Raw genomic sequence first — 230,686 nt, forward strand, 5'->3', positions numbered from 1 at the left:
GGCCACGCTGGCCGAACAGCTCGACGTCGATGAGTGGCTGTGGGGCCTGATTCAACTGACGCAATTGTGGGGCTGGCAACAACCGGAGCAAGTGCATTTCTTGCTGACCCGCAGTTTGCAGTTACCGGGATATCGGCCAGGCAAATCATGGCTGCCCAAACCCGGTGAAGATCCGGCGATGCATTTTGAGCGGGTATATCAGGAAGCGTTGTATTGGCAGGGAGAGGTAGGACGATGAGGAACTTGAAACGAGGGTTGATGCTGAGTGGTTGCCTGGGATTGCTGGTGGGTTGTACGACGGTGAAGACCCCGAACACGTTTACGTTTGTTCCGGATTTTCCGCCCGGATTCAAGTACGACCTGACGGCCACCTATGTTCCGGCCAAGGGCCAAACATGCACCGTGCCTGGCGGGAGAAACACTCAGCTGGGATACAACAAAACCAATATGAAGTACGAAGGGACTTCCGAGATCCCGCTGTACAGAACCGTAAGCGAATGTCCTCTGGCGCTGAATTACATCGAGATCAAGGTCATCGGTATTTATGGTTCAGGACGAAGCAACTTCAGCTATGACTACGCCTCGATTGCTGTACGTCCGGAGTTGTTGGAACGACAGATGGATAGTTTCAGAGATGACGAGACAGCTGAGTTCTTTGGTGAATGCATGTGGTCTTTTCGCACGGTGGGCCCGAAGCGTTATCTGATCAAACTGCTGACCTGCAAAAAAATGGATGCACAGGGCAATGTCGGGCGGAGCCGTCCTTTCACGGCGTACACGCTGACTCAGCTTTCCGGAAAAACGGTGACTCTGAAAATCCAATTATCTGAGCGGGAAAAGCCCGCTTTTGGTGACACGTGGGTAAAAGTGCCCGGCGGATGGAAGCGCTGCATGGGGAAAGCCTTTGAGGATCAGGATGCGTTCTGTTTCGGCAATTACAAAGACTTCAGCACATTCAGGATGGTAGACGAGCGCATCTGCACTATTTACCCCGATTGTACTGAAAACAAGGATCAGACCCCATGAGCATTGAGCCGACAGATTCGGGCATTGCGGCCTTTATGCAAGGCAACATCCACGCCTGCCCAAGACGCGGACAAGCCACAAGTTTTCAATTGGTGGACGAGTTCGGTGATGGCAAACCCTACGCCGGTTTGACCTACGAAGCCGTCGATTACGAAGATATTGTTTATACCGGCAAACTGGATTCCTCGGGCTCCGGAAAAGTTCTTGATCATTACTGCGGTCCCGTAACCCTGAAGCTCAGTCAGTTTTATCAGGGTAAAGAGGAAATATATGCGCGACTGAAGGAACGACCGCACTACCCTCTTCCCATCACCGAACTCCAAGTCCGCGCCGAAAAAACCCGCTTCTTCCACAAAACAGGCACTCGCACCCAGGCCAACCCCGCCAAGGACCTGTCCGAAACCGATGCGTACTGCCAGGTCGAAGTCAGTGAACTGGTAAAACACATCGCCCACCTGCCGCCGCTGGCTGCTCGTCGCGACCCTCCGAAAAGGGCGGCGCACAAGCTCATGCGATCGGCGGCGAAGTCCAGAGACTTCACGCTCGTCGATAAAACTTCTGCGGATGGCGGACTGCACACAATCTTGAGTGCGGCGGAGATGGCCACCGTCGAACTGGGGTTTTCCCCGCCGCCGCCCAAGGGCGTCGCGCTGTTGCCGAACAAACATCATGTGCTGGAAGTACGTCCGATGAGAGCGCTACGGCCAATGCTGTCGACAGGCGAAGCGTTCTGCGCGCTTAACCTTTATCAGCTGTCGGTGATGGCGACGCTGAGCTACACCGATTTCGGGCAGGAACCCAACACTCAACCGGTGCAGACCGACACGGTAAGCTTTACGCTACAGCCCAGCAGCGGCAACTGGTTCGGCCACGCGCTGCCGCAGTTCGATGAGTTGTGGAAGGTCGATGACTCACAATCGCAGAAATACTATCCACTGTATGAAGACGTGCCGTATTCGAAACGCCTGGAAGTGGTGCCGTTTGACCCGAATCTTTACCCCGAAGTGAATGACCCCGCGTTAGGGAATCAACAAGAACACCCCGCCAGACTGCATTTTTTCGATGATCGCAAACAGGTCGAAAGCACGGACACTCAGGCTTTCATCTGCCACCACGACGAACTGATCCTGATCAGCGTGCGAGGTACCAGTGAGATCTGGCCCGACGGCCGGCGTGACGGCGATGCCTATCAGGTTCCCTTTGCCGAAGGCGAAGGCAAAGTGCACCGCGGTTTCTACGGTGGCGCTTTGGCGGCTTATCCATTTATCGTGACTTATCTGGAAAAATTCTACAGCGGGCAAAAGCTGCTGATCACGGGTCACAGTCTGGGCGGTGCAGTTGCATTGATCCTGTCCGAGATGCTGAGACGCAACCTGGAGTTCTCCCCGCAAATCGTGCTCTACACCTACGGCGCCCCCCGCGCCGGCGACACTACCTTCATCGAAAGCGCCCAGTCGCTGGTTCATCACCGCATCGTCAATCAGAACGATCCGGTACCGAGCGTGCCGGCGACCTGGATGAACACCTTTGCCAAGCCTGGGCCGATGTACGCAACCAACGCCGTGGTGCTGGGCTTCAACCCGGTCGCCGGCCTCGGCCTGCTGATCTGGGGAATCATCAATTTCTTTGGCGACGACTATGGGCATCACGGTGCTTTGCGCCATTTCATGCCCGTTGAGTTCGACAACGACCACCGATCCTCGCTTCTCTGGGAGCCGGGTTGCAGCACGATCGTCGATCACGGCTGCGCCAAGGCCCTGCGCGCTACCAACGGCTTGCCCGAACGCGGATCGTTTTTGCGGCAGTTGTTCTCCGCAGGTCACCACTCAATGGTCGGCAGCTACATCCCCGGCTGCTGGGCCAGCTTGCGCCGTTGGCAGGAAGCACTGCAGCTCAAGCGTTCGCTGGTGACCAATCGCGAATACGAGTGGATCAGCAGCGCCCTGGAGAATATTCAGCAACAGCTGCGGGCCGTTAAGCGCGATCTGCAAAACAACCACCGTTCTTACGTGCGAGAGCAGGAGCGCGTGCACAAGACGCTGATGCTCAATCAGGAAATAGACAAAATCAGCATGACCAAGGCCCACCTGACAGCGCTGCGCAGTCAACGGGTCACTGAGACCGACGTTTACGGCAGCTATGCCGACCAGCCCGAATGGGTCGAGGAAGGTCTGCTGCGCTGGAACGCCCACCCTGAAAACCTGGTTCAGGAGCAACTGGCGATGATCCCGCCAGCCGCTGAAGACCACGACGCCGCTATCGCCGCGATGACCGGTGGAAATGCAGTTGGCGCGCCGTTTCATCTGGATATTGATTCGATTGTGTAGCGCCTGAACAACGGGCGGGCAAAACATGGCTGTGCCAGAATCCAACGCTCGAAAATGCGATCCCTCTACTACAACTGCCAAGGAGCTTCATTTCATGGAACTGAAACCACTGTTTTTCGCCGCGCTCATGTGGCTGCCCATCACCCACGCGTCAGCGGAAACCCCACCATTGGACGGCCATTACTACCTGACCGGCGCAATGGAAATGGGCGCCGAGTTGCTGTTGCGAAAGGACGGCACCTTTGATGCCGGTGTGGCGTATGGCAGCGCCGATGGCTTTGCCAAAGGCACCTGGAAAGTCGAGAACCAGACAGTACTGCTGGAAAGCAAAACCAAGCCTGCCTCCAACAGCGATCTGGGCGGACTGTTCCAGGACCTGCAACTGGCGATCGAGCCAAACTGCCTGGCCGTGGATTTCGGCAACGGCAAGGCCTGCTTCCGACGCCAGTAAGCCAACAGACAGCCACAAAAAATGGGCACCCGACCGCAATCGGTGTGCCCATTTCTCATTTGCGGTTCTCCCCGTCATTCAGGGGAGCACGCTGCCATCAAGGATTGACGCTGTCTTTCAACGATTTGCCTGGCTTGAATGCCACAGTGTTGCTGGCCTTGATCTTGACCGGTTCGCCGGTCTGCGGGTTTTTGCCGGTGCGGGCGCCGCGGTGGCGTTGCAGGAAGGTGCCGAAGCCGACCAGCGTCACGCTGTCCTTGCGGTGCAGGGCGCCGGTGATTTCTTCGAGGACGGCGTTGAGGACGCGGTTGGCCTGTTCTTTGGTCAGGTCTGCCTTTTCGGCGATTGCAGCGGCGAGTTCTGGTTTACGCATTAGTGAAGCCCCTTTGACGGTTTTTTGTTGTTATGTCCGTGCTGTTCTCGTTGGAACAGCGCCCAAGGCGCCGCAGGCTCTACTCTGCGGCAGACGGGAGTGAGAATGGCACGCCGCCAACGGCGGCGCCAGTGTCCCCAAGACCTTTGTCGGGGCAAAAGAGCGGTGTTTGCGACAGAACGACCGGCATTTACGCCAGCAGCGGCGGCAGCTGTTTGTTCAGGGTCAGTTTTTCCATGACCGCCCCGCCGGTCAGGGCGTAACCAAGCAACTGACCGTCGGCACTGTGGCACAGCGCTTTGATGTCGGCGCCCTGCCCTTCGACGCTCCAAATGCCTTCGCTGCCCCGTGGCGGCGGCGAAACCACCAGCGGGCACACCGGGGTTTTCACGGTGATCGGCATCGGCCCGTAGCTGACCGCGGTGGGATTTCCGGCGAGGGTTTGCGCCAATGCGCGCGCGCAGCTCATCAGCGGCATCACGTAAAGCAGATTGAGCCCGTCGACTTCGGCGCAATCGCCCAGGGCGTAGATGTTGGCGTGGGAGGTTTTCAGGTAACGATCGACCATCACGCCGCGATTGACCTGCACGCCGGCAGCCGCCGCCAGATCGATGCGCGGGCGCAGGCCGATCGCCGAGACTACTACATCGCACGGGATGATCTGACCGTCGGACAGGTGCGCTTCCATGCCATCGGCGACTTTCTCCAGCCGGGTCAGCACCGGGCCGAGGTGAAACTTCGCCCCGATACTTTCCAGCCCGGCCTGCACGGCCGCCGCAGCGGCGGGATGCAAGAGCATCGGCATGACCTGTTCGCACGGCGCGACCAGTTGCACTTCGTAGCCGCCGAGAATCAGGTCATTGGCGAATTCGCAGCCGATCAACCCGGCGCCGAGCAACAACACCCGACGCTTGCCCGCCGCTGCGGCACGGAAGCGCGCGTAGTCTTCGAGATCGTTGATCGGGAATACCAGTTCCGCGCTGTCGCCTTCGATCGGCACGCGCACGGTTTCCGCGCCCCAGGCCAGAATCAGGTCGCGATAGGGCACGGCTTCTTCACCGATCCACAAGCGTTTGTGGCCGGCGTCGATACCGCTGATGCGCGTGTGGGTGCGCACCTCGGCTTTCAACTGCTCGGCCATGGCGCCGGGTTCGGCCATGCTCAGGCCGTCGGCGTCCTTGTTCTTGCCGAAACCGGTGGAGAGCATCGGCTTGGAGTAAGAGCGGCCGTCATCGGCGGTGATCAGCAGCAGCGGGGTTTCGCTGTCGAGCTTGCGAAACTCGCGGGCCAGGTTGTAGCCCGCAAGCCCGGTGCCGATGATGACGACTGGTGCGCTCATGCCTTACTCCTCTGATTTGCTTAGTTGATTTCGATCATTTCGAAGTCCATCTTGCCGACGCCGCAGTCGGGGCACAGCCAGTCTGCCGGTACGTCTTCCCAGCGGGTGCCCGGCGCGATGCCGTCATCCGGCCAGCCATCGGCTTCGTTATAGATCAGGCCACAGACGATACATTGCCACTTCTTCATTCAGGTACTTCCTCAGGGTTCAGGCGTAGTGCCGGCGCGGACAGTCGATGGGTGCTGCGTTGCCATCCGGCTCAGGGCGTTTTGTACTGAGGGTGCCGCGCAGATGCAAGCCTGTTCGGCGCAACGGCGGCCGGCGCCGCTCAATCCTGTCGCCCGCCATGGTAAGCTCGCCGCCTCATTTGCGGCCAATAATGACTCATTGTGCAACATTCAAATGCCTGCCCCGCCCCGCTCTGGCTGACCCAAGACCGCCTGACGCCCCGCCCCGATCCGTTGACCCTCGACTGGTTGTTCGACGAAGGCTCGCTGACCCGCCGTTTGACCCGTTTGTCCGAGGACGGCTTCAGCGTGTCGCCGCTGTTCGAAGGCTGGGACACCTTGCGCGCTGATGAATGCGCGGCACTGGAGCTGGCCGAGGGCAGCGAAGGCTGGGTGCGCGAGGTGTATTTGCGCGGCCACGGCGAGGCCTGGGTGTTTGCCCGCAGCGTTGCCTCGCGGGCGGCCCTGCAAGGTGATGGTTTGCACATGGATGAACTGGGCAGCCGCTCGCTGGGCGAATTGCTGTTTTGCGATCAGGCGTTCCAGCGCCGCGCCATTGAAGTCTGCCGCTACCCCGAACAATGGCTCCCGCCAGCGGTGCAAGCCCCTGAATTGTGGGGCCGGCGTTCGCGTTTCGACCGTGGCGCGCTGAGTGTGCTGGTCGCGGAAATCTTCCTGCCGAGCCTGTGGGACGCCGCCCGCGCCCATCCGGAGAACTGCTGATGTATCAGAGCCTGCTCAAGTCCCTCAACCGTCTGAACCCACGCGCCTGGGATTTCGTTCAGTTGACGCGCATGGACAAGCCGATTGGCATTTACCTGCTGCTGTGGCCAACGCTGTGGGCGTTGTGGATTGCCGGCAAGGGTTCGCCGTCGCTGGCCAACGTGGTGATTTTTGTTCTTGGCGTAGTGCTGACCCGCGCCGGTGGTTGCGTGATCAACGACTGGGCTGACCGCAAGGTCGACGGCCACGTCAAACGCACCGCGCAACGGCCGCTCGCTGCTGGCAGGATCAGCTCGAAGGAAGCGCTGGTGTTCTTTGCCGTGCTGATGGGCATCAGTTTTCTGCTGGTGCTGTGCACCAATGCGCCGACGATCTGGCTGTCATTGGGCGGTCTGGCGCTGGCGTTCACTTATCCGTTCATGAAGCGCTACACGTACTACCCGCAAGTGGTGCTGGGTGCGGCGTTTTCCTGGGGCATGCCAATGGCCTTTACCGCCGAGACCGGAGAATTGCCGGCGGCGGCGTGGTTGCTGTGGATCGCCAATCTGCTGTGGACGGTGGGTTATGACACTTATTACGCGATGACCGATCGCGATGACGACCTGAAGATCGGCGTGAAATCCACGGCGATTCTGTTTGGCGAGGCGGATCGGGTGATCATCCTCAGCTTGCAGGCATTGTCGCTGGCCTGCCTGATTCTGGCCGGGTCGAAGTTCGAGCTGGGGATCTGGTTCCACCTCGGTTTGCTGGTGGCTGCGGGATGTTATGCGTGGGAGTTCTGGTACACGCGCAGCAAAGACCGTATGCGTTGCTTCCAGGCCTTCTTGCACAACCATTGGGCAGGGTTGGCGATATTTGTCGGGATCGTGCTGGATTACGCACTGCGCTGATGCATGACACCTGTGGGAGCGAGCCTGCTCGCGAAGGCGTCATGTCAGTCACCTCTGCGACAACTGACACAACGCTTCGCGAGCAGGCTCGCTCCCACAGGGTTTTGGACCGTGGTTATTTGGCCTTGGCGACTTTCCACGCGCCGTCCATTTTGCCGTCGCCGGTCATGTCGCCGGCCTTCTTGTCCATCACAAAGGTGTACAGCGGCATGCCCTGGTAGGCCCACTGCTTGCTGCCATCATCACGAGTGATTACCGTCCAGTCCCCCATCGACTTGTCATTCGCTGTCGCCATTAGCGGCGGCCAGTTTGCCGCGCACTTGTCATTGCACGCGGACTTGCCAGCGGAGTCCTTGGCAAAGGTGTACAGGGTCATGCCCTTTTGATCGGTGTACATGCCGTCCTTTTCCATCGCCGGATCGGCCGCCATGGCCAGCCCCGGCAATGTCAGGGCGGCGGCCAGCAGCAGGGCTTTGAACGAAGCAGTCATTTGAGTCATGGAAACCTTCTTTTGTGGTTGTCAGGATTCGGACTTAGAGCTTAGTCGAGGATGGGTGCAAATGTTGCGCGCCTGAAATACTGTCACACGACTGCAATAATTCCGTTATCTAATGCGGCGCAAGACAGTTAAATGACAAGAGGATTAAGGCATGGTTGGCAGGAGCATTCTGATCGTCGACGACGAAGCGCCTATTCGCGAAATGATCGCCGTGGCGTTGGAAATGGCCGGCTATGACTGCCTCGAGGCAGAGAACTCGCAGCAGGCTCACGCCATCATCGTCGACCGCAAACCGGACCTGATCCTGCTCGACTGGATGCTGCCCGGCACCTCGGGCATCGAACTGGCCCGGCGCCTCAAGCGTGACGAGCTGACCGGGGACATCCCGATCATCATGCTCACCGCCAAGGGAGAAGAGGACAACAAGATCCAGGGCCTCGAAGTCGGCGCCGACGATTACATCACCAAACCGTTTTCCCCGCGTGAACTGGTCGCCCGCCTCAAGGCTGTACTGCGCCGCGCCGGACCGACCGATGGCGAAGCGCCGATCGAAGTCGGCGGCCTGCTGCTCGACCCGATCAGCCACCGCGTGACCATCGACGGCAAACCCGCCGAGATGGGCCCGACCGAATACCGCCTGCTGCAATTCTTCATGACCCATCAGGAACGCGCCTACACCCGTGGCCAGTTGCTCGATCAGGTCTGGGGCGGCAACGTCTACGTCGAAGAGCGCACCGTCGACGTGCACATCCGCCGCCTGCGCAAGGCCCTCGGCGACGCTTACGAAAATCTGGTACAAACCGTGCGCGGCACCGGTTATCGGTTCTCCACAAAAGCGTAAAAGCAGCTGCAAGTTTCCAGCTACAAGCGGCAAGTGAAAGCCGATCCGTTTTAGCTTGAAGCTTGCGGCTTGAAACTTGAAGCTGCGGCTAAGGACGCCCTCGTGAATCAAAACTGGCATGGCACCCTGATTCGCCACATGCTGTTGCTGGTCACCGCCTGCCTGGTGATCGGCCTGATCACCGGCTATTACGGCTGGAGCCTCGCGGCGGGTCTGGGGCTTTATCTGGCCTGGACGCTCAAGCAATTGCTGCGTCTGCACGAATGGCTGCGCCAGCATCAACCCGACGAAGCGCCGCCCGATGGCTATGGCCTGTGGGGCGAGGTGTTCGACAGCATCTACCACCTGCAACGCCGCGACCAACGGGTGCGCGGACGTCTGCAAGCGGTGATCGACCGGGTGCAGGAGTCCACCGCCGCGCTGAAAGACGCGGTCATCATGCTCGACAGCGACGGCAACCTCGAATGGTGGAACCGCGCCGCCGAAACCCTGCTCGGCCTGAAGACTCCGCAGGACAGCGGCCAACCGGTGACCAACCTGGTGCGCCATCCGCGCTTCAAGGAATACTTCGAGCAGGACAGCTTCGCCGAGCCATTGGAAATCCCTTCGCCGACCAATGATCGCGTGCGCATTCAGCTGTACCTGACCCGCTACGGCAACAATGAACACCTGATGCTGGTCCGCGACGTGACGCGCATTCATCAGCTGGAACAGATGCGCAAGGATTTCATCGCCAACGTCTCCCACGAACTGCGTACACCGCTGACGGTGATCTGCGGCTATCTGGAAACCCTGCTGGACAATGTCGAGGAAGTGAACCCGCGCTGGAGCCGTGCCCTGCAGCAGATGCAGCAACAGGGCGGGCGCATGCAGACGCTGCTAAACGACCTGTTGCTGCTGGCCAAGCTGGAAGCCACCGACTATCCGTCGGACAACCAGCCAGTGCAGATCGACACATTGCTGCAATCGATTACCAGCGATGCGCAGCAGTTGTCCGGGGCGAAGAACCAGCGCATCAGCCTCGAGGCCAATGCCGGAGTGCTGCTCAAGGGCAGCGAGGCCGAGCTGCGCAGTGCGTTTTCCAATCTGGTGTTCAACGCGGTCAAGTACACCCCGGCCGAGGGCAACATCCGCATTCGCTGGTGGGGCGACGATCAGGGCGCGCACCTGAGCGTGCAGGATTCCGGCATCGGCATCGACAGCAAACATCTGCCGCGCCTGACCGAACGTTTCTACCGCGTCGATTCCAGCCGCAACTCCAACACCGGCGGCACTGGCCTCGGCCTGGCCATCGTCAAGCACGTGCTGCTGCGCCACCGCGCACGCATGGAAATCAGCAGCGTGCCCGGTCACGGCAGCACGTTCACCTGCCATTTCGCCCCGGCCCAGGTGGCCAGCGCACGGGCGATCAGCGCCACCGAGTGATGCCGCCCGGCACACGCCACTAGGCAATCGCACGGTCAGCCGCTACATTGGCTGAATTGTGCCTGCCTTTCAGGCGCTGTTTCTCCCCACTTTCGAATCACACGGAACCCGCAAAACTCCATCATGGACCCTTCCCCTGGCTTGTCCCTCGCTACCATTTTCGCCGACTTCGGCATGATCCTTTTTGCTCTGATCCTGGTGTTGCTCAACGGTTTTTTCGTTGCGGCGGAATTCGCCATGGTCAAACTGCGCTCGACCCGGGTCGAGGCCATCGCTGAACAACACGGCTGGCGCGGGCACATCCTGCGCACCGTGCACAGTCAGCTCGATGCCTACCTGTCGGCGTGCCAGCTCGGCATCACCCTCGCCTCCCTTGGCTTGGGCTGGGTCGGTGAACCGGCATTTGCGCATATTCTCGAACCGCTGCTGAGCGCGGTCGGCGTCGACTCGCCCGAGATCATCAAAGGCGTGTCGTTCTTCACCGCGTTCTTCATCATTTCGTACCTGCACATCGTGGTCGGCGAGCTGGCGCCCAAGTCGTGGGCGATCCGCAAACCCGAGCTGCTTTCGTTGTGGACGGCAGTGCCGCTGTACCTGTTCTACTGGGCGATGTACCCGGCAATCTACCTGCTCAATGCCAGCGCCAACGCGATTCTGCGTATCGCCGGGCAAGGTGAACCCGGCCCGCACCATGAACACCATTACAGCCGCGAAGAACTGAAATTGATCCTGCACTCCAGCCGTGGCCAGGATCCCAGCGATCAGGGCATGCGCGTGTTGGCTTCGGCGGTGGAAATGGGCGAGCTGGAAGTGGTCGACTGGGCCAACTCCCGCGAAGACCTGATCACCCTGGAATTCAATGCGCCGCTGAAGGAAATCCTGGCGATGTTCCGTCGCCACAAGTTCAGCCGTTATCCGGTGTACGACAGCGAGCGCCAGGAGTTCGTCGGCCTGCTGCACATCAAGGATCTGCTGCTGGAACTGGCCGCGCTGGACCACATTCCCGAGTCGTTCAACCTCGCCGAGCTGACCCGCCCGCTGGAGCGCGTATCGCGGCACATGCCGCTGTCGCAACTGCTGGAGCAGTTCCGCAAAGGTGGCTCGCACTTCGCCGTGGTCGAGGAGGCTGACGGCAACATCATCGGCTACCTGACCATGGAAGACGTGCTGGAAGTGCTGGTCGGCGATATCCAGGACGAACACCGCAAGGCAGAGCGCGGCATCCTCGCCTATCAGCCAGGCAAGTTGCTGGTGCGTGGCGATACGCCGTTGTTCAAGGTCGAGCGCCTGCTCGGCATCGATCTCGATCACATCGAAGCGGAAACCCTTGCCGGGCTGGTTTACGAAACCCTGAAACGGGTGCCGGAAGAGGAAGAAGTGCTGGAAGTCGAAGGCCTGCGCATCATCATCAAGAAGATGAAAGGGCCGAAGATTGTTCTGGCCAAGGTGTTGATGCTGGATTGATGGGAGTTTGGGGGGCTCTTGTGGCGAGGGGATTTATCCCCGTTGGACGGCGCAGCCGTCCCAAAACCATTGAATGCAGTCAGTTAGTACAGAGTTGCAATATTTGGGGCCGCTTCGCGGCCCAACGGGGATAAATCCCCTCGCCACAAAAACCCTCAACACCCTATCGCGCCTACTGTTTGCCCAACGCAAAGTTGGGCAACGCCCCCAGCGGCTGGTTGAACTGATAGGGAATCGACACCAGCCCTTCGCCGGTATTGCGCTGCACCACGAAATGCAGGTGCGGGCCGCTGCTGTTGCCGGTGTTGCCCGACAGCGCCAGCGGGCTGCCGACCTTCACCCGTTGTCCTTCGCGCACGCTCACCGAACCCTGTTTCAAATGCAGGTACACGCCCATGGTGCCGTCGTCGTGCAGCACCCGGACGAAATTGCCGGAGGCATCGGTGCCGCGCCCGCTCTGGGAGTTCTCGGTCTTGACTACCACACCCGCTCGCGCGGCGATGATCGGCGTGCCCACCGGCATGGCGATGTCCATGGCGTAGCGGTTCTTCGGCCCGTAGTGGCTGTACTGACCGTTGGCGCCCTGACTCAGGCGAAACGGCCCGCCACGCCAGGGCAGCGGATAGCGATAGCTCTGCGCGGTGCCTGCGGGGTCGCCCAGCGAGTACTGGAACTGCGGCGAATACACCAGCGGCTGGTCACGACTGATCGCCGTCAGCAGCGCCAGCCGCGTGTTGCTGCGCGGTGGCAGCACACGACGAATCGCCCGCGCGGGCGCGCCACGCACATTGCTCGTGCCGATGAAGGCCAGGGCAACCTCGACCGGCGCGTACAGATCGTTGCGCGCAAACACCACGTCGACGCCCTTCTGCTTCTTGATGTCCAGGTACACCTGGCGGTCGAGGCGCTCGACCATGCGGTCCTGAAACACGAACACTTTCGCGCCTTTGCTCGGGCGGTCACTGTACGAGACCACGCCGTTGGCGTCGGTGGATTTGTAGATGGTCATGGCCATCGCCAGCTGGGAGGCCAGGCAGAGACCGCAGAAAAACAGCAGGCGCGCGAGCATGGGCAAAAGTCTGTCGAAGGAAGGCCTGGGAATCAGCCTAGCAGCTGAGACAGACCAGGCTAGTCGACAGATGTTTCAAAATGGCCAGCGCGGGAGATGGGTGGTGCTTTTGATGGCCCCTTCGCGAGCAAGCTCGCTCCCACAGGTTCGGTGTGATCTCTGTGGGAGCGAGCCTGCTCGCGAAGGCGGCCTATCGGGCGACGAAGCTTACGCGCCGGGTACGAAATGCTTCTGCGCCGTGCCCCGGGCGATCAGGCGCGAGATGTAGTCGAGCTTTTGCGCATCCTGGTCGACAAAGCGGAAGGTCAGTTGCAGCCAGTCGCTGTCGGCTTTCTGCTCGTGGGCGACGATGGCGTGCAGATAACCGTTGAGGCGCGCGATCTCGGCGTTGTCGCCCTGCTCCAGATCGAGCACGGCGCTGTCGAGGATCTGCGGCAGGGTTTCAGTGCGCTTCACTACCAGCAGCGCTTCCTTGATGCTCAGGGCCTTGATCACGCATTGCTGAGTACCGCTCGGCAGGCGCAACTGGCCCTGACCACGACCGCCCACCGGCGCCTTGGATGCACCGGGCGCCTGAACTGGCGGGCTGTTGAGCAAACCGCGCGACGGTGCAGCGGCTGGAGCGGGGGCAGCAGCGGCAGGCCTGGCCGCAGCGCCGCCGACCACGGCCGGCTTGCCGCCGGTCAGTGCGCTCAGGGAATCGTTGCCGAACGCCGAATTCATCTTGGTCGGCGCGCTGTTCATCAAGGTGTCGAGCTTGCCGACCTTGTTCAGTGCCTGCTTGACCTTGGTCAGCAACTGCTCGTTGGTGAACGGCTTGCTGACGTAACCGGATACGCCGGCCTGAATCGCCTGCACGACGTTTTCCTTGTCACCACGGCTGGTGACCATGACGAACGGCATGGTCTTGAGGTTGTCCTGCTCGCGGCACCAGGTCAGCAGTTCGAGGCCGGACATTTCCGGCATTTCCCAGTCGCACAGCACCAGGTCGAAAGCCTCTTTGGCCAGCATCGCCTGGGCCTTTTTGCCGTTGATGGCGTCCTCGGTGCGGATCCCCGGGAAGTAATTACGCAGGCACTTTTTCACCAGGTCACGAATGAACGAAGCATCGTCCACGACCAACACACTGATCTTGCTCATCCAACACCCCTATTAAAATCCCGGCAAGCATAACGCTGGCTGATGGCACATTGCCAAAACTCTTCAGTCACGCCGGGACTTTTCGTTCGCGGGTGCTGCTTTTGATACGAATCCGCTTCTGAAAAGCAGAAACAAAAACGCCCGGCCAGAGGGCCGGGCGCTTCTCTCAGGCAATCTTACTTATCGTCAGCTTCGCCCGGAACATTAGCGGTTTCAGCGCTTGTGCCTTCAACTTCTTCTTTCATGCGCTTGAGGCCCATGTGGCGCACGTCGGTGCCGCGCACCAGGTAGATCACCAGTTCGGAGATGTTGCGCGCATGATCGCCGATGCGCTCCAGCGAACGCAGGACCCAGATGATGCTCAGCACCCGCGAGATAGAGCGCGGGTCTTCCATCATGTAGGTGGCCAGCTCACGCAGGGCGGTTTTGTATTCGCGGTCGATGATCTTGTCGTACTGCGCCACCGACAAGGCCAGATCGGCGTCGAAACGCGCGAAGGCGTCCAGCGCATCGCGCACCATGTTGCGCACCTGGTCGCCAATGTGACGAACCTCGACGTAACCGCGCGGCGCTTCGCCTTCTTCGCACAACTGGATGGCACGACGGGCGATCTTGGTGGCTTCGTCGCCGATACGCTCGAGGTCGATCACCGACTTGGAAATGCTGATGATCAAACGCAGGTCGGAGGCTGCCGGCTGACGACGGGCAAGAATGCGCAGGCATTCTTCGTCGATGTTGCGTTCCATCTGGTTGATCTGGTCGTCGATCTCACGGACCTGCTGAGCCAGGCCGGAGTCGGCCTCGATCAGCGCCGTGACCGCGTCGTTGACCTGCTTCTCGACCAGCCCGCCCATGGCAAGGAGGTGGCTGCGCACTTCCTCCAGTTCAGCGTTGAACTGCGCGGAAATGTGATGGGTAAGGCCTTCTTTGGAAATCATTGTTCGCTCCGCGAAAGTTGCAAGCTTCAAGCTGCAAGCTTCAAGCAGTTATGTGTAAGTCCTGATATCGCACCAATTCTTTCTTGCCGCTTGAAGCTTGCGGCTTGCAGCTGCCCCAATCAGCCATAGCGACCGGTGATGTAGTCTTCGGTCTGCTTCTTCGCCGGATTGGTGAACAGGGTATCGGTGTCGCCGAATTCCACCAGTTTGCCCATGTACATGAACGCGGTGTAGTCGGACACCCGTGCCGCCTGTTGCATGTTGTGGGTAACAATGACGATGGTGAACTTGGACTTCAGCTCGTAGATCAGCTCTTCGACTTTCAGCGTCGAGATCGGGTCCAGAGCCGAGCACGGTTCGTCGAGCAGCAGCACTTCCGGCTCGACCGCGATGGTGCGCGCGATCACCAGACGCTGTTGCTGACCACCGGACAGGCCGAGGGCCGAGTCGTGCAGACGGTCTTTGACCTCGTCCCACAATGCCGCGCCTTTCAACGCCCACTCAACGGCTTCGTCGAGGATGCGCTTCTTGTTAATGCCCTGGATGCGCAGGCCATAGACCACGTTTTCGTAGATGGTCTTCGGGAACGGGTTGGGCTTCTGGAACACCATGCCGACGCGACGACGCAGCTCGGCAACATCTTCGCCCTTGCGATAGATGTTGTTGCCGTACAGATTGATCGCGCCCTCGACGCGGCAGCCGTCGACCAGATCGTTCATCCGGTTGAAGGTACGCAGCAGCGTCGACTTACCGCAGCCGGACGGGCCGATGAACGCGGTCACGCGCTGTTTCGGGATGTTCATGCTGACGTCGAACAGGGCCTGTTTCTCGCCGTAGTACAGGCTCAGGCCCGGTACTTCGATGGCAACGGTTTCCTGCGCCAGGTCCAGGCTCTGCTTGTCGCGGCCCAGGGCAGACATGTTGATGCCGTGGCTGTGTGTTTCGTGCTGCATGGGGTTCTCACTCCGTTCGTAGCTGCAAGCTTCTGGCTGCAAGCTGCAAGTTTGAGCAAAAGCGGCTTGTAGCTTGCCGCTTGTGGCTAAGGGCTTTAGCTATCCAGTGCTTTGTATTTTTCGCGCAAGTGGTTGCGGATATACACCGCCGACAGGTTCAGCGTCGCGATCACCAGCACCAGCAGCAGCGCGGTGGCGTACACCAGCGGGCGGGCTGCTTCGACGTTGGGGCTCTGGAAGCCGACGTCATAGATGTGGAAGCCCAGGTGCATGATCTTCTGGTCCAGGTGCAGGTACGGGTAGTTGCCGTCCACCGGCAGCGACGGCGCCAGTTTCACCACACCCACCAGCATCAGCGGCGCCACTTCACCGGCGGCGCGGGCCACGGCGAGGATCATCCCGGTCATCATGGCCGGGCTGGCCATCGGGATAACGATTTTCCACAGCGTCTCCGCTTTGGTTGCGCCGAGAGCCAACGAACCTTCACGCACAGTGCGGGGAATCCGCGCCAGACCTTCTTCGGTCGCCACGATCACCACCGGCACGGCCAGCAGCGCGAGGGTCAGCGAAGCCCAGAGCAGGCCCGGCGTACCGAACGTCGGCGCCGGCAGAGCTTCAGGGAAGAACAAGCGGTCGACCGAGCCACCCAGCACGTAAACGAAGAAGCCCAGACCGAACACGCCGTAAACGATCGCCGGTACGCCAGCGAGGTTGTTCACCGCAATGCGAATGATCCGGGTCAGGGTGTTCTGCTTGGCGTATTCGCGCAGGTACACCGCTGCCAGCACGCCGAACGGGGTCACGATCATCGCCATGATCAGGGTCATCATCACGGTGCCGAAGATCGCCGGGAAGATCCCGCCTTCGGTGTTCGCTTCACGCGGGTCGTCGGAGAGGAATTCCCAGATCTTGCTGAAGTAGAAACCAACCTTGGTCAAGGTGCTCATGCCGTTTGGCTGGTAGGCATGCACGACTTTGCCCAGACCGATTTCGATTTCCTTGCCGTTGGCGTCACGGGCGGTCAAGGCGTCGCGGTTGAACTGTGCATGCAAATCAGACAGACGTGCTTCGATGTCCTTGTAGCGCGCGTCCAGTTCGGCGCGCTCGGATTCCATGTCCGCTTGTGCGGTGGCGTCGAGTTTGCCTTCCAGCTCGAGTTTGCGCCCATGCAATCGGATGCGTTCAAGACCGGCGTTGATCGCGCCGATGTCGGTTTTTTCCAGCGTCTTCAGTTGAGCAGCAAGATCGTTCACCCGATCGATGCGCGCTTGCAGCTCAGGCCAAGCGGCCTCGCCTTCGGCGATGACCTTGCCATCCTGTTTGACGTTGACCAGGTAGCCGTAGAAGTTGCCCCACTCGCGACGCTCGATCGCCATCAATTCTGGCGGTGTGGTCTGCTTGGTCAGCCACTCGCCGACGATCCACGTGAAGTCATTGCCGTTCAGGTCACGGTTGCCGACCTTGATCAGCTCGCGGGTCATGAATTCCGGACCTTCGTCCGGCACCGGCAGACCGGCGCTCTTCAGACGCGCGCGCGGCACTTCTTCTTTCTGCACCACTTCGCCGATCACCAGGTGATTGGCCTGGCCCGGTACGTCGTAATGGGCGTGGATCAGGTCCGCCGGCCAGAAGTGACCGAGACCGCGCACGGCAATCACCGCCAACAGGCCAATGGTCATGATGACCGCGATGGACACCGCGCCACCGCTGATCCAGACGCCCGGGGCGCCGCTCTTGAACCATCCTTTCAGGGAGTTCTGTTTCACAGACTTCTACCTTTGCTTAAAGCGACGAGTATTTCTTGCGCAGACGCTGACGAATCAGTTCTGCCAGGGTGTTCATGACGAAGGTGAACAACAGCAGCACCAGCGCCGAGAGGAACAGCACGCGGTAGTGGCTGCCGCCGACTTCCGACTCGGGCATTTCCACCGCGACGTTGGCGGCCAGGGTGCGCAGGCCTTCGAACAGGTTCATCTCCATCACCGGGGTGTTGCCGGTGGCCATCAGCACGATCATGGTTTCGCCGACCGCACGGCCCATGCCGATCATCAGCGCCGAGAAGATCCCCGGGCTGGCGGTCAGGATCACCACGCGAGTCATGGTCTGCCACGGCGTCGCACCAAGGGCCAGCGAACCCAGGGTCAGGCCGCGCGGCACGCTGAACACGGCGTCTTCGGCGATCGAGTAGATGTTCGGGATCACCGCGAACCCCATGGCCAGACCGACCACCAGAGCGTTGCGCTGGTCGTAGGTGATGCCCAGGTCGTGGGAGATCCACATGCGCATGTCGCCGCCGAAGAACCAGTTCTCCATGAACGGGCTCATGTACAGCGACAGCCAGCCCACAAACAGGATCACCGGAATCAGCAGCGCACTTTCCCAACCGTCCGGGACTTTCAGGCGGATCGATTCGGGCAGGCGGCTGAAGGTGAAACCGGCGACCAGAATGCCGATCGGCAGCAACATCAGCAGACTGAAGATGCCCGGCAGATGGCCTTCTACGTACGGCGCGATGAACAGGCCGGCGAAGAAACCGAGGATCACCGTCGGCATCGCTTCCATCAGTTCGATCACCGGTTTGACCTTGCGGCGCATGCCTGGGGCCATGAAGTACGCGGTGTAGATCGCCGCAGCGACGGCCAATGGTGCGGCCAGCAGCATGGCGTAGAACGCGGCCTTCAGAGTGCCGAAGGTCAGTGGCGAGAGGCTCAGTTTCGGTTCGAAATCGGTGTTGGCGGCGGTCGATTGCCAGACGTACTTAGGCTCGTCGTAGTTCTCGTACCAGACCTTGCTCCACAGCGCGCTCCACGATACTTCCGGGTGCGGATTGTCGAGCAGCAACGGCTGCAGCTTGCCGCCGGCTTCGACGATCACTCGGTTGGCGCGCGGCGACAGACCAAACAGGCCCTGGCCATCCACTACTTGATCAACCAGCAACGTGCGGTGTGCGGTGCTATGGAACACGCCGAGCTTGCCGCTGGCATCAAGGGCGAGGAAGCCTTTGCGGCGCTCTTCGGCAGCGATTTCAACGATCGGCGTGGTGCCCATCTGGAAGGTGCGGATCTGTTTCAGACGCTGCTCGCCATCGGTATCGCGGGCCATGAACCACTGGGCCAGACCGCCCTTGGAATCGCCGACGATCAGCGAGATACCGCCGACCAGCTGCGCGGTGGCGGTGACTTGGGCGTCAGCGTTTTCCAGCAGTTTGTAGCGCCCGTTGAGGCTCTTGTCGCGCAAGCTGAACACGTCGGCCTGGGCACGACCGTTGACCACGTACAGCCACTGCTGGCGCGGGTCGACGAAGATGTTTTTCACCGGCTCGGTCATCTGCGGCAGATCGATACGCGTCTGCTCGTTGGTGACTTCGCCGGTCATCATGTTTTCTTCGCTGGTCAGCGACAGCACATTGAGTTGCGAGCCGGTGGAGCCGACCAGCATCAGCGTCGAGTCGGTGGCGTTGAGGCTGACGTGCTCCAGCGCACCACCGCTTTCGTTCAGCGCGATCGGTGCCTCGCCATAGGGATATTCGATGGCCGGGCTGATGGTTTTCTTGCCATCGGGGTAGCTGACTTTATAGGTATGACGGAACACCAGCGCCTGACCGTTGGACAGCCCCACGGCCACCAGCGGATGACCCGGCTGGTCTTCGCCGATAGATGTCACGGTGGCGCCCGCAGGCAGCGGCAGATCGACACGCCTCAATTCAGCGCCACTGTCGAGATCGAAGAACAGCGCCTGGCCCTTGTCGGACACACGCATGGCTACCTGATTCTGCTCTTCGAGCGAGATCATCAGCGGCTTGCCGGCGTCCTGCATCCAGGCCGGGGTGATCGAGTCTTTCGCGGTCAGGTCGGCACCTTGAAACAACGGCGCTACAACGTAAGCGAGGAAGAAGAAGATCAGGGTGATGGCCGCGAGCACCGCCAGGCCGCCAACGAGGACGTACCAACGGGTGAAGCGATCCTTGAGCGCGCGGATGCGGCGCTTGCGTTGCAGCTCAGGCGTATTGAAATCAATGCGCTTGGGAGGGGAAGACGTAGTCATTGGGGAATTGGCCAGATCATTCATGCGCACACCCTAGCGATCCTGTATGACAGAAAGATGACAGTGCAGTGACGCAGCAAATCCGCCAGCCGGAAGTCCGGCAGCGGAGTCGAGAATTTGGTGGTTGCAGGAGCGCTTCTGCTCGCCAAGGCGTCGGGTCAGTCACATCGATGCTGCATGTGACCACCCCTTCGCGAGCAGGCTCGCTCCCACAGGAGTCCGGCTTCAGGCCGGCCTCAGGGTGTTACTTCTTGGCGACCGCGCCGCCTTCTTGCAGACCGAGGTCAGCCAGTGCCTTGGCAGCAACCTTGGCTGGCAGCGGGATGTAGCCGTCTTTCACTACCACTTCCTGGCCCTGTTTCGACAGCACCAGCTTCACGAACTCGGCTTCCAGCGGGGCCAGAGGCTTGTTCGGGGCTTTGTTGACGTAAACGTAGAGGAAGCGCGACAGCGGATACTTGCCGTTCAGGGCGTTTTCTTCGGTGTCTTCGATGAACTCGCCGCCTTCTTTCTTGGCCAGAGCGACGGTTTTCACGCTGGCGGTCTTGTAGCCGATGCCCGAGTAGCCGACGCCGTTAAGCGAGCTGCTGATCGACTGCACCACCGACGCCGAACCTGGTTGTTCGTTGACGTTCGGCTTGTAGTCGCCTTTGCACAGGGCTTCTTCCTTGAAGTAGCCGTAGGTGCCGGACACCGAGTTACGGCCGAACAGCTGGACTGGCTTGTTGGCCAGGTCACCGGTTACGCCCAGGTCGCCCCAGGTCTTGACGTCAGCTTTGGCACCGCACAGGCGCGTCGAGGAGAAGATCGCATCGACTTGAGCCATGGTCAGGTGCTTGATCGGGTTGTCCTTGTGCACGAACACCGCCAGGGCATCCACGGCAACCGGGATTGCCGTCGGCTTGTAGCCGTACTTCTGTTCGAAAGCCTGCAGCTCGTTGTCTTTCATCTTGCGGCTCATCGGGCCCAGGTTGGCGGTGCCTTCGGTGAGTGCAGGTGGCGCGGTGGAAGAACCGGCAGCCTGAATCTGGATGTTGACGTTCGGGTATTCTTTTTTGTAGTTCTCGGCCCACAGGGTCATGAGGTTGGCCAGGGTATCGGAACCGACGCTGGACAGGTTGCCCGACACACCAGTGGTCTTGGTGTAGCTCGGGATAGCAGGGTCAACAGCGGCGAACGCGTTGGCAGTCGCAACGCCAGCAGCGACAAAAGTCATTGCCGCCATCAAACGCTTCAGTTTCATGCCTTACTCCTAGCAGATAGGGTGTGTTAAGTCGGGGCCAAGTATCAGCAGGCCATGTGAACACTCTATGGCTGAAATATGACAATTGGATGAAAGGCCAGCATCGGGTTTTGCTGGATGAACAGATCGTTCCCACGCTCTGCGTGGGAACGCCGCCATGGACGCTCTGCGTCCGCATTTGAGACGTGACGCGGAGCGTCACAGGATGCATTCCCACGCGGAGCGTGGGAACGATCAGGCGGGAGAGAAAATCAACGCCCCTTCTTCCAGAGCCACGCCCCGACCAGAATCCCCATCCCGCAGAGCACCGCAACATAGTAGGCAGGGCCCATAGCGCTTTCTTTCAGCAGCAGACTGACCACCATGGGCGTCAAGCCACCGAAGATCGCGTACGCGACGTTGTACGAGAACGACAAGCCACTGAAGCGAACCACCGGCGGGAACGCTTTGACCATCACGTACGGCACCGCGCCGATGGTACCGACCAGCAAACCGGTCAATGCGTACAGCGGGAACAGCCAGTCCGGGTGGTCGGCGAGGCTGTGGTAGAAGGTCCAGGAGCTGATCAGCAGACCGAGGCAGCCAAAGACGAAGACGCGACCGGCGCCGAAGCGATCGGCCAGCGCGCCGGCGCCAATGCAGCCAAGGCTGAGGAACACGATGGCCAGGCTGTTGGCTTGCAGCGCCGTGGTCGCCGAGAAGTGGTAGACCGTTTGCAGCACGGTCGGGGTCATCAGAATCACCACGACGACGCCAGCCGAGAGCAGCCAGGTCAGCAGCATCGAAATGGCGATGGCGCCGCGATGATCACGCAGCACCGCGCGCAACGGCACTTCTTCGGCCAGTGCCTTGCGCAATTGCAGTTCGGCGAACACCGGAGTTTCGTGCAGCCAGCGGCGCAGGTACACAGAGAACAGGCCGAACACGCCGCCGAGCAGGAACGGGATCCGCCAGGCGTAATCCGACACTTCGGCTGGCGTATAAATGCTGTTGATCGCCGTGGCGACCAGCGAGCCGAGGAGGATGCCGGCAGTCAGGCCACTGGTGAGCGTGCCGCAGGCATAACCGATGTGCTTTTGCGGTACGTGTTCGGAAACGAAGACCCACGCTCCCGGCACCTCGCCGCCAATCGCCGCACCCTGGATCACCCGCATCAGCAGCAACAGGATCGGCGCCCAGATGCCGATCTGCGCGTAGGTCGGCAGCAGGCCCATGATCAGCGTCGGCACGGCCATCATGAAAATGCTCAGGGTAAACATCTTCTTGCGCCCCAGCAGGTCACCGAAGTGCGCCATGACGATGCCGCCCAAAGGACGCGCCAGATAGCCGGCAGCAAAGATGCCGAACGTCTGCATCAAGCGCAGCCACTCGGGCATGTCGGCCGGGAAGAACAGCTTGCCGACGACGGTGGCGAAGAAAACGAAGATGATGAAATCGTAGAACTCCAGCGCCCCGCCGAGGGCGGACAGCGACAGAGTCTTGTAGTCATTGCGGGTCAACGGTCGTGCGGGTTGCTCGGGCTGCGCGAGGCTCGAAGGCGCTGTGGTCATGGCAAGGGCTTCTCTTATAGTCGAATCTGTCGCCACAACAACGCTGGCGGTGGCTCGGACAGGTTCGGCACCATAGCAAATTGTTCGAAAAAGCACATAGAGGCGCGTAATTGACGGTCGAAATCAGAACCGGGTGGTCGTCGCGGGGTCTATCGACCGATATACTCGCCACCTGCGCAGGATTTGTAAGAGGTTGCTGTGCGAAAACGTTGTTGGCCCGTCCTTTGCTCGGGATTTAGCCTTTTTCGCAGAGTTTCCCTTTAGGCGCCTGATGGAAAACGTGACGAACGCAGTGTGTTCGGTGTTGAATCGTTTTTCTTGAAGACGGCTACCACCCGCAATACCCACGAAGAGTCACGGGTCAGAGGCCCCTCGGCATGATAGAGCTCGAACAAGAAGATCCGATCCCACAGGGCGACCTCGCCCTGCAAATCACCGCACTCCCGCGCGAAACCAACGGCTTTGGCGATATTTTCGGCGGCTGGCTGGTCGCGCAGATGGATCTGGCCGGCACTGCCATGGCCAGCCGGGTGGCCGGTGGCCGCGTTGCCACTGTCGCCATCGACCGCATGGCGTTTCTCGTCCCGGTCGCCGTCGGCGCGCAGTTGTCCTTTTATACCCAGACCCTGGAAATCGGCCGCAGCTCGATCCAGATGATGGTCGAAGTGTGGAGCGATGACCCACTGTCCAGCGAATGGCGCAAGGTCACCGAAGCGGTTTTCGTTTTCGTCGCCATCGACGGCAGCGGTCGCACCCGTTCGGTGCCGCCACGCGCGCGTTAAACCTCGCGGCCGTTTTGCGGTCGATAGTCGTCCCCAGTGTCTGATCGAGAGTTGCCCATGAACACGCCCAACGTTGAAGCCGTGAAACAGGATGAACTGAACTGCTGGCGCATCCGCCACGGCAAGGCCGAAGTGCTGGTGGCCCAGCAAGGCGCGCACATCCTCAGTTATCAGATCGACGGCCAGCCGCCGATCATCTGGCTCAACGACAAGGCCGAGTTCAAGACCGGCAAGAGCATCCGCGCCGGCGTGCCGGTGTGCTGGCCGTGGTTCGGCAAATTCGAACGCAATCCGAGCAGCGTGCAGGCCATGTACACCGGCGAGCAACCGGCCCCCGCGCACGGTCTGGTGCGGGCGATGGACTGGGAGTTGGGCAACATCGAATCAGAGGCTGACGGCATCAAGGTCGAATTCAAGCTGCCCTACCCGGAAGGTGGCCTGCCAGGCTGGCCCCATGAGGTCGATCTGACCCTGACCCTGCATCTGGCGGATCAACTGCATTACAGCCTGACCAGCCATAACCGGGGTACTGACAGCGTCACGCTGAGTCAGGCGCTGCACACCTATTTCGCCGTGAGTGACGTGCGTAATGTGCATGTCGACGGCGTGGCCGGGCTGAATTACATCGAGACCCTGGACGACTGGAACACGGCCAGCCAGAGCGGCGATCTGCATTTCGCCGGCGAGACCGACCGCATCTACCTCGACGTTCCGCCGCAATTGAGCATCGTTGATCCGACCTGGGAACGACGCATCGTGCTGACCTCTACCGGCTCGCGCACTGCGGTGATCTGGAACCCATGGATCGACCGCGCCGCCGCCCTGCCGGACATGGACAACGATGGCTGGCAGCGCATGCTGTGCATCGAAACGGCGAATGTGATGGATGATCTGGTGACCCTGGCGCCGGGGGCGAGCCATACGATGGGTGTCAGCGTAGCTGCTACGCCGCTCTAGGAATGTGGCGAGGGGATTTATCCCCGCTGGGTCGCGCAGCGGCCCCCGCTTTTTTTAAATCAAAAGCTGGGGCCTGCTGCGCAGTCCAGCGGGGATAAATCCCCTCGCCACAGATAAATCCCTTCACCACAGATAAATCCCCTCACCACAAAGGCTCGCTCCCAAATTTATGTGCGGCGCGCTTTAGAGGTCAGCCTCCTGCACCACCCGCACCTTCTCCGCCTCCAGCGCATACGCCGCATCAGCGAGGTCATTGCTGACCTTCTCGATTTTCAGTGTGCCGGTCACCCACAGCGGTGTGTAGATATCGTCCAGCTTCAAACCCTTCGGATATCGCACCAGCACCAGTTGATTGGGCGGCGGTGGCGGTACGTGGATGCAGGCGCCCGGATACGGCACGAGGAAGAACAACGTGCTGCGGCCCTTGGCGTCGGATTCCAGCGGCACCGGGTAACCACCGATGCGAATGTGCTTGTCGTTCATCGACGCCACGGTTTTCGTCGAATACATCACCGCTGGCAGACCTTTGGCCTGCTTCATCCCGCCCTTCTCGGTGAAGGTGCCGGTGGCTTCGGGGGAGTTGTGGTCGATTTCCGGCATGGCCTCGAGGGCCTTTTGATCCGACTTGGGCATCAGTTCCAGCCAGTCGGTTTCCGGCAGTTCGCCGGCGTGGGCGAGATAGCTGCCCAGCAAGAGGAGAGTCAACAGAAGACGGCGCATGAAGGTGCTCGGCAGGCAAAGGAATGGACGGTGAGTCGCCGCGCATTCTAGCCCTCCCGGCCGTGATGGCCGAGAGGGCTTTGTCGCTTTCGATCAGTTCTTTTTGATCAGACCGTAGATCACCAGCAACACGACAGCGCCGACCAGTGCGCCGAGGAAACCCGCGCCCTCGCCCGCCTGATAGATGCCCAGAGCCTGGCCGCCGTAGGTGGCCGCCAGCGAACCGCCGATACCGAGCAGGATGGTCATGATCCAACCCATGCTGTCATCGCCCGGTTTCAGGAACCGAGCCAGCAGGCCGACGATCAAGCCGATAAAGATGGTTCCGATAATTCCCATGGCATTTCCCTCTGATTTGGTAGATATGCCAAAGCCTAGACAGACTTTGGCATCCTGCCATGAGAGAACGGCGGCCCCTGAATGGTTCCGCCGCGGCCACATGAAACTGGTTTACTCGGCGATCAGCGCTTGGACCTTGATGATCTGCGCCTGCAGCGTGGCCATATCGGCGCAGCGCAGGTTGGCATGGCCGACCTTGCGTCCGGCCTTGAAAGCTTTGCCGTAGTGATGCAGATGGCAGTCTTCGATGGCGATGACTTTTTCCACCGGCGGCACTACGCCGATGAAGTTGAGCATCGCGCTCTCGCCGACCTTGGCGGTCGAACCCAGCGGCAGGCCGGCCACGGCACGCAGGTGGTTTTCGAACTGGCTGCACTCGGCACCTTCGGTGGTCCAGTGCCCGGAGTTGTGCACGCGCGGGGCGATTTCGTTGGCTTTCAGGCCACCGTCGACTTCGAAGAACTCGAAAGCCATCACGCCGACGTAGTCGAGGTGCTTGAGCACACGGCTGGAATAATCTTCGGCTAGCGCCTGCAACGGGTGATCGGTGCTGGCCACCGACAGCTTGAGGATGCCGCTGTCGTGGGTGTTGTGCACCAGCGGATAGAACTTCGTTTCACCATCGCGGGCACGCACGGCGATCAGCGACACTTCGCCGGTGAATGGCACGAAGCCCTCCAGCAGGCAGGCAACGCTGCCCAGTTCGGCGAACGTACCGGCAACATCTTCCGGCTTGCGCAGGACTTTCTGACCCTTGCCGTCATAACCCAGGGTGCGGGTTTTCAGCACGGCCGGCAGACCGATGGAAGCGACGGCGGCGTCCAGGTCGGCTTGCGACTGGATGTCGGCGAAGGCCGGGGTCGGAATGCCGAGGTCTTTGAACATGCTCTTTTCGAACCAGCGGTCACGAGCAATGCGCAGGGCTTCGGCGCTCGGGTAGACCGGCACGAATTGCGAAAGAAACGCCACGGTTTCGGCCGGGACGCTTTCGAATTCGAAGGTCACCAGATCGACTTCATCGGCCAGTTGGCGCAGATGATCCTGATCGCCGTAATCGGCCCGCAGGTGTTCGCCCAACGCAGCGGCGCAAGCGTCCGGCGCAGGGTCGAGAAAAGCGAAGTTCATGCCCAGCGGAGTGCCCGCCAGAGCCAACATGCGACCCAACTGGCCGCCACCGATTACACCGATCTTCATCTCAACAACCTCAGGCAATACGTGGGTCTGGATTGTCCAGGACGCTGTCTGTCTGCTCGGCACGGAAGGTTTTCAGTACCGCATGAAATTGCGGGTGCTTGGCGCCGAGGATGCTCGCCGAGAGCAGGGCGGCGTTGATTGCGCCGGCCTTGCCGATGGCCAGGGTGGCGACCGGAATGCCCGCCGGCATCTGCACGATCGACAGCAGCGAATCGACGCCCGAGAGCATGGCCGACTGCACCGGCACGCCCAGCACCGGCAGGTGGGTCTTGGCCGCACACATGCCTGGCAAGTGGGCGGCGCCACCGGCACCGGCGATGATCACCTCGATGCCGCGGCTTTCAGCCTCTTCGGCGTACTGGAACAGCAGATCCGGGGTGCGGTGGGCGGAAACCACCTTGACCTCGTACGGGATGCCGAGCTTTTCCAGCATATCGGCGGTGTGGCTAAGGGTGGACCAATCGGACTTGGAGCCCATGATCACGCCAACCAGTGCACTCATCGTCGCGCCTCTTCTCTCTGGAGCGCCCGCAGGCGCATCATAAAACAACAAGCCACGCAGGTTGCGTGGCTTGATTGTGCGAAAAATGGCCGGACGTGCCGGCCGAAGGCCGCGCAGTATACCGCAAAGAAAGCAATAAACAGCCCCCGAAACGACCATCTGTCAAATGAGCGAAACGCCCGGTTTTATTGACCTTGAGGTCAGCGAAAGAACAGCGCAAAAATCCCCCTGTGGGAGCGAGCCTGCTCGCGAAAGCGTTGTGTCAGACGATACCTCAGGGCCTGACACTGCGCATTCGCGAGCAGGCTCGCTCCCACATTCGATCTTCATCAGCTTCAAGCGCTTTGTGCGGCGCCGCCTTCAAGCTTGCGCCACAGCAACCGCACGTTGGCCTTGCGCACCAGGGCGCAGCGGTACAGGCGGATCTCCAGCGGCACATGCCACTGCGGGCCGCCGCACACCACCAGTTCACCGCGAGCCAGTTCGGCGCGCACACTCAATTGCGGCACCCAGGCGATGCCGAGGCCTTCCAGCGCCATGCTTTTCAGGCTGTCGGCCATCGCGGTTTCGTAGATCGTGGTGAAGCGCAACTGGCGCTGGCGCAACAATCCATTCACCGAACGCCCAAGAAACGCACCGGCGCTGTACGCCAGCAACGGCACGCTCGCCTCGCCTTCCAGATCGAACAGCGGTTTGCCATCCAGATCTGCCGCGCACACCGGCAGCATTTCGGTCTGGCCCAAATGCAGCGACGGGAAGATTTCCGGGTCCATCTGCATCGCCGAATCCGGGTCGTAGAACGCCAGCATCAGATCGCAGCCACCTTCACGCAAAGCGTGCACGGCGTCGCCAACGTTGGTCGCCACCAGCCGCGTGGCGATGTTCAGCCCTTCGTTGCGCAACTGGGCGATCCAGCGCGGGAAAAAGCCCAGCGCCAGCGAGTGTGCCGCCGCCACCTGCATCACCTCGCCCTGCCCGCCTTCCAGATGATGCAGATGGCGCAGCACTTCGCCGAGCTGTTCGACCACGGTGCGCGCGGTCACCAGAAACAACTGCCCCGCCGCCGTCAGTTCGACCGGCGTGCGCGAGCGATTTACCAAGGTCAGCCCCAGCGCCGCTTCGAGGCTGCGGATCCGCCGGCTGAACGCCGGCTGGGTCACGAAGCGCCGTTCGGCCGCCTGCGAGAAGCTGCGGGTGGCGGCCAGGGCACTGAAGTCCTCGAGCCATTTGCTTTCCAGATTCATCACGTCCTCCCGGACACGCACCAAAACAGGTCACACGTCTGCCGCACAGGCGGCGTCACATGGGCATTATGCCGAATGTGCATAGGGCAGTGCTGAACAGCATTGGCCCAAAAATCCCCACAAGCCTAGCATTCGCAGCGTTCCGGCACAGACCGGGTCCTTATCGAGATGATTTCTATCATGTCCTCCGCTGCATCTTTCCGCACAGAAACCGACCTGCTTGGCGCCCTCGAAGTACCGGCCCATGCGTATTACGGCATCCAGACCCTGCGAGCGGTGAACAACTTCCGCCTCTCGGGCGTTCCGATTTCGCATTACCCGAAACTGGTTGTGGGCCTGGCGATGGTCAAACAGGCCGCCGCTGACGCCAACCGCGAGCTGGGTCACCTGAGCGAAGCCAAGCACGCTGCCATCAGCGAAGCCTGTGCCCGATTGATCCGCGGCGATTACCACGAAGAGTTCGTGGTCGACATGATTCAAGGTGGCGCCGGCACCTCTACCAACATGAACGCCAACGAAGTGATCGCCAACATTGCTCTGGAAGCGATGGGCCACGAGAAAGGCGAATACCAGTACCTGCACCCGAACGACGACGTGAACATGGCGCAGTCGACCAACGACGCCTACCCGACGGCGATCCGTCTGGGTCTGCTGCTGGGTCACGACGCGCTGCTGGCCAGCCTCGACAGCCTGATTCAGGCGTTCGCGGCCAAGGGCAAAGAGTTCGACCACGTCCTGAAAATGGGCCGTACCCAGCTGCAAGACGCCGTGCCGATGACCCTCGGCCAGGAATTCCGCGCGTTCGCCACCACCATGGGCGAAGACCTCGCGCGTCTGAAGACGCTGGCCCCGGAGCTGCTGACCGAAGTCAACCTCGGCGGCACCGCGATCGGCACTGGCATCAACGCCGACCCGCGTTATCAGGCACTGGCTGTTCAGCGTCTGGCTTTGATCAGCGGCCAACCGCTGGTACCGGCCGCCGACCTGATCGAAGCGACCTCCGACATGGGCGCCTTCGTGCTGTTCTCCGGCATGCTCAAGCGCACCGCGGTCAAGCTGTCGAAGATCTGCAACGACCTGCGCCTGCTGTCCAGCGGCCCACGCACCGGCATCAATGAAATCAACCTGCCGGCGCGTCAGCCAGGCAGCTCGATCATGCCCGGCAAGGTCAACCCGGTGATCCCGGAAGCCGTGAACCAGGTCGCGTTCCAGGTCATCGGTAACGACTTGGCGCTGACCATGGCAGCCGAAGGCGGCCAGCTGCAACTGAACGTGATGGAGCCGCTGATCGCTTTCAAGATCCTCGATTCGATCCGCCTGCTGCAACGCGCCATGGACATGCTGCGCGAGCACTGCATCGTCGGCATCACCGCCAACGAAGCGCGCTGCCGCGAACTGGTCGAGCATTCGATCGGTCTGGTCACCGCACTGAACCCGTACATCGGCTACAAAAACGCCACCCGCATCGCCCGTATCGCCCTTGAAAGCGGCCGCGGCGTGCTGGAACTGGTGCGCGAAGAAGGTCTGCTCGACGAAGCCATGCTCGCCGACATCCTGCGCCCGGAAAACATGATTGCCCCGCGTCTGGTTCCGCTCAAAGCCTGAGCCGACGCGAACTTGTAGCACCGCTCACCAGGTCGAGGGACTAGACACCTCTCACCTTTTGAGGGCTTGGGGATTTTGTCCCCGAGCCCTTTTTTTTAACTGTTTGATCCTGAAACCCGAACGTAGAGGACTGAACAATATGCAGGTGAGCCCTTGTGGCGAGGGGATTTATCCCCGCTGGGCTGCGAAGCGGCCCCGATAGCAACACTAAGGATGTACCAGAAACACCGCGTGCAATGGTTTACGACTGCTTCGCAGCCGAACGGGGATAAATCCCCTCGCCACAAACGCCAAGTGTTTCAAAGCTTCGTTTCGTCGCTTGCACCACTACCGTGCAGACGGGCGCGCCACTGATCGGTATAGTGCCGCCCCTCTTCGCGTGAGCGGTCGTCGGTAACGAGGCCATAACCCATGCGAAACCCGAACTAATAACAAAACCCGCGATATGGATCCGGGACGAAACCTTCGCCTCACCCGTCGTGCCGCGTGCGTGCCGGTGTAACACGATGTTTCTCCGATCCAGCATTTGCACCCACAAAAAACAGCGAGGATAAATCCATGCTCGAAGTCATCAACGACTTCCTCTCAGGGAAAGTACTGATCGTGCTCATTGTCGGGCTCGGTAGCTACTTCACGATTCGCTCGCGTTTCGTTCAACTGCGTCATTTCTTCCACATGTTCGCGGTGTTCCGCGACAGCCTCAAAGGCAGCGCCGGGCAACTCAGCTCGTTCCAGGCCTTGATGCTCAGCCTCGCCGGCCGCGTCGGTGCAGGCAACATTGCCGGTGTCGGCATCGCCGTGACCCTCGGTGGTCCGGGTGCGGTGTTCTGGATGTGGGTGACCGCACTGGTCGGTATGTCCAGCAGCTTCTTCGAGTGCACCCTGGCCCAGGTCTACAAGCGCGCCGATGGCGACGGCCTGTACCGTGGTGGCCCGGCGTATTACATCCAGCACGGGCTCAAGCTCAAGGGCATGGCGATAGTCTTCTCCGTTCTGCTGCTGGTCACCTACGGCTTCGCCTTCATCGGCCTGCAGTCCTACACCGTGACCCACTCGCTGCAGAACGCCTTTGACTTCAACCCGCAACACACCGGTATCGTCCTCGCGGTGCTGCTGGCCATCACCTTTATCGGCGGGATCAAGCGCATCGCTTCGGTCTCCGACCTGCTGGTACCGATCAAGACCCTGGCCTACATCGGCGTGACCCTGTACGTGATCGGCACCCAGATCGAACACGTACCGGCCATGCTGGAAACCATCTTCAAGAGCGCCTTCGGCCTCGACCCGGCCTTTGCCGGTCTGCTCGGCAGCGCCATTGTCATGGGCGTGAAGCGTGGCGTGTTCGCCAACGAAGCGGGCCTGGGCAGTGCGCCGAACGTCGCCGCTGTGGCCGCCGTCAAGCACCCGGGCGCGCAGGGCGTGGTCCAGGCTTTCAGCGTGTTCCTCGACACCTTCGTGATCTGCACCTGCACCGCGCTGCTGATCCTGCTGTCGGGCTTCTACACCCCGGGCTTCGAAGGTGACGGCATCGTCCTGACCCAGAACTCGCTGGCTGCCGTGGTCGGTGACTGGGGTCGCATGTTCGTCAGCGTCGCGCTGTCGCTGTTCGTCTTCACCTGCATCCTCTACAACTACTACCTGGGCGAGAACAGCTTGCAGTTCCTCAGCCGCAACCGCGCCCTGCTGATGCTGTTCCGCGGCCTGGTGCTGGCGCTGGTGGTGTGGGGTTCGATGCAGGACCTGACGACAGTGTTCGCCTTCGCCGACATCACCATGACCTGTCTGGCCTTCGTCAACCTGGTGGCCCTGGCCATGCTGTTCAAGGTCGGCCTGCGGGTGATGCGCGACTACGATGAGCAGCGTCGCGCCGGCGTCAAACAGCCAGTGTTTGATTCGAGCAAATTCGCCGACCTGGATCTGGATCGCAACGCCTGGCCGGTGAACCCGCCAGCAGCGGCGGGCCAGACTGAAACTGCGCCGCAAGGCGTACCTGCAGCGCAACGCTGACAGGTGAATGACGGGCGCATCCCCTGCGCCCGTCAGTTATTGTGATGCAATAACCTGCAGGAGCGAGCCTGCTCGCTCCTGCAAGGCCCTCATCGTTTCGGAGAATCCTATGAGCTCGTCGACCTATCCCGCCGCTCAACACGTCATGGTGCTCTACACCGGTGGCACCATCGGCATGCAGGCCAGCGCCAACGGGCTGGCCCCGGCGTCCGGTTTCGAAGCGCGGATGCGCGACTATCTGCACAGCCAGCCTGAGCTGGTAGTGCCGCAGTGGCAGTTTCGGGAAATGTCTCCGCTGATCGACAGCGCCAACATGACCCCGGCCTACTGGCAGCAACTGCGCGAAGCGGTGGTCGATGCCGTGGACGTGCAAGGCTGCGACAGCGTGCTGATCCTGCACGGCACCGACACGCTGGCGTACAGCGCGGCGGCGATGAGTTTTCAGTTGCTCGGCCTACATGCCCGCGTGTGTTTCACCGGCTCGATGTTGCCGGCGGGCGTGACCGACAGCGATGCCTGGGAAAACCTCGGCGGCGCGCTGGTCGCCCTCGGCCAGGGCCTGGCGCCGGGCGTGCATTTGTACTTCCACGGTGAACTGCTGGCGCCGACCCGCTGCGCGAAAGTGCGCAGCTTCGGCCGCCATCCGTTCAAACGCCTGGAGCGTCAGGGCGGTGGTGTGAAGGCGCCTTCGATTCCAGTCGCGCTGAACTACAACCAGCCGAAGCAACTGGCGAAAGTCGCGGTGTTGCCGCTGTTTCCCGGGATCAGTGCCGAGGTTCTCGACGGTCTGCTCGACAGCGGCATTCAAGGTCTGGTGCTGGAATGCTACGGCAGCGGGACCGGGCCGAGCGACAATCCAGAGTTCCTCGTCAGCCTTGGCCGCGCACGGGATAACGGCGTGGTGGTGGCTGCAGTGACGCAATGCCATGAAGGTGGGGTCGAGCTGGATATCTACGAGGCTGGCAGCCGCTTGCGTGGGGTCGGCGTGTTGTCCGGTGGCGGCATGACGCGCGAGGCGGCGTTCGGCAAGTTGCATGGTTTGCTGGGGGCCGGGCTGGAAACGGCGGAAGTGCGACGATTGATCGAACTGGATCTCTGCGGCGAACTGAGCTGATCTGTCACAACGCAAATCCCCCTGTGGGAGCGAGCCTGCTCGCGAAAGCCATGACACATTCGGCATTCGTGTGCCTGACACACCGCTTTCGCGAGCAGGCTCGCTCCCACCAGGGATTTTTGTACGGCATATAAATTGCTGCGTTCCAGCCACCTCCAGGCTGGAAGATCCCATGCTCCACTCCCACCTCACCACCCTCAACGCGGTCTCGCTGATCCTCAACACGTTCAAGGCCGAAGGCCTGTCGAGCGAGGCGCTGCTGGCTGGCAGCGGCATCGTGGCGGCCGATCTGCAGCGTGCCGATACGCGCATCACCACCCATCAAGAGATGCAGGTCTGCACCAACGCGGTCGCGCTCAAACGTGACATCGGCCTTGAGTTGGGCCGGCGCATGCACGTGTCCTGTTACGGCATGCTCGGTTACGCCCTGCTGACCTGTGCCACCTTCGGTGACGCTTTGCGTCTGGCGATCCGTTATCCGGCGCTGTTGGGCACGTTGTTCGAACTGAGCCTGGAAGACGATGGCGAGCAGGTCTGGTTCGTCGCTGCTGATTACCGTGAAAGCCCGGCGATGGCGGTGTTCAACGCCGAATTCTGTCTGGTGTCACTGAAAGTCATCTGCGACGACTTGCTCGGCCATCCGCTGCCGCTGCGCGCCACGCGCTTCGAACATGCAGCGCCGGACTATCGCGACAGCTACGCCGAACCCTTCGACTCGCCGCTGCACTTTTCGGCCAAGGACAACGCCTTCGCCTTCGACCGCCACTGGCTCGAGCAGCCGCTGCCGCTGGCCGACGCGATCACCCATCAGGCGATGGCAGAGCGCTGCCGCAAACAGAATCTGGAGTTCACCGGACGCCAGGCCTGGCTGGGGCGGATTCGGCAGTTGCTCAGCGCACAATTGAATGCCGCGCCGGGACTGGAAGGTCTGGCACAGCAGATGAAGTGCTCACCGCGCACCCTGCGTCGGCATTTGAAAGACATGGGCAGCAGCTATCAGGAACTGCTCGATGAACTGCGCTTCGAACGGGCCAAGCAGATGTTGTGTGAAGACCAGTTGCCAATCTATCGGATCGCCGAGACGCTGGGCTTCAGCGAGACCGCGAGTTTCCGCCATGCGTTTGTGCGCTGGAGTGGCGTGGCGCCGAGTCAGTTCCGACCGCATTGATGTGTGCTCCAGGCATGAGCCTGCATGAACAAGGGGCGAATTGCGGTCAGAGGTTTTGGCCATATCGATCCCCTTTTGGCCGCTCCCGACGTTCTCCGATTCAACTTGCGCCGCAACACTGAAGGCCACCGAACCAGCCTTGCGGAGAACAACAAATGCTGACGATCTACTCAGACGATCACCACTTGCACCATGGCCGCTGCGAACTCATCGATGGCCAGCTCAAGCCGTGCTTCGAGATGCCGTCGCGTGCCGACCATGTGCTGCAACGCGTGCACAAGCAAAACCTCGGTGCGGTCGAAGCGCCGAAGGATTTCGGCCTGGAGCCGATCGCGCGCATTCACAGCCGCGACTATCTGGAGTTTTTCAAAGGTGCATGGCAGCGCTGGACCGAGTTCAACACTGACGGCGACTTGCTGCCCTACACCTGGCCGGCGCGCACGCTGCGTGCGATCAAACCGACCAGCCTGCATGGCCAGCTCGGTTATTACAGCTTCGACGGCGGCGCGCCGATTACCGCCGGTACCTGGCAAGCGGCCTACAGCGCAGCGCAAGTGGCCCTGACCGCACAAGCAGAAATCCAGCGTGGCGCACGAGCGGCCTTCGCCCTGTGCCGTCCGCCGGGACATCACGCCGCCAGCGACTTGATGGGCGGATATTGCTACCTCAACAACGCCGCCATCGCCGCTCAGGCCTTTCTCGATCAGGGCCACAAGAAAGTCGCGATTCTTGACGTCGACTACCACCATGGCAACGGCACTCAGTCGATTTTCTACGAACGCAGCGACGTCCTGTTCACTTCGATCCACGGCCACCCGGAAGCGGAGTTTCCATTCTTCCTCGGCTATGACGACGAACGCGGCGAAGGCGCCGGTGAAGGTTTCAATTTCAACTATCCACTGCCGGCCGGTTCCGGCTGGGATGTGTGGAGCGCGGCGCTGGATCAGGCCTGCGACGAGATCGATCGCTATGGCGCGGACATCATCGTCGTCTCCCTCGGCGTCGACACGTTCAAGGACGACCCGATCTCGCAGTTCAAACTCGACAGCCCGGATTATCTGGCCATGGGCAAGCGCATCGCCGCCCTCGGCAAGCCGACCCTGTTTGTCATGGAAGGTGGCTACGCCGTTGAAGAAATCGGCATCAACGCGGTGAACGTGCTGGAAGGTTTTGAACAATGAAAAAGCGACTGATCGCCTCGGCGCTGTGCGCGGCCCTGCTGAGCGCTGGCGCCCACGCCGAAGAGCGCACCCTGCGCGTCTACAACTGGTTCGACTACATCACGCCCAAGGCGCTGGAAGACTTCAAGGCACAGAACAGCCAGACCAAACTGATCTACGACATCTTCGACACCAACGAAGCGCTCGAGGCCAAACTGCTTACTGGCAACTCCGGCTATGACGTGGTGGTGCCGTCCAACGTGTTCCTCGCCAAGCAGATCGAGGCCGGGGTGTTCCAGCCGCTGGATCGCAGCAAACTGCCGAACTGGAATCACCTCGATCCGAAACTGATGAAGCTGATCGAGGCCAATGATCCGGGGAACAAGTTCGCCGTGCCGTACATGTACGGCACCATCCTGATCGGCTTCAACCCGGCCAGGATCAAGGCAGCATTGGGCGATAACGCGCCCGTGGACAGTTGGGACCTGATCTTCAAAGAGGAAAACATCAGCAAGCTCAAGCAGTGCGGCGTCGCCCTGCTCGACTCGCCGTCGGAGATTCTGCCGCTGGCCCTGCAACACCTGGGTCTGGACCCCAACAGCAAGAAGCCGGCGGATTACGCCAAGGCTGAAGCGCTGCTGCTGAAGATCCGCCCCTATGTGACGTACTTCCATTCCTCCAAATACATGGCCGACATCGCCAACGGTGACATCTGCGTGGCCGTCGGTTATTCCGGCAGTTTCTCGCAGGCGGCCAACCGCGCCAAGGAAGCGAAGAACGGCGTGGTGGTCGATATGCGCTTGCCCAAGGAAGGCGCGCCGATCTGGTTCGACATGCTCGCGATTCCCAAGGGTGCGAAGAACACCGAGGACGCCTACACCTTCATCAACTATCTGCTGCAACCTGCGGTGATTGCCCCGGTCAGCGACTTTGTCGGGTATCCGAACCCGAACAAGGATGCCACCGGCCTGGTCGATCCGGCCATTCGCAACAACCCGAACCTGTACCCGACCGATGCGGCAATGAGCACGCTCTACACCTTGCAGCCGCTGCCTCGGGATGCCGAACGCGCACGCACGCGGGCCTGGACGAAAATCAAGTCCGGGACCTGAAACCGGCTCGTTTGCCGAAGACCCGCCGAGGCGGGTCTTTTTTTGCCTGGCAGCTTTATCTACCGCACGGGTCGCTGTCGCGCCTTTTAACTTGCCCTGCTCCGCCGCCCTCGCGGCGTCCCGACAGAGCAGGAAACCAACATGACCGCCATTCCCAAAGCCAGTGCCGTCGATATCGTGACTCAGCTGGTTACCGGCCCCTCGCTGCAAGAAGTCGCATCAAAAACGCTGCGCGAAGCCCTCAAGACGTTGTATCCGAATCTCGACATAGACCCGCGTCTGGCGATGGTCGTGCAACCCACCTGGGCCATTGTGGAGGGTCGAGTAGTACCCGACGGGTATCAGGCTGGATCGCTGACCAACGCCCTGGTGCGGCTCGGCCTGTCCGGTACCACGGTGACGTACCTCGATGGTGAGCATTACCTGACCCTGCAACCCGGCGTGCCAGCCCCTGCGCATCTGCCGGTGAAGATCGATGCGATCGGCCTGTTGCTCAACGAACTGGCACCGCTGCTGTTCATCGCCTACAAGGAACAGCACGTCGACTACTGGGACGAGTTCACCTATCCCGGGCAACCGCGCTGGCAGCAATTGTCCGAGGCACTGCGCAACCTGTGGAACGTCGATGCCAGCGTCGGCTGGGATGCCGATGAAATCGCCATGGCCCAGGCGATTTTCAAACAGCCCGACCCGCAACAACGCCTGGCCCCCGCCCCGTACTCGGCAAAGGCATATCTGATTGATCTCGATCGGGGGAACGCCGACACGCAAAGCCACTTGACCCTGCTCGACGCCGCAGTGTTGGTCGGCAGCATCGCAGACCGTACGTTGATTCTCACCCACGCGATTACTCAGGGCTTTCAGCGTTTCGATTCACTGGAGGAACTCGGCGAGGCTCTGTTGCGGATATATGGCGCAAGCGCCTCGGGCGAAGATCTCAAGTGGCGGCTGGTCGAACCCCAGGGCAATTTCTTCGACCAGCAGGCCTGCACCCTGATTTCCCTGGAAGCGGATGCCTTGGGCAAAATCAGTTTTTTTCAGGACTCCCCTGATAAACGCGTCTATCCGCATACCGGCACGGCCGGCAAACCGGCACAACCGACACCGCGCCTCGAAGCGCACTTCGAGCGTTTACAGCCGATGCTTCCGGACTGGCTGAACGACGCCTTGCCCATCGATCAGACACGTTACAGCCGGCACCTGCTGGACCTGACGACGCTGCAGCACGAGAACAACGGCAAATCCTTTCAGAATGAAATCACCAGCCTGCAGGCGTTCACTCGGGCAGCGCTGATCAAACAGATTCTCAAGGAGCAGCCCGACGCCAAAGACCTGGACATCGACAACATCGAAATCACCATCACCAGTCTCGTGGTCTGGGGCACGTTTGTGTTGCCGGGAAATACTCAGACTCAGACATGGACGCTGACCGAGCTTGCCCTGCAAAACCTCGCCGGCCTGCCCTTGGGCAACAAGACTGTGCGGTACAAGGATGGCAGCCCCGTACCCGAGTGGATGAGCGCGACTTTTCTGGAGAAGCTGGTCAGCACGGTCGACATCGGCAAGACCTACCCGGCGCATCTCAAGGCCGTACTGATAGACGACTCAGTGCAAGCGTCACGGTTGGAAAGGCTGTATACCAGTCAGCTACGCGTCGAGCTGCCATTGCTGGCGTTGCAGCACAAGATCCAGGGCAGAGCCGGCATTGACGAATCGGGTTATCGATACGTGGTTGCCGCATTGGCCACGACTGACGCAGAACGCTACGTCGATGGCGAGGAAATCGTCATTCGCCCATTGGCGTTCGTGGCCCATCGCAGTCGCTCCACCGCAGACACTGTCGACAACATGTATGTCATAGGCCCGCGCGATGCCGACAAAGGGCCGTGCGTGCTGTATCGACCGTTGTTCGACAAGGCTCTGCTGCAATATCCGGGATTTGCCAATCTGCTCTTTGCGATCCAGCATTCGCGACATCTGCGCGATTCGGTACTGGCCTGGTTGCCGGACGATGTGCGCTTCAATTACAGCCAGTTCGTCTTCACCGCCAGGCTGCCGTCGGTTTGGACGATCCCGCAACTGATGATCAACCCGACCACAGCACTGGACATGTCCGGCGCGGTCGCGCTGGGCACTCAGGTGATCGCCAGCGATGTCCTCGCCACCCTGCACGAACGCAACGTCAAGGCGCTTGTCACTCAAGCCGACCGGCAATCGGTCTCCGATGCAGAAGCACGCTGGGCCTCGCTGAAACAGGGTGGATGGGTGATGCTCAATGCCGCACTGCCGTTTCTGGGCCGCAGCGTAGGTACAGCGGCGTGGATCTGGCAGATCATGGATGATCTGCAGGAAATCACCGACGGCGCCAACGAGCAATCGGCGAAAGTCGCCTGGACGGCCATCGCCGATATCCTTCTGGCGCTGGGCATGGTGCTCGCCCATCGTGCGGCAATCGGTGATGCGCCATCGACGCCCGTGGCCACGACGCTCGAAGAGGACACAGCGACGAGCAAACCTGCCGCCAGAATCGTCAAAGCGCTGCGCCAGCCGGACATCACCGGCCCGCAATTGACCGAAGCCCATGGCACATCGATCGACAGCATCACGGCGCTGAAACGATCCCCGTTGGCCCTCGCCAAGCTGTTGGATACGTTCAAGGTCGGCAAGCCCAAAGGGCTTGGCGCTGCCACCAGAGAGGGTGCGCAGCGAGGCCTCTACGCCCACGCAGACAAATGGTACGCCCGCGTCGGTGAACGCTGGTTCGAAGTCGCGCGCAACGCGCATGGCGATGTGCACATTGTCGATACGCGTCAGCCCACCCGACCTGCCGGACCCAGGCTGGCCTATACCGCCAACGGCCAGTGGGTAATCGATCTGCGCTTGCGTCTGCGCGGCGGCGGATTGGAAGAAGGTCGCCAAGCCGCGCAAGGCATAAGAACCAAGGAGGTGGCCGTATTGGCCGAGCAGATTACTGCGTTCGATTTGACGATGGAGAGCAAAGGGAGCCGTCTCGATGCAGACCGCAACAGCCTGCACGATGCCCCTGCGCAGGCACGCGAGCAAGCGCTTGCGCAGTACCTTGCCACGCTCGATTCACAGCACAACGAATATGCCGCAAACATTAAGCTGATCAAGAAACTCAACTGCAAGCAATCCATTCCCAACTACCGCACGGTAATGCCGGAGCGGTTGGACATGCAGTTGTTTCTGGGACAGGAGTGGCTGAGTAATAACGCTTCGGATTACCAGCAGCGGGTACTGGCGGTGCAGGCGATACTCGACGACGAACTGCGCAGCGAATCGCAGGCAGCCACCTCTGCGTTCGAACAGTTGAACGATGTCACTCAAACCATTATCGAGAAAATGGAGTCGGCTGAAGCCTGCATGAAGGAGCTCACCAGGCTGGGACCGGATGGCTTTGATGTAAAGCAGAAATACAACATCAGCCTTGCGCCCTACCCGCTGGATGATCTGAAGACTTTGCAGATCAGTCTCGGCCAGTACACCTGCATCAAGCCCGGCGATTCCACCGCTCATGTCGAGGCACAACAAGCGCTGGCCGGTCTGTTCGAAGATGCTGCGCTGAACGTTCAGAGTTCACGGGACCTGAGCGCCGATGAAAGCCTCAGTGATCTGCGCATACGCATCGACGCCCTGAGCCAGGTGAGCGAACAGTTTGCTTCCGTGGACAAGCGATTCGATGACCTGGCGAGTGAATATTCCGAACACATACACACGGAGCGACTCAAGCAGTTGCAGGCGCGAGTGGCCGCATTCAAGGAAAGCGCCGACAATCGACTCGCCGATCTGTTGCGCTACCGGCATTTACTGGTGCCGCAAGCCGGTCCGTCGAGACCTTCCACGTCATCTTCGAATCGGCAGATCATCAAGACGCGCAACAAGGGCATCCTGGTCGGCGAACGGAAAAAAAGCCTCGACGGCAAAGACACCGATCTGGTCGAGGTCAGTACAGCACTGACGAGAGTCATCGCGACATTCAAGGAGGAGTCGCCAGGTATCTGGGTCGAACAGAATGCACGGCCGGCACCGTCGCCAAAAGCCCGGCCCAACCTCAACAACAGCATCAGCGCAGGGCAGGCCTTGATCGACGGGCTGGCGGCGTTCCATCGGCGCATCGAGGCGCGCCTCAAACGCGGCTCGCGCATTCCGGTGGAAGTCGAAGAGGAATACCACAACCACGCCGCCCTGTTGCGCAAGGCCGGTGCCGCCATCGATGAAGCGTTGACGGCGAGTAACCTCACCGCTGCTCTGCATGAACCGTCCGAGACGCTCAACCACAAGCTCGACGCTGCGGCTACGACGCTGGAGGAAAAGGGCACCAGCACACGAATCCGTCTGGTCAAGCAACAACTACCAACAGCCGCCGGGGTCGAGTGGCTCAAGGACAAGGGCGAAGTGAACATTTCGAAAACCCTGACCCGACGGCGCCTGAGGCGCCATAAGAATGACTTCCTTGACGAGTATCAGATTCGTGATGCGCATACCGACAAGGTCCTCTGCTATGCGCATTTCCATTACAGCAGCGCCGACGCGCCCGATGGCGCATTTTTGCGTGGACACATGAAGACAGTTGCCCAGCACCGCCTGGGAGGCACCTCTGAAATAACCGATGTGGATAATCAGAGGCTGATCGAAATCCATCGCAGCGAAATTTCCAGTCGCAGCGCCGAAACGCTGTTCTTCAATCTCGCCAAGCCTGCCGCAGACGCGACAGCGCCGCTTTGATTGCTGGCTCTGGTACAGCAGCGAACCCCAACACCAGGCCGGCGCGCTTATCCATGGGCGTAGTCGAATCGGGGAGCCAGTAGCTGCTCAGGCCGTTGATTTCGACATCGACCTCAGCGGCCTGAGCGATCAATTGCTGCTCGCGCTCGATGCTGTCCACGGCGACGGTCAAGTGCAGCCCGGCCGGCACGGCGGGCAGTTGACCGACGCCGGCGACCGTCGGCCAGCCTTCGAGCAGGCAGTTGCGTCGGCTCAGCGCAGCCCGGCGCATGCGGCGGATATGCCGCTGGAAATGCCCGGCGGCCATGAATTCGGCCATCACCGCTTGCGTGCTGACCTCCGAGTGCCGCACATCGACGGCGCGGCGTTGCGCGAACGCCTCGACCAGCGCGGGCGGCAGCACCAGATAACCCAGGCGTAACGCCGGAAAAGCGACTTTGCCAAACGTGCCGACGTAGAGCACACGCCCCTGACGGTCAAGTGCCGCTAACGGCGCCAGCGGTGCGCCGGTGTAGCGGTACTCGCCGTCGTAATCATCCTCGACGATCCAGCCGCCGACACGCTCGGCCCAGGCGAGCAGCTCCAGACGCCGGGCCAGGCTCATCACCACACCGGTCGGGTACTGATGAGACGGCGTCACGTAAGCCACCCGACAATCGCTGAGCTGAGCCATGGCGCTGCAATCAATGCCGTCGCTGTCTACCGCCACCCCATGCAATTTCGCCCCCGCTACAGCGAAGGCATGTCCGGCCGCGCGATAGCCCGGATTCTCGATCGCCACGCCGTCCCCAGGCTCGACCAGCAGCTGTGCACAAAGGCTGATGCCCTGCTGCGCGCCACTGGTGATCACAATTTGCTCAGCCGTGCACTGCATACCGCGCGAGCTGCGCAAATACGCAGCAATCATGCCGCGCAGCCGCGCGTCACCGGCCGGGTCGCCGTAACACAGCTGCTGCAGATCCGGTTTGCGCCAGAAAGCCGCGTTGAGCTTGGCCCAAACCTCGAACGGAAACAGATCGAATGCAGGCACACCCACCCGAAAAGCACGCGGCGGACCGCTCGGTGGTCGCGGCAAATGATGCTTTTCAATGCGGGAAAATCCGTCGCTGTGGATAACTTTGCTGGATGAATTCACAGGTAAATCCAGCCAATTTGTGGATAAGGCTGTGGGTAAGCCTGTGGATGAATTTGTGGATAGTTTTTTCTCAGGCGTGGATGCCTGAGCCAATTGCGCCACGTAAGTACCGTCGCCCACGCGCCCTTCGATAAAGCCCTCGGCATACAACTGATCGTAGGCGCGCACCACGCTGTTGCGGGAAATGCCCAGCGCCGAGGCCAGATCTCGGCTGGCCGGCAATCGCGTGCCACTGGCCAGACGTCCATCCAGCACCCGCAGGCGCAGAGCCTGATAGAGCTGGCGGCTCAGGCCCTGACGGCGATCAAGCTCGATTCCGGCCGGATTGAAAGGCATCGACAAGGGTGGCAGATCAGGCATGGCGAATGGACCTATGAAATGGCTCAGCAATGGCTCTTACAACGGACCAATAGCCTGCCTAGGATGCAGGCATTCGCCAAGGAAAATCTGTCCATGTACACGCCACGCGCCTTTGCCATCGAAGACTTGTCCCAACTGCACGAACTGATCCTCGCCACGCGCCTGGCCATTCTGGTCAGCCACGGCGAAAGCGGCCTGCAAGCCAGCCACGTGCCGGTGCTGCTGCATCGCGAACAGGGCGAATACGGCACGCTCTACGGCCATCTGGCCAAGGCCAATCCGCAGTGGAAAGACCTGCGTGACGGCGCCGAGGCCATGCTGATCTTCGCCGGCCCGGACGCCTACGTCAGCCCAAGCTTGTATCCGAGCAAAGCCGAGCACGGCAAAGTCGTGCCGACCTGGAACTACATCGCCGTGCACGCCTACGGCCAGGCCGAGACCTTCAGCGATGGCGGCCGGTTGCTCGACATCGTCAGCACCCTCACCGACCGTCACGAGGCAGGCCGTGCCCAGCCGTGGTCGGTGGACGATGCGCCAGCCGATTACATCGACACCATGCTCAAAGCCATCGTCGGTTTTGCCATTCCCATCGACCGCCTCGAAGGCAAACGCAAGCTCAGCCAAAACCGTAGCGCCGAAGATATCGCCGGGGTGCGCGAAGGCCTCGCCGCCAGCCCCGACGCCAACGACCAAACCCTTGCCAGCCTGATGCGCTAAGGATCTACCCATGACCCAGATCGACATTCGCCCGGTCAGCGCCAATGACCACGCCGCTTGGCTGCCGCTATGGCAGGCGTACCTGCGCTTCTACAACACCGAACTGCCGGGCGCCGTCACCCAAAGCACCTGGCAGCGCTTTCTCGACCCGAATGAACCGACCCACGCCGCCCTCGCCTGGGCTGAAGGCAAAGCGTTGGGCATGGTGCATTACATCTATCATCGCTCGAACTGGAGCATCGAAAACTCCTGCTATCTGCAGGATCTGCTGGTGGTGCCGGAAGCCCGTGGCACCGGTGTCGGTCGGCTGTTGATCGAGCATGTCTACGCTACCGCCAAGGCAGATGGTTGCTGCAAAGTCCACTGGCTGACCCATGAAACCAACGCCACCGCGATCCAGCTCTACGAGCGCATCGCTGAACGCCCGGGCTTCATCCAATTTCGCAAGGCACTGTAAGGAGACGCGCACATGACCGCTTCACTCGCTGACTGGAAAGGCGTCCCCGCCCCCTCCGCCACCCTGCTTGAGGGCCGTTTCATTCGTCTGGAAAAACTCGACCCTGCGCGCCATGGCGATGAGCTTTACGCCGCCCTCGAAGGGCCGGGTGCCGATCCGAAGCTCTGGGATTACTTGCCTTACGGTCCGTTTCGCGAGCGCAGCGCGTTCAACGACTGGCTGAACAATCATGCGGCCAACAGCGACCCATATTTCTTCAGCGTCATCGACCGCGCGACTGGTCAGGTGCAAGGCATCCTCAGCCTGATGTCGATCGTCCCGGCGCAGGGCCGCATCGAAATCGGCCACGTCACTTTCGGTGCGCCAATGCAACGCTCGCCGAAAAGCACCGAGGCGGTGTACCTGCTGGCCAAGTATTCGTTCGAGTTGGGTTACCGGCGCCTGGAATGGAAGTGCAACAACGGCAACGCCCGCTCCAAATACGCGGCGGAGCGTCTGGGCTTCAGTTTCGAAGGGGTGTTTCGCCAGCACATGGTGGTCAAGGGGCAGAACCGCGACACCGCGTGGTATTCGATTCTGGATGCGGAATGGCCGGCGATCGGTGCGGGATTCGAGCGCTGGCTGAGCGATGAAAACCAGACGCCTGATGGCCAGGTGAAAGGCTTGGCCGAGTGCCGTAGCTGATCGTCACAAAGCCCCTGTGGGAGCGAGCCTGCTCGCGAAGGCGCTGTGTCAGTCACTGAAATATTGACTGACTGACCGCTTTCGCGAGCAGGCTCGCTCCCACAATTGGCGGGTTCTTTCTTAACGACGCAGTTCTTGCGCCAGCACCGCAATGTGCTCCGGGCCGATCCCGCAGCAACCCCCCAGATGACTGGCGCCGCGCTGTTGCCAGTCCAGCGCCCAGTGCAGATACCCCGGCGGATCGAGATCGTCACGCAACGGGTCGAGCCCGTCGTTGGCCGTGGCTTCTTTCGGTTGCGGAGGAAACGCGTTGGCATACGCGCCGATATTGATCGTGACGCCGAGACGCTCAAAGGTTGCGCGCGCCGCGTCGATGGCCGCGCCAATCACTTCAGGCTGACTGCAATTGAACAGCAGGGTTTCGACACCAAGTTCAGCCGCCACCGCAGCCGCTTCGGCTACCGGCTCACCGGAGCGCAGGCGCGGCACTTCATCGGTGTCTTCATCCTTGAGGGTGAACGACAGCCAGAACGGTTTGCCGTCCTTCGGCAACCCGGCGTGAATGGCCCGCGCCTCGATAATCGAACTCTGGGTTTCCGCCAGCCACAGATCAACATGCGGGGCCAACCCATTGACCAGCGGCGTCAGCAGCTCGGTCACGCGATCCGCTTCGAACAGATCCGGACGATACGAACCAAACAGCGGCGGCAACGACCCGGCAACACGCACTGGCTTGCCGGATGCCTGCACCGCCCGCCGCGCCAACTCCCCCGCCAGTGCCGCGAGCGCCTGGCCCTCAGCCGCAAAGCGCGCCTCGCCAATGTGAAACGGCACCACCGCGTAATTGTTGCTGGTGATCACGTCGGCGCCGCTGTTGATGTACGCGGCATGCACCGCCTCGACCGCCTGCGGCGCTTCACTCAGCGCCAGTGCCGACCACTCCGGTTGGCGAAACGGTGCGCCGGCGCGTTGCAACTCGCGGCCCATGCCGCCATCGAGAATGACCCTGTTCGCTGCGCCCATATGCTTTTCACTCATATGCTTATGAAAATAACTCACTATCAGAGTCGTTCTTATAACTATTTAATACGCACCACTCGGTTAATAACAACCTCTTTTTTCAACAGGAAGCGACTGTGAAATTCCAACCGCTATTGGCCCTGGGCCTGACCATTCTGGCCTCCACCCAAGCCTTCGGCGGCGCGACGCTGGACCGTGTCGAACAGAAAAAAGAGCTGGTCGGCGTGCTCATGGAAAGCTATCCGCCCTTCTCGTTTCTCAATGAGCAGAATCAACTCGACGGTTTCGATGTCGACGTTGCCAAAGCGGTGGCGGACAAGCTTGGCGTCAAACTGCGTCTGGAAACGCCGTCCTGGGACGTGATCGCCGCCGGCCGCTGGAGCGGGCGCTACGACATCTGCATCTGCTCGATGACCCCGAGCAAGGCCCGCGCCGAAGTGTTCGACTTCCCGGTCGAGTATTACGCTTCGCCAGCGGTGATCGTGGTCAACGCCAAGGACGATCGCATTCACAGCGCCAAGGACCTGAGCGGCAAAAAGGTTGGCCTCACCAGCGCCTCCAGCTACGAAAGTTATCTGAACAAGAACCTGGTCATCGAAGGCGCCGAGGATACGCAGTTGCAGTATCCGTTCGAGGATGTGCAGATCGCCCCGTACGACACCGACAACGTCGCCTTCCAGGATCTGGGCCTGGGCGGCGGCGTGCGCCTGGATGCGATCCTCACCAATCTGGTCACCGCACAGCCGCGCCTGAACCAGGACCAGCGCTTCAAATTGGCCGGCGAACCGCTCTACTCGGAACCGAACTCGGTGGCCATCGAAAAGGGTGATCCGCAGTGGGACGCCAAGGTGCGCGAGGTGTTCGCACAACTGAAACAGGACGGCACCCTGAGCAAGCTGTCGCAGAAATGGATCGGCGCCGATATCAGCCAATGACTTCCTTTCCGACCCCGCCCCAGCCACCGCAACCGGTGGCTGAAACACGCCTGCAAAAGCTCTTTGGTTTCCGAACGCGCCTGTACCTGACGTGGGCGGCGCTGTTCTGCCTGTTTGCCGGATTCTTCCTCAGCTTCGACCTGAAGTTCGCGATCATCCTCGACAAGCTGCCCAACCTCGTTGGCCTGAAGCTGGCGCCGAACGGCTTCCTGCAAGGCGCAGCGCTGACGCTGTTTCTCTGCGCATGCTCGATCATCGCCTCGTCGCTGCTCGGTTTCATCACCGCGCTGGCGCGCCTGTCGAACAGCGCCGTGGCGTTTGGCATCGCCAGTTTCTACACCTCGTTCTTTCGCGGCACGCCACTGCTGATCCAGATCCTGCTGATCTACCTCGGCCTGCCGCAACTGGGCATCGTCCCCGGCGCCATCGTCGCCGGCATCATTGCCCTGTCGCTGAACTATGGCGCCTACCTGAGCGAAATCTTCCGCGCCGGCATCCTCGGCGTCGATCACGGCCAACGCGAAGCATCCCTGGCGCTGGGCCTGCGCGAAAGCGTGATCTTCTGGCGCATCACCCTGCCCCAGGCCATGCGCACCATCATCCCGCCGACCACCAACCAGTTCATCTCGATGCTCAAGGACTCGTCGCTGATCTCGGTGATGGGTGTCTGGGAAGTCATGTTTCTCGCCCAGTCCTACGGGCGCTCAAGCTATCGCTACATCGAAATGCTCACCACGGCGGCGATCATCTACTGGCTGATGTCGATCGGGCTGGAGCTGATTCAGGCACGGATGGAGCGGCATTACGGCAAGGCGTATGTACGCCGTAGTTGAGGTGCATTCAAATGGTGTCCCGGCGAATCCGCACTACGCCCATTTTCATGCCGAAGGGGCGGAACACCGCGTTCAGCGACTTCAGGGTCTGATTGCCTTCGCCATGTTCGATATGCACCAGCGTGCGCACTGAAATCTTGCACATCTTCGCGAACTGGGACTGATGCAGACCGGTGACTTCGACCCGTAAACGGCGCACGGCGTCACCGATTTCCAGAGTGCCTTCGGCCAGTGATTGCTGAATGCTTTCGATGAGCGCCGTGCGCTCGAGGACGGTCAGACTCATTGCAGGTCCCACTCTTTCAAACGTTGCTCGAGGTTTTTCAGATGAACGCTCGGGTGATTCATGGTTCTGGCGGGCAAACCGCTGGCCGCAAGAATATCCGGCAGTGCGGCCAGACGGCGGGCATCCGCGCGCAGGCCCTCGAACAGCGCCGAGGCATCCAGCCCCGCCAACGAATCGTGCGGATCTGCGCTATCGGCCAATACGCGGCAGACACCTCGCCAATCGACATCGCCCGCCCGCTCCAACTCTCTTGGCCATTTGGTCGTACGAGTCACGCCTTCGTCATCCATGACCATCGGGGCGAGGTCATAAATCGGCGCGAGCTGGAAAGCGTTCTCTTGCCGGATGATCGCCGTGTTACGACCGTGGTTATCGGAGTTTCCGAGGATTTTATTGATCAGGTCGCGACGCAGATAATCGGCGACGAGGCCGGCAATCTGGCTGGCCTGACCCGCTTTGCGCCAGAGCCCGGCGAGCATGCGGATCACTTCCAGATGATTCATGGCGCTGCCTGGCGTCGTCACTTCAGCCAGCGAATAAATCGATTCGACGGCAAAACGCGACACCGCTCCATCTTTCACTTGTCGATCAAAACGCCGCATCCACAAACTCGGTTTGTTCGCCTCTTCCAAGGCCAGGCCTTCTGCCGCGACCGTTTCGATGCCCAATGTCTGCAGCGCTTTGTAGTAATGGAATTCGCTGCGCAGGATGTCCTGGTCGGTCTGCCCGCCCCTGTTTCTGGCGAATTTCACGAACCAGTGCTGTCGCACTTCTTCATCGTCCAGTACCGCATCGGGATACAGAAGCCCGGCGCTGTTCTCTGCCAGTAATAGCTTCGGAGCTTCCCCACCTGCCCCCGTCGCGCCACCGATGGCCGCGCCTAGCTCGTAGGCATATTCAAGAAAGCGGTTGTCGCGGCTAATGACCTCCTCGCGCTTGAATCCGATCGGCTTCCTCTCATCGACTGCTTCCGCCGATTCCTTTATTCGCATGTTGCCAATGGGAGCCGGTGTACTGCGACCCAGCAGAAACAGATCGGCGCTGATCTCGGCGGGTCTTTCCTGACCCAGGCGGGCGAGCAGAAACCGCTTGGCTGCGCCTGCCGGTGCGATGTCGTGGACAAAGGCTGGTGTCTTCGCGCGCCGACCTTCCCAATCCAGCGGATACAGGGCACTCACGGCTTGGGAAAAAGGCGACCCGATCAACTCGATGTTTTCCACCAGATAGTCCGCTTCATAGCCAAAACTGCAGCGGCTTTCGAAGCCTTTTTCCGGATCATCGAAGTCAAGAATCATCGCGTCGTGCCATTGCCCGGCGGTGAAGATCTGGAGTGTCAGGTTGTACATGTTGATTCCGTGCGCATTTTAATGCGTTTCAAGAAAGAGAAATTTTCGATAATTGCAATATAGTGCATTCTGGCAGCCGAAGACGCCCCAAATCTGCAACAAAATGCACATCAGCCCTCGCTACTAACTTACCAACTGCAAAATAATGCAGATAAGCATTTAACTTCACGCTGATAAAAATGCCGTCTTCAAGCGAAAGCTGTAGGAAAAAGAACAAGCGGCGCCGCGCAAAAGAATTGTTTGCGAAATCCAGTGAGGATTTTCCACAGAACGATCCGATGTCGCCTGCGTGGATGCGGGAAGCGGCCGACATCGGTTTTTCTCGGGTAGCAATAGAGTTGGATTTTCTCGATACGGAAATCGAACCTGATGCCCACTCAACACCTATTCGCACCAAAACACCTGGCTCTGGCTATTTCACTGGCGCTGGGTGGCGCAGCGCTGGCTAACGCCGAGCAGTCCACTGAAGCAATTGAGCAGCCCCCAAGCATGGAAACGACGGAGCAGCCCGAAGCCAACCCCAAGCAACAGGCGATGGAACGGCTCCAGGGTTTTCTCACTGACGCGAGCACGGTACCGATCACCTTCACGACACCGGAAACCGTGTTCAAAGGGACTGACGTCAACGACTTGATTACCCTCACAGACGGCGCAAGCTTCACTGGCCGGCTGGATGGCGGCAAGGGCGATAACGTGTTGTTTCTGAATGCTACGGATGGCGGCGCGTTGAACGACACGCGCAACTTCAATGGGTTATTCGTCGCCCAAGGCAACTGGACGCTGAGCTCAAAGGGTGATTTTCATGAAGGCGTTCTGGTCAACAGCGGTGGGGCACTGACCAACCTTGGCAGCATCAAGGGTAATGTGTATGTCCAGAATGGCGGCAGTTTCGCCGGTAAAGGCACGGTGGGAAATCTTGAGGTGGGTGGGCTGCTCACCGTCAATGCAGCGCTTGGCGCACCGCGAGTGAAAGGTAATTTGCACTTGGCGCCTGGTGCCGAATTGGCTTACGAGGTCACTCCCGCTGGTGGTCAGACGATCAAGGTCGATGGCACAGCTCAGCTTGACGGCGCCACCCTGAAAGTCGTCGCGGCGGGTGAATATCCGCAGAGCAGCCAATACAAAATCATCGAAGCCCGTGAGGTGAAAGGCGAGTTTGGCAGGATCGAGAACGATCTGGCGTATATGACGGCCACGGCTCAATACAACAAGAAATCGGTTGGGCTGACTTACGCTCGCAATGATGTAACACTTGAAAGCCTCGCGCCTACGGAAAACGCAGCTGCACTTGCAGGCAGTATTACCGGGCAGGAAGCATTAATTGCTACTACTGCACCGACCTCAACACCCACTTCGCCAATGCCCGCTTCAACTCCTACGGCAGCGGTCATCGCAGTGCCAGTGCCAGTGCCAGTGCCAGTCCTGACCTCGGTTGCAGCCCTGATTGAAGACTCCGCGCCAGCGACCTCATCGATACCAAACGAAATCTTGACTGCGCAAACCAGCGAAGCCGCCGCCCAGCCCGTGCCTCAACTTACAAAACCTGCTAACGCGGCAGTAGCCGCACTGCTGACCAGCGATAAAACCACCGCGCCCATCGCCCTCGATCAACTTGCCGCAGGCAGCAATGCCAACCTCGCCAAAGCCACGCTGAGCAGTATCACGCCGGTCAGTACGAGCATGCTTTCGGCAATGCGGCAGCTGGACAATCATTCCGCCTCGACCTACGGCTCGCGCAGTTCACCGCGTCAGGCCGCAGGCAACGAAGACTCCGGGCGGGTGTGGATTCAGGCGTTGGGCCTCGGCGGCAAGGTTGATCGCGACGCTGACGGCATCCTCCAACATGCCACGCAAGGGCTGGTCGTAGGCGCTGACTGGCGACTCGACGAGCACTGGCATGTCGGCCTGATTGGCGGCAAATCGCAGACGAAATTCGATGCCCGCCAGTACGACGGCGATCTCGACAGCTGGCATCTCGGCGCCTACGCCATGCGTCAGGACGGCCCGCTGTCGCTGCGCCTCGGCGCGACCTACGCCAGCCATGACGGCAGCAGCACACGGAGGGTCGCATTCAAGGGTTTCAGCGATCGTCTCAAGGGCAATTACGACGCCAATACTCAACAGGCATTCGCCGAAGCCGGGTTCAATCTCGGCCGGGATAGCGTGATCCTCGAGCCCTACGCCAGCCTCGGCTACCAGCGCTATCAACGCGACAGCTACAACGAAAAGGGCGGCGACGCGGCGCTGAAAGTCTTCGGGCAGACTCGCGACAACTTCAGCAGCACCTTTGGCCTGCGGCTTGCGCAGATCAATACGCTGGATAACGGCATGCATTTGACCCCGCGCTTGAGCGCAGGCTGGAAACATACCTTCGGCGCGATCGACAGCGACACCCGCCAGCAACTGCGCAAGGGCGGCAAGCGCTTTGAAGTGACCGGGGCGGAACTGGATCGGAACAGCCTCGCGGTGGATGCGGGGCTCGACCTTGGTCTATCGGCGGCGCACACACTGGGCGTGGGCTTAACGGGTGAGCTGGGTAATGACAGCCGAACGTATGGCGTGGCGGGTCAATGGCGCATGGCGTTCTGATGGATTAAGCACGCCTGCTGTGGGAGCGAGCCTGCTCGCGAAAGCGCTGGATCATACAAAGATGCTATTGGCTGACCTGGCGCATTCGCAAGCAGGCTCGCTCCCACATGTGATCCCTGGCAATGACCTGACAAGGTCGGAAAATCACAGGCAAAAAAAAGGGGAGCACATGCTCCCCCGAGGTTTAAAGCGTTGGATCGCGACTGTTATCTCAGCCTTCGATCTCGATGAGGATTTCGCCCGGGTTGACCCGGTCGCCCTTGGCCACATGAATCGCGGCAACCTTGCCGGCAATGGCGGCCTGGACTTCGGTTTCCATCTTCATCGCTTCGGTGATCAGTACCGCCTGGCCAGCCTTGACGGTGTCGCCCTCCTTGACCAGCACATCGACGATGTTGCCCGGCATGGTGGTGCTGACATGGCCTGGTGCCGAGGCCTGTTTGCGTTTGCTGCTGCCGCCGCCAACGAATTCGTTGAGCGGTTCGAACACCACTTCTTCCGGCATGCCGTCGATGGACAGATAGAAGTGGCGCTTGCCTTCAGCCTTGACGCCGACACCGGTGATATCGACGCGATAGGTTTCGCCGTGGACGTCGATGACGAACTCGGTCGGCACGCCTTCGCCGCCCGCCGAAGCAACGGCGCCCGCTTCCGGGATTGGCAACAGCACTTCCGGCGTGAGGGTGCCGGCGGCACGCTCTTCGAGGAACTTGCGGCCGATGTCCGGGAACATGGCGAAGGTCAGTACGTCTTCTTCGGACTTGGCCAGTGCACCGATATCGGCACGCAGCTTGGTCATTTCCGGCTTGAGCAGATCGGCCGGGCGCACGTCGATGACGTCTTCGCTGCCGATCGCCTGACGGCGCAGTTTTTCATTGACCACGCCCGGTGCCTTGCCGTAGCCGCCCTGCAGATACAGCTTCACTTCGTTGGTGATGGTCTTGTAGCGCTCGCCGGCCAGTACGTTGAAAAATGCCTGGGTGCCGACGATCTGCGAGGTTGGAGTCACCAGCGGCGGGAAGCCAAGGTCTTCACGCACGCGCGGGATTTCTGCGAGCACTTCGCTCATGCGGTTCAGAGCGCCCTGCTCTTTCAACTGGTTGGCGAGGTTGGAAATCATCCCGCCCGGCACCTGGTTGACCTGCACACGGGTGTCGACCGCGGTGAATTCGCTTTCGAACTGGTGGTACTTCTTGCGCACGGCATAGAAGTACAGGCCGATTTCCTGGAGCAGCTCCAGATTCAGGCCGGTGTCGTACTCGGTGCCCTTGAGCGCAGCGACCATCGATTCGGTGCCCGGGTGGCTGGTGCCCGAGGCGAAGCTGGAGATCGCGGTGTCGATGTGGTCGGCACCGTTTTCGATCGCCTTGAGCTGGCACATGGCGGCCAGGCCAGCGGTGTCGTGGGAGTGGATGAACACCGGCAGCGACTGCTCGGCTTTCAACGCGCGCACCAGTTCACCGGTGGCGTATGGAGTCAGCAGACCGGCCATGTCCTTGATCGCCACCGAGTCGCAGCCCATGGATTCCATTTGCTTGGCCTGGGTGACGAAAGCCTCGATGGTGTGCACCGGGCTGGTGGTGTAGGCGATGGTGCCTTGCGCATGTTTGCCGGCAGCCTTCACTGCTTCAATGGCAACACGCAGGTTACGCACATCGTTCATCGCATCGAAAATGCGGAACACGTCGATGCCGTTCACCGCTGCTTTGGCGACGAAGGCTTTGACCACGTCGTCGCTGTAATGGCGATAGCCGAGCAGATTCTGCCCGCGCAGGAGCATTTGCAGGCGGGTATTGGGCAGCGCCGCACGCAGTTGGCGCAGGCGCTCCCACGGGTCTTCCTTGAGAAAGCGCACACAGGCGTCGAACGTCGCGCCGCCCCAGCATTCCAGCGACCAGTAGCCGACCTTGTCGAGCTTGTCGCAGATCGGCAGCATGTCTTCGGTGCGCATGCGGGTGGCGAGCAGCGATTGGTGAGCGTCGCGCAGGATGGTGTCGGTAACGAAGATCTTCTTAGTCATTGGTATCTCCTCATAGCGGCAAGCTTCAAGCTACGAGCAGCAAGAAAAAGCCAATCTGCTTTTACTTGCCGCTTGCAGCTGAAAGCTCGCAGCTGCTTCATTCATAGGCCTGCGTGGGCGGCGATGGCGGCGGCGATGGCCAGGGCCAGCTCTTCGGGTTTGCGCTTGATCGAGTAGTTGGTCAGTTCCGGGTGGCTTTCAACGAAGCTGGTGTTGAACTGGCCGCTACGGAATTCCGGGTTGCGCAGGATTTCCTGGTAGTACGCGGCGGTGGTCTTCACGCCCTGCAGACGCATGTCGTCCAGCGCCCGCAGACCACGGTCCATCGCCTCTTCCCAAGTCAGCGCCCAGACCACCAGTTTCAGGCACATCGAGTCGTAGAACGGCGGAATGGTGTAGCCGGTGTAGATTGCCGTGTCGGTGCGCACGCCCGGGCCGCCGGGGGCGTAGTAACGGGTGATCTTGCCGAAGCTTGGAAGGAAGTTGTTCTTCGGGTCTTCGGCGTTGATACGGAACTGCAACGCAAAGCCACGGTGCTGGATGTCTTCCTGCTTTACCGACAGTGGCAGGCCGGAAGCGATGCGAATCTGTTCGCGGACGATGTCGATGCCGGTGATTTCTTCGGTGATGGTGTGTTCCACCTGCACCCGCGTGTTCATTTCCATGAAGTACACCTCGCCCTCGGCGAGCAGGAACTCCACGGTGCCGGCGTTCTCGTAGCCCACAGCCTTGGCCGCACGCACCGACAGGTCGCCGATGTAGGCGCGCTGTTCCGGGGTCAGTTGCGGACTCGGCGCGATTTCGATCAGCTTCTGGTTGCGGCGCTGGATCGAGCAGTCACGCTCGAACAGATGCACGACGTTGCCGAAGCTGTCGCCAAGGATCTGCGCTTCGATGTGCTTGGGATTGACGATGCATTTTTCCAGGAACACTTCCGCCGAACCGAACGCCTTGGTGGCTTCGGAGATGACACGAGGGAAGTTCTGTTCGAGTTCTTCGCGGCTGTTGCAGCGACGGATACCGCGACCGCCACCACCGGAGGTGGCCTTGAGCATTACCGGGTAACCGATGCGGTCGCCCTCAACCAAGGCTTCTTCGATGCCGGAGACGTTGCCCTCGGTGCCGGGCGTCACCGGTACGCCGGCCTTGATCATGCTGCGCCGCGCTTCGGTCTTGTCGCCCATGCGCCGGATGACTTCCGCCGACGGGCCGATGAATTTGATGCCGCGCTCAGCGCAGATTTCCGCCAGCTCGGCGTTTTCCGACAGGAAACCGTAGCCGGGGTGCAGCGCATCGCAGCCGGTTTCCACGGCGAGGTTCACCAGCTTGCGCGGGTTCAGGTAACCGGCCAGTGGCTCGGCACCGACGCTGTGGGCCTCGTCCGCACGCTTTACATGCAAGGCATGGCGATCGGCATCGGAGAAAATCGCAACCGAGCGAATGCCCATTTCGGCGCAGGCTCGTACGATGCGTACGGCAATCTCACCACGGTTGGCGATCAGGATCTTTTTTATCACTTGGAGGTTCCCTTGAGCCGGTGGCACCACGACCTGCTGGAGCCAGGTCGACGCGTGACCAAATGTTTCAATTCAGTCGCAGGTCCACACTAGCGCTGCTGAGGGATTAACAAAAATGAATAAAAATTGGGTCAGCCATAAGTAAACACTTATAGTCGGAACATCCGTGTGCCGTGAGAGCCTGAATAAAATGCGTAAGTCATTGATGCGTATGACATTGCGTCAGTTGCAGATCTTCAATGAGGTGTGTGATTTACGCTCCTACAGCCGCGCCGCCGAGGAAATGTCCCTAACACAGCCGGCCGTCAGCCTACAGATTCGTCAGCTGGAAGAGCTGATTGGCCAGCCGCTGTTCGACTATGTCGGCAAAAAACTCTACATGACCGAGGCGGCGGAAGCGCTTCAGCGCGCCAGCCGCGACATTTTCGGGCGTCTGGAAAACCTCGACATGCAACTGTCGGACATGCAGGGTTCGCTGCAGGGTCAGCTGAAACTGGCAGTGGAATCGAGCGCGAAATATTTCGTGCCGCATTTGTTTGCTGCGTTCAAGCGCCAGCATCCGGAAGTCAATTTGCAGCTGACTGTGGTCAACCGTGGCCAGGTCATCCGCCGCCTCTCGGACAACCGCGATGATCTGGTGATCATGTCGATGGTGCCGCAGGACATGGGCCTGGAATTCCTGCCGTTCCTCAACAATCCGATTGTCGCCGTGGCGCGTCCGGATCACCCGCTGGCGCACATGGGCCCGTTGCGCTTGCAGGATCTGGAGCCGTATACGCTGCTGATCCGCGAGCCGGGTTCTGGCACGCGCCTGGCCTGCGAAGAATATTTCAAGGAAAAGCGCGTGCACTTCACTCAGACCCAGGAGGTAGCGTCCGCCGAAGCCCAGCGCGAATGCGTGGTGGCGGGTCTGGGCCTGGCGCTGCTGACGCGCCACGCCCTGAACCTGGAGCTGGCGACCGGCGGCCTGGTCGAGCTGCCGGTCGAGGAGTTGCCGCTGCTGCGCAGCTGGTGTCTGGTGCAGGCCAAAGCCAAGCGGCTGTCACCGGTGGCGCACGCCTTCCTGGCGTTTATCCGCAGCGAGCGGGCGCAGATTATTGCGATGGTTGAGCGTTTCGACGGGAAGCTGCGGGGGTCACCTGCCAGTGCGTGATCTCGGGAAAATCGCCGATCTCGGCCTGAAGCTGGCGAAGTTCGAAGCGATCTTCGATTGCGCGGCGAAATTCCATGCGGCGCTGGTCTTCCTGCTGACGACGGGTTTTCGCGGCGCTGTTGCGTTCTTCGTAGGGCTGAGCCATTTCGAGTCTCCCAGGGCGAGTACGAGAGTTTCACGATAGGCGTGGGGGATGACGGTTTGGCTGCGCGGGGATGACAATGTGATGAAATGTGCGCAGGGATGTGCTGTTGTTGAAGACGCTTTCGCGAGCAGGCTCGCTCCCACATTTGATTCCGTTATGACCCAGAATTTATGTTCTCAGGAGATCTCCTGTGGGAGCGAGCCTGCTCGCGAACAAGGTCGGAACGACCTTGCTCAATCATCCAGGGCTTTCACGGCTTTTGGAGACAAACGCAAACTGCGCAGACTGCGCTTCACGCTTTTGAGGTGATTGACCAGGCTCGGCCCGCGCGCCATGGCCACGCCCATTGCCAGCACGTCGATCACCACCAGGTGGGCGATTCGCGAGGTCAGCGGCGTGTAGATCTCGGTGTCTTCGTGCACATCGATCGCCAGATTGACGGTCGACAGTTCGGCCAACGGCGTCTGGCTCGGACACAGGGTGATCAACGACGCCCCGCTCTCGCGAACGAGGTTAGCGGTGATCAGCAAATCCTTGGAGCGCCCCGACTGGGAAATACAGATCGCCACATCGGTAGGCTTCAGCGTCACAGCCGACATCGCCTGCATGTGCGGGTCGGAGTACGCCGCCGCGGTCAGCAGCAACCGGAAGAACTTGTGCTGCGCATCCGCCGCCACCGCGCCCGAGGCACCGAAGCCGTAGAACTCGACACGTTGCGCCTGGGACATCAACGTCACCGCACGCTGCAACTCCACCGGGTCGAGCTTCTCGCGCACTTCCATCAGGGTGTGCAGCGTGGTGTCGAAAATCTTCAGGCTGTAGTCGGCGACGGAGTCATCTTCGTGGATCGCGAACTGGCCGAAGCTGGCGCCGGCGGCCAGGCTTTGCGCCAGTTTCAGTTTGAGATCCTGAAAGCCGGAACAACCGATGGCGCGGCAGAAGCGCACGATGGTCGGCTCGCTGATGCCGACGCTGTGAGCCAGGTCGGCCATGGAACTGTGCATCACTGCCGCAGGGTCAAGCAGCACGTGGTCGGCGACCTTGAGCTCCGACTTGCGTAACAGGTGACGTGACTGGGCAATGTGTTGCAGCAGATTCAAAGGGCTGGACTCTTCTTGTGGGCAAGGATGTAGCAAGCTTGTAGTTATACTACATGAATGGGCATTTTGCCTGCTCAATGCGTAACTCGATGTCCCGGCGTCAGGCACGCTGAGGAGCATGTAGCCCTTACTGCGGATTTTTCTGATCACGCAAAAGCACGGCCAGACAAGCAGCGTCTACCGGCCGGCTGATCAGATAACCCTGCACTTCGTCGCAGTGTTCGGCGCGCAGAAATGCCAGTTGATCCTCACGTTCGACGCCCTCGGCCACGACTTTCAGGGCCAGCCCGTGGGCCATGGCGATGATCGCGCGAGTGATCGCCGCGTCCGCACTGCCCTCGCTCAAGCCGCGAATGAACGCCTGATCGATCTTCACGTAATCCACCGGAATGCGCTTGAGATAACTCAACGACGAATACCCGGTACCGAAATCATCGATCGCCAGTTTCACGCCCAGATCGCGCAGCTGCTGGAACGTCGCAATGATGTGTTCGACGCTGTCGAGCAAATGACTTTCGGTCAGCTCCAGCTCGAGGCAGTGCGGCGCCAGCCCGGTTTCTTCAAGCACTTGCCGGACCAGACTGACCAGCTTGCCCTGGCGCAGCTGATGCACCGACAGGTTCACCGACACACGGATCGGCGCCAGGCCCTGGCGCTGCCATTCGCACGCTTGCCAGCACGCCTGACGCAAAACGAATTCGCCGATCGGCCCGATCAGACCGGTCTCTTCGGCCAGGCCAATGAAGTCCGCCGGCGGCACCTGGCCCATGCTCGGATGATCCCAGCGCACCAGCGCTTCAGCGGCATTCATGCGGCCGGTTTGCAGGCACAGTTTCGGTTGGTAGAACACCGTCAGTTGCTGTTCTTCAATGGCCCTGCGCAAGTGGTTTTCCAGCTGCAAACGCTCGAGTGTGCTGGCTTGCAGACTGTCGGTGAAGAACTGGAAATTGTTGCCGCCCAGATGTTTGGCATGCTGCATGGCCATGTTCGACTGGCTGACCAGCGCCGAGATCTCACGCGCGTTGTCCGGCAACAGGCTGATGCCCATCGAAGCGCTGACCACCAGTTCATGCCCGTCAACGCTCAGCGGCAAACGCAGCTTGGCCGACAACCGCGTCGCTACCCGTGCCAGGCTCGACAGATTGCCGTAGGCATCGAACAGCACGGCAAATTCGTCACCGGACAAGCGCGCAATGGTGTCGGCTTCCGGCAAGGCATTGACCAGCCGCCGGGCCATCTTCTGCAGGAGCTGATCGGCGACTTCATGGCCGAGACTGTCATTGAGCAATTTGAAGCGATCGAGATTGATGTGCAGCAACGCCAGACTGCGGCGCCCGCCCTGGCGCACGCGCTGATGGGCTTCGTGCAGGCGTTCGCGGAACAGCGAACGGTTGGCCAGGCCGGTGAGCTCGTCGTAATGGGTCAGATAGCGCAGGCGTTCTTCCGAGGCCCGCCGCGCCGAGAGATCGGCGAAGAAGCCGACGATGTGGCTGACATTGCCACGGCTATCACGCACGGCATTGAGTTGCAGCCACTGCGGATACAGCTCGCCGTTCTTGCGGGTTTCCACGAGTTCGCCCTGCCAACTGCCGTACTGCTCCAGCGCATGACGGATCGCCACATAGTGACGACGGGCATCGCGGCTGCACGGCAACTCGACGACGTTGCGCCCGAGCATGTCGTCGATCTCGTAGCCGGTGACCCGGCTGAAAGCCTGATTGATCGCGATCAACGCGTAATCCGGGTCGAGAATCACGATGCCTTCGCTGGCCGCTTCAAACACCGTCGCCGCCAGCCGCTGCTGCTCTTCAAGGCTTTTGCTGGCGCTGATATCGCGGCGAGTGCCGACCATGCGGATCACCCGGCCGTTGGCGCTGCGTTCTACGGCGCGGCCACGGTCCTCGATCCATACCCAATGGCCGTCGCCGTGGCGCAGGCGATATTCGACCTGATAATCCTCGGTGCGCCCCTTCAGATGCTCGACCAGGGCGAACTTGAGTGACGGCACATCTTCAGGATGCAGTCGTGGCTTGAGGTCGCGCAGCAGCGCCGTGACGTATTCCGGGGCGAGGCCGAACAGTTCCTGAATCTGCGTGTGATGGACCTCGTCGGTCTGCAGGTTCCAGTCCCACAATCCGAGCTCACTGGCCTTGAGCGCCAGCGCCAGGCGCGCTTCGCTTTTGCTCAGGGCCTGATTGGCGGCATCCAGTTCGCGGCTGCGCTGGGCCACGCGATCTTCGAGATCGACCTGCGCTTCACGCAACTGCGCCTCGGCACAGCGGCGCTGTTCGATCTCTTTGCCCAGCTCCTGATTGAGTTGTTCGCTGCGCGTCTGCGCTTGCTGCAAATGCTCGATCAGGTGCTGATTCTGGAAGCGCCGCAGCAATCCACGGTCGATCAATCGATTGACCTGCCATGCCACCACGCTCAGCGAACCGAGCAGGATCAGACCCAGCCAGCCCCAGCCCCGGGCCTGATCGTCGCCGCCCCAGAACAGGTAGCCGATCGCTGGCAGCAGGCACGGCAAGGTAAACGAGAGGAACGCCGGCAGGCTCACCGCGTAGGCGACGCTGGCCGACAGCGTTGCCGCGCCGATCAGGCCGAACACCCAGGCTTGCTGCATGAAGTTGTCAGCGGGTACCAGAGCGATGCCGGCTCCGGCCAGCGTCAGACCGGTCATGGTCGAACCGAGCAGGAACATGCGGAACCAGATCGGCTGGGCCTGACGATCGGGAATCGCCGAATCGAACGCGGCTACCTGAATCACCCGCAGCGCGACCAGCGACAGCAGCCACACCAGCCAGACGCTGACCACGAAGTAGCGCTGCGGGCTCCAGAGCAAAGCGGCGCAGACCAGACCATTGATCAACATGAACAGCGTGGGCAACAACGAGCCCTGATACAGCAGACGCTTGCGCTCCACCGCCATTTCGACGGCATAGTGCTTGCGGATCACCCGGGGGTCCACGGAGGGCCCCGACAGTTCGGCGCTGAGGATCATGGGCAACGTTCTTGTTCTTATTAGGAGGGCGTGCGCCCGAAACGTGCACGGAGCATACACAAGCCGATCCCGATGCCAAACTGCTACGGATCACTATTGCAGGGAAATTTTCCGCCGCTTGCGCACCGCTGCAACCCCTCAGGCGAGACGGGCCGAAGCCTGCAGCCAGTGACCGACCGGTCGTCATCGGCAGCACTTTCATCGGCTAATGCAACGCACGGTTTGCCCGGGCCTGCGGCGCACCCTAGAATGCCCCGATGCGCGATGATCTCTCCCTTCTGCTGAACTCCCTCAACGATGCCCAACGCCAGGCCGTAGCAGCCCCCGTTGGCCGTCAGTTGGTCCTGGCCGGCGCCGGTTCCGGTAAAACCCGAGTGCTGGTGCACCGTATCGCCTGGTTGATCCAGGTCGAAAACGCCTCGCCTCACTCCATCCTGTCGGTGACCTTCACCAACAAGGCCGCTGCCGAGATGCGCCATCGCATCGAGCAGTTGCTGGGCATCAACCCGGCCGGCATGTGGGTCGGCACCTTCCACGGCCTCGCGCACCGCTTGCTGCGGGCTCACTGGCAGGAAGCGGGCCTGAGCCAGACCTTCCAGATTCTCGACAGCGATGACCAGCAGCGTCTGGTCAAGCGGGTGATCCGCGAGCTCGGTCTGGACGAGCAACGCTGGCCGGCGCGTCAGGCGCAGTGGTTCATCAACGGCCAGAAAGACGAAGGTCTGCGGCCGCAACACATTCAGGCCAGCGGCGACCTGTTCCTGGCCACCATGCGCGGCATCTACGAAGCCTACGAGGCGGCGTGCCTGCGGGCTGGCGTGATCGATTTCTCCGAACTGCTGCTGCGCGCGCTCGATCTGTGGCGCGATCACCCCGGCCTGCTGGCGCACTACCAAAAGCGCTTCCGGCACATTCTGGTCGACGAGTTCCAGGACACCAACGCCGTGCAGTACGCCTGGTTGCGCCTGCTCGGCAAGGGCGGCGACAGCCTGATGGTGGTCGGCGACGACGACCAGTCGATTTACGGCTGGCGCGGGGCGAAGATCGAGAACATCCATCAGTACTCTTCCGACTTCCCGGACTCCGAAACGATTCGCCTGGAGCAGAACTACCGATCCACTGCCGGCATCCTCAAAGCCGCCAACGCGCTGATCGCCAACAACACCGGGCGTCTCGGTAAAGAGCTGTGGACCGACGGTGGCGACGGCGAAGCGATCAACCTGTACGCCGCGTTCAACGAGCATGACGAAGCGCGCTACGTGGTGGAAACCATCGAAAGCGCGCTGAAAACCGGTCTGGCCCGTAGCGATATCGCCATTCTGTACCGCTCCAACGCCCAGTCGCGGGTGCTTGAAGAAGCCCTGCTGCGCGAGCGCATCCCGTACCGCATCTATGGCGGTCAGCGCTTCTTCGAACGCGCGGAAATCAAGAACGCCATGGCGTATCTGCGTTTGCTTGAGGGTCGCGGCAACGACGCGGCGCTGGAGCGGGTGATCAACGTGCCGGCGCGGGGCATCGGCGAGAAAACCGTCGAAGCGATTCGCGAGCATGCGCGACACAGCGACGTGTCGATGTGGGAAGCGATGCGCCTACTGGTGGCCAACAAAGGCCTGACCGGTCGCGCCGCGAGTGCGCTCGGTGCGTTCATCGAACTGATCGAGAACCTCGCCGCCAAGTGCGCCGAGATGCCGCTGCACCTGATGACGCAAACCGTCATCGAGCAGTCCGGTCTGATCGCTTATCACGAAGCGGAAAAAGGTGAGAAAGGCCAGGCCCGGGTAGAAAACCTTGAGGAACTGGTCAGCGCCGCACGCAACTTCGAGAACACCGAAGAGGACGAAGAACTGACGCCACTGGCGGCCTTCCTCGGCCACGCTTCGCTGGAGGCCGGCGACACTCAGGCCGACGAGCACGAAGACAGCGTTCAGCTGATGACCCTGCACAGCGCCAAAGGCCTGGAATTCCCTTACGTGTTCCTCGTGGGCATGGAAGAAGGCCTGTTCCCGCACAAAATGAGCCTGGAAGAACCGGGGCGTCTTGAAGAGGAACGGCGTCTGGCTTACGTCGGTATCACCCGGGCGATGCAGAATCTGGTCATGACCTACGCGGAAACCCGGCGCCTGTACGGCAGCGAAACCTACAACAAGGTGTCGCGTTTCGTCCGCGAAGTGCCGAAAGGCCTGATTCAGGAAGTGCGCCTGTCCAATAGCGTCAGCCGACCGTTCGGCGGCAACCAGTCGATGAGCGGCAGCAGCCTGTTCAGCGGCAGCGAGATTCCGGAAACCGGTTTTGTGCTCGGTCAGGCCGTACGTCACTCGATCTTCGGCGAGGGCGTGATCCTCAACTTCGAAGGCTCCGGCGCCCAGGCCCGGGTGCAGGTGAACTTCAGCGAAGGCAGCAAGTGGCTGATGCTCGGCTATGCCAAGCTGGAAGCGATCTAACCACCGGCACTGAACCCATGTGGGAGCGAGCCTGCTCGCTCCCGCAGGTTATGCGACGCAAGTACATCAATCCCTCTGAACCTATCGCCTTTTCCTACAGACAAAAGTACATCGGCTGATTGCCTCGCCAAGCTGAACGCGACCTGTCAGGCAAAAGCCCGAAACACTCTCTCGCTAGCCAGTAACACTTCAGCTGTGCAACATGGCGCGCGTGTCTCCACAAAACGGGAATACCCTTTATGAAACGTTTTCTTAGCATCGCCATGGCGTTGTGCATCGGCCTGACGATGAGCCTCGACGCCAACGCCAAGCGCTTTGGTGGTGGCAAAAGCGCCGGCGCTGCGCCGACGCACCAGACCAGCCAGATGGCTCCTTCTTCTCCAGGCGTGGGCGGCGCAGCAGCGACCGCTGGCGCTGCCGGTGCTGCTGGCGCCGCAGCCAAGGCCGGCGGTGCGTCGCGCTGGCTCGGCCCGCTGGCGGGCATCGCCGCCGGTGGCCTGCTCGCGTCGATGTTCATGGGCGACGGCTTCCAGGGCATGCAGATCTTCGACATCCTGATCATGGCCCTGATCGCGTTCGTGATCTTCCGCTTCATCGCCGCCCGTCGTCGCAAGCAGCAGGAGCAATTCGCTCCGGCCGGCGCGCCGATGCAGCGTGAAGTGTTCGAGCAGAAGCCTGCCGCCATGGGTTCGATCTTCGGTGGTTCGGCCGCTCCGGCTGCTGCCCGTCCGGTGATCAATGCACCGGCCTGGTTCAACGAAGAGCGCTTCCTTGAAGCCGCGCGCAGCCACTTCCAGTCGCTGCAGCAGCACTGGGACGCCAACGAAATGGACAAGATCGCCGAGTTCGTGACCCCGCAAATGCTTGAGTTCCTCAAGCGTGAGCGTGCGGATCTGGGTGACGGCTTCCAGTCGACCTACATCGACAACCTGCAGGTGCAGCTGGACGGCGTCGACGATCGTGCCGACAAGACCATCGCCACCCTGACCTTCACCGGCGTGTCGAAAACCTCGCGTTTCGACCAGGGCGAAGTGTTCAGCGAAAGCTGGAACATGGAACGTCCGCAGGGCGACAACCAGCCTTGGCTGGTCGCCGGTATCCGCCAGAACGGCTGATCCCTGCTGCGCTTCACTTGCAGTAACAGAACCCCGGCCTCGGCCGGGGTTTTTCATTTCACGGTTGCATCTATGGCGAGCTACTGTATAAACCGGCCCATATAAACCGCGCCATTCAAGCAAGAGGATCCCGGACGTGGAAGAAATCATCGAACAACTGCGCGAAGCCAACGAACCCGTGCCGGTTCCATTGGAATTGCCAGACGAAGACCAATTGGTGGAGATCGAAGAAGAACTCTTCATCAACATTCCGTTCGTCTTCAAAGAGTTTTTGCTGACCGTCAGCGACGTGGTCTATGGCAGCCTCGAGCCGGTGACCGTCACCGACCCGCAATCGCACACCTATCTGCCGGACGTTGCCGCCAATGCCTGGGACGCCGGCGTGCCGCGTGACCTGATCCCGATCTGCCAGGACGGCGACGACTACTACTGCGTTGAAGAAGACGGCACCGTGGTGCTGTGGTCCGGCGAAGAAGAGCTGATCACCGAAGAATCATGGGAATCGGTGTGGCACTGGGCGCGGGACGTCTGGCTGGAAAGCTGATCCGCCACACGCCCCGGCAGGTCAATGCCCCGACGACTCCTTGTGGTTGTCGAGGGTTTCCAGCAAGGCCACCTGCATCCGCGTATGCACGCGGATGAACCAGCGCCACAGCAGCGCCGCCACGGCGGCCGCGACGACGGCGATCAGCACCAGCAGCTTGTTGGTCGGCAGGATACTGGCCGACAAGGCTGCCAACAGCAGGAAAATCACCAGCAGCGAGAGAATCGGGATCACTTCGGCGATCACCCGGCGCACTCGCTGCGTGTGACGCCCGGCCATCTCCGGCTTGACGCCCATTTCCGCCAGCAGCATCGACAGCGCCTTGAGCTTGCGGTAAGCGGCAATCAGGAACGGTAGCGAGACCAGCAACGCACCGCCCCAAATGAGAGCCTTCTGCCAGCTCGGATCGCTAATCCAGTCCTGCAGCCACAACGACATGCGCTCGGCGAAGTATGCGCCGGCAAAGAAGATCGCAATCACCAGCGCCAGATTGACCCCGACCTGCAACAGGATCCGCCGGATCATCGACGCCAGCAGCGCACCCTCGCCCTGCGGTTGAATACTGCGCAACCATTCGCCATACATGCCGAGCACCCGCCCGAGCCGCTTGGGCACAGCGGCCGAGAGCTTGATCGACAGCGGATCCGCCGCGCGAATCAGGTACGGCGTCAGCAGCGTGGTGATCACCGACACGGCCACAGCGACCGGATAGAGGAAGTTGCTGGTCACCTGCAAGGTCATGCCCAACGCGGCGATGATGAAGGAAAATTCGCCAATCTGTGACAGACCCATGCCTACCCGCAGTGAGGTCCGTCCGTCGTTGCCAGCGATAAACGCACCGAGGCCGCAGGACAACATCTTGCCCAGCACCACGGCCACGGTGATTACCGCAATCGGCCAGGCGTATTCGATGAGAATCAGCGGATCGAGCATCAGCCCGATGGCGACGAAAAAGATTGCGCTGAACAGGTCGCGAACCGGCTCGACCAGCCGTTCGATTTTCAGCAATTGCCGCGACTCGGCCATGATCGCGCCGATCAGGAAAGCGCCGAGCACCATGCTGTATTCAAGCTTGACCACCAGCAGGCAGAAGCCGAAACACAGGCCGAGTACGGTGATCAGCAGCATCTCGTTGCTTTCGAATTTCGCCACATAAGCCAGCAGACGCGGCACCAACAGAATGCCGATGACCAGCGCGACGATCATGAACAGCGACAGCTTGCCGACCGTGGAAAACACTTCCCCCGAGCTCACCGTGCCGCTGACGGCGATGCTCGACAGCAGCGCGATGATGCCGATGCCAAGGATGTCCTCGACAATCAGCACACCGAAGATCAACTGCGCAAAGCGCTCGTTCTTCATCTTCAGGTCATTCAGCGCTTTGACGATGATGGTGGTGGAGGAGATCGCCAGAATCGCGCCGAGGAACAGCGAATCCATGGTGTTCCAGTCGAACCAGCGGCCGATTTCGTAACCGATCCAGATCATCAGGATAATTTCGAGAAACGCGGCAATGAATGCCGTTGCCCCAACCTTGAACAACTTGCGCAGGCTGAACTCCAGGCCGAGGCAGAACATCAGGAAGATCACCCCGAGTTCGGCCAGGATCTTGATGGTTTCTTCGTCGTGAATCAGGCCGAACGGCGGCGTATGCGGGCCGATGATGAAGCCGGCGACGATGTAGCCGAGCACCACCGGTTGCTTGAAACGATGAAACAACACGGTTACCACGCCCGCGACCAGCATGATCACTGCCAGATCCTGAATGAAACTGATGGCATGCATGGCGTGGGCTCCTTGATGACAAGGCGCGCGGACAGACGTCAGACGTTCTGCGCGAGCAGGGTAAAAATCCGCTTTTAATGTAGGAATTGCCCTTGGGCAGGGCTTTTGCAGGTTAACACCGCGACTTCGCTCTGGAAGCCGGTGCAATATATGGAAACAGATCGCTACCGGCGTGACGGCGGCCCGCCGCGCGGCGTCCCGATAACGGTGCTTTTTGAAAAGCCACCAGGTGCCCGCAGAGGCGCTTCCTGCAATCAGCCTTGATCCGTGAGAACGTTATGGAACCCGGAAACGCCCAGCTGTCGATGACGGTACTAATGACCCCCGACATGGCCAACTTCTCTGGCAATGTCCACGGCGGCACCCTGCTCAAATACCTCGACGAAGTGGCCTACGCCTGCGCCAGCCGTTATGCCGGGCGCTACGTGGTGACCCTGTCGGTGGATCAGGTGATTTTCCGCGAGCCGATTCATGTCGGCGAACTGGTGACGTTCCTCGCCTCGGTCAACTACACCGGCAACACGTCGATGGAAGTTGGCATCAAAGTGGTCACCGAAAACATCCGCGAACGCTCGGTGCGCCACACCAACAGCTGTTTCTTCACCATGGTCGCGGTGGATGATCAGCGCAAACCGGCCGCCGTGCCACCGCTGCAACCGCAGAACAGCGAAGACAAGCGCCGCTTCATGCAGGCGCAGCAGCGCCGACAGATTCGTCAGGAACTGGAGAAGCGTTATCAGGAGATCAAGGGCGACGCCTGATCAGCCTTGATTGATGTTGCCTGACAAATGGCTTTCGCGAGCAGGCTCGCTCCCACATTTGGAATGCATTCTTCCTGTGGGAGCGAGCCTGCTCGCGAATAAAGACGACCCGGTCTCAGAGACTGATCGCGGTAGCCTCGAACTTCACCCGCGGATGCGCAATGCGATCCTGCGCCCGCACCAGTTGCAGCTCGTAACTGGCGCACGCCTGGGTTTCCAGCAACACCTCATGCACCGCCGCTGCGGTGAATTCGAATGCCGCCAGCAGGCTGTCGCCCAGCAGCACCCGCGCCAGGAACAGACCAGAGGTCAGATCGCCGACGCCCACTGGCTGACGTGGAAACGCCAGCAACGGACGGCGCAGATGCCAGCTGCCCTCGGCGGTCACCAACAACATTTCGAAGCCATCCGCCGGTTTGCCCGGATAATCCAGATGCTTGACCAGTACCGCTTTCGGTCCGCGCGCCAGCAGCGCCCGTGCCATCGCCAGGCAATCGAACAGCGACTGCGGCTTGCGCCCGGAAAAACTGTCCAGCTCCAGCTGGTTCGGGCACATGATGTCCGCCACGGCCGCGGCCTCATCAAGAAGGAAATCGCTGACCTCGGTGGGCACGCTGCAACCCTTTTCCGGATGACCCATGACCGGATCACACAGGTACAGCATCTTCGGATTGACCGCTTTGATCCGCGCCACACCGCTGAGAATCGCCCGTCCCTGCGCGGCGCTGCCGAGGTAACCGGAGAGCACCGCGTCGCAGTTGCCCAGCTCGCCAATTGCGGCGATGCCTTCGATCAGCTCGGGAATCTGCTGCGGCGCCAGCACTTCCCCGGCCCACTGACCATACTGGGTGTGGTTGGAAAACTGCACGGTGTTGAGCGGCCAGGCGTTGACCCCGACGCGCTGCATCGGAAAAACCGCAGCGCTGTTGCCGGCGTGGCCAAACACCACGTGGGACTGGATGGCGAGCAGATGAGGCGTACGTTTCATTCGGGTCATTCCGTAAAACGATTGAAATTCAAGCCGCGCAGTATGCGACGAAACACAGCCTGTACGACAGACCGGCGAGACAGTTAAGCTGACGCCATCATTTGGAGTTCGATGTAGATGCTGACCCTGGAAAACATCTTCGTGCTGATGCTGTTCGCCGCCGCTGGTGCCTGGCTATGGCACAACCACGGCTTGCGCGAGCGCGCGCTGGAGCGGGTCAAGCAGCATTGCACCAATGTTGGCGTTGAACTGCTGGACGGTAACGTCGCGCTGAAAAAAATCGGTCTGATCAGGGATGCCAACGGTCGCCGGCGACTGGCGCGGGTCTACAACTTCGAGTTCACCGTGACCGGCGAAAGCCGCCACAACGGCACCGTCACCCAGTTCGGCGCGCACAGTGCGCAGATTGAACTGGCGCCCTACCCGGCGCCGTTCGACGATACGCCGCCGGTGGTCGAAGTCCACAAGCCTCGCGCCGAAGTCATCGAGCTGAGCCAGTGGCGCCAGGAACATACCAAGTGGAAGCCCTGAGCTGACTCACTGAATCCGGCATTCAGCCAAACCGGCTTGCAGCTGTTCGATATTCTGCGGTTCGGCGAAGATCAGCTCGATTCTTGAGTCTTTTCGCCATTCGCTGGCTTGCCAACTCAGCTCGGCATGCTCCAGCGCATTGCCCGAAACCCAGCCATCCGTGCTGTGGATAACCAGTTTCGCCCGCTTCCAGTCCAGCGCGCTCAGCCAATCGGCGATGCGTGCTTGATCAAATACCTGCCGCGGATGCCAGCGCCAACCGATGCTCCACCCACCCTCCTGCGCCTGACTCAGGCAAATCGGTTCGGCCGTATCGCTCCAGACCGCTGGCAGCTGTGCCAATCCAGTCGGCAGCGGCAGATGCCCTGCGCCTTCGTTTGCTTTTGCTTTCAGACCCGGCAGCTCGCTCAGAGGCAGTTGCGCTTGCTGCGTCCAGATCAGCCTGACGGGCGGCAACTGGCTGGCGATTTTCTCTCGAACCGCTTCATCGAGATCTTCGGCCTTGTTCAACAACAGCAAACCCGCGCTGGCCAACGCTTGCTGCTGAGCGTCCGGCAGGGTTCTACCCGCGTGCAGTGCCTGAGCGTCCAGAACCAGCACACATGGCTGAACCGCCAGCACGCCCAGCCACGGCGCCTCGTTCAATTGCTTGAGCAACTGCGCCGGATGGCCCAGCCCGGATGGCTCGATAAACAGTCGATCCGGTCTGGCCTTGCGCAGCAGGCGGCCGAGGCCGATCTGGAATGGCGCGCCATTGACGCAACACAGGCAGCCCCCGGCCACCTCACCCAGTGCGATACCATCGGCGTCATTCGTCAGCAATGCAGCATCCAGACCGATCTGGCCGAACTCGTTGATCAGCACCGCCCAGCGCTCGTCCGCAGGCCGTTGCGCCAGCAACTGGCGAATCAGGCTGGTCTTGCCGGCGCCCAACGGGCCGGCGATGACGTGGGTCGGAATGTTCTGCAACATGGCGGGTACTTTCTGCGGACAGTTATTGAGGTGATTGAAGATGCGCTGGTCGGGATGGTCGTTGCTGTTGGCGCTGCTGTCGAGTGAAGCGTGGGCTCAGGCCTGCGTGGTGCACACACAGGGCGAACGGCTCGACGTCAAAGTCTGTCAGCAGAACCGGACGATTCCGCAGAAATTGTTCAATGACGGCTTCTGCCAACCGACGCTGGCCGGGCAGAAGGTCGAGGTGCAATACGTCGACCAGTGCCCCAGCGGTGCTTTCGGCGTGTGCAGCAACGCGCAAGTCGCCAATATGCCCTATCGCCAGGATATCCACTATTACGGCGTGGCCACTGATGCGGCGTATCTCAAGCCGTATTGCGAAGGCCAGAGCCAGGGCGCCTGGCGCAAGCCCTGATGTGTCAGCCGAGCCAGTCGAGGGTCAGCAGCAGACGGCGTTCACCGGGTGCCGGTTGCGGCGAACGATGGATCAGGCCGAAGCCTTCATTGCCGTGCCATTTTTCGCCTTTGAGCAGCGCGACGTCGCCGCTGTTGAGCTGACGAATCGACGCTGCACCTTGCGGTTCGGCATTGGCCTGGCCAAGTTGCAGGCGATCCATCGCGCCCTCCTCAAGCCATTGGCTGCCGATGCCAGCGTAAGTAGTGATCAAGCGCACCGGCACGTGATCGACGTGGAAGCGCGGACACATGGCCTTGTCCAGCACACGCAAACGCACGCCGATACGCCGCGCCCCCAGCAGGCAGGCGAAGGCACTGATCAGCCATTTAAGATCGCTCATGAAACCTTCGAAACCTTGCAGATCACGCAGCCCTGCAGCGAGACCGGCGAGATCCGGTTCGGCATCTTCGTCGGGCAATTCCAGACACAGCGACTCGGCCAAGGGCTCGTTGAGTGACAGCACCAATTGCGCAAAATCGGCAATGTGCACGGGCAGCTGACGTTGCCAGACGGCGAGATTGGTCTGGTCTTCCAGGATTCGCGTCAACGTTTCCGGGGTCACGCCCTGGTGCTGATGACGGGTAAGCAGCGGCTGATCTTGGAGTGCGAGCATCAGGCGGCCTCTTCGTGCCAAGGACCGAATGGATCAGGCAGCGAACGCCAGCCTTCTACACCCATGGCCATTTCTTCGTCGGTCAGCAGACAGGCATCGAGTTCGGCGGAGAGCTGTAGGAAATCTATGTTCTGACCGATGAAAACCAGCTCCTGGCGGCAATCTCCTACGCTTGGAATCCAGTTTCCCATGATCGCCTGGGCGCTTTCCTGATCTTCGGGCCATTGATTCTTTGGCACGAAACGCCACCAGCGACCGGCGAATCCATGCCGCATCAAGCCGCCTGCCTGGGACCAGCTACCGGCATCGGTGGGTTTGCTGGCGAGCCAGAAGAAGCCTTTGGAGCGCAGCAGCTTGCCGTTCAGCCAAGGCCGATCGATGAAGCTGAAGAAGCGTTGCGGGTGAAATGGCCGGCGCGCGCGGTAGGCCGTCGAGGCGATGCCGTATTCCTGTGTCTCCGGGACGTGCTCACCGCGCAATTCCTGTAGCCATCCGGGCGCTTGTGCGGCCTGATCGAAATCGAAACGACCGGTGTTGAGGATTTTTTCCAGTGGGATTTCGCCCATCACCATCGGAATGATTTCAGCCTGGGCATTGAGGCGCTTGAGGATGGCGGTGAGTTCTTCACGCTCGTGCTGGCTGATCAGGTCGATTTTGCTGATCAGCAGGACGTCGGCAAACTCGATCTGCTCGATCAACAGATCGGTGATGGAGCGCTCGTCTTCTTCACCGAGAATCTCGCCGCTAGAGGCGAGGCTTTCGGCCGCCTGGTAATCGAGCAGGAAATTCACACCGTCGACCACGGTGACCATGGTATCGAGGCGAGCAATGTCGGCGAGGCTTTGCCCCTGTTCATCGCGGAAGGTGAAGGTTTCAGCGACCGGAAGCGGTTCGGAAATACCGGTGGATTCGATCAGCAAATAATCGAAACGATCCTCGCGAGCAAGTTTGCTGACTTCTTCCAGTAAATCTTCACGTAACGTACAGCAGATACAGCCATTGCTCATTTCGATGAGTTTTTCCTCAGCGCGGTTCAGGCTGACATCGCGCTGGACTTCACTGCCATCGATGTTGATCTCGCTCATATCGTTGACGATCACCGCAACGCGCAAGCCGTCTCGGTTACGTAGTACGTAATTCAAAAGTGTACTTTTTCCGGCACCGAGAAATCCTGAAAGTACGGTTACGGGTAATTTGGCTGACACTGGATAATCCTCATAAAAGGCAGCCGATTTACGCTTTTAGGTGTGCGCTTGGCGTGTTGCGCTTCATTTAACCGGGTCAAAGAAGGCATACGATTGTGATCGGCAGCTCAGGCTGGTTGCGATTTATGTTATAGTATAACAACTTGATTTTGCCAGTCCGGCAGAGGAGATTCCGCAAATTGCTGCACCACCGATCGTGGAAACTCGCAATGAACAAGGGGTTGAAATGCCTGCTTTTGAGCTTTGCCATGTCGCTGGCCAGCCAAGCACAGGCGCACATGCCGGGGCCGGCGCACTGCACACGCAGTGCTAATCTGCTGGCGTGTGTAGACGTCGACGGCAATGCCTATAGCGTCAATACGGTAGGCACCACGCTTTACCTGCGCGGATTCGAGAAGGACGGCCATCGCTATTGGGCGCAGACCAACAGCCGCTTCGGCCAATTAACCTTTTTTACCGGCATTGCCTCCGATGGCGAGGCGTGGGTTGGCTATACCCGCCGTGTCGGTTGGACAACCATCAACCGCTTCTCCAGCTCGGGAGGGAGCAGCGCAAGGTTCACTTGCAGCCGGATGACGGGCTGCTAGTGAAATCCTTTTCATGAAAAAAGCATCGCTGAATGGATTGTTATAATGTAACGTAAATAGAGATCAATACGACGGTCTCAATCATGAATGCTCTTACTCTCCCGGATATCGCCGCCCAATCTGCACGCTTGGCACTGCCCCTCGACTGGGTAGGCATGCGTGGGATTGCTCTACCCGTTGTGCTTGAAGGCCAATGCCTCAGCGCCAGAGTCGACGCTGGCGTGAGTCTCGATGATGGTGAAGCGCGTGGTATTCACATGTCGCGCTTGTATCTGGCACTCGAAACCCTCGAACAGCGAAGCCTTTCTCCCGCTTTGCTGCATCAGGTACTCAAGTGTTTTCTGACAAGCCATCAAGGTCTATCCGCCTGCGCGTATCTGAATATTCACACCGAATTGTTGCTGAAACGACCCGCGTTGGTCAGCCCCTTGGCCGGCTGGAAATCCTATCCGGCGTCCATTTCAGCGAGCCTGAAACAGCAAATGTTCCACGTGGAACTAAAAATTGAACTGCCCTATTCCTCGACGTGCCCATGCTCCGCAGCCTTGGCAAGGCAATTGATCCAGCAGCAATTCGTCGACGATTTCGCCAACAAGGCTCTGCAACACGCAGATGTTTTGGCATGGCTTGGCTCAACCAAAGGGATCGTAGCCACTCCGCACAGCCAGCGCAGCTATGCGCAACTGCACCTGCATCTCGACAATTTCATCGACGAGCTACCGCTGACCGCGATCATCAATGACGCTGAAGCAGCCCTCGGCACCGCCGTGCAGACCGCAGTAAAGCGCCCCGACGAGCAAGCCTTCGCACTCGCCAATGGGCAAAACCTTATGTTCTGTGAAGACGCCGCGCGCCGCCTCAATCTGGCACTGCAGCGCACGCCCGGCATCAACCAATTCCACATCCGCGTGATCCACGCCGAAAGCCTGCATGCCCATGACGCCGTCGCCGAAAGCAGCTGGCGACGGGAGCAAAAATGATCCGCTGCCAATCCTTGGTATGGGGCGCACCCGGCCAACCGCTGACGACGCCTTTGAGTCTTGAGTTCGAAAGCGCCAGCCTGACCGCAATCATCGGCGCCAACGGCTGCGGCAAAAGCAGTCTGCTGAAAGTCATCGCCGGTTTGCAGAAGCCTTTGGCCGGCAAGGTGGAAATGGCTGTTCCACGCCAAAGCGGCATTTCCTTTCTGCCGCAACAGCAACATTTGGATCGGCAGTTTCCAATCAGCCTCGAAGAGCTCATCGCCGCAGGTTTCTGGGGCCGTCGGCTCTCGACACAGCTGCGCACGCAGCGACTGAAAAACGCATTGGAAGACTGGCATCTGAGTGGACTCGAACAGCGCCCGTTGATGGCCCTGTCCGGCGGTGAGCTACAACGTGCCCTGCTCGCGCGACTGAGCCTTGCTGACGCCCCGGTGCTGTTGCTGGACGAACCGCACGCCGCACTCGACGAACTCGGCCAGCAATTGCTCTGGCAGCACATTCACCACTGGCACGCCGAAGGCCGGACACTGCTTGTGGTCTGCCATGACCTGGCGGCTGTCCGCCAACACATTCCGCATACCCTGCTGATCAAAAACGGCCACTGCGTGTACGGAACCAGCAGAGAACTGATCCAGCCAACACCGCACATGCAGGTCGCCTGATGCTCGCCACCGTCAGCCATTTCTGGCAGCCGTTCAGCGAATTCGTGTTCATGCGCCGCGCCCTGCTCGGTGGTCTGGTGCTGGCGTGCAGCACGGCGCCCTTGGGTGTTTTTTTGATTCTTAGACGTATGAGCTTGATCGGTGACGCCGTCGCGCACGGCATTCTCCCTGGTGCAGCGCTGGGATTCTGGTTTGCCGGTTTGAGTCTTCCCGCACTCACCCTCGGTGGCTTGGGAGCCGGTCTGAGCATGGCCGGACTTGCAGCCTGGATAACCCGGCGTACGGGTTTGCGCGAGGACGCCAGTCTCGCCGCGATCTATCCGATCTCACTGGCCAGCGGTGTTTTGATCCTTGGCATCGCCGGCAAGCGCCTCGACCTTCTGCACTTGCTGTTCGGCTCAGCGTTGGCCGTAGACGGGCCGACACTGACCGGCATGCTGTGGGTCTCGGCGGTCAGCCTCATGGCGATGGCGGCGATCTACAAACCTCTGCTGCTGGACACACTGGACCCATTGTTCTTGCGCACGGTCAGTCGCCTCGGGCCGCTGGCTCATGGCGTGTTCCTGACTCTGGTCGTGCTGAATCTGGTGATCGGCTTTCAGGCCATCGGCGCACTGATGGTAGTCGGCCTGATGATGCTTCCGGCTGCTGCGTCGAGATTTTGGAGTCGCCGCCTACCGCTACTGATTGCCGTCGCCGCGGTCATGGGCTGCGTGTCTGTGTGGCTCGGCTTGCTGCTGTCGTTCTACTACTCGCTGCCCAGCGGCCCGGCCATCGTGCTGGTCGCGGGGGTCGGCTATCTGCTGTCGGTGGTGTTCGGACCGGTTCACGGTTTGCTGCGCCGCCCGCCTTTGCTCACATCCCAATGAGGTGTTTCCCGATGCGCGCTCTACTCGTGCTGTTCAGCCTGATGCTGTCGATGTCATTGTCAGCCGCCGAAAAACTGCCGGTGGTCACCAGCTTCAGCATCCTTGCCGACATGGTTCATCAGGTCGGCGGCGAGCACGTTCAGATTACCAACATGGTCGGCGCGGATGCCGATGCGCATACCTACGAGCCGACCCCGGACGATGCCAAGGCGTTGCTCAAAGCCAAAGTGATCATCAAGAACGGCCTCGGTTTCGAGCCTTGGCTGGATCGCCTGGTGACCAGCACCGACAGTAAGGCAACGGTGATCAGTGCCAGTCGCGGGGTGATTCCACGTTCGCTCGATGAGGACGGCGAAACCGTTCCCGATCCACACGCTTGGCACAATCTGGCGAACGCCGAGTTGTACGTCGCCAACATCACCAAAGCGCTGATCGCCGCCGATCCGGGCAACAGGGCTGACTACGAGCGCAACAGCCAGACCTACCTCAAGCAGATCTACGCCCTGCTCGCCGAAGCCAAAAACAAACTCAGCGCGCTGCCGCCGGGCAATCGCAAGATCGTCACCAGCCACGATGCCTTTGGCTATCTAGGTCAGGCCTATGGCATCGACTTTATCGCGCCACAGGGTTTGTCCACCGAACGCGAACCCTCTGCCGCCGAAGTGGCTGCACTGATCACGCAGATTCGCCAGGCCAAGGTCAAAGCGGTGTTCATGGAAAACATCAAGGACGCGCGCCTGCTCAAGCAGATCGCGGATGAAAGCGGCGCGCACATTGGCGGCACGCTGTATTCGGATGCACTGGCGGCGCGTGGACCGGCGAGCACCTTTACCGGGCTGTTCGAATACAACCTCAATACGCTGTACAAGGCGTTGAGTCAGCCATGACTTGAGGTGCACTTCCGATCTATTCGCGAGCAGGCTCGCTCCCACAGTTGGAATGGCTTCCAACTGTGGGCGTCGCAGAGGGTTCAAGCGCGGGGTTTTACCGTGCCGCAATCCTGACCCAGCCACACGGCACGGGTTTCCAGACTACCCTTCTGGTTGATACCGATGGCGTTGAAGGTGCCATTGGCAACGGTGGTGAATTCGCGGTCACTGAGGAATGTCGCGACGCCGGTGCCTTGGGCTTTCGGGCAGCTGAAGCGGAATTTCCACTGGTTGCCGGTGCGCTCGGTGATCTGTTGCTTGCAGCCCGATTGCGGATCGGCCAGCGGGATGTCGTTGGTCGCGACCTGCTGCGGCGTCAGGCAAGCGCGGATCCCTTTGCCGCCGATGTTGATGCCGTTCTTCTCCAGCGCAGCGCGCTGCTGCGGGGTGATCTGGCCTTGAATCTGGCCAAGGATCGATTGCACATCCATGGCCTGATCATCGACCTTCAGATTGCTCGAAGACATTTCCCACAACCCCGGCTGCAGCATTTGCGCCTGCGCAACCACCGGCAATGCCAAACCCAGGCCCAGCGCCAAACCCAGCAGACGAACGTTCATCGAGAAACTCCTGATCAGTTGTGGCCGTTAGACGCCGGCCGGTTGCGTCGGTTCATGCACCGATTAAATAGAGACATTCGCCGCAGAACATGGTCTGTTAAGCATTGCATCTCACGGAGCAAGGCTGCCCCATGGATTTTTTCGGACCGCACATTTTCGGTTACCTGATCGCCCTGTTGCACACACTCGGTTCGATCGCTGCGATCCATGCGGTGCTCACCGTGCGCACTGCGCAAGGCTCGATCGCTTGGGCATTGTCGCTGATCTTCATTCCCTACCTCACGCTTATTCCATATCTGGTATTTGGTCGCAGCACCTTCGATGGCTACATCAAGGCGCGGCGCCAGGCCAACGAGCAGATGCGCCTGGCCATTTCCGAATTGAACTGGCGCCCGTGGGTGGAAGAAGCCCTCGCCGCTCGCGCGTCGAGTGCCTACGCCTCACTGCGCGCAATGCCGAAACTGGGTCGCATGCCGTGCCTGGCGAACAACGAGGTGCAACTGCTGGTGAACGGCACCGCGACTTTCGATGCGATTTTTCAGGCGATCGCACAAGCGAAGGAAGCCGTGCTGATCCAGTTCTTCATCATCCACGATGATCGGCTGGGCCAGCGTTTGCGTGATCTGCTTTTGCAGAAAGCCGCCGAAGGCGTGTCCATTCATTTGCTCTACGACCGCATCGGCAGCCATGCCCTGCCCCATCATTACGTGCAGGCGCTGCGTGATGCCGGCGTCGAGGTCAAAGCCTTTGCCACGCGCAGCGGCTGGCTCAACCGCTTTCAGGTCAACTTCCGCAACCACCGCAAAATCGTTGTGGTTGATGGCGTAGTCGGCTTTGTCGGCGGGCATAACGTCGGCGATGAATACATGGGTGAGAAGCCACCATTGGCGCCGTGGCGTGACACCCACGTCAAAGTCCGCGGGCCGGTGGTGGCCTGCATGCAGGAATCGTTCGCCGAAGATTGGTTCTGGGCTGCTCGTACTCTGCCGCCGTTGATCCTTCCAGATGCGTATCCGGAGGATGGCGTGCTTTGCCAATTGCTCGCCAGCGGCCCGGCGGATGCCTACGAAACCTGCTCGCTGTTTTTCGTCGAAGCCATTCACGCAGCAACGCAACGGGTCTGGATTACCAGCCCTTACTTCGTCCCGGACGAAGCGGTGTTCGCGGCATTGAGGCTGGCGGTGTTGCGTGGTGTCGATGTGCGCCTGCTGTTGCCGTCGCGGCCTGATCATCGCATCGTTTATGCCGCCTCCAGCCTGTATGCCTTCGAGGCGGTGCGTGCCGGCGTGCGGGTGTTCCGCTATCGCCCAGGTTTCCTGCATCAGAAAGTGGTGCTGATCGACAGCGAAATCAGCGCCATCGGCAGCGCCAATCTGGACAATCGCTCGTTTCGCCTGAATTTCGAAGTGATGTTGCTGACCGTCGACAGCGAGTTCGCCGCCGCCGTGGAACATATGCTCAATGACGATTTCGCCCAAGCCGATGAGGTGGCCAAAGAAGAAAGCCGGGAGATCCACCGCCTGCAACAGGTCGGCATGCGGATCGCCCGGCTGATTTCGCCGATACTCTGAGCGCCCCGTTTCAGGGGTGGTAGATGTCGTCGCGGGTCCAGGGCAGTTCGTGGCTGCCATCCGGATGCGCTTTCACGGCGAGGATCTGATGCAGATTGATCCAGCCCCGGGCAAAGGCGTACGCGCAACCGGCCAGATACAGACGCCAGATACGCAGTGCTTGCTCAGGCACCAGTTTCGCCGCAGCTTCGAGGTTATCCTCCAGTCGCTCACTCCAGTGATCGAGCGTGCGCGCGTAGTGCAGGCGCAAGCTTTCGACATCGACGATTTCCAGCCCGGCTTCACTGATCTCGGCTGAGATCATCGCCAGATGCGGCAACTCGCCGTTGGGGAACACGTATTTTTCGATAAAGTCGCCAGCGCCGCGTCCAACCGGGCGGCCATCGGTGTGTTTGGCGGTGATGCCGTGGTTCATCACCAGGCCGCCCTCTTTCACCGCGCCAAACAGCGTAGCGCAATACTCGGCGAGATTGGCATGACCAACGTGTTCGAACATGCCGACGCTGACAACCTTGTCGAAGCGGCCGTCCTGCGGCAGATCGCGATAGTCGAGCAATTGCAGTTCGACCTGATCTTCCAGACCCTCGGCCTTGACCCGCTCCTGCGCCAGCGCCAACTGCTCCTTGCTCAAAGTAATACCGAACACCTTTACGCCGAACTCTCGCGCCGCATACCGCGCCAGACCGCCCCAACCGCAGCCGACATCCAGCAAATACTCGCCCGGCTGCAAGCGCAGCTTGCGGCACAGATGGCGGAATTTGGCTTGCTGCGCCTGTTCGAGGGTTTCGCTACCGGTTTCGAAATAGGCACAGGAATACGCCATGTCGCTATCCAGCCAGAGCTGGTAGAACGCATTCGACAGGTCGTAGTGATAGGAAATGGCTTTGGCATCGGTGTCTTTGTCGTGATGCGCACGCACCGGCTGACTGCCTTCGTCTTCGTCGAGCAGCGCATTGCTCAACTCGTCGCAAACCCGAATGACCTCGCTGATCGAGCCCTCCAGTTCCAGCTTGCCTTCGACGAACGCCGCACCCAGCGCATCCAGGCTTGGGTGGGTGAATTGAGTAACCATCTGCGGGTCCTTGACGACGATGGTTACGCTGGGCGTCGGGCCCAGATTGAACTCGTGGCCGTCCCAGAGTCGCAGGCGAAGCGGTAACTGCAGATTCTGTAAGGCCGGTGGAAGTTGCGCGAGCATGGAAAATCCCCCCTTGTTTCAGACGTCTGATCTGAGGGTAGACCAACCTGGAAAAATAGCAGGCTATCGATTCGATCGGCCTTATCTATCGTGATCGGCACATCGGCTGAACGCCACAGACGACGCGCCTTACGATAGATGACTGCCTGCGCACTCGGCGGTTCGATGAATTTTCTTTCATTTAGCCTGAGCGTCGAGCCTGAGCAATGGCTCCTGAAAGCGCAGCAAACGTCCGGCGTTGCCCAACACCAACAGGGTGCTCAGGTTATGCAGCAGCGCCGCGATCATAGCCCCGGCCGCACCAAGCCAGCCGAACGCCGCGAAGACCACGATAGCCAGCGTCCAGCCGAGGCCGATAATCACGTTGACCTGCAAAGTACGCCGGCACTGACGACTCAAGCGCACGCAAGTACCGAGGCGACGCAGATCGCTGCCGATCAACACGATGTCGGCTGACGCCAGAGCAATGTCGGCACCGCCAGCGCCCATCGCCACGCCGACCACGCCGGCTTTGAGCGCGAGTGAATCGTTGATGCCGTCACCGACCACCATCGGGCGGAAGCCGTGATCGATTTCCTTGAGCACGCGATTGAGTTTGTCCTCCGGAAGCGCTTGCGCCTGGACTTCGTTCAGCCCGACTTCCTGTGCCAGGGTCAGGGCAACGCTCTGACGATCACCGGTCAACAGGAGTTGGCGTCCCAGCCCCAATTCGCGTAACTCGTTCAAGGCAAAGCGCGCTTCCGGTTTGATGCTGTCTGCTAGCAGCAGCCAGGCGAGGAATTCGCCGTTCAGGGCCAACCCGGCGATCGGGCCATCGTGCTCAGGAACAAGGGTGGTTGTGATACCCAGTTGCGTGAACAACTCTGGACGACCGAGCGCGGCCTCGCCCTTTTCTGTCGTCGCCACTACGCCCAAGCCTTGGCGCTCATGGATGTTGGTCAGAGGCCAATAGGCCTCCTGATCGGCCATCCCGGCGAGTGCCCGGCTCACCGGATGACTGCTCGCCGCGCCAAGACTGGCGGCCAGTGTCTGCACTTCGGCGGTGTCCGCATTCAGGCTGTCGATCGACTGCAAACGCAAGGTGCCGTAAGTCAGCGTGCCGGTCTTGTCGACCACCAGCGAGGTCAGATCGGCGAGTTCTTCGAGGAACGCCGAGCTGCGAATCAGAATCCCGTGACGCGCGGCGACGGCGACACCGGCAATCGCCGTGGCCGGCGCCGACAGCACCAACGCACACGGACACGCCGCCACCAACACCGCGAGCATCGCCTGTGCATCATGGGTGACGAACCAGGTCACCGCCGCCAGCAACAAGACCAGCACCATGTAGCTGCCGGCATAGCGTTCGAGCAATCGCGTGATCGGCGGTTTCGAGCGCTCGGCGTTTTGCATCAGGGCGATGACTTTGCCCAGGGTGGATTCGTCGCCGGTACGGGTGACTTCGACGCGCAGCAATCCATCGAGGTTGATCGCGCCGCCGAACACCAGCATGCCGACGCCAGCTTCCACCGGTACCGACTCACCGGTAATCGACGCCGTATCGAGACTCGCTTGGCCGGACAATACCCGACCGTCCGCCGGCACCCGATCACCGGCCCGCACCTCGACAACATCGCCAGCGCTGAGCGTGCCGTTGTCCACTTCGATGATCGAACCGTCTGCTTGCAGCTTGCGCGCATGGCTGCGGGTCAACTGGCCAAGCGCATTAATCGCCTCCTGGGAGCCGATCACGCTGCGCTCCTCAAGCACATGGCCGAAGATCATGATGATCGGCAGCAACGCCGCAGTGAGCAGATCACCGGTCGCCCAGGCACCGAGCATGGCCAGCGCGATCAACTGATCGGTGATGCCGTGCAGGCTTGGGTAACGCAGGCTGTACCAGGCCGAACGCATCACCGGAACCGCTACCAGCAACGAGGCGAAACCGAGCAGCAGTTGGCTGGCACCGGTTTGCTCCGGGAGTGTCCAGCGCCAGACCAGCCCCAGACCCAGCAGCCCGAGCGCAAGCATCGCCAGGGTCAATTGGCGCGCGGCGCGACGTTGTTCGGCCGAGGACAACAGGCCTGGGGCAGCGGTGGTCGCCGTCATTGACTGGCTCCTTGAATGATCAACCGGGAATCGTCTTTCGGGTTGACGGTGGTGACCGACCCGGCCTGACCGAGAATTTTCGGCAGGCGTTCGCGATACAGACGCAGGAGCATTTGCGGGTCGCTAGACGTGGCCAGACTCGAGACGGTTGCGGTATCGGTCGAGGCTTTGGCACGACGCTCGCCTGCCTGCGCGTGAGCCACCTGGAGCGTGCGGTCTGCCTGTTCGTTGGCGGACTGGGCAAGTTTCTCGGCATCGGTGCGCGCGTTAGCCACTGCTTTGTCAGCCTGCTGACTGGCGGTCAGAACCGCATTGAAAGCACTGATCGCTGGCTCCGGCAGACTCGATTGCACATCGACCCGCGACACCTCGATACCGATGCCCTGCCCGCTCGCGTTCAGATCAGCGAGACGCGCGTTGATGCCTTGCACCAGATCACCGCGCAATCGCTCACGACGCTCGGCCGCCTGATTGTCGGCGCCGATCAATTCCGGGCGAGCGACCAGAATGGTGTCGAGGTCTCGCGCGGCGGTCAGGGCCACAGCGCTGCGCGTCACTAGCCGATCGAGTGCTGGCAGCACATGCTCGCCTTGCAACACGAATTCGTACGGATCGGAGACTTGGTAAAACACTCGCACGTCCAGTTGCACTACGCCGGCATCGCCGGTCAATAAATAACCAGACCCGGCGAGTGCATCACTCAATGGCGTGGCGAAGGAAGCCACCCGGTCTCCCTTCAGCGCTTCGTCACTGCGCAACAGATTTTCCACTCGACGCTCGATCACCCGATCCGCCGCCGGCAACAGAATCACCTGCTCAAAAGGTTGCGGCCACGCCCATAACAGCCCGGCATTCTGAACGCGATCCAGCGCGCCAAAGTGCAGCACCAGGGCGCGGTTTTGCGGATCAATCTGCCGGACATTCGAGACCGCCCATGCTAATGCGGCCAAAACAGTGATCGCATACAAGACGATGAAGGTCAGACGGCCGGCCTGAATCCACGGACTGTTAAACGCATGTGTTCCACGTGGAACTTCTTCGCTCATGGTTGCGATCCGGCTTTGTTGTCGAGCGTCGGTGGGCCGTCGACCAACACACGGAAAGGTGCGGCATCGGTGCGCAGAATCAATTTGGTGTCCGGCGTAACGATGGTGCCGAGGGTATCGAGGGAGCGCAGCAGGTTATAGAGCTGTGGCGAGCTGGCGTAGGCGCGCCCATAAATCTGCGCAGCCTCGACCCGGGATTGCGCTTCGATATCGGCGGCTTTCACCGTCGCATCGGCCTGGACGATCCGCGCATCGCGTTCGGCGGCAGAACGGATTTGCGCCGCTTCGCGTTTGCCAACAGCCGTGCGTTCGGTAGCAATGGTTTCACGCTCGGCGCGCATGCGGTCGACCGTGGCACTGAGCGTGACCGAGGGCAAAGTCAGCCGCTCGATACCGACCTGCACAACGCGCACGCCATATGTAGCGAGCAACTGTTGGTCGATCTGCTGACGCAACTGCGTTTCAAAATCGCCGATGCGCACTTGTTTGGCATCAGTGTTGACCAGATTGGCCAGATCGAAACTGCTGGCCGTGGTCTCCAGCGCTGAGCCGACAAAGGTGCGAATCTGCCGCGCCGCTTCGTCCGGCTGATTCTGCACGGCACGCATGAAACGCTGCACGTGTTCAGGATCACCCTGCACCTGCCACGCCACGTAGGCCTGAACGATGATGCGCAAACCGTCCTTGGTGCCGACGTCCTGCAAACCACTTGAGGTGGTACGTAGACGCAAGTCCACCGGGATCGCCGCTTCGAACGGTGCAGGCCAGCGCCAGCTCAAACCGGGATCAAGTAAGACCCGCGAAGGATTACCGAAACGGGTGATGACCGTGGCTTCACCGGAGCGCACTTGCACCAGACTCGCGGCGGCGATGGCAAACGCCACCAGCAACGCAGCCCAGCCCATACGCCGCCATGGAAATGGCCCGGCCTCTTGCGGATCGCCGTGATGGTGGTGATGACCATGATGATGGTGATGCCCGCCGTGGCCGTGGTCGTGGCCGCTGTGGTCGTGAATGTCATGAACAGGCGACTGGCTCAATGGGTGGCTCCTGGTTGAGCGGTGGTGCGGGGGGACGACGGATCAGTCGGCAGTGTGAAAGTACGCAGATCGATGGTTGGCGCATTTGCGCTGCCGCCGAGTCGATGATCGAGTATCAGCAACTTGGCTTTACTCATGCCCTGACTGAGCTGGCTGAGATATTGCTCCAGCACGAAGGCCTGGCCGGCATTGGTGAAAGCTTTCTGTTCGGCGCTGAATTTAAGGTCGGCGGTTTGCGCGGCTGCATTGATCTCCCGCGCATTGGCCATTGCCTGATCCCGCGCCGTGCTCGCCTGCAACTGCGCCTCGTTAGTGGCCTGCGCAGCCGCCCCGCGTTCGCGAGCGATCAACGCCTGCGCGCCGATCTGCGCCGCTTGCACACTGTGATAGGCATTCGCCGCGCCGGCCGGTGGATGAATCGCTTCGACAACTGTGGCGAGGATTTCCACACCGCTGTTCAATCTGTTCAGATCGCTTTGCACTGCGCGACCGATTTCCTCAGCCAGCCCAGCCCTGTCGTCGCCGAGCAGACCGTCGAGGGTGCGCGAGGCAAAATCGTGAACCAGGATGCGGCTGGCGGTGCTGCGAATCAGCGTCGGTACATCGGCGCTGTTATAGGTCGCGGCGAGCGCCGCCTCGTCGTTCAAACCGATGCGATAAACGAAGCGCACGTCCATGTTGACGATTTGCAGGCCCTGTTGCGCGCCGCGGCTGCTGGCGATGACCTGGGATTTGTCGTTGACGTGGCTGGCATCCCACAAACGGTTGGCGGTCAGCGGCGCTGGGCCTTCAGCGGAATCGGATTGCACGGCGGTTGGCTTGTCGCCGACACTGGTGGCCAGTTCATGGACCACACCGTTTTCAACGGAAATCACACGCCCCAATGGCCAGGGCAAACCGGCATGCAAACCCGGGCCGAACACCTGTACCGGTTTACCGAAGCGCTCGTAGATGCCGCGACCTTGCAGGGGAATCTCATGTACGCCGGTCAGCAGCCAGCCGCTCAGGGCGACCACCGCCAGCACCGGCAACAACGCCCGGCGCATGTAACTGAAGGCCCAGATCTGCCGCAGATCGATGCCGAACCGATTGTGCATTTCGTGCTGCAACGCCAGCAACGGCTGCGGCGGCCAACGCAGCATATCGGCGATAAAACTGCGCGCCAGCAGGGTCGGTTCCAGTTGTTCACGCCGCGGGCTGAAGACAGACAGTAACGCGCGCAACAGCAGTTCGCCGGCAACCAACATTGGCAGGACTGCGCTGAGCACCACCACGCGTACCGGCCAGACTGCGTTTTCGCTGGCAAACAACAGACACAGCGCACCGATCAACAGGGTGATGATCACCACCCGGGTCAGTTGCGCCAGCGCAGCCGCTTCCGGCCATTGCGCCGGCGGTTCCTGCGCCAGGTGCCGCTCCAGCACGAGCAGGGCAAACGCCAGCAACAACGCCAATGCCCCACCGATGCTCGCCGACAGCCCCAAGGCCGCCGCAGGCAACGTGAGATTCCACACCTGCTCAATACTGAGCACTACCAGCAACGCCCAGCCGCCGAGCCACAACGTCGGCGCACCGATTTGTCCAAGCAGATGGCGGCTGCGCTGGCTCAAGCGCTCCAGCAGCCTTTCGTACCAGCCCTCGGCTGCGGCGCCCTCCTCCACGACGGTCGATTGCGAAGCGGGCGGATGCATCACCCGCGCGCGCCATTGCGCCACCCACCCCGCCGATTGCAGACCGGCGACCAGCACCAGCAACGCTGCGCCCTGATTGACCAACAACGGCAACCACAGGGACTGCGGCGCAAACAAACCGACGAAAAACGCCAGCACCCAGCCCGACACAGCCACTGCGCCGAGTCCATACGCCAACCGACGCAATTTGCGTGACTGCACGGCTGCCTGCTGAAAGCGCGGCAGCCCGTTGACTGGCGTGGCGTCCAACTCAAGATCGACTTGCATAACACCCCGAAAATATAGGCTCTGCGTTCATAGCGTTACGATATAACGCAAGCTGTGAAATATTCGTACACAATTACGCTTATTCAAGGATGCCGCAGCTGTCGCTTGCCTGAAGCCTTGACCGAAATGTCCGGCGAAGCTCATATTACGCGCATAATTTTTATCGCGACTAATCTTGGCTATCCCCATCGAGCAATCTGGAGCAAGCGCATGAGCAACTATGACGTGGTAATTCTGGGCGGTGGCCCCGGCGGTTATAACGCGGCGATCCGCGCCGGCCAGCTCGGGCTCAAGGCCGCTTGCGTCGAAGGACGTGCAACCCTCGGCGGCACCTGTCTGAACGTCGGTTGCATGCCGTCCAAAGCCTTGCTGCACGCGTCGGAGCTGTACGCCGCTGCGGTGGGCACGGAGTTCGCCAATCTCGGCATCGAGGTCGAACCGAAGCTGAACCTTGCGCAGATGATGAAACAAAAAGACGAGAGCGTCGCCGGCCTGACCAAGGGCATCGAGTTTCTGTTTCGCAAGAACAAAGTCGACTGGATCAAGGGTTGGGGCCATATCGACGGCCCGGGCAAAGTGACGGTGACCGACGCTCAAGGCAACAAGAGCGAGCTCAGCGCCAAGGACATAATCATCGCCACCGGTTCCGAGCCCACTCCCCTGCCCGGCGTAGAGATCGACAACCAGCGCATCCTCGATTCCACCGGCGCGCTGTCATTGAGTGAAGTACCCAAACATCTGGTAGTGATTGGTGCCGGGGTGATCGGCCTGGAGCTGGGTTCGGTATGGCGCCGACTCGGCGCGCAGGTCACCGTGGTCGAATACCTTGATCGCATCTGCCCCGGCGTCGATGGCGAGGCCGGCAAGACCTTGCAGCGCGCGCTGAGCAAACAAGGCATTGCCTTCAAATTGAGTTCCAAGGTCACCAGCGCCACCAGTTCCGCCACAGGCGTGCAGCTGAGTGTCGAGCCTGCCGCTGGCGGCACGGCTGAACTGATCGAAGCCGATTATGTGCTGGTGGCCATCGGGCGCCGGCCGTACACCCAGGGCTTGGGGCTGGAGAACGTCGGCCTCAGTACCGACAAACGCGGCATGCTCGCCAACAAGCAACATCGCACCGAAGCCGCCGGGGTCTGGGTGATCGGCGACGTCACGTCCGGCCCGATGCTCGCGCACAAGGCTGAAGACGAAGCCATGGCCTGCGTCGAGCAGATCCACGGCAAGGCTGGCGAGGTCAATTACGCGCTGATCCCCAACGTCATCTACACCCAACCGGAGCTGGCCAGCGTCGGCCAGACCGAAGAACAGCTCAAGGCCGAGGGCCGTGCCTACAAGGTCGGCAAGTTTCCTTTCACCGCCAACAGCCGGGCGAAGATCAATCACGAAACAGAAGGCTTTGCCAAAGTCCTCGCCGACGAGCGCACGGACGAAGTGCTTGGCGTGCATCTGGTCGGGCCGAGCGTGAGCGAGATGATCGGCGAATTCTGTGTGGCGATGGAGTTCAGCGCCTCGGCCGAGGACATTGCCCTGACCTGCCATCCGCACCCGACGCGTTCGGAAGCGTTGCGTCAGGCAGCGATGAATGTCGAGGGGATGGCGACGCAGATGTAGGTTCCAAACCTTGCCGCCGTCTTCGCGAGCAGGCTCGCTCCCACTTTGGAATGCGTTCCCCCGTGGGAGCGAGCCTGCTCGCGAATGGCGCCACCCGGTCTACACCGGCAGATGCCCCAACGGCAAAGCCCCCGGCGCTTTCACCGTGTGAATGGCAAAGTTGCTGCGAATATCGCTCACCCCCGGCAGCTTCAGCAGGTGCGCGCTGACAAAGCGGTCATAAGCGCGCAAGTCAGGCACCACTACCTGCAACAAAAAGTCCGATTCGCCGGACACCAGAAACGCTGAGACCACCTCAGGCAACGCAGTGACGGCCGCATAAAAAGCCTCGGCGCGTTCTTCGTTGTGCCGCTCGACCTTGACCCCGACAAACACCGTCAGTCCCAGCCCGACTTCATCGCGATCCAGATTGGCCTGGTAGCCTCGAATCACCCCCGCCTCTTCCAGCATGCGCACCCGGCGCAGACACGGCGAAGCCGACAGGCCGATTTCTTCTGCGAGCTCGACATTGCTCAAACGCCCGTTGCGTTGCAGCGCGGCGAGAATCTTGCGGTCATAGGCGTCGAGTTTCATCTTTGGCAGATCCCGATAGTCTGACGGTTGAAAACCAGCAGGTTATGCCAAAGCTGCGAACAATTGAAGCCGACTACGCAAGCACCTGCCCTGCCCTCTCGCTCTAGACTGGCGCGAGCAAATCGACATCGAAAAGGGGTGTGATGTGGCAAGTCTGTGGCTGTTTATTTTGACGCTGGCTGTGGTTCTGCTACTGCCGGGACCGGACATGATCCTGCTGTTGCAAACCGGTGCGCGGCAAGGTCGAGGTGCGGCGCTGGCCACCGCGCTGGGCCTGGCCATCGCCCGCGGCTGCCACGTGGCACTGGCGGCATTGGGGCTGGCGGCGCTGTTCAAAACGGCGCCGTGGACGTTTGACGTGGTGCGCATCGCCGGCGCGGCCTATCTGATGTGGATCGGCATCCAGTGTTTTCGCAGCTCGCTGGTGCCGAGCCTGCAAGCCCAAGAGCAGGTACCTGCCCACGTCCAGTGGCGCGGTGCGATCCGTCGCGGTTTGCTGACCAACCTGCTTAATCCCAAGGCGTTGCTGTTCTGCTCGGTACTGTTGCCACAGTTTATCGTCAGCGGCGGCGCGCCGGTGCTGACACAGTTCGCCGTGCTCGGCCTGGTGCTGGTCAGCGTCGGCCTGCTGTTCGACAGTGTTGTCGCCATGACTGGCGCGGCACTGGGCCGTTGGCTGCAACACAGTCCAACCGCCCAGCGCGCTCAGCAATGGCTGTTCGGCAGTCTGTTGATTGGCTTCGCCGTACGCCTGAGCTTCATTCAACAGGCCTAGCCTTTGCGCACCTTGCGCTGACGACGGGTGATCAGCAGTAACGCAGCAACAGCGACCAGGATGATCGCGCCGATCTGCACCGGCCACTTGTACGGTCGCAGCGTTTCACGCACGGCATCGGTCACCTGGGTGACGTAGCGCTTGTCGGCATTCTCAAAATCCGGGTAGGGGCATTGATTGCCGAAGTCTTGCGCCCACGGCACATAAGGGCCTTCCTTGACGTAGCGCTGATACAGCGCACTCTGGTCTTCAAGGCTGCTGTTCCAGCCGGCGGCATTGCACAACACCGCAGCAAACGCCTGACTGGTGTGCGGCAGGTTATCGGCGGCGCGACTGGCCAGTGCCGTGGCGACAAAACGATAGTGATAACGCAGATCCGGTTGCGCGGCGCTGGCCTGCTGGCGCTGCACTTCCGCCGCTGAAATCAGCGGGCCGACATCCAGCTTCGTGCTCTCCAGCGTGTAATTGCCGCCGAAGGTGGCGTAATCAGGGGCCATCTCATAACCGAGGATGTCCATGCCCCACTCCCGGGCCGTCCATGCGGCGTTGTACAACGCACTGGCGCGTTTGCTCGGCCACCACGCCGACTCGGCCTTGAGCCGTTGCTCGCCATAGAGCCGGGCCTTGTGCTGCAGATCGTCACTGGCGAAATAACCGACCGCTTCCTCGTATCGCCCCTCACGCAGCAAGCGCCTACCGAGCAGATTGCGCAGATTGGCGGCCACCGACAGCGGCACATAGTTGTCGCGCTCCTGCTGCGTCAATGGCGGCGGCGCCGGCACGTTCTCATCGACGTACTGCTTGAGCTCATCGACCGTCAGCACCCGCTCGGCAACGGTGGCGGCATCGAACCAGTAAAGGCTGTTGCTGCGATACAGCTGCACGAACGCTTGCAGGTATTCGCCGCGTTGCAGCGCCAGGATCGCGCTTTCGCCCTCGACCCGGCATTTTGGCTGCACCGTTTCAAACGCCCAGTCCGGCGTGCGGCGATAACCCCAGTCTTCATTCTGCGGAAAGGCCTGGGCGGCTTTGGCGTAGGCGGCGGCAGCAGCAGTCGTGTCGCCGTCACGCACCGCCAGTTTTGCCCGCAGCCACCAGGCCAGTCCGCCGTCCCCGGCGTTTACCAGAAAGGCCTTGGCAGACGCGTAGTCGCCCTGTTGATAACTCATCGCCGCCAGTCGATCGGCATTGTCGAGGCTGCCACGGGTGCTGTTTTGCAGGAGTGTGACGAGTTTCTTTTCATTCGGCGGCTGCTCACCGAAAGACCAGCCCTGACGGCTGACCAGCGACGCCGTGACCAGTTGCTGCACTGCTGGCTGCTGGAGCAGTTTGGCCAGTTGAGATTCCGGCAATTCGGCCAGTTCGTTCATCAGTTGCTTGAGCGAGGTGTAACCGACGGACGAACCGTGCAGGTTCTGTGCTTCGTACAGTTCGATGGCGCCGCTCCAGTCGCCCGCGCTGCGCAACGCCCGCGCCTCTTCACCAAGGCTGGCAACGCCCAGTTCCAGCGGATCGCTGAAGCCGTCGATGCTCAGTTGCCGTGCCTGGCGAAAGGCATCGCGCGCCTGTTCCAGCGCTTCGATGCGATCGTGTGCCGCGTTGCTCATGGCAAAGGCGATGCGCCCGAGGGAATACGCCGCCCACGTGCTGCGCAACGGACGCTGGTCTGCCGGCAGCGCCAGCACCTTGTTGAAATACTCCGTGGCCAATTGATGGTCGCCAGTGGCAAAGGCCACCGCGCCGGCGACGTACAAGCGGATTTCCACCGGCAGACTGGCGCCCTGTTCCTCGGCCTGACGTGCATCGCTGAGCCCGCGCAGGCGCTTGACCACAGCGTATTGCTCGACGCTCAGGCCCACCTGCTCAGCCTGTTCGCGCGCCAGTTCTGACGCGTTGTCTTCGGCATAATCGTTGGGGTTGTGGGTCGCCGCTGTGACATTTTTCAGCCCGGCAATGGTTTTACCGAGGCGACTGACTTCGAAGCTGAAACTGCCTTCGGGCAGATCGGCGAGGGTCTGCGCGCGGTTGTCGAGCAGGCGCATCGGGAAGTCCGGGCCGCAGGCCAGCGCCGACCCCAGCGGCAGGCTGAGGCTCAGGCAAAGCAGATGGCGGGGCCAGTTACGGGTCAACATGCGAACCTCCTTGATCAATATGTGCACAACGCGCCCAACCGACAGCGCGCTGTCCGCCCGCCGGCAAGCGGCCGTCACGCAGGCGGGTGAAGGTAAGCAGATTGGCACTTTGTTGCAACGAGTAACCGGTGAGCGCATCGGCGCCTGCACAATCCCGCGCCTTTAGGGTGATTTGCGCGGGCCACGGGCTGTCGAGATTGCCGCGGTTATCGAGCTGGATGTCATACAAACCGCCCTGCTCTTTGAATGACAGGCGCAACTGACTGTTCAGCACATCTCCGCGAGCCACCGCGCGTAAAGTAGCCAGGCTCCAGGCGCGACGATCGTTGGCCAGCGGCAGGCGAAACCAGATCAAACCGGTCAGATGCTCAGGCGGATCCTCGCGCAAGGTCTTGGCCAATTGGCTGAGTTGCTGCGGATCGGCGAGCAACTCCCGGCGCTGCCCGCCGCGCTCCAGTTGCACTTCGCTTTCCACTACCGGCGCGCCACCGTCATCGCTCAACAGCGCAACGCCGTAGGCCGGCAGCGCCAGATAGAACGGTTTGTCGCTGACATGTGCCCAGGCCTTGGCCCACTTCAACGCCTGCCTGGCGTCGAAAAGACCCAGTCGCGGATCGCTCACGGCGTGGACTTGCAGCACGCTGCTGTCGACGCTTCGCAACAGCGCCGGCAACTGCGCGCTATCGAGCCAGGCCGGTAGCGCGGTGATGCTCAAAGGCAACGATGGCGGCAAGGCCGCACGCAAGTGTTTGAGGAATTCAGCGTACACGGGCAGCCGCGCGTTGCCGGCATCGTGGTCGATTTCGATACCGTTCAGCGTGAGGCCTTGCGCTTGCCAATCGGCAATGACCTGCAGAATCTGCTCGGTGACCTGCTGCTGGTCCAGCGACTGCAACTGGCCATCGAGGCGAATCACTGCGATCAGAGCGCGACCATCAGCTTTCAACAACGCCGGATCAACTCGCGCCCTGCTCCACCGCTCGCCGGGAAAGGCCTGCAACGCCAGCACGCGCAGGGTGGAGAAATCATGGCGACTGTCGCGCAATGCCGGCTCATGCGCAGGTGTCCATTGGCGTTGCCAGACGTAGAGCTGCTGGTCGAGGGCCGGTGCGGCGTGTTGCTCGCAACCTGCCAGCAAGACGCTAAGGATCAGACCCGCAATAAACCGCATACCTTGAAAATCCCTGAAGCCATAGGGCTGCAAGGTTACACAAAACCCTGCGCAGACGATCAGGGTTTGCGCGCGATAATCACCTGACTCTTGGCCACCACCGCATCCAGCGCCTGCTTGATCTGTGCACCGCGCGGGGAATCCAGCACCGCTTGCCAGGTATTGGCCCAGTGCTCGAGCATCGGGTGATCGGGATTGCTGAACTCGACCTTGGCCTCCCAGAACAACATCATCCACATCGACCAGTAGAAGCCATATTGGCTGTGGCTGATGATCTCCAGCCCGGCGTCGCTGACCATGGCCTTGAACTGGTCTTCGCTGATGATGCGTATGTGATTGGGTTTCTGGAAATACTCCGGCGCGGCGATGTCCTTTTGCAGGTCCTCGGAGCTGGGATGCGGCACGCTCAGCAGATACAACGCGCCCGGCTTGCCGACACGCACCAGTTCGGCAAGAAACTGCGCGGGATCGTCAACGTGTTCGATAACTTCAGTGCAGACCACACGCGTTGCCGTTGCCTCGGCAATCCGTAGCGGGTTGCAGTCGGTAACGTGGCATTCGATGTCCCGGGCCGGGGTGTCGCTCAGACGCTGGCGCGTGGCTTCGACCTTGGCTGCATCGATATCGGCAAGAATGATCTTCGCCCCACGCATAGCGCAGAAGTGCACGTTGCCGCCATCACCGCAACCGACATCAAGCAACGTGTCGTCGGCGTTCACAGCGAAGCCCGTGTACAGCTCGTGAGTCTCCTGGTTGAACCAGCCGCTGAGCTTCGCATCGTAAAGGCCGAGCATGTACGGATCGACTTTATCGGCAACCGCAGCGACCGGTTCTGCCGAAGTTTGCGCAGGCGTTGTCGCCGAGAGTTTCTTCAAAAAGCTCAGCATGAGGTGGCTCCGGGTGAGGTAACTGCAGTTCGGGAGGTGCCGAGGCGCTTGACCAGCGCAGCACCGCGATTGCGCATCGGCATTTCGATCAAGCGATAGTTGAATTCGCTGAGCAGCGCGATCAGGCCAAAGGCAATCAGCACCGTAAGGATGGGATGTCCGGCCGGGCTCGGCAGACCGCTGCTCTGCAAGCGAAAGATCAGCTCACGCAGCAGCAGATAGGCGGGGATGTGGATCAGGTAGATGCCGTAGGAACGGCTGCCGATCCATGCCAGCAACCGCTGCAAGCGTCCGGCAGGCATCAGGTAGTTGCGGTTGTACGAGGCGGTCCAGACCAGCAGCGCACTGAGCACGGCGATCGAACCGATTCGGAAGCTGGCCAAGGTAAAACGGTCGGTCGCCATGAAGCTCAACAGCGCAGCAATGACAATCAAGGCTGAAATGCCTAGCCATGGTCGGCGCAAGAACGAGGGCTGCCAGCGCTGATAACCCGGCTGCGCACTCCACATCGCCAACAGTACGCCAAGGGCCAGCGCGTCGGTGCGCACTACCATCAGCAACGGCGTGCGTACGGTCAGAATCTGCACCGCCACCAGCGCCAGCAATGCCCAGACCAGGTGTCGGCGAAACAACAGGATCAGCAAAGGAAAGAGCAGATAGAACTGCTCCTCCAGCGCCAGGCTCCAGTAAACGAAACTGCTGCCATATTCGTATTGGAAGAAGCTGTCGGCGAAGCGGAAATTGGCGTATTGCAGCACCCCGGCCAGGGTCGCCTGAAGATTGGCGGATAGCGTGCCGAACGCACCGGATCGATTGAAAAACATACAGGCCAGCAGGATCAGCGCCAGCCACAGCCAAGCTGAAGGCAGCAACCGAAAAGCCCGGCGCAGCCAGAAATGGCGTACCTGTTGCCAGCGCTCCCGGCCCGTCGTGCAGCCTTGCAGCACCGGGATCAAGCTCCGGGCGATGACAAAACCGGAGATCGCAAAAAACAGGTCAACGCCCCACCACGTCTGCGCCCATTCGTGGATCCGGGCCAGCGACGGCACCGGGTCAGTGAACAGATTATCCTGCAGATGATGGAACAACACCGCGAGCACCGCGACCGCACGCAGGATTTCAACGTCCATGATGCGCTTGCCGTTCATGCTTGAGGGGCTTCCAAGGCAGGCGCACGATGCTCGAACAACTGCGTCAGAAACCCTTGCAAACGCTGTTCAGCCACAGCCTGGCTGCAGAACGCCTGCAAACTGTCGACTGCCTGCGCGGACATATCGGCATAGCGCTGCGGCTGGTTTTTCGCGACGTCATAACTGGCCCGATAGGCCTCGCATAACGAGGTCCAGTTGGTCACATAACGCAGGGTTCTAAAGGCCTTGCGCGGGTCGTGAGGCCAGGCTGTCAGCTCATCCGTGGACTCGATGAGAAAGGCATTCGCGGTGCTCAGGTAATCGATCATCGCCGTGGTACGCGGCGCCACCGCCGGCTTGCCGCAGGACATGAACTCCATCAGCGGCAGGCACTGCCCTTCACCGTACGAGGTGTTGACCACATACCGCGTGGCCTGCACCAGTTGCTCGTAGTCCGGATCGGCGAGGTAGCCGTAGATCAGAACGATGCGGCAGCGATAAGACTGGTTTTTGTATAAGTGATGAAGAATATCGCTGAGCGCTTCTTCGGCGTCATGGTGAGTGAGCTTGAGCACCAGCGTCGCGTCTTCGACATCGCGGAAACACACACAGAACGCACTGAGCATGTCTTCCCAGTTCTTGCGCCCGTCACCGGGATTGAACACCGAGGTGTAAACCACACCGTCAAGCATCAGCGTCTGTTCGGAGGCCGGCGCGGCGAAGTCGATGCCGTCGCCGCTGCGCAGGTGCGCCGGCCCGAATGCATTCAGATTGAGGGTGCGGCTGTCCGCGACCAGGCCTTTGATCGTCAGGCTGTACGCGGCGGCCAGCGCTTGCTCGGGCATTTTCGCGCCACGGGCAGCAAAACGGTCCCAGACCGGCGCCGGCACCGCGACGATCGGGTACTCGGCACCCATCGCCTCATGCACGGCGTTGACCGTATAACTGGAATGGGTGATCGCCGCCCCGCAGGCATGCAAGACGCTACGCCAGTCGTTGCGCGGCTCGCCCGCGAAGGCTTCGTTGGGGATCGTGCTGAACTCCCACGCAAACACCGGCAGCGTCGGACAGGCCAGGTGAACGGGGGTGCGATGCGGCGGCGAGAACGACAGAAACACGCAAGGCTCGCCACGGCTCAGGCATTCCAGATACAGCGCATCGACTTCTGTCTGCGGATCGGCCACTTCCACCACCCGACCGATGCGTTCGAGCACCGGACGATATTCCTTGAGCACGAAGTAATAGCTGTACTCCGAACGCCCGAGGTTCTGCGCAATGGTGTGCCGGTTGGTTTCCGAATGAATGATGATCAGCATCACGCGTTATCCTTCGCGAACACGACATCCCCAACCTTGGGCAAAGGTTGGAAGAAATTCGACAGGCGCGTTTGCACCTCGCTTAAACCACAATATTGCTGCATGCGTTCTACCGCCGCTGCCGACATGCAGTGGTAAGCCTGTGGCTGCGTCGTGGCCATGCGGTAGCTGCGTTCGTAGGCAGTTTTCAGCGAGCCCCAGTCGGGGCGATGGCGCAGCGTGCGATAGATCAGGCGGCTGTCCTGCGGCCAGATGGACGGCTCCTCGCTGGACTTGACCACGAATGCCACCGAATCATCGATGTAGTCTTGCATCGCCGTATGGTCCGGTGCGATCACCGGTTTGCCGCTGCACATGAACTCCATCAAGGGCAGGCAAAGACCTTCACAACGCGAAGCATTGACGTAAAAACTCGCAGCCTGATAGAGCCGAGCGTATTGCCCATCGTCCAGGTAACCGTGCAGGACCACCACACGGCAGGCGAACGGCGTGAGCTGGGCGAGCAGGGTCATCAGTTCGTCATAGTAGAGCGTCAGATCGTTCTGAGTGATTTTCAGCACCAGCGTCGCATCAGCCGTCTCACGAAACGCCCAGCAGAACGCCGTGATCAGTTGATGCCAGTTCTTGCGCCCGTCCTTGGGGTTGAACACGCTGACGTAGATAACGCCGTCAACCTGGGTTTCGACCACCGAAGAGGTGTCCGGCAGATTGCGCGGAACAAGTTCGACAATTGGCAGCGGTGGCGCGGCGCAAACGGCCGGCAGACGCTGCTCGAGCCAATCGTGAACGGCATCAGGCAGCAGATCGCGAACGCCCTCCCAATACCAGTTGGACAAGAATTTGACTCGAGGTACCGGTTCGGCTTGCTGCTCACCGGCGTTCAACAGCCATAGCCGCAGGTAGTGCCGGGCAATGATCAAGCGCCGCTTGAGCGTCAACGGTGGTGGACGGGCCGCCTCCAGTTCCGCCGCCAGCGCAGCCTCTTCTTCGGCAGTCAGCGGGACAGGAAGCAAGCTGTCGGCCGAGAGACCCAATGTACGGCTGTCGAATATGCACCCCTTGATTGCCAGTGCAGTGCCTGGGTTGACCGGCATCGGTTGGTGTTGCTGACGAATCGTTGCGAAGCTGTCCCACAACGGCGTCGGCAAAACCAGCACCGGGAACGCTTCGCCCATGGCGCGGCGGATGGCCGTTGCCGTGTGGCTCGACAGGGTGATGACCCGACCGTGGCGCGCGAGCATGCGTGTCCAGTCCTGACGCGGATCGTCGTCCCACTGTTCATCGGGGATCGAATCGAACTCCCAGGCCACCACGCAAATCGTCGGGCATTGCAGATCAAACGGAGTTTTCTGCGGCGGGGTGAAGGACAGGAACACACTGTCTTCGCCATCGGCGAGCAATTGCCGGTAAATCACATCGACGTCGGCGACAGATCCGGCCACGTGCACGCGCCCCAGGCTTTCCAGCACCGGGCGATAGGCTTTGAGGACAAAGTAATAGCTGTATTCCGGACGCCCGAGACTGGCACTGATGGAGCTGTCGTTGACGTCCGAGTAGAGAATGAAATTCATGGCATCCCACGATGAAGCACCATCCCGGCGACTTCATGCTATGACGGCCGCGCGGCGGAGCGGGTCGGCAGGGCCGGCACTCGTCCGTCATCATCGGGCACGTCTCTGTTCTTGTTTTAGTGGTCAGTTTCACCCCGCGTCGCGGCGTCAGGAAAACAATCGGCCAACTCGCGACGAAGGCCATTCTAAACACATCCATCGCGAGTCCGGGAACCGCCGGGCGAGAATAAATCGGACTATGCTGACGAGAACTGACCAGTCACGGTTTGCCCGGTTGAAATTGCCGAGCAATTGGCACAGATTGGCAACCAAACAACTACAACAACGGCTTCGCTTGCTGTTTCACCGGATATTTCCTCCGGTCTGACAGGGCTTTCCTCAAAGCGTGCAAGGAAAGCGGCGCGAGTCATGACCAAGGGGTCGCTGTTTGAAAAAACGTCTGTTCGTCACGGGCCTCAGCGGCTTCGTGGGACAACACATTCAGTCTCGTCTGGCGTCGCCGGGCTCGTCGTGGGAGCTGCTGCCTGCCGCATCGGCCTACGACCTTACGAACGCCGACAGCCTCATCGACCTTTGGCCTGAGTTGCCGGATGCAGTCATTCATCTGGCCGGCCAGACCTTCGTGCCGGAAGCCTTTCGTGACCCGGCCCGCACCTTCGATATCAATCTTTTCGGCACCCTCAACCTGCTGCAGGCGCTCAAGGCTCGCGGCTTTTCCGGCACTTTCCTGTACGTCAGCTCCGGCGACGTTTACGGGCAAGTCGCCGAAGAGCATCTGCCAATCACCGAGCAACAACCGCCGCTGCCGCGCAATCCTTACGCGGTGAGCAAACTTTCAGCGGAGTTCCTCAGTTTGCAATGGGGCCTGAGTGAAGGCTGGCCGGTGCTGGTGGCGCGTCCGTTCAACCACATCGGCACCGCGCAGAAACACAGCTTCGTGATCGCCAGCGCCGCCCGGCAGATCTGCCGTATCAGACAGGGTCTGCAAGCGCCGCAATTGCAAGTCGGCGATATCGACGTTACGCGGGATTTTCTTGATGTCGGCGACGTGATCGCAGCGTATTTCGCCCTGCTGGAAAACGGCGCACCGGGGCAGGTCTACAACATCTGCTCGGGCCGCGAGCAAAGCATTCGCAGCCTGATCGAGCAATTGGCCGATCTGGCCGAAGTCGACGTAGAACTGGTGGCGGATCCGGCGCGCATGCGGCGCGCCGACCAGCGCCGCGTCTGCGGCAGCCACGCAAAACTGGCCAGCGCCACAGGATGGGCGCCAGCCACCACCACACAACAATCCCTGCGGGCGATCCTGTCCGACTGGGAGACGCGAGTACGACAAGAATGACAAAAAGTGCACTGATTACCGGGATCACGGGCCAGGACGGCGCCTATCTGGCCAAACTGCTGCTGGACAAGGGTTACAAGGTTCATGGCCTCGTCGCCCGGCGCAGCAGCGATTCACGCTGGCGCCTGCGCGAGATGGGCGTCGAAGCCGATATTGTCTACCTCGACGGCGACATGGCGGACGCCTGCTCGGTGCAGCGTGCGGTAATCAAATCGGCACCGGACGAGGTCTACAACCTCGCCGCACAGAGCTTTGTCGCCGCCTCGTGGGATCAACCGGTCACCACCGGCATCGTCGATGGGTTGGGCGTGACGCACCTGCTCGAAGCGATCCGTCAGTTCAGTCCGCACACGCGTTTTTATCAGGCCTCGACCAGCGAAATGTTCGGCCTGATCCAGGCTGAGCAACAGGACGAGAACACGCCATTCTACCCGCGCAGCCCTTACGGCGTGGCCAAGCTCTACGGCCACTGGATCACCGTCAACTACCGCGAAAGCTTCAACCTGCACGCTAGCAGCGGCATCCTCTTCAACCATGAATCACCGCTGCGCGGCGTCGAATTCGTTACCCGCAAGGTCACTGACGCCGCCGCGCGCATCAAGCAGGGCAAACAGCAGGACCTGGCGCTGGGCAACATCGACGCGAAACGCGATTGGGGCTTTGCCGGCGATTACGTCGAAGCCATGTGGCTGATGCTGCAGCAGGACAAACCCGACGACTTCGTGGTCGCCACGGGCGTCACCACCACGGTGCGCGAGATGTGCCGCATTGCCTTCGATCACGTCGGCCTTAACTACCGCGATTACGTGAAGATCGACCCGGCGTTCTTCCGCCCGGCCGAAGTCGAAGTGCTGCTCGGCAACCCGGCCAAGGCCCAGCGTGTACTGGGCTGGAAACCGAAAACCGACCTGGATACCTTGATCCGCATGATGATGGATGCGGACATGAAACGCGTCGCCAAGGAGTAGGCCATGCTGATTCCGGTGATTCTGTCCGGCGGTGCCGGCACCCGTCTGTGGCCGGTGTCCCGCGAGGGCCACCCCAAGCCGTTCATGACCCTGCCCGACGGCCAGTCGCTGCTGGGCAAGACCTACCAGCGCGCGGCAACGTTGCTGGACGGCTGGGGCGACATCGTCACGGTGACCAACCGCGAGTATTACTTCCAGAGCAAGGATCACTACTGCGCGGCGCATGTGTCGCGCCATCGCGGGCACTTTCTGCTGGAGCCGAGCGGGCGCAACACCGCACCGGCGATCGCAGCGGCAGCACTGTCATTGCAGGCGCTGCACGGTGACGACGCAATCATGGTGGTGATGCCGGCGGATCATTTGATCGTCAATCAGGACGCCTTGAAAAGTGCGGTCGAGCACGCAGTGAATCTGGCGAAGGACGGTTATCTGGTGACATTCGGCGTGGTCCCTACCGCGCCGGAAACCGGCTTCGGCTATATCGAGACCGGTGCGCCGCTGGACGCCAAGGGTGCGGCCAAGGTGCAGCGTTTCGTCGAGAAACCCGACCTGCAGACCGCCACGCATTACCTGGAGAGCGGCAACTTCCTGTGGAATTCGGGGATGTTCTGCTTCACCACCGCGACGCTCATTGCCGAACTGCAACTGCACGCACCCGAGTTGCTGGAACAGACCCGCGCCTGCATGGCCGTCAGCGCCCCGGTGGAAACGGTCGGCTGCCTGCAACAGGAGTTGTCACCGGCCCTGTTTGCCGAAATTACTGACATCTCCATTGACTACGCACTGATGGAGCGCTCGGAAAAAGTCGTGGTGGTACCTGCCGGTTTCGACTGGAGCGATATCGGTTCGTGGAACGCGGTCGCCGCGCTGATTCCCGCCGACGCCGACAACAACCGCGCCAGTGGCGAAGCGATCTTCATCGACAGCCACAACAACTTCGTGCAGAGCGAAGGCCGGCTGGTGGCGACCGTCGGTGTGGATAACCTGATCATCGTCGACACCGCCGATGCGGTGCTGGTGGCCCATGCCGACCGTGCACAGGATGTACGCCGCGTGGCCAAGCAACTCAAGGACAAGTCCCACGAAGCCTATCGCCTGCATCGTACGGTCAGCCGTCCCTGGGGCACCTACACCGTTCTGGAGGAAGGTCCGCGCTTCAAGATCAAGCGCATCGTGGTCAAACCCGGTGGCAAGTTGTCGTTGCAGATGCACCATCATCGCAACGAACACTGGGTGGTGGTCGAAGGCATGGCCAAGGTCACCAACAACGGTTCCGGCACGACTCTGGTCGCCAAGAACGAATCGACGTTCATTGCTGCCGGCCACAAGCATCGCCTGGAGAACCCCGGAGTGATCGACCTGGTCATCATTGAAGTGCAAAGCGGCGAATATCTGGGCGAGGACGATATCGTTCGCTTCGAAGATCAATACGGCAGGACGGTCTGAATGCTGCTCTCCCTGTACCGCTCGCTGTACAGCTACCGTGGGTTCATCCTCGGCAGCGTGCAGCGCGAGTTTCAAGCGCGTTATCGCAACTCGCTGTTCGGCGCGCTGTGGCCCATTTTCAATCCGCTGTCGATGATCATCGTTTACACGGTGATCTTTTCCCAGATCATGCGCGCACGTTTACCGGGTGTGGACGACAGCATGGCCTACAGCGTCTACCTGTGCGCTGGTCTGTTGGCCTGGGGACTGTTTTCCGAAATCACCCTGCGCAGCCAGAACATGTTTCTGGAAAACGCCAACCTGTTGAAGAAAATCAGCTTCCCGAGGATCTGCCTGCCGGTGATCGTGCTAATCAACGCCGGGATCAATTTCGCCATCATCATCAGCCTGTTTCTCGGGTTTCTGCTGGTCACCGGGCGCTGGCCGGGGATGGCTCTGCTGGCGCTGATTCCGCTGATTGCTCTGCAAATGATGTTCTGCGCCGGGCTGGGCATGGTCCTTGGCGTATTGAACGTATTCTTTCGCGATGTCGGCCAGTTGTTCGGCATCTGCCTGCAGTTCTGGTTCTGGCTGACACCGATCGTCTACCCGATCACGATCCTGCCGGAATGGGTGCAGCGCCTGCTGCAACTCAACCCGCTGACCCACCTGTTCAGCAGTTATCAGAACCTGTTTCTCTACGGTCAGTGGCCGGTATGGAGTTCGCTGCTGCCGGTTTTCATTACCGGCGTGGTGTTCTGTCTGATCGGTCTGCGACTGTTTCGCCAGCGCGTCGGCGAAATGGTGGATGAACTCTGATGGGACATATTCGCGTCACCGGCCTGGGCAAGGCCTATAAGCAATACCCCAACCGCTGGGCACGGCTGGCTGAGTGGCTGATTCCGTTTTCGCCGATCCGCCATCAACAGCACTGGGTGCTGCAAGATGTCGAATTCGAGATTGCTCCGGGTGAAGCGGTGGGTATCGTCGGCGCCAACGGTGCAGGCAAAAGCACCTTGCTGAAAATGATCACCGGCACCACTCAACCCACCCAAGGCAAGATTGAATTGCAAGGGCGCGTCGCAGCCCTGCTGGAGCTGGGCATGGGTTTCCATCCGGACTTTACCGGTCGGCAGAACGCAATCATGGCCGGTCAGTTGTTGGGCATGCAGCTTGAAGAAATCCAGGCCCTGATGCCCGATATCGAGCGTTTTGCCGAAATCGGCGAAGCCATCGATCACCCGGTGCGGACTTACTCCAGCGGCATGCAGATGCGTTTAGCGTTCAGTGTCGCCACCGCCCGGCGCCCGGATATCCTGATCGTCGACGAAGCGCTGTCGGTGGGCGACGCCTATTTTCAGCACAAGAGCTTCGAACGCATCCGCAGCTTTCGTAAATCTGGCACGACGTTATTGATCGTGTCCCATGATCGTTTCGCGATTCAGTCGATTTGCGACTCGGCGATCCTGCTCAAGGACGGGCGCGTGGCCATGCGCGGCAAACCGGAGCCGGTTCTCGATTATTACAATGCGCTGATGGCCGAACGGGAGGGTCAGGTCGTACGCCAGGAAACGCTCGCCGGCGGCGAGGTGCAAACGGTTTCCGGCACCGGCGAGGCGGCGATTCTCGGCGTACGCCTGCTCGATGAAAACCAGCGCAGCATTGACGCTGTCGAAGTCGGCCAACCGGTGGTGCTCGAAGTGCAGGTCGAGGTACGCGAGGACATCGAACGGCTCGTGCTGGGCTTTATCCTCAAGGATCGACTGGGCCAGATGATGTACGGCATCAACACCCACCGGCTGAACAAGGCATTGACCGATCTGCGCGCCGGTGAACGCTTCACCTATCGCTTCGCCTTCATCATGGGCCTGGGTAAAGGCAACTATTCGGTGTCCCTTAGCCTGTCGCGTCTGGACTCGCACCTGGATCGCAATTTCGAGTGGCGTGACTACGCACTGGTGTTCCACGTGATCAACAACCCTCGGGAGGATTTCGTCGGTTGTGCCTGGCTCGACGCAAAAACCACCATTACCCGTGAAACCGAGGCCCGGCCTGTCGAGCGTGCGCCATGACCCGCCTCTTGGTTGAATGCACTCACGTATTCAAACACCCCAAGGTCAATTCGGGGATTCAGCGCGTGGTGCGCAACGTCATCAAGCAGCTGCCCGCCAGCGCTGAAGGCGTCGAGTGCATGCCGGTGGTGGTGATCAATGGCCAGCTCTACCGCGTGCTGCAACTGGCGCCACTCGATACACCGTTCTGGAACAGCCTCGAAACCTTCGGTGAACGCCTGGAGCGCCTCGCCCACCGCTTCTGGCAATGGCACCAGCGCCGCGATGCGCTATGCACTTCGAAACTGGCGCGGCGGCTCCTTTACGTCAGCTATCGGTTGACCCAGTTTGCCGTGCTCGGCCTGCCGATTCGGCTGGTCAGACGGATCAACCGCAGGCAGCTGCTTCAACGTTGCTCGCCGCTTCAACACCATCCGGGCGATCAACTGGTGCTGCTGGATTCATCCTGGCACTCGGACTTTTTCGCCCATGTCGAGCAGCTCAAACGCGACGGCGTCGGCATGATCGCGGTGATCTACGACCTGATTCCGCTGACGCATCCGCAGTTTTACGACACGCGGCTGGTCGAAGTTTTCAATGAGTGGTTCGACTGGATTACCCGCACGGCCGACGGCTACATGGCAATTTCCGCCACGGTGCGTGATCAGGTGCGTGGTGAATTGCAACGCAGAATCGGTGCCGAGCAGACTGAAAAGCGCTGGTTCGATTACTTTTATCTGGGGTCCGAGCTCGACCTGCATCACGGCACGGCAACGATCGAACCACGCCTCAAGGATCTGTTCGCTGCATCCGGCCCGGTATTTCTGATGGTCAGCACCATCGAGCCGCGCAAGAACCATGGGTACCTGCTCGACGCCTTCGAACGCGCCTGGGCTGCCGGCTCGACGGCACGCCTGTGCATCGCCGGGCGTATCGGCTGGAAATGCGACGCGCTGCTCGAGCGAATCCGCAATCATCCGGAACTGAATCGGCGCCTGTTCATGTTCAATGACCTGAGCGACACCAGCCTGGAATACGCATACACGCAGGCCAGCGCGCTGGTCTTCCCCTCGTTCGTTGAAGGCTTCGGCCTGCCGCTGGTGGAAGCCATGCAGCGCGGTTTGCCGGCAATGGGCAGCGACATCGCGGTATTCCGCGAAATCGGTGGCCAGTTCATGGCGTATTTCGATCTGCTGGATCCACAAAGCCTTGCCGATCTGATCGAAACCTATCAGCGCAGCGGACAGTTTCCCGCCGCCCGCGACGTCGCTGACTGGCGCTGGATCGGCTGGCGCGAGGCCAGTGAGCAGTTGGCGACACACAGCCTTGCCCATGTTCAGCAGGCCCCGCGCGTGCAAGCGAGGCCGCATGCGCATTGCTCTTAACGCCCGCATCCTGCAAGCACCGCGCACCGGCATTGGCCACTACGTCGCCGAACTGGTCAACGCCTTGCGCAGCGAACCCGATGTGGACGTAAGCCTGTTTCACGGATGGGGCTGGAGTTCGGCCCTGCCGGCCGCAGCCATGCCCGGCTACTCGCGCATGACGCCATTGCTGCGGCAAATTCCCGGGGCTTATCAGGCACGCCGCTGGCTGGAGCAGAAACGTTTTGATCAAGGGCGTGCACAAGGGCTCGATCTTTATCACGAGCCGAGCCTGTGGCCGCTGGCCTTCGACGGCCCGACCGTGATCACCCTGCATGATCTGACGCACCTGCATTTTCCAGAAACCCAGCCACCAGCACGTTTGAGGGAAATCGAACGTCGTCTGGCCGCCGGCGTGGAGCAGGCGCGGGTCATTCTGACCGATTCGCAGGCGATCGCTGACGAAGCGCAGGCCTACTTCAATCTCCCTGCACAGCGATTCGTGGTGGCGCCGTTGGGTGTGGCCGAACGCTTCCGTCCTCGGCCACTTGAGGAAATCGACAGTGTGCTCAAGGCTCACGCTGTCCAGGCACGGGAATATTTCCTCTGTGTCGGCACCCTCGAGCCACGCAAGAACCTGAACCTGGCGTTGCAGGCCCACGCCCTGCTGCCAGACGCTGTGCGCCAGCGCTTTCCCTTGTTGATTGCGGGCATGGCCGGCTGGCAACGCGAGCAGTTCAGCGAGCCACTGCGCCAGGCATTGGCCAGCGGCCACGTGTGCCTGCTCGGCTATCTGCCCGATGAGCAATTGGCCCAACTGTTGGCCGGCGCCCGGGCGCTGATATTTCCATCGTTATATGAAGGCTTTGGCTTGCCGGTATTGGAAGCCATGGCCAGTGGCACGCCGGTGGTGACCACCCGTTCTTCGGCGATGCCGGAAGTGGCCGGTGCGGCTGGCAACTATATTGAAGCGGACGATGCCGAGGGCGTGCGCGATGCAATGAGCCGTCTGCTTGACGACTCGCAGCATTGGCAGGCCTGCCGCGAAGCAGGATTGCAGCAGGCGCGGCTTTTTTCCTGGCAACGTTGTGCACAGGCTACGGCCGGTGCCTATCGCCAGGCCATGGGAGGTTGAATGCGCGTTCTTCATTTCTTCAAGACGTACCTGCCCGATTCGGTCGGCGGCATCGAACAAGTCATCTTTCAGTTGTGCGAAAGCGGCGCCCAGCATGGCATCGATGGGCAAGTGCTGACCCTCAGCACCAATCCGACGCCGCCTGTGGTGCAACTGGGCCAGCACGAAGTACATCGGGCGAAGCTGGATATTCAGTTCGCCTCGACCGGTTTTTCCTGGAGCGTGTTCAAGCAGTTCCGTGAGCTGGCCGCCGAAGCCGACGTGATCAACTATCACTTCCCGTGGCCATTCATGGACCTGGTGCATTTCGCCAGCGCCGTGAACAAGCCGAGCGTGGTCACCTATCACTCGGACATCATTCGCCAGAAGCATCTGCTCAAGCTCTATCGGCCACTGATGAATCGCTTCCTCGCCAGCGCCGACCGCATCGTTGCTGCATCGCCGAACTATCTGCACACCAGCGATGTGCTGCAGCAGTTTCAGGACAAGACCCGCGTTATCCCCTACGGCCTGAATAAAGCAGGTTATCCACAGCCTGGTACCGAACGCATGAACCGCTGGCGCCAACAGCTTGGGGATAAGTTTTTTCTGTTCGTCGGGGTGATGCGTTATTACAAGGGGCTGCACATCCTGCTCGATGCGCTCAAAGACATCGATTATCCCGTGGTGATCGTCGGTGCCGGTCCGCTGGAGCAGGAACTGCATGCACAGGCCGCCGCGCTGGGCCTGCGCAATATTCACTTTCTCGGCCGTCTGAGTGACGAGGACAAAGTGGCGTTGCTGCAATTGAGTTACGCGATCGTATTTCCTTCGCACCTGCGCTCCGAGGCTTTCGGTATCTCGTTGCTCGAAGGCGCGATGTACGGCAAACCGATGATCTCCAGCGAAATCGGCACCGGTACCAGTTTCATCAATATCCACAACGAAACCGGACTGGTGGTGCCCCCGAGCAATCCACAGGCCTTTCGTGAAGCCATGCGTACGCTTTGGGAAAACCCTGAGCGTGCTGCCGAGATGGGGGTCAAAGCGGAAGCGCGCTATCGGCAGCTGTTCACCGCCGATGAGATGGGTCGCAAGTGGACAGAGCTGTATCAGGAACTGCTGGCTGAAAAGGCTCTGTCCTACGCTTGAGTGGAGGTCACGCGGTTTTCTGCAACCCGGCCACCGTGCGCGGCATTGCGACAAAACCCGGCAAGGCTTCGATCCGTGTCAGCCAGGCGCGAACGTTGGCGTAGTCATCCAGCGAGACATTGCCCTCCGGCGCATGTGCGATGTAGCTGTAGGCAGACACGTCAGCGATGGTCGGCTCTTCGCCCGCCAGATATGCAGTTTTGCCCAACTCCAGTTCCATGACCTTGAGCAGGTTGTGCGCACGGCCAATGACTTCCTCGGCATTCAGTTGCGCACCAAACACCGTGATCAGGCGTGCCGCCGCCGGGCCAAACGCAATCGGTCCCGCCGCTGCCGACAGCCAGCGCTGCACACGCGCTGCGCCCACCGGGTCGGTCGGCAGCCAGCGTCCGTTGCCATATTTCTGCGCCAGATAAACCAGAATCGCGTTGGAATCAGCCAGCACCACGCCGTCGTCATCAATTGCCGGCACCTGACCAAAGCTGTTGATCGCCAGGTACTGCGGTTGCTTGTGCTCACCTTTGGCCAGATCGACGAAGATCAGCTCGGTCGGCAGTTGCAGCAGCGACAGCATCAACTCGACGCGGTGGGCGTGGCCGGAACGTGGGAAGTTGTAGAGTTTGATCGCTTGCATGGTCGACTCCGCTGAAAAGTGACGTCGCTACGGGAATGAGCGCGCCGATGGAGTCATCATCTATGGGTTGCCGGAACAACAGAATAACCAGCCGCTGCAATCGATTATTTCATCTCGTGCAATAACGCCGCTGCGCTCAAGGCCGGATGCTCGCGCAGCGCCTTCACGGCGAAGTCGACAAAACTGCGGATCCGCGCCGGTGCCTTGCGCCCGCCTTGATACACCACATGGATCGGCAACGGCGGCAATTCAAACTCGGCGAGGACGATTTCCAGCTCGCCCGCCGCGACTTTGTCCGCCACTTGATAGGACAGCACTCGCGTCAGACCCAGGCCTTTGCGCGCGGCGGTGATCGCCGACTGATTGGCCGTGACGGTCAGGCGCGGTTCGGTGCGCACGCTAAAGGCTTCACTGCCGTCGAGAAACGGCCAGTTGCGTTGCTGCCCGATCGCCGACGTCGCCACCACCGGCAACCCGGCCAAGGCCTGCGGATGCTCCGGTCGGCCGTGTTCAGCCAGAAACGTCGGCGAAGCGCAAATCACCCGTCGCACTTCCCCGACGCGGATTGCATGCTGATTGCTGTCCGGCAGCTCACCGATACGCACCGCGACATCAATGCCCTCCTCGACCATGTTGACGACCCGGTCCAGCAACAGCGCATTGATCGACACATCAGGGTAGCGACAGAGGTAATCGGCCATCACCGGCGTGACGAACAGATCGCCAAACAGCACCGGCGCAGTAATCGTCAACTGCCCGCGCGGCAAGGCATGGCTGCCTGCCGCCGAATCCTCGGCCTCCTGCACTTCGGCAAGAATCCGCCGGCAGTCATCGCAGTAACGTTGCCCGGCTTCGGTGAGATGCACGGTGCGCGTGGTACGCACCAGTAACTGTGTACCGATATGCTGCTCCAGCGCCGCCACCGCCCGGGTGACACTCGCCGCCGACAGCCCCAGACGCCGCGACGCCGCCGAAAAGCCTTGCTCCTGGGCGACGACAACGAAGATCTGCATTTCCTGAAAGCGGTCCATGGGATTCCTCGGCGGCGGATACGACAATCGCAGCCGAGGCTGCGATTGTGGGAGAGCTGATCGTAGACATTAAAGTCTGTCTCAGTACGGCACAAATCTCGAGGTCTGTAGCATGTTAGATTGCGTTTTAAAGTCTGTCTCAACCTACCGAGCGAGCCGCTTCCGATTCGGAAAAATATTAAAAACTGTCTCGGCTCTCGCCATGCTGATGGATGAACGTAGGCTTTGAGTTCTTGGGCTCGAGTAAGTTATCGTGCGACGGTCGCCTCTGAGATTTCGTTGGCACGCGGCCTCCCCTTGGAGACACTTTATAACGCGCCCAATGGCGGGTTTGCTGTAGCTGCACCACGTCAGAATCCGTCAGATCCCTTTAAGATCGGGATACTCGGCCTCCTCCCTCGACTGGGTCTCATGCCAATCCGCCCAGAGTTTCTGCTCTTCGTCATACAGCTCCCGAGAGACGGTACGAGGTAGGTACGACTCAATGTCACGTGTATCGGACGCATACACATAGCGGCTGGCACCATTCAGAATCATCATCCGGAAAAATGCTGCCTCTTCAATACTGAGCGTGGTGCCGCGCTGCGGGGGGCGGGAGCCAACACAAGCAAACAGAAGATGCTTAGGACTTAAAGGCATGAAAAGTCGTGTATCTCGTACTCCCCAGCCACCTTCCAGATTCCACTTGCCGTTCTCTCCAATGCTCAGTCTTGTGAATGGATTATCTGTGGTTGGCCAAGTCACGCCGTCAGGAGCTCGCAGGATCGTCCATCGATGAGTTGGCATCCGATGGATTACACTTTTTAGGACATGTTCCAAATGCCAGATCCAGAGCTTCCGGCCATTGAGCACTCGCGCTTGAATACCTTCCTCCCCGTCCTTGTTTACAAGTTCGATCTTCAGCGGAAGCTTGTCAAAAGGGTCCAATAACTGGGCAGGCTCCAGATGTACACCCGAGGTAAGGGCTGCATCAATCCTTGCAACAGAACCCTTCATGGATTCGGACAATACTGCCTCAAGAGTTTCACTTTGACGTTTCATAAAGCTATGTAGACCTGCCGGCGTCCTGACCGACTGCGCTACGGCAAAGCGGAACAAGTTGTTCCAGTCCTCGCTGGTCAGCCGCGACTCGGTAACCACTTTCGCAATAGACAGGGACGCGGGTACTTCAAAATCACGATCAAGCCAGCGCTCGATCTCATCGCTGTCTTTTGAACCTGAGAAGTAAGAGTACAGGTGCTCAAGCTTGGCAATGCTCTTAGGTGATAGGGCTTTCCAGGTTTCGCACTTTACATGCGGCACAACGAGCCTATAGGTGAGGACCTTTCCCTCGTTCATCCACTGTTTAAGGTAAGTCTGAGGTACGTAATGATTGTCCTTCTTAAAGCCTTCCATGATGCTCAACATCCTCGTTGCTCTGCTATCACGCAGCAATCTGTCTTGGCCTGCTGGCGCAAAGCTCGTAAACCTATTTGCCACATGTAGTTTCAGGCGGAAACCTGAGTCGCCATCGGCTTACCATTCAATTTCGGTCCCGTTGTAAGTGCTGCCCTGAATAGAAAGGCCCCGCGATGGCGGGGTCTTTCGGTCACGCGGTCGAGAATGATGCCATACGCGAAGGTCAGATCAACGATCATGCTAAAGGACTGGTCCGGCCATAGCGCAATGTCACACTACCGGCTGGATCTTGCGGCCATGTAACTGAAGGGTTAGCTGAGGATGCTCCTCCACAGCTCCGCGCAGTTCGATGGTGCCTCCCTCGTAATCAACGCGTCCCTTAGCTAACAGGGTGTAATTGTCGATCCCTACGATATTCACATTACCTTCACGATATTTTCGGACAGTAAACCGTGACTCGAACTCGCCAGTTTGGCTTGGGACTTTTCCTTGGTACAGGTAATGGGAATCACCTCCATTCACCGTACCATCCTTAACAACTACGAGACCGTCGCCAGAATCACCAGTGCTCGCGCGAAATTCCACATGAAAAATCCCACTACTCATAATCCTACCCTCACCTAATTGGAGATCCAAGCATAGTTCACAAAAACTAAGGCGAAGCTGAAGTTGGTATATTTCTAAGGTGAGAGCATTAAATGCCAAATAAATGGCGCCAAAGCTGCCTCATTATCTAACGCATCGATTGTAAAAACTTTAGACATGCCCGAAGACTGACTATGGACTCCTAGATGGCATTGCGCTACCTTTTGAGCTAGCGTGGTAACGATGCTCCTACGTTAAGACAGCGTAGGTAGCTAGGTAAACACATAGATAATTATAAGGTAGTCAACTTTGCAAGTTACAGCACGTGAGCGCCGCAAACAAATTTCCATTGAGGATAATCAATTGAGTAATTCAGAGGCGCTCTGTAGCTTGGCTATGCTAAAGGTCCGAATTAATAGCGGCGGCGACTACCTCGATTATGTACGCCCTTACATTATCGACGTTCTAGCTAATGACCCACCCGCCAAAATAAATGATGTAGCCGTAGCAGAAAAACTTTCAGATTCTTGTGGACTCAAGATACCCACTAGAACCGTACAGGTTGTATTACAGCGCTTGGCAAAAGAAGGCCTTTTAGTAAAGCGCGATGGGCTGTTTACCTGTAATGATGACTTCCCTGAAAGTGACTTAACAGCCGCAAGGGCAGATGCAAATCGTCACATCTCCCTAATTGTCAATGAATTAATTGGATTTTCAAGAAGCACTATAGGTCGAGTGTTGTCTGAGGATGAGGCGACTGAAAGCTTAATTAACTTCCTGTCTCATTTTTCCATTCCATGCCTGAAATCATATCTCAGAGGGACTACGCTACCTGACATCGGAGAAAATGCAAATTGGCAACTAGCCCTAGTTGGGCATTTTGTTGAGGCTTTACAGGTTCAGCCAAATCTTTTCGACTCATTCACAATGCTCATGCAAGGCCACATGCTGGCCAATGCCTTGCTCTGCCCGGACCTACATTCAGTTTCTGACTCGTATAATGAAGTCACTTTCTATTTAGATACGCCGTTATTGATACAGCTATTAGGACTTGAGGGCGAGCGCGAGGAACAGGCGATTAAGGAAGTAATTGCTTTAGTCCAGCGACTGAAGGGTAAAGTTTGCTATTTCACTCATACATTTGATGAGCTTACCTATTCCATCAACACCTCGGCAGACTTCATCGACTCCTATAAGGGCCGAGGAACGATTGTTATGGAGGCTAGAAAATCAGGAATGCAAAAAGCTGACTTGCTGATGATATCCGGTAGAGCAGAGGAAATATTGGAGAGAAGTGGCGTGCTTGCCGTAGCCACTCCATCTTATACTCAGGAAAATCACAAGTTTGAAATTGCCGTTGAGGCGTTCGATGCTGTACTGAGTGATGAGATTGATTACAACAATCCACGTGCTAAGGATTACGACATTCAGTCAGTGCGCAGTGTCTATGTTCTTAGGAAAGACGGCTCACCTCGATCACTCGAAAAGGCTAAGGCGGTACTGGTAACAAGCAATACGTCATTTTCGAAAGCAGCATTTGAGTACGGTAAATCCTTCCAAATGTCTCGCGAGGTTTCGAGTGTAATAACGGATTTCAGCTTGGCCAACACAGCTTGGTTAAAGGCGCCTCAGGGAGCGCCTGCACTCCCTCAAAAAGAGGTTCTTGCCTTTGCATATGCAGCAGCGCGCCCGCCAAGAGGTTTTTGGGACAAAGTATTGATCGAAGCGGAAAAGCTAGAGCGAGAAGGTAAAATCACTGCGAGAGATCATCAGCTCCTGCGTAGCAGCCATCATGTGCAGATCGAACTGACGAGGCTGACCCTAGGGGATGAGGCCGCACTTACAGATGAGAAAATCACCGAAACAATTGCTCGCGTTTCAGATGATATACGTAGAGAGGCATTAGAGGATAAAAAGACTGTTAGCGAAAAGCTTGACGAAGCGAACTCTAGGATCGGAACGCTTTCCGAACACCTTGAAAATGTAAGAAAGAATACTTACTGGGACTGCAAAAAACAGGCTGATCGAGAGGCTACTTGCCTCTCTGTTGGGGTATGGCTGAGCCAAGGTGCTGTTGCAGCGCTTGGCCTCTTCCAAATAGACGAGGCTTCTTTAGGATGGGTTGTATTTGCGGTGGCATTGTTGAGCGGCGTCATCAGAATGGCCGGTGCTAAATGGGATATAAAGCCTGTTAACCTCAAGCCGCGTTATGCTGAATGGCGGTTTCATAAGTTACAAAGCAAAGCCTTGAAAAAGATTGGACTTGAGGTTAAAACCGATCCATCGTAAATCTCAATATCATCAGCATTCCTCTTAGGACCTGATGCCAGGCAACTCAATCCAAGCTTAGGGTCAGTCAGATCAAATCTCTGTTTCATATCTAATGCCCATGCCACAAAAGTATGCATATGTTCGAATTTTTGGACCGCCGTGACATGCTTCCTCCGAGAATTTCATCCGAGCGTCGATTACAAGGAGGTCGCCATCCTCCTCCCCCATTTTCGGCATTGCGTTGTCAACTAGTACGAAAAAATTGTGCCGTCGAACCTCCAATCGTCCTGAAACTGCCACAACGTGAAACCAAATTCTCGGCAGCAACACCCATATCTATCACTTCTCATCTGCTGTTGGCCACGTTCATTTTCTTTCCGCGTAGCGAAACAAGTTACACGTTTGAAAGAGGGTTCAAGACCACGGCACAATGTGCTGGCGGGCTCGCAGGTGGAGCGACCGGAGCCCCTATAGAGGGTTCTTTCAACTTTATTTTGGCTTTGTCGGCCTTACGCTGTTCACGCTTCCGTGCCTCTTCAAATTCCTGCATCGGATGAGTCACGAAATGCTGACGGTACGTTTTGAGCAGCCCTTTATCATTGCTGCTCGCGGCTTGGCCAAGCACGTAGTCGGCATCACGCGCCTGGATGTCCAGCTTTGGGTGTTTTGCCTGCGCAGCTTTTACCATCGCAATCGCGTCATCGGAGAGTTTGCCGCTAGTCCACAATTCGAACTTGTGGCGGATGGTAGCCCACTCGGAGTGCGTTTTTACAAATCCCCTGATCACAGGGATACGTTTATCGAGCCATTTCTCCACCTCGGCATCATCCAACGTGCTGAAGGGATGTATCCCTTTGCATTCAATGAAAACGATTTCATGGCTCGGACGGTGTGCCAGCACGTCGATCTCCGCTTCCGCTCCAATACTATCCTTGACGATCCTGTTCATCTCTTGGGGATATCCCCAAAAGGTAGATCGCGCGATCTGGGCGACTGCGAATTCGAAAAGACTGCCGCGTAGAGTCGAAGCTGCACCTTCGATTCGGGACAAATCGTTGAAAATTTTGTCCAGCGCGTCAGGGCTTTGTGTGAGCTTCGCTGTGTCGGTAAGGACCGCACATAAATTCTTCAATGCTAATGCCACATCACGGCCAAAGAGGCTCTCGGTTGTCGCCGGAATAATGCCCTGCTCCTTGAGCAGGGCGAAAGCCTCCGCGTGGTAGCTTTCGGCGACAAAAATCTGAAGGCATTTACCTACCTTCCTGAGACTGCGCAGCGTGACACATTTGTTGACGAACCCTGCCAGATTGGCAGCGGTAACCGACCCGCTAAGGGCAAGGTCGCAAACGAAGAAACCTGGTTTGAGAGTTGTATCGACGTACTCTCGCATGGGAAATAAGTAGGAAGGTCCAGCCAAGTCCCAGTTGAACGTCCCTACCTTGGGTAGCGCCTCAGAGCCCTCATCCTCTCGAGTTTCAACGGAATCGTAGCTCACCATTCCTAAATTGCGGGCCCAATCCTTCACCGCCAACAAGGTTATCTTTTCTGCGATGAGCCGCCCCTTCATCTTTGCCCACATGGAGGTCACTTCGAGCATCTGGTGGTGATCGCATCGCACCACACAGGATTCGCCACCTGGGAACGCCACCTCCTTTACTAGAGTCGCTTTCACCAGTCGCTCCAGCAGGGTTTCTGCTGAGATATGTTTCTTTTGAGCAACAGGTGCTCCACAGGCGATAAGAAAATGCCGGCGGGGCATTACATTGCCTCGAAGCGTAAGAGCTTGTAGTGCCGCAAAATAGGTACTTCGTGTTTTTTTCAATGCCTCCATCAAATTATCGAAGAAAAACGGTGAGCCATACTCCTCCTGGAGATAGCAGAAGCGCGCCCGATGAGGAAAGATGATGTGATTGAGACGGGTCATACCAGCGCATCCACGTTCAACCCGCTTTCTTGCGGCTTCGGGGTTAAGGCCATACTTCTTCTCAAGGAGCTTGGACAAATCACTGCTCAGTAAAGGACCATTTTGCTTCAATAAATCTGCGAGCGCATTGTCAGCCATGTTCGTTCTCGAAAGATGTCACACAGCGCTATTTATACTCCTTGTTAACAAGGGTGACCGCATCCTTTCGCCGCCTGTGCTTAGATATAGAGAAAATGGGCCTTTCAGAGCGCTTCATTTCGTTTTTCCAAGAAAATGTCACAATGCCATTTTTTTCACAGCGGACCTCCATGCATTCAGGCCGGCGGCGCCGGGAGCGAGTAATCGCCGCGACGAGAGGGATGAGGTATCGGCTCGCGGAAATTTGACCTCTTAGCTTGGTAGCCTAAATCGATGCCTACATGTCGCCGTTGATGGTTTTCTTGACCAATCACTCCATGCAGGCCAAAACTCACCCATCCTTTATGGCGGAGCTGATTATGGATGAGCATCGTGAAGTACCCGTTCGACTCGACTACTTCCGTTTAGTTAAACGCCTCAATGAGTACCTAACTAACCTCGGTGACGAGCGAATCGATGATGAAATTCATGAGGCTTGGGCAGGTTACTTTCAGGAGATGGCCATTACGCAGGATGAAATTGACATCATCGGCCCTTGGTATAACAGGTACTACACGGTCAGCCTCTCGATTCCAACTTTGCGTCATTACATTGAGCACCTCCGAGCCCACTCTTCATTGCCGGATCGGCGCCTTGTTGATCAGGTTGAAAGTGATGCAGCGACAATCCTTGAGGCATGTTCATCAATGGGGCTGAAAGGCCACAGGCTCTCTGACGCGCTCTTCCAGGCAGCCGCACTGGTTCACCACGCTGCCTATCGTGCGAATTACCCTAACATCGATTCAGCTTTGATCCGGCAGGAAATCGAGAGCCGCGCACGACTCGCGGACTACTTCTCTCGTGACATTTTGAATGAAGCTCAAAAGGGGGTCGGTGCCGCAGCCAAGCTAGGCAAAGCTCTTTTTCCAAAACACTGAAATCCGATCCCGGCACAGCGGTTGTGTGTGAGAAAAAGAAGATTCCGTGAGTACGACCCATGATCCAAGCAAGGCCCTACTTGATGGTCCCAACCAAGAGGGGTGACGTTTGGTCGGCGATTCTTTCGTCTTCATTAAGGTTTTGGTATGCCAAGCGTGTGAGGGAGCGCTCTCTTCCGGTAACGTACCGTTTATGTGACCACACCGGTCTACGGCAAACGCGCACGTTCAATGGTGCCGGCGGCTTGTCGGCCGCCGGTCCTTGAATCATCAAAAAGGGTTTGCTTTTCCGTCGACCTATAGACTTTTCGCTGCCTCTTAGTGGCCAACAAGCGGCGCATCGACCGTCAGTACGCCATGCTCGGTTTCGATCTGAAGAGTCGTTTTGTACTTATCGTCATCATCGTAAGGGTCGCCAACCACCGAAACATGGTTTCCTGCACGAACGATTGCCGCACGAGATTGCCCCTGCTTTCGGCCCGCATGATCGAACAGGACTACACGACTGACTTCAACAATTTTTCCAATCAGCTCACGGGATTTTTCATCTGTTGCGGAGAGAAACTCTTCACCAGTTAGATCACGGTCATCGTCGGGATTCGAAGGAGAGTGTTTTTTGAACTCCTTCAACAGCTTCTTCAGTTCTGGGGTCCGGCTTTTTTCCCACGGTTCGATCATGCTAATTCTCCTTAAATGTTGTGGAGCTCGATGCAAGCCACTTTAATTTTAAAAATCTTGTTTTCCAGCAGGTCCTAAGGGCGCATCCGGAACTCGCAAGCGGGATGGTGTTACAGCGAATCTAGCTCAGCTACGCGTCGTTGTAGATAGCGCCTACGCCTAAGATTTTAGCGCGTCGGCTTTTTCAGCTCTCACGGCACCATCCGCCAACCATTCAACCTGTCCCAACCACGCAGTTCTAAAAACCGCTGGCTGCTTGGCGGATTCACTATCCAGAGTAAACACCAGAGTTCGCACTTTCACGGTTGTTGAGGACGACCTTGTTGTAACCCAAGAAATAGAGCAGATCCCACCTCCGCAGCCACCAAGGCAGTACCTAGTGCCATCTTCAACCCGCATGCGCTCCGGACCTTCATTTGCGTGCGATTTTCCGCCGCTATTGCGTAGGTCACCTGAATAGGATTCCATCCGCAGATCAAGGATGGAGACCCCTATGTACCTAGCTGAACTCACCATTAAAAACTTCCGCAAACTGCGTGAGGCTAGGCTGAAGTTTCAGCCCGGACTGAATGTTCTCGTCGGCCCCAATAACGTGGGCAAAAGTGCCGTTGTAGACGCGCTTCGGACCCTCTTGGCCGGGCACGAGGAGCCATTCCCACGTCTCGATATCGCCGATCGGCATCGACCCGAAGAAAGTGAACCAGAAGGCGACATCAGCTTCCACTTCGTCTTCAAGGATCTCAGTCACGAGGACGAAGCCGACTTCATCGCGGCTCTGCAGCCCAGTACTGACAACACCATGGAAGCGCATATCCACGTCAGATACACCGATGCCGATAAGTCTGGCCGCTTCCGAGTGAAACGGTGGTGTGGAGATCACCAGGACGTCCCGCTGACCGTGGACATGATGGAGAACCTGCGCGGCGTCTACCTACAACCTCTGCGTGATGCTGCCCAAGGACTGCGGCCAAGCCGCAACAGCCAGCTGGCTCGCCTACTTCACCTTCTGACCGATGATGAGGGTCGTGAGGCGATCAACGCTGCGTTGAAAGAACTAGATGATCAGCTACAGCAGAACAAGGCGATCAAAAGTACCCATGCGGCGATCTCCACCCGGCACGGCTCCATGATGGGTGAGCAACTGGCGCAGGTACTGGCCGTCGGACTCAGCGCAACCGATTTTCAGCGGCTTTCAGCCCGCCTCTCCATGACTGCTCAGTCCATGGAAATTGAGCAAAACGGCCTCGGCTTCAACAACCTAATTTTCATGGCAGTAGTGCTTAGCGAGCTGGCGAAGAACCCTGATGCGGCGTACAGAAGCTTGATTGTGGAGGAGCCGGAGGCTCACCTTCACCCACAATTGCAGCGCGTACTATTAAGCTACCTGGCCGGAATCCCCACCAAGGAAGGTGAAAAACCGGTGCAGTTGTTCGTCACCAGCCACTCGCCGAATTTCGCCAGCAATTCGAAGCTCGAGTCTTTGGTGTGCTTAGTTGAGAACGAAGCTGGCGTGGAGGCCTTCTTTCCACGTGATGTCCAATTCGCGAAAGGCAAAAGGGAGAAACTGGAGCGCTACTTGGACGTCACCCGAGCTGAGTTGTTTTTCGCCCGCCGCGTAATTTTCGTGGAAGGTGCCGCAGAGCTCATGTTAGTCGACGCGCTCGCAAAGATTTTGGGATTCGATTTGCGGGAATATGGGATCAGTTTGATCAGTGTCGAGGGGCTGAATTTCGACTCGTTCTTGCCGCTGTTTGGAGAGAAGGGGCTGCGCATCCCGGTCTCGGTCATAACCGATGCTGACCCGTTCGACGAAGAGGAGGTGTCAGAACTAGCTGGGGCTGAGCGACCTTACGAAGAGATTCAGGAGGATTTGCTCGCGGAGGCAGCCTACCTCGACGAAGCAGATGCGGAAGACGGGGATAAAGTCGAACAGGTGACCGACGGAGGTAACGAGCCAAAGAAAAAGAAGAAGCTGAAAGCTGCATATCCAGGGCTCGGTGATGCTGTTCGGATATCGAGTAACACTTTGAAAATGAAGGAATCCGAAGATCAGTTTGTGAAGGTGCACCACGGTGTAAAGACTCTCGAGTACGACCTGGCGCTGCTGGCGGAGAATCGGGACGCCATGCTGAAAGCATTGGCTGAACTTCATCCCAAGATCTCTGTAGCGCTGCGCAAAATCGTGGACGGCGCGCCAGATAACACTGCTAAGGCCAAGGCGCTGTTCTGCGGGATGTTCGAGCGCAAAGACACCAGTAGCAATGTGCAGAAAGGCCGCTTCGGCCAAGCGCTTGCCCAACAAATTACTATAACGCCCGGATGCAAGGTCCCAGAGTACCTTGAGCAAGCGATCCGACACGTTTGCCAGGGAGCGGACAAGGCATGAAGCTATCGGGCGAGCAGAAAGCTGTAATTGAAGCCCCCTTAGAACCGATGGCGGTCACGGCTTGCGCGGGCAGTGGTAAAACAGCCACAGCCATCCGGCGGCTGATCGCCATTCGGCAAAAGCTGGCCGACGACCGCGGCCGCGTCGTGCTGTTGTCGTTTTCCAATGTCGCCGTCAATACTTTCAACAAGGGGTACGCAGAGCTGGCCTCCGATCTGCCTGACGACGCCAGTCGTAAGCGTGTAGAGGTGGACACGCTTGATGGTTTCTTCACTCAGCATGTTCTTCGCCCCCATGCCTACCGCACCATGGGCAGCACGCAGACCCCCTATCTTGTATCGGGTTCAGAGCCCTTCTTAAGTAGCTTCCAGTACTGGAAGAGCGAAACCGAGCGCCCAATCCCGATCAAGGATATGCAGGTGGGCGTAGAAAATGGAAAGTCCGTTTTTTTCATCGACATTCATGGGACAGCTGAACATCTTGATCACGCGAAGGCCAAGACGCTCATCGAAAAGCTGGGACGCACTGGCGCATATACCCATGATTTGGGACGCTACTGGGTAGTTAGAACGCTTCTGAATCAACCCGCCATTCTGCGTGCGTTGGCCACTCGATATCCGCAGATCCTGATCGATGAGTCCCAGGATCTGGGCACGATGCACAAAGTGACCTTGGAATTGCTCATAAAGGCGGGCGTGCAGGTTTCACTGATCGGTGACGTTAACCAAGGCATCTTCGCCTTCGCGGGCGCTGATGGCATGTTTTTGAAAACCTATTCCGACCGCGAGGGAGTCAGAGACTACAAGCTTACCCGCAATTACCGCTCCCTCCCTCCAATCATTGGTATTGCCAATCAACTTTGCGGCCGTAACGATGAGCCAGACAGGCAACCCGAACAAGGCGGGGCGTTCTTCGTAGGGTACAAAGACGCCGAACTCCCTAAGCTGTTCAGCTCTTTCAAAGTTCGCCTCAGTGAACTGGGCATACAGGTTGCAAACGCAGTCATTCTCAGCCGGAACGCTGATCGCGCCGCCAAGCTTGCGGGTAAGTCAGCCGCGCCAGGAATGGGTATTGTGAACCTTTTCGCAGAAGCGACATTGGCCCGCGATCAGTTGCATCGTTATCAGGATGCTTTCCGTCTGGTTTGCAACGCGGTTGTGAGTCTCCTCGAAGATGCCCCGCCTGGGCTCAGTTCGGCGCTGCTGGGTTCGCCTCATGATGGCTGGATGCTGAGACTCAGGAGATTGCTGTGGGCATTTACTCGCAATGCGGAGGCCGGGCTACCGTCTTCTTCGCTGCAAGCCAAAGCAGAATGGCATCCGAGGCTCGTCACAAATCTGCGCACTTTGCTTGCCCAAATCGACCAACAGTTCGGACTGACCACAGTCGCTACGTTCGGAAATAAAATGGCCAAGAGGCGCTTGGACGATATCGCGCTTAGCGGTGCCAACGCCAATGATAAAGAAGGACCTGGCCTACGAGTTGAAACAGTTCACCAGGTTAAAGGCGAATCCATCGACGCGGTGCTCTACATCGCGACCAAGGCCAACATCAGCGCGCTGCTGGCCGGTACCGCTACGGAGGAAGGCCGCATCGGCTATGTGGCACTGACGAGAGCGAAAAACCTATTTTGGCTGGCCGTCCCAAACAGTTGCCTGGGCGCAATGCGCGCCGAATTGATCAAGGCTGGCTTCACAGAGGCCTCGTAACGGTGACGATGAGCCAACCAGGCTCATCCCATCATGCAGCTGTCGGAGCGACCAGAGCCTTCTATCCGACAGAAAGCCTCTGGCATCCCGTCCCGCCTCGTCTTCCTGCACCCGCATTCGCCAATATTGGTTAGGCTTGACCCAAACCACCGATATTTAAGTGAAATTGCGGAACGCAGTGGGCAAATCCTCTACAGACAGCTTGATTCCTTGTGTTGAACAAAGCAGTCGTCAGAAGAGCTCATGGCCGTGGCCAGAACAGACGATTGGAAATGATGAACGCCGGGGAAACTGACGTTGATAACTTGGCCGTTACTCATCCGAACCGACCAGTGTTACTCGTTGAGCTTTGCCGAGAGCCATTTCGTCTTCCCGTTTGCACCTTTGCCGATCTCCAACAAAAAGATCTGACCATCGAGTCCACGCGATGAGAAGTCGATAGAGCCATCTGTCGGTGTGTAGATTCTTGCTGTCGACCGGTACGGACGGAATGCGGAAAGCAGATACTGTCGGCCATCGACCAGTGATGTGAAATAACACCCAAGACTTCCAGCAGCTGTCTTATTTGACCAGACCTTGAAGTCCAACCGAGCAAGCCATGTGCCTGTGGGAACATCTTCCCAAGAATAGGACTTAAGCTCATAACCCGCTTCCAGCGCACCTTTGTAGCTCCAGCCTCGCACCGAACTTTCGGCGGGTATGTCATACGTTTCGTCCATTGTCTTATTCCTCCGTGATTGGTCTGCCTATAGAGGCTGCGCACCGACATTCCCATGGTGGGTGACTGACGTCAATTTGTTCCACCATCATCGTCGAATGGGCCCTTGAGTACGCCGCTCTTCCTTAAGGCCGGCAACAGCTTGGAAAAACCAGCCTTCACACAGGTGTATCTCGTACCGTTCACCGTCATGCTTCGTTCCATAGCCCCAATGTGCCTGCAACGTTGCAAATTGAAGCCCACCGTTGTGTACCTTAGTGGTGAGCCGACAGATATCGCAAACAACGTCTTCGACACCATCAACTTCGACCTTACCGATAACTTTCATCTCCTATCTCCTCACGCCAGCGAGCGTATGAAAGCAGCCCCGAGTGACCGTATCGCGTGGAGGGGCACATCGCTATTGGTAAACACCCAAGCGAGCGCGCTCTAGGTAGTCCACCACAACCTTGAAACCCACCGAGGTATTGAGCATCTCGAAAGGAACAATCCCTGACAGGTGCTTACACGACCGTCCCAGCCAATTCTCGGCGAGCGTTTGAGAGCCGAAGACCATCACTGCAAGCTCAAGTCCCTGGGCGTATTGGAGCGCTACAGCGCTCTGCTGGGGATTCAATCGGACTTCGTTCTGGGGGTTACTGAGCCGTTGGATGGTCCGAGCGGACTTCCCCATGATTCGCTCCAGGAGCTTGTAAGATTTGAATAGGCTTGATGAGCGGACCATAGCCTGAACATCACTGAGGGCAAAACCAGCTTGGACGAGGCGCAGGATGTCCAGATGACTCAAGCTTCCCGTCTCAGCCTGGGTCAACTGGAACGTCGGTGGTTGAGCTGCGGCTCCTGTTTGAGGTCTCAAGATAGAAGAACTCATTGGACTGACCTCCCAATGCTCCGGATGCCAGATTTAATCCGTTTCTCTCTCATTGTAGTGATCATCTGCTTCGAAAGTGAGTTAATCCCACCTCGGCTCGCAGGATCGCTAAAGATCACTACTTCACTCTCAAACATCCGAGCAACTCCGGCAGCACATCGGTCGCTCTCTGCATGTGGGTCATGATGCACACCTGGGCGATCAGTACGGCCCTATCGTTTGAACAGCAGCTTCATGTAGGCCCGAGTTCGCGGATATCGATCTCGACGTTCCAGACGCTGTGCAAGGCGTGGGAGCAGGGAGAAGATCTGCGACTGCTTGAGACACAGGTTCTGATCCGATCCGAATCGCCGAATAATCTCAGCTTCCAACTCACGTTGCAGTCCATCGTCCCTACTCTCCCAATCGACTCGCGGATTAGGGTTTCTAGCAGGTTTGGGCACTTGACTAGCCTGCGCATACAACCACTCTCTGTCGTGACGATGCAGCCAGGTGTAAAGCGATTGGCATTCGCGGCGAAGCTCAGTGAGAGAATGCGATGGAAACCGCGACTGAAGCTCAGCCCATCGTAAGCGATGATCAGCCTGATCGAGAGCCATTCGTCGAGCCTCCCATGATGCTTGAACGCCACGCTCCGCGCGGAGCAGTTTGTTCACCGTGGATATGGTGAGTTGAAACTCCCGGCAAATTTCATTCTTTGCCGTTCCTTCAGCAAGTCGGCTCAGTAAATGTGCCCTGAATTCAGGCTTGAGCCGCTTCGGCCGAGGGTGACCCTTTCTGTTTGCCGGTGATACTGAAACGTCAGGTACTGGGGGTGACGCCGGCAGTGCCGAAATTGCTTTCCGCTGAGCACAAGCGACATCGTGGCATAACGCAAAGGACGAAACCTCGCCGAATAGCCAAGTAATCATCATCAGGTGTTTGAGTGGATGAATGTGCCGCCGTGGTGACCGCACCATTTGACTGATGAAGCTGGTGGCGGCGGTCTCAGTGGATGGTAGCCCACCATATGGACGAAACCTTCGCAAAGGGCTGATATGCGTCAACAGGCTCTGTGCCGCGCTTTCTGTTGGTAGCCACTTGCGGTAGAGCTGGGCGACCACTACTGGATCAAAGTGCTTGGCCAAGCCTAGAGACCCCAACTCGCGGCACACCGAGGCCAGTTGAGCGAGGCGCTCCCGTTCCAGGGAGTTGATCGCGCCACAATCCGAATCGCGTAATGTGCCAGCGCAAGGCATCGTCCAAGTGAAGCGCCCACACCAACGGCGATTTTGGCTGCATTCGCAAAGCACTTCACTGTGCTCAGGGCATACCACCACACCTGGGTACTGATGGGACAGATGCCAATATGAGACCCCACACGAGTCCAGATCCCGAGCCATGCAGGACCGGCATGCTCGCAAAGGATGATCAGCACCGAATCCTCCACAAACGAGGCCGAGTTGGTACTTCAGCGGTCCAAGCAATGGGCCTCTGATTTGAACAAGGGCGGCGGCGACTGAGCTATCCGACTGAAAAGGGGAGAAGAACGGGAAAATGGTGCGCTGTTCGATGATGGAGATGGCTTCTCCCCAAAGGCCCGAGGTGTTCCGCTCGAAAGCATCCAGACCACAAGGCACATCGTGCTTGATGCACCGTTCTGAGAGGCTGAACAGCTGCTCGGTAGTCGCAGCTGGGCGGAGGTGACCAGACAGGAAATGCAGACGACTGCAAAGACTGAAGAACGTCTCTCCCGGTAGCCAAGCGAGGGAAAGTCCAAAACAAGAGGTAGCCATGGGCACCTCTCCATGCGAGAGGTTTCTCGGGCACGCAAACGTGCTGTGGATAACTTATTGTAGCCGGATGGCAGATGTGGATAGTTTGTTTGGAACTATCAGATAGCGTAGATATTCAGCTACGCCTTAGCAATGTGGATAACTTTAAAGTTATCCAACGAAGAGCAATTGAAACCTTTTGCACACATTAACCATTCAAACTTACGCTATATCAAGCAGCTAGGGAAGGGACCGGAATCTTGTGTGCGCTGTGCAAAAAGCTTTTATGGTTGTCAACACAGCTTTCATAGCGTTACCATGTGCAGTAATCGCTATATGCTTAACTGCGAACCGATCTAAAAAAGCATACATAGCGGCGTATGCTAAGCCTCCAAACTTCTCTCTGCGCCAAGAGCAAAAAGTTTGCTGCCAATTAAAATAGCCAAGTTATAGAATATAAAGAGGTAAGCGGTATGAAGAATTCTGGTTAGCTTTTCGGGGAGCCAGAATAGACAAAGGCCTGAGTTTTACCCCAAGCCCCTGTGTCAAGATTAGTGCCCTGACACAGCCATTGTCTATCTGCATGCGCGGGGCGTCAAGTCCTGCGGTCCCCCTTCGTCCCTTGAAACGTAAATCCGGGTGCCTCAACAGCACAAGGTCGTGTGCGTACGCCTTTCGTACGCATGTACTCCACTTGGCCACCGCTGGCAGAACAAGTGGTATGGGTATGGACAATAATGATTTCTGAAAAAACGCTGAAGCGGATTAGAGACCGCCAGGGCAATTTCCGGTGGGGGGACGATTACGTTCCCGCCATTTGTGCTGTACCAGGTGAAGCCCCGAAGACTTCGAGGATCTGCCGCCTTAACAGCCGAAAGCTCGGCCGCACACTTCACCTGCTATCCATTCCTGAACGAGTGTTTACGCAACTGGCGTTGTTCAATCCAGCAGTGTTTGAAATTCATGAGCAAAAAATGCTGCACCCGGTGCCGCATGTACATCCCCTCCATGGCCACCCTTTCGCCCTTGGCTTGAGTCTCAGTCCTCTAGTCGGAACTCTCGCCGCAGCAAAAGATATAGGGATGGACCATGCCAAGGTGGTGATAGAAACGCCGTGCGGCGAACGCCAGTGGTCCGCCTACCCATACCTGGGTGACCTACTGATCTACCTCCGCGAGCCGGGCACGGCGCCCTATGCTCTAAACTGGAACATCAAACTTTCTAAGTTTGATTTTATGGAGAAACGGCGTTCAGCGGTTAAATCATTAGAAGCGCGAAGAAAAGATCGTGAACGCGCAGAGTTACGCCTTCACCTAGAAGAAACTTATTATGCAAGCGCCGGTATCAGAACAGTAAATCTCTCGCTCGACGATATTGACCCCATTGTTGTAGCCAATCTAGATCAAATTTTTGGTTTACATGACCGTCCTCTCAGCCTTGACCAAAATTTACTGGAGGACTTCAGCCACCAATTACAAGAAGATTTTAATATTGGCCGCCCTCCGGCACTGGCGGCCATCACCTATGGCAACAAGTGGGGGCATCGCGACCAGTTCATCGCCCGCATTTATCAAGATATTTGGAATAGATCGCTACCAGTAGACTTATTTCAATACATACAGATCGACCAACCACTTGGGCAGGCCCGGTGCGAAGTGATTGAGCACTATCGCCATTTTTTCTCGGAAGCCGCTCTATGATGGCGGGATCTCGACTGATTGCACCACAAGGCTGCGGTGAACTCGTCAAAGGAAAGGAATACCACTTTCTCATCAGTGATGGCGGGTGTAACCGTGTCCGCTTGGTCGAATTCGATGAAAAAGGGTCATCTGCGAAGCTGCACACAATGACCCGGCTGCGCTTCGAAGCGGCGCTCGAGGCTGGTGAGATCGTAGAAACAGGTAGCCATGATTATCCGCCATGGCTGACAGCGGCAGCAGGCATCGAAACCAAATGGCGCGAAAGCCGCCGCGTTAGCTCGAAACGGTCCTACGAGGAGATAGTTGACGGCCGCCTACTGAGGATCGTAGAACTTATTCCCAAGAGAGCAGAGATACTGGCCTCGGACGACCCGGAGGCAGTTATTAATGCTCACGCTAGGACTTCAAGGCCGAGGCAGCACCCCGCACGTATCCGGCTATGGTTCTTCACTTATCTCGTATTTGGGCAAACAAAATGGGCATTGATGCCCCGCTTGGACGCATGTGGAAAGTGGGACAGAAGTGAGAAAACCGATAAGAAACTGGGTCGCCCATCCGGCCAAGGCCAGAATCATGGGTATCCCATAACTCCTGACATGAAGGAGAAAATCCTAACTGCCTTCTCGAAGCACTCACGGGTAGACAAGACCAAGGACGACATCTACGGGGATTCACTGCGAAAGACATTTGGTTGCCGTACTCGCCAGGGCTCAGCGGGGAAAGAGTTCTACCATCCCGACGGTGAGCCTTATCCAAGCTTCAATCAGTTCTGGAATTGGGTACAACGGCTAACAAACCCCTCTGCCCTTGCGCAAGCGATGAAAGGGCCAAGCGCTGCGCGTGCAAAATCCGGCCACATTGGGAGCTTTGCGCAGATGATAGGTAATCTCAATCAGCGATTAGAATTTGATGGTTATTATCCAGAGGAAAAATTATCTGGGTTCATCGAAGGATCGCCACTGGATTCATTTTGCGTGGTGAGAGCAGTGTGTGCACTTTCAGGAGCCGTTGTAGGTATAGGCTTTGCCAGAGGCAGAGAAAGTTTGGAGGCGTACCGGATGGCCCTATTTTGCATTGCAATCGGCAAGGTTAAATACTGCAAGCTATTTGGTATGAATATCAAACCTGAGGAGTGGCCCTGCGAAGGACTCTCAAGCCAGATGATATTCGATAGAGGTCCAGGAGTGCATATAGATGTCTCTGGTGCAAAAGAATGGTTAGGCCGCTTGGAAATTACCCCTACACATTCTGGGCAATCTAAAGCCACAGTTGAATCCTCTCATCCTAGAGATAAAAAGTTCAAAGATCAGCCGGCACATGTTCATAGCGGCCTCAATCTTGTTGAAATGTCACGTCGAGAGATACGTCGGGTTATCAAGGACAATGAAACATCCGACGCTAGCGACCGTATGGATGAGGAAATGTGGCTGGAAGGCTTCTCGCCGACCCCTCTGAACGTATGGAACTATCACGATGCGCTTGGCCGCAATCATGGCATCAAGATGTCGCCAGAAGAAGCTGTAAGGGAATTTTTGACGCCTATGCCTGCGGTGATCAGGGAAAAAGGTGTCTATTTACTCGGAAGAAAGTACAACTCAAAAGAATTGACCGATACAGGTATATTTGACCGAGTTGCTGGTGGTCGCGTGATTCACGCGACAACATATAGCATGACAATGTGCGTTCGACACATATGGATAGAGGTTGAGGGAAGGCTTTACGAACTCAACTGCGTTTTCACCGCAAGCACAAGACGTGGCAGCACGGACATCTCGCTCGAAGACCTTCAGTACATCAACGAATCACGTCTCCAAGCTCAAGCAAAACGCAGAAAAGAAAAAATTGCCATTGATCAGCATCACTATCAAGAGTTTGAAAATGAGACGGGCAAGCCTTGGCATGCTGGAGTGAGAAAGTCAGGGCGTCCGGCTAAGAATCTTGAAACACAGCGAGACTTAGATGATCAAAGACGACTGGTAGGTAATAAGCCATGATTGAAAGACTGCGAACCAGATTCGATGGTTTGATTGACATCGAGCACATACGGAAAAAAGTAACAGTCCGACCAAAACCCGTCGGCGACATAGATCGACTACCACCTATGTTAGCTGCACACATCCTTGATATGTCACTAAGACAAATTTACCTGCCAAATCAATTCAGTTTGGAGCTTATTGCAGAGCTAGTGGGGAAAGCAGCAGTCCATTCGGCAATACGTTCCGAAACAGAACAAACGTTTGTCAAAGGCATGTACTACCCTATAACAGCCGAAACTTTCCCGATCTGCCTTACTGGCTTAGCGGGTGTGGGTAAATCGGCAACCGTCGAAGCGCTACTTCGCGCTATGCCCGGCCCTACTGAGTTCAAGCTAAATCATTACATGGAACCTCAAACAGCCGAGTCTTACTGGTACGCCAGCGCTAAAGGTAAAGCGTCTGGTAAGCAGCTGCTCACGGATTTTCTTGGCATTGAAGCGACTACACGAGAGAACACTGCAATCCTCAGATTAAGAGCGCAGCAGCAAGCACATCAACGCGGTATCTCGTTGGCAATCCTTGAGGAAATGCAGCATTTAACACCTGGGAAAGGGGCAGCCCTGACAACCGACATACTGCTTACTATGTCCGGCCTTGGCTTACCCATGGTGTACGTATCTAATTTCAGTTTGGGACATAAGCTGCTTAAACGTAATCAGGAAGACACCCAACGCCTAGTCGCAGAGCCGAGAATCATGTGGCCAGACGCCCTAGAGTCAAAAATCTGGGCTGAATTCATAGACGAATGCATTACCGTGAGTGATGGTCGAATTCGGGCCAATCTTAAAGATTTTTCTTACGAAATCTATCGCGGGAGCTATGGGCTAAAACGTGCAGCCATTCACCTAATGATACAGGCATATATCCAGGCTCGTTCCTCAAATCGCGCATGGGTTGAAATTGAGGATGTGCAAAGGGCTTATGCCTCAAGCTCATATTATTCGTACCGGGTGGACGTTGAGGAACTGGAGCGGATTGCTATTCAAAAGAACTCCAAACGTGATGACCTCAATTGCCCATTTGGCTCTCCCATGCGCTCGAATGTGGTGCAGTTCGTTAGGAAGGAGCGCGACCATCGGGTCGCTCAAGCTGCTTTCAAAGGTGCGCTGACGGCTGAAGAGCGTGAAGCTCATAAAAGCTTGAAGCTGGATACCGACATGAAGGCTCAAAACCCGAAGCGCCCTAAGCGACCGCCTTTAGGAAAACCTACAAATGATGATTTGGGGAATGCGTTCAGCGACTATTTCGGCGACAAGGAGGACAATTAATCCTAATACCTGTCTTGGTACTCAACGCGCATCAGGTCATCTATGTTGCGAACCAGCTTATCTGTTTCACGCAGACTGTCTACTAAAGCAGCAAAGCTGCCATACAACATTGCTATAACTTCAATAATATTATGAGAATACCTATCGTCAGGGCGATATGTCAACCATGTGTCGGAAATTCCTTTAGAGCTTTTAAGCCTCCAATTTATCGCCATTAACTCTTCCTCACTAATACTTCCCTCCAGTGCCATTTTATTTGCCTGACCCGCAAGATGTTCTATAGCAGACTCCAAATCAACGGCAAACTTTGATTCTCCGATTTCCGCGAAAATTCTTGCGAATGTCAGTTTATATTCGTGTGGATTTTTCGTGGGTTCGCACTGATGGACATAGCTCCCTTTACACCCGCCCCAAAGTAGATCATGACCATATCCTTGGCGATGATATCGAATATCGTGCCTATATATAGGACATTGTCTAAGCAGGATTGTATTGTGCTTCGCACATACCTCCACATATCTATGGTCACGTCTCCAGTAAGGGAAACCAAGCGACTCAATGTCCTCTTTTACACAGTCAATGCAAATTCCAACTCGTTGACTTTCGGTTTCAAATCTCGTTTCGGAATCCTGATAATTGCGTCTGGTATAGCTGGATTGGCCGAAATCTGGAAAAACCCCTACCTGCGAATAACTCGTGTGTTCATGCAGCAGACGATTGAAATCATATGTATCAGCTCTGCCTAGCAGGTCAGCTATCACCCCGATAGACCATCCTCGCATGTAGTACCTGGATATTTCTTTGAGCTTTATCGACTCGGGTGATCGGGGGTCCAGGTAAAAATGCCTTTCGATGAAGGAGCGGAGAGACTCGTGCGGTTGGATGGTGAGCAGCAAGGAGGAGTACCCAATATTTCGAGGCACCAGAGGGGGCAGTAGAGGGATCTCTGCTCGGAGCCCCCAAAGGCTCCAAGCGAGACAGACTTTAATACTCAGAGACAGACTTTAATATTTACGATCAGAGCTTAGATCAACGGTGGATAACTTATTCCACAGTGACCGATTTCGCCAGGTTGCGCGGTTGATCAACGTCGGTACCCTTGAGCACGGCGACGTAGTACGACAGCAGTTGCAGCGGGATCGTATAAAGGATTGGCGAGAGAATGTCGTGGATGTGCGGCATCTGCACCACGTGGGTGCCTTCGCCATTGGTCATCGCGGCCTTCACGTCGGCAAACACGATCAGCTCACCGCCACGGGCGCGGACTTCCTGCAGGTTGGATTTGAGCTTTTCCAGCAGTTCGTTATTCGGCGCGACAGTAACCACCGGCATGTCGTTATCCACGAGTGCCAGCGGGCCGTGCTTGAGCTCGCCGGCCGGGTAGGCCTCGGCGTGGATGTAGGAGATTTCCTTGAGCTTCAAGGCACCTTCCATCGCGACCGGGAATTGCGCGCCACGGCCGAGGAACAGAGTGTGGTTTTTCTCGGCGAACAGCTCGGCGATTTTTTCCACGGTGCTGTCCATCGCCAGCGCTTCGCCGAGACGGGTCGGCAGGCGACGCAGTTCTTCGACGAGTGTGGCTTCGACGCCGTTAGCCAGAGTGCCGCGCACCTGACCCAGCGACAGGGTCAGCAGCAACAGGCCGACCAGTTGTGTGGTAAAGGCTTTGGTCGAGGCCACACCGATTTCGCGGCCGGCCTGGGTCAACAGGGTCAGATCGGATTCGCGCACCAGCGAGCTGATGCCGACGTTGCAGATCGCCAGGCTGGCGAGGAAGCCCAGCTCCTTGGCATTGCGCAGCGCCGCGAGGGTGTCAGCGGTTTCACCGGACTGCGAGATGGTCACGAACAGCGTGTCTGGCTGCACTACCACTTTGCGATAACGGAATTCGCTGGCGACTTCGACCTGGCACGGAATACCGGCCAGCTCTTCGAGCCAGTAACGCGCGACCATGCCGGCGTGATAACTGGTGCCGCAGGCGACGATCTGCACATTGCGCACTTTGGCAAACAGCTCGGCGGCTTGCGGACCGAAGGCCTCAACCAGCACCTGATTGTTGCCCAGGCGACCTTCGAGGGTGCGTTGGACCACGGCCGGTTGTTCGTGGATTTCCTTGAGCATGTAGTGGCGGAACTCACCCTTGTCGGCGGCTTCGGCACCATCGGTGTACTGCACGGTAGCGCGTTCGACGGCATTGCCGGTTACATCCCAGATCTGCACGCTGTCGCGACGGATTTCAGCGATATCGCCTTCTTCCAGGTACATGAAACGGTCAGTGACCTGACGCAGAGCGAGTTGGTCGGAAGCAAGGAAGTTCTCGCCCAGGCCCAGGCCGATCACCAATGGACTGCCACTGCGCGCGGCGACCAGACGATCCGGTTGCTGTGCGTTGATCACTGCCAGACCGTAGGCACCGTGCAGCTCTTTGACGGTCGCTTTGAGCGCGGCAGTCAGGTCCGGTTGTTCCTTGAGCTTGTGGGTCAGCAGGTGGGCGATGACTTCGGTGTCGGTGTCCGAGCTGAACGCATAGCCCAGCGCTTTCAGCTGTTCGCGCAGGGCTTCGTGGTTCTCGATGATGCCGTTGTGCACCACCGCAATGTCACCGGAAAAATGCGGGTGGGCATTGCGCTCGCACGGCGCGCCATGGGTAGCCCAACGGGTGTGGGCGATACCGAGGCGCCCGGACAGCGGCTGTTCGGCCAATGCGGTTTCCAGTTCGCTGACCTTGCCCGGACGGCGCATGCGCTCCAGGGTCTGGTCGTTGGTATAAACCGCCACACCGGCGCTGTCATAGCCGCGGTATTCGAGGCGCTTCAGGCCTTCGAGAAGGATGGCGGTGATATTACGTTCAGCTACAGCGCCGACAATGCCACACATGGTTATTTCTCCTGACTGACAGCCGCACAGATCAAAGTGATCCCACGGGCCTGAAGCTGATCGCGTGCCTCGACAGACAGGCGATCATCGGTAATGAGGGTATGGATGCTGCTCCAGGGCAGCTCCAGGTTGGGAATCTTGCGACCGATCTTGTCGGCCTCGACCATGACGATCACTTCTCGCGCAACGTCGGCCATCACCCGGCTGAGGCCGAGCAGTTCATTGAAGGTGGTGGTGCCGCGCACCAGATCGATGCCGTCGGCGCCGATGAACAGTTGGTCGAAGTCGTAAGAGCGTAGTACCTGCTCGGCGACCTGGCCCTGAAAGGATTCCGAGTGCGGATCCCAAGTGCCGCCGGTCATCAGCAGCACCGGCTCGTGTTCCAGTTCGCTCAAGGCATTGGCGACATGCAGCGAGTTGGTCATCACCACCAGACCCGGTTGCTGGCCCAGTTCGGGAATCATCGCGGCGGTGGTGCTGCCGCTGTCGATGATGATGCGCGCGTGCTCGCGGATGCGTTTGACCGCCGCGCGGGCGATCGCCTGCTTGTACTTGGAAATACTCTGCGCCGTTTCTGCGACCAGCTCTTGCGGCATGGTGATGGCACCGCCATACCGACGCAGCAAAAGACCATGGGTTTCCAGCGCAGCAAGATCCTTGCGAATCGTAACTTCGGAAGTTTCGAAACGCTTGGCCAGCTCATCCACACTGACTTCGCCCTGCTCATTGAGCAAGGCGAGGATGTTATGACGACGTTGGGGAGTGTTGCGTTTGGACATGGCGGCTTAAGTTTCGATTCGAAAGATAACGCGAGCAATGAAACTCTATCGAAAGGTTTCCGTCAAGACGCGGGGAGAAAAATTCAGAAAGATTGAAATGACTGTGGGAGCGAGCCCGCTCGCGAAAGGGAGTCTCAGCCACTGAAGACGTGACTGACAAACCGCATTCGCGAACAGGCTCGCTCCCACAAGAGGTTGTGGAAAAATCAGGATTTTTTGATTTTTTCCGGCCGTTTCCAGCCGTCGATGTTCTTCTGACGGGCTCGGCCAACCGCCAGCTGAGCGTTATCCACATTTTGCGTGATGGTCGATCCGGCCGCAGTGGTTGCACCGTTGGAGATATCCACAGGGGCGACCAGCGAGTTGTTGGAGCCGATGAACACGTCAGCACCCAGGACGGTTTTCCACTTGTTGGCGCCATCGTAGTTGCAGGTGATGGTGCCGGCACCGATATTGGTACGTGCGCCGATTTCGGCATCGCCCAGATAGGTCAGGTGGCCAGCCTTGGCACCTTCGCCCATGTGAGCATTTTTCAGCTCAACGAAGTTACCCACATGGGCGCGCGCTTCGAGCACAGTGCCTGGACGTAACCGCGCGAACGGACCAGCGTCACTGCCTTCACCGAGAATGGCGCCTTCTATATGACTGTTGGCCTTGATCACCACGCCCTTACGCAGGGTGCTGTCCTTGATCACGCAGTTCGGACCGATCTCTACGTCGTCTTCGATAATCACCTTGCCTTCGAGGATCACGTTGATGTCGATCAGCACATCGCGGCCTACGCTGACTTCGCCACGCACATCGAAACGCGCCGGGTCACGCAGGGTCACGCCCTGAGTCATCAGGCGACGGCCGGCGCGCAACTGGTAATGACGCTCCAGTTCAGAGAGCTGCTTGCGATCATTGGCGCCCTGCACTTCCATCGGGTCGTGCGGTTGTTCGGTAGCCACGACCAAACCATCGCTGACCGCCATTTCGATCACGTCGGTGAGGTAGTACTCGCCCTGCGCGTTATTGTTCGAGAGGCGACTCATCCAGTCAGCCAGACGATCGGCTGGCACAGCGAGGATGCCGGTGTTGCCTTCGGTGATCGCACGTTGCGCTTCGCTGGCGTCTTTATGCTCGACGATTGCCGCGACCTTGCCGTCAGCATCACGCACGATGCGGCCGTAACCGGTCGGGTCATCCAGCTCGACAGTGAGCAAACCCATCTGGCCCGGCACGACATGCTTGAGCAGACGTTGCAGGGTTTCCACTTCAATCAGCGGCACATCGCCGTAAAGAATCAGCACAGTGTCGGCGTCAATGAACGGCACCGCCTGGGCGGTGGCATGGCCAGTGCCCAGTTGCTTGTCCTGCAACACGAAATTCAGATCATCAGCTGCCAGACGCTCACGCACCACATCGGCACCGTGACCGATCACCACGTGAATGCGCTGTGGATCAAGTTGCCGAGCGCTGTGGATAACATGGCCGAGCATGGAGTTGCCGGCAATCGGGTGCAGCACTTTGGGCAGCGCCGAACGCATGCGAGTGCCTTGACCGGCCGCGAGGATAACGATTTCGAGAGACATGACTGGCTACCAATCCTGGGTGGTCAGCAACTGCGACCGGTTTGTGGGAATTCGGAAAAGAAAAAAGGGTAGCCGAGGCTACCCTTTTTTATCAATCGCACAACAAGCGGCTGACGGATTAACCGCCAAACTTCTTGCGGATCTGCTGGACGGTGCGCAGCTGGGCTGCAGCCTCGGCCAGACGTGTGGCAGCGGCGCCGTAATCGAAGTCCGCGCCTTTTTCGTTCAGGGCATTCTCGGCAGCCTTGAGAGCTGCCTGAGCCTGAGCTTCATCCAGGTCGGCGGCACGTTGCACGGTATCGGCAAGTACCTTGACCATGTTCGGCTGAACCTCGAGGAAACCACCGGAGATGTAGAACACCTCGGCTTCCCCGCCTTGCTTGATCAGGCGGATCGGACCCGGCTTGAGATTAGTGATCAGCGGCGCGTGACCCAGAGCGATACCAAGATCACCCAGTGCACCGTGCGCAATCACCATCTCGACCAGGCCGGAAAAGATTTCCCCTTCCGCGCTGACGATATCGCAATGGACTGTCATAGCCATCTGATTGCCTCAACCTAAATTAGCGCCCGTTGCCGGGCGCCGGGATTACAGTTTCTTGGCTTTCTCGATCGCTTCTTCGATGCCGCCAACCATGTAGAACGCTTGTTCTGGCAGGTGGTCGTAGTCACCGTTGAGGATGCCTTTGAAGCCAGCAATGGTGTCTTTCAGGGAAACGTATTTACCCGAAGCACCGGTGAAGACTTCAGCCACGAAGAACGGCTGCGACAAGAAGCGCTGGATCTTACGAGCACGGTTAACCAACTGTTTGTCGGCTTCCGACAGCTCGTCCATACCCAGGATCGCGATGATGTCTTTCAGCTCTTTGTAACGCTGCAGAACGTACTGAACGCCGCGAGCGGTGTCGTAGTGGTCCTGACCGATCACGTTCGGGTCCAGCTGACGCGAAGTCGAATCCAGTGGATCTACCGCCGGGTAGATACCCAGGGAAGCGATGTCACGGGACAGAACGACGGTGGCGTCCAAGTGGGCGAAGGTGGTCGCTGGCGACGGGTCGGTCAAGTCGTCCGCAGGTACGTATACCGCTTGGATCGAGGTGATCGAACCTTCCTTGGTCGAAGTGATACGTTCTTGCAGAACGCCCATCTCTTCAGCCAGGGTCGGCTGGTAACCTACTGCCGAAGGCATACGGCCCAGCAGTGCGGATACTTCAGTACCGGCCAGGGTGTAACGATAGATGTTGTCGACGAACAGCAGAACGTCGTTACCTTCGTCACGGAACTTCTCGGCCATGGTCAGGCCGGTCAGTGCTACGCGCAGACGGTTTCCCGGCGGCTCGTTCATCTGACCGTAAACCAGCGCCACTTTGTCCAGAACGTTGGAGTCCTTCATCTCGTGGTAGAAGTCGTTACCCTCACGAGTACGCTCACCCACACCGGCGAACACGGAATAACCGCTGTGCTCGATGGCGATGTTACGGATCAGTTCCATCATGTTTACGGTTTTGCCTACACCGGCACCACCGAACAGACCGACTTTACCGCCCTTGGCGAACGGGCAGACCAGGTCGATAACCTTGATGCCGGTTTCCAGCAGGTCGTTGCCGCCTGCTTGCTCGGCGAACGAAGGTGCTGCGCGGTGAATGCCCCAGCGCTCTTCGGTGTCGATCGGGCCAGCTTCGTCGATCGGGTTACCGAGGACGTCCATGATCCGGCCCAGGGTCGCTTTACCGACCGGTACGGAGATGGCTGCGCCAGAGTCGGTGACTTCCAGACCGCGCTTCAAGCCCTCGGTGGAACCCATCGCAATGGTACGCACCACGCCGTCGCCCAGCTGCTGCTGAACTTCCAGGGTGGTTGCGGCCGCGCTTTGTACAGTCAGCGCGTTGTAGATGCTCGGTACGCTGTCGCGTGGAAATTCCACGTCGATAACGGCGCCGATGATTTGAACGATACGTCCGCTACTCATAGCTGGATCCTCTGAATATTTGAACCGTTAAACCGCGGCAGCGCCGCCGACGATTTCCGAGATCTCTTGGGTGATCGCAGCCTGACGCGCCTTGTTGTAGATCAGCTGCAAATCGCTGATCAAATCACCGGCGTTGTCGGTAGCGTTCTTCATCGCGATCATCCGCGCAGCCTGTTCAGCCGCGTTGTTCTCGACCACCGCCTGGTAGACCTGCGACTCGACGTAACGAACCATCAAGCCGTCAAGCAGCTCTTTGGCGTCCGGTTCGTAGAGATAGTCCCAGTGGTGCTTGAGATCCTGATCCGGGGTTGCCACCAGTGGAATCAACTGCTCCACGGTAGGCTGTTGCGTCATGGTGTTGATGAACTTGTTGGACACCACGGACAGGCGGTCGATACGGCCGTCCAGGTAGGCATCCAGCATCACCTTGACGCTGCCGATCAGGTCATTGATCGACGGCTCTTCACCCAGGTGGCTGATAGCTGCAACGACGTTACCGCCGAAGTTGCGGAAAAAGGCCGCACCCTTGCTACCGACTACACACAGATCAATCTCGACGCCGTTTTCGCGGTTTACCGCCATGTCCTTGACCAGGGCCTTGAACAGGTTGGTGTTCAAGCCGCCGCACAGACCACGGTCACTGCTCACGACGACATAACCGACGCGCTTGATTTCGCGGTCGATCATGAACGGGTGGCGGTATTCCGGGTTGGCGTTGGCCAGATGCCCAATTACCTGGCGGATACGTTCCGCATAAGGACGGCTAGCAGCCATGCGCATTTGTGCCTTGCGCATTTTGCTGACCGCCACTTTTTCCATGGCGCTGGTAATCTTTTGCGTGCTTTTGATGCTCGCAATCTTACTGCGAATCTCTTTTGCGCCTGCCATGTAACACCTATCAGGTTAGCAAGCGGGAGCCTCGCGGCTCCCGCTGCGGCTTACCAGGTTTGGGTGGCCTTGAACTTCTCGATACCGGCTTTCATGCCAGCGTCGATTTCGTCATTGAAGTCACCTTTAACGTTGATCTTGGCCATCAAATCGGCGTGATCGCGGTTGAAGAAAGCGATCAGCGCTTGTTCGAAGCTGCCGACCTTGGCGATTTCAATGTCAGTCAGGAACCCACGCTCAGCGGCATACAGCGACAGCGCCATGTCAGCGATCGACATTGGTGCGTATTGCTTCTGCTTCATCAGCTCGGTAACGCGCTGACCATGCTCAAGTTGCTTGCGGGTCGCTTCGTCCAGGTCAGAAGCGAACTGGGCGAATGCCGCCAGTTCACGGTACTGAGCCAGAGCGGTACGGATACCACCGGAGAGCTTCTTGATGATCTTGGTCTGAGCGGCACCACCCACACGGGATACCGAAACACCGGCGTTCACTGCAGGGCGGATGCCCGAGTTGAACATGGCCGATTCCAGGAAGATCTGACCGTCGGTGATGGAAATCACGTTGGTCGGAACGAACGCGGAAACGTCGCCAGCCTGGGTTTCGATGATCGGCAGTGCGGTCAGGGAACCGGTTTTGCCGGTCACTGCGCCGTTGGTGAACTTCTCTACGTATTCTTCCGAAACGCGGGATGCGCGCTCCAGCAGACGGGAGTGGAGATAGAACACGTCGCCTGGGTAAGCTTCACGACCTGGTGGACGGCGCAGCAGCAGGGAGATCTGGCGGTAAGCCACTGCCTGCTTGGACAGATCGTCATAAACGATCAGCGCGTCTTCACCGCGGTCGCGGAAGAATTCACCCATGGTGCAACCGGAGTACGGTGCCAGGAATTGCAGCGCAGGAGATTCCGAAGCACTGGCAGCCACGATGATCGTGTTGGCCAGGGCGCCGTTCTCTTCCAGCTTGCGAACCACGTTGGCGATGGTCGATTGCTTCTGACCGATGGCTACGTAGACGCAAAAAATGCCGCTGTCTTTCTGGTTGATGATCGCGTCGATCGCCAGAGCGGTTTTACCGATCTGACGGTCACCGATGATCAGCTCACGCTGGCCACGGCCGACAGGGATCATGGCATCGACAGCCTTGTAGCCAGTCTGTACAGGCTGGTCTACCGACTTACGCCAGATCACGCCTGGAGCAACTTTCTCGACCGCGTCGGTCTCGGTGTTGCCCAGTGGACCTTTGCCGTCAACAGGGTTACCCAGAGCATCGACTACGCGGCCCAGCAATTCCTTACCAACAGGAACTTCGAGGATGCGGCCGGTGCACTTGGCGCTCATGCCTTCAGCCAGCGACTGGTAGGAGCCCAATACCACGGCACCTACGGAGTCCTGCTCCAGGTTGAGGGCCATACCGTAGACGCCGCCCGGAAACTCGATCATCTCGCCGTACATGACGTCGGCCAGACCGTGAATCCGCACGATGCCGTCAGATACGCTGACGACAGTGCCTTCGTTACGGGCTTGGGAGGTCACATCGAGCTTGTCGATGCGGCCCTTGATAATTTCACTTATTTCGGAAGGATTGAGTTGCTGCATTGCTCTGCTGCCCCTTCAAACTCAAGATTTCAATGCTTCGGCAAGTTTCGCGATTTTGCCGCGAATCGAGCCATCGATAACCAGGTCGCCGGCGCGGATCACGACACCACCAATCAAGGCAGCGTCCTCCGCAACTTGCAGGCGCACTTCCCGGTTGAGTCGTGCACTGAGAACCTTGGCGAGTTTGTCTTGCTGTTCTTGGTTCAATGCAAATGCACTGGTCACTTCAACGTCTACCGATTTCTCTTGTTCGGCCTTGTACAGGTCGAACAGAGCGGCGATCTCCGGCAGAAGCAGGAGACGGTCGTTCTCGGCAACGACGTTGATGAAATTGCGTGCCTTTTCATCAAACTTGTCGCCGCACACGTCAATGAACGTGGCGGCCTTTTCTGCGCTCGTCAGTCGCGGGGCCTTGAGCACGCGCTGCAGGGTGTCGTCTTGCGACACCGCTGCTGCCAGGCCGAGCATGGCTGACCAATTGGCCAGTTGCTGGTGGGCCTGAGCGTGCTCGAAGGCCGCCTTAGCGTAAGGTCGGGCCAACGTGGTCAGTTCTGCCATGATCGCCCTCGCTTAGATTTCAGCAGCCAGTTGGTTAACCAGCTCTGCGTGCGCGTTTTGATCGATTGTGGCACCCAGGATCTTCTCGGCGCCGCCAACAGCCAGCAAGCCCACTTGGGCACGCAGCTTGTCTTTGACGCTGTTCAGTTCCTGTTCGATCTCGGCTTGAGCCTGAACCTTCACACGGTCAGCGTCGATACGGGCTTTTTCAACAGCCTCTTCGACGATCTGGTTACCGCGTTTCTTGGCTTGCTCGATGATTTCAGCTGCCTGAGCTTTCGCTTCGCGCAGTTGCTGACCCGCTTTCTCTTGGGCCAACTCCAGGTCGCGAGCTGCACGGCTGGCAGCGTCCAGACCATCAGCGATCTTCTTTTGACGTTCGTGCAAAGCAGCGATGACCGGAGGCCATACATACTTCATGCAGAACAGTACAAAAATCAGGAACGCAACGGACTGGCCAATCAGGGTCGCATTAATGTTCACGCCAACACCTCGCAGTTACGTTGTCCATCACACCAAATTACCCGGAAGATCCGAGTAATCAGCCAGCGATCTGACCAACGAACGGGTTCGCAAAGGTGAAGAACAGAGCGATACCAACACCGATCATGGTTACGGCGTCGAGCAGACCGGCAACGATGAACATTTTTACTTGCAGCATTGGAACCATTTCTGGCTGACGCGCTGCGCCTTCCAGGAACTTGCCGCCCAGCAGGCCGAAACCAATTGCGGTACCCAGTGCGCCCAGGCCGATCAACAGTGCAACAGCGATAGCGGTTAGACCAACTACAGTTTCCATCTTTCCTCCCGACTTTTACGTCGTATGGTTTAGGTTTTTTAGATTAAAGCGGTAAAACAAATCGTTTCAGCTGCCCCGCAAGGAGCTCCCTCCCGTTTGACCGGGAGGAACATCAGACTAGTCGAGACTGGTCTTAATGGTTTTCTTCGTGCGCCATCGACAGGTAGACGATGGTCAGCATCATGAAGATGAACGCCTGCAGGGTGATGATCAGGATGTGGAACACTGCCCACGCCCACTGCAGAACAACGCCCAGGCCGCTGAGCCAGAGCAGGCCGCTGCCGAACATCACAGCGATCAGAATGAACACCAGCTCGCCGGCATACATGTTGCCGAACAGACGCAGAGCCAGAGAGATCGGCTTGGCGATCAGGGTGACGAATTCCAGCAGGAAGTTCACCGGGATCAGCAGGGCCTGAACGAAGATGTTCTTGCTGCCGAACGGGTGCAGGGTCAGTTCGCCGATGAAGCCGCCGATGCCCTTGACCTTGATGCTGTAGAAAATGATCAGTGCGAACACCGAGAACGCCATGCCCAGAGTCGCGTTCGGGTCGGTAGTCGACACGGCGCGGAATGGGATGTGGGCATCGCCGGAGATCAGGATGGCCAGTTGAGGAATCCAGTCGACCGGTACCAGGTCGACGGCGTTCATCAGGAACACCCAGACGAAGATGGTCAGCGCCAGCGGTGCAATCACCGGGCTACGGCCATGGAAGCTGTCTTTCACGCTGCCATCGACGAATTCGACCAATACTTCAACGAAGTTCTGCAAGGCACCCGGCTGACCCGACGTCGCTTTCTTTGCCGCCATGCGGAAAAGAAGAACGAAGATCAGACCCAGCGCGACCGACCAGCCGAGGGTATCGACGTGGAAAGCCCAGAAGCCCATTTCCTTGGCCTCTGCTGCGGTGTGGGCAAAGCCCCAGCCGCCGTTGGGTAGCTGACCGAAAGTCAGGTTCTGCAAGTGGTGCTGGATATAGCCCGAAGCGGTTGTCTCTGCCATGGTTGCCTCAAACGCCCTAAGGTCTCGAAAGTCTTGTTCTCATCAGCAGGGGAGCGAACCAGCTGACCGACTGCGTCAGCACGAACACGCCGAATACTGCGATCGGCGCCAGTGGCTTCACACCTGCGAACAACAGTGCAAACAGCACTGCCGTCAAAATAAGTTTGCCTGCCTCGCCGGCATAAAATGACCGGACGATGGACTGGGCTGCTCGGGCGCCGGAAAACCGAAATGCCTTGTGAGCGAAATAAACATTGGGCAGCAAGGCTATCAGGCCTCCGCAAAGTCCCGAGTATCCGGCAACGACTCCATGCCATTGCCAGAGCGCCAAAGCGGCAATGAGCAGAATGACAAATTGAGCCATCAACACCGGAAAAACCGCCAGGCGATGGAAAGGCAAGCGGTTTGGCGTGCGGGTTTCCATCACAGTTGCTCTCCAATGGTCGGCTGCCGAAATTCAATAACTTGGCATAATTTGTGCCGACAAAATGCGCGCAGAGTATAGGGGCGGTTCTGCCCCTATTCAACTGTCAGGTAGTGATTTCCGACTGCGCGCTACATGAGGAAATGTTTCAGCGGATGTGGGCGAGCACACCTTGAAGCTCGTCGAGCGAGTTATAACCAATCACCAATTGGCCTTTGCCCTTCTTGCCATGGCGAATCTGCACCGCAGAGCCTAGGCGCTCGGCCAAACGCTGCTCGAGGCGAGCGATGTCCGGGTCGGGTTTTGCAGCTTCCACAGGCTCCGGTTTGCCACTCAACCACTGGCGAACCAGTGCCTCGGTTTGGCGCACAGTCAGCCCTCGTGCGACAACATGTCGCGCCCCTTCGACCTGCTGATTGTCCGGCAGACCGAGCAAGGCACGCGCGTGACCCATTTCCAGGTCACCGTGCGACAGCATCGTCTTGATCACTTCAGGCAGTGCAATAAGTCGCAACAGGTTAGCCACAGTCACCCGCGACTTACCCACAGCCTCGGCGACCTGCTGCTGAGTCAGCTGGAATTCCTGCTGCAAGCGCTGCAAGGCGACGGCTTCTTCGATCGGATTGAGGTCTTCACGCTGGATGTTCTCGATCAGCGCAATCGCAATGGCGGTTTCATCCGGCACATCGCGAACCATCGCCGGGATGGTTTCCTGCCCGGCCTGCTGACTGGCGCGCCAGCGGCGTTCACCGGCAATGATCTCAAACCGACCGCCGCCAATCGGGCGCACCACGATCGGCTGCATCACGCCTTGGGCCTTGATCGACTGCGCCAGCTCTTCCAGGGCCTGCGGGTCCATGTCACGGCGCGGCTGATATTTGCCGCGCTGCAGCAGGTCCAGCGGCAGGTGTTGCAGTTCGCGGGTGTCGGCCTGCGCGGCTTGTTCTTCCAGCGCGCTGACCGTCGGACCACTCAGCAGTGCATCCAGTCCACGTCCGAGACCTCGTTTCTTGACGGCCATGGGGATTCCTTAAGTTGGCTGAGCAGCAGCAATGCGTGAATTTTTGCGCTGACGACGAACCATCTCGCCCGCCAGAGCCAGATAGGCCAGAGCGCCACGCGATTGCTTGTCGTAAGCCAGCGCCGGCATGCCGTAGCTCGGTGCTTCGGCCAAGCGAATGTTGCGCGGGATCACCGTGTCGTACAGCTGATCGCCGAAGTGTTCCTTGAGCTGCGCCGAAACATCGTTCATCAGGCTCAGGCGCGGGTCGTACATGGTCCGCAGCAGGCCTTCGACTTTCAGGTTCGGATTGAGCAGTTCAGCGATGCGCTTGATGTTATCCACAAGGTCGCTCAAACCTTCCAGCGCAAAGTATTCGCACTGCATGGGAATAATCACCCCATCAGCGGCGACCAGTGCATTGAGTGTGAGCATCGACAGCGACGGTGGGCAGTCGATCAGAATGTAGTCGTAGTTGTCCCGGATCGGCGCCAGCGCACTGCGCAGACGGCTTTCCTTCATCTGCATTTCCAGCAGCACCACTTCGGCCGCGGTCAGATCGCGGTTGGCCGGCAGCAGTTGATAACCGCCGTGCTCGGAGAAGTGCATCGCCTGGCCGAGGTCGCATTCACCGATCAGCAGATCGTAGACCGAGTTTTCCAGACCATGTTTATCCACACCGCTACCCATGGTGGCGTTGCCCTGTGGATCGAGATCGATCAACAGCACCCGGCGCTTGGTCGCGACCAGGGATGCTGCGAGGTTGATGCAGGTGGTGGTCTTGCCCACACCACCCTTCTGGTTCGCTATCGCGAATACCTTAGCCATTCTTGCTTGTGTTCCCAATCATGCCGTGCGGCGCAGTATCAGCAGATGGCGTTGGCCTTGGCAACCGGGGACGGCCAGGGCGTGTTCGCTATCGAGTTTGAAATCTGCCGGCAATGCTACCAGCTCATCGGCCGGATGAACGCCCTTCATTGCCAGCCAGCGCGTATCGGCATCGCCCAAGTGGCGAGTCCAGTTGGTGAAGTTTTCCATGCTGCTGAATGCCCGGGAAATGATCCCGTTGAATGGCTGCGCAGGCTGGAAGGCTTCTACGCGACTGTGGATAACTTGCAGGTTATCCAGCTTCAGCTCCAGCTTGACCTGAGTCAGGAAGCGGGTTTTCTTGCCGTTGCTGTCCAGACAGGTCACTTGCGAGTCCGGATAAAGGATTGCCAGCGGAATACCAGGCATGCCACCGCCACTGCCGACATCGAGCCAGCGACCGTTTTCGATGAACGACATCACGCTGAGACTGTCGAGCAAGTGCCGCGAAACCATTTCGTCTGGATCGCGCACGGCGGTCAGGTTGTAGGCCTGGTTCCATTTGATCAACAGGGCCAGATAACCCAGCAGCAATGCGTGCTGGGTTTCTGTGAGATTGACACCGAGCTCGCGGGCTCCTGTGGATAACTCTTCGGCATGTTGCGAAGTGACCTTGGCACTCAAGCGCTTTGCTCCAACTGACGGCCCGCGCCGCGTTTTTTCAAATGAATCATCAACAGCGAAATCGCTGCCGGGGTCACGCCCGGGATCCGCGAAGCCTGGCCCAGAGTCTCGGGACGTGTGGCGCTGAGCTTGCTCTGGATCTCCTTGGACAGACCCGAGATGTTGGTGTAATCGATATCCACAGGCAATTTCGTGTCTTCGCTGGCGCGCAGACGGGCGATTTCGTCCTGTTGGCGGTCGATGTAACCGGCGTACTTGGTCTTGATCTCGACCTGCTCGGCGACCTGTGGATCTTCCGCGCCCTGCCCGGTCACTTCGACCAGACCGGCGTAATCGATTTCCGGACGGCTCAACAGGTTGAGCAGGTTGTACTCGTGAGTCAGCGGCGTGCCAAATTTCTCGGCAATCGCATCGCCCTGCGGGGTGTTCGGCCGCACCCAGGTGCTTTTCAGGCGCTGTTCTTCAAGCTCGATGCTTTCGCGTTTCTTGCAGAAGGCCGCCCAGCGCGCGTCATCGACCAGACCGAGCTCGCGACCTTTTTCGGTAAGACGCAGGTCGGCGTTGTCTTCGCGCAGAATCAGGCGGTACTCGGCTCGGGACGTGAACATGCGGTACGGCTCTTGGGTACCGAGGGTGATCAGGTCGTCGACCAGAACGCCGATGTACGCTTCATCGCGGCGCGGACACCAGGCTTCTTTGCCCTTCGCGCGCAGTGCAGCGTTGGCCCCGGCGAGCAGACCTTGAGCGCCAGCTTCTTCGTAACCGGTGGTGCCGTTGATCTGCCCGGCGAAAAACAGACCGCCGATGACTTTGGTTTCCAAGCTGTACTTCAGGTCGCGCGGATCGAAGTAGTCGTACTCGATCGCATAACCCGGACGCACGATGTGTGCGTTTTCCATGCCGCGGATCGATTGCACGATCTGCAATTGCACGTCGAACGGCAGGCTTGTGGATATCCCGTTCGGGTACAGCTCATGGGTGGTCAGACCTTCCGGCTCGATGAACACCTGATGGCTTTCCTTGTCGGCAAAGCGATGAATCTTGTCTTCGATCGACGGGCAATAACGCGGGCCGACGCCCTCGATCTCCCCGGCAGCGGAATACATCGGCGAACGATCGAGGTTCGCCGCGATGATTTCGTGGGTACGTGCATTGGTATGGGTAATCCAGCAACTGACCTGGCGCGGATGCTGCTCCTTGCTGCCCATGAACGACATCACCGGGATCGGAGTGTCACCCGGCTGCTCGGTCATCACCGAGAAATCCACAGATTTGCCATCAATACGCGGCGGTGTACCGGTTTTCAGGCGCCCGACACGCAATGGCAACTCACGCAGACGGTGGGCCAGAGCAATCGACGGTGGATCACCGGCGCGACCGCCGGAGAAATTCTGCAAACCGATGTGGATAAGTCCGCCGAGGAAGGTACCGGTGGTCAACACCACAGAATCGGCGAAGAAACGCAGCCCCATCTGTGTAACCACACCACGGACTTGTTCCTGCTCGACGATCAGGTCGTCAGCAGCCTGTTGAAATATCCACAGGTTCGGCTGGTTTTCCAGGATTTCGCGAACAGCTGCCTTGTAGAGAATCCGGTCGGCTTGTGCACGGGTGGCCCGTACGGCCGGACCCTTGCGGCTGTTCAACACGCGAAACTGGATGCCGCCCTTATCGGTAGCCATGGCCATCGCGCCGCCGAGGGCGTCGATTTCCTTGACCAGGTGGCTTTTGCCGATGCCTCCGATGGCCGGGTTACAACTCATGGCACCGAGGGTTTCCACGTTATGCGTCAGCAACAGGGTTTTTGCCCCCATGCGTGCTGACGCCAGTGCTGCCTCGGTACCGGCATGACCGCCGCCGATGACGATCACTTCAAAACGGGAAGGGAAATCCACCACGCACCTCGTGCCTGCTTAAGTAGGTCATTCAGGAAATAGTTGAGCTCAGGTTTCTGGACCTGGTCGGCAAGTATAGGGACTTCGCCCTTTCTAAAGAACCCTTTGCACAAAATTTAACCAGCTGTGGAGAACTCGAGGTTAAAAGAATAAAAAAGAGAGAAATTTATAAAACCTTTGTTTTAATGTTTATTCTTACTGAACCACCTTTCTGTGGATATATCGCTACAGGCCTTATTTTTCAACGCGTACAGAGATTCAAAACTCTGTGCTCATGTGGCAATGAGGCCATTGGATAACCGGTTTAAGCCTGTGGATGAATCGGGTGGTTATCCACAGTGCCGGTTATATCCAGTTTTCAACCCCATTTATCAACTGCCCTCAGTGGCAGTTATTCACAGGGCTTAATCCACCGAAAATCGCCAACAAGGCTTTTTCCGGACGTAAAAAAAGCGCCAGCGAAGGATCGGTGACGCTTGGCAAGCCAAGGGCAGGAAAATCAAAAGGCTATTGTGAGAGGACGTAACAGAGGCTAATAATAGCCATTATCATTAACTTGTCAGTTTCCCCATGTCCCTACCCGCCCACACCGCTGCGATCGAGCGAATCTACGAGCAACATCATTCGTGGCTGTATGGTTGGCTCAAGGGCAGACTGCACAACGGCTGCGATGCAGCCGATGTGGCGCATGACACGTTTTTGCGAGTTCTGGCCGCGCGCAATGCAGCTCATATCCGTGAGCCGAGGGATTACCTGACGACCATTGCACGCGGGCTGGTCATTGATCGTTATAGACGCAGGGCCATTGAAAGCGCTTATCTGCAGGCCCTCGCAGCTCGGCCGGAAGCGACGACCGTCAGCGAAGAAGACAGAGCGCTGATCATTGAAACCCTGGTTGCTGTGGATAAAGCATTGACCGGATTGGGCACGCGCACACGGCAGATCTTCATGCTTTCGCAAGTCGACGGACTGACTTATCAACAGATCGCTGTGCAATTGGAGGTTTCGCTGACCACAGTGAAAAAACACATGGTTCGCGCCCTGACTGAATGCGCCCTGATCATGGCGCAACCATGATGGCCGCCGCTGCAGATCGTCAGGTCTTCGAAACTGCCGCCAGCTGGTATGTCCAGTTTCAATCCCAGCCACCGAGCCTTGCCGAACAAAAGGCCTGGCAGATGTGGATAGACAGCGATCCAGCGCATCTGGCGGCGTGGAACCAGATGGAACAATTGCAGCGCCACCTCGGTACGCTGCCGCAGGATCTGAAACGACGTGCGCTCAATAGCGGCCAACGAAGACGCCAGGTACTCAAACTGCTGTTGCTCGCAGCGGGAACAGGTTTCGTTGGCTGGAACGTTCAACGACACACATCTCTCGGCAACGTCTGGGCCGACTATAAAACCGGTGTGGGTCAGCGTCGCACCATCAGCCTGACCGATGGCAGCCGGATCCAGCTCAACACCGACTCGGCCATTGATGTCTCTTTCGATGCAGCACAACGCCTGATCCAACTGCGTACCGGTGAAATCCTCGTCCAAACCGGCAAGCTTGGCGATCAGCGGCCGCTCTATGTGCAAACCCGTGACGGGCGGATCCATGCATTAGGCACCCGGTTCTCGGTGCATCAGATGCGGAACTCAACCCGGGTCGGCGTACTGGAGGATCGAGTCAGCGTTCAACCTGCGCAGTCATCCAGTGCTGCGCTCATCCTGAACGCAGGCGAAGGCGCGGATTTCGACAGTCGGCACATCGGCCTCAGGCATCCCTTCCAGTCATCAGAAGTGGCCTGGATCAGCGGCCAGTTGATCGTTCTCGATGCGCGCCTGGGCGATGTCATCACAGAGTTGGGGCGCTATCGCAGCGGTGTATTGCACTGTGATCGCCGCGCTCGGGATCTGCGGGTCTCCGGGACCTTCCGGCTCGATTCGACCGACGCAGTGCTGGCCAATCTCAAGGCTTCGTTGCCGATCAACGTCCGCTATTTCAGTCGTTACTGGGTCTCGATCAGCCACAACGTTTGATCAAAAAAACGCCTGGGAAAAATAATCGCAAACGGGGTTATCTTTTTGCGTCCTGAGCCGGCCCTACAGGTAATCGCGATCAACGCGGCTCTTCGCCACCTTCAGGGCTAATCCACACATGCGTCTTCCCACGTTCCGTCAGCGCTTTTCTCCACACTGCATTGCATACAGCTTATTGATGGCCAGCGCTGCGTCCTGTCTGGTGATCAGCAACAGCGCCTTCGCGGCGTCGACATCCCAGCGCTTCGCCATTGCCGCCGGCCCGCTGGATAGTGCCTTGAGCCAGTTCGCCGCTACCGCCAATGTGATTCTGTCGTTCTCGCCGCAGCAGACCAGCCGCTTGCGCAGTGCCGGGCTGAACGGCGACTTCAGCGTCGAACAAGGTTTCGCTCAATTGCTGCAAGGCTCGGGTTTACAGGCAGTGCCACAAGCACCCGGCAGTTTCATTCTGCAGAACGCGCCCAACGGTGACTCCCTGGAACTGGCGCCGACCAACATCAATGCGCAGTTGGGCAATCCAATGAAGCTCGATTACGCCGCCGACGTCGGCTACAAGGCGCAAAACAGCCGGATCGGTACGAAAACCAGTACGCCGCTGTCGGAAACACCGCGTTCCGTGTCAGTGGTGACCGGGCAGCGGATCAAGGATCAGAAATCCCAGACACTCACCGACGTACTCGGCTACGTGCCGGGGATCTTCGCCCCACCTTTTGCCGCCGGCGACAGCTTGGCTGGCGACCTGTTCTATATCCGTGGTTTCAACGCCACCGATTACGGCTACGGTTTGCTGCGCGACGGACTGCGCGTGCAGGGTAATCGCTATGACACCAGCACCGAGCCGTACGGACTTGAGCGGGTCGAGGTGTTCCGTGGCCCGTCTTCGCTGCTGTATGGCGAAAATGCGCCAGGCGGTCTGGTCAATCTGGTCAGCAAACGCCCGACCGCCGCGCCTCAGGGCGAAGTGCAACTGGGCTATGGCTCGAACAATCGCCGGCAAATCGGCGTAGATGTCTCCGGCCCGCTCAATGACAGCGGCAACGTTCTTGGACGCGTGGTGATGCTGGGGCGCAAATCCGATACCCAGACCGATCACGTGCCTGACGACCGTATTTATATCGCCCCTTCGCTGACCCTGAATTTCGACGATTTCAATACGCTGACGCTGCTGGCCAACTACCAGAAAGACCACACCAACATGGAGCTTGGCCTGCCGGCCGCCGGCACATTGCTGAGCAACCCCAACGGCCAGCTATCCAAAGACACCATGCTCGGTGACCCGGACTGGAATACCTTCGAACGGGAAACCTGGAGCACCGGCTACGAGTTCAGCCACTCGTTCAACGATGACTGGCAGTTCCGCCAGAACTCGCGCTACATGCAGTCGCGCATCACTCGCCACGAAACCTGGCCGGGCAATCTGAACAACGCCGGTTTCGGCACGCGGTTGAACGTGACCGCCTACGATCGCTTCAACAAATCCATGGTGTATTCGCTGGATAACCAGCTCGAAGGCAAGTTCCAGGCGGGGGATCTGGAAAACACCGTGCTGTTTGGCGCCAGCTACGATCGCATCTCGTTCAACCAGGACTGGAATGCCGGCATTGTCGGGCCGATCGACATCTACAACCCGGTTTACCTGCGTGATCCGACCACGCCGATTGCCGTACAAAACACATTGCTCGAGCAGCAGATGAAGGGTGTTTATGCACAGATTCAGAGCAAGTACGACAACTGGCTGTTCCTGCTCGGCGGGCGCCAGGACTGGGTCGACAGTGACTTCCGCGACAAGGTGGCCCGAGGCAGCAACATCAGCTCCGAGGACAAGAAGTTCACCTATCAGGGCGGCGTGATGTATCAGTTCGACAACGGCATGACGCCGTATGTCAGCTATTCCACGGCGTTCGTGCCGGTGCAGCAGATTTCCAACGCCGGAGCGCCGCTTGATCCGATCACCAGCAGCCAGTACGAAGTGGGCTTGAAGTACGAACCGATCGGCTGGGACACCGCGTTCACCGCTTCGGTGTATGACCTGCGCAAGAAGGACGACACCTATTTCGACGCAACGACTTCGACCTATCGCCAGGTGGGCGAAAGCCGCGCCAAGGGCGTCGAGCTGGAACTAAACAGCAACCTGACGCAGAACCTCAATGTCACGGCGGCCTATACCTACACCGACGCGAAGATCACCAAGGATGCAGCGACATCGCTGGTTAAAGGACATCAAATGACCGGCGTGCCGCGTAATCAGGCCTCGGTCTGGGCGAAATATCGCTTCCTCGACAGTGATCTGAACGGCTTGTATGTGGCCGGTGGCGTACGCTACTTCGACAGTGCGTTTGCTTACACTTCGCCGTCTCTATACGGAAAGCTGGATGCCGGTGACGTTACATTGGTCGACGCGGCAGTTGGTTACCAGATCGATCCACACTGGAGTGTCGATTTGAATGCGAAGAACCTGTTCGACAAGGAATATGTGTCGGGATGCAACGACGCAGGCCGCTGTTACTGGGGCGAGGATCGTACTTTGCTCGGTACGGTGTCCTATAACTGGTGAACAAAAAGGGGCTGCGGATGAATTATCCACAGCCCCTTCTTTTATTTGCCGATGCAGAAGCTGGAGAAAATCCTTCCGAGCAAATCATCAGAGCTAAACGCCCCGGTAATTTCACCCAGCGAATGCTGAGCCTGGCGCAGATCTTCGGCGAGCAATTCGCCTGCCCCGGCCAGGGTCAGTTGCGCGCGGCCATGTTCCAGTGCCGCGCTGGCGTGACGCAGTGCTTCCAGATGCCGGCGACGTGCGCTGAAGCTGCTTTCCGAAGTCTGCTCGTAACCCATGCACGCCTTGAGGTGGTCCCGCAGCAGGTCTAGGCCTTCGGCGGATTTGGCGCTGAGACTAATGGTCACGTGGCCGTCGTCACTGGTTTCCAGAGAAACCGCTTCACCGGTCAGATCGGCTTTGTTCCGGATCAGCGTGACTTTCGCCGGGTCCGGTCGAGACTCGAGGAATTCAGGCCACAAGGCAAAAGGATCCAGTGCCTCTGGTGCGGTCGCATCGACCACCAGTAAAACCCGATCCGCTTCACCAATGGCTTTCAAGGCCCTTTCAACACCGATTTTTTCCACATGATCATCAGTGTCACGCAGGCCTGCGGTATCGACAACGTGTAACGGCATGCCGTCGATGTGGATATGCTCGCGCAGGATATCCCGCGTGGTGCCGGCAATCTCGGTAACGATGGCAGCCTCGCGACCGGCCAGAGCATTCAACAGGCTTGATTTACCGGCATTCGGCCGCCCAGCGATGACGACGGTCATGCCATCACGCAATAACGCGCCCTGCCCCGCTTCGCGCAATACTGTGGATAACTCATCGCGTACTTTGTCGAGCATGCTCAATACGTGGCCGTCGGCGAGAAAGTCGATTTCCTCTTCCGGGAAGTCGATGGCGGCTTCAACGTAGATACGCAAACCGATCAGTTGCTCGGTCAGGTTATGCACACGCTGGGAAAACGCACCCTGCAATGAACGCAGCGCATTGCGTGCAGCCTGGGCAGAACTGGCTTCGATCAAATCGGCGATTGCCTCGGCCTGGGCCAGATCGAGTTTGTCATTGAGGAAGGCGCGCTCGCTGAATTCCCCAGGACGGGCCAGACGGCAGCCCAGTTCCAGGCAGCGCTTGAGCAACATGTCCAGCACGATCGGGCCGCCGTGACCTTGGAGTTCCAGCACGTCTTCGCCGGTGAACGAGTTCGGCCCCGGGAAATACAAAGCCAGACCTTCATCCAGCACTTGCCGGTCGTCACTGAAAAACGGCCCGTAATGGGCGTAACGCGGTTTCAGTTCTCGGCCGCTGATGGCTTTTGCCGCCATGCTGGCCAACGGCCCGGAAATACGGACGATGCCCACACCGCCGCGCCCTTGAGCAGTGGCGACAGCAGCGATGGTTTCACGGGGTGTGCTCATAAAGCGGCATCCAGACAAAAGTGGCAGATAGCAAAACGCCCCACTAGGGGGCGTTTTGAGTGGTGTTATCCACAGTGCAAGTTACGCCTCGGCTTTTTTCGTCGCCGCTTCGATCTTACGCGTGATGTACCACTGTTGTGCAATCGACAGGCAGTTGTTCACAACCCAGTACAGCACCAGACCCGCCGGGAACCACAGGAAGAAGAAGGTGAAGATGATTGGCATCATTTTCATGACCTTCGCCTGCATCGGATCCGGAGGCGTCGGGTTCAACTGCTGCTGGATGAACATGGTTGCGCCCATGATGATCGGCAGAATGAAGAACGGATCCTTGATCGACAGGTCAGTGATCCACAGCATGAACGGCGCCTGACGCATTTCCACGCTTTCCAGCAGAACCCAGTACAGCGACAGGAAGACCGGCATCTGCACGAGGATCGGCAAGCAGCCGCCCAGTGGATTGATCTTCTCTTTCTTGTACAGCTCCATCATGGCTTGCGACATTTTCTGCCGGTCATCGCCATGTTGCTCTTTCAGCGCAGCCAGTTTCGGAGCCACGGCACGCATGCGCGCCATCGATTTGTAGCTGGCAGCCGACAGCGGGAAGAAAATCCCTTTGATCAGCATGGTCAGGAAGATGATCGACCAGCCCCAGTTACCGACAATGGCGTGAATGTGTTGCAGCAGCCAGAAGATCGGCTGGGCAATGAACCACAGAATGCCGTAGTCGACGGTCAGTTCCAGACCTGGGGACAACTCTTTCAGTACAGCCTGGCTTTTCGGACCGGCGTACAGCACAGCGCTGGTTTCAACTTTCGCACCTGGAGCAGCGGTCAGAGTAGGACCGGTGTAACCGATGATGTAGTTGCCTTTGCTGTCTTTACGGGTTTGGACGATATTGTTTTCGCCCTTGGCCGGAATCCACGCGGTCACGAAGTAGTGCTGCAGCCAGGCTACCCAACCACCGGTGACGGTTTCCTTGAGCTGCGCCTTGTCCATGTCCTTCATCGACACTTTCTTGTACGGCTCGGAACTTGTCCACAGGGCAGCGCCCAGGTAAGTCGCGGTGCCAGTAGCAGTGGTCGACGAAGGATCAGCGCTGGCATCGCGCTTCAACTGGGCAAACATTGCGCCGTTCCAGGGCTGAGCGCTCTGGTTATCCACAATGTAGGAGACAGCAACGTCGTACAGGCCACGTTTCAGGGTGAAACGCTTGATGTAGTTGACGCCGTCCTTGCTGAATTTCAGGTCAACGACGAGTTGATCCTGACCGTCAGCCAGTTGGTAAACCTTCTTCTCCGAGGAATAAACCGGACGACCGGCCGGGTTAGCATCCGGGCCGTTGGTACCGATCAGGCCGCTTTGCGCCAGATATACACGTTCGCCGCCGTTATCGAACAGCTGGAACGGAACGTCAGGACGATCCTGACGACGCGGATACAAAGGCAGAGTCAGTTGTGCAACGTCACCACCCTGTGGATCGATCGCCAGATCGAGCACATCGGTCTTGACCTGAATCAGATCCTTGCTGGCGGCGACCGGCGTTTCGGCAGGTGCGCTGGTATCGCTGGCGGCGCGCGGAATATCGTCACTGGCGGCATTTGTGCCAGTGGCGGTGTCCGGCAAACCGGATGTAGTCGTACTGGAAGCAACATTCTGAGTCGGCAGGGCAGCCTGGCCATAATCCTGGTTCCATTTAAGAACCATGACGTAGGACACGATTGCCAGGGCGACGATCAGGATCGTGCGTTTGATATCCATGATTACTCGGCCATCGAAGAAGAACGGGAGGTAGGGACAGGTGGAACCGGGTCATAACCACCGGGATTCCACGGATGACAGCGACCTAAACGACGAAAGGTCAGCCAGCCACCGCGCAGAAGGCCATGATTTTCAATGGCTTCATACGCGTAGCAGGAACAACTGGGGTAGAAGCGACAGTGGCTGGCCATTAAAGGACTAATGGCATAGCGATAAAACTGGATCGGAACGAGGGCCAGTTTACGCATCGGTACTGTCTACCCCTACAGTTTCGGTTTTGACTGCCGGAACGGGCTTGTTGCGCGCCAGACGCTTCCAGAGTTTGCCGAAATGCTGAATCAATTCGGGGTTTTCTACATCACCCAAACCTTTGCGCGCGACGATAACGATGTCCCAGCCGACCAGTGAATCCTGGTGCAGACGGAACGATTCGCGCATCAGACGTTTGAGGCGATTGCGCTCAACGGAGAGCTTTACGCTCTTTTTCCCGATAACCAGCCCGAGACGGGGGTGATCAAGATCGTTGTTGCGTGCAAGGAGCAGGAGATTTTTCCCCGGAACCTTGCCGGTAGGGGAGTCAAAGACTGCCTTGAAATGCCGGGGGGTAAGCAGACGCTTTTCCCGACTGAAGTCCTGACTCACCTCCAGTACCGGATTATCAAACTGCCAGACGCGCACGACCTTTGGCGCGACGACGCGACAGGACTGCGCGGCCGTTCTTGGTAGCCATGCGAGCACGGAAACCGTGGGTACGAGCGCGTTTGATAGTGCTTGGTTGGAAAGTACGTTTCATGTCGTGTTACCTGGTTCGTCCACAACGGGCCGGAATGGCCCCCGTTTTAAGAGACCGGGGATTCTAGAGAAAGCAAGCCTTCAGGTCAATTTCCAACCAGCGTTTCCTTATAAATAGATCCGGGCACGGTTTTAGCTAGAAAGCCTGTCCGCCAGATATAGAAATAAAAGAAGGGAATTATTTAAAGCTTTTCTGTAACGCTTGTAAAAGCTAGGCACGCCATCTTCTGTGGATAACTGCCATGGAGCCTTACTACACGGGATGTACAGAGAATGACAACTACAGTGGAAAACCGTGTTCAGCCTGTGCTGCGCTATCGGATAAGCTGTGCGTGGAATGGCCTGTTATCCACAGGCTGGTTATCCACCGGGTTTAGCCCCCAGTTGTCCAGTGCCCTCAGAGGCGTTTATCCACAGGGCTTATTCACATGCCGTTGGTCGCCTTTTAATGCGTTAACGCGTTGATAAATGATGGTGACGAACCTACCTGCATGTGGATAAGTGAATCGCTCGCCGCTACAATGGCCGCTTGTTTTTGCCTCACCGGCTTTCAACTTAGGGGATATCCGTGTCAGTGGAACTTTGGCAGCAGTGCGTGGAGCTTTTGCGCGAAGAGCTGCCTGCCCAACAATTCAACACCTGGATCCGTCCACTACAGGTCGAAGCCGAAGGCGACGAGTTGCGCGTCTACGCACCGAATCGTTTCGTGTTGGACTGGGTCAACGAAAAGTACCTGGGCCGCGTCCTTGAACTGCTGGATGAGCACGGCAATGGCTCGACGCCGGCGCTGTCCTTGTTAATAGGCAGCAAACGCAGCTCGGCACCTCGTGCCGCACCCAATGCGCCACTGGCGGCCGCGCAGGTTGCTCAGGCGCAGGCCAATAATGTGCCAGCGAGCAATCCGGCACCGACGCCAGCCCCTGCTCCGGCCAAACGTTCCACACAGAAGGCCGCTGAAGTCAGCGAAGAACCTTCCCGCGACAGCTTCGACCCGATGGCGGGCGCTGCTTCGCAGCAGGCCCCGGTTCGCGCGGAGCAGCGCACCGTGCAGGTAGAAGGTGCGCTCAAGCACACCAGTTACCTGAATCGCACGTTCACCTTCGAAAACTTCGTTGAAGGTAAATCCAACCAGCTCGCCCGTGCGGCGGCCTGGCAGGTGGCGGACAATCCCAAGCACGGTTACAACCCGCTCTTCCTTTATGGTGGCGTCGGCTTGGGTAAAACCCACTTGATGCACGCGGTGGGCAACCATCTATTAAAGAAGAATCCGAATGCCAAGGTCGTGTACCTGCATTCCGAGCGTTTCGTGGCCGACATGGTCAAAGCGCTGCAACTGAACGCCATCAACGAATTCAAGCGTTTCTACCGTTCGGTGGACGCCCTGCTGATCGACGATATTCAGTTCTTCGCCCGCAAGGAGCGTTCCCAGGAAGAGTTTTTCCACACCTTCAACGCTCTGCTTGAAGGTGGTCAGCAGGTCATTCTCACCAGTGACCGCTATCCGAAAGAAATCGAAGGCCTTGAAGAACGCCTCAAATCCCGCTTCGGTTGGGGCCTGACGGTTGCCGTCGAGCCGCCGGAATTGGAAACCCGCGTGGCGATCCTGATGAAGAAGGCCGATCAGGCCAAAGTCGAGTTGCCTCACGATGCCGCGTTCTTCATAGCCCAGCGCATCCGCTCCAACGTCCGTGAGCTGGAAGGTGCGCTGAAACGGGTTATCGCCCACTCGCACTTCATGGGCCGCGACATCACCATCGAGCTGATCCGCGAATCCCTGAAAGACTTGCTGGCGTTGCAGGACAAACTGGTCTCTGTGGATAACATTCAGCGCACCGTCGCCGAGTATTACAAGATCAAGATTTCCGACTTGCTGTCCAAGCGGCGTTCGCGCTCGGTGGCTCGTCCGCGTCAGGTCGCCATGGCATTGTCCAAGGAACTGACCAACCACAGCCTGCCGGAAATCGGCGATGTGTTTGGCGGCCGCGACCACACCACCGTGTTGCACGCCTGCCGCAAGATCAACGAACTTAAGGAATCCGACGCGGACATCCGCGAGGACTACAAGAACCTGCTGCGTACACTGACCACTTGATGAACACCAGCGCAGCTTATTAAGGCAAGGGACTAGACCATGCATTTCACCATTCAACGCGAAGCCCTGTTGAAACCCCTGCAACTGGTCGCAGGCGTCGTCGAGCGCCGACAGACCTTGCCGGTACTGTCCAACGTGCTGTTGGTCGTCGAAGGCCAGCAACTGTCGCTGACCGGTACCGACCTGGAAGTCGAGCTGGTCGGTCGTGTGCAACTCGAAGAGCCGGCCGAAACTGGCTCTATCACCGTGCCGGCGCGCAAGCTGATGGACATCTGCAAAAGCCTGCCCAACGACGCGCTGATCGATATCAAGGTCGACGAGCAGAAACTGGTGGTGAAGGCCGGCCGTAGCCGCTTCACCCTGTCGACCCTGCCGGCCAACGATTTCCCGACTGTTGAAGAAGGCCCGGGCTCACTGACGTGCAGCCTGGAGCAGAGCAAACTGCGTCGTCTGATCGAACGCACCAGCTTCGCCATGGCCCAGCAGGACGTGCGTTATTACCTCAACGGCATGTTGCTGGAAGTTTCCGCTGGTGTGATCCGCGCCGTGGCCACCGACGGTCACCGTCTGGCGATGTGCTCGATGCAGGCCGATATCGGTCAGCCGGATCGTCATCAGGTGATCGTGCCGCGCAAAGGTATCCTCGAACTGGCGCGTCTGCTCACCGAGCCGGACGGCAATGTCAGCATCGTCCTCGGTCAGCATCACATCCGCGCCACCACGGGCGAGTTCACTTTCACCTCGAAACTGGTCGACGGTAAATTCCCGGATTACGAGCGCGTCCTGCCGAAAGGTGGCGACAAACTGGTACTCGGCGATCGTCAGGCGTTGCGTGAAGCGTTCAGCCGTACGGCGATTCTGTCCAACGAGAAGTACCGCGGTATCCGTCTTCAGCTGGCCAGCGGTCAGTTGAAGATCCAGGCCAACAACCCGGAGCAGGAAGAAGCGGAAGAGGAAGTGGGTGTTGAATACAACGGCGGCTCGCTGGAGATCGGCTTCAACGTCAGCTACCTGCTCGACGTGCTGGGCGTGATGACCACTGAGCAGGTTCGCCTGATCCTGTCCGACTCCAACAGCAGTGCGCTGGTGCAAGAGTCCGACAATGACGACTCGGCTTACGTTGTCATGCCGATGCGTCTGTAATCAGCTGATCCTGAATGTCGTTAAGTCGTGTTTCGGTCACCGCGGTGCGTAATCTACACCCGGTGACCTTCTCCCCCTCCCCCCGCATCAATATTCTTTACGGCGCCAACGGCAGCGGCAAAACCAGTGTTCTGGAAGCCATTCATCTGCTGGGGCTTGCCCGTTCGTTTCGCAGCACGCGGCTGTTGCCGGTCATTCAGTACGAACAGCTCGCCTGTACTGTATTTGGTCAGGTTGAGCTGGCTGAAGGCGGACACAGTGCGCTGGGGATTTCTCGCGACCGTCAGGGCGAGTTCCAGATTCGCATCGATGGCCAGAACGCCCGTAGCGCTGCGCAGCTGGCGGAGATCCTGCCGTTGCAGTTGATCAACCCGGACAGCTTCCGTCTGCTGGAAGGCGCGCCGAAGATTCGCCGGCAGTTTCTGGACTGGGGTGTGTTCCACGTTGAACCGCGTTTCATGGCCACTTGGCAGCGTTTGCAGAAGGCGCTGCGCCAGAGAAACTCCTGGCTGCGGCATGGTACACTTGACGCCGTTTCGCAAGCGGTTTGGGACAGGGAACTGTGCCAGGCCAGCGCTGAAATAGATGAATACCGCCGCGCTTACATCACAGCCTTGAAACCGGTCTTCGAACAGACCTTGAGCGAACTGGTTGAGCTCGAGGGTTTGACGCTCAGCTATTACCGAGGCTGGGACAAGGACCGCGAATTGAGCGCCGTGCTTGCCGGTTCCGTGCAGCGGGACCAGCAGATGGGGCACACCCAGGCCGGACCGCAACGAGCTGATTTGCGTCTCAGATTGGGCGCACACAATGCCGCGGACATCCTGTCCCGGGGTCAGCAGAAGCTTGTGGTCTGTGCACTACGGATTGCCCAAGGGCACCTGGTCAGCCAGGCCCGCCGCGGACAGTGTATTTATCTGGTGGATGACTTGCCGTCCGAGCTGGACGAGAGCCACCGTCGCGCGCTGTGCCGCTTGCTGGAAGACTTACGCTGCCAGGTGTTCATCACCTGTGTAGATCACGAATTACTGAGGGAAGGCTGGCAGACGGAAACGCCAGTCGCTTTGTTCCACGTGGAACAGGGCCGTATCACCCAGACCCACGACCATCGGGAGTGAAGGCATTGAGCGAAGAAAATACGTACGACTCAACGAGCATTAAAGTGCTGAAAGGCCTGGATGCCGTACGCAAACGTCCCGGTATGTACATTGGTGACACCGACGATGGCAGCGGTCTGCACCACATGGTGTTCGAGGTGGTCGACAATTCGATCGACGAAGCCCTCGCCGGCCATTGCGACGACATCAGCATCATCATCCACCCGGACGAATCCATCACCGTTAAAGACAACGGTCGTGGCATCCCGGTAGACGTGCATAAAGAGGAAGGCGTTTCTGCCGCTGAGGTCATCATGACCGTCCTCCACGCTGGCGGTAAGTTCGATGACAACTCCTACAAGGTTTCCGGCGGTCTGCACGGTGTAGGTGTTTCGGTAGTGAACGCACTGTCCGAAGAGCTGGTCCTGACCGTTCGCCGCAGTGGCAAGATCTGGGAACAGACCTACGTCCACGGTGTGCCTCAGGCACCGATGGCCATCGTTGGCGACAGCGAAACCACCGGTACCCAGATTCACTTCAAGGCTTCCAGCGAAACCTTCAAGAACATTCACTTCAGCTGGGACATCCTCGCCAAGCGCATTCGTGAACTGTCCTTCCTCAACTCCGGTGTCGGCATCGTCCTCAAGGACGAGCGCAGCGGCAAGGAAGAGCTGTTCAAGTACGAAGGCGGCCTGCGTGCGTTCGTTGAATACCTGAACACCAACAAGACTGCGGTCAATCAGGTGTTCCACTTCAACATTCAGCGTGAAGACGGCATCGGCGTGGAAATCGCCTTGCAGTGGAACGACAGCTTCAACGAGAACCTGTTGTGCTTCACCAACAACATTCCGCAGCGCGACGGCGGCACCCACCTGGTGGGCTTCCGTTCGGCACTGACGCGTAACCTGAACAACTACATCGAGCAGGAAGGTCTGGCGAAGAAGCACAAAGTCGCCACCACCGGTGACGATGCCCGTGAAGGCCTCACCGCGATCATTTCGGTGAAGGTGCCGGATCCGAAGTTCAGCTCGCAGACCAAAGACAAGCTGGTGTCTTCCGAAGTGAAGACTGCGGTCGAGCAGGAGATGGGCAAATACTTCTCCGACTTCCTCTTGGAAAATCCGAACGAAGCCAAGCTGGTAGTCGGCAAGATGATCGACGCCGCCCGTGCCCGTGAAGCCGCGCGCAAGGCCCGTGAGATGACCCGCCGCAAAGGCGCGCTGGACATCGCCGGCCTGCCGGGCAAACTCGCTGACTGCCAGGAGAAAGACCCGGCGCTGTCCGAACTGTACCTGGTGGAGGGTGACTCCGCGGGCGGTTCTGCCAAGCAGGGACGTAACCGCAAGACCCAGGCGATCCTCCCGTTGAAGGGCAAGATCCTCAACGTCGAGAAAGCCCGTTTCGACAAGATGATCTCGTCCCAGGAAGTGGGCACGCTGATCACCGCGCTGGGCTGCGGCATCGGTCGCGAAGAGTACAACATCGACAAGCTGCGCTATCACAACATCATCATCATGACCGATGCTGACGTCGACGGTTCGCACATCCGCACCCTGCTGCTGACCTTCTTCTTCCGTCAGCTGCCGGAGCTGATCGAGCGTGGCTACATCTACATCGCCCAGCCACCGCTGTACAAGGTCAAGAAAGGCAAGCAAGAGCAATACATCAAAGACGACGACGCCATGGAAGAGTACATGACGCAGTCAGCGCTTGAAGATGCAAGCCTGCACCTGAACGAAGAAGCCCCGGGCATTTCCGGTGAAGCGCTGGAACGTCTGGTCAACGACTTCCGCATGGTCATGAAGACCCTCAAGCGTCTGTCGCGCCTGTACCCACAGGAGCTGACCGAGCACTTCATCTATCTGCCGGCCGTCAGCCTTGAAACCTTGGGCGACCACGCGGCGATGCAAGAGTGGCTGGCGCAGTACGAAGTCCGTCTGCGTACCAACGAGAAGTCGGGCCTGGTCTACAAGGCCAGTCTGCGCGAAGACCGTGAACGTGGCGTCTGGCTGCCAGAGGTCGAACTGATCTCCCACGGCCTGTCGAACTACGTCACCTTCAACCGCGACTTCTTCGGCAGCAACGACTACAAAACCGTGGTCACCCTGGGCGCGCAACTGAGCACCCTGCTCGACGAAGGCGCGTACATCCAGCGTGGCGAGCGCAAGAAAGCCGTTACCGAGTTCAAGGAAGCCCTCGACTGGCTGATGGCCGAAAGCACCAAGCGCCACACCATCCAGCGCTACAAAGGTCTGGGCGAAATGAACCCGGATCAGCTGTGGGAAACCACCATGGACCCAAGCGTGCGGCGCATGCTGAAGGTCACCATCGAAGACGCCATCGGCGCAGACCAGATCTTCAACACCCTGATGGGTGATGCGGTCGAACCTCGCCGGGACTTCATCGAGAGCAATGCACTGGCGGTTTCCAACCTGGATTTCTGATCCTGATTGCTACCCGCTTATGAAAAACCCCGGCCAATGCCGGGGTTTTTTTGGCCTCACTCATTCCCAGTGCCGACACTCTCCAACCGATACCCATACCCATAAATCGTCAGCAACTGCCAACCCCGATCCGCTGTCAGCCCAAGCTTGTTGCGCAATCGGTAGATGTGCGTATCCAGTGGCCGCGAGGAAGTCGTCTCTTCGTTCGGCCAGAAGCGCTCGTACAGATAATCCCGCGACAATGGCCGCCCCAGGTTGCTGAACAGGCAGCGCGCCAAGCGGTATTCGCGTTCGGTCATGAGGATCGGTTTGCCTTCACGGGTGACGGTCAGTTCGGCGTCGTCGAAAGTCAGATCGTGGAACGTCTGTACTTCGCCCGCCGCGCTGCGCGGTTGGCTATGTCGGCGCAATACCGCTGCCACCCTCGCCTTCAACTCATTCGGGCGAAATGGCTTGCTGACATAATCGTCGGCCCCGGCATTCAAGGCTTGAACGATATCGCTCTCGCCATCGCGGCTGGTGAGCATGACTGCAGCGGGTGGCGCGTCCATGTGTTCGCGGGTCCAGCGCAGCAGTGCCAGGCCTGTGAGGTCCGGCAGTTGCCAATCGAGGATCAGCAGGTCAAAAGTCTCCCGACGCAACTGGCGCAACAAGTCTTCGCCGCGCTCGAAGCTGTGCAGTGACCACGGCTGTTCGCCAGCTTCGGCCATTTGCTCCAGGGTTTGCTCGACCCGGCGCAGTTCGGCGGGTTCGTCGTCCAGAATGGCAACGCGCATCGGCGGTGTTCCTTGTCGCTGGGGCTGGGATGTCGACAATAGCGACTCCCCGGCCGCGATGAAAGAAGCAGCCCGTCGTTGGTCGACGTCCGCTATGATTCTTCGGGTCTACGCCTCAGACCTGAGACCTATGAAACCATTCCCACTGCCCTGCCCTGTGCCTCATGCATAACACTCAACGCCGACGTGAAAGTCGTGAGCCGAGCCAGGTCCAGCGTCTGTTCCGCCGGCTGGTGCGCGAGTGGTTGTGGATAAGTCTAGTGCTGTTGCCGCTGACTGCCTTGTTGTCTTATCGCGCCCAGATCAATCTGCACAATCCCTCGCCAGCGCCCGGCGCGCTGTTGTCCGTGGCGATGATCGCCGGTGTACTGGGATTATTGCTGTGGCGTCCGCGTTGGGCGCTGTGGGTCACCTTGATCGGTATGGCCTGTGCGCTGATCGCCAGCGCCCTACTGGCCGAAGTCCGCTACTGGTGGTCGCCAACGCCAGCCGCGCTGGGCATGTTGTTCGGTTACCTGATCTGGAACTGGCGACGTCTGAGCGTGGTGCTGACCTACTTCGGTTGGGAGCTGGCGCGTCTGGACAGCGAACCGAAAGTCTTCCCTGAACGCCGCCGGACCCGCTTCACCGGTGCCGACCGTTTGCAGGGCCAGATCATGGCGCTCGAACAAGCCATGAGCCGTACCCGCGACACCCGGCGGTTCATTGCCGATGGCTTGGAGTACCTGCCGGTGGCGACGCTGATCAGTGATCCGCAGGGCAAGATCCTGCTGGGCAATCGCAAGGCGCGCGAGTTGTTCGAGGATCCGCTGGTGGGCGATGACGTACTCGAGCAACTGGCGCGGCTCGGCTATCCGGAATTATCCACAGCGCCGCGACCGCCACTGGCCACCCTGCCGCTGCTGGAATTTCGCGATCACAAGGATCGCAGTCTGCGCCTGGAAAGAGCGGCGCTGCTGCCGGTTGACGGCGATACGCCGATCGGTTGGCTGCTCAGCCTGACGGACTTGAGTGCCGAGCGTGCGGCTGAGGAGCAGCGCGGCGTCCTGCTGCGTTTTCTTTCCCACGACCTGCGCGCTCCCCATTCGGCGATCCTCGCCCTGCTGGATGTGCACCGTCATCAGGCCGGCGCTGATGCGCCGTTGTTCGAGCAGATTGAGCGTCAGGTGCGCCGCGCACTGGATCTGACCGATGGTTTCGTCTTGTTGGCGCGGGCTGAGTCCGAGACCTACCAGTTCCGCCCGACATTATTCGCGATGCTGGTATTGGACGTCCTCGATCAGGCCCTGCCCATCGCCCAGCAGAAACGCATCGAGCTGCTCAACGAAGTTGATGAGGAATGTCAGGAGCGGCTGATTCTGGCCGATCAGGGATTGCTGACTCGCGCCCTGTTCAACCTGCTGGAAAACGCGATCAAGTACAGCCCGGCAGACAGCACGGTGCAACTGACGGTCAGCTGTGATGGGCAGTGGCTGCGCTGCGAATTGTCCGATCATGGCAAGGGGATTGCTGCCGATGAATTGCCTGACCTGTTCAGCCAGTATCGGCGTTTCTCCTCCGCCCAGGGCATCGACGGTGTGGGCCTGGGTCTGTCGATGGTCAAAGCCGTGATTGATCATCATGGCGGCACAATCGAGTGTCGCAGCGTGGTCGACGCGGGAACCACATTCCGCATCGATTTGCCGCTGATTTCTGAATGAAAAAGAGGCACAAAAAAACCGGCTATAACGACCGGTTTTTTTACATCCGAATAAAACTTATGCACGGATTTCGTTCAACTTATCGATTTAAAAATATCGATGAAAATCAATAAGTTACAAAACGATCACGGACTTTTGAAGCAAAAACGTACACAGGTTATCCACAAAATTCAGACAGCCAGTTGATCACTCGCGGCCGGTGCCTGTGGCGCCGGTGGCAGCGAGCCCATATCGCGCTGGGTTTTCTCGTTCCACGCCTGCACACGGTCATTCAGATCAGCGATGGCGCGCGGTCCACTGCCTTCGGCATACATCGGTTCGCCAATGACCACGGTGATCACTCCGGCCTGTTTGCCCCAGCCGATTTTTGGCCAGAATTTGCCGGCATTGTGTGCAATCGGCAGCACCGGAAGCGCCGCATTCACCGCCAATGCGCTGCCACTGCGGGAGAATTTTCCGACAGTGCCGTAGGGGACTCGTGTGCCTTCGGGGAAGATCAGCACCCAGACGTTGTCCTTGAGCAGCTCGTCGCCTTTGGCCGCGACTTGTTTGAGCGCGGCCTTCGGGTTGTCGCGGTCGATGGCGATCGGGCGCAGCATGGCCATGGCCCAGCCGAAGAACGGCACGTAAAGCAATTCGCGCTTGAGCACTTGGCTCAATGGCGAGAAATAAGCGGAGAGAAAGAACGTCTCCCATGTGCTCTGGTGGTTCGATTGAATCACGCAGGGCCGGTCTGGCACGTTCTCCGCGCCTTTGATTTCGTAGCGGATCCCAAGGAACACCTTGGTCAGCCACAGGGCGCAACGGCACCAGTACACGTTGATGAAACGATAGCGCGCCTTGAAGGACAGAAACGGCGCGATGAAAAAGCTCAGGCTGCACCACAGCAACGCTGTTGTGCCCAGCAGCAGGTAGAAAAGAAAGATTCTGAAGGCCCGCAGTATCGACATGGCGACGGTTACCGTTACGGGGCAATGCCCGACTGTTCAAGCGCACTCCCGAGCAATCCCTGGCCAGGAAATTCAGAAGTACTCTAGTTGTGGATAAGTTCTGCGGCAATCGCCGCCAGATCGTCAAAAATCAGAGTGCCAACCGGCAGGGTTTTGCCCTGAGTCTTTTCGCCTTTCCCGGTCTTCACCAAAACTGGCTGTGAATCGACGGCTTTGGCGGCCTCCAGGTCACCAAGGCTGTCGCCAACGAACCAGACGTTGGTCAACGGCACCGTGTAATGCTCGGCAATGGCTTTCAGCATTCCCGGTTTCGGTTTGCGGCAATCGCAACCCTCATCCGGGCCATGCGGGCAATACACGATCAAGCCGACCTCGCCGCCCTGCTCCGCGACCAGCTCGCGCAGGCGCGCGTGCATGGCCTCGAGGGTGGCGAGGTCGTAATAGCCGCGAGCAATGCCCGACTGGTTGGTGGCCACTGCCACCGTCCAGCCGGCCTTGCTCAACTGCGCAATCGCTTCGATCGAGCCGGGCAACGGAATCCACTCCTCCACCGACTTGATGTAGGCATCGGAGTCGTAATTGATCACGCCGTCACGATCGAGAATCAGCAGTTTCAACAGCAATCCCTCAACCCAGCAGCGAAATGTCGGCAACACCGAGGAACAGGCCACGCAGACGCGCCAGCAGCGCGTAACGGTTGGCCCGCACATTGGCATCGTCGGCATTGACCATCACCGCGTCGAAGAACGCATCGACCGGCTCGCGCAGTGCCGCCAGGCGTGCCAGCGATTCGTTGTACTGACGCGCCGCGGCCATTGGCTGCACCGCTTGATCCGCTTGCTGGATTGCCGAATACAGCGAGAACTCGTTGGCGTTGTCGAAATACTTGGCCTCGACCACGGTTGGCACCGAGCCTTCGACCTTGCTCAACAGGTTCGACACGCGCTTGTTCACCGCCGCCAGCGCTGCCGCTTCCGGCAGTTTGCGGAAGGCCTGCACCGCCTGCACACGCTGGTCGAAGTCCAGCGCCGAGCCCGGCTTGAGCGCACGTACCGACAGGTAAGTGGCGACGTCGACGCCTTCGTCTTCATAACGCGCACGCAGACGGTCGAAGATGAATTCCAGCACGGCTTCGTTGAGGCCGGCAGCCTTGACCTTGCCGCCGAACGCATTCACCGCGAAAGCCACGGCGTCGTTCAGGTCCAGATCCAGTTGTTTCTCGATCAGGATCCGCAGCACGCCCAGTGCTGCACGGCGCAGGGCATAAGGGTCTTTGCTGCCGGTTGGCAGCATGCCGATACCGAAGATGCCGACCAGAGTGTCGAGCTTGTCGGCGATGGCGACAGCTGCACCGGTCAGGGTCGCCGGTAATTCAGCCCCGGCACCGCGTGGCATGTACTGCTCGTTCAGTGCCAGCGCGACATCCTGTGGCTCGCCGTCATTGAGGGCGTAGTAGTAACCGGCGACACCTTGCATCTCCGGGAACTCGCCGACCATTTCGGTGGCCAGGTCGCACTTCGACAGCAGGCCCGCACGGGCAGCCCACGAGGCGTTGCCGCCGATGCGTGCGGCGATGTACGCGGCCAGTTTCGATACGCGCTCGGCCTTGTCGTAGACGCTGCCGAGTTTTTCCTGGAACACCACGTTCTGCAGGCGCAGGTTGAAGTCTTCAAGTTTCTGCTTCTTGTCCTGCTTGAAGAAGAACTCGGCGTCGGTCAGGCGTGGGCGAACCACTTTCTCGTTACCGGCGATGATCTGCTGCGGGTCTTTGCTTTCGATGTTGGCCACGGTAATGAAACGTGGCAGCAACTTGCCGTCGGCATCCAGCAGGCAGAAGTACTTCTGGTTGTCCTGCATGGTGGTGATCAGCGCTTCTTGCGGCACGTCGAGGAAGCGTTCCTCGAACGAGCACACCAGCGGCACGGGCCATTCGACCAGCGCGGTCACTTCGTCAAGCAATGCCGGCGGAACGATCGCCGTGCCTTCCTGACGGGTGGCCAGCTCTTCGGTGCGCTTGCTGATGATCTCGCGACGCTCGTTGGCATCGGCCAATACGTAAGCGGCGCGCAGGTCGGCGAGGTAGCTCGACGGCGAACCGATGCGTACGGCTTGCGGATGGTGGAAACGGTGACCACGGGATTCACGGCCAGCCTTCTGCGCGAGGATCGTGCAGTCGATGACCTGGTCACCGAGCAGCATCACCAGCCACTGGGTCGGACGCACGAACTCTTCCTTGCGCGCACCCCAACGCATGCGTTTCGGAATCGGCAGGTCGTTCAGCGAATCTTCGACGATGGTCGGCAGCAGGCTCGCGGTCGGCTTGCCGGCGATGTTCTGGCTGTAGCGCAGTTTCGGACCGCTCTGGTCGATTTCGCTCAGCTCGACGCCGCACTTCTTGGCGAAGCCCAGGGCGGCCTGAGTCGGATTGCCATCAGCGTCGAACGCGGCCTGACGTGGCGGGCCATCGAGGTTGATGCTGCGATCCGGCTGCTGAGTGGCCAGCGCAGTGATCAGCACGGCCAGACGACGTGGCGCGGCATAAACGGTTTTGCTTTCGTAGCTCAGGCCGGCGGCTTGCAGGCCCTTGTCGATACCGGCGAGGAACGCATCAGCCAAAGTGTTCAGGGCTTTGGGTGGCAGTTCTTCGGTGCCCAGTTCAACCAGAAAATCTTGCGCACTCATTGTGCAGCCTCCAGCTTGGCCAGTACTTCGTCACGCAGGTCCGGGGTCGCCATCGGGAAGCCCAGCTTGGCGCGGGCCAGCAGGTAGGCTTGCGCAACGGAACGCGCCAGGGTGCGTACGCGCAGAATGTATTGCTGACGCGCGGTCACCGAGATCGCCCGGCGCGCATCCAGCAGGTTGAAGGTGTGCGACGCCTTCAGCACCATTTCGTAGCTCGGCAACGGCAGCGGCTGGTCGAGTTCGATCAGGCGCTTGGCTTCGCTTTCATAGAAGTCGAACAACTCGAACAGTTTGTCGACGTTGGCGTGTTCGAAGTTGTAGGTGGACTGCTCCACTTCGTTCTGGTGGAACACATCGCCATAGGTGACTTTGCCGAACGGGCCGTCAGCCCAGACCAGGTCGTAGACCGAATCGACGCCTTGCAGGTACATCGCCAGACGCTCGAGACCGTAGGTGATCTCGCCGGTCACCGGGTAGCACTCGATGCCGCCCGCTTGCTGGAAGTAGGTGAACTGGGTGACTTCCATGCCATTGAGCCAGACTTCCCAGCCCAGACCCCAGGCGCCGAGGGTCGGCGATTCCCAGTTGTCTTCGACGAAGCGGATGTCGTGCACCAGCGGGTCGAGGCCGACATGCTTGAGCGAGCCCAGGTACAGTTCCTGGAAATTGTCCGGGTTCGGCTTGAGCACGACCTGGAACTGGTAGTAGTGCTGCAGACGGTTCGGGTTTTCGCCGTAACGGCCGTCAGTCGGACGGCGGCTTGGCTGCACGTACGCGGCGTTCCAGGTTTCCGGGCCGATGGCGCGCAGGAAGGTCGCGGTGTGGAAAGTGCCGGCGCCTACTTCCATATCGTAGGGCTGAAGTACCACACAACCTTGCTCGGCCCAGTATTGCTGGAGCGCGAGGATCAAGTCTTGGAAGGTACGCACGGCTGGCGTAGGCTGGCTCACGAAATTCACCTGTTTCTTGGGCTGCGATTTAAAGAGCGGGAGTATACCCGATTCGTTGCTGCGCACGCCCCCTGGAGCCTTATGCCACGCTGCTTTTGGTGTACCGAAGATCCGCTGTACATGGCTTATCACGACCAGGAGTGGGGCACGCCGCTGCGCGATGCGCAGGGTTTGTTCGAGTTGCTTTTGCTCGAAGGGTTCCAGGCCGGGCTGTCGTGGATCACTGTGTTGCGCAAACGCGAGCGTTACCGTCAGGTGCTGTTCGGCTTCGATGTGCAGCGCGTGGCGCAGATGAGTGACGCCGAAATCGACGAGCTCATGCTCGACCCGGGCATCATCCGCAATCGCCTGAAACTCAACGCCGCCCGGCGCAATGCCCAGGCGTGGCTGGCGCTGGAGGATCCGGTGGCATTGCTCTGGTCGTTCGTGGGCGACCAACCGATCATCAATCATTTCAAGGATCGCAGCGAAGTCCCGGCGATCACCCCGGAAGCGCTGGCAATGAGCAAGGCGCTGAAAAAAGCCGGGTTCACCTTCGTCGGTCCGACCATTTGCTACGCGCTGATGCAGGCCTCGGGCATGGTCATGGACCACACCCAGGATTGCGACCGCTACGCGCAGCTCGCCAACGCCGGTTAGAATGCCCGCCTCGCGCACAGCACAAAGATCAGGAGTGACCTGTGGAAAAGTTTAAAGGCGCCTTGCTGGTAGGCGCTCTGCGGCTGTTTGCCCTGCTGCCATGGCGAGCCGTGCAGGCCGTGGGGTCGGCGATCGGCTGGATCATGTGGAAAACCCCCAACCGTTCCCGCGACGTGGTGCGGATCAACCTCGCCAAGTGTTTTCCCCAGATGGATGCGGCCGAACGTGAGCGTCTGGTCGGGCAGAGTCTGAAGGACATCGGCAAGTCGCTGACCGAAAGCGCCTGCGCGTGGATCTGGCCGGCGCAGCGCTCGATCGATCTGGTCCGTGAAGTCGAAGGCCTTGATGTGTTGAAAGACGCGCTGGCCTCGGGCAAAGGCGTGGTCGGCATCACCAGCCACCTCGGCAACTGGGAAGTGCTCAACCACTTCTATTGCAGCCAGTGCAAACCGATCATTTTCTACCGTCCGCCGAAGCTCAAGGCAGTGGATGAATTGCTGCGCAAACAGCGCGTGCAGCTGGGCAACAAGGTCGCAGCGTCGACAAAGGAAGGCATTCTCAGCGTCATCAAGGAAGTGCGCAAGGGCGGTGCCGTGGGCATTCCCGCCGACCCGGAACCGGCCGAATCCGCCGGGATTTTCGTGCCGTTCTTCGCCACACAGGCGCTGACCAGCAAATTTGTGCCGAACATGTTGGCCGGCGGCAAAGCGGTCGGTGTGTTCCTGCATGCGCTGCGCCTGCCTGACGGCTCGGGCTACAAAGTCATTCTCGAAGCCGCGCCCGAAGCGATGTACAGCACCGATACCGCAGAGTCCTGCGCGGCGATGAGCAAGGTAGTGGAACGTTATGTTGCGGCGTATCCGAGCCAGTACATGTGGAGCATGAAGCGCTTCAAGAAGCGTCCGCCGGGCGAGGCGCGCTGGTACTGAGCAACTTCGATGGGGTGACGGTTGATGCAGACCGGCTCGCCTTGCTCAATCGGTAGCTCAAGGCGCCTGCCGCTCGAGCTTCTTCAGGAACACCGTCATCTCCTTCTCGGCCTGTTTGTCACCATGGGCGCGGGCCGCTTCCAGGCCCTGTTCCCAGGCCTGGCGCGCAGCGGCGTGATCGCCCAGCGCCAGCTGCGCCTTGCCCAGCAACTTCCACGCCGCTGAGTATTTCGGATCGAAAGCGACACAACGCTGAAAATGCTCGGCAGCCTTGGAGTTTTCACCCAAGTCCAGATAACCCTTGCCCAGACCGAAGCGCAGCAGAGCGTTATCCACACCCTTGGCGAGCATTTTTTCCAGGGATTCGAGCATTTTTTGCAACCTCGTTTGAGTGATCGTTCCCACGCTCCGCGTGGGAATGCCTCAATGGACGCTCTGCGTCCGCTTATGGGGCGCAGAGCGTCCCGGGCTGCATTCCCACGCGGAGCGTGGGAACGATCAACCTCAGAAAAAGCTCAACCCCACATGAAACAGCTTCTCCACATCGCGAATATGCTTTTTATCCACAAGGAACAGAATCACGTGGTCGCCCGCTTCGATCACCGTGTCGTCGTGGGCGATGATCACTTTCTCATTGCGGATCACCGCGCCGATGGTGGTGCCGGGCGGCAGGCCGATCTTCTCGATCGGCTTGCCGATGACCTTGCTCGATTTCGCATCACCGTGGGCAATCGCCTCGATCGCTTCCGCCGCGCCGCGGCGCAGTGAGTGGACGCTGACGATATCGCCTCGGCGCACATGGGCGAGCAAGGTGCCGATGGTCGCCAGTTGCGGGCTGATGGCGATATCGATGTCGCCGCCCTGGATCAGGTCGACGTAGGCCGGGTTGTTGATGATCGTCATGACCTTCTTCGCCCCCAGCCGTTTGGCCAGCAGCGACGACATGATGTTGGCTTCGTCATCGTTGGTCAGGGCGAGGAAGATATCGGCGTCGGCGATGTTCTCTTCCAGCAGCAGATCGCGGTCCGAGGCACTGCCCTGCAACACCACGGTGCTGTCGAGGGTATCGGAGAGGTAGCGGCAACGCGCCGGGCTCATCTCGATGATCTTCACCTGATAGCGGCTTTCGATGGCCTCGGCCAGGCGCTCGCCGATCTGCCCGCCACCGGCGATGACGATGCGTTTGTAGGTTTCGTCGAGGCGGCGCATTTCGCTCATCACCGCGCGAATGTCTTCGCGGGCGGCGATGAAGAACACTTCGTCATCGGCTTCGATCACCGTGTCGCCCTGAGGCAGGATCGGCCGGTCACGGCGGAAGATCGCCGCGACGCGGGTTTCGACGTTCGGCATGTGCTCGCGCAACTGGCGCAGTTGCTGACCGACCAGCGGCCCGCCGTAATAAGCGCGCACCGCCACCAGTTGCGCCGCGCCTTCGGCGAAGTCGATCACCTGCAAGGCGCCGGGATGCTGGATCAGGCGTTTGATGTAATTGGTCACGACCTGCTCGGGACTGATCAGCACGTCGACCGGAATCGCTTCGTTCTGGAACAGTTGTTCCTCGCGATTGAGGTACGACGCTTCGCGCACCCGGGCGATTTTGGTCGGCGTGTGGAACAGCGTGTGCGCGACTTGGCAGGCGACCATGTTGGTCTCGTCGCTGTTGGTCACCGCGACCAGCATGTCGGCGTCGTCGGCACCGGCCTGACGCAGCACCGACGGCAGTGAGCCCCGGCCCTGCACGGTGCGGATGTCGAGGCGGTCGCCGAGGTCGCGCAGGCGCTCGCCATCGGTGTCGACCACAGTGATGTCGTTGGCCTCGCTGGCCAGATGTTCGGCCAGCGAACCGCCGACCTGTCCCGCACCGAGGATGATGATTTTCATCCAGTCACTCCATGAATCCGTTTAGCCGCGCGCGGCGGCGATCTTGATCAGCTTGGCGTAGTAGAAGCCGTCATGCCCGCCCTGCTGGGCCAGCAACTGGCGACCATGGGGCTGCTTGATGCCGGCCGCGGTGGCCAGATCCAGTTCCCGCGCGCCGGGGGTGCGCTCGAGGAACGCGGCGATGACTTCGGTGTTCTCGGTCGGCAGCGTCGAGCACGTGGCGTAGAGCAGGATGCCGCCGACTTCGAGGGTTTTCCACATGGCGTCGAGCAGTTCGCCTTGCAGTTGCGCGAGCGCGACGATGTCGTCGGGCTGGCGGGTCAGTTTGATGTCCGGATGGCGGCGGATCACCCCGGTGGCCGAGCATGGCGCATCGAGGAGGATGCGCTGGAACGGTTTGCCGTCCCACCATTTGTCGATATCGCGACCGTCGGCGGCGATCAGTTCAGCGTCGAGGCCGAGGCGCTCGAGGTTTTCCTTCACCCGCACCAGACGCTTGGCTTCCAGATCCACCGCCACCACCCCGGCCAGCGCCGGTTCGGCTTCGAGGATGTGGCAGGTCTTGCCGCCAGGGGCGCAGCAGGCGTCAAGCACCCGCTGGCCCGGCGCCAGATCAAGCAGGTCGGCAGCCAGTTGCGCGGCTTCGTCCTGCACGCTGATCCAGCCTTCGGCGAAACGCGGCAGGCTGCGCACGTCGGCAGCGGCTTCGAGGACGATGCCGTCGCGGCTGTAAACGCACGGTTTCGCGGCGATCCCGGCTTCGCCCAGCAACGCAAGATAAGCATCGCGGCTGTGATGACGGCGGTTGACCCGCAGGATCATTGGCGGATGCGCGTTATTCGCTGCGCAGATCGCTTCCCACTGCTCGGGCCAGAAGGCCTTCAGGGATTTTTGCAGCCAGCGCGGGTGGGCCGTGCGCACTACCGGATCGCGTTCCAGTTCGGCGAAGATCGTCTCGCTTTCGCGCTGGGCATTGCGCAGCACCGCGTTGAGCAGACCTTTGGCCCAAGGCTTTTTCAGCTTGTCGGCACAACCGACGGTTTCGCCGATGGCGGCGTGGGCCGGCACGCGGGTGTAGAGCAGTTGATACAGACCGACCAGCAGCAACGCCTCGACATCAGCGTCGGCGGCTTTGAACGGCTTCTGCAGGAGTTTTTCCGCCAGTGCCGACAGGCGTGGCTGCCAGCGTGCGGTGCCGAAGGCCAGGTCCTGAGTGAAACCGCGATCGCGATCCTCGACCTTGTCCAGTTGCGTCGGCAGGGAGCTGTTCAGCGAGGCTTTGCCGCTGAGTACGGCAGCGAGTGCCTTGGCGGCGGCCAGACGCGGATTCATTGTGAGTCCACCGCTGCGCCGAGCACGCTGCCGACGGCGAACTTCTCGCGGCGGCTGTTGAACAGGTCGCTGAAGTTCAGCGCCTTGCCGCCGGGCAATTGCAGGCGGGTCAGGCACAGCGCTTGTGCACCGCAGGCGACGATCAGGCCGTCCTTGCTGGCGCTGAGGATTTCACCCGGAGCGCCAGTGCCTTCGGCCACGGTGGCGGCCAGCACTTTCAACGCTTCGCCATTGAGTGTGCTGTGGGTGATCGGCCATGGATTGAAGGCGCGGACCAGACGTTCCAGCTCCACCGCCGGACGGCTCCAGTCGATGCGTGCTTCGTCTTTGTTGAGTTTGTGTGCGTAGGTGGCGAGTTCGTCATTCTGCACCTCACCTTGCAGGGTGCCGGCAGCCAGACCGGCAATCGCCTGCACCACTGCGGGCGGCCCCATCTCGGCGAGGCGATCATGCAGGGTGCCGCCGGTATCTTCAGCGCTGATCGCAGTGACAACCTTGAGCAACATCGGTCCGGTGTCGAGACCGGCTTCCATGCGCATCACGGTCACACCGCTTTCGGCATCGCCGTGTTCGACCGCGCGCTGAATCGGCGCCGCACCGCGCCAGCGCGGGAGCAACGACGCATGGCTGTTGATGCAACCCAGACGCGGAATATCCAACACCGCTTGCGGCAGGATCAAACCGTAAGCGACCACCACCATCAGATCCGGCTTCAGCGCGGCCAGCTCTGCCTGGGCGTCGGCATTGCGCAAGGTCGGCGGCTGCAACACCTGGATATTATTTTCCAGGGCGAGTTGTTTGACCGGGCTCGGCATCAGTTTTTGCCCACGGCCGGCCGGCCGATCCGGCTGGGTGTAGACCGCGACGATCTCGTATGGGCTGCTCAGCAGGGCCTTGAGGTGTTCGGCGGCGAATTCCGGGGTACCGGCAAAAACAATGCGCAGTGGCTCAGTCATGAAAGGCGTCTCATAAAAAGAAAAAGGCTTGCCGCAGCAAGCCTTTGAAGAGGGGCATCAAGCGTTCTGGCGGTGCAGCTTTTCCAGCTTCTTCTTGATCCGGTCGCGTTTGAGTGTGGACAGGTAATCGACGAACAATTTGCCGTTGAGGTGGTCGCATTCGTGCTGGATGCACACCGCGAGCAGGCCTTCGGCGATCAGCTCATAGGGCTTGCCGTCGCGGTCCAGCGCCTTGATTTTGACCTTTTGCGGGCGGTCGACGTTTTCGTAGAAGCCCGGTACCGAGAGGCAGCCTTCCTGGTACTGGTCCATCTCGTCGGTCAGCGATTCGAACTCGGGGTTGATGAACACCCGTGGCTCGGTGCGGTCTTCGGATAGGTCCATCACGACGATACGTTTGTGCACGTTGACCTGGGTCGCGGCGAGGCCGATGCCCGGCGCTTCATACATTGTTTCAAACATGTCGTCGACCAACTGACGCACTTCGTCGTCCACTACAGCCACTGGTTTGGCGATAGTGCGCAGACGCGGGTCCGGAAATTCGAGGATGTTTAAAATGGCCATAGGCTTCGATTGCTGCACACGTTGAGTAAAGTCGGGTCGATGGCCTGGCGGGTCCGAAGATGCAGGCTACCGTTGTGAAGCGTAGCTTCTGAAATACAGAAGCGAGCCACGGGGCTCTGACGATTCACGCGAACGCACATGATAAAGGGATTCACTGCATGAGGAAAACACTACTCGCCCTGCTGCTTCTGGCTTCGGCCGGCGCCGCGCAAGGGCAAGTGCAACTCAGGGATGGTTTTCCACAGCAATACACGGTGGTTTCCGGAGACACGCTCTGGGACATTTCCGGCAAATACCTGCGCGAGCCCTGGCAGTGGCCACAACTGTGGCGGGCCAATCCGCAGATCGAAAACCCCAACCTGATCTATCCCGGCGACACGCTGACCCTCAGCTACGTCAACGGCCAGCCGCAACTGACCGTCCATCGGGGCGAGTCGCGCGGCACCATCAAGCTCTCGCCACGGATTCGCACCAGCCCGGTGGCCGAGGCAATTCCGAGCATTCCGCTGAAATCGATCAACAGCTTTCTGCTGAGCAACCGTATCGTCGACAAGGCCGAAGACTTCGACAAGGCGCCGTACATCGTCGCCGGCGATGCCGAACGGGTGCTCAGCGGTACAGGCGATCGCATCTTCGCGCGCGGCCATTTCGATCCGGAGCAGCCGGTGTACGGCATCTTCCGCCAGGGCAAGGTCTACACCGATCCGCAGACCAAGGAATTCCTCGGCATCAACGCCGACGATATCGGCGGCGGCGAGATTGTTGCCACCGAAGGCGACGTCGCCACCCTCGCCTTGCAACGCACCACCCAGGAAGTGCGCCTCGGTGACCGCTTGTTCGGCGGTGAAGAACGTTCGATCAATTCGACTTTCATGCCGAGCGCGCCGAAAAGCGACATCAACGGCGTGATCATCGATGTGCCACGCGGCGTCACGCAGATCGGCGTGATGGACGTGGTCACCCTGAACAAAGGCAAACGCGACGGTCTGGCCGAAGGCAATGTTCTGGCGGTGATGAAAACCGGCGAAACGGTGCGTGACCGGATCACTGGCCAGCCGCTGAAAATTCCCGATGAACGCGCCGGCCTGCTAATGGTGTTCCGCACCTACGACAAACTCAGTTACGGCCTGGTGCTCAACGCTTCACGCTCGCTGGCGGTGCTCGACAAGGTGCGAAATCCGTAAGCTTGCTTAACAAGTTACCAACAGAGTTATCCACAACTTGTTCCGAATGGTTCGGAGCATAGAACGATCAAGGATGATCCATTCATGTTGTCTGTCAGTACGGCCATTTCCCCGGCGGAACTGGAAGCGCGTCTGCGCCTGCACCGCATGCCGGATATCGGCCCCAAGCGTTTTGCCAAACTGCTCGAAGCCTTCGGCTCGGCGTCGAAAGCCTTCAGCGCGCCGGCCAGTGCCTGGCGCTCACTGGGGTTGCCGGCGGCCTGCGCCGAAGCACGGCGTTGTCCAACGGTGCGCGACGGCGCCAGCCACGCAATGCGCTGGCTAGAGCACCCCGGCCAACATTTACTGATGTGGGACCAAGCGGATTTTCCAGCGTTGCTGGCGCAAATCGCCGATCCACCGCCGCTGTTATTCGTCGCGGGCGATCCGTCGATTCTGGAAAAACCGCAACTGGCGATGGTCGGCAGCCGCCGCGCTTCGCGCCCGGGCATGGATACGGCGGCGGCGTTTTCCCGCAGTCTGGCCGGGGCCGGTTTTGTCATCAACAGTGGTCTGGCGCTGGGCATCGATGCCGCTGCCCATCAGGCTGCTCTGGACGTTGGCGGGTTGACCGTGGGGGTGCTTGGCACGGGCCTGGAGAATTTTTATCCACAGCGCAATAAACGCTTGGCTGAGGCAATGATCGCCTCGGGTTGCGCGGTGCTTTCCGAGTTCCCGCTGGACGCCGGGCCGAGCCCGAGCAACTTCCCCCGGCGCAACCGCATCATCAGCGGGTTGTCCCTTGGCGTGCTGGTGGTCGAGGCCAGTGTTGCCAGCGGCTCGCTGATCACCGCGCGGCTGGCAGCCGAACAAGGCCGCGAGGTTTATGCGATTCCGGGCTCGATCCATCACCCCGGCGCGCGCGGTTGTCACCAGTTGATTCGCGACGGGGCGGTCTTGGTGGAGACTATCGAACATATCCTCGAAGCCCTGCGCGGCTGGCAGCAGCCACTGTTATCCACGGCGGCGGCGAAGGCCGAACACCCGTTGCTGGCGCTGCTGCACGCGGCGCCGCACACCAGCGAGGCCTTGGCCGCGAGTTGTGGCTGGGCGTTGCCGAAAGTGCTGGCAACGTTGACCGAGCTGGAAATCGAAGGCCGTGCGGTATGCGAAAACGGTCGCTGGCTGGCGCGGTCGAGCTAGGTTTTACGATGAAGATCGGTAAACTGCGCGAAACCTGTTTGTGGGAGAGTTTTTTCATGGTCAACAGTTGGCGTGTGCAACAAGCCGCGCGTGAAGTTCGCGCCGGCGCGGTGATTGCCTATCCAACCGAAGCCGTCTGGGGGCTGGGTTGCGACCCGTGGAATGAAGACGCGGTGGACCGCTTGCTGGCGATCAAGAATCGCTCGGTGAGCAAAGGGCTGATCCTGGTCGCCGACAATATCCGCCAGTTCGATTTCCTGTTCGAGGACTTCCCGCAGGACTGGATCGACCGCATGGCCAGCACCTGGCCGGGTCCGAACACCTGGCTGGTGCCGCACCAGAACCTGTTGCCGGAATGGGTCACAGGCGTGCATGACACCGTGGCGCTGCGGGTCAGCGATCACCCCCAGGTGCGCGACCTGTGCTCGCTGGTCGGGCCATTGATTTCCACATCGGCCAACCCACAGGGGCGACCGCCGGCGCGCACGCGTTTGCGCATCGAGCAGTATTTCCGTGGTCAGGTCGATCTGGTGCTGGGCGGCAGCCTTGGCGGGCGCAAGAATCCCAGCGTGATCCGCGACCTGGCCACCGGTAACGTCGTTCGTCCTGACTGACGCCATTCTTTTTATTTTTGCGGACTCCTCGGCGCCATCGACGAGGAGTTCTGCGCATGCCCGCAGTTTATTCCCGCATTTATTAAAACTTGGCCGTTGCCATTGTTCTTTCATGCGTCAGACGAATCTTTCAGTCTGAAATATCTGTAAGTTTTCCCACGTGATTATCAGAACGCGTGCAGTGGCGAGATTTCCAAAAGCATCCATTCTTTCAATGTGCTTGAAGCAACTTCGAAATATTAATGGCTGCGGAGAAGTAATGGATATTACCGATTTACACCTCAAGGATTATCTGCAGGGCTTTCAGGAGACACTCAAGAATCAACAGGCCGACTATCGTGTGGCCATTGTTGAGGCAGGATCGGATGCCGGGGAATTTGAACGCTTCATCAATCGACAGTTTCGCCTGCGATTGCAGCATTACATGCTCACCTCCAGAGCCCGGGCGCTGGAAACTCGACTGGCGATCACCTCACGCAGCACGCACTTTCTGTTGTATCAGCGTGATCAGCTTATTGCGGTGCTGCGGGCAACCCCGGCGCCCTTCGAATGGGCTTCACTGGCGCAGCATCATGTGTCTCCCACTGTGGCATTGGCGCGGCATGTCGAATTCAGTCGCTTGATTACCCATTCCCAGCAGCACCGGCCGGTATCGATCAATGGCCTGCTCGCCACCGCTGCGGAATGGGCGATCGATCGCGGATATCAGGGGGTGACGGCCTTGTGCAGATCGCCACAGCGACAACTGTTTCAGCGCTTCGGCCTGACACCGATCGCTTCGCACGCCATGCATATCGAGCAGCGCGCCCGGGGCGATTATTGGCTGTTGTCTGCCGAGTGGCGACAAATCCTGATGGCCCTGGATCAGCCTGTGAACATGAACGTGCATCAGCCGGAGTATCGTGATGTCTATCACCGTCAGTATTGATCCGCCAATAATCGAAGAGTGGGCGGAGAAATGGCTTGTATACGAGCCGAAGAAGTTGCGCAGGAAGTTCGCCGGTCGTAGGCCAGCGGCGAAGAAACTTCACCGGAAGATGTACTTGATATAGCTGAAAGATACTCGGCGAACTCATGGAAGAGTTCACCGAGTATCAACTTGAAGCGTTATGGCAGCAGAATCGTGGAACCGGTCGTGCGCCGTGCCGACAGTTCAGTTTGTGCTTTCGCCGCATCCGCCAGTGCATGGCGCTGGCTGATGTCGACCTTCAGTTTGCCACTGATGATCATCTCGAACAGCTCGTCGGCCATGCGTTGCAGGTTCTCGGCGTTGTTAGCGTAGGTCGCCAGCGTAGGCCGGGTGACGTACAACGAGCCCTTCGCGGCAAGAATGCCCAGATTGACGCCATCGACCGCGCCGGAAGCATTGCCGAAGCTCACGACCAGGCCCCGAGGTGCGACGCTGTCCAGAGACGTGAGCCAAGTGTCCTTGCCGACGCCGTCATACACTACCGGGACTTTCTTGCCGTCAGTCAGTGCCAGCACGCGCTCGGCAACGTTTTCATGGCTGTAGTCGATGGTGGCCCAAGCGCCGTTGGCTTTGGCCAGCTCGGCTTTCTCCTTCGAGCTGACGGTGCCGATCAGCTTCACGCCCAGCGCTTTGGCCCATTGGCAGGCCAGCGAGCCGACGCCACCGGCTGCGGCGTGGAACAGAATGGTTTCGCCGCCCTGCAGTGGGTAGGTCTGGCGCAGCAGGTATTGCACGGTCAGGCCCTTGAGCATGACGCCGGCGGCAGTTTCGAAACTGATTTCATCGGGCAGGTGCACCAGATTGTCCTGCGGCAGAACATGCAGCTGGCTATAGGCGCCGAGCGGGCCGCTGCCGTATGCCACGCGATCGCCGACCTTGAACCGGGTGACGTCGCCGCCCACCGCTTCGACCGTGCCGGCGCCTTCCGAACCCAGCCCGGACGGCAACGCGGGCGGCGCATAGAGGCCGCTGCGGTAATAGGTGTCGATGAAGTTCAGGCCGATCGCCTGATTGGCCACGCGCACCTGATTCGGCCCGGGCGCAGCGGGTTCGTAGTCTACATATTCGAGCACTTCGGGACCGCCGTGGGCGCGGAACTGGATACGCTTTGCCATCTGCCTGCTCTCCTTGGGTCGTTGCTAAGCCCTCTATCCAACTCCCCTGCTTGATCTTCGTCAACTGCGGCGCGCCGGTCTGCGATGGTATGCTACGCGCCCATTTGCGCCGCCCGCCTGCCGGGGCGCCGCCCGATTCAAGGTGAAGCCATGACGACCCGCACCGACGCCGTAAAGGCCTATCTGCTCGATCTGCAAGACCGCATCTGCGCTGCACTGGAAACCGAAGACGGCGGCAAATGCTTCGTCGAAGACGCCTGGACCCGGCCGGCGGGCGGTGGCGGGCGCACCCGCGTGCTGGAAAACGGCACGCTGATTGAAAAGGGCGGGGTCAACTTTTCCCACGTGTTCGGCAGCGGTCTGCCGCCGTCGGCCAGTGCCCATCGGCCGGAACTGGCCGGGCGTGGTTTCGAGGCGCTCGGCGTGTCGCTGGTGATCCACCCGCACAACCCGCATGTGCCGACCTCCCACGCCAATGTGCGTTTTTTCATTGCTGAAAAAGAAGGCGAAGAACCGGTCTGGTGGTTCGGCGGCGGTTTCGACCTGACCCCGTACTACGGCGTTGAAGAAGACTGCATTCATTGGCACCGCGTCGCCGAGCAAGCCTGTGCGCCGTTTGGTGCGGACGTCTATCCGCGTTACAAAGCCTGGTGCGACACCTATTTCCATATCAAGCATCGTCATGAGCCACGTGGCATTGGCGGTCTGTTCTTCGACGATCTGAACGAGTGGGATTTCGACACCAGTTTCGCCTTCATGCGCGCCATCGGCGACGCCTACATCGAGGCCTACCTGCCGATCGTGCAGCGGCGCAAGAATGACGCGTTCACCGCTCAGCAGCGCGAATTCCAGGAATTCCGTCGTGGCCGCTACGTCGAATTCAACCTGGTTTACGACCGTGGCACGCTGTTCGGCTTGCAGTCGGGTGGCCGTACCGAATCGATCCTGATGTCGCTGCCGCCGCAAGTGCGCTGGGGGTATGACTGGAAGGCCGAGCCGGGCAGCGCAGAAGCGCGTCTGACCGAGTATTTCCTGCAGGATCGTGACTGGCTGGCCGAGGCCTGAGGACGGGTGATGGATCGTTACGTTGTTTTCGGTAACCCGATCGGCCACAGCAAGTCGCCGATGATTCACCAGTTGTTCGCCGAACAGACCGGCCAACGCCTCGACTACAGCACGCTGCTGGCGCCGCTGGATGATTTTGCCGGCTGCGCCACGGCATTCTTTCGCGAAGGCCGCGGCGCCAACGTGACAGTGCCGTTCAAGGAAGACGCTTACCGGCTGGCCAACAGCCTGACCGCCCGCGCGCAGCGCGCCGGTGCGGTGAACACCTTGAGCAAACTGGAAGATGGTTCACTGCTCGGCGACAACACCGATGGCGCCGGCCTGGTCCGCGATCTGACGGTGAATGCCGGGTTCAGCCTGACCGGCAAGCGCATCCTTTTGCTCGGCGCCGGCGGCGCGGTGCGCGGTGCGCTGGAGCCGTTGCTGGCAGAGAAACCGGCCTCGGTGATCATCGCCAATCGCTCGGTGGACAAGGCTGAGCTGCTGGCGGAATTGTTCGGCGATCTCGGGCCGGTGTCGGCCAGTGGTTTCGACTGGCTGCGCGAGCCGGTGGACGTGATCATCAACGCCACCTCCGCCAGCCTGACCGGCGACGTGCCGCCGATTGCGCCAAGCCTGATCGAGCCGGGCCAGACCCTGTGCTACGACATGATGTACGGCAGGGAACCGACCGCGTTCTGCCGCTGGGCCACTGAGCACGGCGCGGCGCTGGCGATGGATGGTCTGGGCATGCTCGCCGAGCAGGCGGCCGAGGCGTTCCTGCTGTGGCGCGGCGTACGCCCGGATACCGCGCCGGTACTCGCCGAGCTGCGCCGCCAACTGGCCCTTTAACTTTTGCTCCCACATTGAAATGCGATCAATGTGGGAGCGAGCCTGCTCGCGAATCGCATCACCACCAATGTCAGCTCAATCCTCAAACCTGATCGGGCACTTCTCCGCCCCCTCCAGCTTCCTCAGTTCCTCCAACACTGGCGGCCGCGCCCGGCGCAAGGTCAGGCTGCGACCTTGGCCCAGCAGCCGTCGCGCTTCCTGATGCAGCATCTCTACCCCTGAATAATCGATGAAGTTGATCTGCTGTGCCTCGATTACCACCCGCGCGCCATGCAGGCGTTGCAGGCGCACTTGCAGGTAATGGCTGGCGCCGAAAAAGATCGAACCGCCCACCCGCAGCACATCGTCGTCACCGTCGCGCCAATGCTGCACCCGTGGTTGCGAGGTGCGCTTGAGGTAGAAAAACAGCGACGCCAGCACCCCGGCGTAAATCGCCGTCTGCAATTCCAGCAGCAAGGTCGCGAGACAGGTCAGGGCCATCACCACGAACTCGGCACGGCTGACTCGCAGCAAAGCGCGAATGCCCCGGTGATCGACCAGACCCCAGGCAATCAACAGGATGCTGCCGGCCATGGCCGGGATCGGAATGTGCGCGATCAGCCCCGCGCCGAACACCGCAAACAGCGCCACCCAGATTGCCGAGAACACTCCGGCCAGCGGCGAGCAGGCACCCGCCTCATAACTCAGACCTGAGCGGGTAAACGATCCGGCTGACAGCGACCCGGAAAAGAACGCACCGACAATGTTCGACAGACCCTGTGCGCGGACTTCCTGATTGGCGTCGAGCAACTGTTGCGAGCGCGCCGATATCGAACGGGCGATCGACAGACTGGTGACCAGCCCGAGCATGCCCACCGCCACGGCGCTCGGCAGCAGGCGCAGGATCACCTCCAGATCCAGCGGCAAGGCGCTCAGCGGCGGCAGGCGTCCGACGAAGGCGCTGACCAGATGCACATGACCGAACATCGCCGGCCAGATCCACACCAGCAGGCTGGCCAGCACCAAGGTTATCAACAGCGTCGGCCAGCGCGGCAGAAGTTTTTTCAGGGTCACGCCGACGATTACCGTGGCGACGCCGAGCGTCAGTGAAGGCTTATCCACAGCCCCCAGATGTCGCAGCAGATCCATCAGGCTGGCGAGCGCTGTGGTGTTGGCCGGCAATTCCAGCCCGAGCAGATTGGGCAATTGCCCGATGGCGATCACCACGGCGGCACCGAGGGTGAAGCCGAGCACTACCGAATGCGAAACGAAATTCACCAGCGCGCCGAAGCGCAGCAAACCGAGCAGCCACTGGAAAATCCCGGCAAGGAACGTCAGCAGCAGGATCAGGGTGATGTAGTCCTCGGACGCAGGCACGGCGAGCGGGCTGACGCTGGCGTACAGCACAATCGAAATCGCCGCCGTCGGGCCGCAGATCAAATGCCATGACGAACCCCACAGGCAGGCGATCAATACCGGAATGATTGCGGCGTACAGCCCGTATTCCGGTGGCAGCCCGGCGATCAGTGCGTAGGCAATCGACTGGGGTAAGGCGAGAATCGCACCGCTGAGGCCGACGATCAGGTCCCGCCCGACGCTGGCGCGGGTTTGCCGTGGCAACCAGCTCAGGAAAGGAAAAAGTGAATGGCGGCTGGGGAAGGCCATGGGTCCTCGCGGTTGGGGGTTTTTCCGGCAAGCCTATCAGGACACGGCAATCATTGTGGCGAGGGGATTTATCCCCGATGGGCCGCGAAACGGCCCCAAACCCAGAGTTCTCGGTGAGTCAGGTATATCGAGTTCACGGATCTTGCGACTGCTTCGCAGCCGATCGGGGATAAATCCCCTCGCCACAGGTAAGTGGTCGACAGTCAGGTGGCATTACAGTTGGGCTTTCACCGCCACCAACGCATCCTTGCCATCCACGGTCTTCACCCCATCCAGCCACTTGTCCAGCACCGCCGGGTTGGCTTTGATCCACGCCTTCGCCGCTTCGGCATTGCTGACCTTCTTGTTCACCACCTCGGCCATGATGCTGTTCTCCATGTCCTGGGTGAACGCCAGATTGGTCAGCAACTTGCCCACATTCGGGCAGGCCTCGGCGTAGCCCTTGCGGGTCAGGGTGAAAACGTTGCCGGTGTCGCCGAAGTATTTTTCGCCGCCCTTGAGGTAACGCATTTTCAGCTGCACGTTCATCGGGTGCGGGGTCCAGCCGAGAAAGGTGACGAATTTCTGTTTCTTCACCGCCCGCGACACTTCGGCGAGCATCGCCTGTTCGCTGGACTCGATCAGCTTCCACTGCCCCATGTTGAAGTCATTCTTCTTGATAATTTCCTGCAACGAAATGTTCGCCGGCGCGCCTGATCCGATGCCGTAGATCTTCTTGTCGAACTTGTCGGCGAATTTGTTCAGGTCGGCAAAATCATGCACACCTGCCTCCCAGACATAGTCGGGGACGGCGAGGGTGAATTCGGTGCCTTCGAGGTTTTTCGCCAATTGCGTCACATCACCGGTGGCGACGAACTTGTCATAGAAGCCCTGCTGCGCCGGCATCCAGTTGCCGAGGAACACGTCCACCTGGCCATCCTTCAAGCCGCCGAAGGTGATCGGCACCGCGAGGGTGTCGACCTTGGCCTTGTAGCCCATGCCGTCGAGCAGAAATCCGGTGATGGCATTGGTCGCGGCGATGTCGCTCCAGCCCGGATCGGCCATCTTCACGGTTTCGCAACTTTGCTCGGCGAAGGCCGAGGCGCTGCTCAATGCGATCAGGCCAACGGTGACAGCTGTGGATAACTTGCGCATGGACTTCCCCTTAACGTTATTGGTTTTGGCAGGGTTGTGGATAACGGGCCTTGCGCTCCAGATCATCAAGGTCGATGTGGTTGCGCATGTACTGCTGACTGGCATCGACCAGCGGCTGGTGATCCCAGCTCTTCAGCTTGCCGATGGTTAACGCATCGGCGACGAAACGGCGTCGGCGCTGGCTGGCCAGTACGTCCCGATGGATCGACGGAATGTCCCACTTGGCCCGCGCTTCCGCGAGAAAATCGTCGAACAGCTGACGATGTTGCGGCGATTGGCTCAGTTCCTCTTCTTCGCGCGGATCGTTATCCACATCGAAGAGTAGGCACGGGTCGCTTTCGCTGTAGATAAATTTGTAGGCGCCGCGGCGGATCATCATCAGCGGGCTGACAGTGCCTTCGGCCATGTATTCGCCGAACACCTCGTCATGCCCGCCCTGCCCTTGCAGGTGCGGCAGCAAGGAACGGCCGTCCAGTGGCAAGCCCGGCTCAAGCGTGCCACCGGCCAGATCCACGAACGTCGGCAGCAGGTCGGCGGTGGAAACCGCGGCGCTGACTCGGCCCGCCTCAAATTGTCCCGGGGCGCTGATCAGCAGCGGCACCCGCGCGGCCATCTCGAACCAGTGCATTTTGTACCAGAGGCCCTTCTCGCCGAGCATGTCGCCATGGTCACCGGAGAAGACGATGACGGTGTCGTCGATCAGCCCGGTTTCTTCAAGGGTTTGCAGCAGTTTGCCGACATTGGCGTCGATATAGCTGCAAGCACCGAAGTAGGCGCGACGGGCATCGCGGATCTTATCCACAGGCAGCGGCTTGTCCCACAGATCGTAAACCTTGAGCAGACGTTGCGAGTGCGGATCGAGTTCGTCCTGGTTCAGGGCTGTAGGCGACGGAATATCAGCATCGTCATACAGATCCCAGAAAGCCTTGGGAATCGTGTACGGATCGTGCGGGTGGGTCATCGACACGGTCAGGCAGAATGGCTGGTCGCCATCCTCGCGGATGTGATCGAACAGATACTGCTGCGCCTTGAACACCACCTCTTCGTCGAAATCCAGCTGATTGGTGCGCACGCACGGCCCGGCCTGCAGCACCGACGACATGTTGTGATACCAGCTCGGCCGCACGTCCGGCTCGTCCCAGTTCACCGCCCAACCGTAATCGGCCGGGTAGATATCGCTGGTCAGGCGTTCTTCATAACCGTGCAACTGGTCCGGCCCGCAGAAATGCATCTTGCCCGACAGCGCGGTGCGGTAGCCGAGACGCCGCAGGTAATGCGCGTAAGTCGGAATGTCGGCAGGAAAGTCAGCCGCGTTGTCGTAGGCGCCGATCTTGCTCGGCAACTGGCCACTGACCAGGGTGAAGCGCGACGGCGCGCACAGCGGGCTGTTGCAATAGGCAGCATCGAACACCACGCCTTGGGCGGCGAGGCGGGACAGATTCGGCAGTTTGATCGGCGATGGGCCGTAGAACGGCAACATTGGCGCGGCCATTTGATCGGCCATGATGAAAAGAATGTTCTTGCGCTTCATGTGATCGCGGCATTCCATGTTGAATATTTATGCGAGAGTGCTGCGATCGAGCATGGATTCCATGCCTGTTCCGGTAAAGCCCGCGCCGGACAATGACTAGGATAAGTACAGCTTATGTATGACGCCCTCGGTGACCTCTCCCTCGATCTGCTGCGCGCTTTTGAAGCGGCGGCCCGCCATCGCAGTTTTACCGCCGCTGCGGTGGAGCTTGGCACCACGCAGCCTGCGATCAGCCAGCAAATGAAACGTCTGGAAGAGCAGCTCGGTACGCGCCTGTTCGACCGGATTTACCGGGGTATCGAGTTGACAGAGGTTGGCGCCCTGCTGTTCGAGCAAGTTACCCTCGGTTTGCAGAATATCGACGCAGGATTGAGCGCAATCAGCACTCAGCAGCAACATGAAGTGCTGCAAGTGGCCACGGATTTCGCTTTCGCCGCTTATTGGCTGATGCCGCGCCTGCATCGCTTCCATGAGGCCAATCCGCATATCGATGTCAGCCTGGTCACCAGCGAGCGCAACCACAACATGCTGCGCACCGACATCGACGTGGCGATCCTGTTTGGCGATGGTCGATTCAAGCAGGGTGAGAGCCACTGGCTGTTCAGCGAAGAAGTGTTCCCGGTGTGCAGCCCGCTGCTGCTCAAGGAGCGGTCACTGCCGTTGCCCGCGCAGGCCCTGCTGGAATTTCCGCTGCTGCACCTGCGTGGGGAAAACAGCAGCAACTGGTTCGACTGGAGTGGCTTGTTTCGTCAATTGGGCCTGACTACGCCGCCAGCGCCGGGGCAATTGCGCTTCGACAATTACACCTTGCTGATTCAGGCGGCGATTGGCGGACAAGGCGTGGCGATTGGCTGGCGGCACCTTGTGGATAACTTGCTGGTGCAGGGTTTGCTGTGCCGGCCGCTGGCGGAAACCACGCTGTCGCGCCTTGGCTATTACGTTGTGCTGCCGCAACGCAAACGTCGGGGTGCGTTGATTCAGGAATTTGTTGATTGGTTAATGGCGGAACAGGCCAGCAGTGCCGAATCGCTTAACGGTCTGGCCCTGCCCTCAATTGCGGTGTGAAGAGCAAAAGGTCGTCGATCGCGGCCCGAGCCTCCGGACGATCTTTTACGAATCAGAAGCCGCCACAAAATTCACATGCTGCCCCACATGCAGATTCAACCGCAGCTCATCGGCGATGCCCACCGCCACGCGGTTCAATCGCTCCAGCGGTTCGGCCAGTCCCGGTTCGAGATTGCCGCCGACCTGACTGAAGTGCTCGATGGTCAACCCGGCCACGCCATGCGGCGCATTGACCAAGGTCCAGCGCAGTGAGCTGCTTTGTACCGCCTCGAGGATTTCTTCGGCAGCGTGACGTTGCAGACGCTCGTCATTGTCAGGCTCGTCGAGCACACCGAAGTTGCCGACCAGAAACAGGCGCGGCACGCTGGCCAGTTGCAAACCTTCGACCAGCGCGTCGACTGCCAGCACTTGTTCCACCGGCCCCAGCGTCACCGAGCGCTCAACGTGGTCGCTGCTGAACGGCAACCCCGGAGCGTCCAGCAGGCAGATCACCGCCGAACTGCCGGCGACGCTCTGATTGACCCGCTCGGCATCGAACAGATCGCCGGTTTTGGTGCGCAACCCCGGACGCGGCGCAAGTGCGGTGAGATCGTCGAGGATGGCGATGACTTCGTGTTGGCGACGGAGCAATTCAGCCATCAATGCACCGCCCAAGCTGGCCATGGCACCATAAAGCACCACTTTGACCACTGGGGTCTCGGCATTTTTCATGGCTGTTTTCCTTATAGTTGTCCTATATGACCTGTGACGGTGGAAACAGCCAAGGGTTCGAACCGATTGAGAGGCGACACGATGCAAGGGATCAAGGGCTATCACGCCCATGTCTATTTCGACGCGCAAACCATCGACCAGGCGCGGGCCTTGTGCGAACAGGCCGCGCAGTTGTTTGCGCTGAAAATGGGCCGCGTGCACGAACGCCCGGTGGGGCCGCATCCCGACTGGAGCTGCCAACTGGCTTTCGGTCCCGAGCTGATCGGCGAAGTGCTGCCATGGCTGGCGCTCAACCGCAAAGGCCTGGTGGTGTTCCTGCATCCGGACACTGGCGATGACTTGCTCGACCACACCGAACACGCGATCTGGATGGGCGCGGTGCGGCCGCTGGATCTGTCGATTTTTTAACCAGATGCTGACGCTGAACTGATAACGGATATGTCCAGACTGCCAGCCAGCGCTGTCTGTCCGTTTATCCGCATCGCTACTGGTCCCGTATTCATTGGCTGTGGTTGCATCCGACCGCCGGTTGACCATTGATTCATCGCTTTCGCGCCCGAAAGGTAGCTGAAAGCTTCCCCGATTAGGATCGCCCCACTCCCGGCAACAGACCGGTTGGCCCAAGCCCTGTGGTTTTTCCACAGGCCCGGCCCAATTAACAACAACAATGGTGATTCTGATGTCTTCTGCAACCCGCCGTTTCTCCCGCTTCCTGCTGGTCACTCCGCCCGTACGCCTCGCGCCTCCCGTTCTGCGCTGATCCCGCCCGATCCGCTCATTCCATTAGCCGCGCTACGCCTGGAGTATTCCCATGCTGACTTTCCTTGGCTTCGCCATGGTCATCACGTTCATGTTCCTGATCATGACCAAGCGCCTGTCCGCGCTGATCGCCCTGATCATCATCCCGATCCTGTTCGCGCTGTTCGGTGGTTTCGCGCCGAAGATCGGCCCGATGATGCTTGAAGGCATCACCAAACTGGCGCCGACCGGCGTGATGTTGATGTTCGCCATTCTGTATTTCGCCCTGATGATCGACTCCGGCCTGTTCGACCCGGCCGTGCGCAAGATTCTCAAACTGGTCAAGGGCGACCCGTTGAAAGTTTCGGTCGGTACCGCCGTTCTGGCGCTCGTCGTTTCCCTCGATGGTGACGGCGCGACCACTTACATGATCTGTGTGGCCGCCATGCTGCCGCTGTACAGCCGCATCGGCATGAGCCCGCGGATCATGGCCGGTCTGATCATCCTCGCCGGTGGCGTGATGAACATGACCCCGTGGGGCGGCCCGACCGCCCGCGCGGCGAGTGCCCTGCATGTCGATCCGTCGGACATTTTCGTACCGATGATCCCGGCCATGGCCGCCGGTGTCTTGGCGATCCTGGTGATTGCCTACTTCTACGGCAAGCGTGAGCGTGCCCGTCTCGGCGAGCTGCATCTGGTCGGCGACGAGATCGATCACAGTGAAATCAGCGTCTCGCAATTCCCTGACGCACGCCGTCCGAAGCTGATCTGGTTCAACGCCGCACTGACTTTCGGCCTGATGTGCACGCTGATCGGTGGCCTGTTGCCGCTGCCGGTGCTGTTCATGGTGGCGTTCAGTATTGCCATGATCGTCAACTACCCATGCCTGCAAATGCAGAAGGATCGCGTCGCCGCGCATTCCGGCAGCGTGCTGGCAGTGGTCGGGCTGATCTTTGCGGCCGGTATCTTCACCGGTATCCTGTCGGGCACCGGCATGGTCGATGCGATGTCGAAGAGCCTGTTGGCGGTGATTCCGGATTTCCTCGGCCCGTACCTGGCGGTGATCACGGCACTGGTGAGCATGCCGTTCACCTTCTTCATGTCCAACGATGCGTTCTATTACGGTGTATTGCCGGTGCTGACCGAAGCGGCCAGCCACTATGGGATCACTGCGGTGGAAATGGCCCGTGCCTCGATCGTCGGCCAGCCCGTCCACTTGCTGAGCCCGTTGGTGCCGTCGACCTATCTGTTGGTGGCGCTGGCCGGCATTGATTTCGGTGATCACCAGCGTTTCACCCTGAAATGGGCGATCCTGGTGTGTATCTGCATTCTGATTGCTGCACTGCTGTTGGGGACTTTCCCGATGTTCAGCACTCTATAAGCCCAAGACTCACCGTTACGGGTCCCGGCTTCGCGGTTTGAAGCCCGGACCTTTTTCGGTTCAACAATTGCTCAAAGGAATACACATGGATTGGCTGACCAACCCCGAAATCTGGGTTGCCTTCTTTACCCTGACCGCCCTGGAAATCGTCCTCGGTATCGATAACATCATCATGATTTCGATCCTGGTCAGCCGCATGCCCAAACACATGCAGCAGCGCACGCGGATCTTCGGTCTTGGCCTGGCCATGGTCACGCGGATCCTGTTGCTGCTGTCGATCACCTGGGTCATGCGCCTCACTGCCGATCTTTTCGAAGTGTTCGGCCAGGGCATCTCCGGTCGCGACCTGATCCTGTTCTTCGGTGGCCTGTTCCTGCTGTGGAAAAGCTCGCAGGAGATGTACCACGCGCTGGAAGGCGAAGACGAAAGCGACGACGCGCCGTCGGGCAAGGGCGGCAATTTCCTCTACACCATCATCCAGATCGCGATCATCGATATCGTCTTCTCGCTGGACTCGGTGATCACTGCCGTCGGCATGGTCTCCCACGTTCCGGTCATGGTCGCGGCGATCGTCGTGGCAGTGCTGGTGATGATGCTGGCGTCGGGCAAGATCAGCGAATTCATCGACAAGCACCCGTCGCTGAAAATGCTCGCCCTGTCCTTCCTGCTGGTGGTCGGTACCGTGCTGATCGCCGAATCGTTCGACGTGCACGTGCCAAAAGGCTACGTCTACTTCGCCATGGCGTTCTCGCTGGCGGTTGAGGCTATCAACATCAAACTGCGCGGCGCGATGGCCAAGAAGAGACAGCAACAGGATCCGGTGAAACTGCGCAAGGATGTGCCGGGCCAATAATCCGGTAGTCCCGGCAGCACGCTACACCCCTGTGGGAGCGAGCCTGCTCGCGAAGATGGAGTGCCAGTCGACAACAATGTTGGCTGGCCCACCGCTTTCGCGAGCAGGCTCGCTCCCACAGTTGTTTTGGGCAACAGAGGGGAAACGTGTCGGATTCGGTGAGTGGATGCATTTGTTTTGATGACACTTTTGTTTCAATCCACGCTTTAGCTGTGCAATGCTGGCGCCGAGACCGTTCGCCAACTACAGCTTAAGTATCAAGAACGTAGAAACCGCGCGGTGCCGTCCACTTGCCCCTCTGGGGCGCTGCTACTACAGGGGGTCTGCATGCTCACCCTGCTCAATCTGTTGTCCGCCGTCGCCCTGTTGATCTGGGGCACGCACATCGTCCGAACCGGCATCCTGCGGGTTTATGGCACCAATTTGCGACATGTCATCGGCCAGAACATGTCGAAGAAATGGCTGGCGTTCATCGCCGGTATTCTCGTCACTGCCATGGTGCAGAGCAGCAACGCCACGGCGATGCTGGTCACTTCGTTTGTCGGTCAGGGCCTGATGGCGCTGACCCCGGCGCTGGCGACCATGCTGGGCGCCGATGTCGGTACCGCTTTGATGGCGCGGGTGCTGACCCTCGATCTGTCGTGGCTGTCGCCGCTGCTGATCTTCCTCGGGGTGATTTTCTTTCTGTCGCGCAAACAGACGCGGCTCGGGCAGATGGGCCGGGTGTCGATCGGGCTGGGGCTGATCATTCTCGCCCTGCAATTGATCGTCGAGGCCGCTGCGCCGATCACTCACGCGCAAGGGGTGAAAGTGATTTTCGCCTCGCTGACCGGCGACATCCTCCTCGATGCCCTGGTCGGCGCCCTGTTTGCAATGATTTCCTACTCCAGCCTCGCCGCCGTGCTGCTCACCGCCACGCTGGCCGGGGCTGCGGTGATCAGCCTGCCGGTGGCGATCGGTCTGGTGATCGGCGCCAACATCGGCAGCGGCATCCTTGCCTTCATGAGCACCAGCATGCAGAACGCCGCCGGCCGCCAGGTTGCGCTGGGCAGTCTGTTGTACAAATTGATCGGTTTGCTGCTGATCATCCCGGTGCTCGACCCGCTGGTGCACTGGATCGACAGCCTTGATTTCAGCCCGCAGGAAATGGTCATCGGCTTCCACCTGCTCTACAACACCGCGCGCTGCCTGATCCTGCTGCCCAGCGTCGGGCCGATGGCGCGGCTCTGTGCTTGGCTGTTGCCGGAGCGGCCGGAGGTCAACGGCGCCGCCAAACCGCGCCATCTCGACCCGACCGCGCTGGTCACGCCGAGCCTGGCGCTGGCCAACGCCGCGCGGGAAACCCTGCGCATGGGCGATCTGCTCGACAACATGCTCGATGCTTCCCTCGATGTGCTGCGCGGCAAGCAGACCGCCGTCACGCAGGAGATGCGCCGCCTGACCGATGACGTCGAAGCGCTGTACAGCGCGATCAAGCTGTATCTGGCGCAGATGCCCCGCGAGGATCTCGGCGAGCACGACAGTCGGCGCTGGGCCGAGATCATCGAACTGGCGATCAACCTGAAACTCGCCGCCGACCTGATCGAGCGCATGCTGCGCAAGATCCAGCAGCAGAAGACTTCGCAGCGCCGTTCGTTTTCCGAAGAAGGCCTGGAAGATCTTGCCGGGCTGCAACAGCAACTGATCGCCAACCTGCGCCTGGGCCTGTCGGTGTTTCTCAGCGGCGACCGCGAAAGCGCGCGGCAGTTGTTGCGGGAGAAACGCCGCTTTCGTGCGCAGGAACGGCGTCTGGCTCATGCGCACGTCAGCCGTTTGCAACGCAAGATCGTTCAGAGCCTGGAGACCAGCTCGCTGCATCTGGAGTTGATTGCCGACATGAAACGGCTCAATTCGCTGTTCTGCAGCAGCGCCTATGTCGTGCTGGAAACGGCGGACACCGGCGCGCTGGCGGTGGATGACATGGCCGACATTACGCATTCGCCTTGAACGTCTGGGGCTGGGGCCAGTCAGTTACAGTGGTTCAGCCTTGAGACCGTCATCGCTGGCAAGCCAGCTCCCACAGGGTTTTGTGAGCGCCGCAGATCCTTGTGGGAGCTGGCTTGCCAGCGATGGGGCCTGACTGACGACACGGATCTCCAAATCAGCCGTATGGAAGCCTGTTATGCGTTGCCTGTTGTTCGCCTGTCTGTTGCTCGGTTCCCTGCCCGCCTTTGCCCTGGATCGCTTTCAGGTCGAAGGCTATGCGCTGCCCAACGGTTTGCAACTGATGCTCAAGCCCGGCACCGAGCGTGGGCATGTGGCGATCCGGCTGGTGGTCGGCGTTGGCCTCGATGACTTCGATTGCGACGAAAAAGAGCTGCCGCATTTGCTCGAACACCTGCTGTTCAGCGGTATCGACGCCACCGGCGAAGGCGGTCTGGAAGAACGCATGCAGGCGCTGGGCGGGGACTGGAATGCGTTCACCAGCAACGCCGACACCACGTTCGTCATCGAAGCCCCGGCGAAAAACCAGCGCAAGGTGCTTGACCTGCTGCTCGCGCTGCTGACCCAGACACGCATTGACGACAACGCAATCAACGCGGCGAAACGGGTGGTCGAGCGTGAGGACGGCGGGCATTACACCAGGCTGCAACGTTTCCTCGACCGTCAGGACCTCGGTCATACCGCGAGCAATCAACTGGCTGTCGAGCTGGGACTGAAATGCCCGCAGCGTGCCGAAGTCGGCCATCTGACCCAAGAGCAATTGGAGAAGGTGCGCAAAGCCTGGTACGCGCCGAACAACATGACCCTGATCGTAGTCGGCGAACTCGACAAACTGCTGCCGGCCTATCTCGAGCGCACCTGGGGCGAGTTGGAGCCGGTCGAGCCGAGCGAACACCGGGCGCTGCCGGACATCCGCACCAGCGCCGCCCATGAGCGCACCATCACCCGTGGCTTCATTGGCGACAGCGCCAAGCTGCACTGGCTGGTGCCGGAACCGGTGCTCGACGATCAGTACGACCAGACGTTCGACATTCTCAAGGATTATCTCGACTGGGCGCTGTACCGGCAGATTCGCCTCAACCACGGCTTGTCGTACGGGCCGTGGGCCGAGCGCGAAGTGTTCGGCGGTGTCGGCTTCATGAGCCTCAACGCTGACCTGGATCGCGATGACGTCGACGAAGCCATCCAGGTACTCGATGACCTCAAGGCCGACCTGCTGAAAAACGGCCTCGACCCGAGCACCTTCGCCCGCATCAAACAAGCCGCCATCGCCCACCAGGCCTGGGCCGTGCAGGGCAACAGCGCGCTGGCGGACTATTACTGGAGCGCGCTGGCCGACTATCAGGATGGCCGCTTTGCCAATCCCGCGCGGGAGCTGCAAGGGGTGACGCTGGATGCGGCGAACAAAGCGATGCGCGAGCTGTTGCTGCAGCCGGGGTATATCCGGATCGAGAAGCCTTTAATCAGTGATGATCAGGTGTTGTGGCTGGCTGCAGGTGGGGTGGGTCTGGTGCTGCTGATGTTGATCGGCTGGCGTGTGTATCGCCGCCACAAAATTGCTGGAAGCCATTAATCCTCTGGTGAGTGAGCACTTGTGGCGTTAACCTTTCCGGGATTTTCCCCATATCGTCGTGAACCGCCAAAATGCCAAAACTGACCCTCCTTATCCAGCGCCTTCTCGAGCTGATGAAGCGCTACCCCGGGTTGATCGCGGCGGGTGGTTTCATTTCCGGGGTCGGCAGTTTCATCCTCGTCGATCGCCAACAGGGGCTGGCCAGCTGGATCACGGTGATCATGCTGCTCAGCTGGATCTGGCTGATGCTGGAAAACACCCTGACCGGGCTGTTCACACGGATTTTCAAGCGCGAGATTCCCCAGCCGCTGCTGCGCTACGCGACGCAGATGATCCATCAGGAAAGCCTGTTTTTCGTTCTGCCATTCTTCTTCATCACCACCACGTGGAACAGCGGCCAGTTTGTCTTCACGGGGCTGCTCAGCGTTGCTGCACTGATCTCTATCGTCGATCCGCTGTACTACAAATGGCTGGCGCCACGGCGCTGGGCGTTTCTCGCGCTGCACACCCTGACCCTGTTCGCCGCCCTGCTCACCGCGCTGCCGGTGATCATGCACCTGACCACCGCGCAGAGTTTCAAATGGGCGCTGGGGATTGCCGTGCTGCTGTCGTTCCCGAGCCTGGCATCGATCTTCCCGATCCGCACGGTGCGCAATGCCCTGGCGATTCTGTTCATCACAGTCGGCATCGGCGGCGTCGGTTGGGCGCTGCGTTCGTGGGTGCCGCCGGCAACGCTATGGATGACCGACGTAGCGATCAGCACGCAGCTGCAGGATCGCACCCCCGGCGCCAGCCTCGACACCGTCAGCGCCGAGCAGATCCGCAGCGGCGGGCTCTACGCCTACACTGCGATCAACGCGCCGCGCGGCCTCGATGAGCGGATTTATCACGTGTGGACCTTCAACGGCAAAGAGGTCGACCGCATCGCCCTCGACATCCATGGCGGGCGCAAGGAAGGCTACCGGGCGTGGACGCACAAGCAGAACTTCCCCGGCAACCCGGCGGGCAAATGGCAGGTGCGGGTGTTGACCGAGGACGGGCAGTTGATCGGCGTGCTGCGTTTCGCAATCTCCGACAGCACACCGGCCAAAGAAAAGTAATCCGGTTCGTGCTATTACGTAGGATCTCGTAACGGCCGTACAAGCACGGAGCTTATGACCAGCAGCCCAACCCCCGGCAGTGCCCACCTGGACACCGCGTTCAGCCCTGCCCGCCTGCGGGTCAGCGGCGACTGGACGCTCGCCCACTACACCGCGCTCAAGCACCTGAGCGAAAAGCTCCGCGGCCAGTACGATGCCAACACTTCCATCGATCTGAACGGCCTCGGTGCCCTCGACACCGCCGGCGCGTCATTGCTGGTCGAGCTGCTCGGTTCCGAGCGTTTGGGCAAAACCGCCGAACACCCCGATTGCACCCTTTCAACTGCCGACCGCGCCTTGCTGCAAACCGTGTACTGCTCGCTGAGCGATTTCTGCGTACCGATCAAGGAGCCGGAAGTCAGCGTCAGCGTGCAACTGCTGACGCGCATCGGCCGCGCGGTGGACAAGGTCTGGACTGACACGCTGCAACTGCTCGGCTTCGTCGGCCTGATTCTCGAAGTCATCGCCCGTGGGCTGTTGCGGCCCAAGCGCTGGCGCATTACGCCGATGATCGCGCACATCGAGCAGACCGGCCTCGACGCCGCGCCGATCGTGGCCCTGCTGACGTTTCTGGTCGGCGCGGTGGTGGCGTTTCTTGGCGCCACGGTACTGGCCAGTTTCGGCGCGACGATTTTTACCGTGGACCTGGTCGGCTTCTCGTTCCTGCGCGAATTCGGCGTGCTGCTCACGGCGATCCTGATGGCCGGGCGCACCGCCAGTGCTTTTACCGCACAGATCGGCTCGATGAAGGCCAACGAAGAAATCGACGCGATCCGCACCCTTGGCCTCGACCCGATCGAATTGCTGGTAGTGCCGCGTGTGCTGGCGTTGCTGGTGGCGCTGCCCATGCTGACGTTTCTGGCGATGCTCTCGGGGATCGTCGGCGGCGGTGTGGTGTGTGCGGTGTCGCTGGACATCTCGCCGGCGATGTTCCTCTCGCTGCTGCAATCGGACATCGGCATTCAGCATTTTCTCGTCGGGCTGGTGAAGGCGCCGATCTTCGCCTTCCTGATCGCGGCGATCGGTTGCCTGGAAGGCTTCAAGGTCAGCGGCAGCGCCGAATCGGTCGGCGCGCACACCACCTCCAGCGTGGTCCAGTCGATTTTCGTGGTGATCGTGCTCGATGCGGTGGCCGCGCTGTTTTTCATGGAGATGGGCTGGTGAGTCGTCTACCCCGCGCGCCCTCGGAGGCGGTGATCGAAGTCCGTGGCCTGTGCAATCGCTTCGGCCCGCAGAGCGTGCACGAGAACCTTGATCTGGACGTGTACAAAGGCGAAATTCTCGCCGTGGTCGGTGGCTCCGGTACCGGTAAATCGGTGCTGCTGCGCAGCATCGTCGGGCTGAATCGGCCCAGCGAAGGCATGGTCAAGGTCTTCGGCCAGAACCTGCCGAATCTGCCCGAGCATGAACGCTCATTGATCGAAAGGCGCTTTGGTGTGTTGTTCCAGAAAGGCGCGCTGTTTTCCTCGCTGACCGTGACCGAGAACGTCGCCCTGCCCCTGATCGAACACGCCGGCCTCAGCCGTCACGATGCCGAGCACCTGGCGGCGGTGAAACTGGCGCTGGCCGGGCTGCCGTTGTCGGCGGCGGACAAATACCCGGCGTCGCTGTCCGGCGGCATGATCAAGCGCGCGGCGCTGGCGCGCGCCCTGGCGCTGGATCCGGACATTCTGTTTCTCGACGAACCCACCGCCGGCCTAGATCCGATCGGCGCGGCGCAGTTCGATCAATTGATCCTGACCCTGCGTGATGCGTTGGGTTTGAGTGTGTTTCTGGTCACCCACGACCTCGACACGCTGTACACCATCACCGATCGCGTGGCGGTGCTGGCGCAGAAGAAAGTGCTGGTTGCCGGCCCTATCGACGACGTCTCGGAAACCGACGACGCGTGGATTCACGAATACTTCCACGGCCCGCGCGGCCGCTCGGCGCTGGACGCCGCCAAACAGCTCAACGAGGTCTGATATGGAAACCCGAGCCCATCATGTGTTGATCGGCCTGTTCACGGTGATCGTCGTGGCCGGCGCCCTGCTCTTCGGCCTGTTTTTGGCCAAATCGAGCGTCGACACCGAGTTCAAGGATTACGAAGTGGTGTTCAACGAGGCGGTTAGCGGTCTGTCCAAGGGCAGCTCGGTGCAGTACAGCGGGATCAAGGTCGGTGACGTGGTCAGCCTGCGCCTCGACCCGCAGGACCCGCGCCGGGTGCTGGCGCGGATTCGTCTGGCGGGCGACACGCCGGTCAAGGAAGACACCCAGGCCAAACTGGCGCTGACCGGCATCACCGGCACCTCGATCATCCAGCTCAGCGGCGGCACACCCGAGAGCCCGAAACTGCGCGGGCATGACGGCAAGCTGCCAACTCTGGTCGCCTCGCCCTCGCCTATTTCCCGCCTGCTCAACGACAGCAGCGACTTGATGACCGGCATCAGCGCCCTGCTGCAAAACGCCAACCACATGTTTTCCGCGGAAAACGTCGAGCGTGTGAGCAAGACTCTTGCCCATCTGGAACAGACCACCGGCACCATCAACGACCAGCGCGGCGACATCAAGCAAGCCATGCAGCAACTGGCGACCGTCGGCAAACAGGCCGGCAGCATGCTCGAGCAGACCTCACTGTTGATGCGCAACGCCAACGGCCTGCTTAACGATCAGGGCAAGCAGGCCTTGGGCAGTGCCGAACAGGCGATGAAGTCGCTGGAGCAAAGCAGCGTGACCATCAACGGCTTGCTCAGCAAAAACCAGAATTCGCTGGATAACGGCATGCAGGGCCTCAACGGCCTGGCCCCGGCGATTCGCGAACTGCGCGAGACGCTGACCTCGCTGCGCGCCATTTCCCAACGCCTCGAGGCCAATCCCAGCGGCTATCTGTTGGGCAGCGACAAGAACAAGGAATTCACCCCATGAAACTGACTCGAATCGCCCTGCTCGGCGCTGGCCTGACCCTGATCGGCGCGTGCTCGATCTTGCCCAAGTCGGAACCTTCGGACGTCTACCGCCTGCCCGCCGCGCAAGCGCCCGCCTCGGCCAGCCCGGCGGCGACGCAGTCGTGGTCGCTGCGCTTGAATAAGTTGCAGGCCAGCGAAGCACTGAACCGGCCGAGCATTGCCGTGATCCCGCAGGGCAATGTGATCAGCAGCTACAAAGGCTCGCGCTGGAGTGATCCGGCGCCGGTGCTGCTGCGCAATCGCCTGCTCGATGGCTTCGCGCGGGATGGTCGGGTGACGCTGCTGAGCACCGACGACAGCAACTTCCAGGCGGATCTGGAACTGGGCGGCAGTTTGCAGGCGTTTCAGACGGAATATCAGGGCACCCAGGCCGGCGTTGTGGTGCGGGTCGATGCGTTGCTGGTGCGCGGCTATGACCAGCGCATCCTCGCCAGCCGCCGTTTTGAAGAGCGCCAGCCGTTGAGCGATGTTCAGGTGCCAGCGGTGGTCGCCGGGTTTGGCCAAGCCAGTGATCGCCTCACGGCCAAGGTTGTGGCCTGGGCCGTGGAGCAAGGCCAGAAACTCGCCCCGCAACCCCGCTGACACACCACAGCTCCTGTGGGAGCGAGCCTGCTCGCGAAAGCGGTGTATCAGTCACTTAAGCGTTGACTGACACTCCGACTTCGCGAGCAGGCTCGCTCCCACATGGGAATTTTGCTCAGCCGAAGAACCAGTAGCAGACCCCGATAGCGCCCACCACTCCGGCAAACTCCGCCAGCAACGCACACCCGACCGCGTGCCGCGCGCGCTGAATGCCCACCGCGCCGAAGTACACCGCCAGCACATAGAACGTGGTTTCGGTACTGCCCTGCACCGTCGCCGCGACCAGCGCCGGGAAGCTGTCGACGCCGGAAGTCTGCATGGTCTCGATGAGCATCGCCCGTGCGGCGCTGCCGGAGAACGGTTTGACCATCGCCGTCGGCAGCGCATCGACGAAGCGCGTGTCCCAACCGGCCCATTCGACCAGATGACGAATACCGTCCAGGCCGAAATCCAGCGCACCAGAGGCGCGCAACACGCCAACCGCACAGAGCATCGCCACCAGATACGGCAGCAAGTTTTTCGCCACATCGAAGCCTTCTTTCGCGCCTTCGACGAACGCTTCGTACACCTTGACCTTGCGCAGCGCGCCGATCAGCAGAAACAGCATGATCAGGCCGAACAGCGTGAGATTGCCGAGGATCGACGACAATCCCGCCAGCGCTGTCGCGGAAAGCGTGCCGAGCAGCGCCATGAAGCCGCCAAGGATCAGCGCGCCGGGCAGCAGATAGGCGAGCACCACCGGGTCCCAGATGCGCAGGCGTTGCATGAAAGCTACGGAAAGAAAACCGACGATAGTCGAGCAACTGGTCGCCAGCAGAATCGGCAGGAACACCAGCGTCGGATCCGGCGCGCCTTGCTGGGCGCGGTACATGAAGATGGTCACGGGCAGCAGGGTCAACGACGAGGCATTGAGCACCAGAAACAGAATCTGCGCGTTGCTGGCGATGGTGGCGCTGGGGTTCAGCTCCTGCAGCGCTTTCATGGCTTTCAGGCCGATCGGCGTGGCGGCGTTGTCCAGGCCCAGACCGTTGGCGGCGAAATTCAGCGTGATCAGGCCAAGGGCAGGGTGGCCGGGCGGGACTTCCGGCATCAGCCGCAGAAACAGCGGGCCGAGGACCTTGGCCAGCCACTCGACGATCCCGGCCTTTTCGGCGATGCGCAGAAAGCCCAGCCACAGGGTGAGGGTGCCGAACAGCAGCACCATGACTTCGACCGACAGCTTGGCCATGGCGAAAATGCTTTCCACCATCGCCGCGAAGATCCCGGCGTTGCCGCCGATCAGCCACTGCGCCAGCGCCGACACGGCTGCAACGATGAAGAAGCCAAGCCACAGGCCATTAAGCATCAGTCAAATCCCCCGAAGAATGCGGCGAATGATAGCGGGGTCGCCAGAAACGACAAACCCCGGATTGCTCCGGGGTTCGTTGGTGGGGCTTGCATCAATCACTGTGGGAGCGAGCCTGCTCGCGAAGAGGCCGGCACATTCAACATCTCTGTAGATTGATACACCGTCTTCGCGAGCAGGCTCGCTCCCACAGGGTTTTGCATCAGTTCTTGGAAATTTCGCCAGCCGGCAGTTTTTCCTTGCTGCGCCAGTGCGGCAGGGAGTTCCAGTAACGCTCACCCTTGGCGTCGTCGTACATGCCTTCCCAGCGCGCGATAACCAGCACTGCCAAGGCATTACCGATCACGTTCAGTGCAGTACGCGCCATGTCCATGATGCGATCGACACCAGCGATGAACGCCAGGCCCTCAAGTGGAATGCCGACGCTGCCCAAAGTGGCCAGCAGCACCACGAAAGACACGCCCGGTACGCCGGCGATACCTTTGGAGGTGACCATCAGCGTCAACACCAGCAGCAGTTGCTGGCTGATCGACAGGTCGATGCCATACAGCTGGGCGATGAAGATCGCCGCGATCGACTGGTACAGGGTCGAGCCATCGAGGTTGAACGAGTAACCGGTCGGTACCACGAAGCTGCAGATGGCTTTCGGCGCGCCGTAGGCTTCCATTTTCTCGATCACCCGTGGCAGCACGGTTTCCGAGGAGGCTGTGGAGTAGGCCAGTACCAGCTCATCCTTGAAGATGCGCATCAGCTTGAGCACCGAGAAGCCGAACAGCTTGGCGATCAGGCCCAGCACGACGAAGGCGAAGAAGGCGATGGCGACGTAAACCAGGATCACCAGTTTCGCCAGCGGCAGCAGCGAGGCGAAGCCGAAGTTGGCCACGGTCACCGCGATCAGTGCGAACACGCCGATCGGGGCGTAGTTCATGATCATGTGGGTGACCTTGAACATGCTTTCCGAAACGCCCTGGAACATCTTCACCAGCGGCTCGCGCAGGTCCGACTGCAGGCTCGACAGGCCGAGACCGAACAGCACGGAGAAGAAGATGATCGGCAGCATTTCGCCGCGAGCCATGGCCGCGAAGATGTTCGACGGGATCAGGTTGAGGATGGTTTCGATGAATGCATGTTCATGCTGCACTTCGGCGGCGGTCGCCTGGTACTTCGAAATGTCGACCGTGCCCAGAGTGCTCATGTCGATGCCGGTGCCCGGATGGAACACGTTGGCCAGCACCAGACCGACAACGATGGCGATGGTGGTGACGATCTCGAAATAGATGATGGTCTTCAGGCCGATACGCCCGAGTTTCTTGGCGTCGCCGACGCCAGCGATGCCGACGATCAGCGAGGAAATGACGATCGGGATCACGATCATCTTGATCAGACGGATAAAGATATCGCCTGCCGGTTGCAGGACGTTGCTGATCCACCAGGCCTTTTCAGCGCTGAAGTGGTTGAGCAACGCACCAATTGCAATCCCCAGAATCAGACCGATGAGGATCTGCCAGGCGAGGCTGATTTTTGCCTTCTTCATTATCTTTACCCTTACTTGCGTTTGACTCAGGCACATGCAGGAACTGGAACGCTCATCAGCGGAAAAGTCTGTGCATCTGCCTCCGTATAAGGTGCCCCGAAGCGCGTGTTTACGGCTCTTCGGCAGGCGAAAAAAGGCGCAACTATTCCGATGCAAGGTGGCGCCGTCTAATGCCGTAAACGCCTACCCTATGCCTAATCGGCATGAGCTTTTTCATTTGAAACTGGCGTCCCAAGCGGTTCGATTGTGACATTTGTGCCGGCATAAGTGCCGTGAACCGGCCATTACAGCGTAGGCTGGTTAAATTTTGCACAGGGAAAACCGGCGGAAATTTCCGGAAAAAGTCTGAATCGCAAGACTAGAAGTCACACGGAACGAGCGCGATCTTTGTCGATATACGGTCGCCAGGAAACACCGCGAAATGTTTTCCTCGCAGTGTTGACGATTGAAAAAGGAATTTGGCGTGCTGGATCAATGTTTTAGCGAATTCAAAGCCCAGCGCAGATTCGTCAGACCACCGGGTCGACGAACCTGCGGCGCACCTTTTACCCTGACCCGGCCCTTGCGCAGGTACTCCCTGTACCCGTAGGTCACTCCGACCCTGTATCAGTCAGAACATCCCGGCCCCCTGGTCATGCACCGACCCTCATCGGGCGGTGCAATGGAAAGCAGCGGGGCGCTGCTTTCGTGTTCGAAACCTTTGCGCGTCCTGCGTCAGTACCACTTCGGATCTTTCTTCAGGGTTTCCATCAGCAGATCCTGCATGCCCTGATCAGGTTTGCCGAAGAAGCGATAAGTCGCGTGTCGCGTTGGCGACTTGTCCTGCGGCAGACCTTCCGGCACATCGACCAGCATGGCGTAGGCGTCATCCTTGTCGAAGCTGAAGGCCACGATCAAACGGTGATTCAGACACTTGTCCTGATTCTCGCAGAGCGGGCCGACCAGATACTGATCGCCATCTTCCGTAACGGCATGCATCTGTTGTTCGGAGGTGCCGGACAGGTTGATCACCCATTCCGGTACGCGCTCTTCCTTTTTGATCACGCCTTCCCAGGTTTCACGGTACTGCGCGTCGGAGGCGAGCAGTTCGTTGACCCGGGTCTGGCCGTCATTGGCCGCCATGGCCATGGCACTGCCGCCCAGAAGCAGGGCGGCGGCCAATGTCTTGAGACCGATCATCGTTAACCTCGGCCGCGACGGCCAAAGAAGAAAGAAGCGATGAACATCACCAGGAACACGACAAAGAGAATCTTGGCGATACCCGTGGCGGTGCCCGCGATACCACCGAAGCCCAGAACGGCGGCGATGATGGCAATGATCAAGAATGTAATTGCCCAGCTCAACATGGTGATTCTCCTTACTTCTCTATTTAGGGGTGTTTCAGGTTTCCGGCGCTACGCGCCCGAATGTATTCAAAGGCTTAGAAAACCCAGCGCTCTTCCCGTGGCAATTGATCCAGCGGTTGCGCCTGGTCGACATCGATCATGTGCATCGAAGCGTTCTCGGCCTGGCTGCTGCTCACGGCACTGAAGTGCGTTTGAGTGCTGTGCTGCATCGAAATCAGTGGCTCGGGTTTACGGCTGTTTTCCCAGCTCATGTACTGCTGGCAGACGATCAGGGTGATCAGCAACGCCAGTACACCGAACAGACCTTGCTGGATCTGCAGTGGCGAAATACGTACTTGGGCGGCGATTGGGCGAGTCATCCTGTGTTCCTCACGCTTGTTCGGTTGGGGCAGTGCTGTTCTGCCCGGGCTGAGTGAGGTATTGCAGCCTGCATGCCAGTTTTTTCATCTGTGAAAAAACCAATAAAAACAATGAGTTATACGTGATTGAGAAATTTCCTAAGACGCATCCTGCACGATGGCTCTTCTGCGGTCGTGCGCAATGCACGATTATTTCGTGGGAAATTTCGATGATATGGAATTGCTACCGGTACGCAGATGTCAGAAGAGGACGCAGGATCTGCCCTGCAAAACGCAGAATGTTTTAAAACTCAACGAAATCAATGAATTGGCCGTTATGGCAGTAGAGAGCTACCCTCCTATGGCTGGTATCGTTCAGAATCAACCATGCAACTTGCCCGATTTTTCCGGGACTAACCCAAGACTAATCACTATGGAGCGTAGGAAAAATGGAATCTGCCACTGAGCAACAAGGCCGCATTCTGCTGGTGGACGATGAATCCGCCATCCTGCGTACGTTTCGTTATTGCCTCGAAGACGAAGGCTATACGGTAGCCACCGCCAATAGCGCAGCCCAGGCCGATGCTTTGCTGCAACGTCAGGTCTTCGATCTGTGCTTCCTTGATTTGCGCCTGGGCGAGGACAACGGTCTCGACGTCCTCGCGCAGATGCGCATTCAGGCGCCGTGGATGCGCGTAGTGATCGTCACCGCCCATTCGGCGGTCGACACCGCCGTTGATGCCATCCAGGCCGGCGCCGCCGATTATCTGGTCAAGCCGTGCAGCCCTGATCAACTGCGCCTGGCCACCGCCAAGCAGCTGGAAGTGCGCCAGCTCTCCGCGCGGCTCGAAGCGCTGGAAGGCGAGATCCGCAAACCGAAAGACGGTCTCGATTCCCACAGCCCGGCGATGAAAGTCGTGCTGGAAACGGCCCGGCAGGTCGCAAGCACCGACGCCAACATTCTTATCCTTGGCGAGTCCGGCACGGGTAAAGGTGAACTGGCCCGTGCGATTCACGGCTGGAGCAAGCGCGAGAAGAAATCCTGCGTCACGATCAACTGCCCGTCGCTGACTGCCGAGCTGATGGAAAGCGAGCTGTTTGGCCACAGCCGTGGCGCGTTCACCGGCGCCAGCGAGAGTACTTTGGGTCGGGTCAACCAGGCGGACGGCGGTACGCTGTTTCTCGACGAGATCGGCGACTTTCCGCTGACTTTGCAACCCAAGTTGCTGCGCTTCATCCAGGACAAGGAATACGAGCGGGTCGGCGATCCGGTCACTCGCCGCGCCGATGTGCGCATCCTCGCCGCCACCAACCTCAACCTCGAAGACATGGTCCGCGACGGCCGTTTCCGCGAAGACCTGCTCTATCGCCTCAACGTCATTACCCTGCATCTGCCGCCTCTGCGCGAGCGCGCCGAAGACATCCTGACCCTCGCCGATCGGTTCCTTGCACGTTTCGTCAAAGAGTACGCACGCCCAGCGCGCGGCTTCAGCGATGAGGCGCGCGAAGCGCTGCTCGGTTATCGCTGGCCGGGCAATATTCGCGAACTGCGCAACGTGGTCGAGCGAGCGAGCATCATCTGCCCGCAGGAACGCGTGGAAATCAGCCACCTGGGCATGGCCGAACAACCGGCCAACAACGCGCCACGGGTCGGCGCGGCGCTGAGCCTGGACGAGCTGGAGAAAGCGCACATCGGCGCGGTGCTGGCCACCGCCGGCACCCTGGACCAAGCGGCGAAAACCCTCGGCATCGACGCCTCGACCCTGTATCGCAAACGCAAGCAGTACAACCTGTGAGCACTGCGCGATGAAACTGGCGATCAAGCTGCGCACGCGCCTGTTCCTGAGCATTTCTGCGTTGATCACCGTGGCCTTGCTCGGGCTCTTGCTCGGGCTGGTCAGCGTGATGCAGATGGCCGGGTCACAGGAAGCGCTGGTGCGCAGCAACTTCGTCACCCTGGATCTGGGCCTCAAGCTGCGCCAGACCCTCGGTGATCAATTGATCATCATGCTCGCCGAAAAACCCGATCCCGTTGCGTTCGAAGCGTCCAAACAGCACTACTTCGAGTTGCTCGACCAAGGCATCGCCCAGCAGCCGGAGGGCGATGACCAGCCTTACGGTTTCCGCCAGGCCAAGGCCGACTACCTGAACTTCCTCGCCTCATTCGACGTGACTGCCGAAGCGGCGAAGAACGCGAGCACCAGCGCGGATTTCCGCGAGCGCTTCAATATCCTCCGTAACGGTTTGATCGCTGAGCACAAACACGCACTGGAAACCATCAATGCCGTCCAGCACGCTGCCCGCGAACGCGCGTTGCTGATTGCCGGGCTGCTTGGCCTGGTCGGGCTGGCGGTGCTGATCATCGGTTTCGTCACCGCCCAGGGCATCGCCCGACGTTTCGGCGCACCGATCGAAGCGCTGGCCAAGGCTGCCGACAACATCGGCCAGGGCAACTATGACGTGACCCTGCCGATTTCCACGGCCATGGAAGTCAACCTGCTGTCGCGACGCTTCGGCCTGATGGCCGAGGCGCTGCGCGAACACCAGGCGATGAATGTCGACGAACTGTTGGCCGGTCAGCAGCGCTTGCAAGCGGTGCTCGACAGTATCGACGACGGTCTGTTGATGATTGATCGCCAGGGCCAGCTCGAACACCTCAATCCTGTGGCTCAGCGCCAGTTGGGCTGGGAAGACGACCGGCTCGGCCAAGGCTTGGGCACCGCACTCGGGCGCCCGGAGCTGGATGCGCAACTGCAATTGGTCCTGCGCGGCGGCACGCTGGAGCGCGCGCCGGAAGATCTGAGCATCGAAGTCGATGGCGAATCGCGCCTGCTGACCTACAGCCTGACGCCGGTCAGTCATACCCAGGGGCATATTCTCGGCGCGGTGATGGTGCTGCACGATGTCACCGAGCAACGCGCGTTCGAGCGCGTGCGCAGTGAGTTTGTCTTGCGCGCTTCCCACGAACTGCGCACGCCGGTGACGGGCATGCACATGGCCTTCGGGCTGTTCCGCGAGCGGACCAAATTCCCGGCGGAATCGCGCGAAGCTGACCTGCTGGATACGGTCAACGAAGAAATGCAGCGTCTGATGCAGTTGATCAACGACTTGCTCAACTTCTCGCGCTACCAGAACGGCCTGCAGAAACTCACCCTGGCGCCATGTTCCATTGATGACCTGCTGGAGCAGGCGCAACTGCGCTTTGCCGACGTGGCTGCGGCCAAAGGTGTTGCGCTGAACGTCGAGATTCAAGGCCCGCTGCCGAGGTTGCAGGCTGATCAGGCGCAACTTGATCGCGTCCTCGACAACTTGATCGACAACGCCTTGCGGCACACCGCCCGCGACGGTCAGATCCGTCTGCAGGCACGCCGCCATGGCGAGCGGGTCATCATCAGCGTCGAAGACAATGGCGAGGGCATTGCCTACGGCCAGCAGGGGCGGATCTTCGAACCGTTCGTGCAAGTTGGACGCAAGAAGGGCGGTGCCGGCCTTGGCCTGGCGCTGTGCAAGGAAATCGTCCAGTTGCACGGCGGGCGCATGGGCGTTTATTCGCGGCCGGGGCAGGGCACCCAGTTCTACATGGCGCTGGCCGTCTAGGCTTCGTCGTCCATACGCCGCGCGGCAAGGCGCCTGCCGCGGGTGATCAGTTCAATGAACTGCACGGCGCTCAGTGCGTGGGCAAACAGCCAGCCCTGACCGAACTTGACCCCCTCACTGCTGAGCAGCGCTGCCTGGGATTCCAGCTCGATACCTTCGGCAATCACTTTCAGATCCAGCGCCTGCGCCATGTGAATGATGTGCGGAGCGACGCCGCTGCTCGCCGCGTCATGGCCGAGCGCATCGATGAACGCCTTATCGATCTTCAGGCAGTCCACTGGCAAGGTCTGCAGATAGGCGAGGCTGCAATAGCCGGTGCCGAAATCATCGATCAGCACCTGATGGCCGACGTCGCGCAAGGCTTGCAGGTTTTCCCGCGCCACCACCACATCAATCAGGCCGCGCTCGGTGACTTCGAAGGCTATCTGCCGCGCGGCGACACGGTGCAGCGCGAGCAGCCGCGCCATGACCTGGCCGATGCGCGGCACCATGACATCGCAGGCCGCGAGGTTCACCGAGATATACAGCTGCGGATTGGCGCGCAGTAACTGCCCCAGTTGTTCGAGCAGACGCTGCAGCACGAAGTCGGTCATCTGCCGGATCTGCCCGGTGTTCTCCGCCATCGGAATGAACAGGTCGGGGCTGGTCAGCGTGCCGTCCGGGCGCCGCCAGCGCAGCAGCGCTTCGGCGCCGACGCAGTTGCGGCTGTCGAGATCGAAGATCGGCTGATACAGCACCTGCAACTCACCCCGGCGGATCGCCCCGTGCAGCTCGGCATCCAGCGACTGGCGCTGACGCACCAATAGCAAGGTCAGAAAGCCGACAACGGCCCCGGCGATCAGGCACACCGGCAACAGCCACCACCACACCGCCGGGACGTGCATGCCCGTGCGCGGCGTAATCAGCACCAATTGATATTCCGGGTTGTCGGTGGGCATGCGATAGATCAGCCGCGTTTGTGTGACTTGCAGGGCATCACGGCTCTTCGGTGGCCAAGGCTCGGTCGGTGGCCAGGTCTGTGCGGTGCCGAGCACCGGAATCGCTCGAGTGCCGTGATCGAGCACCACCAGCAAGCTGCTGCCGGGCGACAGATCGACCATGTCGGTCAAATGTCCACGCGAGGTAGCGACACGGAAGTTACCCCGCCCGAGCATCAGTGCCGCGCGGTTTTCATCGGGTTCGGTGGTGGTATTCAGCCAATAGCTGTAGGTCGGGCCCTGAATGTCCGGCGCGCGCACCAACGACAGTCCTTCCTGGCGTGGACGGTTGGAGCAGAACCGCGAGGCGTCCATGTACGCGGCTTCGTAGACGAAGCGGTAGTTGAAGGTGACTTGCTGCAAGGTCGCGATCATTTCTTCGTCGCAGCCGCGCAAGGGCTGGGCTTCAAGGTCGTCGAGACTTTCGCGCAACTGGCCGAACAATTGTTCGAGGCGCGCGAGGAAACGCTCGCCCTGGGTGTTCATTTCCTGGCTCTCGCGCATTTCCATCTGGCGCATCGCCGCGAACATACCGCCGGCGATCAACAGGCTGGCGCTGAGGACAGCCGCGATCATCGCCAAAAAAACAGGGCGATAAAACCAGCTACGCAGCGTCTCTCGGGTCGCAGCCATCAGGGATTTTCCGAAGAATTACCATGAGTTATAGCTGCTGATTGCGATTTCGCCCTGACCGTCGGGCGGGCGTCATTATTTTGTCTGATTGAGGACCAGCAGAAGTGCCGCGCTTTGTGCATCCGGCGTGCCATCGAAGCGGGCAGGGCGGTAATGCATCTGGAACGCGGCGAGGACATGCCGCGTGGCGACGTCCAGCTCGCCAGTCTGCGGTGTGTCGTAACCCAGACGCGCGAGTTGCGCCTGGAACCAGCCGATCTCCGGCAACGGGTTGCTGTTAAAAATAGCCTGCTGACGCGCCACCGCTTGCTCGTTCGGCCACAGGCCAAGGCCTTCGGCGGCGAGACGTTTCCAGGGGAACAGTGGCCCCGGATCAAGCTTGCGCAGCGGCGCGATGTCGCTGTGACCGATGATGTGCCGCGGGCTGATGCCGTTGCGTTTGCTGATGTCCTTGAGCAGGGTGATCAACGACTGGATCTGCGCTTCGCTGTACGGATACCACAGGCGCCCGGTCGGTGTGTCCTTGTAGCCGGGATTGACGATTTCGATGCCGATGGAACTGGAGTTCAGCCAGGTGCGGCCCTGCCACTGACCTTCGCCGGCGTGCCAGGCGCGCTGGTTTTCGTCCATCAGCTTGTACACGGTGGCGCTCTTGTCATCGCCGATCAGGTAATGGCTACTGACGTCGCCATGGGTCAGCAATTGCAGCGAACGCTCCAGCGACGCCGAGGTGTAATGCACCACGACAAACTGGATGCGGCTGTCGTAATTGGCCGAAGGGTGGCTGGTGTCGTAGCGCGGGCCGCTGGCGCAACCGGCGAGGACGAGCAGCGAGGCAACAAGGGCAAGGAATTTCATGGCAGAGGACGATACGCTGAAAACGATAATGCAACAGTGTAACGTACGGATTTGCTCAGAGTCCGCCAGCGGGCGGATTTAAACAAAATGGAACAATTGCCTTAGCCGAGCTCGACTCGGTTGCGCCCGGCGTTTTTTGCTCGGTACAGCGCCTGATCGGCTCTTTTCAGCGCCAGATCGCTGTGTTCTCCCACCCGAAATGACGCGAGTCCCATGGAAATGGTGATAGTCACTCGCTCGCCCTTGAAATGAAACGGGCAGGCTTCGATCGCCGCGCGCAGGGTTTCCAGCAGTTTCGCGCCCACCGCTGGTGGCGTCGCGGGCAGCAACAGCACGAACTCTTCACCGCCGAAACGGGCGATGAAATCCGAGCCGCGCAGGCGTTTGCGCAATACCGTGGCGATGATCTTCAGCACTTTGTCGCCGGCCAGATGGCCATAGCTGTCGTTGATCCGCTTGAAGTGATCGAGGTCGAGCATGGCCAGGCTGAGGGTGTTGCCGTGCTGCTGCCATTGCTGGATTTCATGCTCAAGGCGTTCGCTCCACGCCGCACGGTTGGGCAGGCCGGTCAACGGATCGATCAGGGCTTTCTGCCGCTGCTCTTCAAGGTGTTCACGGAAGCCCATGGCTTCCTGCTCCATATGCGCCACTCGCTCCGACAGGCTCTTCAATCTGGCAGCGACTTCCTGTTCGCGGGCGTCGCGCTGCTTCTGGTGCTGGTCCATCGTTCCCAGCAGGCCTTCCAGATGATTCTCCAGCACATGCTTGAGGTCATCGAGGTCGGCTGCTTGCTGGACGCTGCTCTGCAAGCCGTCGACCTGCTCGCGAATCTGCGTGTCCATGGCCCGCGCCGCCGAGCTGTTGTCGGCATGCCCTTCGCTGGCCGCTTGCAGATTGCTTTGAAACGCTTCGAGGCGTTCGTTGAGTTGCTGCAGATAGGCTTCGAATTCGTGCTGACCGCTGTCGGTAATCGCCAGCATCAAGGTTGCGAGATCGTCGAGGATCGGCAGCAGTTCGTACCAGTTCAGCCCGTGTTTGAGCCGCTCGCGCATGGCTTCGGCTTGCGGCCGGTGGCGCTCGGGCAGGGTCAGGTCGTCGAGCAGGCCGATCAGCGTGTCTTCGATATGTCTGGCTACGGAGCTGTAGGACGGCTCCGGGGAATCCGGCAGCGCGAAGAGGATGTCGTGTTCCGACTGCTCCGGGTCGATGGCGGCCAAGGCCTGAGCAATCGGTTCGGGCAGGGGCAGGCTATCGAGAATCAGCGGCGACGGATCGCCGGGGTGGATCAGTTCATCGGGGTTGAACGCCTCGGTTGCTGGCGCAGCGACGGTTATCTCGGCGTCAGCGGCTGGTTCAACCTGCGCTGGCTCGGCTTCAACGGCGACCACAGGCGCAGCGAACGCAACGACTTGCGGCTCATCAGGCGGCGTCTGGACAGGCGCTTCGATGACGGTCTCGGGCGCTGCGATCGCTGGCTCAGCGTGGGCCACCGGAGCCGATTGCACAGGCTCCGGTTCAGATTGTCGGGCTTCGACCGGTTGCGGCACTGGTGTTGCTGGTATGTCGGCCGCCGGTGCAGCGGCTTCCTCACCGTCACGGCTGCCAAACAAACGCTGCAACAGCCCCGGCCGGCCTGGCTCGGCAGGAGTCTCCAACTGACTCAAGGCCTTGCCCTGCAAACCACTGAGTTCGCTCAGCAGCAGCGGCATTTCCCGTGCCTGACCGACGCGGCTGTCCAGTTGTTTGGCAAATTTCTTCAGCGGTTGCGCGACTTCGCGCGGCAGTGGCAGGGCCTGCAACTGGGTGACCAGCGCGGTGAGCGCGGTGCTGACCTGATCAATGCGCGTTTCACGGCGCTGCTCGGAGTCGAGCACGGCTTTTTCCAGACGCGGCAGCAGGGCGGCGAGGCCGGCGTCCATGTCATCGGTACGCACGACTTCGCGCATTTCCTTCATGCACTGATCGACGACCTTGTCGGTGCCCTCGGCCGCCAGCGTGCTGCGCACCAGACCGCGCCGCAGCAGGTCGAGCCGCGCGGCCCAGCGGCGTTCGAGCTTGTCCTGCTGTTCGATGCTCTTGAGGTACTTCTCTTTCCAGCGCTGGGCGTCGTCGCTCATTCACAGGTTCCGCGAGGGGCAGGGCTCAACGCGGGCAATGCGTCGGCCGTGAGCGAACCCGGCAGACGAATTTCCACCGCGACCGGCAGGTGATCGGAAATGGGCTGGGCCAGCACCTCGACCTTTTCCAGGGTCAGGGTCGGGCTGAGCAGAATATGATCAAGGCAACGCTGTGGGCGCCAGCTGGGGAAGGTCGCTTCCACCTGCGGGGCCAGCAGGCCGAGATCGCGTAACGGCGAGTGTTCGAGCAGGTCGCTGGCATGGGTATTCATGTCGCCCATCAGCACCTGATGCTTGTACCCGCTGATCAAATCACGAATGTAGGCCAGTTGCAGGCTGCGCGTCCGCGCGCCGAGGGCCAAATGCATCATCACCACCACCAGTGCCTCCGGACCTTCGCCGAAGCGCAGCAGGATCGCGCCGCGACCTTTCGGGCCGGGCAGCGGGTGATCCTCGATCGCCCACGGTTTCAGGCGACTGAGCACGCCATTGCTGTGCTGGGCCAGTCGACCGAGGTTGCGATTGAGTTGTTGATACCAGTAGGGAAAGGCGCCGAGGTGGGCCAGATGTTCGACCTGATTGACGTAGCCTGAACGCAGGCTGCCGCCATCGGCTTCCTGCAGGGCGACCAGATCGAAGTCGCCGAGCAGGTCACCGATCTTTTGCAGATTGCCGGAACGCCCGGTGTGCGGCAGCAGATGCTGCCAGCTGCGGGTCAGGTAATGCCGATAGCGTTCGGTGCTGATGCCGACCTGAATGTTGAAGCTCAGCAAGCGCAGACGCTGGTCTTCGGGCAGGCCCGTAGACGCCAGATGATGCTCGTTGACCTGCGGATCATGCAGGCCAACGATGCGTTCGGACTTCCAGCGGCGCATGGCGAATGCCGCGCTTAGTTGGCAGCAGCCTTGTTCGCCGCTCGCTCTTTGGCGACCAGATCGTCAGCCAGCTTCAATGCTTGCTCGGCACCACCGGCAGAGCCGATGTCGAAGCGGTATTTACCATTGACGATCATGGTTGGCACGCCAGTGATTTCGTACTTCTTCGCCAGCTCACGGGCTTTGACGATCTGGCCTTTGATAGCGAACGAGTCGAAAGTGGCGAGGAACTTGTCCTTGTCCACGCCTTGAGTGGCGAGGAAGTCAGCCATGTCGTTCTTGTCGGTGAGCTTCTTGTGTTCTTTCTGGATCGCGTTGAACACGGCGTTGTGCACCTGATGCTCGACACCCATGGCTTCCAGAGTCAGGAACATCTGACCGTGAGCGTCCCATGGGCCGCCGAACATGGCGGGAATGCGCACGAAGTTGACATCGGACGGCAGTTTTTCAACCCATGGATTGATCACTGGCTCAAAAGCGTAGCAATGCGGGCAGCCGTACCAGAACAGCTCGACCACTTCGATCTTGCCAGGCTTTGCCACCGGCACCGGGTTGGCCAGTTCGACGTAAGGGGCGGCAGGGGCTTCAGCGGCCTGGGCGGTGACGCCGAACAGGCTGGCAGCGACGAGGGCGGCGCTGATGATCAGATTACGCATGCTTTACTCCTGAACAATTTGGGTCGCCTCGCTCGACCTGTTTCGACACAGATCCTGGCGGGCATGAGTGCTGTAGTGTAACGGCAGCGGCCACAAAAAAGGGCGGCCAAAGCCACCCTTTTTATACTTGCTGCGAAGGATTAATCGAGCGTTAACGTGGCCGGCGCTGCGCGCCTCGTTCAGCCCTCGATTCAGGGCCTCAGTGCAGGCCCTGGATGTAGCTGGAAACCGCAGCGATGTCTTCGTCGCTCAGCTTGCGCGCGATGGTGCGCATGGTCATCGCGTCGCCGTCGTTGGCGCGACCGCCTTCTTCCTTGCGGAAATCGGTCAGTTGCTTGGCGATGTATTGCGCATGCTGGCCACCCAGATGGGGGAAGCCTGCTGCAGCATTGCCGGCGCCGTTCGGCGAGTGGCAGCCGGTGCAGGCTGGCAGACCTTTTTCCAGGTTGCCGCCACGGAACAGCGCTTCACCGCGAGCGACGATCTTCGGATCGGCGGCGCCGACGCTGCCTTTCTGGCTGGCGAAGTACGCGGCGATGTCGGCCAGATCCTGATCGTTCAGGTTGGTCAGCAGCCCGGTCATTTCCAGCACCACGCGCTTGCCCGACTTGATGTCGTGCAATTGCTTGTCGAGGTAGCGTTCACCTTGACCGGCCAGTTTCGGAAAGTTTGGCGCCATGCTGTTGCCGTCCGGGCCATGGCAGGCTCCGCACACGGCAGCTTTGGCCTGGCCTGCTGCGGCATCGCCGGCAGCATGGGCGACACCTGAAATTCCCACGGTCAACAGCAGACTCACGATCAATTTGTTCATCAGCTAATCCAACTACGGCTAAGGGTTAAGTTATGGACCGGGCTTACTCTCGCTCATCCAAAGGATGATGGCCTGGTAATCCTCGGCACTGCAGTCCATGCACAAACCACGCGGCGGCATCGCCTTGAAACCCTGGGTCACGTGTTGCACCAGCGTCCCCATACCTTTCGCCAACCTCGGCGTCCAAGCTTCCTGATCGCCTCTTGCGGGCGCCATGGGTAGTTGGCCGGAATGACAGGCACCACAAACACGGTTGTACACAGCTTCCGGATCCTGTGTAGCCTGTGCGCTGTAAAGCGGCATCAAGACTCCGGCAGCCAGCAGCCATTTCGTCATAAAACGACCTTTTCAGGGTTGAGAGCGTTCTGCGTTCTAATGCGCAATCAAAGTCTGTCGCTCTCGTGAACTTCATCCTTCGCTGGGACAAAGCACACACAAAATCTGCGGCATTATATACTGGCGTCACTGAAACGGAAGCGACACCGCGTTCCGCGCCCAATCCCGGCGCCGCCCACATCGGAAATCCCATGCAACTCAAGAATCCCATCCTCGGCCTGTGCCAACAGTCCACGTTCATGCTCAGTGCCGCCAAAGTCGATCAATGCCCAGACGACGAAGGCTTCGAAGTGGCGTTTGCCGGTCGTTCCAACGCTGGCAAATCCAGCGCGCTGAACACCCTGACCCACGCCAGCCTGGCGCGCACCTCGAAAACTCCGGGTCGCACACAGCTGTTGAACTTCTTCAAGCTAGACGATGATCGCCGTCTGGTCGACCTGCCGGGGTACGGTTATGCAAAAGTACCGATCCCGCTCAAGCAACACTGGCAGCGCCACCTCGAGGCTTACCTCGGTGGTCGGGAGAGTTTGAAAGGACTGATCCTGATGATGGACATCCGCCATCCGATGACCGACTTCGACCTGCTGATGCTCGACTGGGCCGTCGCCGCCGGCATGCCGATGCACATCCTGCTGACCAAGGCCGACAAGCTCACCTACGGCGCAGCCAAGAACACCCTGCTGAAAGTACAGTCGGAAATCCGCAAAGGCTGGGGCGACTCGATCACCATCCAGTTGTTCTCCGCGCCAAAACGCATGGGCCTGGAAGAGGCCTACACTGTATTGGCCAACTGGATGGAACTGGCAGACAAAGGCGCCGAGGCCGCCGCCGAGTAAATTCAGAATGGGGAAAAATTGGTTGTAGTGTGGCCAGGCAAGGCAAAAGTAGCGCTAAAAAGCGGAGTTTAGGGGACCTAAATGAGCATTTTTAGCGATGCTTTTAACGCAGCATGGCCGCGCTTCAGCCGATTTTTGGGCAAAAAAAGCCCCGGATTTCATTGGGGAGGGAGAAATTCCGGGGTTCAAGTTCCGAACCGCTAGGGCGGGGTTCAGATATCTGCCAACACTTAACACAACATAGGAGCATCGAAGGGCTTCACCAGCCATTCAGTACCTCTGAGTGTTCGATCGACAGATTAGTTCAGATTTTTTTCAAAAAGCTTTGGAATAGCCTGAAGCGTTTTTCGATCTAAGCCGGATTCCCGGGAGTTGCCGCGACGGTAGGTCGCAGCAACTCTGCCAATACTCAGTGCGCCTCATCCCAGTTGTTGCCAACGCCAACTTCCACCAGCAGCGGCACATCCAGTTTCGCCGCTTCGCTCATGTGCGTACGAATTTCGGCGCTGACCTGCTCGACCAGATCCTCGCGAACCTCCAGCACCAGTTCGTCGTGCACTTGCAGGATGACCCGGGCATCCAGCCCCGACGTGGCCAGCCAGTTATCCACAGCCACCATGGCTTTCTTGATGATGTCCGCTGCCGTGCCCTGCATCGGCGCGTTGATCGCCGTGCGTTCAGCGGCGGCGCGTTCCTGCGGCTTGTTCGAGTTGATCTCCGGTAGGTAGAGGCGACGGCCGAAGAAAGTTTCGACGTAACCCTGATCCGCCGCTTGCGCGCGGGTGCGCTCCATGTATTCGCGCACGCCTGGATAACGGGCGAAGTAGGTGTCGATGTAAGCCTTGGCGGTCTTGGTGTCGACGCCGATGTCCTTGCCGAGCTTCTGCGCGCCCATGCCGTAAATCAGGCCGAAGTTGATCGCCTTGGCGCTGCGACGCTGGTCGGATGTCACTTGATCAAGCTCGACCTTGAATACTTCGGCAGCGGTTGCAGTGTGTACGTCGAGATTGTTGCGGAAGGCGTTCATCAGGCCTTCATCGCGGGACAGGTGCGCCATGATCCGCAGTTCGATCTGCGAATAGTCCGCCGCCAGCAGTTTGTAGCCTTTGGGTGCGACGAACGCCTGACGAATGCGTCGGCCTTCGGCAGTGCGCACCGGAATGTTCTGCAGGTTCGGATCACTGGAGGACAGGCGCCCGGTCGAAGCCACCGCCTGGTGATACGAGGTGTGGATGCGCCCGGTGCGCGGGTTAATCTGCTCCGGCAGGCGATCGGTGTAGGTGCTTTTCAGCTTGCTCATCGAGCGGTGCTCCATCAGCACCTTCGGCAAGCGGTGATCGTCTTCGGCGAGTTTCGCCAACACTTCTTCAGCGGTGGACGGCTGGCCTTTGGCGGTTTTCTTCAGCACCGGCAGGCCGAGCTTTTCATAAAGAATCACGCCCAGCTGCTTCGGCGAGCCGAGGTTGAATTCTTCCCCGGCGATTTCGAAGGCTTCACGCTCCAGCGCGACCATTTTGTTGCCCAGCTCGATGCTCTGAATGCCCAGCAACTCGGCATCGACGAACGCGCCCTGGCGTTCGATGCGCGCCAGCACCGGTACCAGCGGGATTTCGATGTCGGTCAGCACGCTGGCCAGGCTCGGAATCGCGCTGAGCTTGTCGAACAGGGCCTGATGCAGGCGCAGGGTGATGTCAGCGTCTTCAGCGGCGTACGGCCCGGCCTGTTCCAGGGCGATCTGGTCGAAGGTCAATTGCTTGGCACCTTTGCCGGCGATGTCCTGGAAGCTCACCGTGGTGTGGTCGAGATACTTTTGCGCGAGGCTGTCCATGTCGTGGCGGGTCGCGGTGGAGTTGAGCACGTAGGACTCGAGCATCGTGTCGAAGGCGATGCCGCGCACGCTAATGCCTTCACTCTGATCGCCGCCAATGGCGCAGTTGGCCAGAATGTTCATGTCGAACTTGGCGTGCTGGCCGACCTTGAGTTTGTTCGGGTCTTCCAGAATCGGCTTGAGTGCGCGCAGCACGGTGTCGCGATCCAGCTGCTCCGGCACGCCGATGTAGGAATGGGTCAGCGGGATGTACGCGGCTTCGTTGGCCTGTACGGCGAACGACAGGCCAACCAGTTGCGCCTGCTGCGCGTCGATGCCAGTGGTTTCGGTGTCGAAGGCGATCAGTTTGGCGTTGCGCAGTTTTTCCAGCCAGACGTCGAAGCGGGCCTGATCGAGGATGGTTTCGTACGCGGCCTCGGCAGGGGCAGCAGGTGCCTCGGCTTGCGGGGCGCTGAACAGATCATGGGCGGGCGCAGGTTCGGCAGCCGCGCTCAGTTCCTGACGCTTGGCATCGCGATCCAGATCATTGAGCCAGCTCTTGAATTCCAGCAGGGTGTACAGCTCGTAGAGTTTGGCCGGGTCTTCCTGGCCCATTTGCAGATCGTCGAGGCCGATATCCAGCGGCACGTCTACCTTGATGGTCGCCAGTTGATAGGACAGGAAAGCCATCTCCCGGTGCTCTTCGAGCTTGGCCGGCAAGGTTTTTGCGCCACGGATCGGCAGGGTCGGCACGATGTCGAGGTTGGCGTACAGCTCGGTCAGGCCGCCATTGACGCCGACCAGCAGGCCGGACGCCGTCTTCGGGCCGATGCCCGGCACGCCTGGAATGTTGTCGGACGAATCGCCCATCAGCGCCAGATAATCGATGATCTGCTCCGGTGCGACGCCAAATTTCTCCTTAACGCCCTCCACATCCATCGAGCTACCGGACATGGTGTTGACCAAGGTAATGTGGCCGTCGACCAGTTGCGCCATGTCCTTGTCACCGGTGGAAATGATCACCGGGCGATCTGCTGCCGCACTGCTGCGGGCGAGGGTGCCGATCACGTCGTCGGCTTCGACGCCGTCCACGCACAGGAGCGGGAAGCCGAGGGCGATCACGCTCTGGTGCAGCGGCTCGATCTGCACGCGCATGTCATCGGGCATGCTTGGCCGGTTGGCCTTGTATTCGGCGTACATCTCATCGCGAAATGTCCCGCCCTTGGCGTCGAACACTACGGCGAAGGGACTGTCCGGGTACTGCTTGCGCAGACTCTTGAGCATGTTCAGCACGCCTTTGACCGCACCGGTCGGCAGGCCTTTGGACGTGGTCAGTGGTGGCAGTGCATGAAAGGCGCGGTACAGGTAAGACGAACCGTCCACCAGGACGAGGGGGGCTTGGCTCATGAGCAGGATCAACCTTTTCGGCGGGTCCGGGGCTAGAATAGCGGGACCGTTGACGACAAAGGGACAAGGTTATCATGCGTACGTTAAATCGCTTGCTGCTGGTCGGGTTGATCGCTGTCTCACCACTGGCCGCGATGGCGGCGGATGATGCGCCGGGCGGCGACCCCGAGGTCACCATTCGCACGGAGGGGGACAAAACCATTCAGGAGTACAGCCGGAATGGCTTCGTCTATGCGATCAAGGTCACGCCCAAGAAGGGCAAACCGTATTTCCTGGTGCGCGCCGATGGTTCGGACGCCAATTACATCAGATCCGACCAGCCGGATATGCTGATTCCGTCGTGGGAAATCTTTACCTGGAAGTAAGCTTCCCGATTTTTAATCGGCGTCGCCTGACTGCGGCGCCAAAACTGAGCAGTTTTCAATGTCTGTGTTCACTCCCCTGGCTCGGCCCGAGCTGGAAACCTTTCTCGCCCCTTACGGGCTCGGCCGCCTGCTTGATTTCCAGGGGATCGCCGCCGGCAGCGAAAACACCAATTTCTTCATCAGTCTGGAGCAGGGCGAGTTTGTCCTGACCCTGGTCGAGCGCGGCCCGGTGCAGGAGATGCCGTTCTTCATCGACCTGCTCGACGTGCTGCACGAAGCCGAACTGCCGGTGCCTTACGCCCTGCGCACCACCGACGGCTTGGCCCTGCGTGAGCTCAAAGGCAAACCGGCGCTGCTGCAACCGCGCCTGTCCGGCAAGCACATCAAAGTCGCTAACGCCCAGCACTGCGCCCAGGTCGGCGAGTTGCAGGCGCATCTGCACCTGGCGACCCAGGGCGAGCGCATGATCAAGCGCAAGACCGATCGTGGTCTGGACTGGATGCTGGAGGAGGGCACTGAATTTCTCTCGCACCTGAGCGATGAGCCGCGTGCCTTGCTGCAAAAGGCGCTGGATGAGATCACCGAGCGCAAAGACAAGATCCTTGCACTGCCTCGGGCGAACATTCACGCCGACCTGTTCCGCGACAACGCCATGTTCGAAGGCACCCACCTGACCGGGCTGATCGACTTCTACAACGCCTGCTCGGGGCCGATGCTGTACGACGTGGCAATTGCCTTGAATGATTGGTGTTCTGACGAGGAGGGCGTGATCGATGGCCCGCGTGCGCGTGCGTTTCTCGGTGCCTATGCGGCGCTGCGGCCGTTCACGGCGGCGGAGGCTGAGCTCTGGCCAACGATGTTGCGTGTGGCCTGTGTGCGGTTCTGGCTGTCACGCTTGATCGCCGCCGAGCAGTTCGCCGGGCAGGATGTGTTGATTCACGATCCGCAGGAGTTCGAGCAGCGCCTGGCGCAGCGGCAGAAGGTCAGCACACCGTTGCCTTTCGCCCTTTAAGATCAAAAGATCGCAGCCTTCGGCAGCTCCTACAAGGGATTGATGCACACCCTGTAGGAGCTGCCGAAGGCTGCGATCTTTTTCTATGGGGTTACAGAGATTCCAGGCATCCCGCCAAATCATTGCCCAACTTTTCCAACACCTGCTCATAGCCCTGAGCCGTCGCCGGGGTGTACCCGCCCAACGCATCCAGTTCCGCCAGCTTCACCGGCAGGCCAGCCACCAGTGTTTCCGCCAGGCGCGGACGCAATGGCGGTTCGCTGAACACACAGGTCTTGCCTACTTCCTGCAAACGCTTGCGCATCGCCGCGACATGCTGGGCGCCGGGCTGTACTTCGGCGGCCACTGCGAACACGCCCGCGTGCTTCAGGCCGTAAGCGTCTTCGAAATAATCAAAGGCCTCGTGAAAGACGAAGTACGGCTTGCCTTCGACATTGGCCAGACGCTTCTTCAAGCGCTGATCCAGCGCATCCAGACGTTCATCGAAGGCTTTGGCATTGCTCTGATAGCGCTGGGCATTGGCCGGGTCGGCGGCGCTGAGGTCGGCGGCCATTTTGTCAGCGATCACCCGCGCATTGGCCGGTGACAACCACAGGTGTGCATCCAGCGAGCCGGGGCGATGATCATGATCATGCTCATCGGCCTCTTCGGCGTGGGAATGGTTGTCCGCGCCGAAATGCCTCAGGTTGAGGCCTGGCAGATCCTGCACCGCGACGCTCGGCAGGCTGCGACCGCCGAGCACGCGCGGCAGGAAACCTTCCATGTCCGGGCCGATCCAGTAGAGCAGATCGACCGACTGCACCTTCCGTACGTCGGACGGGCGCAGGGCGTAATTGTGCGGCGAGGCACCCGGTGGCAGCAGCACCTCGGGAATCGCCACGCCGTCCTGCACGGCAGCGGCAATCAACTGCAACGGTTTGATGCTGGTGAGCACTTTGACCTCGGCCTGAGCCGTACCGATCAGCAGAAAACTGGCAACAAAAGCCACAAAAACAGAAAAAAGTCGGGACACGATGACCACTCAAGGAAGCGAGAACGGGTAACATAATAACGTCTCCAGCAAATCTCGTCGCCGCTCATGCCTATTACCCCGATTGCCAGCCGTCCCCACGACCACTCCCATTGCGTGCACAGCGCTTTGTCCGAGGCCGATACCTTGTGCGCGCAGAAAGGTTTGCGTCTGACCGCCCTGCGCCGCCGTGTGCTGGAACTGGTCTGGCAGAGCCACAAGCCGCTGGGTGCCTACGACATCCTCGCGGTGCTCAGCGAGCAGGACGGCCGCCGCGCCGCGCCGCCTACCGTGTACCGCGCACTGGATTTCCTGCTGGAAAACGGCCTGGTCCATCGCATCTCTTCGCTGAACGCCTTCGTCGGCTGTGTACACCCGGAACACGCGCATCAGGGCCAGTTCCTGATCTGCCGCGAGTGCCACGCCGCTATCGAACTTGAGCAAAAAGTGATCAGCGACGCGATCATCAGCAGCGCCAAAGACGTCGGTTTCATCGTCGAAGCGCAAACCGTCGAAGTGGTCGGCCTGTGCGCCGGTTGCCAGGGGGCCTGATGAGCAATGCGCTGATCCGTCTGGAACAGGTCGCCGTCACGTTTGCCGGGCAGACCGTGCTGGACAACATCGAGCTGAGCGTCGAGCCGGGGCAGATCGTCACCCTGATCGGCCCCAACGGCGCCGGCAAGACCACGCTGGTACGCGCCGTGCTCGGGCTGTTGAAGCCAAACAGCGGCAGCGTCTGGCGCAAACCGAAGCTGCGCGTCGGTTACATGCCGCAGAAACTGCATGTCGACCCGACCCTGCCGCTGTCAGTGCTGCGCTTCCTGCGCCTGGTGCCTGGCGTTGATCGTTCGCGTGCCCTGGCCGCGTTGAAGGAAGTCGGCGCCGAACACGTGATCGACAGCCCGGTGCAGAGCGTTTCCGGCGGCGAAATGCAGCGCGTGCTGCTGGCTCGGGCACTGCTGCGTGAGCCTGAGCTGCTGGTGCTCGATGAGCCGGTGCAGGGCGTCGACGTTGCCGGGCAGGCCGAGCTGTACAGCTTGATCACCCGGCTGCGCGACCGCCACGGTTGCGGCGTGCTGATGGTGTCCCACGATTTGCATCTGGTGATGAGCACCACCGATCAGGTGGTCTGCCTCAACCGCCACGTCTGCTGCTCCGGGCACCCCGAGCAGGTCAGCGGCGACCCGGCATTCGTCGAACTGTTCGGCAAGAACGCGCCGAGTCTGGCGATCTATCACCACCATCACGACCACGCCCACGACCTGCACGGTTCGGTGGTCAAAGGCCCGCTCGGCGGGCAACCTCATGTTCATGGAGACGGCTGCAAGCATGGCTGATTTTCTTTTGTATGCCCTGCTTGCAGGTCTGGCCCTGGCGCTGGTGGCCGGACCGCTCGGCTCGTTTGTGGTGTGGCGGCGCATGGCCTATTTCGGCGATACGCTGTCCCACGCCGCACTGCTCGGGGTGGCGCTGGGCTTTCTGCTGGACGTCAGCCCGACGGTGGCGGTAACGGTCGGTTGCCTGCTGCTGGCGGTGCTCTTGGTGACGCTGCAACAGCGCCAGCCGCTGGCGTCCGACACGCTGTTGGGAATTCTTGCACCGAGCACGCTCTCTCTCGGCCTGGTGGTACTAAGCTTCATGCATGAAGTGCGGATCGACCTGATGGCCTATCTGTTTGGCGACTTGCTGGCAATCAGTCCGAGCGACCTGGCGTGGATTCTCGGCGGCACCGCGGCGGTGCTGGTGTTGCTGGTGACGCTGTGGCGGCCGCTGCTGGCGGTCACCGTGCACGAAGAACTGGCGCGGGTCGAAGGCCTGCCGGTTGCGGGTTTGCGCTTGGCGCTGATGCTGTTGATCGCGGTGGTGATCGCCGTGGCGATGAAAATCGTCGGGGTGCTGCTGATCACTTCGCTGCTGATCATCCCGGCGGCTGCGGCACAGCGTCACGCCCGTTCGCCGGAGCAGATGGCGCTGGGCGCGAGCCTGCTGGGCATGCTCGCGGTGTGCGGCGGGCTGGCGTTGTCGTGGTTCAAGGACACCCCGGCGGGGCCGTCGATCGTGGTGACGGCAGCCGCGCTGTTTCTGTTGAGTTTTGTTCTGCCCCGTCGTGGGGTGTAGACTTGGCCGCTTTTTGCGCAATTAGAGAGTCGCAGGAATGAAGCCGTTCGCCTCCCGTTATCTGCTCCTTGTCGCATTTTCAGTGCTGCTGGGCGCCTGCCAAAGCACGCCGCCGGTGGCTGAAGTCCCCGATGCGCGGGCTACGGCCATCGCACAGCTGGAGCAAAGCCTGGCCAGCAGCGAACTGGCCACCGCCGAAGACCAGTTGGCCGCGTTGCAGGCCGCAACCCCCAATGATCAATCCCTTGAGCAATACCAGCGGCAGCTGGCCGAGGCGTACCTGCGCCGCAGCCAGATCGTCCTGCAAAAAGGCGATGTCAACGCTGCCGCCACCGCGCTCAGCCGCGCCCGTGCTCTGATGCCCAAGGCGCCAGCGCTGACCGGCGGCGTCAACGGCGCGATCACCGAAGCGCGCAAGGCCGAGCTGGAAAAGGCTGAGGCCGCGCTGCTGGCTGCCGAAGCCAGGCCGAAAGCCAAGGTCATCGACCCGACCGCCGAGAGCACCACTGTTGCGTTGAACATCGGCGATATTCACAAGCTGCAACGACAACTCGATGCTATCGCCGCCGATGTGGTGAATTACGAATGTGCCGTCAGCGTTCAGGCGCCGCGCACCGCGGATTACCCGTGGCTGGCGACGTTGCTGAGCAAGCGAGTCAAGAAGCTCGATCCTGATTTTGATCTGCAGATCGAGAAGCAGATCTTGCGCACAGTGCCGGCGCAGATGGTTTTAAGCCCGCGTAAACCATAAAAAGATCGCAGCCTCCGGCAGCTCCTACATGGGATTGAGTACATCCTGTAGGAGCTGCCGAAGGCTGCGATCTTTTGCTTTTACGCTGGAATCGCCTTGGCCTTAGGCTCCCGCGCCCAGACCCGATGCTCGCCGATCGCGGCGAAGAACGGCTTGGTCAACGCGCCCACATCCGCGCCCTGCAACAGCCCCGCATCCGCATCGAGCTTCAGCAAGTCCTGCAATTGCTTGGCCTCGCCGTGCAGCGCGATCGCCTTCAGGTGCTTGTACGCTTCCAGCAGGTAATGCAACGCCACTCCATCACCGCTCAACGCAGTAATCGACGCCGCGCCACCCGGCACGAATACCGCGTCGAAAGCGATCGACGGCATGCCTTCCATCGACGCATCCACCGGCAATGCCTTGCCGTCAGCGGCTGTCACTGGCGCCGAGGTCGGGCCGAGCAGTTTTGCGTGAGCGCCTTCGGCTTCCAGCGCTTTCTTCATCGCATCGATGGCCGCAGCATCAACTCCGTTGGCCGCGAGAATCGCCACCTTGCGCGTCTTGATATTGCCCGGCAGCAGGTTGGCCTGGCTCAACGCTGGCGATTGCTCCAGCGAGGTCTTGCGCACTTCGACCGTGCCTTTGGCTGGCGCCGGCAAACCAAGGTTTTCCGCCACGCGTTTGGCCAGGGTCAGGTCGATATTGGCAAGGATCTCGTTCACTTCGCGGGCACGGATGAACTCACGCTCGACCTTGCCCAGCTCGAAGCTGTAGGCAGCGATGATGTGCTCTTTCTCGTGGTCGCTCATGCTGTTGAAGAACAAGCGGGCCTGGGAGAAGTGATCGCTGAACGATTCGCTGCGCTGACGGATCTTCGCGGCGTCGATGCGCTCCGGGTAGCTCTCGAAACCACCGTCCTGTGCCGCCGGCGGGGTTTCTTTCGGCCAGCCGCCGTCGATCGAGTTTGGCTCGTAAGAAGCGCGGCCCTTGTCGATGGTAGTGCGGTGCTGTGCGTCACGCTGGCCGTTGTGGAACGGCGCCACCGGACGGTTGATCGGCAGCTCATGGAAGTTCGGCCCGCCGAGTCGGCTGATCTGCGTGTCGGTGTAGGAAAACAGCCGACCTTGCAGCAGCGGGTCATTGGAGAAGTCGATGCCTGGCACGATGTGGCCAGGGCAGAAAGCGACCTGCTCGGTTTCCGCGAAGAAGTTGTCCGGGTTGCGGTTCAGGGTCATTTTGCCCAGCGGCGTAATCGGAACGATTTCTTCGGGGATGATTTTGGTCGGGTCGAGAATGTCGAAATCAAAGTCATGTTCGTTCTCTTCTTCGACGATCTGTACGCCCAGTTCCCACTCCGGGTAGTCGCCCATCTCGATCGCTTCCCACAGGTCGCGACGATGGTAGTCGGTGTCTTTACCGGCGAGCTTCTGCGCCTCGTCCCACACCAGCGAGCAGGTGCCGGCGGTAGGGCGCCAGTGGAATTTGACGAAGCGTGATTTGCCCTCGGCGTTGATCAGGCGGAAGGTGTGTACGCCGAAGCCCTGCATGCTGCGCAGGCTTTTCGGGATGGCCCGGTCGGACATCGCCCAGATGACCATGTGCGCCGATTCCGGCACCAGCGAGACGAAGTCCCAGAACGTATCGTGCGCCGAGCCGCCGGTGGGGATTTCGTTGTGCGGCTCGGGCTTCACCGCGTGGACGAAGTCCGGGAACTTGATCGCGTCCTGAATGAAGAACACCGGCATGTTGTTGCCGACCAGGTCGAAGTTGCCTTCATCGGTAAAAAATTTCACCGCAAAGCCGCGCACGTCACGCACGGTATCGCCGGAACCCCGTGGCCCCTGCACCGTGGAAAAGCGCACGAACACTGGGGTTTTCTTGCCCGGATCCTGTAGGAAACCGGCCTTGGTCAGCGCTGCATGGTTCTCGTAGGTCTGAAAGAAACCGTGGGCGCCGGTACCACGCGCATGGACGATACGCTCCGGAATCCGCTCATGGTCAAAGTGCGTGATCTTTTCACGCATGATGAAGTCTTCCAGCAGCGAAGGCCCGCGCGGCCCGGCTTTGAGGGTGTTCTGGTTGTCGGCGATCTTCACGCCCTGATTGGTGCGCAGTGCCTGACCGGTGGCGTCCGAACGGAATTCTTCCAGGCTGTCGAGCTTGGCGTTGGTGTTGGCGCGATCCGGGGTGTCGGTTCCGGCCATCTCGCTTTTATCGGGTGCAGGCTTTTTGATGCTCATCAGACGTAAACTCCTCGTTTGGCCCCGGATGCCTTCCGCAGACCCTTGAGTGATTCCCGGGCACGGCACCCAGGGTTTCAAGTCGCTTACTTAGTGACTGATGAGCGTTTCAGCCGTTCCGTTTATCTGACCTTTGATCGCGTTATTGCCAAATTGAAGGTTAATTGCGAAATAAATGCTAAGAACCTCTATACGGACAGGCTAAAATGCGCGCCCGGCTAACCGCTGATCCTTTTCCAACGCGCCCCACAAGGTTCGCTACGTGATCGAGTTTCAAAACGTCCACAAGACTTACCGCGTTGCCGGTAAGGATATTCCCGCGCTGCACCCGACCAGTCTCGCCATCGAGAACGGCCAGGTGTTCGGCCTGATTGGCCATTCCGGTGCGGGCAAAAGTACCCTGCTGCGTCTGATCAATCGTCTGGAAGATTCCAGTGGCGGCAAGATCATCGTCGACGGCGAAGAAGTCACCGCACTGGACGCCAACGGCCTGCGCCGTTTCCGCCAGCAGGTCGGGATGATCTTCCAGCACTTCAACCTGCTCGCCTCCAAGACCGTCGCCGACAACGTGGCCCTGCCGCTGACCCTGGCCGGTGAGTTGTCGAGCAGCGAAATCAACCATCGCGTGGCCGAGCTGCTGGCGCGGGTCGGTCTGTCCGACCACGCGAAAAAGTACCCGGCGCAATTGTCCGGCGGTCAGAAGCAACGCGTCGGCATTGCCCGTGCGCTGGCGACCAAGCCGAAAATTCTGCTGTGCGACGAGGCCACCAGCGCCCTCGACCCGCAGACCACGGCATCGGTCCTGCAACTGCTGGCCGAAATCAACCGCGAACTGAAACTGACCATTGTCCTGATCACCCACGAGATGGACGTGATCCGTCGCGTCTGCGATCAGGTCGCGGTGATGGACGCTGGCGTGATCGTCGAGCAGGGTCCGGTGGCCGATGTGTTCCTGCATCCGCAGCACCCGACCACCAAGCGTTTCGTCCAGGAAAGCGAGCAGATCGACGAGAGCGAGCAGCGTGACGACTTCGCCCATGTGCCCGGGCGCATCGTGCGTCTGACCTTTCAGGGCGAGGCGACCTACGCGCCGTTGCTCGGCACCGTCGCGCGGGAAACCGGCGTCGACTACAGCATCCTTGCCGGTCGCATCGACCGCATCAAAGATATTCCGTACGGGCAACTGACCCTCGCTGTCACCGGTGGCGACATGGAAGCGGCGTTTGCCCGCTTCACCGCCGCTGACGTTCACATGGAGGTGTTGCGCTAATGGCCGACCTAATGAGTTTCTTCGCCAATATCGACTGGTATGAAATCTGGCTGGCGACTGGCGACACCATGCTGATGCTCGGCGGTTCGCTGTTGTTCACGGTGCTGCTCGGTCTGCCGCTGGGCGTGCTGCTGTTTCTCTGCAGCCCGCGTCAGTTGCTGGAGAACCGTGGCCTCTACGCCGTGCTGTCGCTGGTGGTGAACATCTTGCGTTCGCTGCCATTCATCATTCTGCTGATCGTGATGATTCCGTTCACCGTGCTGATCACCGGCACCTCGCTGGGTGTGGCCGGGGCGATCCCGCCGCTGGTGGTGGGTGCTACGCCGTTCTTCGCGCGTCTGGTGGAAACCGCGCTGCGCGAAGTCGATCGCGGCATCATCGAAGCGACCCAGTCGATGGGCGCGACCACGCGGCAGATCATCATGAACGCCCTGCTGCCGGAAGCCCGTCCGGGCATCTTCGCAGCGATTACGGTGACAGCGATTACACTGGTGTCCTACACGGCGATGGCCGGTGTGGTCGGCGCCGGTGGTCTGGGCGACCTAGCGATCCGTTTCGGCTACCAGCGTTTCCAGACTGACGTGATGATCGTCACCGTGGTGCTGCTGTTGATTCTGGTGCAAGTGCTGCAAATGGTTGGCGACCGTCTGGTCGTGCATTTCTCGCGCAAATAAGCGGTTTTTTAATCAAGAGGCGCGGGCCATTCGCTGGCGGGCGCCCTCACAAGGAGTTAGCTGAATGAAAAAACTGATCGCTGCTTTCGCCGCTGTTGCGGCGTTTTCGGCCCACGCCGAGACTCTGACCGTTGCCGCCACCCCGGTGCCGCACGCGGAAATCCTCGAATTCGTCAAACCGGCCCTGGCCAAGGAAGGCGTGGATCTGAAGGTCAAGGTCTTCACCGACTACATTCAGCCGAACGTACAGGTCGCTGAAAAGCGTCTGGACGCCAACTTCTTCCAGCACCAGCCGTACCTCGATGAGTTCAACAAGGCCAAGGGCACCAGCCTCGTCGCCGTGACCGGCGTGCACTTGGAGCCGCTGGGTGCTTATTCGAGCAAGCTCAAGGATCTGAAGGACCTGCCCGGTGGTGCCAACGTGGTGATCCCGAACGACGCCACCAACGGCGGCCGTGCGCTGTTGCTGCTGGACAAGGCTGGCGTGATCAAGCTCAAGGATTCGAAAAACATCCTGTCGACCGTCAAAGACATCGCCGAGAATCCGAAAGACCTGAAGATCCGTGAACTGGAAGCCGCGACCATCCCGCGCGTGCTGACTCAGGTTGATCTGGCGCTGATCAACACCAACTATGCGCTGGAAGCCAAGCTTGATCCGTCCAAGGATGCGCTGGTGATCGAAGGCAACGACTCGCCGTACGTGAACATCCTCGTGTCCCGCGCGGACAACAAGGACAGCGACGCGATGAAGAAACTGGCGGCTGCGCTGCACAGCCCGGAAGTGAAGCAGTTCATTACCGAGAAGTACAAAGGCGCGGTGTTGCCGGCGTTCTGATTAAGGTTGCTGCAATGAAAAAGGGGACGCCAATGGCGTCCCCTTTTTTGTGTCTGGTGCCTGGCTTGCGACCTGCCTTGAAGCTTCCCCTCACCCCAGCCCTCTCCCGAGGGAGAGGGGGCCGACCTTCAAGCTTTTCGAGCCTGAGTTCGACTCACAATTGCAGGTCGGCGCAATTCGAATAAACACCTCGGTCAGTCCCCTCTCCCTCTGGGAGAGGGTTAGGGTGAGGGGCTTTTTAGCTTTTGAACTGTCAATTGCGCTCAAGCATCGCCGGCAACTGCGCCACCAGCTTGGCATTGTTCAACGGCGCGCGAATAAACCCGCGCTGCGTGCCGTCCGGGCCGATCACCGCAAGGTTGCCGCTGTGGTCCACGGTGTAATTCGGCTTGCTGGTATCGGCGGGAATGAACGGAATGCTCACCGCGTTCGCGACCTTCTGCAGCTCCTCGATAGATGAAGGCGTCAGGCCAATGAACTGCGGATCGAAGTAGCCCAGGTACTGTTTCAACTGCTTCGGCGTATCGCGGTTGGGGTCAACGCTGACCAGCACGATCTGCAATTTATCCACAGCCTCTTTCGGCAATTCACTCTTGATCTGCCGCAGTTGCGCCAGGGTGGTCGGGCAGATGTCCGGGCAGAAGGTATAACCGAAGAACAACAGACTCCACTTGCCTTTCAACTCGTCGATGGCAACTGGTTTGCCGTCCTGATCGGTCATGGTCACGTCCGGCAGGTTGCGGCTCTGCGGCAGCAGGATAATGCCGGCGTCGATCAGCGCAGTCGGATCGCCCTGGCCTTTGCCGTTCAGCACTTTATTCACGGTAAGCCCGAGGATCAGCGCGATCACGGCGACGAGGATGAAGACGGTTTTCTGGGTTCGGGTCATAGGTTCAACAGTAAGTAGTGGTCTACGAGCAGGGCGATGAACAACACGAACAAGTAATAAATAGAGTACTTGAAGGTGTTGATCGCCGCGTGCGGCCGAGTGCCACGGTACAGCACCACGGCCCATTGCAGAAACCTTGCGCCCAACACCAGCGCACAGACCAGGTACAGCGCGCCGCTCATGTGAATCACGTACGGCAGCAGACTCACTGCCAGCAGCGCGAAGGTGTAGAGGAGAATGTGCACTTTGGTGTAGTGCTCGCCATGGGTCACCGGCAGCATCGGAATGTCGGCCTTGGCGTATTCCTCTTTGCGATGAATCGCCAGCGCCCAGAAGTGCGGCGGGGTCCAGGCGAAGATGATCAGCACCAGCAACAGCGGTTCGGCGCTGACATGGCCGGTGGCGGCGGTCCAGCCCAGCAGCGGCGGCGCGGCACCGGCGAGGCCGCCGATGACGATGTTCTGCGGCGTCGCACGCTTGAGAAAACCGGTGTAGACCACCGCATAACCGAGCAGCGAGGCGAGAGTCAGCCAAGCGGTCAGCTGATTGGTGAAGGTCAGCAGCAGCGCCTGGCCGAGCAATGCCAGCACCAGGGCGAAGGTCAACGCCGCCGCAGGTGAGACCCGGCCTTCGGCCAGCGGACGTTTGTGCGTGCGCGCCATTACCGCATCGATACGCCGATCGACCACATGATTGACCGCCGCCGCGCCGCCGGCGCACAGGGCAATGCCCAGATTGCCAAACACCAGCACCGTCCACGGCACGCCCGCGCGGGTGGCGAGGAACATGCCGACCAGCGAGGTGATCAGCATCAGCACCACGACTTTCGGTTTGGTCAGCTCCAGATAATCGCGCCACAGCGCTTGCGCTGCACGCTGGCCGATCAGACTCGCCATGGCGTTTCTCCTTTCAATGCGATGGGCGCGACGACAGGTTTGTGCGCACTCAAGCGCCAGCGCGCCAGCACCGGTTGGTTCACCCGCAACAGGCTGGTGCGCGCGTGATAGTTGACCAGCACCAGAGTCAGCAACAGCGCCGCACCGCCAGCGTTATGGGCGACGGCCACTGGCAGCGGTAGATGAAACAGCACGTTGCTGATGCCGAGGGTGATCTGCGCGGAAAGGGCGATCAGCAGCAGCCCGGCCAGACGCGTCATGCCCACCACTTTCAACTGCCACGCCAGACCGAGCAGCACGACCGTCACCAGCAAAGCGCCGATGCGGTGTGTCAGATGAATGGCCGTGCGCGCGTCGCTATCGAGTTGTCCGCCGAGATAATTCGGGCCGATGTGCTGGGTCAGGTGGAAACCGTTGGCGAAGTCCGCCGCAGGCAGCCATTGGCCGTGGCAGGTGGGGAAGTCGATGCAGGCCACCGCTGCGTAGTTGGAACTGACCCAGCCGCCCAAGGCGATCTGGCCGATCACCAGCAGCAGCCCCGCCGTCGCCCAATATTGCAGGCGCTTGGGTACGGTCAGCGCCGGCAGCACGCCGGACAACCTCAGCGTCAGCAGGAACAGCAGACTCAATGTGGCAAAGCCGCCGAGCAAATGCCCGGTGACCACTTGCGGCCAGAGCTTGAGCGTCACCGTCCACATACCGAACGCCGCTTGGGCGATGACCACCGCCAGCAGAAACAGCGGCAGTTTCACCGGCTGGCCCGGATGGCGCCGGTTGACCCAGGCGCGCCCGGCCAAAACTGAAATCAGCAAGCCGAGGGTGCCGGCGAAGTAGCGGTGGATCATCTCGTTCCAGCCCTTGTGCGCCTCCACTGGCGCGTCAGGGAAATGCAGTTCGGCATGGGCCAGTTGCGCCTCGCTTTTCGGCACGCTGATAAAGCCGTAGCAGCCTGGCCAGTCCGGGCAGCCGAGGCCGGCGTGGGTCAGGCGGGTGTAGGCGCCGAGCAACACCACAATCAGTGCCAGCAGGGTGGCAAACAGCGCGAGGCGAAATCCAGGTTTGGCCATGACGATGCCCTCATCCGATGTTCGACAGTTTCAGCAGATGCCGCAGGTCGTTAAGCAGATCCTTGCCCTTCACATTCGGCTCGTAACGCAGCACCAGATTGCCGTGCGGGTCGACGATCCACAGCTGCGGCACGGCTTTATCGCCGGTGGTCCTGGCGAACACCCCGGCATCCAGCGGATAGCGCTGCAACTGCGGATATTCGCGGTCGAGTTTGGCGGCGTAATCAGCGCTCAGTGGTTGCGCGGCGGCGAGGGCGTGGCTGGCGCGCCCGGCTTCGCGGCCGAGGCTGATCTGGATCTGCCGCGCCAGATAAACCAGTTGCTGGCAATCGACGGCACAATCCTTCGGCGCTGTGACCAGAATCTGCCAGCGCTGCTCATCG

Annotated in this window: 203 protein-coding genes (2 of these 203 cut by a window edge); 93 read left to right on the forward strand and 110 right to left on the reverse strand. The window is 59.6% G+C overall.

All coding sequences use genetic code 11. The features are described 5' to 3' along the window. From J5M66_RS02350 to J5M66_RS02365, 4 genes are all read left to right on the forward strand, one after another. A protein-coding gene (locus J5M66_RS02350) for a DUF4123 domain-containing protein (protein ID WP_122692313.1) crosses the window boundary here: on the forward strand, nucleotides 1-238 show its final stretch. It extends 611 nt beyond the left edge of the window; the window shows 238 of its 849 coding nt (coding positions 612-849); its start codon lies off the left edge, out of view; its stop codon occupies nucleotides 236-238. Next, on the forward strand, nucleotides 235-1,026 hold the full coding sequence (locus J5M66_RS02355) for a hypothetical protein (RefSeq protein ID WP_110599792.1): 792 nt from the start codon (nucleotides 235-237) through the stop codon (nucleotides 1,024-1,026). The genes J5M66_RS02350 and J5M66_RS02355 overlap by 4 nt, the downstream gene beginning before the upstream one ends. After that, the gene (locus J5M66_RS02360) at nucleotides 1,023-3,353 is read left to right on the forward strand and encodes a lipase family protein (protein ID WP_207807583.1); all 2,331 of its coding nucleotides are present in this window, start codon (nucleotides 1,023-1,025) and stop codon (nucleotides 3,351-3,353) included. The genes J5M66_RS02355 and J5M66_RS02360 overlap by 4 nt, the downstream gene beginning before the upstream one ends. 94 nt (nucleotides 3,354-3,447) lie before the next feature. Next, nucleotides 3,448-3,804 (forward strand): hypothetical protein, encoded by a 357-nt coding sequence (locus J5M66_RS02365; protein ID WP_024014828.1) that lies wholly within the window; start codon nucleotides 3,448-3,450, stop codon nucleotides 3,802-3,804. 97 nt (nucleotides 3,805-3,901) lie between these two features. Here J5M66_RS02365 and J5M66_RS02370 read toward each other — a convergent pair whose 3' ends face one another. The 3 genes from J5M66_RS02370 to J5M66_RS02380 form a co-directional block, all read right to left on the reverse strand. Then, nucleotides 3,902-4,177 (reverse strand): HU family DNA-binding protein, encoded by a 276-nt coding sequence (locus J5M66_RS02370; protein ID WP_003213368.1) that lies wholly within the window; start codon nucleotides 4,175-4,177, stop codon nucleotides 3,902-3,904. Between the two features lie 190 nt (nucleotides 4,178-4,367). Next, entirely contained in the window at nucleotides 4,368-5,516 is a 1,149-nt protein-coding gene (locus J5M66_RS02375) for an FAD-dependent oxidoreductase (protein WP_024014829.1), read from the reverse strand. A gap of 20 nt (nucleotides 5,517-5,536) precedes the next feature. Further along, nucleotides 5,537-5,704: a rubredoxin gene (locus tag J5M66_RS02380; RefSeq protein ID WP_003177199.1), complete on the reverse strand. Its 168-nt coding sequence runs from the start codon at nucleotides 5,702-5,704 to the stop codon at nucleotides 5,537-5,539. A gap of 201 nt (nucleotides 5,705-5,905) precedes the next feature. On the opposite strand from J5M66_RS02380, the gene J5M66_RS02385 reads away from it, so the two are divergent. Both J5M66_RS02385 and ubiA read left to right on the forward strand, forming a co-directional pair. Next, nucleotides 5,906-6,466, forward strand: coding sequence for a chorismate lyase (locus J5M66_RS02385; RefSeq protein ID WP_024014830.1), 561 nt, complete (start codon nucleotides 5,906-5,908; stop codon nucleotides 6,464-6,466). Then, on the forward strand, nucleotides 6,466-7,356 hold the full coding sequence (gene ubiA / locus J5M66_RS02390) for a 4-hydroxybenzoate octaprenyltransferase (RefSeq protein ID WP_024014831.1): 891 nt from the start codon (nucleotides 6,466-6,468) through the stop codon (nucleotides 7,354-7,356). The genes J5M66_RS02385 and ubiA overlap by 1 nt, the downstream gene beginning before the upstream one ends. Before the next feature lie 115 nt (nucleotides 7,357-7,471). On the opposite strand, the gene J5M66_RS02395 is transcribed toward ubiA, so the two are convergent. Then, nucleotides 7,472-7,855 carry a hypothetical protein gene (locus J5M66_RS02395; protein WP_016772488.1) on the reverse strand — a complete coding sequence of 128 codons (384 nt, stop codon included), beginning with the start codon at nucleotides 7,853-7,855 and terminating at the stop codon, nucleotides 7,472-7,474. Between the two features lie 151 nt (nucleotides 7,856-8,006). Here J5M66_RS02395 and phoB point away from each other — a divergent pair, with 151 nt between their 5' ends. The 3 genes from phoB (at nucleotide 8,007) to J5M66_RS02410 (ending at nucleotide 11,585) form a co-directional block, all read left to right on the forward strand. Next, complete coding sequence (phoB, locus tag J5M66_RS02400) at nucleotides 8,007-8,696, forward strand: phosphate regulon transcriptional regulator PhoB (protein ID WP_007896474.1); 690 nt, start codon at nucleotides 8,007-8,009, stop codon at nucleotides 8,694-8,696. A gap of 138 nt (nucleotides 8,697-8,834) precedes the next feature. After that, entirely contained in the window at nucleotides 8,835-10,121 is a 1,287-nt protein-coding gene (gene phoR / locus J5M66_RS02405) for a phosphate regulon sensor histidine kinase PhoR (protein ID WP_221264854.1), read from the forward strand. 123 nt (nucleotides 10,122-10,244) lie between these two features. Then, complete coding sequence (locus J5M66_RS02410; RefSeq protein WP_016772486.1) at nucleotides 10,245-11,585, forward strand: hemolysin family protein; 1,341 nt, start codon at nucleotides 10,245-10,247, stop codon at nucleotides 11,583-11,585. 172 nt (nucleotides 11,586-11,757) lie between these two features. Here the strand turns inward: J5M66_RS02410 and J5M66_RS02415 are convergent, their stop codons facing one another. From J5M66_RS02415 to J5M66_RS02450, 8 genes are all read right to left on the reverse strand, one after another. Then, nucleotides 11,758-12,654 carry a M23 family metallopeptidase gene (locus J5M66_RS02415; RefSeq protein WP_123441867.1) on the reverse strand — a complete coding sequence of 299 codons (897 nt, stop codon included), beginning with the start codon at nucleotides 12,652-12,654 and terminating at the stop codon, nucleotides 11,758-11,760. Nucleotides 12,655-12,861: 207 nt separating this feature from the next. Next, complete coding sequence (locus J5M66_RS02420; RefSeq protein WP_041476598.1) at nucleotides 12,862-13,794, reverse strand: response regulator; 933 nt, start codon at nucleotides 13,792-13,794, stop codon at nucleotides 12,862-12,864. Between the two features lie 176 nt (nucleotides 13,795-13,970). Next, the gene (gene phoU, locus J5M66_RS02425) at nucleotides 13,971-14,732 is read right to left on the reverse strand and encodes a phosphate signaling complex protein PhoU (protein ID WP_016772483.1); all 762 of its coding nucleotides are present in this window, start codon (nucleotides 14,730-14,732) and stop codon (nucleotides 13,971-13,973) included. A 119-nt stretch (nucleotides 14,733-14,851) separates the two neighbouring features. Further along, nucleotides 14,852-15,685 carry a phosphate ABC transporter ATP-binding protein PstB gene (gene pstB / locus J5M66_RS02430; RefSeq protein WP_016772482.1) on the reverse strand — a complete coding sequence of 278 codons (834 nt, stop codon included), beginning with the start codon at nucleotides 15,683-15,685 and terminating at the stop codon, nucleotides 14,852-14,854. A 95-nt stretch (nucleotides 15,686-15,780) separates the two neighbouring features. Beyond that, a complete protein-coding gene (gene pstA, locus J5M66_RS02435) occupies nucleotides 15,781-17,451 on the reverse strand; it encodes a phosphate ABC transporter permease PstA (RefSeq protein ID WP_207807584.1) in 1,671 nt (556 codons plus the stop codon). A 16-nt stretch (nucleotides 17,452-17,467) separates the two neighbouring features. After that, complete coding sequence (locus J5M66_RS02440; protein WP_207807585.1) at nucleotides 17,468-19,753, reverse strand: ABC transporter permease subunit; 2,286 nt, start codon at nucleotides 19,751-19,753, stop codon at nucleotides 17,468-17,470. A 220-nt stretch (nucleotides 19,754-19,973) separates the two neighbouring features. Then, nucleotides 19,974-20,972 (reverse strand): phosphate ABC transporter substrate-binding protein PstS, encoded by a 999-nt coding sequence (locus tag J5M66_RS02445; RefSeq protein ID WP_016772480.1) that lies wholly within the window; start codon nucleotides 20,970-20,972, stop codon nucleotides 19,974-19,976. A 251-nt stretch (nucleotides 20,973-21,223) separates the two neighbouring features. Beyond that, nucleotides 21,224-22,522, reverse strand: coding sequence for an MFS transporter (locus tag J5M66_RS02450; RefSeq protein ID WP_110599782.1), 1,299 nt, complete (start codon nucleotides 22,520-22,522; stop codon nucleotides 21,224-21,226). Nucleotides 22,523-22,899: 377 nt separating this feature from the next. Between J5M66_RS02450 and J5M66_RS02455 the strand changes: the two genes are divergently transcribed. Beyond that, nucleotides 22,900-23,304, forward strand: coding sequence for an acyl-CoA thioesterase (locus tag J5M66_RS02455; RefSeq protein ID WP_003229628.1), 405 nt, complete (start codon nucleotides 22,900-22,902; stop codon nucleotides 23,302-23,304). Between the two features lie 57 nt (nucleotides 23,305-23,361). Next, nucleotides 23,362-24,261 carry a D-hexose-6-phosphate mutarotase gene (locus J5M66_RS02460; RefSeq protein ID WP_207807586.1) on the forward strand — a complete coding sequence of 300 codons (900 nt, stop codon included), beginning with the start codon at nucleotides 23,362-23,364 and terminating at the stop codon, nucleotides 24,259-24,261. 183 nt (nucleotides 24,262-24,444) lie between these two features. Here J5M66_RS02460 and J5M66_RS02465 read toward each other — a convergent pair whose 3' ends face one another. The 5 genes from J5M66_RS02465 to J5M66_RS02485 form a co-directional block, all read right to left on the reverse strand. Continuing rightward, the gene (locus J5M66_RS02465) at nucleotides 24,445-24,981 is read right to left on the reverse strand and encodes a DUF3299 domain-containing protein (protein ID WP_016772476.1); all 537 of its coding nucleotides are present in this window, start codon (nucleotides 24,979-24,981) and stop codon (nucleotides 24,445-24,447) included. Nucleotides 24,982-25,074: 93 nt separating this feature from the next. Next, nucleotides 25,075-25,320 carry a GlsB/YeaQ/YmgE family stress response membrane protein gene (locus J5M66_RS02470; protein ID WP_016772475.1) on the reverse strand — a complete coding sequence of 82 codons (246 nt, stop codon included), beginning with the start codon at nucleotides 25,318-25,320 and terminating at the stop codon, nucleotides 25,075-25,077. A 111-nt stretch (nucleotides 25,321-25,431) separates the two neighbouring features. Next, on the reverse strand, nucleotides 25,432-26,514 hold the full coding sequence (locus J5M66_RS02475; protein WP_073470876.1) for a 5-(carboxyamino)imidazole ribonucleotide synthase: 1,083 nt from the start codon (nucleotides 26,512-26,514) through the stop codon (nucleotides 25,432-25,434). A 10-nt stretch (nucleotides 26,515-26,524) separates the two neighbouring features. After that, nucleotides 26,525-27,016 (reverse strand): 5-(carboxyamino)imidazole ribonucleotide mutase, encoded by a 492-nt coding sequence (purE, locus tag J5M66_RS02480; protein WP_007920220.1) that lies wholly within the window; start codon nucleotides 27,014-27,016, stop codon nucleotides 26,525-26,527. A 335-nt stretch (nucleotides 27,017-27,351) separates the two neighbouring features. After that, entirely contained in the window at nucleotides 27,352-28,260 is a 909-nt protein-coding gene (locus J5M66_RS02485) for a LysR substrate-binding domain-containing protein (RefSeq protein WP_024014837.1), read from the reverse strand. Between the two features lie 180 nt (nucleotides 28,261-28,440). Here J5M66_RS02485 and aspA point away from each other — a divergent pair, with 180 nt between their 5' ends. From aspA to J5M66_RS02520, 7 genes are all read left to right on the forward strand, one after another. Beyond that, nucleotides 28,441-29,865, forward strand: coding sequence for an aspartate ammonia-lyase (gene aspA / locus J5M66_RS02490; protein ID WP_016772472.1), 1,425 nt, complete (start codon nucleotides 28,441-28,443; stop codon nucleotides 29,863-29,865). A 558-nt stretch (nucleotides 29,866-30,423) separates the two neighbouring features. After that, nucleotides 30,424-31,872: an alanine/glycine:cation symporter family protein gene (locus J5M66_RS02495; protein WP_016772471.1), complete on the forward strand. Its 1,449-nt coding sequence runs from the start codon at nucleotides 30,424-30,426 to the stop codon at nucleotides 31,870-31,872. Nucleotides 31,873-31,981: 109 nt separating this feature from the next. Beyond that, on the forward strand, nucleotides 31,982-32,986 hold the full coding sequence (locus J5M66_RS02500; protein WP_207807587.1) for an asparaginase: 1,005 nt from the start codon (nucleotides 31,982-31,984) through the stop codon (nucleotides 32,984-32,986). A 172-nt stretch (nucleotides 32,987-33,158) separates the two neighbouring features. Then, nucleotides 33,159-34,154, forward strand: a complete 996-nt coding sequence (locus J5M66_RS02505; protein WP_122880274.1) for an AraC family transcriptional regulator — start codon at nucleotides 33,159-33,161, stop codon at nucleotides 34,152-34,154. Between the two features lie 155 nt (nucleotides 34,155-34,309). After that, nucleotides 34,310-35,335: a histone deacetylase family protein gene (locus J5M66_RS02510; protein WP_197889925.1), complete on the forward strand. Its 1,026-nt coding sequence runs from the start codon at nucleotides 34,310-34,312 to the stop codon at nucleotides 35,333-35,335. After that, nucleotides 35,332-36,426 carry a polyamine ABC transporter substrate-binding protein gene (locus J5M66_RS02515; protein ID WP_207807588.1) on the forward strand — a complete coding sequence of 365 codons (1,095 nt, stop codon included), beginning with the start codon at nucleotides 35,332-35,334 and terminating at the stop codon, nucleotides 36,424-36,426. Before J5M66_RS02510 ends, J5M66_RS02515 begins: the two co-directional genes overlap by 4 nt. A 141-nt stretch (nucleotides 36,427-36,567) precedes the next feature. Next, on the forward strand, nucleotides 36,568-41,172 hold the full coding sequence (locus J5M66_RS02520; RefSeq protein ID WP_207807589.1) for a DUF6543 domain-containing protein: 4,605 nt from the start codon (nucleotides 36,568-36,570) through the stop codon (nucleotides 41,170-41,172). Here J5M66_RS02520 and J5M66_RS02525 read toward each other — a convergent pair. Then, nucleotides 41,129-42,667: a PLP-dependent aminotransferase family protein gene (locus J5M66_RS02525; RefSeq protein WP_207807590.1), complete on the reverse strand. Its 1,539-nt coding sequence runs from the start codon at nucleotides 42,665-42,667 to the stop codon at nucleotides 41,129-41,131. The genes J5M66_RS02520 and J5M66_RS02525 overlap by 44 nt on opposite strands. Nucleotides 42,668-42,760: 93 nt before the next feature. Between J5M66_RS02525 and J5M66_RS02530 the strand changes: the two genes are divergently transcribed. Genes J5M66_RS02530 through J5M66_RS02540 form a run of 3 tightly spaced genes read left to right on the forward strand, consistent with a single transcriptional unit; the run spans nucleotide 42,761 to nucleotide 44,525 of the window. Further along, nucleotides 42,761-43,384: an FMN-binding negative transcriptional regulator gene (locus J5M66_RS02530; RefSeq protein WP_073471070.1), complete on the forward strand. Its 624-nt coding sequence runs from the start codon at nucleotides 42,761-42,763 to the stop codon at nucleotides 43,382-43,384. A 10-nt stretch (nucleotides 43,385-43,394) separates the two neighbouring features. Beyond that, nucleotides 43,395-43,841, forward strand: a complete 447-nt coding sequence (locus J5M66_RS02535) for a GNAT family N-acetyltransferase (protein ID WP_123441876.1) — start codon at nucleotides 43,395-43,397, stop codon at nucleotides 43,839-43,841. Between the two features lie 12 nt (nucleotides 43,842-43,853). Then, on the forward strand, nucleotides 43,854-44,525 hold the full coding sequence (locus J5M66_RS02540; protein ID WP_207807591.1) for a GNAT family protein: 672 nt from the start codon (nucleotides 43,854-43,856) through the stop codon (nucleotides 44,523-44,525). Nucleotides 44,526-44,645: 120 nt separating this feature from the next. On the opposite strand, the gene J5M66_RS02545 is transcribed toward J5M66_RS02540, so the two are convergent. After that, nucleotides 44,646-45,548, reverse strand: a complete 903-nt coding sequence (locus J5M66_RS02545) for a homocysteine S-methyltransferase family protein (RefSeq protein ID WP_207807592.1) — start codon at nucleotides 45,546-45,548, stop codon at nucleotides 44,646-44,648. A gap of 113 nt (nucleotides 45,549-45,661) precedes the next feature. Here J5M66_RS02545 and J5M66_RS02550 point away from each other — a divergent pair, with 113 nt between their 5' ends. Together J5M66_RS02550 and J5M66_RS02555 are read left to right on the forward strand one after the other, a co-directional pair. Then, a complete protein-coding gene (locus J5M66_RS02550) occupies nucleotides 45,662-46,480 on the forward strand; it encodes an ABC transporter substrate-binding protein (protein WP_207807593.1) in 819 nt (272 codons plus the stop codon). Next, nucleotides 46,477-47,313: an amino acid ABC transporter permease gene (locus J5M66_RS02555; protein WP_041476583.1), complete on the forward strand. Its 837-nt coding sequence runs from the start codon at nucleotides 46,477-46,479 to the stop codon at nucleotides 47,311-47,313. Before J5M66_RS02550 ends, J5M66_RS02555 begins: the two co-directional genes overlap by 4 nt. A 7-nt stretch (nucleotides 47,314-47,320) precedes the next feature. Here the strand turns inward: J5M66_RS02555 and J5M66_RS02560 are convergent, their stop codons facing one another. Genes J5M66_RS02560 through J5M66_RS02570 form a run of 3 tightly spaced genes read right to left on the reverse strand, consistent with a single transcriptional unit; the run spans nucleotide 47,321 to nucleotide 49,258 of the window. Next, nucleotides 47,321-47,599, reverse strand: a complete 279-nt coding sequence (locus tag J5M66_RS02560) for a helix-turn-helix transcriptional regulator (protein WP_071171374.1) — start codon at nucleotides 47,597-47,599, stop codon at nucleotides 47,321-47,323. After that, nucleotides 47,596-48,945, reverse strand: coding sequence for a HipA domain-containing protein (locus tag J5M66_RS02565; RefSeq protein ID WP_207807594.1), 1,350 nt, complete (start codon nucleotides 48,943-48,945; stop codon nucleotides 47,596-47,598). Before J5M66_RS02565 ends, J5M66_RS02560 begins: the two co-directional genes overlap by 4 nt. Nucleotides 48,946-48,973: 28 nt before the next feature. Beyond that, complete coding sequence (locus J5M66_RS02570) at nucleotides 48,974-49,258, reverse strand: hypothetical protein (protein WP_160767981.1); 285 nt, start codon at nucleotides 49,256-49,258, stop codon at nucleotides 48,974-48,976. Nucleotides 49,259-49,314: 56 nt separating this feature from the next. Here J5M66_RS02570 and J5M66_RS02575 point away from each other — a divergent pair, with 56 nt between their 5' ends. Beyond that, on the forward strand, nucleotides 49,315-51,534 hold the full coding sequence (locus J5M66_RS02575; RefSeq protein WP_207807595.1) for an autotransporter outer membrane beta-barrel domain-containing protein: 2,220 nt from the start codon (nucleotides 49,315-49,317) through the stop codon (nucleotides 51,532-51,534). 211 nt (nucleotides 51,535-51,745) lie between these two features. Here J5M66_RS02575 and oadA read toward each other — a convergent pair whose 3' ends face one another. After that, nucleotides 51,746-53,554, reverse strand: a complete 1,809-nt coding sequence (oadA, locus tag J5M66_RS02580) for a sodium-extruding oxaloacetate decarboxylase subunit alpha (protein ID WP_207807596.1) — start codon at nucleotides 53,552-53,554, stop codon at nucleotides 51,746-51,748. 101 nt (nucleotides 53,555-53,655) lie between these two features. Next, a complete protein-coding gene (locus tag J5M66_RS02585) occupies nucleotides 53,656-55,071 on the reverse strand; it encodes an acetyl-CoA carboxylase biotin carboxylase subunit (protein ID WP_024014853.1) in 1,416 nt (471 codons plus the stop codon). A gap of 190 nt (nucleotides 55,072-55,261) precedes the next feature. Between J5M66_RS02585 and J5M66_RS02590 the strand changes: the two genes are divergently transcribed. Beyond that, nucleotides 55,262-56,224: a LysR family transcriptional regulator gene (locus J5M66_RS02590; RefSeq protein WP_016772452.1), complete on the forward strand. Its 963-nt coding sequence runs from the start codon at nucleotides 55,262-55,264 to the stop codon at nucleotides 56,222-56,224. Here J5M66_RS02590 and J5M66_RS02595 read toward each other — a convergent pair. The 3 genes from J5M66_RS02595 to J5M66_RS02605 all read right to left on the reverse strand — a co-directional run bounded on the left by J5M66_RS02595 (nucleotide 56,166) and on the right by J5M66_RS02605 (nucleotide 60,470). After that, on the reverse strand, nucleotides 56,166-56,369 hold the full coding sequence (locus tag J5M66_RS02595; RefSeq protein ID WP_122698749.1) for a hypothetical protein: 204 nt from the start codon (nucleotides 56,367-56,369) through the stop codon (nucleotides 56,166-56,168). The genes J5M66_RS02590 and J5M66_RS02595 overlap by 59 nt on opposite strands. Before the next feature lie 233 nt (nucleotides 56,370-56,602). Continuing rightward, the gene (gene hexR, locus J5M66_RS02600) at nucleotides 56,603-57,469 is read right to left on the reverse strand and encodes a transcriptional regulator HexR (RefSeq protein WP_007962240.1); all 867 of its coding nucleotides are present in this window, start codon (nucleotides 57,467-57,469) and stop codon (nucleotides 56,603-56,605) included. A gap of 127 nt (nucleotides 57,470-57,596) precedes the next feature. Then, nucleotides 57,597-60,470, reverse strand: a complete 2,874-nt coding sequence (locus J5M66_RS02605) for a GGDEF domain-containing phosphodiesterase (RefSeq protein ID WP_207807597.1) — start codon at nucleotides 60,468-60,470, stop codon at nucleotides 57,597-57,599. 257 nt (nucleotides 60,471-60,727) lie between these two features. Between J5M66_RS02605 and uvrD the strand changes: the two genes are divergently transcribed. From uvrD to J5M66_RS02620, 3 genes are all read left to right on the forward strand, one after another. After that, the gene (uvrD, locus tag J5M66_RS02610; RefSeq protein ID WP_016772450.1) at nucleotides 60,728-62,911 is read left to right on the forward strand and encodes a DNA helicase II; all 2,184 of its coding nucleotides are present in this window, start codon (nucleotides 60,728-60,730) and stop codon (nucleotides 62,909-62,911) included. A gap of 239 nt (nucleotides 62,912-63,150) precedes the next feature. Beyond that, a complete protein-coding gene (locus J5M66_RS02615; protein ID WP_016772449.1) occupies nucleotides 63,151-64,026 on the forward strand; it encodes a Tim44 domain-containing protein in 876 nt (291 codons plus the stop codon). 136 nt (nucleotides 64,027-64,162) lie between these two features. Then, nucleotides 64,163-64,570, forward strand: coding sequence for an SMI1/KNR4 family protein (locus J5M66_RS02620; RefSeq protein ID WP_007954245.1), 408 nt, complete (start codon nucleotides 64,163-64,165; stop codon nucleotides 64,568-64,570). 21 nt (nucleotides 64,571-64,591) lie between these two features. On the opposite strand, the gene J5M66_RS02625 is transcribed toward J5M66_RS02620, so the two are convergent. After that, nucleotides 64,592-66,355 carry a cation:proton antiporter gene (locus J5M66_RS02625; RefSeq protein ID WP_123441883.1) on the reverse strand — a complete coding sequence of 588 codons (1,764 nt, stop codon included), beginning with the start codon at nucleotides 66,353-66,355 and terminating at the stop codon, nucleotides 64,592-64,594. Between the two features lie 278 nt (nucleotides 66,356-66,633). Here J5M66_RS02625 and J5M66_RS02630 point away from each other — a divergent pair, with 278 nt between their 5' ends. Beyond that, the gene (locus tag J5M66_RS02630; protein WP_016772447.1) at nucleotides 66,634-67,116 is read left to right on the forward strand and encodes an acyl-CoA thioesterase; all 483 of its coding nucleotides are present in this window, start codon (nucleotides 66,634-66,636) and stop codon (nucleotides 67,114-67,116) included. A gap of 115 nt (nucleotides 67,117-67,231) precedes the next feature. On the opposite strand, the gene pdxY is transcribed toward J5M66_RS02630, so the two are convergent. Further along, nucleotides 67,232-68,104 carry a pyridoxal kinase PdxY gene (gene pdxY / locus J5M66_RS02635; protein ID WP_207807598.1) on the reverse strand — a complete coding sequence of 291 codons (873 nt, stop codon included), beginning with the start codon at nucleotides 68,102-68,104 and terminating at the stop codon, nucleotides 67,232-67,234. 117 nt (nucleotides 68,105-68,221) lie between these two features. On the opposite strand from pdxY, the gene J5M66_RS02640 reads away from it, so the two are divergent. Further along, the gene (locus tag J5M66_RS02640; protein ID WP_038861179.1) at nucleotides 68,222-68,635 is read left to right on the forward strand and encodes a DUF3301 domain-containing protein; all 414 of its coding nucleotides are present in this window, start codon (nucleotides 68,222-68,224) and stop codon (nucleotides 68,633-68,635) included. Between the two features lie 6 nt (nucleotides 68,636-68,641). On the opposite strand, the gene J5M66_RS02645 is transcribed toward J5M66_RS02640, so the two are convergent. After that, nucleotides 68,642-69,607 (reverse strand): CobW family GTP-binding protein, encoded by a 966-nt coding sequence (locus tag J5M66_RS02645; RefSeq protein WP_207807599.1) that lies wholly within the window; start codon nucleotides 69,605-69,607, stop codon nucleotides 68,642-68,644. Between the two features lie 40 nt (nucleotides 69,608-69,647). Between J5M66_RS02645 and J5M66_RS02650 the strand changes: the two genes are divergently transcribed. After that, on the forward strand, nucleotides 69,648-70,004 hold the full coding sequence (locus J5M66_RS02650) for a hypothetical protein (RefSeq protein ID WP_016772443.1): 357 nt from the start codon (nucleotides 69,648-69,650) through the stop codon (nucleotides 70,002-70,004). Between the two features lie 4 nt (nucleotides 70,005-70,008). Here J5M66_RS02650 and J5M66_RS02655 read toward each other — a convergent pair whose 3' ends face one another. Together J5M66_RS02655 and zigA are read right to left on the reverse strand one after the other, a co-directional pair. Continuing rightward, nucleotides 70,009-70,659, reverse strand: a complete 651-nt coding sequence (locus tag J5M66_RS02655; protein ID WP_123441885.1) for a DUF1826 domain-containing protein — start codon at nucleotides 70,657-70,659, stop codon at nucleotides 70,009-70,011. Further along, nucleotides 70,659-71,864, reverse strand: coding sequence for a zinc metallochaperone GTPase ZigA (gene zigA, locus J5M66_RS02660; protein WP_207807600.1), 1,206 nt, complete (start codon nucleotides 71,862-71,864; stop codon nucleotides 70,659-70,661). Before zigA ends, J5M66_RS02655 begins: the two co-directional genes overlap by 1 nt. Nucleotides 71,865-72,073: 209 nt before the next feature. On the opposite strand from zigA, the gene J5M66_RS02665 reads away from it, so the two are divergent. The 5 genes from J5M66_RS02665 (at nucleotide 72,074) to J5M66_RS02685 (ending at nucleotide 75,852) form a co-directional block, all read left to right on the forward strand. Then, nucleotides 72,074-72,451 carry a glutamine synthetase gene (locus tag J5M66_RS02665; RefSeq protein ID WP_073470857.1) on the forward strand — a complete coding sequence of 126 codons (378 nt, stop codon included), beginning with the start codon at nucleotides 72,074-72,076 and terminating at the stop codon, nucleotides 72,449-72,451. An 83-nt stretch (nucleotides 72,452-72,534) separates the two neighbouring features. Continuing rightward, on the forward strand, nucleotides 72,535-73,431 hold the full coding sequence (gene folE2, locus J5M66_RS02670; RefSeq protein WP_123441888.1) for a GTP cyclohydrolase FolE2: 897 nt from the start codon (nucleotides 72,535-72,537) through the stop codon (nucleotides 73,429-73,431). Continuing rightward, a complete protein-coding gene (locus J5M66_RS02675) occupies nucleotides 73,428-74,096 on the forward strand; it encodes an ATP-binding cassette domain-containing protein (RefSeq protein ID WP_122698756.1) in 669 nt (222 codons plus the stop codon). Before folE2 ends, J5M66_RS02675 begins: the two co-directional genes overlap by 4 nt. Then, complete coding sequence (locus J5M66_RS02680) at nucleotides 74,096-74,965, forward strand: metal ABC transporter permease (RefSeq protein WP_123441889.1); 870 nt, start codon at nucleotides 74,096-74,098, stop codon at nucleotides 74,963-74,965. Before J5M66_RS02675 ends, J5M66_RS02680 begins: the two co-directional genes overlap by 1 nt. 11 nt (nucleotides 74,966-74,976) lie before the next feature. Further along, nucleotides 74,977-75,852, forward strand: a complete 876-nt coding sequence (locus tag J5M66_RS02685; RefSeq protein ID WP_207807601.1) for a metal ABC transporter substrate-binding protein — start codon at nucleotides 74,977-74,979, stop codon at nucleotides 75,850-75,852. An 83-nt stretch (nucleotides 75,853-75,935) separates the two neighbouring features. On the opposite strand, the gene J5M66_RS02690 is transcribed toward J5M66_RS02685, so the two are convergent. Continuing rightward, complete coding sequence (locus tag J5M66_RS02690; RefSeq protein ID WP_016772436.1) at nucleotides 75,936-76,454, reverse strand: DUF3617 domain-containing protein; 519 nt, start codon at nucleotides 76,452-76,454, stop codon at nucleotides 75,936-75,938. Between the two features lie 131 nt (nucleotides 76,455-76,585). On the opposite strand from J5M66_RS02690, the gene cls reads away from it, so the two are divergent. Beyond that, nucleotides 76,586-78,025, forward strand: coding sequence for a cardiolipin synthase (gene cls / locus J5M66_RS02695; RefSeq protein ID WP_207807602.1), 1,440 nt, complete (start codon nucleotides 76,586-76,588; stop codon nucleotides 78,023-78,025). A 10-nt stretch (nucleotides 78,026-78,035) separates the two neighbouring features. Here the strand turns inward: cls and cfaB are convergent, their stop codons facing one another. From cfaB to J5M66_RS02720, 5 genes are all read right to left on the reverse strand, one after another. Continuing rightward, a complete protein-coding gene (gene cfaB / locus J5M66_RS02700) occupies nucleotides 78,036-79,223 on the reverse strand; it encodes a C17 cyclopropane fatty acid synthase CfaB (protein WP_122612801.1) in 1,188 nt (395 codons plus the stop codon). Nucleotides 79,224-79,400: 177 nt separating this feature from the next. Continuing rightward, the gene (locus tag J5M66_RS02705) at nucleotides 79,401-81,311 is read right to left on the reverse strand and encodes a cation-translocating P-type ATPase (RefSeq protein WP_207807603.1); all 1,911 of its coding nucleotides are present in this window, start codon (nucleotides 81,309-81,311) and stop codon (nucleotides 79,401-79,403) included. After that, complete coding sequence (locus J5M66_RS02710; protein WP_207807604.1) at nucleotides 81,308-82,357, reverse strand: protease modulator HflK; 1,050 nt, start codon at nucleotides 82,355-82,357, stop codon at nucleotides 81,308-81,310. Before J5M66_RS02710 ends, J5M66_RS02705 begins: the two co-directional genes overlap by 4 nt. After that, nucleotides 82,354-83,373 (reverse strand): protease modulator HflC, encoded by a 1,020-nt coding sequence (locus J5M66_RS02715; protein WP_206422153.1) that lies wholly within the window; start codon nucleotides 83,371-83,373, stop codon nucleotides 82,354-82,356. Before J5M66_RS02715 ends, J5M66_RS02710 begins: the two co-directional genes overlap by 4 nt. A 20-nt stretch (nucleotides 83,374-83,393) precedes the next feature. Further along, nucleotides 83,394-85,355, reverse strand: coding sequence for a protease modulator HflK (locus J5M66_RS02720; protein WP_206421340.1), 1,962 nt, complete (start codon nucleotides 85,353-85,355; stop codon nucleotides 83,394-83,396). Between the two features lie 210 nt (nucleotides 85,356-85,565). Here J5M66_RS02720 and lpdA point away from each other — a divergent pair, with 210 nt between their 5' ends. Further along, nucleotides 85,566-86,966, forward strand: coding sequence for a dihydrolipoyl dehydrogenase (lpdA, locus tag J5M66_RS02725; protein WP_071171353.1), 1,401 nt, complete (start codon nucleotides 85,566-85,568; stop codon nucleotides 86,964-86,966). 99 nt (nucleotides 86,967-87,065) lie between these two features. Here lpdA and J5M66_RS02730 read toward each other — a convergent pair whose 3' ends face one another. After that, nucleotides 87,066-87,539: an Lrp/AsnC family transcriptional regulator gene (locus J5M66_RS02730; RefSeq protein ID WP_122612807.1), complete on the reverse strand. Its 474-nt coding sequence runs from the start codon at nucleotides 87,537-87,539 to the stop codon at nucleotides 87,066-87,068. A gap of 145 nt (nucleotides 87,540-87,684) precedes the next feature. Between J5M66_RS02730 and J5M66_RS02735 the strand changes: the two genes are divergently transcribed. Beyond that, on the forward strand, nucleotides 87,685-88,314 hold the full coding sequence (locus J5M66_RS02735) for a LysE family translocator (protein ID WP_207807605.1): 630 nt from the start codon (nucleotides 87,685-87,687) through the stop codon (nucleotides 88,312-88,314). Here J5M66_RS02735 and J5M66_RS02740 read toward each other — a convergent pair. From J5M66_RS02740 to J5M66_RS02765, 6 genes are read right to left on the reverse strand one after another with little or no spacing between them, the layout of a single operon-like run. Next, nucleotides 88,311-90,446, reverse strand: coding sequence for a hypothetical protein (locus J5M66_RS02740; protein ID WP_207807606.1), 2,136 nt, complete (start codon nucleotides 90,444-90,446; stop codon nucleotides 88,311-88,313). The genes J5M66_RS02735 and J5M66_RS02740 overlap by 4 nt on opposite strands. Then, nucleotides 90,433-91,617: a DUF3142 domain-containing protein gene (locus J5M66_RS02745; protein ID WP_123441897.1), complete on the reverse strand. Its 1,185-nt coding sequence runs from the start codon at nucleotides 91,615-91,617 to the stop codon at nucleotides 90,433-90,435. The genes J5M66_RS02740 and J5M66_RS02745 overlap by 14 nt, the downstream gene beginning before the upstream one ends. 59 nt (nucleotides 91,618-91,676) lie before the next feature. Beyond that, the gene (locus J5M66_RS02750; RefSeq protein ID WP_207807607.1) at nucleotides 91,677-92,504 is read right to left on the reverse strand and encodes a class I SAM-dependent methyltransferase; all 828 of its coding nucleotides are present in this window, start codon (nucleotides 92,502-92,504) and stop codon (nucleotides 91,677-91,679) included. Continuing rightward, nucleotides 92,498-93,652 (reverse strand): acyltransferase, encoded by a 1,155-nt coding sequence (locus tag J5M66_RS02755; RefSeq protein WP_207807608.1) that lies wholly within the window; start codon nucleotides 93,650-93,652, stop codon nucleotides 92,498-92,500. Before J5M66_RS02755 ends, J5M66_RS02750 begins: the two co-directional genes overlap by 7 nt. After that, entirely contained in the window at nucleotides 93,649-94,950 is a 1,302-nt protein-coding gene (locus tag J5M66_RS02760; protein WP_207807609.1) for a glycosyltransferase, read from the reverse strand. The genes J5M66_RS02755 and J5M66_RS02760 overlap by 4 nt, the downstream gene beginning before the upstream one ends. After that, nucleotides 94,950-96,521: a glycosyltransferase gene (locus J5M66_RS02765; protein ID WP_207807610.1), complete on the reverse strand. Its 1,572-nt coding sequence runs from the start codon at nucleotides 96,519-96,521 to the stop codon at nucleotides 94,950-94,952. Before J5M66_RS02765 ends, J5M66_RS02760 begins: the two co-directional genes overlap by 1 nt. 427 nt (nucleotides 96,522-96,948) lie before the next feature. Between J5M66_RS02765 and J5M66_RS02770 the strand changes: the two genes are divergently transcribed. Genes J5M66_RS02770 through J5M66_RS02805 form a run of 8 tightly spaced genes read left to right on the forward strand, consistent with a single transcriptional unit; the run spans nucleotide 96,949 to nucleotide 105,937 of the window. Beyond that, nucleotides 96,949-97,863 (forward strand): GDP-mannose 4,6-dehydratase, encoded by a 915-nt coding sequence (locus J5M66_RS02770; protein ID WP_207807611.1) that lies wholly within the window; start codon nucleotides 96,949-96,951, stop codon nucleotides 97,861-97,863. Continuing rightward, nucleotides 97,860-98,831 carry a GDP-mannose 4,6-dehydratase gene (gmd, locus tag J5M66_RS02775; RefSeq protein WP_207807612.1) on the forward strand — a complete coding sequence of 324 codons (972 nt, stop codon included), beginning with the start codon at nucleotides 97,860-97,862 and terminating at the stop codon, nucleotides 98,829-98,831. The genes J5M66_RS02770 and gmd overlap by 4 nt, the downstream gene beginning before the upstream one ends. Before the next feature lie 3 nt (nucleotides 98,832-98,834). Then, on the forward strand, nucleotides 98,835-100,277 hold the full coding sequence (locus J5M66_RS02780; RefSeq protein ID WP_207807613.1) for a mannose-1-phosphate guanylyltransferase/mannose-6-phosphate isomerase: 1,443 nt from the start codon (nucleotides 98,835-98,837) through the stop codon (nucleotides 100,275-100,277). Continuing rightward, entirely contained in the window at nucleotides 100,278-101,075 is a 798-nt protein-coding gene (locus tag J5M66_RS02785) for an ABC transporter permease (protein ID WP_123441903.1), read from the forward strand. Next, nucleotides 101,075-102,328, forward strand: a complete 1,254-nt coding sequence (locus J5M66_RS02790) for an ABC transporter ATP-binding protein (RefSeq protein WP_123441904.1) — start codon at nucleotides 101,075-101,077, stop codon at nucleotides 102,326-102,328. Before J5M66_RS02785 ends, J5M66_RS02790 begins: the two co-directional genes overlap by 1 nt. Continuing rightward, a complete protein-coding gene (locus J5M66_RS02795; protein WP_125916955.1) occupies nucleotides 102,325-103,692 on the forward strand; it encodes a glycosyltransferase family 1 protein in 1,368 nt (455 codons plus the stop codon). The genes J5M66_RS02790 and J5M66_RS02795 overlap by 4 nt, the downstream gene beginning before the upstream one ends. Then, nucleotides 103,676-104,806, forward strand: coding sequence for a glycosyltransferase family 1 protein (locus J5M66_RS02800; protein WP_125916957.1), 1,131 nt, complete (start codon nucleotides 103,676-103,678; stop codon nucleotides 104,804-104,806). Before J5M66_RS02795 ends, J5M66_RS02800 begins: the two co-directional genes overlap by 17 nt. Next, a complete protein-coding gene (locus J5M66_RS02805; protein ID WP_122612820.1) occupies nucleotides 104,807-105,937 on the forward strand; it encodes a glycosyltransferase family 4 protein in 1,131 nt (376 codons plus the stop codon). Nucleotides 105,938-105,944: 7 nt separating this feature from the next. On the opposite strand, the gene J5M66_RS02810 is transcribed toward J5M66_RS02805, so the two are convergent. The 4 genes from J5M66_RS02810 to J5M66_RS02825 form a co-directional block, all read right to left on the reverse strand. Next, on the reverse strand, nucleotides 105,945-106,571 hold the full coding sequence (locus tag J5M66_RS02810) for a glutathione S-transferase (RefSeq protein WP_122612821.1): 627 nt from the start codon (nucleotides 106,569-106,571) through the stop codon (nucleotides 105,945-105,947). 104 nt (nucleotides 106,572-106,675) lie between these two features. Then, nucleotides 106,676-107,602: a LysR family transcriptional regulator gene (locus tag J5M66_RS02815; protein WP_123441908.1), complete on the reverse strand. Its 927-nt coding sequence runs from the start codon at nucleotides 107,600-107,602 to the stop codon at nucleotides 106,676-106,678. 360 nt (nucleotides 107,603-107,962) lie between these two features. After that, nucleotides 107,963-108,997, reverse strand: coding sequence for a DUF4238 domain-containing protein (locus tag J5M66_RS02820; RefSeq protein ID WP_207807614.1), 1,035 nt, complete (start codon nucleotides 108,995-108,997; stop codon nucleotides 107,963-107,965). Between the two features lie 273 nt (nucleotides 108,998-109,270). Further along, nucleotides 109,271-109,606: a GrlR family regulatory protein gene (locus tag J5M66_RS02825; protein ID WP_207807615.1), complete on the reverse strand. Its 336-nt coding sequence runs from the start codon at nucleotides 109,604-109,606 to the stop codon at nucleotides 109,271-109,273. Between the two features lie 288 nt (nucleotides 109,607-109,894). On the opposite strand from J5M66_RS02825, the gene J5M66_RS02830 reads away from it, so the two are divergent. Continuing rightward, entirely contained in the window at nucleotides 109,895-111,874 is a 1,980-nt protein-coding gene (locus tag J5M66_RS02830; protein ID WP_207807616.1) for a hypothetical protein, read from the forward strand. 376 nt (nucleotides 111,875-112,250) lie between these two features. On the opposite strand, the gene J5M66_RS02835 is transcribed toward J5M66_RS02830, so the two are convergent. Continuing rightward, nucleotides 112,251-113,918, reverse strand: a complete 1,668-nt coding sequence (locus tag J5M66_RS02835) for a hypothetical protein (protein WP_207807617.1) — start codon at nucleotides 113,916-113,918, stop codon at nucleotides 112,251-112,253. Between the two features lie 281 nt (nucleotides 113,919-114,199). Between J5M66_RS02835 and J5M66_RS02840 the strand changes: the two genes are divergently transcribed. Beyond that, nucleotides 114,200-114,835, forward strand: coding sequence for a hypothetical protein (locus J5M66_RS02840; RefSeq protein WP_103451457.1), 636 nt, complete (start codon nucleotides 114,200-114,202; stop codon nucleotides 114,833-114,835). Nucleotides 114,836-115,153: 318 nt separating this feature from the next. On the opposite strand, the gene J5M66_RS02845 is transcribed toward J5M66_RS02840, so the two are convergent. Next, entirely contained in the window at nucleotides 115,154-115,513 is a 360-nt protein-coding gene (locus J5M66_RS02845; protein ID WP_207807618.1) for a hypothetical protein, read from the reverse strand. 493 nt (nucleotides 115,514-116,006) lie between these two features. On the opposite strand from J5M66_RS02845, the gene J5M66_RS02850 reads away from it, so the two are divergent. Both J5M66_RS02850 and J5M66_RS02855 read left to right on the forward strand, forming a co-directional pair. Next, nucleotides 116,007-117,899: an ATP-dependent endonuclease gene (locus tag J5M66_RS02850; protein ID WP_207807619.1), complete on the forward strand. Its 1,893-nt coding sequence runs from the start codon at nucleotides 116,007-116,009 to the stop codon at nucleotides 117,897-117,899. Beyond that, the gene (locus tag J5M66_RS02855; protein ID WP_207807620.1) at nucleotides 117,896-119,608 is read left to right on the forward strand and encodes an ATP-dependent helicase; all 1,713 of its coding nucleotides are present in this window, start codon (nucleotides 117,896-117,898) and stop codon (nucleotides 119,606-119,608) included. Before J5M66_RS02850 ends, J5M66_RS02855 begins: the two co-directional genes overlap by 4 nt. Nucleotides 119,609-119,943: 335 nt before the next feature. On the opposite strand, the gene J5M66_RS02860 is transcribed toward J5M66_RS02855, so the two are convergent. From J5M66_RS02860 to J5M66_RS02870, 3 genes are all read right to left on the reverse strand, one after another. Next, a complete protein-coding gene (locus J5M66_RS02860) occupies nucleotides 119,944-120,327 on the reverse strand; it encodes a hypothetical protein (RefSeq protein ID WP_207807621.1) in 384 nt (127 codons plus the stop codon). Nucleotides 120,328-120,414: 87 nt separating this feature from the next. Continuing rightward, nucleotides 120,415-120,654, reverse strand: coding sequence for a hypothetical protein (locus J5M66_RS02865; protein ID WP_207807622.1), 240 nt, complete (start codon nucleotides 120,652-120,654; stop codon nucleotides 120,415-120,417). 72 nt (nucleotides 120,655-120,726) lie between these two features. Then, nucleotides 120,727-121,197: an antitoxin Xre/MbcA/ParS toxin-binding domain-containing protein gene (locus tag J5M66_RS02870; protein ID WP_207807623.1), complete on the reverse strand. Its 471-nt coding sequence runs from the start codon at nucleotides 121,195-121,197 to the stop codon at nucleotides 120,727-120,729. A gap of 2,491 nt (nucleotides 121,198-123,688) precedes the next feature. On the opposite strand from J5M66_RS02870, the gene J5M66_RS02880 reads away from it, so the two are divergent. The 3 genes from J5M66_RS02880 to J5M66_RS02890 are packed head-to-tail and all read left to right on the forward strand — an operon-like array spanning nucleotide 123,689 to nucleotide 127,955. Next, nucleotides 123,689-124,651, forward strand: a complete 963-nt coding sequence (locus J5M66_RS02880) for a hypothetical protein (protein WP_207807625.1) — start codon at nucleotides 123,689-123,691, stop codon at nucleotides 124,649-124,651. Further along, nucleotides 124,648-126,645, forward strand: a complete 1,998-nt coding sequence (locus tag J5M66_RS02885; RefSeq protein WP_207807626.1) for a transposase — start codon at nucleotides 124,648-124,650, stop codon at nucleotides 126,643-126,645. The genes J5M66_RS02880 and J5M66_RS02885 overlap by 4 nt, the downstream gene beginning before the upstream one ends. Beyond that, on the forward strand, nucleotides 126,642-127,955 hold the full coding sequence (locus tag J5M66_RS02890) for an ATP-binding protein (RefSeq protein ID WP_207807627.1): 1,314 nt from the start codon (nucleotides 126,642-126,644) through the stop codon (nucleotides 127,953-127,955). The genes J5M66_RS02885 and J5M66_RS02890 overlap by 4 nt, the downstream gene beginning before the upstream one ends. Before the next feature lie 2 nt (nucleotides 127,956-127,957). Here the strand turns inward: J5M66_RS02890 and J5M66_RS02895 are convergent, their stop codons facing one another. The 17 genes from J5M66_RS02895 to mnmG form a co-directional block, all read right to left on the reverse strand. Continuing rightward, entirely contained in the window at nucleotides 127,958-128,716 is a 759-nt protein-coding gene (locus J5M66_RS02895) for a hypothetical protein (protein ID WP_207807628.1), read from the reverse strand. Nucleotides 128,717-128,999: 283 nt separating this feature from the next. After that, nucleotides 129,000-130,832, reverse strand: a complete 1,833-nt coding sequence (gene glmS, locus J5M66_RS02900; RefSeq protein WP_125916963.1) for a glutamine--fructose-6-phosphate transaminase (isomerizing) — start codon at nucleotides 130,830-130,832, stop codon at nucleotides 129,000-129,002. Nucleotides 130,833-130,834: 2 nt separating this feature from the next. Continuing rightward, nucleotides 130,835-131,611: a DeoR family transcriptional regulator gene (locus J5M66_RS02905; RefSeq protein WP_016772409.1), complete on the reverse strand. Its 777-nt coding sequence runs from the start codon at nucleotides 131,609-131,611 to the stop codon at nucleotides 130,835-130,837. 206 nt (nucleotides 131,612-131,817) lie between these two features. Then, entirely contained in the window at nucleotides 131,818-133,185 is a 1,368-nt protein-coding gene (glmU, locus tag J5M66_RS02910; RefSeq protein WP_123441910.1) for a bifunctional UDP-N-acetylglucosamine diphosphorylase/glucosamine-1-phosphate N-acetyltransferase GlmU, read from the reverse strand. A gap of 118 nt (nucleotides 133,186-133,303) precedes the next feature. Further along, nucleotides 133,304-133,729 (reverse strand): F0F1 ATP synthase subunit epsilon, encoded by a 426-nt coding sequence (locus J5M66_RS02915; RefSeq protein WP_016772407.1) that lies wholly within the window; start codon nucleotides 133,727-133,729, stop codon nucleotides 133,304-133,306. 45 nt (nucleotides 133,730-133,774) lie between these two features. Further along, a complete protein-coding gene (gene atpD / locus J5M66_RS02920; RefSeq protein WP_016772406.1) occupies nucleotides 133,775-135,154 on the reverse strand; it encodes a F0F1 ATP synthase subunit beta in 1,380 nt (459 codons plus the stop codon). Between the two features lie 27 nt (nucleotides 135,155-135,181). Then, entirely contained in the window at nucleotides 135,182-136,042 is an 861-nt protein-coding gene (gene atpG / locus J5M66_RS02925; protein ID WP_007911960.1) for a F0F1 ATP synthase subunit gamma, read from the reverse strand. A 50-nt stretch (nucleotides 136,043-136,092) separates the two neighbouring features. Next, nucleotides 136,093-137,637 (reverse strand): F0F1 ATP synthase subunit alpha, encoded by a 1,545-nt coding sequence (atpA, locus tag J5M66_RS02930; RefSeq protein ID WP_016772405.1) that lies wholly within the window; start codon nucleotides 137,635-137,637, stop codon nucleotides 136,093-136,095. Nucleotides 137,638-137,658: 21 nt separating this feature from the next. Continuing rightward, a complete protein-coding gene (locus J5M66_RS02935) occupies nucleotides 137,659-138,195 on the reverse strand; it encodes a F0F1 ATP synthase subunit delta (RefSeq protein WP_016772404.1) in 537 nt (178 codons plus the stop codon). Between the two features lie 12 nt (nucleotides 138,196-138,207). Further along, nucleotides 138,208-138,678: a F0F1 ATP synthase subunit B gene (locus J5M66_RS02940; RefSeq protein WP_016772403.1), complete on the reverse strand. Its 471-nt coding sequence runs from the start codon at nucleotides 138,676-138,678 to the stop codon at nucleotides 138,208-138,210. A 58-nt stretch (nucleotides 138,679-138,736) separates the two neighbouring features. Then, complete coding sequence (gene atpE, locus J5M66_RS02945; protein WP_003097235.1) at nucleotides 138,737-138,994, reverse strand: F0F1 ATP synthase subunit C; 258 nt, start codon at nucleotides 138,992-138,994, stop codon at nucleotides 138,737-138,739. 133 nt (nucleotides 138,995-139,127) lie between these two features. After that, nucleotides 139,128-139,997, reverse strand: a complete 870-nt coding sequence (atpB, locus tag J5M66_RS02950; RefSeq protein ID WP_016772402.1) for a F0F1 ATP synthase subunit A — start codon at nucleotides 139,995-139,997, stop codon at nucleotides 139,128-139,130. Nucleotides 139,998-140,013: 16 nt separating this feature from the next. After that, complete coding sequence (locus J5M66_RS02955; protein ID WP_123441911.1) at nucleotides 140,014-140,421, reverse strand: F0F1 ATP synthase subunit I; 408 nt, start codon at nucleotides 140,419-140,421, stop codon at nucleotides 140,014-140,016. A 148-nt stretch (nucleotides 140,422-140,569) separates the two neighbouring features. Further along, the gene (locus tag J5M66_RS02960; RefSeq protein WP_007960777.1) at nucleotides 140,570-141,442 is read right to left on the reverse strand and encodes a ParB/RepB/Spo0J family partition protein; all 873 of its coding nucleotides are present in this window, start codon (nucleotides 141,440-141,442) and stop codon (nucleotides 140,570-140,572) included. A 9-nt stretch (nucleotides 141,443-141,451) separates the two neighbouring features. Continuing rightward, nucleotides 141,452-142,249 (reverse strand): ParA family protein, encoded by a 798-nt coding sequence (locus J5M66_RS02965; protein ID WP_016772400.1) that lies wholly within the window; start codon nucleotides 142,247-142,249, stop codon nucleotides 141,452-141,454. An 18-nt stretch (nucleotides 142,250-142,267) separates the two neighbouring features. Then, nucleotides 142,268-142,912, reverse strand: a complete 645-nt coding sequence (gene rsmG, locus J5M66_RS02970; RefSeq protein ID WP_123441912.1) for a 16S rRNA (guanine(527)-N(7))-methyltransferase RsmG — start codon at nucleotides 142,910-142,912, stop codon at nucleotides 142,268-142,270. Continuing rightward, the gene (gene mnmG / locus J5M66_RS02975; RefSeq protein ID WP_207807629.1) at nucleotides 142,909-144,807 is read right to left on the reverse strand and encodes a tRNA uridine-5-carboxymethylaminomethyl(34) synthesis enzyme MnmG; all 1,899 of its coding nucleotides are present in this window, start codon (nucleotides 144,805-144,807) and stop codon (nucleotides 142,909-142,911) included. The genes rsmG and mnmG overlap by 4 nt, the downstream gene beginning before the upstream one ends. A gap of 570 nt (nucleotides 144,808-145,377) precedes the next feature. Here mnmG and J5M66_RS02980 point away from each other — a divergent pair. The 3 genes from J5M66_RS02980 to J5M66_RS02990 all read left to right on the forward strand — a co-directional run bounded on the left by J5M66_RS02980 (nucleotide 145,378) and on the right by J5M66_RS02990 (nucleotide 149,385). After that, nucleotides 145,378-145,884 (forward strand): sigma-70 family RNA polymerase sigma factor, encoded by a 507-nt coding sequence (locus J5M66_RS02980; RefSeq protein WP_024014942.1) that lies wholly within the window; start codon nucleotides 145,378-145,380, stop codon nucleotides 145,882-145,884. After that, nucleotides 145,884-146,831 carry a FecR domain-containing protein gene (locus tag J5M66_RS02985; RefSeq protein ID WP_207807663.1) on the forward strand — a complete coding sequence of 316 codons (948 nt, stop codon included), beginning with the start codon at nucleotides 145,884-145,886 and terminating at the stop codon, nucleotides 146,829-146,831. Before J5M66_RS02980 ends, J5M66_RS02985 begins: the two co-directional genes overlap by 1 nt. Nucleotides 146,832-146,949: 118 nt before the next feature. Next, nucleotides 146,950-149,385 (forward strand): TonB-dependent siderophore receptor, encoded by a 2,436-nt coding sequence (locus tag J5M66_RS02990; protein ID WP_207807630.1) that lies wholly within the window; start codon nucleotides 146,950-146,952, stop codon nucleotides 149,383-149,385. A 41-nt stretch (nucleotides 149,386-149,426) separates the two neighbouring features. On the opposite strand, the gene mnmE is transcribed toward J5M66_RS02990, so the two are convergent. The 5 genes from mnmE to rpmH all read right to left on the reverse strand — a co-directional run bounded on the left by mnmE (nucleotide 149,427) and on the right by rpmH (nucleotide 153,348). Next, nucleotides 149,427-150,794, reverse strand: a complete 1,368-nt coding sequence (gene mnmE, locus J5M66_RS02995) for a tRNA uridine-5-carboxymethylaminomethyl(34) synthesis GTPase MnmE (protein ID WP_186568696.1) — start codon at nucleotides 150,792-150,794, stop codon at nucleotides 149,427-149,429. 81 nt (nucleotides 150,795-150,875) lie between these two features. After that, nucleotides 150,876-152,555, reverse strand: coding sequence for a membrane protein insertase YidC (gene yidC / locus J5M66_RS03000; RefSeq protein WP_071173916.1), 1,680 nt, complete (start codon nucleotides 152,553-152,555; stop codon nucleotides 150,876-150,878). Between the two features lie 2 nt (nucleotides 152,556-152,557). Beyond that, complete coding sequence (yidD, locus tag J5M66_RS03005; RefSeq protein ID WP_027901580.1) at nucleotides 152,558-152,803, reverse strand: membrane protein insertion efficiency factor YidD; 246 nt, start codon at nucleotides 152,801-152,803, stop codon at nucleotides 152,558-152,560. Next, complete coding sequence (rnpA, locus tag J5M66_RS03010; protein ID WP_024014946.1) at nucleotides 152,796-153,197, reverse strand: ribonuclease P protein component; 402 nt, start codon at nucleotides 153,195-153,197, stop codon at nucleotides 152,796-152,798. The genes yidD and rnpA overlap by 8 nt, the downstream gene beginning before the upstream one ends. A 16-nt stretch (nucleotides 153,198-153,213) precedes the next feature. Then, a complete protein-coding gene (rpmH, locus tag J5M66_RS03015) occupies nucleotides 153,214-153,348 on the reverse strand; it encodes a 50S ribosomal protein L34 (protein ID WP_003213577.1) in 135 nt (44 codons plus the stop codon). 567 nt (nucleotides 153,349-153,915) lie between these two features. On the opposite strand from rpmH, the gene dnaA reads away from it, so the two are divergent. Genes dnaA through gyrB form a run of 4 tightly spaced genes read left to right on the forward strand, consistent with a single transcriptional unit; the run spans nucleotide 153,916 to nucleotide 160,123 of the window. Beyond that, nucleotides 153,916-155,439 carry a chromosomal replication initiator protein DnaA gene (gene dnaA, locus J5M66_RS03020; RefSeq protein ID WP_024014947.1) on the forward strand — a complete coding sequence of 508 codons (1,524 nt, stop codon included), beginning with the start codon at nucleotides 153,916-153,918 and terminating at the stop codon, nucleotides 155,437-155,439. Between the two features lie 39 nt (nucleotides 155,440-155,478). Beyond that, a complete protein-coding gene (dnaN, locus tag J5M66_RS03025) occupies nucleotides 155,479-156,582 on the forward strand; it encodes a DNA polymerase III subunit beta (protein WP_016772390.1) in 1,104 nt (367 codons plus the stop codon). 14 nt (nucleotides 156,583-156,596) lie between these two features. Continuing rightward, nucleotides 156,597-157,700: a DNA replication/repair protein RecF gene (gene recF / locus J5M66_RS03030; RefSeq protein WP_016772389.1), complete on the forward strand. Its 1,104-nt coding sequence runs from the start codon at nucleotides 156,597-156,599 to the stop codon at nucleotides 157,698-157,700. 5 nt (nucleotides 157,701-157,705) lie between these two features. Then, nucleotides 157,706-160,123, forward strand: a complete 2,418-nt coding sequence (gene gyrB, locus J5M66_RS03035; protein WP_024014948.1) for a DNA topoisomerase (ATP-hydrolyzing) subunit B — start codon at nucleotides 157,706-157,708, stop codon at nucleotides 160,121-160,123. A 56-nt stretch (nucleotides 160,124-160,179) separates the two neighbouring features. Here the strand turns inward: gyrB and J5M66_RS03040 are convergent, their stop codons facing one another. Continuing rightward, nucleotides 160,180-160,899, reverse strand: a complete 720-nt coding sequence (locus J5M66_RS03040) for a response regulator transcription factor (protein WP_207807631.1) — start codon at nucleotides 160,897-160,899, stop codon at nucleotides 160,180-160,182. A 164-nt stretch (nucleotides 160,900-161,063) separates the two neighbouring features. Between J5M66_RS03040 and J5M66_RS03045 the strand changes: the two genes are divergently transcribed. After that, nucleotides 161,064-162,599: a HAMP domain-containing sensor histidine kinase gene (locus tag J5M66_RS03045; protein ID WP_207807632.1), complete on the forward strand. Its 1,536-nt coding sequence runs from the start codon at nucleotides 161,064-161,066 to the stop codon at nucleotides 162,597-162,599. A gap of 170 nt (nucleotides 162,600-162,769) precedes the next feature. Here the strand turns inward: J5M66_RS03045 and J5M66_RS03050 are convergent, their stop codons facing one another. From J5M66_RS03050 to glyQ, 4 genes are all read right to left on the reverse strand, one after another. Then, a complete protein-coding gene (locus tag J5M66_RS03050; protein ID WP_071173920.1) occupies nucleotides 162,770-163,549 on the reverse strand; it encodes a lysophospholipid acyltransferase family protein in 780 nt (259 codons plus the stop codon). Between the two features lie 83 nt (nucleotides 163,550-163,632). Beyond that, a complete protein-coding gene (gene gmhB, locus J5M66_RS03055) occupies nucleotides 163,633-164,172 on the reverse strand; it encodes a D-glycero-beta-D-manno-heptose 1,7-bisphosphate 7-phosphatase (protein WP_162999871.1) in 540 nt (179 codons plus the stop codon). A gap of 4 nt (nucleotides 164,173-164,176) precedes the next feature. Beyond that, nucleotides 164,177-166,231: a glycine--tRNA ligase subunit beta gene (gene glyS, locus J5M66_RS03060; RefSeq protein WP_024014953.1), complete on the reverse strand. Its 2,055-nt coding sequence runs from the start codon at nucleotides 166,229-166,231 to the stop codon at nucleotides 164,177-164,179. Then, nucleotides 166,228-167,181 carry a glycine--tRNA ligase subunit alpha gene (glyQ, locus tag J5M66_RS03065; RefSeq protein WP_003187265.1) on the reverse strand — a complete coding sequence of 318 codons (954 nt, stop codon included), beginning with the start codon at nucleotides 167,179-167,181 and terminating at the stop codon, nucleotides 166,228-166,230. Before glyQ ends, glyS begins: the two co-directional genes overlap by 4 nt. Before the next feature lie 81 nt (nucleotides 167,182-167,262). Here glyQ and J5M66_RS03070 point away from each other — a divergent pair, with 81 nt between their 5' ends. Together J5M66_RS03070 and J5M66_RS03075 are read left to right on the forward strand one after the other, a co-directional pair. Then, the gene (locus tag J5M66_RS03070) at nucleotides 167,263-167,820 is read left to right on the forward strand and encodes a DNA-3-methyladenine glycosylase I (protein ID WP_056791133.1); all 558 of its coding nucleotides are present in this window, start codon (nucleotides 167,263-167,265) and stop codon (nucleotides 167,818-167,820) included. A 41-nt stretch (nucleotides 167,821-167,861) separates the two neighbouring features. Beyond that, nucleotides 167,862-168,749: a lysophospholipid acyltransferase gene (locus tag J5M66_RS03075; RefSeq protein ID WP_024014955.1), complete on the forward strand. Its 888-nt coding sequence runs from the start codon at nucleotides 167,862-167,864 to the stop codon at nucleotides 168,747-168,749. Between the two features lie 57 nt (nucleotides 168,750-168,806). Here the strand turns inward: J5M66_RS03075 and J5M66_RS03080 are convergent, their stop codons facing one another. The 5 genes from J5M66_RS03080 to def all read right to left on the reverse strand — a co-directional run bounded on the left by J5M66_RS03080 (nucleotide 168,807) and on the right by def (nucleotide 173,482). Continuing rightward, nucleotides 168,807-169,121, reverse strand: a complete 315-nt coding sequence (locus J5M66_RS03080; protein WP_110599673.1) for a tetratricopeptide repeat protein — start codon at nucleotides 169,119-169,121, stop codon at nucleotides 168,807-168,809. Nucleotides 169,122-169,253: 132 nt separating this feature from the next. Next, nucleotides 169,254-170,630, reverse strand: a complete 1,377-nt coding sequence (gene trkA, locus J5M66_RS03085; RefSeq protein ID WP_016772381.1) for a Trk system potassium transporter TrkA — start codon at nucleotides 170,628-170,630, stop codon at nucleotides 169,254-169,256. 21 nt (nucleotides 170,631-170,651) lie between these two features. Further along, nucleotides 170,652-171,962: a 16S rRNA (cytosine(967)-C(5))-methyltransferase RsmB gene (gene rsmB / locus J5M66_RS03090; RefSeq protein ID WP_207807633.1), complete on the reverse strand. Its 1,311-nt coding sequence runs from the start codon at nucleotides 171,960-171,962 to the stop codon at nucleotides 170,652-170,654. Next, nucleotides 171,959-172,918, reverse strand: a complete 960-nt coding sequence (gene fmt / locus J5M66_RS03095; protein ID WP_206421319.1) for a methionyl-tRNA formyltransferase — start codon at nucleotides 172,916-172,918, stop codon at nucleotides 171,959-171,961. The genes rsmB and fmt overlap by 4 nt, the downstream gene beginning before the upstream one ends. A gap of 57 nt (nucleotides 172,919-172,975) precedes the next feature. Continuing rightward, the gene (def, locus tag J5M66_RS03100; RefSeq protein WP_095182315.1) at nucleotides 172,976-173,482 is read right to left on the reverse strand and encodes a peptide deformylase; all 507 of its coding nucleotides are present in this window, start codon (nucleotides 173,480-173,482) and stop codon (nucleotides 172,976-172,978) included. 158 nt (nucleotides 173,483-173,640) lie between these two features. On the opposite strand from def, the gene J5M66_RS03105 reads away from it, so the two are divergent. From J5M66_RS03105 to J5M66_RS03120, 4 genes are all read left to right on the forward strand, one after another. Next, nucleotides 173,641-174,666 carry a LysM domain-containing protein gene (locus tag J5M66_RS03105; RefSeq protein WP_076564752.1) on the forward strand — a complete coding sequence of 342 codons (1,026 nt, stop codon included), beginning with the start codon at nucleotides 173,641-173,643 and terminating at the stop codon, nucleotides 174,664-174,666. 84 nt (nucleotides 174,667-174,750) lie between these two features. Then, nucleotides 174,751-175,848: a DNA-processing protein DprA gene (dprA, locus tag J5M66_RS03110; RefSeq protein ID WP_207807634.1), complete on the forward strand. Its 1,098-nt coding sequence runs from the start codon at nucleotides 174,751-174,753 to the stop codon at nucleotides 175,846-175,848. Nucleotides 175,849-175,904: 56 nt separating this feature from the next. Beyond that, nucleotides 175,905-176,462, forward strand: coding sequence for an L-threonylcarbamoyladenylate synthase (locus tag J5M66_RS03115; RefSeq protein ID WP_039757175.1), 558 nt, complete (start codon nucleotides 175,905-175,907; stop codon nucleotides 176,460-176,462). Between the two features lie 160 nt (nucleotides 176,463-176,622). Further along, on the forward strand, nucleotides 176,623-177,390 hold the full coding sequence (locus J5M66_RS03120; RefSeq protein ID WP_223630482.1) for a hypothetical protein: 768 nt from the start codon (nucleotides 176,623-176,625) through the stop codon (nucleotides 177,388-177,390). A gap of 179 nt (nucleotides 177,391-177,569) precedes the next feature. Here J5M66_RS03120 and J5M66_RS03125 read toward each other — a convergent pair whose 3' ends face one another. Continuing rightward, a complete protein-coding gene (locus J5M66_RS03125; RefSeq protein WP_206421317.1) occupies nucleotides 177,570-178,547 on the reverse strand; it encodes a quinone oxidoreductase in 978 nt (325 codons plus the stop codon). Nucleotides 178,548-178,697: 150 nt separating this feature from the next. On the opposite strand from J5M66_RS03125, the gene hemF reads away from it, so the two are divergent. Together hemF and aroE are read left to right on the forward strand one after the other, a co-directional pair. After that, complete coding sequence (gene hemF / locus J5M66_RS03130) at nucleotides 178,698-179,612, forward strand: oxygen-dependent coproporphyrinogen oxidase (RefSeq protein ID WP_071173933.1); 915 nt, start codon at nucleotides 178,698-178,700, stop codon at nucleotides 179,610-179,612. 9 nt (nucleotides 179,613-179,621) lie between these two features. Further along, nucleotides 179,622-180,443, forward strand: a complete 822-nt coding sequence (gene aroE, locus J5M66_RS03135) for a shikimate dehydrogenase (protein WP_207807635.1) — start codon at nucleotides 179,622-179,624, stop codon at nucleotides 180,441-180,443. Between the two features lie 75 nt (nucleotides 180,444-180,518). On the opposite strand, the gene J5M66_RS03140 is transcribed toward aroE, so the two are convergent. The 3 genes from J5M66_RS03140 to betC all read right to left on the reverse strand — a co-directional run bounded on the left by J5M66_RS03140 (nucleotide 180,519) and on the right by betC (nucleotide 184,752). Continuing rightward, complete coding sequence (locus J5M66_RS03140; RefSeq protein ID WP_207807636.1) at nucleotides 180,519-182,087, reverse strand: SulP family inorganic anion transporter; 1,569 nt, start codon at nucleotides 182,085-182,087, stop codon at nucleotides 180,519-180,521. Between the two features lie 213 nt (nucleotides 182,088-182,300). After that, nucleotides 182,301-183,221, reverse strand: coding sequence for a choline ABC transporter substrate-binding protein (gene choX, locus J5M66_RS03145; RefSeq protein WP_207807637.1), 921 nt, complete (start codon nucleotides 183,219-183,221; stop codon nucleotides 182,301-182,303). A 16-nt stretch (nucleotides 183,222-183,237) separates the two neighbouring features. Continuing rightward, the gene (gene betC, locus J5M66_RS03150) at nucleotides 183,238-184,752 is read right to left on the reverse strand and encodes a choline-sulfatase (RefSeq protein ID WP_206421315.1); all 1,515 of its coding nucleotides are present in this window, start codon (nucleotides 184,750-184,752) and stop codon (nucleotides 183,238-183,240) included. A gap of 114 nt (nucleotides 184,753-184,866) precedes the next feature. On the opposite strand from betC, the gene J5M66_RS03155 reads away from it, so the two are divergent. Next, nucleotides 184,867-185,817 (forward strand): LysR family transcriptional regulator, encoded by a 951-nt coding sequence (locus J5M66_RS03155; RefSeq protein ID WP_016772368.1) that lies wholly within the window; start codon nucleotides 184,867-184,869, stop codon nucleotides 185,815-185,817. Nucleotides 185,818-185,862: 45 nt separating this feature from the next. Here the strand turns inward: J5M66_RS03155 and J5M66_RS03160 are convergent, their stop codons facing one another. Beyond that, nucleotides 185,863-186,528: an NAD(P)H-binding protein gene (locus J5M66_RS03160; RefSeq protein ID WP_041476500.1), complete on the reverse strand. Its 666-nt coding sequence runs from the start codon at nucleotides 186,526-186,528 to the stop codon at nucleotides 185,863-185,865. An 81-nt stretch (nucleotides 186,529-186,609) separates the two neighbouring features. Here J5M66_RS03160 and J5M66_RS03165 point away from each other — a divergent pair, with 81 nt between their 5' ends. From J5M66_RS03165 to J5M66_RS03210, 10 genes are all read left to right on the forward strand, one after another. Continuing rightward, the gene (locus J5M66_RS03165; protein WP_056791177.1) at nucleotides 186,610-186,936 is read left to right on the forward strand and encodes a DOPA 4,5-dioxygenase family protein; all 327 of its coding nucleotides are present in this window, start codon (nucleotides 186,610-186,612) and stop codon (nucleotides 186,934-186,936) included. Nucleotides 186,937-187,339: 403 nt separating this feature from the next. Next, on the forward strand, nucleotides 187,340-188,647 hold the full coding sequence (locus J5M66_RS03170) for a CitMHS family transporter (RefSeq protein WP_016772365.1): 1,308 nt from the start codon (nucleotides 187,340-187,342) through the stop codon (nucleotides 188,645-188,647). Nucleotides 188,648-188,732: 85 nt separating this feature from the next. Further along, entirely contained in the window at nucleotides 188,733-189,500 is a 768-nt protein-coding gene (locus J5M66_RS03175; RefSeq protein ID WP_122698793.1) for a TerC family protein, read from the forward strand. Between the two features lie 327 nt (nucleotides 189,501-189,827). Beyond that, the gene (locus J5M66_RS03180) at nucleotides 189,828-191,486 is read left to right on the forward strand and encodes a Na/Pi cotransporter family protein (RefSeq protein ID WP_110599651.1); all 1,659 of its coding nucleotides are present in this window, start codon (nucleotides 189,828-189,830) and stop codon (nucleotides 191,484-191,486) included. A gap of 175 nt (nucleotides 191,487-191,661) precedes the next feature. Beyond that, on the forward strand, nucleotides 191,662-193,056 hold the full coding sequence (locus tag J5M66_RS03185; protein ID WP_207807638.1) for an insulinase family protein: 1,395 nt from the start codon (nucleotides 191,662-191,664) through the stop codon (nucleotides 193,054-193,056). A 71-nt stretch (nucleotides 193,057-193,127) separates the two neighbouring features. Next, nucleotides 193,128-194,156, forward strand: a complete 1,029-nt coding sequence (locus tag J5M66_RS03190) for a DUF5924 family protein (RefSeq protein WP_123441933.1) — start codon at nucleotides 193,128-193,130, stop codon at nucleotides 194,154-194,156. 54 nt (nucleotides 194,157-194,210) lie between these two features. Further along, nucleotides 194,211-195,359 (forward strand): ABC transporter permease, encoded by a 1,149-nt coding sequence (locus tag J5M66_RS03195; RefSeq protein WP_123441934.1) that lies wholly within the window; start codon nucleotides 194,211-194,213, stop codon nucleotides 195,357-195,359. Further along, complete coding sequence (locus J5M66_RS03200; RefSeq protein ID WP_123441935.1) at nucleotides 195,356-196,159, forward strand: ABC transporter ATP-binding protein; 804 nt, start codon at nucleotides 195,356-195,358, stop codon at nucleotides 196,157-196,159. Before J5M66_RS03195 ends, J5M66_RS03200 begins: the two co-directional genes overlap by 4 nt. A gap of 1 nt (nucleotide 196,160) precedes the next feature. Beyond that, nucleotides 196,161-197,099, forward strand: a complete 939-nt coding sequence (locus J5M66_RS03205; protein WP_016772359.1) for an MlaD family protein — start codon at nucleotides 196,161-196,163, stop codon at nucleotides 197,097-197,099. Beyond that, the gene (locus J5M66_RS03210) at nucleotides 197,096-197,722 is read left to right on the forward strand and encodes an ABC-type transport auxiliary lipoprotein family protein (RefSeq protein WP_016772358.1); all 627 of its coding nucleotides are present in this window, start codon (nucleotides 197,096-197,098) and stop codon (nucleotides 197,720-197,722) included. The genes J5M66_RS03205 and J5M66_RS03210 overlap by 4 nt, the downstream gene beginning before the upstream one ends. A gap of 115 nt (nucleotides 197,723-197,837) precedes the next feature. Here the strand turns inward: J5M66_RS03210 and J5M66_RS03215 are convergent, their stop codons facing one another. The 5 genes from J5M66_RS03215 to J5M66_RS03235 all read right to left on the reverse strand — a co-directional run bounded on the left by J5M66_RS03215 (nucleotide 197,838) and on the right by J5M66_RS03235 (nucleotide 202,306). Beyond that, on the reverse strand, nucleotides 197,838-199,067 hold the full coding sequence (locus J5M66_RS03215) for a spore maturation protein (RefSeq protein ID WP_122880234.1): 1,230 nt from the start codon (nucleotides 199,065-199,067) through the stop codon (nucleotides 197,838-197,840). Nucleotides 199,068-199,269: 202 nt separating this feature from the next. Then, nucleotides 199,270-200,601: a glutamate/aspartate:proton symporter GltP gene (gene gltP, locus J5M66_RS03220; RefSeq protein ID WP_024014978.1), complete on the reverse strand. Its 1,332-nt coding sequence runs from the start codon at nucleotides 200,599-200,601 to the stop codon at nucleotides 199,270-199,272. A 714-nt stretch (nucleotides 200,602-201,315) separates the two neighbouring features. Beyond that, a complete protein-coding gene (locus tag J5M66_RS03225; protein WP_125927314.1) occupies nucleotides 201,316-201,780 on the reverse strand; it encodes an inhibitor of vertebrate lysozyme family protein in 465 nt (154 codons plus the stop codon). Nucleotides 201,781-201,782: 2 nt separating this feature from the next. Further along, complete coding sequence (locus J5M66_RS03230; protein WP_003177151.1) at nucleotides 201,783-201,947, reverse strand: DUF1328 domain-containing protein; 165 nt, start codon at nucleotides 201,945-201,947, stop codon at nucleotides 201,783-201,785. A gap of 74 nt (nucleotides 201,948-202,021) precedes the next feature. Beyond that, on the reverse strand, nucleotides 202,022-202,306 hold the full coding sequence (locus J5M66_RS03235) for a hypothetical protein (RefSeq protein WP_024014979.1): 285 nt from the start codon (nucleotides 202,304-202,306) through the stop codon (nucleotides 202,022-202,024). A 428-nt stretch (nucleotides 202,307-202,734) separates the two neighbouring features. On the opposite strand from J5M66_RS03235, the gene algB reads away from it, so the two are divergent. Together algB and J5M66_RS03245 are read left to right on the forward strand one after the other, a co-directional pair. Next, complete coding sequence (algB, locus tag J5M66_RS03240; protein WP_024014980.1) at nucleotides 202,735-204,081, forward strand: sigma-54-dependent response regulator transcription factor AlgB; 1,347 nt, start codon at nucleotides 202,735-202,737, stop codon at nucleotides 204,079-204,081. Between the two features lie 10 nt (nucleotides 204,082-204,091). Continuing rightward, nucleotides 204,092-205,882 (forward strand): ATP-binding protein, encoded by a 1,791-nt coding sequence (locus J5M66_RS03245; RefSeq protein WP_016772354.1) that lies wholly within the window; start codon nucleotides 204,092-204,094, stop codon nucleotides 205,880-205,882. Here J5M66_RS03245 and J5M66_RS03250 read toward each other — a convergent pair. From J5M66_RS03250 to J5M66_RS03280, 7 genes are all read right to left on the reverse strand, one after another. Next, nucleotides 205,879-207,492, reverse strand: coding sequence for an EAL domain-containing protein (locus tag J5M66_RS03250; RefSeq protein ID WP_207807639.1), 1,614 nt, complete (start codon nucleotides 207,490-207,492; stop codon nucleotides 205,879-205,881). The genes J5M66_RS03245 and J5M66_RS03250 overlap by 4 nt on opposite strands. A 75-nt stretch (nucleotides 207,493-207,567) precedes the next feature. After that, nucleotides 207,568-208,350, reverse strand: a complete 783-nt coding sequence (locus J5M66_RS03255; RefSeq protein WP_207807640.1) for an N-acetylmuramoyl-L-alanine amidase — start codon at nucleotides 208,348-208,350, stop codon at nucleotides 207,568-207,570. Nucleotides 208,351-208,451: 101 nt separating this feature from the next. Beyond that, nucleotides 208,452-210,467 (reverse strand): GGDEF domain-containing protein, encoded by a 2,016-nt coding sequence (locus J5M66_RS03260; RefSeq protein WP_207807641.1) that lies wholly within the window; start codon nucleotides 210,465-210,467, stop codon nucleotides 208,452-208,454. Beyond that, the gene (locus J5M66_RS03265; protein WP_130888807.1) at nucleotides 210,464-211,342 is read right to left on the reverse strand and encodes an endonuclease/exonuclease/phosphatase family protein; all 879 of its coding nucleotides are present in this window, start codon (nucleotides 211,340-211,342) and stop codon (nucleotides 210,464-210,466) included. Before J5M66_RS03265 ends, J5M66_RS03260 begins: the two co-directional genes overlap by 4 nt. 14 nt (nucleotides 211,343-211,356) lie before the next feature. After that, nucleotides 211,357-211,998, reverse strand: a complete 642-nt coding sequence (locus J5M66_RS03270; RefSeq protein ID WP_016772349.1) for a thiol:disulfide interchange protein DsbA/DsbL — start codon at nucleotides 211,996-211,998, stop codon at nucleotides 211,357-211,359. 199 nt (nucleotides 211,999-212,197) lie between these two features. After that, a complete protein-coding gene (locus J5M66_RS03275) occupies nucleotides 212,198-212,809 on the reverse strand; it encodes a c-type cytochrome (RefSeq protein WP_122506337.1) in 612 nt (203 codons plus the stop codon). Between the two features lie 30 nt (nucleotides 212,810-212,839). After that, nucleotides 212,840-213,145 (reverse strand): c-type cytochrome, encoded by a 306-nt coding sequence (locus J5M66_RS03280; RefSeq protein ID WP_016772347.1) that lies wholly within the window; start codon nucleotides 213,143-213,145, stop codon nucleotides 212,840-212,842. 191 nt (nucleotides 213,146-213,336) lie between these two features. Here J5M66_RS03280 and yihA point away from each other — a divergent pair, with 191 nt between their 5' ends. After that, entirely contained in the window at nucleotides 213,337-213,981 is a 645-nt protein-coding gene (yihA, locus tag J5M66_RS03285) for a ribosome biogenesis GTP-binding protein YihA/YsxC (RefSeq protein WP_110599637.1), read from the forward strand. Between the two features lie 409 nt (nucleotides 213,982-214,390). On the opposite strand, the gene polA is transcribed toward yihA, so the two are convergent. After that, nucleotides 214,391-217,195 (reverse strand): DNA polymerase I, encoded by a 2,805-nt coding sequence (polA, locus tag J5M66_RS03290; RefSeq protein WP_207807642.1) that lies wholly within the window; start codon nucleotides 217,193-217,195, stop codon nucleotides 214,391-214,393. 74 nt (nucleotides 217,196-217,269) lie between these two features. Here polA and J5M66_RS03295 point away from each other — a divergent pair, with 74 nt between their 5' ends. Together J5M66_RS03295 and J5M66_RS03300 are read left to right on the forward strand one after the other, a co-directional pair. Further along, complete coding sequence (locus tag J5M66_RS03295) at nucleotides 217,270-217,560, forward strand: DUF2782 domain-containing protein (RefSeq protein WP_024014988.1); 291 nt, start codon at nucleotides 217,270-217,272, stop codon at nucleotides 217,558-217,560. Between the two features lie 58 nt (nucleotides 217,561-217,618). Further along, a complete protein-coding gene (locus tag J5M66_RS03300; RefSeq protein ID WP_016772344.1) occupies nucleotides 217,619-218,572 on the forward strand; it encodes a homoserine kinase in 954 nt (317 codons plus the stop codon). Nucleotides 218,573-218,663: 91 nt separating this feature from the next. Here J5M66_RS03300 and J5M66_RS03305 read toward each other — a convergent pair whose 3' ends face one another. Next, a complete protein-coding gene (locus tag J5M66_RS03305) occupies nucleotides 218,664-219,584 on the reverse strand; it encodes a zinc ABC transporter substrate-binding protein (RefSeq protein ID WP_123441973.1) in 921 nt (306 codons plus the stop codon). Between the two features lie 66 nt (nucleotides 219,585-219,650). Between J5M66_RS03305 and J5M66_RS03310 the strand changes: the two genes are divergently transcribed. From J5M66_RS03310 to J5M66_RS03325, 4 genes are read left to right on the forward strand one after another with little or no spacing between them, the layout of a single operon-like run. Next, complete coding sequence (locus J5M66_RS03310; protein ID WP_024014990.1) at nucleotides 219,651-220,133, forward strand: Fur family transcriptional regulator; 483 nt, start codon at nucleotides 219,651-219,653, stop codon at nucleotides 220,131-220,133. After that, nucleotides 220,133-220,918 carry a zinc ABC transporter ATP-binding protein ZnuC gene (gene znuC, locus J5M66_RS03315; RefSeq protein ID WP_024014991.1) on the forward strand — a complete coding sequence of 262 codons (786 nt, stop codon included), beginning with the start codon at nucleotides 220,133-220,135 and terminating at the stop codon, nucleotides 220,916-220,918. Before J5M66_RS03310 ends, znuC begins: the two co-directional genes overlap by 1 nt. Further along, nucleotides 220,911-221,699, forward strand: coding sequence for a zinc ABC transporter permease subunit ZnuB (gene znuB / locus J5M66_RS03320; RefSeq protein ID WP_016772340.1), 789 nt, complete (start codon nucleotides 220,911-220,913; stop codon nucleotides 221,697-221,699). Before znuC ends, znuB begins: the two co-directional genes overlap by 8 nt. 37 nt (nucleotides 221,700-221,736) lie before the next feature. Further along, the gene (locus J5M66_RS03325; protein ID WP_123441942.1) at nucleotides 221,737-222,450 is read left to right on the forward strand and encodes a PA5502 family lipoprotein; all 714 of its coding nucleotides are present in this window, start codon (nucleotides 221,737-221,739) and stop codon (nucleotides 222,448-222,450) included. A gap of 80 nt (nucleotides 222,451-222,530) precedes the next feature. Here the strand turns inward: J5M66_RS03325 and katE are convergent, their stop codons facing one another. After that, on the reverse strand, nucleotides 222,531-224,672 hold the full coding sequence (gene katE, locus J5M66_RS03330; RefSeq protein ID WP_207807643.1) for a catalase HPII: 2,142 nt from the start codon (nucleotides 224,670-224,672) through the stop codon (nucleotides 222,531-222,533). A 262-nt stretch (nucleotides 224,673-224,934) separates the two neighbouring features. Here katE and J5M66_RS03335 point away from each other — a divergent pair, with 262 nt between their 5' ends. From J5M66_RS03335 to J5M66_RS03345, 3 genes are all read left to right on the forward strand, one after another. After that, a complete protein-coding gene (locus J5M66_RS03335; protein ID WP_073470783.1) occupies nucleotides 224,935-225,942 on the forward strand; it encodes a methionine ABC transporter ATP-binding protein in 1,008 nt (335 codons plus the stop codon). After that, nucleotides 225,942-226,616, forward strand: coding sequence for a methionine ABC transporter permease (locus J5M66_RS03340; RefSeq protein WP_016772337.1), 675 nt, complete (start codon nucleotides 225,942-225,944; stop codon nucleotides 226,614-226,616). Before J5M66_RS03335 ends, J5M66_RS03340 begins: the two co-directional genes overlap by 1 nt. A 64-nt stretch (nucleotides 226,617-226,680) precedes the next feature. Next, on the forward strand, nucleotides 226,681-227,451 hold the full coding sequence (locus J5M66_RS03345; RefSeq protein ID WP_016772336.1) for a MetQ/NlpA family ABC transporter substrate-binding protein: 771 nt from the start codon (nucleotides 226,681-226,683) through the stop codon (nucleotides 227,449-227,451). Between the two features lie 253 nt (nucleotides 227,452-227,704). Here the strand turns inward: J5M66_RS03345 and J5M66_RS03350 are convergent, their stop codons facing one another. The 4 genes in view from J5M66_RS03350 to J5M66_RS03365 are tightly spaced (at most 10 nt apart) and all read right to left on the reverse strand, a layout consistent with a single transcriptional unit that may run on beyond the window. Further along, entirely contained in the window at nucleotides 227,705-228,340 is a 636-nt protein-coding gene (locus tag J5M66_RS03350; RefSeq protein WP_024014996.1) for an SCO family protein, read from the reverse strand. After that, nucleotides 228,337-229,236 (reverse strand): heme o synthase, encoded by a 900-nt coding sequence (cyoE, locus tag J5M66_RS03355; protein ID WP_123441944.1) that lies wholly within the window; start codon nucleotides 229,234-229,236, stop codon nucleotides 228,337-228,339. The genes J5M66_RS03350 and cyoE overlap by 4 nt, the downstream gene beginning before the upstream one ends. Further along, nucleotides 229,224-230,303 carry a COX15/CtaA family protein gene (locus J5M66_RS03360; RefSeq protein WP_123441945.1) on the reverse strand — a complete coding sequence of 360 codons (1,080 nt, stop codon included), beginning with the start codon at nucleotides 230,301-230,303 and terminating at the stop codon, nucleotides 229,224-229,226. Before J5M66_RS03360 ends, cyoE begins: the two co-directional genes overlap by 13 nt. 10 nt (nucleotides 230,304-230,313) lie before the next feature. Further along, nucleotides 230,314-230,686, reverse strand: the 3' portion of a protein-coding gene (locus J5M66_RS03365; RefSeq protein WP_056791251.1) for a hypothetical protein. 221 nt of this gene lie beyond the right edge of the window; only the last 373 of its 594 coding nucleotides appear in the window; its start codon lies beyond the right edge, outside the window — the gene reads right to left on this strand; it ends in the stop codon at nucleotides 230,314-230,316.

Source organism: Pseudomonas sp. 67(2021), from assembly GCF_017491835.1.
In the GTDB taxonomy this organism is placed as follows: domain Bacteria; phylum Pseudomonadota; class Gammaproteobacteria; order Pseudomonadales; family Pseudomonadaceae; genus Aquipseudomonas; species Aquipseudomonas atacamensis.

Coding starts and splice junctions, on each gene's coding strand:
- J5M66_RS02355 (WP_110599792.1), top strand. CDS start 235: ATGAGGAACTTGAAACGAGGGTTGATGCTGAGTGGTTGCCTGGGATTG.
- J5M66_RS02360 (WP_207807583.1), top strand. CDS start 1,023: ATGAGCATTGAGCCGACAGATTCGGGCATTGCGGCCTTTATGCAAGGC.
- J5M66_RS02365 (WP_024014828.1), top strand. CDS start 3,448: ATGGAACTGAAACCACTGTTTTTCGCCGCGCTCATGTGGCTGCCCATC.
- J5M66_RS02370 (WP_003213368.1), bottom strand. CDS start 4,177: ATGCGTAAACCAGAACTCGCCGCTGCAATCGCCGAAAAGGCAGACCTG.
- J5M66_RS02375 (WP_024014829.1), bottom strand. CDS start 5,516: ATGAGCGCACCAGTCGTCATCATCGGCACCGGGCTTGCGGGCTACAAC.
- J5M66_RS02380 (WP_003177199.1), bottom strand. CDS start 5,704: ATGAAGAAGTGGCAATGTATCGTCTGTGGCCTGATCTATAACGAAGCC.
- ubiA (WP_024014831.1), top strand. CDS start 6,466: ATGTATCAGAGCCTGCTCAAGTCCCTCAACCGTCTGAACCCACGCGCC.
- J5M66_RS02395 (WP_016772488.1), bottom strand. CDS start 7,855: ATGACTCAAATGACTGCTTCGTTCAAAGCCCTGCTGCTGGCCGCCGCC.
- phoB (WP_007896474.1), top strand. CDS start 8,007: ATGGTTGGCAGGAGCATTCTGATCGTCGACGACGAAGCGCCTATTCGC.
- phoR (WP_221264854.1), top strand. CDS start 8,835: ATGCTGTTGCTGGTCACCGCCTGCCTGGTGATCGGCCTGATCACCGGC.
- J5M66_RS02410 (WP_016772486.1), top strand. CDS start 10,245: ATGGACCCTTCCCCTGGCTTGTCCCTCGCTACCATTTTCGCCGACTTC.
- J5M66_RS02415 (WP_123441867.1), bottom strand. CDS start 12,654: ATGCTCGCGCGCCTGCTGTTTTTCTGCGGTCTCTGCCTGGCCTCCCAG.
- J5M66_RS02420 (WP_041476598.1), bottom strand. CDS start 13,794: ATGAGCAAGATCAGTGTGTTGGTCGTGGACGATGCTTCGTTCATTCGT.
- phoU (WP_016772483.1), bottom strand. CDS start 14,732: ATGATTTCCAAAGAAGGCCTTACCCATCACATTTCCGCGCAGTTCAAC.
- pstB (WP_016772482.1), bottom strand. CDS start 15,685: ATGCAGCACGAAACACACAGCCACGGCATCAACATGTCTGCCCTGGGC.
- J5M66_RS02440 (WP_207807585.1), bottom strand. CDS start 19,753: ATGAATGATCTGGCCAATTCCCCAATGACTACGTCTTCCCCTCCCAAG.
- J5M66_RS02445 (WP_016772480.1), bottom strand. CDS start 20,972: ATGAAACTGAAGCGTTTGATGGCGGCAATGACTTTTGTCGCTGCTGGC.
- J5M66_RS02450 (WP_110599782.1), bottom strand. CDS start 22,522: ATGACCACAGCGCCTTCGAGCCTCGCGCAGCCCGAGCAACCCGCACGA.
- J5M66_RS02455 (WP_003229628.1), top strand. CDS start 22,900: ATGATAGAGCTCGAACAAGAAGATCCGATCCCACAGGGCGACCTCGCC.
- J5M66_RS02460 (WP_207807586.1), top strand. CDS start 23,362: ATGAACACGCCCAACGTTGAAGCCGTGAAACAGGATGAACTGAACTGC.
- J5M66_RS02465 (WP_016772476.1), bottom strand. CDS start 24,981: ATGCGCCGTCTTCTGTTGACTCTCCTCTTGCTGGGCAGCTATCTCGCC.
- J5M66_RS02470 (WP_016772475.1), bottom strand. CDS start 25,320: ATGGGAATTATCGGAACCATCTTTATCGGCTTGATCGTCGGCCTGCTG.
- J5M66_RS02475 (WP_073470876.1), bottom strand. CDS start 26,514: ATGAAGATCGGTGTAATCGGTGGCGGCCAGTTGGGTCGCATGTTGGCT.
- purE (WP_007920220.1), bottom strand. CDS start 27,016: ATGAGTGCACTGGTTGGCGTGATCATGGGCTCCAAGTCCGATTGGTCC.
- J5M66_RS02485 (WP_024014837.1), bottom strand. CDS start 28,260: ATGAATCTGGAAAGCAAATGGCTCGAGGACTTCAGTGCCCTGGCCGCC.
- aspA (WP_016772472.1), top strand. CDS start 28,441: ATGTCCTCCGCTGCATCTTTCCGCACAGAAACCGACCTGCTTGGCGCC.
- J5M66_RS02495 (WP_016772471.1), top strand. CDS start 30,424: ATGCTCGAAGTCATCAACGACTTCCTCTCAGGGAAAGTACTGATCGTG.
- J5M66_RS02500 (WP_207807587.1), top strand. CDS start 31,982: ATGAGCTCGTCGACCTATCCCGCCGCTCAACACGTCATGGTGCTCTAC.
- J5M66_RS02505 (WP_122880274.1), top strand. CDS start 33,159: ATGCTCCACTCCCACCTCACCACCCTCAACGCGGTCTCGCTGATCCTC.
- J5M66_RS02510 (WP_197889925.1), top strand. CDS start 34,310: ATGCTGACGATCTACTCAGACGATCACCACTTGCACCATGGCCGCTGC.
- J5M66_RS02515 (WP_207807588.1), top strand. CDS start 35,332: ATGAAAAAGCGACTGATCGCCTCGGCGCTGTGCGCGGCCCTGCTGAGC.
- J5M66_RS02520 (WP_207807589.1), top strand. CDS start 36,568: ATGACCGCCATTCCCAAAGCCAGTGCCGTCGATATCGTGACTCAGCTG.
- J5M66_RS02525 (WP_207807590.1), bottom strand. CDS start 42,667: ATGCCTGATCTGCCACCCTTGTCGATGCCTTTCAATCCGGCCGGAATC.
- J5M66_RS02530 (WP_073471070.1), top strand. CDS start 42,761: ATGTACACGCCACGCGCCTTTGCCATCGAAGACTTGTCCCAACTGCAC.
- J5M66_RS02535 (WP_123441876.1), top strand. CDS start 43,395: ATGACCCAGATCGACATTCGCCCGGTCAGCGCCAATGACCACGCCGCT.
- J5M66_RS02540 (WP_207807591.1), top strand. CDS start 43,854: ATGACCGCTTCACTCGCTGACTGGAAAGGCGTCCCCGCCCCCTCCGCC.
- J5M66_RS02545 (WP_207807592.1), bottom strand. CDS start 45,548: ATGGGCGCAGCGAACAGGGTCATTCTCGATGGCGGCATGGGCCGCGAG.
- J5M66_RS02555 (WP_041476583.1), top strand. CDS start 46,477: ATGACTTCCTTTCCGACCCCGCCCCAGCCACCGCAACCGGTGGCTGAA.
- J5M66_RS02560 (WP_071171374.1), bottom strand. CDS start 47,599: ATGAGTCTGACCGTCCTCGAGCGCACGGCGCTCATCGAAAGCATTCAG.
- J5M66_RS02565 (WP_207807594.1), bottom strand. CDS start 48,945: ATGTACAACCTGACACTCCAGATCTTCACCGCCGGGCAATGGCACGAC.
- J5M66_RS02570 (WP_160767981.1), bottom strand. CDS start 49,258: ATGTCGGCCGCTTCCCGCATCCACGCAGGCGACATCGGATCGTTCTGT.
- J5M66_RS02575 (WP_207807595.1), top strand. CDS start 49,315: ATGCCCACTCAACACCTATTCGCACCAAAACACCTGGCTCTGGCTATT.
- oadA (WP_207807596.1), bottom strand. CDS start 53,554: ATGACTAAGAAGATCTTCGTTACCGACACCATCCTGCGCGACGCTCAC.
- J5M66_RS02590 (WP_016772452.1), top strand. CDS start 55,262: ATGCGTAAGTCATTGATGCGTATGACATTGCGTCAGTTGCAGATCTTC.
- J5M66_RS02595 (WP_122698749.1), bottom strand. CDS start 56,369: ATGGCTCAGCCCTACGAAGAACGCAACAGCGCCGCGAAAACCCGTCGT.
- J5M66_RS02605 (WP_207807597.1), bottom strand. CDS start 60,470: ATGATCCTCAGCGCCGAACTGTCGGGGCCCTCCGTGGACCCCCGGGTG.
- uvrD (WP_016772450.1), top strand. CDS start 60,728: ATGCGCGATGATCTCTCCCTTCTGCTGAACTCCCTCAACGATGCCCAA.
- J5M66_RS02615 (WP_016772449.1), top strand. CDS start 63,151: ATGAAACGTTTTCTTAGCATCGCCATGGCGTTGTGCATCGGCCTGACG.
- J5M66_RS02625 (WP_123441883.1), bottom strand. CDS start 66,355: ATGCATGCCATCAGTTTCATTCAGGATCTGGCAGTGATCATGCTGGTC.
- J5M66_RS02630 (WP_016772447.1), top strand. CDS start 66,634: ATGGAACCCGGAAACGCCCAGCTGTCGATGACGGTACTAATGACCCCC.
- pdxY (WP_207807598.1), bottom strand. CDS start 68,104: ATGAAACGTACGCCTCATCTGCTCGCCATCCAGTCCCACGTGGTGTTT.
- J5M66_RS02640 (WP_038861179.1), top strand. CDS start 68,222: ATGCTGACCCTGGAAAACATCTTCGTGCTGATGCTGTTCGCCGCCGCT.
- J5M66_RS02645 (WP_207807599.1), bottom strand. CDS start 69,607: ATGTTGCAGAACATTCCGACCCACGTCATCGCCGGCCCGTTGGGCGCC.
- J5M66_RS02650 (WP_016772443.1), top strand. CDS start 69,648: ATGCGCTGGTCGGGATGGTCGTTGCTGTTGGCGCTGCTGTCGAGTGAA.
- J5M66_RS02655 (WP_123441885.1), bottom strand. CDS start 70,659: ATGCTCGCACTCCAAGATCAGCCGCTGCTTACCCGTCATCAGCACCAG.
- J5M66_RS02665 (WP_073470857.1), top strand. CDS start 72,074: ATGAACAAGGGGTTGAAATGCCTGCTTTTGAGCTTTGCCATGTCGCTG.
- folE2 (WP_123441888.1), top strand. CDS start 72,535: ATGAATGCTCTTACTCTCCCGGATATCGCCGCCCAATCTGCACGCTTG.
- J5M66_RS02675 (WP_122698756.1), top strand. CDS start 73,428: ATGATCCGCTGCCAATCCTTGGTATGGGGCGCACCCGGCCAACCGCTG.
- J5M66_RS02680 (WP_123441889.1), top strand. CDS start 74,096: ATGCTCGCCACCGTCAGCCATTTCTGGCAGCCGTTCAGCGAATTCGTG.
- J5M66_RS02685 (WP_207807601.1), top strand. CDS start 74,977: ATGCGCGCTCTACTCGTGCTGTTCAGCCTGATGCTGTCGATGTCATTG.
- J5M66_RS02690 (WP_016772436.1), bottom strand. CDS start 76,454: ATGAACGTTCGTCTGCTGGGTTTGGCGCTGGGCCTGGGTTTGGCATTG.
- cls (WP_207807602.1), top strand. CDS start 76,586: ATGGATTTTTTCGGACCGCACATTTTCGGTTACCTGATCGCCCTGTTG.
- cfaB (WP_122612801.1), bottom strand. CDS start 79,223: ATGCTCGCGCAACTTCCACCGGCCTTACAGAATCTGCAGTTACCGCTT.
- J5M66_RS02705 (WP_207807603.1), bottom strand. CDS start 81,311: ATGACGGCGACCACCGCTGCCCCAGGCCTGTTGTCCTCGGCCGAACAA.
- J5M66_RS02710 (WP_207807604.1), bottom strand. CDS start 82,357: ATGAGCGAAGAAGTTCCACGTGGAACACATGCGTTTAACAGTCCGTGG.
- J5M66_RS02720 (WP_206421340.1), bottom strand. CDS start 85,355: ATGCAAGTCGATCTTGAGTTGGACGCCACGCCAGTCAACGGGCTGCCG.
- lpdA (WP_071171353.1), top strand. CDS start 85,566: ATGAGCAACTATGACGTGGTAATTCTGGGCGGTGGCCCCGGCGGTTAT.
- J5M66_RS02730 (WP_122612807.1), bottom strand. CDS start 87,539: ATGAAACTCGACGCCTATGACCGCAAGATTCTCGCCGCGCTGCAACGC.
- J5M66_RS02740 (WP_207807606.1), bottom strand. CDS start 90,446: ATGTTGACCCGTAACTGGCCCCGCCATCTGCTTTGCCTGAGCCTCAGC.
- J5M66_RS02745 (WP_123441897.1), bottom strand. CDS start 91,617: ATGCGGTTTATTGCGGGTCTGATCCTTAGCGTCTTGCTGGCAGGTTGC.
- J5M66_RS02750 (WP_207807607.1), bottom strand. CDS start 92,504: ATGCTGAGCTTTTTGAAGAAACTCTCGGCGACAACGCCTGCGCAAACT.
- J5M66_RS02755 (WP_207807608.1), bottom strand. CDS start 93,652: ATGAACGGCAAGCGCATCATGGACGTTGAAATCCTGCGTGCGGTCGCG.
- J5M66_RS02760 (WP_207807609.1), bottom strand. CDS start 94,950: ATGCTGATCATCATTCATTCGGAAACCAACCGGCACACCATTGCGCAG.
- J5M66_RS02765 (WP_207807610.1), bottom strand. CDS start 96,521: ATGAATTTCATTCTCTACTCGGACGTCAACGACAGCTCCATCAGTGCC.
- gmd (WP_207807612.1), top strand. CDS start 97,860: ATGACAAAAAGTGCACTGATTACCGGGATCACGGGCCAGGACGGCGCC.
- J5M66_RS02780 (WP_207807613.1), top strand. CDS start 98,835: ATGCTGATTCCGGTGATTCTGTCCGGCGGTGCCGGCACCCGTCTGTGG.
- J5M66_RS02785 (WP_123441903.1), top strand. CDS start 100,278: ATGCTGCTCTCCCTGTACCGCTCGCTGTACAGCTACCGTGGGTTCATC.
- J5M66_RS02790 (WP_123441904.1), top strand. CDS start 101,075: ATGGGACATATTCGCGTCACCGGCCTGGGCAAGGCCTATAAGCAATAC.
- J5M66_RS02795 (WP_125916955.1), top strand. CDS start 102,325: ATGACCCGCCTCTTGGTTGAATGCACTCACGTATTCAAACACCCCAAG.
- J5M66_RS02800 (WP_125916957.1), top strand. CDS start 103,676: ATGCGCATTGCTCTTAACGCCCGCATCCTGCAAGCACCGCGCACCGGC.
- J5M66_RS02805 (WP_122612820.1), top strand. CDS start 104,807: ATGCGCGTTCTTCATTTCTTCAAGACGTACCTGCCCGATTCGGTCGGC.
- J5M66_RS02810 (WP_122612821.1), bottom strand. CDS start 106,571: ATGCAAGCGATCAAACTCTACAACTTCCCACGTTCCGGCCACGCCCAC.
- J5M66_RS02815 (WP_123441908.1), bottom strand. CDS start 107,602: ATGGACCGCTTTCAGGAAATGCAGATCTTCGTTGTCGTCGCCCAGGAG.
- J5M66_RS02820 (WP_207807614.1), bottom strand. CDS start 108,997: ATGGAAGGCTTTAAGAAGGACAATCATTACGTACCTCAGACTTACCTT.
- J5M66_RS02825 (WP_207807615.1), bottom strand. CDS start 109,606: ATGAGTAGTGGGATTTTTCATGTGGAATTTCGCGCGAGCACTGGTGAT.
- J5M66_RS02835 (WP_207807617.1), bottom strand. CDS start 113,918: ATGGCTGACAATGCGCTCGCAGATTTATTGAAGCAAAATGGTCCTTTA.
- J5M66_RS02840 (WP_103451457.1), top strand. CDS start 114,200: ATGTCGCCGTTGATGGTTTTCTTGACCAATCACTCCATGCAGGCCAAA.
- J5M66_RS02845 (WP_207807618.1), bottom strand. CDS start 115,513: ATGATCGAACCGTGGGAAAAAAGCCGGACCCCAGAACTGAAGAAGCTG.
- J5M66_RS02850 (WP_207807619.1), top strand. CDS start 116,007: ATGTACCTAGCTGAACTCACCATTAAAAACTTCCGCAAACTGCGTGAG.
- J5M66_RS02855 (WP_207807620.1), top strand. CDS start 117,896: ATGAAGCTATCGGGCGAGCAGAAAGCTGTAATTGAAGCCCCCTTAGAA.
- J5M66_RS02860 (WP_207807621.1), bottom strand. CDS start 120,327: ATGGACGAAACGTATGACATACCCGCCGAAAGTTCGGTGCGAGGCTGG.
- J5M66_RS02865 (WP_207807622.1), bottom strand. CDS start 120,654: ATGAAAGTTATCGGTAAGGTCGAAGTTGATGGTGTCGAAGACGTTGTT.
- J5M66_RS02870 (WP_207807623.1), bottom strand. CDS start 121,197: ATGAGTTCTTCTATCTTGAGACCTCAAACAGGAGCCGCAGCTCAACCA.
- J5M66_RS02880 (WP_207807625.1), top strand. CDS start 123,689: ATGATTTCTGAAAAAACGCTGAAGCGGATTAGAGACCGCCAGGGCAAT.
- J5M66_RS02885 (WP_207807626.1), top strand. CDS start 124,648: ATGATGGCGGGATCTCGACTGATTGCACCACAAGGCTGCGGTGAACTC.
- J5M66_RS02890 (WP_207807627.1), top strand. CDS start 126,642: ATGATTGAAAGACTGCGAACCAGATTCGATGGTTTGATTGACATCGAG.
- glmS (WP_125916963.1), bottom strand. CDS start 130,832: ATGTGTGGCATTGTCGGCGCTGTAGCTGAACGTAATATCACCGCCATC.
- J5M66_RS02905 (WP_016772409.1), bottom strand. CDS start 131,611: ATGTCCAAACGCAACACTCCCCAACGTCGTCATAACATCCTCGCCTTG.
- glmU (WP_123441910.1), bottom strand. CDS start 133,185: ATGTCTCTCGAAATCGTTATCCTCGCGGCCGGTCAAGGCACTCGCATG.
- J5M66_RS02915 (WP_016772407.1), bottom strand. CDS start 133,729: ATGGCTATGACAGTCCATTGCGATATCGTCAGCGCGGAAGGGGAAATC.
- atpD (WP_016772406.1), bottom strand. CDS start 135,154: ATGAGTAGCGGACGTATCGTTCAAATCATCGGCGCCGTTATCGACGTG.
- atpG (WP_007911960.1), bottom strand. CDS start 136,042: ATGGCAGGCGCAAAAGAGATTCGCAGTAAGATTGCGAGCATCAAAAGC.
- atpA (WP_016772405.1), bottom strand. CDS start 137,637: ATGCAGCAACTCAATCCTTCCGAAATAAGTGAAATTATCAAGGGCCGC.
- J5M66_RS02935 (WP_016772404.1), bottom strand. CDS start 138,195: ATGGCAGAACTGACCACGTTGGCCCGACCTTACGCTAAGGCGGCCTTC.
- atpE (WP_003097235.1), bottom strand. CDS start 138,994: ATGGAAACTGTAGTTGGTCTAACCGCTATCGCTGTTGCACTGTTGATC.
- atpB (WP_016772402.1), bottom strand. CDS start 139,997: ATGGCAGAGACAACCGCTTCGGGCTATATCCAGCACCACTTGCAGAAC.
- J5M66_RS02955 (WP_123441911.1), bottom strand. CDS start 140,421: ATGGAAACCCGCACGCCAAACCGCTTGCCTTTCCATCGCCTGGCGGTT.
- J5M66_RS02960 (WP_007960777.1), bottom strand. CDS start 141,442: ATGGCCGTCAAGAAACGAGGTCTCGGACGTGGACTGGATGCACTGCTG.
- J5M66_RS02965 (WP_016772400.1), bottom strand. CDS start 142,249: ATGGCTAAGGTATTCGCGATAGCGAACCAGAAGGGTGGTGTGGGCAAG.
- J5M66_RS02980 (WP_024014942.1), top strand. CDS start 145,378: ATGTCCCTACCCGCCCACACCGCTGCGATCGAGCGAATCTACGAGCAA.
- J5M66_RS02985 (WP_207807663.1), top strand. CDS start 145,884: ATGGCCGCCGCTGCAGATCGTCAGGTCTTCGAAACTGCCGCCAGCTGG.
- J5M66_RS02990 (WP_207807630.1), top strand. CDS start 146,950: ATGCGTCTTCCCACGTTCCGTCAGCGCTTTTCTCCACACTGCATTGCA.
- mnmE (WP_186568696.1), bottom strand. CDS start 150,794: ATGAGCACACCCCGTGAAACCATCGCTGCTGTCGCCACTGCTCAAGGG.
- yidC (WP_071173916.1), bottom strand. CDS start 152,555: ATGGATATCAAACGCACGATCCTGATCGTCGCCCTGGCAATCGTGTCC.
- yidD (WP_027901580.1), bottom strand. CDS start 152,803: ATGCGTAAACTGGCCCTCGTTCCGATCCAGTTTTATCGCTATGCCATT.
- rpmH (WP_003213577.1), bottom strand. CDS start 153,348: ATGAAACGTACTTTCCAACCAAGCACTATCAAACGCGCTCGTACCCAC.
- dnaN (WP_016772390.1), top strand. CDS start 155,479: ATGCATTTCACCATTCAACGCGAAGCCCTGTTGAAACCCCTGCAACTG.
- recF (WP_016772389.1), top strand. CDS start 156,597: ATGTCGTTAAGTCGTGTTTCGGTCACCGCGGTGCGTAATCTACACCCG.
- J5M66_RS03040 (WP_207807631.1), bottom strand. CDS start 160,899: ATGCGCGTTGCCATTCTGGACGACGAACCCGCCGAACTGCGCCGGGTC.
- J5M66_RS03045 (WP_207807632.1), top strand. CDS start 161,064: ATGCATAACACTCAACGCCGACGTGAAAGTCGTGAGCCGAGCCAGGTC.
- J5M66_RS03050 (WP_071173920.1), bottom strand. CDS start 163,549: ATGTCGATACTGCGGGCCTTCAGAATCTTTCTTTTCTACCTGCTGCTG.
- glyS (WP_024014953.1), bottom strand. CDS start 166,231: ATGAGTGCGCAAGATTTTCTGGTTGAACTGGGCACCGAAGAACTGCCA.
- J5M66_RS03070 (WP_056791133.1), top strand. CDS start 167,263: ATGCCACGCTGCTTTTGGTGTACCGAAGATCCGCTGTACATGGCTTAT.
- J5M66_RS03080 (WP_110599673.1), bottom strand. CDS start 169,121: ATGCTCGAATCCCTGGAAAAAATGCTCGCCAAGGGTGTGGATAACGCT.
- trkA (WP_016772381.1), bottom strand. CDS start 170,630: ATGAAAATCATCATCCTCGGTGCGGGACAGGTCGGCGGTTCGCTGGCC.
- rsmB (WP_207807633.1), bottom strand. CDS start 171,962: ATGAATCCGCGTCTGGCCGCCGCCAAGGCACTCGCTGCCGTACTCAGC.
- fmt (WP_206421319.1), bottom strand. CDS start 172,918: ATGACTGAGCCACTGCGCATTGTTTTTGCCGGTACCCCGGAATTCGCC.
- def (WP_095182315.1), bottom strand. CDS start 173,482: ATGGCCATTTTAAACATCCTCGAATTTCCGGACCCGCGTCTGCGCACT.
- J5M66_RS03105 (WP_076564752.1), top strand. CDS start 173,641: ATGAGGAAAACACTACTCGCCCTGCTGCTTCTGGCTTCGGCCGGCGCC.
- dprA (WP_207807634.1), top strand. CDS start 174,751: ATGTTGTCTGTCAGTACGGCCATTTCCCCGGCGGAACTGGAAGCGCGT.
- J5M66_RS03115 (WP_039757175.1), top strand. CDS start 175,905: ATGGTCAACAGTTGGCGTGTGCAACAAGCCGCGCGTGAAGTTCGCGCC.
- J5M66_RS03125 (WP_206421317.1), bottom strand. CDS start 178,547: ATGGCAAAGCGTATCCAGTTCCGCGCCCACGGCGGTCCCGAAGTGCTC.
- hemF (WP_071173933.1), top strand. CDS start 178,698: ATGACGACCCGCACCGACGCCGTAAAGGCCTATCTGCTCGATCTGCAA.
- aroE (WP_207807635.1), top strand. CDS start 179,622: ATGGATCGTTACGTTGTTTTCGGTAACCCGATCGGCCACAGCAAGTCG.
- J5M66_RS03140 (WP_207807636.1), bottom strand. CDS start 182,087: ATGGCCTTCCCCAGCCGCCATTCACTTTTTCCTTTCCTGAGCTGGTTG.
- choX (WP_207807637.1), bottom strand. CDS start 183,221: ATGCGCAAGTTATCCACAGCTGTCACCGTTGGCCTGATCGCATTGAGC.
- betC (WP_206421315.1), bottom strand. CDS start 184,752: ATGAAGCGCAAGAACATTCTTTTCATCATGGCCGATCAAATGGCCGCG.
- J5M66_RS03155 (WP_016772368.1), top strand. CDS start 184,867: ATGTATGACGCCCTCGGTGACCTCTCCCTCGATCTGCTGCGCGCTTTT.
- J5M66_RS03160 (WP_041476500.1), bottom strand. CDS start 186,528: ATGAAAAATGCCGAGACCCCAGTGGTCAAAGTGGTGCTTTATGGTGCC.
- J5M66_RS03165 (WP_056791177.1), top strand. CDS start 186,610: ATGCAAGGGATCAAGGGCTATCACGCCCATGTCTATTTCGACGCGCAA.
- J5M66_RS03170 (WP_016772365.1), top strand. CDS start 187,340: ATGCTGACTTTCCTTGGCTTCGCCATGGTCATCACGTTCATGTTCCTG.
- J5M66_RS03175 (WP_122698793.1), top strand. CDS start 188,733: ATGGATTGGCTGACCAACCCCGAAATCTGGGTTGCCTTCTTTACCCTG.
- J5M66_RS03180 (WP_110599651.1), top strand. CDS start 189,828: ATGCTCACCCTGCTCAATCTGTTGTCCGCCGTCGCCCTGTTGATCTGG.
- J5M66_RS03185 (WP_207807638.1), top strand. CDS start 191,662: ATGCGTTGCCTGTTGTTCGCCTGTCTGTTGCTCGGTTCCCTGCCCGCC.
- J5M66_RS03190 (WP_123441933.1), top strand. CDS start 193,128: ATGCCAAAACTGACCCTCCTTATCCAGCGCCTTCTCGAGCTGATGAAG.
- J5M66_RS03195 (WP_123441934.1), top strand. CDS start 194,211: ATGACCAGCAGCCCAACCCCCGGCAGTGCCCACCTGGACACCGCGTTC.
- J5M66_RS03205 (WP_016772359.1), top strand. CDS start 196,161: ATGGAAACCCGAGCCCATCATGTGTTGATCGGCCTGTTCACGGTGATC.
- J5M66_RS03210 (WP_016772358.1), top strand. CDS start 197,096: ATGAAACTGACTCGAATCGCCCTGCTCGGCGCTGGCCTGACCCTGATC.
- J5M66_RS03215 (WP_122880234.1), bottom strand. CDS start 199,067: ATGCTTAATGGCCTGTGGCTTGGCTTCTTCATCGTTGCAGCCGTGTCG.
- gltP (WP_024014978.1), bottom strand. CDS start 200,601: ATGAAGAAGGCAAAAATCAGCCTCGCCTGGCAGATCCTCATCGGTCTG.
- J5M66_RS03225 (WP_125927314.1), bottom strand. CDS start 201,780: ATGATCGGTCTCAAGACATTGGCCGCCGCCCTGCTTCTGGGCGGCAGT.
- J5M66_RS03230 (WP_003177151.1), bottom strand. CDS start 201,947: ATGTTGAGCTGGGCAATTACATTCTTGATCATTGCCATCATCGCCGCC.
- J5M66_RS03235 (WP_024014979.1), bottom strand. CDS start 202,306: ATGACTCGCCCAATCGCCGCCCAAGTACGTATTTCGCCACTGCAGATC.
- algB (WP_024014980.1), top strand. CDS start 202,735: ATGGAATCTGCCACTGAGCAACAAGGCCGCATTCTGCTGGTGGACGAT.
- J5M66_RS03245 (WP_016772354.1), top strand. CDS start 204,092: ATGAAACTGGCGATCAAGCTGCGCACGCGCCTGTTCCTGAGCATTTCT.
- J5M66_RS03250 (WP_207807639.1), bottom strand. CDS start 207,492: ATGGCTGCGACCCGAGAGACGCTGCGTAGCTGGTTTTATCGCCCTGTT.
- J5M66_RS03255 (WP_207807640.1), bottom strand. CDS start 208,350: ATGAAATTCCTTGCCCTTGTTGCCTCGCTGCTCGTCCTCGCCGGTTGC.
- J5M66_RS03260 (WP_207807641.1), bottom strand. CDS start 210,467: ATGAGCGACGACGCCCAGCGCTGGAAAGAGAAGTACCTCAAGAGCATC.
- J5M66_RS03265 (WP_130888807.1), bottom strand. CDS start 211,342: ATGCGCCGCTGGAAGTCCGAACGCATCGTTGGCCTGCATGATCCGCAG.
- J5M66_RS03270 (WP_016772349.1), bottom strand. CDS start 211,998: ATGCGTAATCTGATCATCAGCGCCGCCCTCGTCGCTGCCAGCCTGTTC.
- J5M66_RS03275 (WP_122506337.1), bottom strand. CDS start 212,809: ATGAACAAATTGATCGTGAGTCTGCTGTTGACCGTGGGAATTTCAGGT.
- J5M66_RS03280 (WP_016772347.1), bottom strand. CDS start 213,145: ATGACGAAATGGCTGCTGGCTGCCGGAGTCTTGATGCCGCTTTACAGC.
- yihA (WP_110599637.1), top strand. CDS start 213,337: ATGCAACTCAAGAATCCCATCCTCGGCCTGTGCCAACAGTCCACGTTC.
- polA (WP_207807642.1), bottom strand. CDS start 217,195: ATGAGCCAAGCCCCCCTCGTCCTGGTGGACGGTTCGTCTTACCTGTAC.
- J5M66_RS03295 (WP_024014988.1), top strand. CDS start 217,270: ATGCGTACGTTAAATCGCTTGCTGCTGGTCGGGTTGATCGCTGTCTCA.
- J5M66_RS03300 (WP_016772344.1), top strand. CDS start 217,619: ATGTCTGTGTTCACTCCCCTGGCTCGGCCCGAGCTGGAAACCTTTCTC.
- J5M66_RS03310 (WP_024014990.1), top strand. CDS start 219,651: ATGCCTATTACCCCGATTGCCAGCCGTCCCCACGACCACTCCCATTGC.
- znuC (WP_024014991.1), top strand. CDS start 220,133: ATGAGCAATGCGCTGATCCGTCTGGAACAGGTCGCCGTCACGTTTGCC.
- znuB (WP_016772340.1), top strand. CDS start 220,911: ATGGCTGATTTTCTTTTGTATGCCCTGCTTGCAGGTCTGGCCCTGGCG.
- J5M66_RS03325 (WP_123441942.1), top strand. CDS start 221,737: ATGAAGCCGTTCGCCTCCCGTTATCTGCTCCTTGTCGCATTTTCAGTG.
- katE (WP_207807643.1), bottom strand. CDS start 224,672: ATGAGCATCAAAAAGCCTGCACCCGATAAAAGCGAGATGGCCGGAACC.
- J5M66_RS03340 (WP_016772337.1), top strand. CDS start 225,942: ATGGCCGACCTAATGAGTTTCTTCGCCAATATCGACTGGTATGAAATC.
- J5M66_RS03345 (WP_016772336.1), top strand. CDS start 226,681: ATGAAAAAACTGATCGCTGCTTTCGCCGCTGTTGCGGCGTTTTCGGCC.
- J5M66_RS03350 (WP_024014996.1), bottom strand. CDS start 228,340: ATGACCCGAACCCAGAAAACCGTCTTCATCCTCGTCGCCGTGATCGCG.
- cyoE (WP_123441944.1), bottom strand. CDS start 229,236: ATGGCGAGTCTGATCGGCCAGCGTGCAGCGCAAGCGCTGTGGCGCGAT.
- J5M66_RS03360 (WP_123441945.1), bottom strand. CDS start 230,303: ATGGCCAAACCTGGATTTCGCCTCGCGCTGTTTGCCACCCTGCTGGCA.